Here is a 230686-nt window from a genome sequence, read left to right on the forward strand (position 1 = left end):
CTCCCTTCTCTCGGACACCGAAGGCGAATCCCCCTTTCTGCAAGCGCTTTGGGCGCACTGAAAACATGGCATGCATATTGCGTAAACCTCGTCGTCTACCCTAAGAGGAACCGCAATGAAGCTGATCACCGCCATCATCAAACCCTTCAAGCTGGATGAAGTCCGTGAAGCCCTGTCCGATATCGGCATACAGGGGATGACCGTTACCGAAGTCAAAGGCTTTGGACGTCAGAAAGGCCATACCGAGCTGTACCGCGGGGCCGAATATACCGTCGACTTCCTGCCCAAGCTGCGCCTGGAAATGGCCGTATCCGAACATATGGTCGAACAGGCCATCGAGAACCTGTGCACGGCCGCCCATACGGGAAAGATAGGCGATGGAAAAATCTTCGTCACCGCCATCGAGCAGGCCATACGCATACGCACGGGCGAATCGGGGGAAAACGCCCTGTAAGCCGCGGGATCCCCGCATTTTTTGGATAACACGTCTACGCGCCGCGCGAGCCATCGGGCACGGCGGCGCCCTACCGACCTACTGGAGTTGAAAAATGGATAAAGCCGATCTGGCGTGGGTAAGCGTCTCGACCCTGCTTGTATTGCTCATGGTGGTGCCCGGCCTGGCACTGTTCTACGGCGGCCTGGTCCGCGCCAAGAATGTCCTTTCCGTGCTGATGCAGGTGCTTTCCACCTTCGCACTGGCGCTGGTCGTATGGTTTGCCTACGGCTATACGCTGAGCTTCACGGAAGGCAATGCGATCGTGGGCGGTTTTTCACGCGTGCTGTTCAGCGGCATGTTCGATTTGGGCAGCCAGCAATTCGCGCTGGCGGGCAGTATTCCGGAACTGAGCTTCGCCGCTTTCCAGGCGACATTCGCCGGCATCACCTGCGCGCTGGTCGTGGGCGGCTTCGCCGAACGCGTGCGCTATTCCGCCGTGCTGCTCTTCACCCTCATCTGGCTGACCTTCGCCTACATCCCCATTGCGCATATGGTATGGGGACCGGGCGGCTGGCTGCTGGAGCGCGGCGCGCTTGATTTCGCCGGCGGAACCGTGGTCCATATCAACTCCGGCGTGGCCGCTCTGGTGGGCGCCTACTTCATCGGCAAGCGCGTGGGCTACGGGCGCGAATCGATGCAGCCGCACAACCTGCCCATGGCCATGATAGGCGCCTCGCTGCTGTGGGTGGGCTGGTTCGGCTTCAATGCGGGTTCGGCCCTGAGCGCCAACGAAACCGCGGCCCTGGCCTTCTTCAACACCGTGATCGCCACGGCGGGCGCCATCCTGGCCTGGGTGCTGGCCGAATGGAAGTACAAAGGCAAGCCCTCGCTGCTGGGCGCGATATCGGGCGCGGTGGCCGGCCTGGTGGGCGTGACGCCGGCGGCCGGCCTGGTGGGCCCGGGCGGCGCGCTGGTCATCGGCATCGTCACAGGAGTCGTCTGCCTCTGGGGCGTCAATGGCTTGAAACGGATGCTGGGCGCGGACGATACACTGGACGTGTTCGGCATCCACGGGGTGGGCGGCATCGTCGGCGCGCTGTTGACGGGCATCTTCAATGCGCGCCCGCTGGGCGGCCCCGGCCTGGAAAGCCTGGGAGCCATCCCGCATCAAGTATGGCTGCAGCTGGAAGGCGTGCTGATCACCATCGCATGGTCCGCCGTGGTGGCCTTCATTGCCTACTTCATTGCGGACAAGGCATGCGGCCTGCGCGTTTCCGCCGAGGTGGAGCGCGAGGGACTGGACATCCACTCGCACGGCGAAACCGCCTATCAGCGCTAGAAGAACGGTGGGAACCTGGCGGTTTCCACCCTCATGATGCTAAACGGACAAGGCGGCCAGATCGATGCGTTCCGCTCGATTCAATGCGGATGCCACCTTGACTCTCAATGCATTCGAATGGGCCTGGCGGACTTCGTTCTTGACATCGAGCAGTTGCTGCGGATGCATGGAGAATTCAGTCAGGCCCAAGCCCAGCAGCATGCGGGTAACCCGCGAGTCGCCGGCGATTTCGCCGCATACCGCCACCGGCTTGCCGGCGCGTTCGCCGGCGTTGATGGTATGCGCGATAAGCCGCAATACGGCCGGGTGCATGGGGTCGTACAGATCGGCCACTTCGGCGTCGCCGCGATCGATGGCCAGCGTGTACTGGATGAGGTCGTTCGTGCCGATGGACAGGAAGTCCAGGTTCTCGACAAAGGGCTCGATGGCGATCGCGATGGCGGGAATCTCGACCATGGCGCCCAGGGAAATATTGCGGGCGTAGGGCTCGCCGCGCGCATCCAGTTCGGCACAGGCCGCCTCGATGGCGCTGCGCGTCGCGTGGACTTCGTGGATATGCGAGATCATGGGAATCAGGATGCGCACATGCCCATGCAGCGAGGCGCGCAGCAGCGCCCGGAGCTGCGTGGCGAATATCTCGGGGTTGGCCAGGCAATACCGTATGGCGCGCAGCCCCAGGGCTGGATTGGTCGCCACGGTGACGTCGCCGTCCAGGGTCTTGTCGGCGCCCAGGTCCAGGGTGCGTATGGTCACGGGACGGCCCGCCATGGTCTTCACGACCGAAGCGTAGGCCTGGTACTGCTCTTCTTCGGAGGGCAGATCGTGGCGGCCCATGAACAGGAACTCGCTGCGGAACAAGCCTATGCCATCGGCGCCCGCCTCCATGGCGGCCACGGCCTCCTCGGGCAATTCGATATTGGCTTCGAGCTTGATGGCGATGCCGTCCAGCGTAACCGCCGGAGCATGGCGCAGCAAAGCCAGTTCGGCGCGTTCGCGGGCATATTCGGCCTGCCGCTCGCGGTATTCCCGCAGCACGCTTTCCGGCGGATTGACCAGCACATATCCTGAAAACCCATCGGCCACCAGCATATCGCCATCGCGCACCAGCGCCCGGAAGTGGCCCAGGCCCACCACGGCCGGCACGTTCATGCTGCGCGCCACGATGGCGGTGTGCGAAGTCGGCCCGCCCAGGTCGGTCAGGAAGGCCGCGAAACGCCCGCCGCGCAGGCGCAGCATGTCGGCCGGTGAAATATCGCGGGCCACGACGATAAGCGGATCGCCGGAGTCGCCGGCGGAAAGATCGGGCAGCAGCGACGTGGAGCCGGACAGGACACGCAGCACCCTTTCGATGACCTGCCGGATGTCGGCGCCCCGCTCGCGCAGGTACTCGTCTTCCATCATGCCGAACTGCTCGGCCAGAAACTGGCCCTGGCTGGTAAGCGCCCATTCGGCGTTGTAATGCCGTTCGACGATAAGCGCGCAGGTCTGCTGCAGCAGCAAGGGATCGTCCAGCAGCATGCTGTGCACGGTCAGCAAGGGCCCCAGTTCGCGCGGGGCATCTTCGGGCAGCGTGCTGGCGATGAACTGGAGGTCGTCGCGGGCCGTCGCCAGCGCTTTCTTCAGGCGCTCGCATTCGGGCTCGACGTCCCGCGCCGCGATGCGGTAGTGCGCGACCTCGAGCGCGGCGGCGCTCATGACCGCCGCCTTGCCGATGGCGTAGCCCTTGACCACCCCCTGTCCCTGCATGCACAGCATGGCGCAAAGGCCGGGCACTTCAAGGGGATGATTCAGAGTCATGGGCGGCGCGGTCCAGGGGAAAAGGCGGCTATTCCTGTTCGCCGAACTTGTTCTCGAACAAGGCCTGGATATCGAGCAGGGCCTGTTCGGCATCGGCGCCCTGCGCATCGACCTTGACGGTAACGCCCATGCCGGCGGCCAGCATCATGACGCCCATGATGCTCTTGGCATTGACGCGCTGGGCGCCGCGGGCGATGAAGATTTCGCTGCTGTAACGGCCCGCCAGCTGGGTAAGCTTGGCGGCGGCGCGGGCATGCAGACCCAGTTTGTTGTTGATGACGATGTCGACGGATGGCATAGGACTCTTTATTTTTGATATGCAAAAACCAGGGGTGCGGATCAACAGGCCTTATCGGCATTGACAATGCCGCGCAACGCCCCCAGCCGGACGCTTTCGCTGAGCTTGTCGGGATTTTCCTGTTGCTCGGTCAGCGCCTTCAGGACCATGCACAAATTTGTACCGGTAATGAGATGGGCGGTCAAGCCTCGATCGGTGGCCAGATTGAGCGCGCGCTTGGCGATATTGAACGGCGTCGCGCCGAATATATCGCACAGCACCAGCGTGGCCTCGTCCGGCGTCCCCAGCAACTGCCTGGCCAGGAGGGTGACCTGCGCCTCCGGGTCGGCGTCGGGAGCGACGTCGAATACGGTCAGGTCCGCGTCATGGCCCAGCACGTGCCCGGCGCAGGCCGCAAAGGCCGCGCCCAGCGGCTCATGCATGACCAATACGATACGCGCCATTCAAGCACCCACCGCCTGTTCAAGCGCCAGCGCAAAATGAGCGGCCACATCGAAATCGGTTTGTTCGGTGATCTCGACGAAACAGGTCGGACTGGTGACGTTGATTTCAGTGACGTAATCGCCGATGACGTCCAGTCCCACCAGCAACAGGCCGCGATCATGCAGGCGCGGGCCGACGGCCTGTGCGATTTCAAGATCGCGCGGAGTCAGCGGCTGGGCCACTCCCCTGCCGCCCGCCGCCAGGTTGCCGCGGGTCTCTCCGGCCAGCGGGATGCGCGCCAGGCAATAAGGCACGGGCTGCCCGGCGATAAGCAGGATGCGCTTGTCGCCATTGACGATCTCGGGAATATAGCGTTGCGCCATGATGGTGCGCGCCCCGTTGTCGGTGAGGGTTTCCAGTATGGCGCCGAGATTCGGCTCTGCTTCGCGCAGGCGGAATATTCCGGTGCCGCCCATGCCGTCCAGGGGCTTTACGATGACGTCGCGGTACTGGGCATGGAAGGCGCGCAGCCGGGCCATGTCGCGCGTGACCAGTGTGGGCGATGTGAATTCCGCAAATTCCGTGATGGCCAGCTTCTCGGGGTGGTTGCGTATGGCCGCCCCGGAATTGAATACGCGGGCGCCCTGGGCCTGCGCGTACTCGAGCATGTGCGTGGCGTACACGTACTCCATGTCGAAGGGAGGATCCTTGCGCATGAGAACCGCATCGAATTCGGACAGGACCGCATCGCGCCGCGGCGCCCTGTCGCTCCACCATGCATGGCCGTGCAAGTCGGCGCCCTCGACCAGGCCGATGCCCGTGGCCGCCGCCTTGACCACCCCTTCGTCGATGAACAGGCCGCCCTGATAGGCCACGCTAAGCGTGTGGCCGCGGGCCGCAAGAGCCCTCATCATGGCCACGGATGAGTCTTTATACGCCTTGAGGGCGGGCAAGGGATCGATGATGAACAATACGTGCATAAGGCACCTGCGTGTACCCCATCCGACGGGGTCGGCCCGTCGGATGGGGTGTGTGGAGCCGGGTCAGCCGGCGGATTCGCCCGCTTTGCCCGGAGCCGCCTTCTTGCGCGGGGCGAGAACCATGACCATCTGTCGGCCTTCCAGCTTCGGCATGGCCTCGACCTGGCAGAGTTCGACGAGGTCGTCGCGCACGCGTTCGAGTACACGCATGCCCAGTTCCTGGTGCGCCATTTCGCGGCCGCGGAAACGCAGGGTCACTTTGGCTTTGTCGCCTTCCTCGATGAAGCGGCGCAGGTTGCGCAGCTTGACCTGGTAGTCGCCTTCATCGGTTCCCGGCCGGAATTTGACTTCCTTGACCTGGATGATTTTTTGCTTGGCGCGAGCTTCTTGCTGGCGCTTCTGTTCTTGGTACTTGAATTTGCCGTAATCCATCAGGCGGCAAACCGGCGGCGCCGCATTGGGTGCGATTTCGACCAGATCGACTTCGTGCTGTTCTGACAAGTGGAGAGCTTCGGAGGTTTTGACCACTCCTAGTTGCTCGCCATCTACTCCAATAAGTCGCACCTCGGGGACGCGGATTTCACCATTGATGCGATGTGGTTTTTCGGTTGCGATGTCTAAGACTCCTAGAATTGATAAAAAATCAGGCCTGTGCGGCTTCCCCGCCATTATGACGGGAATCGATTTCGTTTTGCAGGCTTGCGGCAAAGTCGGCCAGCGGCATGACACCCAGGTCGACGCCACCGCGCCCGCGCACCGCCACCTGGCCGGTTTCGCGTTCTTTCTCACCCACCACCAGAATGTACGGTATTTTTTGCATGCTGTGTTCACGGATTTTACGGGTGATTTTTTCACCACGCAAATCGGAACTGGCTCTAAACCCTTGTTTTTTCAGGCTTAGGGCGATTTCGTCCGCATAAGAGGCCGATGCTTCGGAAATGCAGCACACCACCGCATGCTCGGGCGAGAGCCAGGCCGGCATGGCGCCGGCGTGATTCTCGATCAGCATGCCGATGAAACGCTCGAGCGAACCCAGGATGGCCCGGTGCAGCATGACGGGCGTCTTGCGCTGGTCGGCGGCGTCCACGTACTCGGCGCCCAGGCGCTGCGGCATGGAAAAGTCGACCTGTATCGTTCCGCACTGCCAGTGCCGCCCGATGGCGTCCTTCAGCGTGTATTCGACCTTGGGGCCGTAGAAGGCGCCCTCGCCGGGCGATACCTCGTACTCGCAGCCGGTGCGGTCCAGGCTTTCCATCAAGGCCTGTTCCGCCCTGTCCCAGACCTCGTCCGAGCCTATGCGTTTTTCGGGACGGGTCGCCACCTTGTATAGGATGTCGGTGAAGCCGAAGTCGGCATACACCTTCTGCAGCAAGGCCGTGAACGCGGCGCACTCGTCCTGCAACTGGTCTTCGGTACAGAAAATGTGGCCATCGTCCTGCGTAAAGCCGCGCACGCGCATCATGCCGTGCAGCGAGCCTGAAGGCTCGTTGCGGTGACACTGCCCGAATTCGCCATAGCGTATGGGCAGCTCGCGGTAGGAATGCAGGCCGGCATTGAAGATCTGCACATGACCCGGGCAGTTCATCGGCTTCAGGCCGTATGTGCGGTTCTCGGACTCGGTGGTGAACATGTTCTCGGCGTAGTTGTCCCAGTGGCCGGTCTTCTTCCACAGCGACAGATCCAGGATCTGCGGCGCCTTGACTTCCTGATAGCCGTTGTCCTGATAGACTTTCCGCATGTACTGCTCGACCTGCTGCCACAAGGTCCAGCCCTTGGGGTGCCAGAAGATCAGGCCCGGCGCCTCGTCCTGGAAGTGGAACAGGTCCAGTTCGCGGCCCAGCTTGCGGTGATCGCGCCGCTCGGCCTCTTCCAGCATGGTCAGGTAGGCGGACTGCTCTTCCTTGGTGGCCCAGGCCGTGCCGTAAATGCGCTGCAGCATCTCGTTCTTGCTGTCGCCGCGCCAATAGGCGCCGGCCACCTTCATCAGCTTGAACACCTTCAGCTTGCCCGTGGACGGCACATGAGGCCCCCGGCACAAGTCGATGAAGTCGCCTTCGCGATACAGGCTGATCGGTTCATTGGACGGAATCGAGGCGATGATCTCGGCCTTGTAGTGCTCGCCTATGCCTTTGAAATACGCCACGGCGTCGTCGCGCAGCCACTCTTCGCGGGTCACGGTCTCGTCCTTCTTCGCCAGTTCGGCCATTTTCTTCTCGATGGCTTCCAGGTCCTCGGGCGTGAAGGGCCTTTTGTAGGAGAAGTCGTAATAGAAGCCGTTTTCGATGACCGGGCCTATCGTGACCTGCGCGTCGGGAAACAGCGACTTGACGGCGTAGGCCAGCAAGTGGGCCGTGGAGTGCCGGATGAGGTCCAGGCCATCGGCGTCCTTGGCGGTGATGATGGCCAGCTGGCTGTCGCGGTCCATGACGAAACTGGTGTCGACCAGCCTGGGATCCGCGCCGTCGGTCGTCACGCGCCCGGCCAGCGCCGCCCGCCCCAGGCCGGTGCCTATGGAGTGCGCAACATCGCTGACGGAAACGGGACCGGGGAATTCGCGCTGCGAACCATCGGGCAAGGTGATCTGAACCATGTGGACATCCTGAAAATGCAAAAACGCGGCCAGTGCCGCGTTTTGGGTATGTTGATTTTGCTGGTCAGCTGAAAAACAGTACGCGGCGACGTCTAGAAATGCCAGGTCGTAGTTCGCGTGGTGTTCATGCTTGGGTCGGCTATCGTCAAATAAATAAATCGTTGCTTTAGTGTAACACCTGCGCGCCGTCCGGCAGCCCCATGCACCCCGAAACGGCGGCATCATGAGCCGATCTACGGCGGTATGTTGTAAAAAAACCCGCAAAGCAATGCGCTGTGCGGGTTTTGAATCTTTCATGGCAACGAGATGGCCGCCATGAAAGGAAGGTATCTGGTAGGCAGTACTGGATTCGAACCAGCGACCTCTACGATGTCAACGTAGCGCTCTAACCAACTGAGCTAACCGCCTAGAAAGAACGAGATTCTAGCGTACTTGTTTTGTGTTTGTCAAAAGGCGCCCCAAACGCCAGGAAAACGGCCACCGCGGCCCATAGCCGGCCTTACCGCCTGCCGGATATGCCGCGCGCCCCGGGCACGCCGCTTGCTGGCTGCCGACGATTGTAACTGAACAGGTGTCGGGCCCATGCCCATAACGTCCTCCCTTGCCAAATCTTCCCCTGCCGCAACGCCATCGGGCCTGAACGAAGCGCGCGGCTGCATGCAGGTGCTGTATTCGGCGGTGCGCAGCGAAACCTTGAAACGGGCGTCGCCCTTGTCGGCCGAAGACCAATGCCTGCAATCCATGCCCGACGCCAGCCCCACGAAATGGCATCTGGCGCACACCAGCTGGTTTTTCGAAGCAATGCTGCTTCGCCCTTACCTGCCCGGCTATCGGCCGTTCGACGAGCGCTATTTCTATCTGTTCAATTCTTATTACGACGCGCTGGGCGCCCGGCTGGCCAGGGCCGAGCGCGGACTGATCAGCCGGCCGTCCCTGGATGAAGTCCATGCCTACCGCCGCCGCATCGACAACGATATGGCGCAATTGATGGAGCAGTCCGATGCCTCGCTTTGGCAGCGCATATGTCCGCTCATCATGCTGGGATTGAATCACGAGCAGCAGCACCAGGAACTGCTGCTGACCGACATCGTCCATGCGCTGTGGCGCAATCCGCTGCGGCCCGCCTACCTGGCGCCGGCTGATCAAAGCCCTTTGCCTAAGGGGCATGCCCGGGAACCGCGATGGATGGATTTTCCCGGAGGCCTTGCGCCCATCGGGCATGAGGCCGGCGGAGAAGATCTGTTCGCGTTCGACAACGAAACGCCGCGGCATACCGTGCTGCTGCAACCCTATCGCCTATGCGACCGCCTGCTGACCTGCGGCGAGTATGCCGAATTCATCGATGACGGAGGCTATGCCCAGCCCCGGTTCTGGCTGTCCGACGGCTGGGCCATGGTTCAGCAGCAAGGCTGGCGGGCCCCCATCTACTGGTCGAGGCCCGACGGCGCCCGGGAGCCGGAGGACTGGCGGGTCTACGGCTTGAACGGCTCGCTTCCTCTTGCGGCGTCCGAGCCGGTGACCAACCTGAGCTTCTACGAAGCGGCCGCCTATGCGGAATGGGCCGGCGCGCGGCTGCCCACCGAGTTCGAATGGGAGGCGGCGGCCGCCGATCCCCGCATTGACCAGGCCTGCGGCCACGCCTGGCAATGGACGCGCTCGTCCTACGACCCCTATCCCGGATTTCGCCCGACGCCTGGCGCGACGGGCGAATACAACGGGAAATTCATGGTGGGGCAAATGGTCTTGCGCGGCAGCAGCCTGGCCACGCCTTCAGGCCATGCGCGAACCACCTATCGGAACTTTTTCCCCCCCGCCGCGCGCTGGCAGTTTGCGGGCGTACGCCTGGCCAAGGACGGCAAATCATGACATCGGTCCAGCTTATGCGCACACCCGCGTCCGCGATGGACATCTGCCCGGCCGAAACGGCCGGCGAGTTCTTCGAAGACATGAGGCGGGCTTTGGCCGCGGCGCCTCATCGCCTGCCGCCCAAATACTTCTATGATGAAAAAGGATCGGCGCTCTTCGACCGCATTTGCGAACTGCCCGAGTATTATCCGACGCGAACCGAGCTGGACCTGCTGGCGCGCCATGCCGGCGACATCGCGCAACGCATGGGGACACGGGCCGAGATCGTGGAATTCGGCGCTGGTTCGCTGCGGAAAATCCGCCTGCTGCTGGATGCGCTGGACCGCCCCGCCCGCTACCTGCCCATAGACATATCCGGGGAACACCTTGCCGCCTGCGCGCGGAGGCTCAAGGCCGATTACCCGGACCTGGCGCTGCGCCCCATCGTGGGCGACTACACCGCGGACATCATTTCCTGGCCTGTTGAAGAAGGGTTCCCGCCGGGCCGCCGCTACGGCTTCTTCCCGGGATCCACACTGGGCAATCTGGATCCGCCCCAGGCTCTGGATTTCCTGAGGCATGCGCGCCGGCTGCTGCGCGGCGGCGCCCTGCTGCTGGGCGTGGACCTGATCAAGCAGCCAGCCATCCTGCATGCCGCCTACAACGACAGCGCCGGCATTACAGCCGCCTTCAACCTGAACGTGCTGGCCCGCGCCAACCGCGAACTGGGCACGGATTTCGATATCGGGCAGTTCGCCCATGCCGCCTTCTACAACGCCCCGCTAAGGCGCGTGGAAATGCATCTGATAAGCCGGCGGAGGCAAACAATAAGCCTGGGAACGGAATGCTTCAGCCTTGACGAAGGCGACACGCTGCATACCGAATGCTCGTACAAATATACGGTGCAAGGATTGCAGTCCATGGCGCGGCAAGCGGGCTTGCAGCCGACCGCCGCCTGGGTCGATACGGAAAAGCTGTTCAGCCTGCACTGGCTGGAAGCGCCGGCCTGACGGTCCGGCCCGGCGCACGGCGTTCCCGCCGCCGGTTCAGGTGACGGCCTGCGGAACGCGGTTCACATCGTAGGCCTGCTGATCGAGTATGCGGGCCAGGGCGTCGACGGCATCCCACACGTCCACGAAGCGAAGATACAGGGGCGTGAAGCCGAAGCGCATGATCTGCGGTTCCCGATAGTCGCCGATGACACCCTTCTCGATAAGCGCCTGGACGATCGCGTAGCCGTGCGGATGGCGGAAGCTGACGTGGCTGCCACGCTGCGCATGCGCGCGGGGCGTGGCCAGTTCGAGCGGATGCGCCGCGCAGCGGTGCTCGACCAGATCGATGAACAGGTCCGTCATGGCCAGGGACTTCCTGCGCAGCGCCGCCATGTCGGTCCGGGCAAATATGTCGAGCCCGCACTCCACCAGCGACAGCGAGACGGTGGGCTGCGTGCCGCACAGGGCGCTGCGTATGGTGGGGCAGGCCTGAAAATCAGCCTGCATGGCAAAGGGTGCCGCATGCCCCCACCAGCCCGACAAGGGATGCGAGAAGCTGGGCATGAGCCGGGGTGCGACCCAGATGAAGGCCGGCGCGCCGGGCCCGCCATTCAGGTATTTATAGGTGCAGCCGACGGCGAAATCGGCGTCGGCGCCAGCCAGGTCGACCGGCACCGCACCCGCCGAATGCGCCAGATCCCAGATCGCAAGAGCGCCCTGCTGGTGGGCATGCCGGGTCAGCGCGTCCATATCCAGAAGGCGACCGCTGCGGTAATTGACGTGGGTCAGTAGGACGGCGGCGACATCCTGATCGATGGCGGATGGCAGTTCGTCGGGCGTATCGACCAGCCTTAATTGATAGCCGCGGTCCAGCCAGCGGGCCAGCCCCTGCGCAATGTAAAGATCGGTGGGAAAGTTGTCGCGCTCGGAGACGATGAACCTGCGTCCCGCCGTCGAACCCCGCCCGGCCTGGATATGCAGGGCGGCCGCCAGGGCCTTGAACAGGTTGATCGAGGTCGAGTCGCTGACGACCACTTCGCCCCGCCCCGCGCCGATAAGCGGCGCCAGCTTGTCGCCCAGCTTGACGGGCAGCTCGAACCAGCCGGCCGTGTTCCAGCTGCGGACAAGGTCTTCGCCCCATTCAAGCTCGACCACCTGGCGCGCCCTTTCCAACGCGGCTCTGGGCCGCGCGCCCAGGGAGTTCCCATCCAGGTAGATAATGCCTTCCGGCAGGAAGAATTCGTTTCTGAACTGGGCCAGGCCATCGCTTTCGTCCATGGCCAGGCAGTCTTCGCGGCGAGTCATTGGACTCTCCTTCAGCAGTCATTGCACCGAAGTATTATAGGCTTAAAGGTTTTCCGATGCCGCCCGCAACGCCTGCATGAATGCGCCGATTTTTTCGGCCGACTTGATGCCCGCGGTGGTCTCGACCCTGCTGCTGACATCGACCGCATACGGACGGACCTGCTGAATCAGTTGCCCGATGGAGTCGGGCTTGAGTCCGCCGGCCAGCACCATGGGCCGGCTGTCGGATGCCGCCCGCACGTCGCGCAGCAAGCCGACATCGAAGGACAGCCCGCTGCCGCCATAGCCCGCGCTATAGCTGTCGAACAGCCAGGCGCTTGCCGATGCATAGCGGCGGCAAGCCTGCAGTACGGCGGCGGGCGTGTCCAGGCCCGGTCCGCCCACGCGGAAGGCCCGCATATAGGGCCGGCCGAAGCTGGCGCAATACTCCGGGGCCTCGTCGCCGTGAAATTGCAGCAGGTCGGGCTGCACCTGCTCGATGACGGCGCGCACGTCCGGCTCGGATGCGTTCACGAACAGCGCCGTCACGCTGACGAAGGCGGGTACGGCCAGGCGCAGCAGACGGGCCTGCTCGATGCCGACAAAGCGCTTGCTGCCCTCGTAGAACACGAAGCCGATGGCATCGGCCCCGGCCCGCGCCGCGGCATCGATGTCTTCGGCGCGCGTCAGGCCGCATATCTTGACGCGGGTGCGCAGGGGTGGAGTCATTCTGGATACGCCATGCTATTTGAACGCGGCGCCGGCATCGCCGAAACCGCCGCCTTCGCCGCCGTAGGAATCAGAACCATAGGCGTTGGTGGTGCCGAACTGCACGGTGGATGGATCGACCCCGGTATCTTCGTGCTTGTAGTGCGTGACCATGCCCGGAAACACCATGACGGCGGCGACCATGAGGATCTGTATGCAGATGAACGGCACCGAACCCCAATAGATCTGGCCGGTGGTGACCTTGGGAATCAACTTGCCGGTCACACGGTCATGATAATCCTCTTTGGGGGCCACCGACCGCAAATAGAACAGGGCGAAGCCGAAAGGCGGATGCATGAAGGACGTTTGCATGTTTACGGCAAGCAGCACGCCGAACCAGATAAGATCTATGCCCATTTTCTCGGCTACGGGCCCAAGCAGCGGAATGATGATGAAGGCCAGTTCGAAGAAATCGAGAAAGAAGGCCAGGAAAAAGGTCAGAACGCTGACGACGATGAGGAAGCCCCACTCGCCGCCCGGCAGGCCGATAAGCAGGTGCTCGACCCAGAGGTCGCCGTTCACGCCCCGGAAGCTCAGGCTGAATACCGTGGAGCCGACCAGGATGAAGACCACGAAGCATGACAGCTTGGTGGTGGTGTCCATGGCCTGCTTGAGCAGCGCGAAGGAAAAGCGTCCGCGCGACACGGCCATGACCAGCGCGCCGACGGCGCCCATGGCCCCGCCCTCGGTGGGGGTGGCCACGCCGATGAAAATGGTGCCCAGTACCAGGAAGATGAGAAACAGGGGCGGAATCATGACGAAGGTGACGCGCTCGGCGATCTCGGACAGCAGGCCCAGGCGCAATACCTTGTTGACCAGGGCGATGACCAGGGCGGTGATGCCCCAGGCCATCAGACTGATCACCACCCGCTCGTCCACCGGCACCTGCGTATGCTCGCTGAAGTAATGCTGGGTGGCGAAATACGATACCGTGGAGGCGATGATGGTCAGTACCAGCAGCGAACGCAAGCCCCGGCTGCCGTCCGGCTTGACGTAAATGCGCGCCTCTTCGGGCAGGGCCGGCGCGCTGGAGGGCCGGATGAAGGAAACCGCCAGGACATAGACGATATAGGAGCCGGCCAGCAGCATCCCCGGCACCATCGCGCCCCGGTACATGTCGCCGATGGAGCGGCCCAGCTGGTCGGCCAGGATGATGAGCACCAGCGACGGGGGAATGATCTGCGACAAGGTGCCCGACGCGGCGATGACCCCCGAGGCCAGCCTGCGGTCATAGCCGTAGCGCAGCATGATGGGCAGCGAGATGAGGCCCATGGAGATCACTGATGCCGAAACCACGCCGGTGGTGGCCGCCAGCATGGCGCCCACCAGCACCACGGCAATCGCCAGGCCGCCGCGTATGGGGCCGAACAGCTGCCCCACGGTTTCAAGGAGGTCTTCGGCCATGCCGGAGCGTTCGAGTATGAGGCCCATCAGCGTGAAGAAAGGCACGGCCAGCAGCGTATCGTTGGCCACGATGCCGAAGACACGCTGCGGCAGGGCCTGGAACAGGGCGGGCTGCATCAGGCCCAGGTCGATGGCGACCAGCCCGTACAGGATGCCGTTGGCGGCCAGTGAAAACGCAACGGGAAAGCCCAGCAGCAAAAACACGATCAGGTTGATGAACATGATCGGGGCCAGGTTATCGACAAAAAACTCCATGATTAACGGCCCTTGCTTGCTGTGTTGTCGTCATTGGCGGTTTGCGGGGCATCCAGTTGGGCCTGTCGCAGGATTTCTTCGGCCAGCTCTTCTTCGGCCGTCTTGGCATGCTGGCGCGCCAGGGGATCGGGGCAGGCGCCGCGCAAAAAGCCCACGCACTTTATCAGGTGGGACAGGCCCGCCAGGATAAGCAGGAAGAAGCCCACCGGTATGAGCAGCTTGGCCGGCCAGCGGATCAGGCCGCCGGTGTTCGAGGACAGCTCGTGCAGCACGAAGGACTCATAGAAGAAAGGCAGCGACAGCCAGAAGATGAGCATGCAGGCCGGAAACAGGAAGAACAGGATCCCGAAGATTTCTATCTTTATCTGGGTGCGCTTGGAAAACTTCTGTGCCAGAACGTCGACCCGGACGTGCTCGTTGCGTAAAAAGGTGTAGCCGGCTGCCAGCAGGAAAATGGCGCCGAACAGATACCATTGCAGCTCCAGCCAGGCATTGGAGCTTACGCTGAACACCTTGCGCACCACGGCGTTGGTCGCGCTGACCAGGACCACCAGCAGGGTCAGCCAGATGACGGCCTGCCCGACCTTGACGTTGATGGCGTCGATTGTTTTGGATAAGGAAAGAAGGAATTTCATGGGTCCCACTAAGCGAGGGGTAACGACGATGCCCGGCAAATCACGCGCCAGAGCCGGTGTCTGATGCAACAACCGGCGTGCAATGCGAGATGTGTCTGACGGAAACGGATGAATTCTATACGATAGCCGCGGGCTTTACTCTCGGTATAAGCCCCCGGTCAATGCGGCGGCATCAGGCCCAGGTGTGAAAACAAAGCCTGCGCGGGGTCGGCGATGGGCAACTGAAAGCCCTCGGGGTATTGCACCTGCGCCAGGTACAGGCCGTCGGGCGCGAAAGTCGGTGCCGCCCTTTTTCGATCGCGCTGGGCAAGCAATTCGTCGATCCACTCGGCTTCCTGCCGGCCCTGCCCCACGTACAGCAGGGCGCCCATCAGATTGCGCACCATATGGTGCAGGAACGCATTGGCTTTGAAGGTGAACAGGAAATACTCGCCGTGCTGGACGATGTCCAGCACGCTCAGGTTCCGGACCGGGCTGGCCGCCTGGCACTGCGACGACCTGAAGCTGCTGAAATCATGCTCGCCCACCAGCCTGACCGCCGCCTGCCGCATGCGCGCAAGATCGAGCGCATGATAGACCCAGCCCACCCTTGCATGCATCAAAGGCGTACGCTGCCGGGCATTGCGGACCAGATAGACATAACTGCGGGACAAGGCCGAAAAGCGCGCATGGAACTCGTCCGGCACGATACGCGCCCACTGGACGGCGATGCTGTCGGGCAGCAAGGCGTTGAGCCCTCTTACCCAGGACTCGCCGCGTCTTTCCACGGCGGTGTCCAGGTGCACGACCTGGCCCAGCGCATGCACGCCGGTGTCCGTGCGGCCCGCGCAGATGGTGCCCACGGGCTGCGCCAGGAAACGGGCCAACGCCGATTCGAGCGTGTCCTGGACCGTGCCCCCGCCGCGCTGGGTCTGCCAGCCCAGCCACCGGGAACCGTCGTAGGCTATGCCCAACGCCACACGCGGCATAAGGCGGGCCTAGCTTCTGCCTGAACGGGAGCCGGATGAGGGCTCCTGCTCCAGATCGAGATTGATCTGATCGAGCTTTTCCTTGACCATGCTTTCGGTGATGACGCCCTGATTGTCATCGTGACGTCCGGTGTTGGCCCGGCGCAGGAGCCAGGCGATGATCAGCACAATGAATGCCAATACGCCGGTAATGACACCCAGCATATGCTCTTGAAACCACGACACGGTCTGTTCCGCCTTTGTAGAGTCTGCTTGCGCCGCTCCGTTTGCATTATCGGGGCTTGCGGAAGCGCTGCCGCCCGCGCCGGCCGAAGCGCCGGGCCGGGCGGCCGATGTGTTTCCGGCCTGACTGGCCGATGAACCGCCATTGACGGCGGCGCCGCCCGCCGCAGCGCCATTTGCTGTAGAGCTATTTGCTGTAGAGCTATTTGCTGTAGAGCTATTTGCTGTAGAGCTATTTGCTGTAGAGCCGCTTGCGGCGGCTCCGCTGGCTGCGGCGCCAGCGCTTGCGGGCGCACCGTTGGCCGTTGCGCTGCCGGCCTGGACGCCGTCCGCCGCTGTCCCGTTGGCGGATGCGCCGCCAACGGGGCTTGCGTCCGAAGAACCTGGAGCGGTGCCATTGCCGGCGCTATTGCCGCCCGCCGCCCCTGACGCAGCGTCGCTCTTGCCGGCCGCGGCATCGCCGCCGGCCGTGGATCCGCCTTGTCCGCCGGCACCCTGGCCCGCCCCGCCGGCCGCCAGGGCTGCCGCATCGGAACCTGGCTGAGCGGTCGAGCCGCCCGATGCGCCGTCTGCATTTGATCCATCCGCCGCGGCGCCGTTCCCGGCAGCGCCCTCTGCGGCAGCCGTCGCGCCATTGCCCGAGCCCGATGCCGAACCGGCATGGCCGCCGGATGAGGCTGCGGCCGCGCCCTTATCCGCAGCCTCGCCGCCAGCCGCGGCGGCGGCGGATGCGCCGGAGGATAGACTGCCTTCCGCGGCTGAATCCGGCGAACCGCCCGTCACCGCGCTGGCCGCATCAGCCAGCGTCTGGCTCAGGCCTTTTGCGCCGCCCACAACAAGATCCGTCGCGGCGCCGCCCTGGGCCTGCAGCGCCTGGCTGAGGTGCTTGACGTTCTCTTCGAGCTGCGACACGCGCTGCTCGGAATCCTGTATGCCCTTGCGGGCTGCGACGCGGTCGTCGGCACGCGTGTCGGCATCGCCCGCGGAACCCCCGGCCGCTCCGTTGCCGCTTGCCCGGCCGCCAGGAGCCGGCTGGCTGCCGGAAAGACGCAATTGATCCTGCGACTCCCGCGCGGGCTCGCGCTGCTCGGGCTGGCCGGCCGCCGACACCGTGCCCGAGGCGGCCGCGCCGGCCTCCTGGCCCACGGCGGGTGCGCCGCCGGCCAGACGCTGGCGATACAAGGCAAAGGCCTGCGCCTGTTGCATGAAGATGCGGCGGGCTTCCTTGTCGGAAATGGCCGTCAGAGCCGCCATATCGGGCATGGCGAGCGTGGCGCCGGCCTTGACCAGATTGACGTTGTTCTGGATGAAGGCCTGCGGATTGGCTCGCTGGAGCGCAATCATCATCTGATACACGCTGACGCCGGACACCGCATTGCGCAGCGCAATGGCGAACATCGTGTCGCCCTGCTTGACGTGTATGGATTTTTGCGGAACCTGCTGGTTGCCGCCCTGCGTCCCGGCGGACTGGCCGGAACCGCGCAAAGCCGAGCTGCGCTGCGCCGCCAGGGACTCGGGCCCGGCCTGGGTCAGCAGGCTGACCTGGTAGCGCTGCTGGCCCGAAGCGGTGCGCACGTCCAGCAGCAAATCGGCCACCGGACGGTCGAAGGCCTGGCTGGAACGCAGCTGCAAGATCCTGGTGCCCGGGGTATAGCCGTCGACCAGCCGCAATTGCAAGGTGGCCAGATCGACCGGCGGAACCAGACCCGCCTGTTTCCAGTCGTCCGCCGGCGCCGGCCTTACCGCCAGCGAGCGCAGATCGTCGGCGGTGAGCTGAGTGATGGGCACGTCGATGCGCAGGGGCTGGCCCAGCGCCGATACGACGCGCGAATGTCCGAAGCTGGCCGCATACGACGTGGAGCATGCCAGCAATGCCGCCGCCAGTGCCCCGACCAAAGGTTTAGTGTTAACGACTAACGCAGAAGACGACGACACACAGCGGGACATTTGCATTTTTAGAGTTCACCCAAAGTTATTCGCAACATGCGGCGCAGCGGTTCGGCCGCCCCCCATAGTAGCTGATCTCCTACCGTAAAAGCACTTAGATATTCCGGACCCATGGACATCTTGCGCAGACGGCCGACGGGAATATCCAGCGTGCCGGTCACGGCCACCGGAGTCAGTTGCTTCATGGTGGCGTCGCGTTCGTTGGGAATGACCTTGGCCCACTTGGAGCCTTCGCGCAGGATGTCGGTGACCTCGTCCAGCGGAACATCGCGCTTGAGCTTGATGGTAAGCGCCTGGCTGTGGCAACGCATCGCGCCGATGCGCACGCACAGGCCATCGATAGGCGTTGCCGCCGTGCCGAAGGCATCGCCGCGACCCAGTATCTTGTTGGTTTCGGCCTCGGCTTTCCATTCCTCGCGCGACACGCCGTTACCCAGATCCTTGTCGATCCAGGGAATCAGGTTGCCGCCCAGCGGAACGCCGAACTGCTGCTGCGGCAGGCCGGGATCCTGCTGCGCCTGCAGGACGCCGCGATCGATTTCCAGGATGGCGGAGGCGGGATCGTCCAGCAGGTGCTTGACCGAACTGTTGAGCAGGCCGAACTGGGTGAGCAGTTCGCGCATGTGCTGCGCCCCGCCGCCCGATGCCGCCTGGTAGGTCATGCTGGTCATCCATTGGATCAGGTCCTGATTGAACAGGCCGGCCAGGCCCATGAGCATGCAGCTTACCGTGCAATTGCCGCCGACGTAGTTCTTGACGCCGCGCTTGAGCGCGGCATCGATCACGGGACGGTTGACCGGATCGAGCACGATGATGGCGTCATCGGCCATGCGCAGCGTGCTGGCCGCGTCGATCCAGACGCCGTCCCAGCCCGCGGCGCGCAGCTTGGGATACACGGCCGTGGTGTAGTCGCCGCCCTGGGCGGTAAGAATGATGGGCAGTTTTTTCAGCGCTTCGATGTCGTAGGCGTCTTGCAAGGCGCCCGCGCCATCGGCCCAGGCGGGTGCCGCCCCGCCCGCGTTGCTGGTGGAAAAGAACACCGGCTGAAACAAGGAAAAATCATTCTCGTCGCGCATGCGCTGCATGAGGACTGAACCCACCATGCCGCGCCAACCGACTAAACCTACTGCTTGGCTCATGTTAAGTCGCTTAAATAGAAATAAAAGTCAAAAATCGAGTAACGAACTATTATTTTAATGCTTTCAGCACGGCATCACCCATTTCGCTGGTGGAAACCTTGCTCGTGCCGGCCTCGTGGATGTCCGCGGTCCGCAGGCCCTGCTCCAGCACGGCGTGGACGGCGGCCTCGATCCGGGCGGCCTGGGCGGCCTCGTTCAGCGAATAGCGCAGCAGCATGGCGGCCGACAGGATGGTTGCCAGCGGATTGGCCATGTTCTTGCCGGCGATGTCGGGCGCCGAGCCATGGCTGGGCTCGTACAGGCCCTGGTTGGACGCATTGAGCGACGCCGAAGGCAGCATGCCTATCGACCCCGTCAGCATGGCGGCCTCGTCCGACAGGATGTCGCCGAACAGGTTGCCGGTGACGATGACGTCGAACTCCTTGGGCGCGCGCACCAGTTGCATGGCGGCATTGTCCACATACATGTGCGAAAGCTGGACATCGCTATATTCGCTGGACACATCGATCATGATGTCGCGCCAGAATTGCGAAGTCTCCAGCACATTGGCCTTGTCCACGCTGCACAGCCGCTTGCCGCGCTTCTGCGCCGCCTGGAAGGCCACATGCGCAATGCGGCGTATTTCGGACTCGGCGTAATGCATGGTGTCGTAACCCTGGCGCTGGCCCTTGAACGGCCCTTCCGCCACCTCGCGCACGCCGCGCGGCTGGCCGAAATAGATGTCGCCGGTCAGTTCGCGCACGATCAGGATGTCCAGGCCGGCAACGACTTCAGGCTTCAGGGAAGAAGCGTTGGCCAGTTGTGGATACAAAATGGCGGGACGCAAATTGGCGAACAGGCCCAGCGCCTTGCGCAGGCCCAGGATGGCCTGTTCCGGACGCAGCTCGCGCGGCAGCTTGTCGTATTGCCAGTCGCCCACGGCGCCGAACAGGATGGCCGCCGAGTTCCTGGCCAGTTCCAGGGTGGAGGGCGGCAGCGGATGCCCTTGCTCGGCATAGGCGGCACCGCCCACGGGCGCGGTCTGCAGGTCGAGGTCCAGGCCCAGGGCGCCCAGTACGCGCACCGCCTGCTCGGTGATCTCGGGGCCGATTCCGTCCCCGGGCAATACAGCAATCTTGTAAGTCATGATTCTTCCTGAATTAAGTGGGTGTGCGTGTGCCGCACACAGAAAAAGGGCTGCGTCGCCGCGGCCCTTGTCTTATCGATGAAGCCCGGCGGGCACCGGGCGGACTCCTAGGCGATGGGGCGCGCTTCCAGCCAGGGATGGCGCGCCAGCCGCTCGGCCTCGAAGGCGCGGATGACATCGGCCTTTTGCAGCGTAAGCCCGATTTCATCCAGGCCGTTGAGCAGGCAGTGCTTGCGGAAGGGCTCGATATCGAAAGCCAGTTCGCGGCCGTCCTGCGCAATCACCACCTGGCGCTCCAGGTCGATGCGCAGCTTGTAGCCGGCAAAGGCCCTGACCTCGTCGAACAGCCTGGCTACTTGAAGTTCCGGCAGCACGATGGGCAGCAAACCGTTCTTGAAGCTGTTGTTGAAGAAGATATCGGCATAGGACGGCGCGATGATCGCGCGAAAGCCGTATTGCGTCAAAGCCCAGGGCGCATGCTCGCGGCTGGAGCCGCAACCGAAGTTCTTGCGGGCCAGCAGAATGGAAGCCCCCTGGTAGCGCGGCTGATTGAGGACGAAGTCGGGGTTCAGCGGGCGCTTGGAGTTGTCCATGCCGGGTTCGCCGTGATCCAGGTAGCGCAGTTCGTCGAACAGGTTGGGACCGAAGCCCGTGCGCTGGATGGACTTCAGGAACTGCTTGGGAATGATCAGGTCGGTGTCGACGTTTTCACGGTCCAGCGGCGCGACCAGGCCATGATGGGTGGTGAATGCTTGCATGACGGCTTCCTATCGAAAATTTCGTACATCAACAAAATGGCCCGCGATCGCGGCTGCCGCGGCCATGGCCGGGCTGACCAGGTGCGTGCGCCCGCCCTGCCCCTGGCGGCCTTCGAAATTGCGGTTCGAGGTGGACGCGCAACGTTCGCCCGGTTCCAGGCGGTCGGCGTTCATGGCCAGGCACATCGAGCATCCGGGCTCGCGCCATTCGAAGCCCGCGTCCAGGAAGATCTTGTCCAGGCCTTCCTTCTCGGCCTGCCGCTTGACCAGGCCCGAGCCGGGCACCACCATGGCCTGCTTGACCGACGAGGCCACGCGCCTGCCGCGCGCCACCACCGCCGCGGCGCGCAGGTCTTCGATGCGCGCATTGGTACAGGATCCGATGAAGATGCGATCCACCTTGATATCGGTAAGCGGCGTGTTGGGCTTCAGGCCCATGTATTCCAGGGCGCGCTCCATGCCGTTGCGGCGCACGTCGTCTTTTTCCTTGTCGGGATCGGGTACGCGGCTGTCGACGGGAAGCACCATTTCGGGCGACGTGCCCCACGACACCTGCGGGCTTATTTCGCGGGCATCGATCTCGACCACCCGGTCGAACTTGGCGCCGGGATCGGAATGCAGGGTGCTCCAGTACTGCACGGCCTGATCCCACAGGGCGCCGGACGGCGCATACGGGCGGCCGCGGAAGTAATCGATGGTCTTCTGGTCGACGGCCACCATGCCGGACCGGGCGCCGGCCTCGATGGCCATGTTGCAGACCGTCATGCGTCCTTCCACCGACAGGGCGCGCACCGTGCTGCCGCCGAATTCGATGGCATAGCCCGTGCCGCCGGCCGTGCCTATCTTGCCGATGACATACAGGACCAGGTCCTTGGCCGTGCAGCCCAGGGGCAACTCGCCTTCGACCTTGATCAGCATGCTCTTGTTCTTTTTCATGAGCAGCGTCTGCGTGGCCAGCACGTGCTCGACCTCGGAGGTGCCGATGCCGAAAGCCAGCGCGCCCAAGGCGCCGTGCGTGCTGGTATGGGAGTCGCCGCAGACCACCGTCATGCCCGGCAGGGTGGCGCCCTGCTCGGGGCCGATGATGTGCACGATGCCCTGGCGCAGGTCGTTCATGCGGAATTCGGTGATGCCGTATTTTTCGCAGTTGGCGTCCAGCGTGTCCACCTGAAGCCGCGAAATGGGATCCTGTATGCCCTGGTTGCGGTCCGTCGTGGGCACGTTATGGTCGGCCACGGCCAGGTTGGCTCCTATGCGCCATGGCTTGCGGCCGGCCAGCGCCAGGCCCTCGAATGCCTGCGGACTGGTCACTTCGTGAACCAGATGACGGTCGATGTACAGCAAACAGGTGCCGTCCGACTCTTGATGCACCACGTGTGCATTCCAGAGTTTGTCGTAGAGGGTTTGTGCCATGGGGTGCCCTTTGGAGAGGTAAACGGAAAAGCCTGGATGAATTATGCCATCTTGCAAACCCGGTACAAGACAAGTTCTTATACTGGTATCGGCAGTGACACCCTACCCGGCTTCCGTCTACCGCATAGGATCGAAACGGCTCCCGCCCTTGGAGGGCTTCAGGCGGCGCCGCTGGCCCGCAACAGGCCCTGCTTGCGCAATCCGGCCAGCGCTTCCGCGAAGGCCTGCGCATTGCGCGCGACCTCGGCTGCGGGCATGCCCTGCTTGTACAGGGCGGATCCCAGGCCGAAGCCATTCGCGCCGGCGCGCAGGTAATCCGCCATGGTGTCGGGCCGTATGCCCCCGACCGGCAGCAAGCGGTGCCCCGACGGCAGTACGGCGCGCCAGGCCTTGACCACGGCGGGTGCGATCTGCTCGGCCGGATACAGCTTCAGGGCATCGGCGCCATTGGCCAGCGCGGCGAAGGCTTCGGTGGGCGTAGCCACGCCGGGCACGCACAGCAGGCCCGACTGCTTGGCCTGGCGAACGACCGCCGGATCGCTGTGCGGCATCAGCACCAGCTTGCCGCCCGCCCGGGCGATCGCCATGGCGTCGGCCGGCGACATGACGGTTCCGCCGCCCACCAGCAGGTCGGGAAACCGCTCAGCCAGAAGCGCGATGCTCTCCAGCGGACGCGGCGAATTCAACGGCACTTCGAGAATACGGAAACCGGCATCCACGACGCCTTCGGCAATGGAGACCACCTCTTCGGGGATTACGCCACGAAAGATCGCGATCAGCGGGAACTCGTCCAGATAAGTATGGATATGCATCGTCATTCCAAAAAATAGCGCGTTGAAGCCATCAGGCCACCAGGCCCAGGTGGCGCGCGATGCCGAGCATGCCAAGATAGCTTGCCTGCTCGGGGCAGCCGGAGCCGCTCAGCCCGAAGACCGAAAGCGCCTCTTGGTAACGCTGGAGCAAAGCCGGCTTGCACACCAGATGGATATGCGGCGCCGTGCCGGATCCAAGCAAGGCCAGGGCTTCGCGGATTTCCTCGCCGATCAGCAGGCCGGAAAGATAATCGGGGGCCAGTTCGCTTGCCAAGCCGCCGAGCAGGCCGCGCGAGCGCACGGAAAACAGATTGTGCAACACCGCGCCCTCGGCCGCCACCGCGCAGCCGGCGGAAAACGCGGCGCGCCCCTGCTCCCAGGAAATCGGGTCGCCCTCGGGCATGGTGCGCGACAGGATGGAATGCTGCCGGAGCAAGGCATAGACCTCGCCGGTCATGTAGCTGTGGAAATCGCAGATGCGGCGCTTCTCGACCCGCACCCATTTGCTGTGCGTGCCGGGCAGGACAAAGATGCCGTCATCGATGCCCAATGCGTCCAATGCGCCGAAAACCTGGGTTTCCTCGCCCCGCATCACGTCGGGCGCGCCATCGGCATGCCCGGTGAGCAATCCCGGCACAAAGCCGATGGATCCGTCCGTCCTGTCGGCCCAGGCCAGGCCGCGGCCCAGTTCCTCGAAGCCGGCCGGGCAAGGCAGGTACGGCGCCTCGCGCCAACCCTGGCGGCTGCCCACCATGCCCGCCGCCAGCACGGCCGCCCCAGGATGGGTATGCAGCCATGCGCCCGCCACCTTGTCGAACACAGCCTGGAAATCGCGCCCTGCCACGGCCATGATGCCGTCGGCCGTGTCGGCCTGATCGACGATGCGGCCCCGGCCATCCATAAGCGCGGCCCGCAGCGATGTGGTGCCCCAATCCAGGGCGATTAGATGCGTGTCATCGGACATTTCAACTGGCGACCTTCATATTGCTGCGCTCCACGAACCGCCCCGCCCTTGCGGCGATGGCTTTATCCCGACCGATGAAACTGAGGCGGCCGTTCACCCAGACCTGTTCGATTCCCTGGCTGAACTGAGCCGGTTCGGCATAAGTGGCCAAGTCGCGCACCTTGTCCGGGTCGAACACGACCACGTCCGCAAAGTACCCGGGCTTGAGCAGGCCGCGCCCGCCAAGACCGAAGCGCCTTGCCGACATGCCCGTCATTTTATGGATGGCCTGCGCCAAGGGCAAGGTTCCCTTGATTCGCCAGTATTGGTCGAGCACTCGCGGGAATGCGCCCCACAGCCGGGGGTGCGGATGCCTGTCATGCGGCAGGCCATCGGACCCTATCATGGACAGCGGATGGGCCACCACGCGATCCACGTCGTCCTGGCGCATCTGGAAATAGCAGGCGCCGCCCGGCTGCAGGCGCTGGCAAGCCTGCTTCTGCGAGATGCCCCACAGCGCGGCGATGTCCTTGAGATAGCGGCCAACCATTTCCGGATGCGCTTCGCTGCCGGTTATCAGGATATCGATGACGCCGTCGACCAGATCCTCCCGCAGGACCGTGGAGCCCGCGGTATACGGGTACACATCCATGGCGATGGGCTGCTCCCGGGCCAGCCGCTCGATCAGCGGCAGCGTCTCGGCCGTGCGGCCCCAGTTCTCCGGCCCGGCGCATTTGTGATGGGAAAGCACCAGCGGCGCGCCGGCCGTACGCGCCGTGAGGGCCGCTTCTTCGATGGCCTGGACAATGCCACGCAGTTCGTCCCGCACGTGGGTCGCATAGACGCCGCCGTGCGCGGCCACGACCTTGACCAGGGAAGACAGCTCGTGAATGTCCGCCGCATAGGCTTGCCGATAGAACACGCCCGAGGACATGCCCAGGGCGCCGGCCCGCATGGCGTCGTCCAGCACACGGCTCATGGCCTGCGTCTCGGCGGCGGAGGCCGGGCTGTCCAGGCTGGCCATGGCCTGCATGCGCAAAGCGGTATGGCCGATCAGGGCGGCCACGTTCACGCCGGGCCGGGCCTGGTCTATGGCCCGGCGATACGCCGCGAGCGACTCGAAGCGGAACTGCCTGCGGCCCAGCAATGAAAGAGGCGCCGCCGGCTCGTCCGTGACGATGGGCACCAGGGAAATGCCGCAATTTCCGGTGATGACCGTGGTAATGCCCTGGGACAGCTTGGGCAGCATGTCCGGATGATCCAGGACGGCGGCGTCGTCGTGCGTGTGGACGTCGATGAAGCCCGGCGCAACCACCATGCCGGCGCAATCGTGCACCGTGAAATTGCCCGGTTCCGCCTGCGCCGGCGGCGCCGCTCCAGGCGGCAGCACCGCAAGCAGCTTGTCGCCTTGTATCCAGACATCGCCCGGCTTCCCGTCGGACGCCGATCCATCGTGCAGAACTCCGTTGCGCAGTACATCGATACGGCCGCTGCCGCCATCCGCTTGCGTCAAACTCATGACAACCTTTGAACTCAATAAATATCCGTATGCAGCGCGCTGTCTATGCCGTGCTGCTCAAGCACCTGCTTGATCTGCTTCAGTTTCTTGATGGCTTCGGGCCCAAGCTTCTGCGCAATGCGCACCGTAAGTATTTCGATCACCAGCAAGTGGGCCAGGTAGGCTTCGGTGCTGACCCGCATGACGGCGTCCTGCGGCACCGACACCGCGATGGTCAGATTGGCCTTCAAGGCCAGGGGCGTGCCGGCCTGGGTCAGCGCCACCACCGTGGCGCCCCTGCTTCTGGCCAACTGGGCGGCTTCCAGCACGAAAGGCATGCTGCCCACATGGGAAATGACGAAGGCGATGCCTTTTTCATCCAGTGAACTGGCTGAAATCAATTGCTGATGCGGGTCGGAAAATGCGTTGGCATTGACGCCCAGCCGAAACAAGCGTGTTTGCAGCTCCTGGGACATGAAGGCCGAGGTCGCGCCCACCGAATAGCAATCGACGCGGCTCGCATCGACGATCTTGCGGGCGACATCGTCCAGCACATCGACATCCAGATGGCGGCCCAGTTCCGCCAGGGATGAAATCGCGCTGCGCACGATTTTCCCCACCACGTCGGGCGCCGGGTCGCCGATGGAGACGCTGCGATGAAAATGATGGTTGGAAACCGCCAGGTCCTGCGCCAGCGCCACCATGAAATCGCGGAAGCTGCCGTAGCCGAAGTGCCGGAAAGTCCGTATGACCGATGGCATCGACACCTGCGCCGCCGTGGCGATCTGTTCTATCGTGCTGTTCACGATGCCGGCGGGATCCTTGAGAATGACGTGCAGAACACGCTGCTGCGCCTTCGACACATGCTCCAGCGACTCGTGCAACTGGCGCAGCAGGCCGGGCGATGAGGGTAGCGTTGCCATACGGTCTCCTAGAAGCGCGTGGTCACCGCGGAGACGACATTCCCCGCTTCGTCGATCAGCGGCAGCCAGGTCCATTTGTCGAAGGTGGTGCATGGATGGGAAATACCCAGTATGACCCTGTCTCCGACTTCGGGATGGGGAGAGCCCTCCGATATCTTCAGGTAGGCATGCTGATCGTTCAGGGCCGATATGGCCCAGCCCATCGGCGCGAGCGCCCGGGAGCGGCCGCCCTGCGGGACATAGTGGGTCACCACCGGCAGCGACAGGTCATAGGACACATCGCGCTTGCCGCAACTCAGTATCGCCAGGCCCGGCTCGGGCACCGACTGCACCATGCTCCAGACCTCCAGCGCCGGCAGCAGGCTGGCGCTCAGGCCCTGGCGCCGCTCGACGTTGCGCAACATCCCGGAATAGAAGTCATGATCGTGAGTCACATAGCAGCCGGAGCGCAGGATGCCGGCCACCGGCCTGGACAGGGAGGGCTTCAGGCCCGGCACGACAAGGTCGAATACGGCGGACCCTCCCGCGCTGACAATGATCTCTTCGTCTTCGAACAAGGCCAGCCTGTCGCACTCCAGTGCAATGCGCCCCACGCGTTCCATCAGTGCGCCCACCTGCCGGCTGTCCTGCTCGCTGTCGCAACGGGCCAGACCGCCTTCATAGCACTCTATTCCGCCCAGGGTCAGCGAACCGGACTGCCTGATGCGCCCGGCCAGCTCGACGGCCTGTTCAGCGGTCCGGCAACCCGTGCGCTGCCCGGGAATGCCGACTTCGAGCAGGCAGCCGAATGCCATCGACGATTTCCGGCGCTGCGCCCAGGACTCTATCTGCTCCACCTGAGCCAGCGAATCCACCAGGAACCATATGCGCAAATCCGGGTCGCGGGTCCGCATGTGCTGCAAGGCGTCCAGGTCGGCGTCGCAAACCACCTGGTTGGCGATGATGATGCGCCGCGCGCCCGCCTCCAGGCCGGCGTTCACCTGGAACACCGTCGCAAAGGTGAGCCCCCAGGCGCCCGCGTCCAGCTGGCGCCGGAACAATTGCGGCGACATGGTGGTCTTGCCGTGTGGCGCAATGAAGACGCCCCGCTCTTTCGCGTAGGCCTGCATCCATGCCAGGTTGTGCTCCAGCTCCGCCCGCCGGATGACGGCCATGGGGTAGGACAGATCGTCGTTGAACAGGTTCCAGCCGTATTGCGCCACATCCGCCGCAAGACAAGGCGCCGCGCCGGGCGGGAAGCCCTTGTGGCCGGAATTGAGGTAGTCCTTTTGCTTCATGCTCGCTTTGCCTTGTATCGTCAGAGAGTTCAATAATTGCGCCAACAGGCCTGCCAATGGCCTTCGCCGTGCTGCCTGAGTTCCATGCCGGCCTGGGCGCAACGGGCTTCGGCCAGCGGGCAGCGCGTCCTGAATACACAACCGGATGGCGGGTTGGCGGGGCTGGGCAGATCGCCTTCCAGCAGGCGCGCCGGCCTGGGCGCCTGGGGGTCCGGAATGGGCGACGCCGCCAGCAGCGCCTGCGTGTAGGGATGTTGCGGCTGCTCGTACAACGCATGGGTCGGGGCAATCTCCACCACGCGGCCCAGGTACAGCACCACCACACGGTCGCACAGGTATTCCACCACATCCAGGTCGTGCGAAATGAAAAGCATGGTCAAGCCCAGCCGATCCTTGATCTCGCCCAGAAGATTGATGACCTGCGCCTGTATCGATACGTCCAGCGCCGAGAGGGGCTCATCCGCGATGATGAACTCCGGCTCCACCGCGAGCGCCCGCGCAATGCCGATGCGCTGGCGCTGTCCGCCGGAGAATTCATGCGGGAAACGCTCCGCCTGCTCCTCGCTCAAGCCGACCTGGCGCAAGAGCTCGTAGATGCGCGGCAGGCGCGCAGCTCCACGGGCCAGGCCATGCGCATCCATGGCCTCGGCCAGAATCTGGCGCACGCGCATGCGGGGATTCAGGCTGGCATAGGGGTCCTGGAACACGACCTGTATCTGCGCGCGCAAAGGACGGTACTGGCGTTGACTCAGCGCGGCCAGGTCCACCGGCGCCGGCCCGCCGTGGTAGAGCATCCGCCCGGCGCTCGGATCCGTCAACCGGCTCAGCATGCGCCCTATGGTCGTCTTGCCCGATCCCGACTCGCCCACCAGTCCAAGGGTCTCGCCCTTGAGGATCGAAAACTCCACTCCGCTGACCGCCTGTATCGGCGCCGCGGATGAACCGAACGTCTTGCTCAAGCCATGCAGTTCGATCAGTGCTTGCCCCTTGCTCATGCGCGGACTCCCATGGGTTTGAAACAGCGCACGCCGCCGCCCTCCTCCAGCGCGTCCAGAGGCGGCGCGGCCGCGCGGCAATACTCATCGGCCAAGGCGCATCGCGGACTGAAGGCGCAGCCCGCCGGCATATCGTAAGGGCTGGGTGCCTGCCCGCCTATCGCGGCGAGCCGGCCGATCCGGCCGTCGCTCCGGCCGGACTTCCTGGCCATGGCCGGCAGGCAATTCAACAGCGCCTGTGTATAGGGATGGGCAGGCCGCGCAAACACACGCTCCACGCTGCCCGACTCGACGATCCTGCCGGCATACATCACGGCCACCTTATCCGCGTACTGGGCCACCACCCCCAGGTTGTGGGTAATGAACAATACGCTCATTCCGGTGTCCTCCTGCAACCGCCCGATGAGCGCCAGGATCTGCGCCTGTATGGTCACATCCAATGCCGTGGTCGGCTCATCGGCAATCAGCAGCGTGGGGGAACAGGCCATGGCCAGGGCAATCATCACGCGCTGGCGCATGCCGCCCGACAGCTCATGCGGATATTCGCCCAGCCTGCGCGCGGCCGCCGGAATCTCGACCATGTCCAGCATGCGCTGCGCGTGCGCCCTGGCTTGCGCGCGGCCATAACCCAGATGCAGCCGGGTCGACTCGGCAATCTGCTCGCCCACCGTCAGCAGCGGGTTGAGGCTGGTCATGGGCTCCTGGAAAATCATGGCCATCTCGTTGCCGCGCAAGCGGCGGAACTCGCGTTCCGGCAGGTCGAGCAGGCTGACCCGCTCTCCGTTGCGCCGCGTAAAATGCGCCGCGCCGCCGACCTGGGGATGCGAAGTCTTGGCATGCAGGCCCATCAGGCTCAGGCTGGTAACGGATTTTCCCGACCCGGATTCGCCGACCAGCGCCAGCGTGGCGCCCGCAGCGATGGAAAACGACACGTCGTGGACGCTTTGCACGCGTCCCCGATCGCTCAGGAAGGAAGTCGACAGGGAGTCGACCTGTATGCGGGTGCCGGGATGCGTATCCGTCGTCATGCCGCCGCCTTCAGTTTGGGATCCAGGGAATCGCGTATGCCGTCGCCCACGAGTTGCAACGAAAGCGCCGTGATGACGATGGCCAGGCCGGGAAAGACGATAGTCCAGAATGCCTGGTCGGAATAGTTGAGGCTGCCGACGATCATGGTGCCCCAGGTGGGTATGGACGGTGGAACGCCGACGCCCAGAAAGGACAGGCCGGCTTCGGCCAGGATGGCGTAGGCGAAGATGAAGGTCAATTGCACCAGGACGGGGGAAATCAGCCCGGGCAGGATATGCATGTACAGAATTTTCCAGGTCGGCGTGCCGATGGCGCGCGCGGCGTCCACATACAGCAGGTCGCGCAGGACGAGCGTCGAGGCGCGCGCCACCCGCGCAACGCGCGGCGTATACACGATGACCAGCGCCAGCACCACATTCCACAGCGAGGGCCCCAGTATGGCCACCAGCGCGATGCCCAGCAAAATGTCGGGGAACGCCATCATGGCATCGACCACGCGCATGATGGGCGCATCGGCCAGGCGGAAGTAGCCCGCCACCATGCCCAGCATCGTTCCCAGGACCACGGCGCCCAATGCCGTGACCAGGCCTATGGTCAGGGAATAGCGCCCGCCATAGGCCATGCGCAAAAAGACATCCCGGCCCAGATGGTCGGTGCCGGCCCAGTGCGACAGCGACGGAGCCTTCAGGCGCTGCATGATGGAGACCGCGCTGGGATCGGTGCCCGACACCCAGGAGATCCCGACCGATACCGCGACGACGGCAAGCAGGACTATGCTGGCCGCCAGCACGATGCGGCGCGAGAAATAGCGGCGGGCCAGGTATCTGAACCGGCTTGGGGGCGGCTTGATGCCGGAGTCCGAAGAAACAGAAGACATCGTCAGCCTACTTTCGCAATCTAATCCGCGGATCGATTACCGTGTATAGAAAATCGATGAAGAAATTGATCAGCACATAGATGAATGCCACCACCAGCAAGGTCCCCTGGATCACAGGGTAATCGCGGCGCAGCACCGCACGCACCACCAGTCCGCCCACTCCCGGCAGATTGAATACCGTTTCGGTGACCACGGTGCCGCCTATCATCAGCGCCATGGTCAATCCGATGACCGTGACGATGGGAATCAGCGCGTTCTTCATCACATGCTTGACCATGATGACGGTCTCGGACAGCCCCTTGGCCCTGGCCGTGCGCACGTAATCCTCGCCCAGCGTGTCCAGCATGGAGGCGCGCGTGAAGCGGATGATGAGCGCCGAGTTCAGCACGCCCAGCACCACCGAAGGCAAGGCCAGGTGCATCATGCGCTGCGCCAGGTCCGCCTCGGGCGGGCCATAGCCCGAGGCGGGAAACCACCCCAGCTGAACGGCAAAGATGCGGATAAGGATGAGGCCCATCCAGAAACTGGGCACGCTGGCCGCCAGCATGGCCACGGCGCTGACCACCTGGTCCGTGCGCGAGCCCCGCCATACGGCGGCGAGCGCGCCGCAAGGCACGCCTATGCAGCTTGCGATCGCAACGGAAAACAGGGCCAGCAATACCGTGGGCTCCGCCCTTTCCAGCAAGACCTGGGTCACCGGCTGCTGAAGAAAGATGGACGTGCCCAGGTTGCCGGTCAGCACCTGCCCAAGCCATAGAAGGAACTGGGTGGGCAAAGGCCTGTCCAGGCCATACTGCGCGCGCACCTGGGCGATATCGGCGGCCGTTGCCTGATCGCCCAGCAGCACCGCTATGGGATCTCCGGAGGCCATGTGCACCAGCAAAAAAACCAGCACGGCCACGATGAGCAGCACGACGCAGGCACCCAGCGAACGGACCAGCAGTATCTTGATGGCGGACAGCATTCCGGCGACGCCCCTCAGGCCAGCTTGGTGTTCCAGAAAAACGGCCAGGCGCTGGGCACGAAGCCCTGCAAGCGGCTGGAGCGCGCCGACAGGCTGTTGAACTTGCCCAATTCCACAAAAGGCACTTGCTCGTACACCACGGCCTGCACCTCGCCCCATAGCGGCCCGCGCTTGGCCAGGTCCACCTCTTCGTTGAAGGCCTTGATCGTGGCAGCCTTCTCGGGAGATTCCCACCAGCCCGGCGCGCCGGATCCCAATTGCGGCGGCGACAGGATGGGCTCGGGAAACAGGCCGGAGTGCGTTATGTAGATGTCCCATACCTTGGCATCGTTGCGGCGCTGCAGTAGCGTGGCCCAATCCACGACCTGCAGGTCGGCCGTGAAGCCGGCGCGCTTGAACTGCTCGACCAGGACCATGGCGATGTTGTAGTGGAATTCATATTGGCGGCTGGCCAGTATGCGTATCGGCTTGTTGCCGTAGCCCGCCTTGCTGGCCAGTTCCGCCGCCTTCTTCGGATCGTTGTTGTTGTAATGGCCGGCGCCCGCTTCGGAATAATAAGGCGTGCCCTTGGGAAAGAAGTTGGGCTCGACAATGAAGAAGCGGGGATCGCCGAAGGCGGCCGCCATCAGCTCCTCCGCCCCGATGGCGGTCTGCACCGCCTGGCGCATGGCCTGGTCCTGCAAGACGCCTTCCTTGGTGTTGAACACCATATAGACAAAGCCGAAATTCTTGGCAATGATGGGCACGATACCCTCCCCGCCACGCTCCAGGCGCCCCACGGACTCCACCGGCAACAGGTCGGCATAGGCGAACTGCCCCGCCATCGCTCCGGCCACACGCGTATTGGAATCGGGCACGGGCACAAAACGCAGTTCCTTTATGGCCGCCGTGCGCCGTCCGCCGAAACCGCTGGGCTCCTCGCTGCGCGCGGCATACGAGTCGAAGCGCTCCAGTATGGTGTATTGATCCGGACGCCGCTCTTTCAGCTTGTAAGGCCCGGTGCCTATGAAGCGGGTCATCTGGTCGGCAATGGTGCTTTTCGGCATGATCGCGGCCATGCCGGAGGGAAATGCCAGTTGAGCCAGCAAGGGCGCATAGCGGTTGTTCAGATGTATGGCTATTTTGGCGGGCGACACCTTCACGATCTGCGCAATTTCCTTGGCGACCGCCTTGCCCCGCGGCGATATCCTGGCCCAACGATCCAGCGAGGCGATGACGTCGTCGGCGGTCAGCATGGAACCGTCATGAAAGGGAAGCTGTTCGCGCAATTCGATTTCGACCACCTTGCCGTCGCCCGAAATCGCGGGCATCGACGAGGCCAGCATGGGAACCACGTTCCAGTTCGCATCGAAGGTATACAAGGGCTCGTAGACATGCTGCATGATGGTGCCCACCAGGTCCGCCGTGGTCAGCATCGGATCCAGGGTCTGCGGGTCGCCTATCATGGCCAGGCTGGCGGACTGACCGCCGCCCGCGGCGAAGGCCTGGTTCGCCCCCAGGACCGCCGCGGAGGCGCCCAGCGCCCCCGCAATCAATACCTTTCGGCGCAAAGGATCGTGGCCTTCGAAAAGCACCGTATTACCGTCAAGACAGGATAATTGCATAGTGGCACCATTAAGTAATAAAATTACAAATAAGATGCTATATAGCCGCAACATTACCGTCAACAGGCTTTATATCAGGGTTTTCCTGTAAATTTTTTACATAAAATGAGGAATGCATGCCGACCATAGAATTATTGGGTCAAGCGCCCGCCAGTTCGGACCGATTGGCCCGTCCCTTGTCGCCCGCCGTACGCGCCGGCGATTTTGTATTCGTGTCGGGCCAGGTCCCCACGAACGAGCAAGGCGAGGTCGTCGCGGGCGGCATCGAAACGCAGACACGCCAGGTCTTTCAGCACTTGACGCGCGCGCTTGCCCTGGCCGGCTGCACGCTGGACGATGTGTGCAAAGCCAATGTGTGGCTGGCCGATGCCCGCGATTTCGGCAGCTTCAACCGTGTATACATGGAGTGCTTCGGTACCCACCGTCCCGCGCGTTCCACGACCGAGGCGCGCCTGATGATAGACGCCAAGGTCGAGATCGACGTCACCGCCTATAAACCGCTGTAGAAGGACGGCGCCGGCCATCGCCGATATGCCGGCGATGGGGCGCACTTTCTTACTTGCCGCTTGCCTGCTGGTACAGAGGCATGACCTTGTTTGCCGCCTCGGTCAGGTCGGCCGAACGGCTGGATGCCGAGGGATGGGTGGACAGGAATTCCGGCGGCGCGCTGCCCTGGCTGAGCGCGCCCATCTTTTGCCACAAGGTGACCGCCGCGCGCGGGTCGTAACCCGCCCTTGCGGCAAGCTCGACGCCGATGCGGTCGGCCTCGGCCTCGTGCGTGCGGCTGTTGGGCAAGGTGAACATGACTTCGCTCAAAGCGCTGCCCAGATCGGCCGTGGCGCCGGCGCCGGTCACCGCCGACAGCACGGACAGCCCCATGTTCGTGACCATCTGCTGGGACACCTGTTCGCGCGCATGCTCGCGCAGGGCATGCGCCATTTCATGGCCGATGACCGCCGCCAGCTCGGCGTCGGTGGGCTTGACCTGATTGATCAGGCCGGTGTAGACGGCGATTTTCCCGCCCGGCATGCACCAGGCGTTGACGTCGTCGGAGTTGAGGACGTGCACTTCCCATTTCCAGTTGGCCGCGTCCGGACGGAATACGCCGACCTGCCTGATCAGTTTCTGGGATATGGCTTTGACGCGCGCGGTTTGCGCGGCGTTGGTGTCCACGGCTCCTTGGGAGCGCGCCTGGGAAATCAGGCTGCTGTATTGCTGGGCGGCTTCCTGTTCCAGCGCCGCCTCGGAAACCATGCTGGACATGTATTGTTTACGCTCGACGCCTACCGTGCCCGTATCGGTGGTTTGAACCGCTGCGCAGGCGCCCAGCAGGGTCAGGGCCGACGCCGCTCCGGCTGCGGCGATGCCGCGTAGGGTTGAAGTTTTTTTCTTCATGGCAGTAAAGCTCCTTTCAGGCGACTAGATTCATTTCCCGCATTGCGCGCGATGCCGCAAGGCATGATCCATCAGCACAATGGCCAGCAGAGCCTCGGCGATGGGCGTCGCGCGTATGCCTACGCAAGGATCGTGCCGTCCCAATGTCTGCACCGAAACGGGTTCGCCGGCGCGATTGATGGAACGGCGCTCGACGCGGATGCTGGACGTGGGCTTGATGGCGATGGACACGGTGATGGCCTGGCCCGACGAGATGCCGCCCAGCACGCCGCCCGCGTGGTTGGACAGGAAGCCCTCGGGCGTGATTTCGTCGCCGTGCTCGGACCCGCGCTGCGCAATGCAGTCGAAGCCCGCGCCTATGGATACTCCCTTTACCGCGTTCAAGCCCATCATGACGTGCGCGATGTCGGCATCCAGGCGATCGTAAAGGGGTTCGCCCCAGCCCGCCGGCGGGTTTTCCGCCACGACCTCGATGCGGGCGCCGATGGAATCGCCGTCGCGCCGCAGTTGATCCATATAGGCTTCGAGTTCGGGAACGATGCCGGCATTGGGCGCATAGAAGGGATTGTTCGGAACCTCGTCCCAGGACTGGAAGGGTATGGGTATCGGCCCCAGCTGGCTCATGTAGCCGCGCACCTTGATGCCATGATTCTGCGCCAGCCATTTCTTGGCGATGGCGCCCGCCGCCACACTGGGCGCGGTCAGGCGCGCCGAAGAGCGCCCGCCGCCGCGCGGGTCGCGTTCGCCGAACTTGCGCCAGTAGGTGAAGTCGGCGTGGCCGGGACGGAAGGTATCGGCGATGTTGCTGTAGTCCTTGCTGCGCGCATCGGTGTTGCGGATAAGCAGCGCAATCGGCGTGCCGGTGGTCACTCCCTGATAGACGCCGGACAGGATTTCCACCTGGTCGGCCTCCTGGCGCTGGGTTACGTGGCGCGACGTCCCGGGCCGGCGTCTGTCCAGGTCGAACTGGATGTCGGCTTCGGAGAGCTCCAGGCCGGGCGGACAGCCATCCACCACGGCGCCTATGGCCGGGCCATGCGATTCGCCGAAGTTGGTCACGCAGAATAATTTGCCTAGAGTGTTGCCGGACATAGTTTTTATTTAAGGTTGAATTGAAAGAATACGCGATAAACCGGATGGCGGCATGCATCGCTGCCGCGTCCGCAGCCATGATTCTATTAAAGATTGTGAACCGATGATCCGCCGGCCCCGCGTCGGGGCGCAGCCGGTCTCATGACGAGCAACTGACCTCCAGCCGCCCCGCCCACTCCGGCGGAACCGCGGCATAGGCCTCATGACCGGGCTGTTCGGTATAAGGGTCGCGCAAGAGCTTGAGCAAGGTGTCGATCTCGCCGACATCGCCTTGCGCGGCGGCCCGTATCGCGCCTTCGGCCAGGTGATTGCGCAATACATACAGGGGATTGCTGCGATTCATCTGCTCGATGCGTTCCGGGTCCGGCCGTTGTTCTTGCGCCAGGCGTTGCACATAGCGGTCCAGCCATGCGCCGGCCGCGTCCCGGTCGTGAAAACGCTGGAAAAACTGAGCGCTGTCCAGCGGCGCCTGGGCCAGGGACCGGAAGCTGAGCGTGAAGTCGGCCTTTTGCGTATGCAGCAGGCGCCACCAGTCGTCCAGCAAATCATCGTCGCCATCGGTCCAGGCCAGAAGGCCCAGCTTTCTACAAAGGTTGTTGCGATAGGCCTGCAAGAAGGCGGGCTCGAACTCCTGCAACTGCTCTTTCAGCGCATCGGCCTCGACGCCCAGGCCCAGCAAGGCGCTGGCCAGGCGGTAGAGATTCCAGTTGGCCACCGAGGGCTGCGCGTTCCAGGCGTAGCGCCCCTGGCTGTCGCTATGGTTGCACACATGGTCCACCTGGAAGGCGTCCATGAAGCCGTAGGGGCCGTAATCCAGCGTCAGTCCAAGTATGGACATATTGTCGGTATTCATGACGCCGTGGCAAAAGCCCGCGGTCTGCCAATCGGCAAGCAGGCGGGCCGTGCGGACGGTGACGGCGCGCAGGAAACGCAGCGCCACCCGGGCCTGCGTGGCGGGAGCGCCGTCGACGGCGTCGCGGCATTCGGGGTAGTGGCGGTCGACCACATAGTCGAGCAAGGCGCCCAGGTTTTCCGGCGAAGAAGACCAATGCTCGAACGAGCCGAAACGCACGAAGCTGGGCGAAACCCGCGTCACGATGGCGGCGGTCTCGACGGTTTCACGATAGACCGGATCGTTGGACACGACCAGCGCCAGCGCCCGGGTCGTTGCAATGCCCAGGCCGGCCATGGCTTCGCTGGCCAGATACTCGCGGACGGAGGAACGCAGTACCGCGCGCCCGTCGCCCATGCGCGAGTAAGGGGTTCGCCCCGATCCCTTCAACTGCAACTCCCAGCGCCCTGAAGGACTGACGACCTCGCCCAGCAGATGCGCCCTGCCATCGCCCAGCTGGCCCGCCCAGATCCCGAACTGGTGGCCGCTATACACGGCGGCCAGGGTCTGGCCGCCCGGCAGCGGCTGGTTGCCGGCTACCACATCGAGGAAATCGGGCTTGGCCAATGCCGCCGGCGAAAGATCGAGCAGCGCCGCGACTTCGGGGTTGGCATGCAGCAAGCGGGGTTCGGTCAGCGGCTGCGGCGACAAGCGTGTATAGAAAGACGGAGGAAGGTTGGCAAAGGAGTTCTCGACCCTGACGTTCTGGATGGATTCTTTCATGAGGCCGCCCCCGCCTTGTCCCGCGCCGCAGTCTGCTTGGCGGCCCGTTTAGCCGGCCCCAGGTAGCACACCGCGCACAGATAGAACGCCAGCGAAAAAACGATTTCCAGCCCGCCCATCACCGCCGACATGGGCGACGGATCGGACCATGCGCGGACCACGCCCTCCATGAAATAAAGCAGGATCAGCATGGCCGCCCATTGCAGGGTATACAGACGCCCCTTGAGCACGCCGCGCAAAGGCAGCAGCAAGGGCAAGGCCTTCAGGGCCAGCAAGGAGCCGCCGGGGCGCAAAGGAGCCAGTTTCAGTTCCCAGAGCAGGCACAAGGCAATGAGCGCGATCAGCGACACGGAGGCACCATGGCGCAGTACGGGATTAAGTTGCGTAGTCATGCTGGTATTATGACCCGAAAGAGGCACTCGCTGCCTAATGGGCGCCCATGAACGGAAAGGTTTTTTATCGTAATCATGCCTACGACAAACGATAGTCCCGACACGGCAAACGCGGTTTCCGGCCCGTCCGCCGGCCCCGGCCCGGCACCGGTCGAGGAGCCCAGGCTGGAAGCGGGCGAAACCCCGCAAACGGGCTTGTCCAACGCCGGCAAGATCGTCCGCTACGCGCTGCAGCGCGCCGGCGAAAAGAAACTCACCCAGGTCGCTTCCAGCCTGACCTTCACCACGGTCCTGGCCATCGTGCCGCTGCTGGCCGTGGTGCTGTCCCTATTCACCGCCTTTCCTCTGTTTGCCGAGTTCCGGGTCGCGCTGGAACACTTCCTGACCAGCAGCCTGATGCCGCCGGCGGTGTCCGACAACGTCATGCTCTACCTGAATCAGTTCGCCGCCAAAGCCTCGGGGCTGACGGCCGTGGGCAGCTTGTTTCTGATCGTGACCTCGGTCATGCTGATCATGACCATAGACGAAGCCTTCAACGACATCTGGCAGGTGGAACGGCAGCGGCCATTCAGGCAACGCATTCTGGTGTATTGGGCGATCATTTCCCTGGGCCCCATCCTGACCGGCGCCAGCCTGTGGGCCACCTCCATCCTGGCGCGCGAGTCCATAGGCAATATCGCCGAACTGCCCACCGCCGTCGGATTCGCCCTGTCCTTCGTGCCGCTGCTGGCCACCGGGCTGGGCTTCACGGCCCTGTTCGTGGGCGTCCCGAACCGGCGCGTGCTGTGGAAGGACGCGCTGATAGGCGGCCTGGGCACCGCCATCGTGCTTGAGATCATGCGCGTGGGCTTCGCCTATTACCTGACACGCTTCCCCTCCTACACCGTCATCTACGGCGCCTTCGCCACCCTGCCCATCTTCCTGCTCTGGATCTACCTGTCCTGGCTGGCCATACTGCTGGGCGCCACGGTGGCGGCGACACTGCCCGCCTTGCGCCAGCGGCGCTGGGCCCTGCAGCATTACCGGGGCGCCCCCTTCGTGGATGCCTTGCGTGTGCTGCGCGTATTGTGGGACGCCCAAAGCACGCTGCCGGCCGGGCGCAGCATGCGCTTTCTGTGCGCCCACCTGCAGCTGCACCAGGATGAGCTTTCCAGCGTGCTCGGGGCGCTCAAGCGGCTGGGTTATGCGGTCAACACCGAGAACGGCGACGCCGACCAGTGGGTGCTGGCCTGCGACCAGCGCGAGGCGACCATAGGCCCGCTCATCGACGAACTGCTGCTGGACCGCGAACAGCCCGGACTTGCCATGGAGCCCTTACTTCTTGACGCGATTTCCGTCTCTTTGACACAAGCTCCGCGACGGCTGGCGGACCTGTTCGACGACCCCGGCTCGCGAGGCGGCGAAATACTACCGGAAAGCGCCCATATGGTGCAAAATACCCCTATCGCGGAGCATAGAAACACCCAGGAGAAGAATCATGCTGAAAGTCAGTGAAATCCTACGCGTGAAGGGGCACACGCTGTACACTGCCACACCCGACATGCCTATTTTGCAGGCGCTGCAAACCATGAGCGAACAGGACATCGGTTCGTTGGTCATCATGGACCATGGCGAACTTGCCGGCATGCTGACCTTCCGCGAAATCATCCGCCACCTGCACGACAATCAGGGCATGACCGGCTCCAACACCGTGCGCAGCATCATGGACGACGCCCCCGTCAGCGTGTCGCCCAACACCGGCTTCGAAGAAGTGCAGCGCCTGATGCTTGAAAAGCACGCGCGCTACATGCCCGTCATGGACGGCCCCACGCTCATGGGCGTCATTTCCTTCTACGACATGGCGCAGGCCATCGTGGCCGCCCAGCAGTTCGAGAACAACATGCTCAAGGCCTATATCCGCGACTGGCCCACCGACTCCGAAGAAGCCGCCAGTTCTTAACGCCGCTAGGCCGCGTCGCCGCTGCGCAAGGCCAGGTCGGACCAGGCCTGCTCGATCAATCGCGCGTCGTTCCGGTTGAGCAAGGCCGGATCCGACAGGCTGCGGCGCCAGTGCCGCGCGCCCGCCCGGCCGCTCATCCAGCCCAGCATCGAACGCGCAATCATGCGCAAGGGCACGCCTTTTTCGATTTCGCGCTCGGCGTAGCGTGCCATGGCATGGACCACCTGGGCGGGTTCGGGCAAGAGCAGCTCTGGGTGCAGCCTGCGGCTGATGTCCGCCAGCACGCCGGGATTGTGCCAGGCCGCCCTGCCCAGCATCACCCCGTCGAACTCCCGCATGAGGTCCATGGCCTGATCCGTCCCGGTAATGCCGCCGTTGAGCACGAAGACACAATCCGGGAAATCGGCTTTCAGCCGTGCTGCGGCAGCGTAGCGCAATGGCGGCTTTTCGCGATTGTCCTTGGGCGACAGGCCCTTGAGCACCGCGTTGCGCGCATGCACGACGAATACGCGGCAACCCGTGTCATGGATCTTGCCGACGAAATCGCGAACGAAATCGTAGGATTCGTCGTAGTCCAGGCCCAGCCTGTGCTTGACGGTCACCGGTATGTCGACCGCGTCTTGCATGGCCTTGATGCAATCGGCCACCAGGTCCGGCTCAGCCATCAGGCAGGCGCCGAAGGCGCCGCGCTGCACACGCTCGGACGGGCAGCCGCAATTCAGGTTGATCTCGTTATAGCCCCATTGCCGGCCCAGGCGCGCCGAGTCGGCCAGCGCCTGCGGTTCGCTGCCGCCCAATTGCAGGGCCACCGGCTCTTCGGCCGAATCGAAATCCAGATGGCGCGCCACGTTTCCGTGCATCAGCGCGCCCGTCGTGATCATTTCGGTGTAAAGCCGGGCGCGGGGCGCCAGCAGGCGATGAAAATAGCGGCAATGCCGGTCGGTGACGTCTATCATTGGCGCCACGCAAAGGCGCCAATCGGATGCGGACGCCAAGTCTTGATTCAGGGTCACGTTAAGCAATTCAAATAAATGTAGCGGTGCGCGGAAAGGAGCCTATTTTAAACGTGGCCGGGAAAGACCTCGTCATCGCGCAGGCTCCACAAGCGCAGGCCCATGTGGACTTCCAGCATTCTTCCGGGTTCACGCCATCGTCCCAGCAAGGCATCGACGGCTTCCAGCCGCTGGCGGAAGGTATTGATGTGCACATCCAGCGTCGCCGCGGCCGCCCGGGCGTTATGGCCTTGATCGAGGTAGGCCAGCAGCGTCCTGGCCAGCTCGACCTTCCTGGGCCCGCCATCCCGATACAGCCCGCCCAGGGCCGAACGCAGGAAAGCATCGATGCCCTGCTCGGTCGCCTCGTCGAACAGGGACGAATAAAGAAGCAGATCACGTTCGTGAAAAACGGCCGTGCTTCGCCCCAGGACGTTCAGGAAACGCAGGCATCGGCCCGCATTCTGAAACGCCTGCGCAAGCTCCGAGGGCATGGCGACACTTTCGGAAACCACAACGGTGAACTCGCCCTTATAGCCGCTGAAGCACGACGCAAGCCCGGCCTGCAAAGCGCCGAGGGCGTGATCATTGACCAGGGCGACCACGTGGTCGCCCGCCTCGCCGAACAGGGTTCCGGATGCGTCCAGCCGCGCCCGCAATTGCCTGACCACATAGGCGCTGCGCTCGGGCCGGGTCTGGATCAGCGCCAGTCGCGTGGCTTGCGACAGGTCCAGCCCATACGCCGCCGCCTGCCGCGCCAGCTTCTCCAGGCTGCCCTGCGGACGATGGATCAAGCCATGCAGGACGACGGGGACATCGGAAAGAATGGAATAGCTGCGTTGCTCCTTGAGCAGCAGCACCACGCCGGTCACCATGGCGCCGCGCTCGAAAATACGCACCGCCATGTCGTTCAGCGCCGACTCCGTGTGGATGACCAGCCCGCCCAGCAAGCCTTTGCCGCCGACCACCGCGCAAACCCGGCATACATGCGAGGGCAGCGCAAAAGCCGTGACCGATCGCCCCAGCCGGCGGCTTTCGTCGAGGGCGGCATGGATCTTGTCGTCGGCCCAGTATTTATCGTGAGGGCCGGCGGCGGGCGCCGCGAAACCCAGCGCGTCCCGGGCCGACGCGCAGATCTGGCTGCCGCCCTCGTCGCGGACGACGACGTGCCCGCCCAGGCGATGGCTCACCATCAGGCAGATCTCCGGCAAGTCTCCGCCGCGCGCCACCAGGGACGTCAGCTGTTCATGCGCCTCGGCCGCGGCGCGGGTGTCGGCGGTCTGGCGGCTGAGCAAGGCATTGGTCGTGCTGGCCTGGCGCAGCGCCTTCTGGGCCTGCTCGAACAGACGCGCATTGCCGATGGCCACCGAGGCATGCGCCGCCAGCGTGGACAGAATGGACATCTCCCAGGCCACGTACGACCGGACATAGCGATCGCCCACGAACAGTACACCCACCACTTTCTCGCCCTCCAGCAAGGGCACGCCCAGGATGGACTTGATGTTTTCATCGAGCATGGCCGAATCGATGAAGCCGGTATGGACGAACCGTTCATCGGCGCCGTAGTCGGACGAGGAATACGGCGCGCGATTGCGCGCCACGAAACCGCAGACGCCGACCTCCAGCCCTATCCGGATCCGCCTGAACTGCTCCGAGAAGGCGCCGTCCGTCGCCCGCACATAGAAGTCGCACTTTTCGTCATCGTAGATCGACAGATAGCCCACGTCGCAGCCCACCAGCTTGCGGGCGCGCTGCACGATGGCCTGCAACACCTTGTCCAGGTCCGTGATGGCGGTAAGGTCCTGTGCCGTCTCGATCACCGCCAGCAGCCCGCGTTCGCGCAGTTGGTGCTGATCCATCCTTTCCTTGATGGTGACGCCCATCTCGATGCTCTGGATCAATCGGGTTTTCTCGGGACCGTCGGGCAGGAGCCGCGCCTTGTCCAGCAAGCCGGCCAATTCCTGCCGGCTGGCATCCCGGTGCAGCAGGCGGACGATGTCGGCCTCGACCGGCGTAGCGGGCAAGGCCTGCGCGGCAGGCCGGGCCATGCCGTCGCGTTCAACGCTGGAATAAGCCATTCCGCCGTATCCTGGAAAGAGCAGGCTCAGCCATGCTCACATAAAAAATGTATTTTTATGTGCACTTATACCATGTGCTTGCGCGCCCAGGCTACCTATACTGATCCGCATTCAAACCTATTCCAAACCTTACAGAGACAACACAGAATGAGCCTGGATTCACGCCTACCGGACTTTCGCTCGCTATCGCCGGCCGAACGCCTGCAGCACATCGCTGAAAAAACCCAGCTGAACACGGACGAAATCCGCTTGCTCAGCGAAGCCGGCGGCCTGCCGCTGGCCACCGCCGACGGCATGATCGAAAACGTCATCGGCAAGTTCGAACTGCCCTATGCCATTGCCGGCTATTTCCTGGTCAATGGCAAGGACGTGCTGGTTCCCATGGCGGTGGAAGAACCCTCGGTCGTCGCCGCGGCGTCATACATGGCCAAGCTGGTGCGCGCATCGGGCGGCTTCCAGACATCCAGCACCGGCCCCCTCATGCGCGCCCAGGTGCAGGTGACCCACGTGTCCGACCCCTATGGCGCCCGCCACGCCATATTGCAGAATCGCCAGAAGATCATCGACATCGCGAACAGCCGGGACCAGGTGCTGACCGGGCTGGGCGGCGGCTGCCGCGACATCGAGGTGCATGTCTTTCCCGACACCGCGCGCGGCCCCATGGTGGTCGCGCACCTGATCGTCGACGTGCGCGATGCCATGGGCGCCAACACCGTCAACACCATGGCCGAAGCCGTGGCCGGGCCCATCGAACAGATCACGGGCGGACGCGTGCGCCTGCGCATTTTGTCCAACCTGGCCGATTTGCGCCTGGCGCGCGCCCGCGTGCAGATTTCCCCCCAGACACTGCAAACGCAGGACTACAGCGGCGAGGACGTGGTCAACGGCATCGTCGACGCCTATACCTTCGCCGCCGTCGACCCGTATCGCGCCGCCACCCACAACAAAGGCATCATGAACGGCATCGACCCCATCATCGTCGCCACCGGCAACGACTGGCGGGCGGTCGAAGCCGGCGCGCACGCCTACGCTTGCCGCGGCGGCCGCTACACCTCACTGAGCACGTGGGAGATCGCCGGCAATGGCGACCTGGTCGGCACGCTGGAGCTGCCCATGCCGGTGGGCCTGGTGGGCGGCGCCACCAAGACGCACCCGCTGGCCCAGCTCTCCCTGAAGATCATGGGCGTATCCACCGCGCAGGAACTGGCGGAGGCGGCGACCGCCGTGGGACTGGCGCAAAACATGGCCGCGTTGCGGGCCCTGTCCACCGAAGGCATACAGCGCGGCCATATGGCCTTGCACGCCCGCAACATCGCGCTGGCGGCCGGCGCCAAGGGCGAAGAGGTGGCCTGGGTCGCCCAGGCCATGGCGGCGGCCAAGGACGTGCGCACCGACCTGGCCGTGCAGTTGCTGCGGCAGCGGCGGGCGGGGGCCTCGTAGCCCGACGCGCGCGGCGGCAGGCATTCACCAGGCAAGAAAGCAAGCAATTCACCGAAACAGGCATTCCAACCGGCAAGCAGACCGGCAACCATCCTACTGGAACAACGGAGACAAACCATGAAAAAAGCATTGATCCACCTGAGCGCCCTGGCGCTGGCATTGGCCGGAGCCGTCGGCGGCGCCCAGGCGCAAGGCAGCCCCGACGTCGTGCGCATCGGATTCATCACCGACATGTCGGGCCCCTACGCCGACACGGACGGCTCGGGCGGCCTGGAGGCCATCCGGATGGCCGTGCGGGACGCCGGCGGAAAGGTGCTGGGCAAGAAAATCGAGGTGCTGTCGGCCGACCACCAGAACAAGCCCGAGATCGCCGCCTCGCGATCGCGGGAATGGATAGACCAGCAAGGCATCACCCTGCTGATCGGCGGCGTCAATTCGGCCGCCGGCCTGGCCATGAACACCATCATCAACGAAAAGAAAATCCCCTACATCAATATCGGCGCCGCAACCGCCCGCCTGACCAACGAGGACTGCACCCCTTACACCATCCACTACGAATACGACACCGTGGCTCTGGCCAAGGGCACGGGCTCGGCCGTGATCAAGCAAGGCGGAAAATCGTGGTTCTTCCTGGTTGCGGACTACGCCTTCGGCCACTCGCTTGAAGCCGACACCGCCGCGGTGGTGAAGAAAAACGGCGGCACCGTCGTCGGGTCGGTGCGCCACCCGCCGTTCTCGCCGGACATGTCTTCGTACATACTGCAGGCCGCCGCGTCAGGAGCCCAGGTACTGGGTCTGGCCAATGCCGGCTCGGACACCATCAACTCGATCAAGGCCGCCAACGACTTCGGCCTGGTCGACAAGATGAAGCTGGTCGGCCTGCTGATGACCATCAACGACATCCACGGCCTGGGCCTGCCCGTGGCCCAGAAGCTGCTGATGACGGACAGCTGGTACTGGGACATGAACGATGAAACCCGGAAGTTCTCGCAGCGCTTCTACGAGACCATGAAGAAGATGCCCAGCACGCACCAGGTCGCCGCCTACTCGGCCACGGCCACCTATCTCAAGGCGGTGGAAACGGTGAAGACCACCGACTCGGACAAGGTGATGGCCCAGCTGAAGAAGATGAAGATCGACGACGTCTACACCAAAGGCCATATACGGGCCGACGGGCGCTACATCCACGACATGTATCTGCTGCAGGTCAAGACGCCGGCCGAGTCCAAGAAGCCTTGGGACTACATGAAGATCGTCGCCACCATCCCCGGCGAGGAAGCCTTCACCTCGGTCGAGGATTCCAAATGCAGCCTGCTTAAAAAATGAAGCCATCGCCTTGAATGGCGCGCCCCGCCGCACGGGGCGCCAACCTGGACTAAAATCAGTGGCCCGGCTTTACGGGCCTTTTTTATTTTTCCACGGTTTACACAAGCAGAGTCCGCAGCCTATGGCCGTTTTTACCCCCGTCAGCGACAGCGACGCAAGCCAGCTTCTGGCCCGCTACATGCTGGGCGACCTGGTTTCCCTGCGCGGCATCACCGCCGGCATCGAAAACACCAATTACTTCCTGGCCACCACGCAGGGCGAATACGTACTGACGCTGTTCGAGGTGCTGGCCCACGAGCAACTGCCCTTCTACATAGAACTGATGCACCACCTTGCCACGCGCGGCATACCGGTGCCCCAGCCGCAAACCCTGCGCGACGGCACCCGGCTGACCACGCTGCACGGCAAGCCCTGCGCCATCGTCAGCCGGCTTTCGGGCGGCTACGAGCCCGACCCCAGCGCCGCCCATTGCGCGCTGGCGGGCGAAACGCTGGCGCGGGCGCACCTGGCGGGCGCCGATTTCGGCATACGCCAGCCCAATCTGCGCGGCCTGCCCTGGTGGCAGGAAACCATACCCAAGGTACTGCCCTTTCTAAGCCGTTCGCAAAGCACGCTGATACAGCAGGTGCTGGACGAACAGACCCGCTATGCCGCCACCCCCGCCTACAAGGCGCTGCCCTTCGGCCCCGCGCACTGCGACCTGTTCCGCGACAACGTGCTGTTCGACGGCACCTTCGACATGCCGCGCATGGGCGGCTTCATCGACTTCTACTTCGCCGGCTGGGACACATGGCTGTTCGACGTGGCGGTCAGCGTCAACGACTGGTGCATAGAGCGCAACACCGGCGTCTTCGACGAGGCCAAGCTGCATGCCTGGCTGGATGCCTACGCCCGCGTACGCCCCTTCACGGCCGAGGAACACGAGGCCTGGCCCACCCTGCTGCAGGCCGCCGCCCTTCGCTTCTGGGTATCGCGGCTGTTCGACTTCCACCTGCCCCGGCCCGCTCAAACCCTGAAGCCGCACGACCCGCGCCATTTCGAACGCATACTGCGCGAACGCCGCAAGACGCCGGCACGCCCCCTTTCCATCTAGGATCCCCCACGCATGCAAGCCGCCATCCTTCCCATCACATCCGGCTGGACCTGGATACAAGATGGATTCAAGCTCTTCAAGCGCCAGCCCATGGCCATGTTTTTCTGGAGCCTGATGACGGGATTCCTGATCACCGTCAGCTACCTGATCCCGCTGTTCGGGCAGATGGCCCTGATCGCCGGCACGCCGATACTGACCTTCATCACCCTGTGCGCCTGCCGCCACGTGGCCGCCGGGCGGCCCATGCTGCTGACCATGTGGCTGGAGCCCCTGCGCGACCGCGAAACCCGCCGGCGTTTGTTCGGCCTGGGCCTGGCCTACCTGGCCTTCTGCATGATGGGCGGCTTCCTGGCCACCCTGCCCTTCATGGACAGCCTGATGACCGCCATCAACCCCGACGGCGTCCTGGACGAACGCGCCCTGCTGGCCGCCATGCGGGGCCCCCTGATCACTTTCGGTCTGCTGTACGTGGTGATCTCCGCCCTGTTCTGGCATGCTCCCGCGCTGATAGGCTGGCACAAGATACGCATGCGGCAGGCCCTGTTCTTTTCCATGGTGGCCTGCTGGCGCAACAAGCTGCCCTTCCTGGCCTACGGCGCCAGCTGGGCGGCCATCTTCTTTGCCGTGCAGATGGCCGGGGATTTCATCAGCGCAATGGGCATTGCGCCGGGCACGGTGCAGATCCTGCTGACGCCCGTCAACATCATCGTGGCGGCGGTGCTGTATTGCAGCTTCTATCCGGCCTATGTCAGTGTGTTCGGCGCGAATCATCCGTCGGATCAGTAAGGGTCACGCACCCTCGGGCGCCGGGGCCGCAGCAGCGGCGCCGTGCCATGGAACATGGGAGCCGGACTACACGCGTCCGCCACACAGCGCATCTCGGATGAGCCGCTCGATATCCGGATGCGCTGCGCAATAACCCGCCGGCAGCTCCACCACGCAAGCGGCCTTCAGGCAAATCGCCATACGCCAGGGAGGCAGGCGATCGATCCGTTTAAGGACCCGAAGCCTCCGATCCAGAAACACAACGTCGATGGCATATCCCAGCCCGGCAGTATGTATGGCCTTGCAAGGCCTTATGCATAGTCCGCTATGCCAAGGCAGACGGGAATGTGCATGCAGGCCCAGCAAGCGCTGGCGAAATGTCCGGGCGACAAGCAGGCGCAAGCCCTTCGGATCGATGCCGGCGCACGCAGGCCCATGTTGGCGCTCGCGGCAAAGATCGCTGCTCAATAGTCCACCGACAGCAGCTTGACGACGATGGGAAAGCCGATGATGAGAAAGGTGCATGGAAAAATGCAGAACACCATGGGGAACAGCATTTTTACCGGCGCCTCCAGCGCCTGCTTTTCAGCACGCAGGAAGCGCTCGGTACGGCGCTGCACGGACTGGGAGCGCAGCAAAGGCCCCAGGCTCATGCCCAGTTGATCGGCCTGGACAAGCGCCGTGACCAGGCTGCGCACCGCCGCCAGGCCGGTGCGTTCGGCAAGTTCTTCCAGGGCCTGCATGCGCGGCAGGCCGGCGCGCATGTCCGCAAGCGCATGCTGCAATTCAGCCCGCAATGGCCCTTCGGGGCCGTGCTGGGCCGCCTGCTGCAAAGCGCCCTGCAGATTCAGCCCCGCCTCGACGCATAAGGTCGCCATATCCAAAAGAAAAGGGAGCTCGCGCAGCATCTGTCCCTGCCGCCGCCGGCCCAGGTCGGATAGCCAGCGGCGCGGCAGGAGCATGGAAACCAACCCGATGACGACGCCCAATAGCATGCCGCGGCTGGGATCCAGCCCTGCCTGCAGCGAGACCAGCCCAGTCGCAAGCGCGGACAAGGCAAAGGCAAGCATCTGCATGGCAACGATGTGCTCGGGTTTGCAGTAAGGAAAAAGCCCGGCGGTCCGTATGCGCGGACGCAGGGACAGCCTCATGCGCCACGAAACAAAGGGTTCGCACACAGCGGCGCCAGCCTGTATCCATGGCCACGCCAGCCGCAGGAGCACGCCACCCTCAGGCATGTCCGTTGGAGAACGCCCGGCGACCGCAGGGCGCGTGAATACCCAGACGGTCAAGCACAGGGATAGCCCGGCGGCAAAGCAGCTGATCCAGAAAAGCATGTTGTTCCTCCTTTGCCTATACCTGAATGCTGACGATGCGCAGTATGAAGAAGATGCCTACCGCTTCCAGCAAGACAATGATGCCCAGCACCGACCAGCCCAATGGCGTCTCCCATAACGCCGCCATCGCGGCCGGATCCAGGTAATGCAGCGCCAGGGCCAGCACGGCGGGCAGGCAGGCCATTATCCAGGCCTGCAAGCGGCCCTGGGAAGTCAGCGCATGTATCCGCCCCAACAAATGCAATCGGGCGCGCAAGGTGTCGGCGATGCCTTCGAGCGTTTCTGCCAGATTGCCGCCGCTTTGTGCGGCGATCTTCAGGGACGATGCCAGCAAGCCCATGCCTTCGGTGGGCATGCGCCGATATAGTCCGCCCAAGGCGTGTTCGAACGGCACTCCCATGCGCTGCTGCCGCAACATCAGGCCGAATTCCTGGGACAGCGGTATGGGTGATTGCGCCACGATATGCCGCAGGGCCGCCTGCATTCCCGAGCCCGCCCGCAGCGCTCCGGACAGCGCCATCAACATGTCGGGAAGCTGCCGGTCGAAGTTGCGCAAGCGTCGCAGCCGGACGCGCCGGATGCCATACTGGGGCGCCGCCAGGGCCGCCGCTCCCGCAGCGGCGGAAAGCCATGCATTGCCAAATGCAATGTAGCCGGCCAGGCTGACGACCGCGCCGGCGGCAAGATTGGCCAGCCACAATTGAGAGGGATCCAGGAAAAGAAAGAATTCCCCCATGCGCTCAGAGGCTTGCTGCTTGAAAGCCTGACGATAGCGCGCATAGGCGCCGCCCAGCGATTGCATCAAGTACCAGCTGAGCACCGCCATCGCTCCCGCAACGCCAAGTATGAAGACCTCGATCATCTATAAGCTCCTTCTTGTCCCGCGCGTGCCGCGTCGGAAACCACAGCCGGTGCCGCGTAATCAAAAACAGGAAATATCGTCGATAGGCGGCAGCTCGGTGCGCTGATCGAACAAGGAAGCGGGCAAGCCCGGCTGGCCGACCTGCTCGGCCAGACATTCCGGGATCACGCCGCAGCCGACAAAGGCCGGCGGCGGCCCCTGCGTGTAGCGGAACAATTCCTGGATCTGGATCCTTCCGCTTTCCATGCCGGTTACCTCGACGATGGCGGTAATGCGGCGGCTTCCGTCTCCCAGGCGCGCCTGCTGGACGATGAAATCAATGCTGGCCGCGATGTGCTCGCGAACCGCCGTCAGGGGCAGATCCATCCCGGCCATGAGTATCATGGTTTCCAGCCGCGACAGGGCGTCCCTGGGACTGTTGGCATGCAAGGTGGTCAGCGAGCCCTCGTGTCCGGTATTCATGGCGGCCAGCATGTCGAAAGCCTCGCCGCCGCGACATTCGCCGATGACGATGCGGTCGGGCCGCATGCGCAAGGCGTTGCGCACCAGGTCGCGGATGTCGATCCGGCCCCGTCCTTCAAGATTGGGGGGCCTGGCCTCCAGCGCGACCAGGTGCTGATGATCCAGACGCAGCTCGGCCGCATCCTCGATGGTGACGATGCGCTCGCCATCGGGAATGAAATTGGACAGTATGTTCAGCAGTGTCGTCTTGCCCGAACCCGTTCCGCCCGACACGATGATGTTTCTCCTGCCCAGCACCGAGGCGCGAAGAAAATCGCGCATGGAGTTGTCCAGCGCGCCCACACGAAGAAGATCCTCCATGCCGGGGCGGGCCTGCGGGAACTTGCGTATCGTCAGGCTGGCGCCGCGCAGGGCCACCGGGGCGATGATGGCATTGACGCGCGAGCCGTCACGCAAGCGCGCATCCACCATGGGCGAGCTTTCGTCGATGCGCCGGCCCAAAGGCGAAACGATGCGCTCTATCACGCCCAGCACGGCTTGTTCGCTGCTGAACGCGCCAGGATACCGGCTCAGCCTGCCTTGGATTTCAACGAATATCTCATCGTGCCGGTTCACCATGATCTCGCTGATGGAGGGATCGGCCAACAAGGGCTCCAGCGGGCCCAGCCCCACGGCTTCGTTCACGACGTCAACCAGCATCCTGCATCGATCGACCGACTCCGGCAACTCGATGTCATGCGCAATGAGCTCACCCAGCGCGGCCATTGCTTCGCCGCGCAGGGCCTCGTCGCTCATGGCGGCGATATCGCGGCGGCGCAAGTCCAGCGCTTCAAGCAAGGCGCTATGCAGGCGCCTTCGATGATGAAGCAAAGCATCGGAAGGCAAGGAAAGACACGCCGCCGCATCGCCGCGCTGCGCAGCGGCGCTGGCAAATGCGCCGGAAGAATGGCCGGCCACGGATTCATCGCCCTTCAGGGCATCGGGCGCCATGGCGGTGGCGGACGGTTCGGATACGGCCGACCCGGTCATCGCTGTAGGGGGCAAGCTTCGTATGCGTATCAGGCAAGGCCCGATGACGATCTCGTCGCCAGCCTGCAATGGTCCGTAGCGGCTTATCCGCCGGCCATTCACCAGCGTGCCGCTGAGCGCGCCGAAATCCTCGATGAATATGCCGCCCTCGCAATCTTCAAGCCGCGCATGGCGTCTTGCCACCCGCCATGCCTTCAGGCACAGGTCTGCACCGGGCGACCGCCCTATTTCGAGCGGCAAGGCGGCGTTGCGCGTCTGGACGACTCCATCCTCGTAGTGCAGCTCCATGTCTAGCATTGCTTACTCCGTATAGGCATGCCGGTTCCTTCCTGTTCGTGTGATCTCTTCGTGGGCAATGGGTAGGGACGCAACGGGCTCCTTGCTCCATTGGGAACCTTCGCCGGCCCAGGGATCCCAGGCATGCGCAGGCAAAGCTGCAAGCGCATCCGGCAAGGCGCCACGCGGCAGGACTGGAACATTGATCCGGGGTGCCTCGGGAAAGCTGGCGTCAACGATGTCACGGCTGTTGCGGACTCGCTGCTCAAGATCGGGATGATCCGCCGCGACCAGGATCGGCGTGACAAAGATTGCCAGCTCGGTTTCGTTGCGCTGAAAGCGCGTGGACTTGAACAAGGGTCCGAGAATGGGAATGTCGCCCAGGCCTGGCACCTTGTCCACGTTGCGCGACTCCTCGCGCGAAAGAAACCCCGCCAGCACCAGCGTCTGGCCCGAACGCACATTGAACTCCGTGGCGGCGCGGCGGGTTTTGAGCGATGGACCATTGGGCACCGACAAAGACGTATCCACCGAGCTGACCTCGACTTCGATGCGTGACCGCACAGCGCCGTTCCGCTCGATTTTCGGGGTGATGCGCAGCGACACGCCATACGGCTTGAATGCCGTATTGGCATTGCCGTTGGCGTCGACGGTGGAATAAGGCACCTCGCCGCCAGCCAGGAACTCGGCGGTGGCGCCGCTGCGCGCCAACAGCTGCGGCTGTGCAAGAACGACGGCCGTCCCGGTTTGCGCCATCGCATTGATCTGGGCCGAAAGCAAGGCACTCACGCCGAAGTAGCCAGCCGCGGCCGTAGCGGGAAAGGCCAGCGGCATCGTCGCTTCACCCGGACGTTCCGCCCACCTTTTACTGCCTCCGTCCCAGACGAGTCCGGCATTTACACCCCCCGACGTCGCCGTATTCCAGCGCAAGCCCAGTTCCTGCAACTGGACCCGGGGCACTTCCACCACCTGGACATCGAGCAGCACCATGCGGTCCCAACCGACCTGACCGGTGAAATCCAGCAGCGAGGGATAGCGCCTGGAAAGTTCAGCGATGCGCTCCCGATCGCCATCGGATAAATCGTCGCCCTCCACCACCAGCTTCTCGCCGACCACCGATATCCGGGCATGTGGAATACGTTCCAGCACGCTGTGCAGTTCCTGCTGAATCCGCCGGGCTCCTTCCGGCGCGACGTCGACCTGGTAGCGATGCCGGCGCCCGGTTTCCGACCATATCTGCAAGGTGCTGGATCCTTCATTGCGCGCAAACACGATCACCTCTTTCTCGTCAGTGGTCACCGCATTGATGACATGCCCATCCCCGACTGCAACGCGCGCCACATCGGGTATGGCCAGCACTTTGACTTCGCCTGTCTGCAGGCTGAGCTGGTTGTCTCGTCCGGCTGCGAAGCAGACCGACATCGTTCCGAGCAGCAGGCAGCAAAGCAGATGGCGGGGAGAAAACGTCATGGTCATGCCCTACTCCGAGACGATGCCGGCAAGAATGTGGCTGGGGTCGGCCAGATCCGTATGAACCGGCACATCCGGCACGGAGCGCTGGGCTGCCGCATGCATCCATGCACTGACCAGCTCCGGTGCATAAGGCAGGTCGAATACGCCGGCGGCCTGAGGGACGGATTGCGTTGGAATCAGCCTGGGGACATTGCGCAAGGCCTGGCTGCCGTACAGCACCGGCACTTTTTTCGATGTCGCCGGGGATGGCCTGTTCACACCCAGCAGGCTGGCCAGATCGCCGCGAACCGCCTTCTGCGTGGACTCGCCGTCATGCGGCGGCCGCAGAACAGCCGTGATGATCCCGCTTTGCCGGGCTGCCACCAGCTTGACCGCATCTTCGGGCGCGGCATCAAGGGTGACGGTGGCGTAAGGCGTGGGCCGGGTCGTGCCAGGTTCCTGGACATACTGCGTACTGGCCCCTGTTGCCAGCACCAGAACACCTTGCAGCAGGGGCGCGGTGATTCTTCGCCGTTGATACTCGAACGAAACATAGAGATCGATGAGATCGCCGGGCTGCAAAAGCCCCGACACGGAATTGATGGCATCGACCGGCATGGTGATGGCCCGCCTTCCTGAGGCAAGATGGCTTGAGAACGTGCCTGGCTGGTGAGCCGCCGCATGGACCGGCAAGACCGGATCGCCTGATCTCAATGGCGTGCGCAACACAGTGCCTGTAAGCTCCGTGTATCGCTCGGGCGGCAGGCTGTCGCTGGAAACCAGTGCAGCCGGATAGGACCGTATCATCAGGTGCTCGGATTCCAGGCGGGTTCCGGCCGGTAGATCGTGGGCGGCGACGATGCGCTGCGCCATCGGAACTTTGGCGCGGGCCTCGATGAGTTGGGCTCGATCCTGGAGGTACTGCCTTGCGGCCCATGCGGCGCATACGCCCGCCGCCAAGGCAAGCAACAACATGGCCGAAGATCGGTTGAATGCAGGCAGCCGCATGTAGCCTCCTTGAGGACTATTCGACATGGTGAACGTACAAGTCGGTACCCGGCGGCACCGCTTGCGAAAACAGCATCAAGCGGGACGATCGGCGCCGCCAGACGCTATGGCCGGCGAAGCCGACGATGGGCTCGGCTTCCCAGCCCTCCGCACGCAGTTGCCGGCGGACATAGGCCGTGACGACGCTCATGGGCAAGTCGATGCTGTACACATGCTGCGCTGCCGTCCGCGAGGACGCGATATCGCGGTAAGTGAACCGGCGTCGCGATTGCGCAGGCAGCCATGAAAACCCCGGGTCATGGAGCATGGCGCCGGCAGCCGGAAACGCCGGGCCGATACGCATTGCCGACACGTATCCCTTTGCGCCTGCTCCCAGCGTATCCACCTGCGCCAGCCAATGCCAATCGGCCTGCAATCCCGACAGGATGATGGCGCCCGGCGTCATCAAGACGCGCTGGAACAAATCGGTATGGGCAGCCAGCGACTGTGCGGCAGGCAGGGCCGAATCGCCGGATGTGAATGGCTTCATATACGCCGGCACGCCCGACAGGAGCATGGGCTGGATCGACCCCCAGCGCAGGCCTTGTACAGACAATGAATTCAGGCGCTCCGGCGCGGAATGCAGCGCCCAGGCGACGGCCGCCGTGCATAAGAATGATGCGGTGAGAGCCAACCTGAGGAATCGCGCGAATGCCGACAGGAATCGGAAGCCCCCCGTCTTGCCGCGATTCATGCATGAAGATCCGTCAATCATGCTGCCTCCATCGGGTAGCGACAAGATGATGATCCGGTATGCGGCCCGCCCATGGGGCTAGCCAGTCGAACTTCGGCTCGGGGCGCGCCCAGGCCGCATCGACCTGCCTCATGATGGCCGAGATTCTGCTTCCGATGGAATAAGACGCAGCGGCGCTCCCGCTCCACCCCAACTCGGATTGCCCCAGGACCTGCTGGACATGCGCATCTCCGGATGCATGTCCGGCCCCTGTCAGAATCGCCGTATGCCGGTATATGGCCGGATAGCCTTCGGTGAATCGCGGCCCCGCCGAATTCGGCGCATCGATATTCTGTATCGGCGATGCGCCGTTCAGTTGTACTTCGGCATGCACTATGCCCGGATCCTGTATTTCCCAGTCGCGACGCAAAGCGGTGGCCGTTCCGCCCTGGCCGCCCGGCTGCGCGTGTGAACTCAAGGCGTGCCTGCGGAGGGACAGCGTCACGCCGTCGGCTTTCCCGCCAAGCAGGCGTTGCCCCCGGCGATCCGTCCATTGATGTGCTCGCCCCGAAAAGAAATGCCGGCTTATATCTTGAGGCGTGATGCCCCTTTCGGCCCGCGCTTGCTGGAACGCGGCGTGGCGGCTGGCATGTTGCGCCGACAAAGCCATGTCCTGAATGCGCCCAAGCCATGATATGGCCACGTAAACGGATAGCAATACCCCCAGCACGACAATGCCCTCAGCCATTGCTTGGCCGCTTTGCCCAAGGCGGGAACGCCGACAGCTGCCCTCGTTCACAAGGCGCCAGAAACAGCATGTCATGGCAACACCTTTTCAAGATCGGGTAAAGCGGAATGGGCCGCCAGCCTGGCCTGCCAATACGGCTGGAACAGATTGCCGGCTTCGTCCAGTCCGTCGGGTCGCGCTTCGGGCCGTTGATAGAAAGTCTCGGCGGCGCTTCGTGTCGTCAGCACAAGACCCTCGGGCCCGGCATGCCGAAGGCTCACGCTGAACCGCAAGGCCCGGTCTCCGGCAGCGGCTGTATCGAAGTAAGCGGGAAGGCCGCCGCCCTGCCAAGGCTGCCGGGCAGCGGAAGCCTTTGAATTGGCCATGGGATTCGCGCTTCCCGACGCGATGTCCCAATCGGTGCTTTCCTGGACCCAGCGCCAGAAGTCCTGGCCGGAAAAATCATCGGGAGGATGTTCGACATGGGGCTGATCCATGGTTTGCGATGCCGCACTGGGTATCCAGCCCCAGCCCATGGCATATTCGCGGTGGTAACAGCCTATCCAGCGATTGGCCCGCAAGGCATGGAAGGATTCGGTATCAATGGACTGCCAACGCCCCTGCGCATCCATCCGGGTATCGCCGCGGCGGCGCAACTGATGCCTGGAAGCAGGACAGCGCGCGTCCACCGCCCATGAGTTTTTCGCAGTGTGATTGCGGGCCGCCAGGAAACCATACATGCGTGTGACTTCTTCCACCAAGCCGCGCAAAGCCCCCTGGCCCGAATGGGCCTGGACATAGCCGGGAAGGCCGTCGTCATCGATGACCAGGTCAAAGGATGAAGCCGATCCGGCGCCGGGATAGTTATGGCTGAGCACCGCCTGCATTCCGGCCCATCTGGCTTGCGCGAGGCCACGCGCGATGTCGCCCTGCACGCTTGCCAATACATTGCGGACAGCATGATCATGTGCTGCATAGGCCTGTGCCAGTTCGCCTTGCGATCCGGCGGAATGGCCCAGGCCATAGGCCCTGCTTGCCGCCGCATAGGCTGCCCCATGGTCGGGACCGAACAACATGGCAATGAGATGGACCGGCGGATTACCGCTGCCCAGCTGGCGCGCCTGCGTGGCGCCCAGCGCGGCCCATGAGCCCAGCGTGACCAGATGCGCCAGGGCTAGCTGGTGGCCCACATGGGCCCGATTGATGTAGGCCATCATGTTCAGGGCGCGCGCCTGGATCAGGGCGCCGCTATAGGCTGCCGCATCCAATGCATGGGTCTGCCTGGACTTTGCCGCGACCACCTGGCCGGTCGAAAAGTAGCGGACGAATGCGATCAGGGCAATTCCCGCCAGCAGCATGCCCAGCACCAGGGCCTGCCCTTGTTGAGCGGCGGCCAGCGCGCTTCGTCGGGCGGCGGCGGTCATTGGCCGGCTCCTGAATTGCCGGTAAACGATTTAAGGGTTTTGGCCGCGGTCTGGGCGGCGGCGGCCTCGGCCGCCGACTGGGCCATGCGCGACTGTTCAGAACCGTCTTCGCCGGCCAGTTCCTTGGCCATGGCGGCGGTTTGCGAACGCACGACCTGCCCGAAAACCTGGTACACCGCGATGGCCGCGACCGCCACCAGCGCCACCACGATGATGTATTCGGTCATACCCTGTCCGCTTTGCGCATGGCGTTCTTTGTGCACGATGCTCTCCCGGCAAACAATCAGGATTGCAGTGTGCCCGCATCCAAGCCATGCTCCAATTCGGAACTTCCGAGCTAGGCAAATGAATCAGTTGGTTAAATACGTCGCCATCGGAATCTAAACCGAAAGGTTGACTGCTACCATCGCTTCTAGCCCTACGCGTTAGAAGGCGGCCCTCTTTTGCTGTCACGTTCCATGGTGTTGACTTCCGTCATGGGCTGTACCGAACCGGAGCACGCCGGCTTCCTCCTTGGTAGAGAATAAAGTATGATTAAGTATGATTTTCCACTCCCAAGGTACCCGACTATGACTGCGATTGAACGTCTGACAGTGACTATGCCCAAAGAGATGGTGGCCACACTTAAAAGCGCGGTGGAAACGGGTGAGTACGCATCAACCAGCGAGGTCATCCGCGAAGCGCTACGTGATTGGTCATTTAAGCGCCAGCTCATGCTGGATGAGTTGACCGCACTCAAGCGTGATATCGACAAGGGCCTCGCCGATGTAGCTGCTGGCCGCAGCAAGAAATTCGATGCTCAACGGATCGCCGAGCGAGGGAGAAAACTATTAGCCGAACGCTCTACCTAACCGAAAATGCAGAAGCAGATCTGGCGGAGATATGGTCATATATAGCTGAAGACGCTTCAGTGAAAGCCGCCGAGCAATTTATCTTAGCACTGCAGGAAACGTGCCATAAGACATTGAGCTTCCCAGAGGGACAACCTGCCCGGCCTTTGATATCACCGAATTTACGAGTGACCTTTCACGGCACCTACGCCATTTACTATACGCACACCAACGACGCGGTCTACATCATACGTATATTGCACGGTGCCAGAGACATTGCGCGAATTTTGGCCAAAGGCGGGTTTGGCTGATCAAGCTATTGTCGGGGTGTGCGGCCCTGAAACGACTACGCCGGTGTGTATCCCGTCGCACCTGCTCGCATCCACTAACCAAACACATCTCCATCTGCTCCCACGATAACGCTCGAAGGCAGCGCATCTCCATGCTCCATCAACCAGGCATCGAAACCATGGCCTATATGCGTCAGCACGGTTTTCGCTACGTTCAAAGACGCCGCAATCTCCAAGGCCCGGGTCAAATCGTTATGGTTGCGCGGCGCTTGCGGCATGGGCGGGTAAGAACAATCCAGCACCAGCAGGTCCAGGGGCTGCTGCTTCAGGTAATCCAGGGTATCCGGCGGCAGGCCCACCGTATCGGTCAGGTAGGCGTAGCGCTGCATGCCGTCGTCGAACAGATAGCCATAGGTCAGCTTGGAATGCATCAAGGGCAGCGGCGTTACCGCCATTCCATCCAGGGACACAGGCTCGAATGCGGTCAGTTTGCGGGAAAAATCCAGGATGCCGGGGTGCTTGTACAGGTCGGCCAGGCCTTCGGGGTCGGGCGGCCCCAGCACGGGGATGCGCAAGCCGGTGCCCCAGCGCAAATGCAGCAGCCCTTGTGCGTGGTCGGCGTGATAATGGGTTTGCAGGATGCCGCTCAGGCGGCCGGGCGGGAAGCGCTCCGCCAGATCCGTCAGGCCGGCATCGATCAGCCAGTGCCCCGTCCCGCATTCGATCAGGGCGGAACACGGTCCACGACGGTGGCGCGGAGCCGTTCGGGCGCGCTGGCAGGCGGGGCAGCCGCAGTTGTAGACGGGCACCTGTGCGGCGTTGCCGGTGCCCAGCAGGCTAAGTCGCATGGCGATGGCCTTGCCCTCCTCGTGAAGAATCGGCGCGCCGGCTGAAGCCGGACCCGTTCAGGTAGCCATACAAGGCCCGGATGGCATCGTCGGCCCTGCCGGAGTTGTCGATGTGGATCACCGGCTGCGTTCCGGGTGCGTCGGCAAGCATGGAGAACTGGGCATTGCGGGCCAGCCGGGCCTGGATCTGGTCGCCGTTTTCACGGCCGCGCGCGTGCAGGCGCTGGCCCAGTTGCTGCTGGTCCACGCGCAGCAGCACCGGCACCAGGTCCTGGTAGCGCTTGCGCGCCTCGGGCAGGTATTGGCGTGAGCCGTTGACCAGTACATCGCAGCCCGCCACCAGCTTGTCGTTGATGTCGCGCAGCACGCCATAGGCCAGGCCGTTGGCGCGCCAGGCCATGGCCAGCAGGCCGCAGGACTCCAGGCTTGCGAACTCGCTGGCCGACACCGATATCGAGCCGCTCTCGGTGTCGGTATGGGGCCGGGTCACGACGCGCGGCGCCAGGTAGCAGCCATGGCCCATCAGGCTGAACACCCCTTCCAGCACTGTATCCTTGCCCGAGCCCGACGGCCCCATCAGGTAGATAAGCCGTCCCGCCATCAGAATACCCGCCGGCCGCCGCGCCACACATGATCCACCACGAATTGCTTGCCATGCGCGCTTACGCGCAGCAGGTCGGCGCGCAAGCCGCTGCGGATCTCTCCCCTATCGTCCAGGCCCGCGGCCCGGGCCGGCGCCAGGCTGATGGCGGCCACCGCCTTGGGCAAGTCGTAGCCCTGGGCCTGGTCGGCCAGTATGCGCGCCGCCTGCAAAAGGCTGGATGGATAGTAGTCGCTGGACAGGATGTCCAGCACGCCATGGCCGGCCAGTTCGGAGGCGGCGACGTTGCCGGAATGCGAGCCCCCGCGCACGATATTGGGCGCGCCCATCAAGACCTTCAGGCCCAGTCTATGGCTCAGCGCCGCCGCCTCCACCGTGGTCGGGAATTCCGCAATGCTCATGCCGTAGTCGGCGGATTCCTGCGCGTGCTCCGGCGTGGCGTCGTCGTGGCTGGCCACCGACAGCTGGCGCTCGCGGCACTCGTGCACGATGGAGCGCCGGTAGCTGTCGCTGTAGCGGCGCGAGTTCTCGACCTGCTGTTCGATGAAGGCGTCCATTTCGGCGTCATTCAAATGGTATTTGCCCTGATAATACTCTCGGTACTTCTCGAACTTCACGAACTGCCGCTGGCCGGGTGAATGGTCCATGACGGAGACCAGTTGCACCAGGGGGCTTTCCACCAGCTCGTTGAAGATGTCCAGCGTTTTCTCGTGGCTGAGCTCGCAGCGCAGATGCAGTCGATGCTCGGCCCGGGTGTGGCCCTGCTGCTCGGCCTGGGTGATGGCCTGCAGCATGATGGGCAGCTGGCGCAGGCGGTTGCCCTTGGGGTTGACCTCGCCGATGGCCAGCGCGTCGAACACGGTGGTAATGCCGGCGGATACGATCTGCGCGTCGTGGGCCAGCACGGCCGATTCCGAGGGCCAGTCCACGCCCGGACGGGGGTTCATGTACTTTTCCAGGTTGTCGGTATGCAGCTCGATCAGGCCCGGCATCAGGTAATCGCCTTCCAGGTCCTGTGCTTGCGGCAGTTGGCTGCCGCCCGTGCCGACGTCGTGGATCAGGCCGTCGCGCACGGCGACCGTGCCCAGGAAGACTTCGGTGCCCGTCACTACGCGGGCATTGGTGAATATCTGCTCAGCTTGCATGTGCCGGCTCCTTCGTTGTCATGTCCAGGTAGCGATCCGCCATCGAATCGCGGGTCTTGCCATCGTGCGAGATGGCGATAAGCGCCGAGCCGGCGGCCTTGGCTTGGGCAATCAGCTCCAGCACCACGGCGCTGTTGGCGTCGTCCAGCGACGCGGTGGGCTCGTCCAGCAGCAGCACGGGCCAGGGCACGATGAAGCTGCGCGCGATATTGACCCGCTGCTGCTCGCCGCCCGAAAACGTGCCGGGCGCCAGGGCCCAAAGGCGTTCGGGTATGCCCAGGCGATCAAGCAGCTCCATGGCGCGCGCCCGGGCCTGGACGGGCGCCTGGCCGCGCGCCAGCGCCGGCTCCATGACCACATTCAGACAGTTGACCCGAGGGATCACGCGCAGGAACTGGCTGACATAGCCCAGCGTGACGCGGCGCAGGGCCAGCGTCTGGCGCGGTTCGGCGCCCACCATCTCCATCATTCGGCCTTCGTGCCGTATCCGTATGCTGCCGGCCGCCGGCAGATAATTGCCGTACAGGGTGCGCAGCAGGGTCGACTTGCCCGCGCCCGAGCGGCCGTGCAGGACCAGGCACTCGCCCGGCATCAGCGTGAAGTCCAGGCCGCGCAACACGTTCAGGACCACGCCGTGCTGCTGGTGCAGCACGAATTCCTTGGCCAGTCCTTTTACTTCCATCACTGCTTCCATTGCATTCACCTCAAGGCTGTAGAACCGACGACACCAGCAGCTGGCTGTAGGCATGCTGCGGATCGTCCAATATCTGATCGGTCAGGCCCGCTTCCACGACGCGCGAGCGGCGCATGACCATCAGACGGTCGGCCAGCAGGCGCGCCACGGCCAGGTCGTGCGTGACGATGACCACCGCCAGTTGCAGTTCGCGCACCAGGCCGCGCAGCAGGTCCAGCAAGTGCGCCTGCACGGACACGTCCAGGCCGCCGGTGGGCTCGTCCATGAAGATCAGGCGCGGCCGAGACACCAGGTTGCGGGCGATCTGCAGGCGCTGCTGCATGCCGCCGGAAAAGGTGCGCGGCAGATCGTCGATGCGCTGCGCGTCGATTTCCACATGCGCCAGCCACTCCAGGCCGGCCTGGCGCAACTGGCCGTAATGGCGCACGCCCTGCGCCATCAGCCGTTCGCCGATGTTGGCGCCGGCCGACACGCTCATGCGCAAGCCGTCGCGCGGATTCTGCTCGACGAAGCCCCATTCCGTGCGCAGCAGGGTTCGCCGGTAGGCCTCGCTGGCCCGATACAAATCCACCTGGCCGCCCTCCTTGTCGCGATAGGCGATGGCGCCGCGATCGGGCGCGCTGCGCCCCGACAGCACGCTCAGCAGGGTTGATTTGCCGGAGCCCGATTCGCCGACGATGCCCAGCACCTCGCCGGGATACAGGTCGAAGCTGACGCCCTGGCAGCCCTTCTCGGGGCCGTACAGCAGGGTCAGGTCGCGTACCGATAACAAGGGATTCATGGCGCGGCCTCCAGCGCGGCGCGGCGCTGGCCGCAGTAGTCGGTATCCGAGCACACGAAACGGCGCGTGCCCGCATCGTCGACGATGAGCTCATCCAGATAGGAATCGGAGCTGTCGCAAAAGGCGCAGCGATGCTCCCAGACAGGCAGTTCGAAGGGATGGTCCTCGAAGTCCAGGCTGGTCACCGGGGTATGGGGCGGAACGGCGTACAGGCGCTTTTCGCGGCCGGCACCGAACAGCATCAGGGCCGGGCTCATGTCCAGCTTGGGGTTGTCGAACTTGGGGATGGGCGAGGGGTCCATCACGTAGCGCTCGTCCACCATGACCGGATAGGCGTAGGTGGTGGCGATATGGCCGTAGGTGGCGATGTCTTCGTACAGCTTTACATGCATGACGCCGTAGTCGTTCAGCGCATGCATGCTGCGCGTTTCCGAATCCGACGGCTCGATGAAGCGCAGCGGTTCGGGTATGGGCACCTGGAAGACCATGATCTGCCCCTGGCGCAAGGGTGTCTCGGGCACACGGTGGCGGGTCTGGATGAGGGTGGCCTGGTCCGTGCGCTCGGTGGTCCGCACACCGGCGGTGCGTACAAAGAACCGCCGTATCGATACCGCGTTGGTGGTGTCGTCGGCGCCCTGGTCGATGACCTTCAGCACGTCGTCGCCGCCCAGTATGGCGGCGGTCACCTGCATGCCGCCCGTGCCCCAGCCATAAGGCAGGGGCATTTCGCGGCCGCCGAACGGTACCTGATAACCCGGAATAGCCACCGCCTTGAGCAAACCGCGCCGCAAGCCGCGCTTGGTTTGCTCATCCAGGTAGGCGAAGTTGTAGCCCCGCTCGATTCCCGCATCCTGATTCAAGCCGCTCATGCTGTTTTTTCCTTGTCCAGTTCCACGTCGTCCGCCGAGTTGCGCCTCAGCTTGCGGATGAGATCCAGTTCCGACTGGAAGTCCACGTAATGCGGCAGCTTCAGGTGGGAGACGAAGCCCGCCGCCTCGACGTTGTCGCAATGCATCAGCACGAATTCCTCTTGCTGGGCGGGCGATTCGATGTCTTCCTGATACTCGGCCGCGCGCAGGGCGCGATCGACCAGTGCCATGCCCATGGCCTTGCGCTCGGCGTGGCCGAAGGCCAGGCCATAGCCCCGTGTGAATTGCGCCGGCTGGCTTTTGCTGCCCATGAACTGATTGATCATTTCGCATTCGCTGATCTCGATGTCGCCCAGAGAAATGGGAAACTCCAGCTCTTCAGGCTCTATCCAGACTTCCACCGAGCCTATGCGTATCTCGCCGGCGAAGGGATGATTGCGGCCATAGCCGCGCTGGGTGGAATACGCCAGGGCCAGCAGAAAGCCCTCATCGCCGCGCGCCAGCGCCTGCAGGCGCTGCGCCCTGCTGGCGGGAAAATCCAGCGGCTCGCGGGTGATGTCGGGCACGGCGCCGCCCCGGTCCACGTCCAGGGCCACCAGGCCTTCGTCCGCCAGCATGTCCACCACCCGGGGGCAGGCCCGGGCCGGTTCCGCAGCGCCGATTTCCATGTCCGGGACGGCGCCGTCGGCGAGCAAGGCAAAGTCCAGCAGGCGGTGGGTGTAGTCAAAGGTGGGGCCCAGCAACTGGCCGCCCGGCAAGTCCTTGAAGGTGGCCGATATGCGGCGCTCGATGTCCATGGCCCCGGTCTGCAAAGGCCGGCTGGCCATGAAGCGCGGCAGCGTCGTCCGGTAGGCGCGCAGCAGGAATATCGCCTCCAGCAGATCGCCGGCCGCCTGCTTGATGGCCAGCGCCGCCAGTTCCTCGTCGAACAGCGAGCCCTCGCCCATCACGCGTGTAACGGCCAGCGGCAGCTGTTCGCGTATCTGGTCCACGGTCAGGGCCGGAATCGAAGCATCGCCGCGCCGTTTGCGCGCCAGCAATGCGTGCGCATTGTCGATGGCTTTCTCGCCACCCTTTACGGCTACATACATCAGTTGACTCCTTGAACGGCCGGCTGCACGCGCGTGCTTCGGGGCAGCCCCGCAAGCTGCGATCCGGCGGTGAAAAAGACATCCAGCCCCTTCGGAAACGCGTGCTGCTTGCGGCGCAGCCAGAAATCGGCCGGCACCGGCAGTTGCATCGCACGGCTGTCCAGTATTCCCGGCCCCCGCCATGACGTGGCCACGCCCTCCTCCAGGCTGTCCAGCTGGACCAGCAGCGTGCAGGACCGATCCGGGTCCCTGTCGGTGCCGGTGTTGAAGCCGGAAAGGTCGTCCAGCTCGTCCACGGTCAGGAGGGCGAATGCGGCATCCTCGCGCGCCCGGGCGATGGGGCAGGCGCAATGGAAGGCCAGGTTTGCGCGCAGCGCCGGCGTATCCAGCGGCGGTGCAAGCCATACCGGGGTATCGGCGTCGAGCAGCGTCAGGCATAGCGCGTAGGTGGCGGATGCCAGGCTATCGAGCTGCGGCATCGGGTTCACGGCATGCACGGTGCCGGGTTCCGACATGGCAGCCAGCGCCAGCCGGAACACCTTCTGCATGGCCGTGACCGGATCCGGCATGGCCGGCAACAATAGGCTGTCCCGCATCAGTCTTCTCCTCGAACCAGCGTCGTGAAATCCACCTTGGTGGCGGCGCTTTGCGCCGCCCGGGCCGCGCGGTTCGCGGCCTGTTCCTGTTCCAGCGTGTCCACCAGCGCCATCCAGCGCGGCCCCTGCGAACCCTGCAAGAGCGCGTCGGCCAGGGCCGCCAGTTCCGCATGCGGCTTGTTGCGGCCCGCCACATAGCTGTGGCCCGTGCTGCCGTCCGCCAATTGCACGACGCAGCGGGTCACCGTCATTTCGCCCAGATTGAACGGCGCGCCGCTTCCGCCCGCGCGGCCGCGCACCATGACCATGCCCGTCTCGGCGGGCCGTATGTAGCGGTGTTCGGGCTGGCGCAGCGCCTGGCTGTGGGCCTGCAATTGGCTGCCGGCGCGCGCAAGCACGCGCATCCAGCGCTGGCGCGGGGTCGGGGCGGCATCCACTCCCTCTTCAATCCTCATGTTGTTCTCCGGAGATGACGTGGTACTTGAAACGGTCGGCGCGGGTGATCGAGCAGGCCAGCTCGAAGGGCGCGCCGGCCGCATCGCTTGAAAGCGTGCGTATGCTCAGCACGGGCGTGTGCCGCGGCATGAGAAGCTGGGCCGCATCGCGCTGCGTCGGCGCGCGCGCCCCGATCAGGGTGGATACGCGCTTGAGCCTTACGTTGCAGCCTTCCAGGTGCTGCCGCATCGAGCCTCCGCCATAGTGCTGGAGCACCTCTCGATGCCTGGCGGCGAAGCAATGCGTAATCAGGCTGATGGGCTGCTCGTCCAGCAGACGCAATGTCTGGAACTCGAGCACAGGCTCTTGCGGGCCGAGCGCCAGGTCGCGGGCTTCATCCGGGTGCGCCGGCCGCCGGCGCCGGCCAAGCAATATCGCCTGTGAGCGCAAGCCCATGCCTGACAGCGTCTTGCTGTAGGCGCTGGACGCATCGACCGGGTAGACGATGGGCCTGGGCAGCACGCAGGTGCCGCGCCCCTTCCGGCGCAAGACGCTGCCCTCGGCGATCAGCACATCCACCGCGCGGCGCAAGGTATGGCGGTTCACGCCGAAGCGCTGCGCCAACTGCGTTTCGGAGGGCAGATAATCGCCGCTCTTGTAGCCGCCAAGCTCGCTGCGCAGCACATCGGCCAGTTCCACGTACCGGGGCACTTCCTGTCTAGACAAGTCCATGTTCAATAAAGGGCATCCCTGCCCCGTGCCTTAAATGAAATGCTTGCGCAAGCGTTGCGACACAATGTCGATGGCGCTGACGGCGGCGATGATGATGATGAGGATGGCGCAGGTCTGGGCCAGCTGGAATCCGCGTATGGCTTCCCACAAGGTGACGCCTATGCCGCCCGCGCCGACCATGCCGACCACGGTGGCCGAGCGCACATTCGACTCGAAGCGGTACAGCGAATACGAGATCCACAAGGGCAGCACCTGCGGTATGACGCCGTAGATGACTTCCTGCAGCGAGCTGGCGCCGGTTGCGCGCACGCCCTCAACGGGCCCGGGGTCGATGGCTTCGACGGCCTCGGCAAACAGCTTGGCCAGCACGCCCGTGGTTCCGATGAACAGCGCCATGACGCCCGCGAACGGCCCCAGGCCCACGGCCACGACGAACAGCATGGCGAACACCATTTCATTGATGGAGCGGAAGGCATCCATGACGCGCCGCACGGGCTGGCATATCCACCACGGCGCGATGTTCTCGGAGCACAGGATGCCCAGGGGAATCGAGCAAACGATGGCCAGTGCCGTGCCCCATACCGCAATCTGCACGGTGATGAGCATTTCGCTCAAATACAGTTTCCAGTAGCGGAAGTCGGGCGGGAAGAAGTCGGCCAGGAATACGCGCATGTTGTCGGCGTCGCGCCACAGCATGGCCGGATTCATTTCGGCGCCATTCCAGGACCAGGCCAGGATAAGGGCCAGCAGGCTCCAGCCCAGCCATTGCCGCCATGAGCGGCCCTGATCCGGGGTATGGCCGGAACCCGGCGCGGACGCAAGTGTGGTCATCTCGATATTCCCGATGCTCGAAGGGACGGCCTGCGGCAATGGCGCGCGGACCGCCGCCCTTCCTGTTGCTGATTACCTGGCGCTGGCCACTTTCTTTTCGAGCGCATCCATGCGCGCCGTCAGCTTCTGCAGGCTGGCGTCGATTTCGGCCAGCTTGGCCTGCTTCTCGGCCGCGTTCATCGTGCTGTCCACGCTGACCTGGCTGCGCTGCTTGAACAGTTCCAGCTGGCGTATGGGCAGCAGCTGATCGTCGTTCGAAACGCGGAACTTGCCCCACTGCAGGCCCGCCAGCACGGCCAGCTCTTTTTCGTTGGCGCCGTAGTGGGTGAAGAAGTCATTGATCTTCTTCTTGGTGGCCTCGGGCAGGTTCTTGCGCCATACGATGGGGTCGGCCGGAATCAGCGGCGACTTCCAGATGACCTTCAGTTCGGCCGCCTTGGCGGGGTTGGTTTCCTGCAAGCGCTCCATGCCTTCGGTGTTGAAAGTGGCCACGTCGACCTGCTTGTTGGCCACGCTCAAGGCATTGACTTCATGGCTGGCATTCAAGGAGCGCTTGAAGATCTTGTTGGCTTCGACGTTGTTCTTGGCGAACACGTAGTAGCCGGGAACCAGATAGCCCGAGGTCGAGTTGGGGTCGCCATTGCCGAAGGTCAGGTCCTTGGCGTTCTTCAGCATGTCCTCCACCGAATTGATGGGGCTGTCCTTGTGCGCCACCAGCAGGCTCCAATAGCCGGGATTGCCGTTGGCCGCCACCGTCTGCGCGAAGATCTCGCCGCCGGCGCGGTCGACCGCCTCCATGGCGGACTTGTTGCCGTACCAGGCCACATCCACTTTATTGAAGCGCATGCCCTGGATGATGCCGGCGTAGTCGGGCGCAAAGAAGGAATTGATCTTCATGCCCGTTTGCCTGCTCATCTCGGCCAGGAAAGGATCCCACTGGGCCTTCAGGTTCTGCGAGGACTCGGTGGAGATAATGCCGAAATTCAGTTCCTTGGGCTCGGCGGCATTCGCCGCGCCGCACAGGGCCATACCGGCCAGGGCCGTCGCCGCAATGGCTTTATGCATGTCTTTGAACATATCAATACTCCAGGTAGTGCTTCGTTGACTTGTCTAGACAAGCCGGGTAAAAAAATGCCCGAGCCACAAGCGTGGATCAGGCGGCAACAAGAGAAACTTCACGCAGCGGGCTGCGTCGGCGGGACGACTCGGGAATCAGCAATGAAGCGTCCAGATCACCACCGTACAGCTCGTTCAGGAAGGGGCCGCTCAGCGCATCCACCGAACCGTCGAAATGGATGCTGCCGGACTTCAGCGCCACGACGCGCTCGCAATAGCGAACGGCGTAGTCCACCTGATGCAGGGTGACCACCACGGTCTTGCCGTCGCGCTGATTGATGTCGGCCAGGATGTCCATGACCTTGCGCGCGGACTCCGGATCCAGCGAGGCGATGGGCTCGTCGGCCAGAATCACTTCAGCCTGCTGGCTCAATGCGCGGGCAATCGCCACGCGCTGCTGCTGGCCGCCCGACAGGGTGGACGCGCGGCGGTGCGCGTACTCGGCTAGGCCCACGCGCTCCAGGGCGGCCATGGCGCGGTCTTTTTCTTCCGGACTGAACAGGCCCAGCGACCCCCGCCAGCGCGGTATGCGGCCCAGGTGGCCCAGCAGCACATTGCCCAGCACGCTAAGGCGACCCACCAGGTTGAACTGCTGGAAGATGTAGCCGATGTCGGCCCGCAGGCGGCGAACCTGGCTGTTCAGGCGCCCCGCCGCCTGCACGGGCTGTCCAAGAACGTGTATGGAGCTTGCATCCTTGCGGTCGCCGCATGCCAGTCCCGCCAGGTGGCGCAGCAAGGTCGACTTGCCCGAGCCCGATGCGCCGATCAAGGCGACCATCTCGCCCGGCCGCACGGCCAGGCCCAGATCGAACAGAACCTGTTTGCCGCCGAAGCTCTTGTCCAGGCCTTCGACACGGATTACCGAGTTCATATGTTTCCCCAAAATGCCAGGCGGCGCGCCGCCTTTCGATGCCCTGCATCTTAGAAAGCGCGTATGACCGGGGGATTAATCTGGAGTGACAGTTTTGTGAAGAGACATGAACGAAGAACAAAAAAAAGCCCCGTTCATATGAACGGGGCTTCTCGATTGCTGCGCGTTTACAGCATTTACTTCGTGGATTTGGTAATGGCGTGGCCGACGTTGCTGATGTCTTCCCCCGCGCCGGCTACCGTGTTGGCGCAGCCTGCCATCAGCATGCAGCCCAACAAAGCCAGTGAAGCCAGAATTTTAGTGCCCATGGCGAATTCCTTTTTATGGTATTACGGTGGCGATATTCTACGATGGGTTCGCCACTTTTACATACAATTCACCCAGGCCTGCGACGGCGCCGACCATGGTGTCGCCGGCCACGACGGGACCCACGCCTTCGGGCGTGCCGGTGAAGATGATGTCGCCGGCCTTGAGCTCGAACAAGCCCGACAGATAGGAAATGGACTCAGCGATATTCCAGATCATCTGCGACAGGTCGCTGGACTGCTTGACCGTGCCGTTCACGCTGAGCGAAATGGCGCCGGCATCCAGCGTGCCGACCTTCTCACGCGGATGCAGGGGTCCGATGGGCGCCGACTGGTCGAAGCCCTTGCCCACTTCCCATGGACGGCCCAGTTTCTTGGCCTCGCCCTGCAAGTCGCGACGCGTCATGTCCAGGCCGATGGCATAGCCCCAAACGCAGGCGGCGGCCTGCTCGACGGTCAGGTCGCGCCCGCCCTTGTCCAGCGCCACGACCAGTTCGATTTCGTAGTGCAGGTTGGACGTCTTGGGCGGATACGGCATGGAACCCGTCTGCCCGTCGGCCACATTGAGCAGCGCGTCGGCGGGCTTGCAGAAAAAGAAAGGATCCTCGCGGCCCGTGAAGCCCATTTCCTTGGCATGCTCGGCATAGTTGCGGCCCACGCAGTAAACGCGGCGCACGGGAAAAACAGCGTCGGAACCCGCTACCTGCAAAGCGGCGACCGGCAAAGCCGGGATGATGGTCGTTGCCATTATTTGTTTCCTTTGGCGTAGCGCTCGACGCCGTCAGTGATTTCCTTGCGGGCGGCTTCCACGCCTTCCCAACCCTTTACTTTTACCCACTTGCCCTTTTCCAGATCCTTATAGTGCTCGAAGAAGTGCTGGATGCGGGCCAGCTCTTCGGTGGGCAGGTCGTCCGGGCTCTTGATGTTGCGGTAAGGAGGATACAGCTTGTCCACCGGCACGGCCAGCAGTTTGGCATCGCCGCCCGCCTCGTCGTCCATGTGCAGGACGCCGATGGCGCGCGAACGGATCACCGCGCCCACCTGCACCGGGAAGGGAGCCAGCACCAGCACGTCCACAGGATCGCCGTCATCGGAAATGGTTTGAGGGATATAGCCGTAGTTGCAGGGATAGTGCATGGCCGTCAGCATGAAGCGGTCGACGAAGACCGAGCCGGAGTCCTTGTCGACTTCGTACTTGACCGGGTCCGCATTCATGGGAATTTCGATGATGACGTTGAATTCTTCCGGCAAGTTGGTGCCGGCGGGTACGCGCTCTAAACTCATGCTAGGTTCTGACCTTAAGGATATGAATGTAAAAAGAACTCAGTTTTGACCGGACCCTCGCGCTGGGCGGTCGGATGTCTGGGAGACGTCAACGCCGGGAATCGGGGCGCTGTCGAAATACTCGTCAAGCCCGGCTTCGCCGGCGGTGGCGGAGGAAGGGGTGTCAGGCGGCGGGGGCTCGGGCGCGAGAACCGCGGCTGCCACGGAATCGCTGAACTCGTCGCCGGCGAAATCGGCCGCGCTGGCGGCGACAGGCGCCGGCATATCGCGCAGGACACGCGCCTGGGGAAGGCGCCCGACATCGATAAGGGTGGGATCGCCGCGCATGTCGGCGGCCGGCAGGGCCCGGCTGACCGGCAGCGTGGGCAGGACCCCCGCCACGCCCGAAGCCAGGCGCCAGTGCCGGGCCGCATCGTCGGCACGGCCCAGGCGGTCGTACAGATTGCCCAGCAGGGCATGGATGCGCATGTCGCTGCGCAGCTTCATGCTGCGCAGCAGATAGTGCTCGCCCTGCCCCCACAGCTCGCCGGTCAGGCACAGGTTGCCCAGCGCCGCCAGCAAGGCGGAGTCGTCCGGATTGGCCTTGAGCCAGAGTTCCGCCTTGCTCAGGCGGCGGGCGACATGCTCGGGCGGGCATTGCGAATAGGCATTGAGCAGGCGCGGCTCCAGGCGCACCTGAAGGGCGGCTTCCAGAATGCGCGAGGCTTCGTCGATATTGCCCTGCGATTGCTGGACGGCGGCCCCGGCCAGGGCGATATCGGGCAGCGTGCGCTCGTCGGATTTCAAATCGCCCCAGATGGCCTTAAAACCGTCGGGCCCGCCAGCCTGCAAACGCGCGGCCGCCGAAGTCTCGATAAGCTGCAAGGCTTCGGTTTTTTCAAGGACGCCCCGGCGCGCCAGCAGGCGCGTCAGCTCATAGACGCGATCGTCGTTGCGCAGTTGGCGATGCGCGCGCAGCAGCAGCCGCGTGGCATGGAAGTAGCGCGAGTTGGCGTCCTGCAAGGGTTGCAGCAACACCAGGGCGTCTTGCGGACGATTCTGGTCCAGGTACATTTCGGCGGCCACGGTGGCGGCCGCTTCGCGCAGGCGCGGGTCGCTGCCCGCGCTGTCACGGGCCAGCGCCAGCGCCTGGTCGCGCCGCTCGAACTCGCCCAGGTGATGCGAAGCGCGCGCCGAGGCGAGGCCGGCCAGCACCTTGCGGCTTCCCGATCGTGTCTTGCCCAGGAGCTTGGACAGGTCTTTCTCGGCCTCGGTATAGCGCCCTTCCAGCACATTGATCCAGCCGCTTTCCAGCAGCTCGTGCTCGCGCTTCTGGGAACGCAGGCTGCGCCAGGAACGGAAACGCTCGGGGCCGCCGCCTATCCAGGCCAGCACGCGCAGCACGATGTACAAAATAACGAAGCAGGCAAGTATCAGCAAAACCGCCAGCGTCAGCGAAAGCTCGATCCGCCAGGGCTGGGCGATGATGAGCACATTGCCGCTGTGGTCGCGCAGAACCAGCGCCAGCGCGACGGCGGCGACGAATACCAGCAGTGTCCAGAACCAGGCTCTCATGGCTTACCCCTGCGGCTGGCTTGCACTGGCGCCGGTGGCCGCATCCGTCGCGGGTTCCGCCTGGGGAGCGGCCGGGTCGGCTTGGGAGTTTCCGGCATCGGGTTCGGCCTGCGGCGCGGCGGGCTGGCCGGGCGCGGCGATGGCGCCTTCTTCGGCCTGCCTGGCGCTGGCTTCACGCAGCGCGGCAATGGCCTGCAGGCTGTTGTCCACCGTGGGCAGCTTGACGTCTATGGGGGTGTCTGCCAGTTGCCTGGCGATCTTCAGGGCCTGTCGCACCTGCTGCGACCGGGGATCGTAGCGGGTTTCCAGCGCCTTGACCAGCACGGCGGTCTCGGCGTTCCAGACCCTGGGCTGGTGCATCAGCAGCGCCAGTTGGGCCGTCATGCCGCGCAGGCGCAGTGTTTCGCGAAAGCGCGTAGCCTGGTCGGGCGACATCAGCAGCGCGGTCGCGTCGTCGACGCGGCGTACGGTAATGAACTGGCCCAGATCCCGGCTGATGGCGCTCCATGCGGAGCGCGACCATTGCTCGGCGGTGGCCATGCCCTGCTTCCACCAGGGCGCGTCGGGATCGGCATGGCCGCCGTCGCCGGTGCCGGCTCCGGAAGCGCTTTCTTGCGGAGCCGGCACCGGCTCGGGCGCGGCGTCGTCGGGAACCAGCAAAGGCGCTTCGCCCAGAAGATTGCCCAGCTCTTCAAGCTGGCCGGACAGCATGGCGGTATCGATGGTGGAGGCGGCCCGCAGGCGGTCCAGGTCGCCGTTGATCGTTTGCTGCAAGGACGCCAGCGCCGGGCGGTTGGCGCGCGCCAGCTGCGCCTGGGCCGTTTCCAGGGAGATCACCGCATTGGCCACGTTGCCGCTAAGCTGCAATTGCTGCTGGGCAATCGTGACCAGGTGGTCGACGTCGTTGATCAGGACCAGATCGGAGCCGCTGTCGGTCAGTGTCTGGAAAGCCTGTTCCAGGCTGTCGGCCTGATCGCGGGATTCGCGCAGCGCGCTTTCCAGGGACGCTATTTTCCGGGATTGCTCCTGCGCCAGCGACAAGGCCTGTTGCGCCTGCTCGACCGCCTGATCGACGGCGCTGGCGCTGCTTTGCGCCTGGCTGGCAAGGTTCTGGCGGGTTTCATCGAACAGCCGTTTCTGGTTCCAGGCGAACGCCCCGAGGGCTGCCACGATCACCAGCAGCACGATGAAAGCGGGCAAGAGCATGGAACGTTGCCGCCGGGCGGCGGGGGCTGTTTTCTTGGGCGCCGTAGCCGACGTTGCGGGCCCCGGGGATGAGGAGGCGGCAGGCGCGCCGGTCTGCGCCGCCTGCGTGATCTCGGATTTTTTATCAGTCATGGCGAGATTGTAATCCTAGGAACCTTCTTAAAGCGATGCCGTGCGGACAAGCGCCTGAAAAATGGCATCGTCGTCGGGCTGGCATAGTTTTACCATCGGGGACTCCACCTTACCAGAAGCCGCAAGGGCGGATTGTAAGCGGCTTGCAACACGTTCGTGTATGGCCACGAAGCGCGAACGCTTCCACGCCTCTTGCAAGCCCAGCCGCAGGATGTTCGCCTGAACGGCGTCCACGCCCTCGCCGCTGGTCAACAGGAATACGCAGGGACCCGGTGCATGCAGCGCAGCCGCCAGCGCCCCGCCCTGCCGCCTATCCCAGATCGCGGCCCGGCGGTTGTACAGCGGCAGCCGGTCGACCTGGATGCCCGCCTGCTGGAAGCGCTCGCCCAGCCATTCCCGGCCGGCCTGCCCGCGCACGATCAGCACGCGCTTCAAATCGGCCAGCATCGGCTGCAAGACCGCCCACAGACCTTCGGAATCCTGCGTGGCGCACTGCGCGCCGGGATGCAATATTTGGCTTGCCGGAATGCCGCTGTAGTCCTGCAGGTAGCGGGCGCTTGGCGCCCCCACCGTGGCCGCCCGCGTGGCGGCGGGCCAGGATGCGGCGGGCCTTAGGGCGGCCAGCCTGTCCATATAGAAGCGCGCGGCATTGCCGCTTACAAAAACGATCAGATCGTAGTGCTCGGGCAGCGGCAATGGCGCCTGTCGATCCAGCGGTTCGATGTGCAGGGCGGGCAGGATCAGCGCATTCAGGCCGGCCTGGGCCAGGCGCGTAGCCAGCGCTTCGTTCTTCCCATGGGGCCGCGTCAGGACGACGCTGGCTTCGGTGGCCGCCGCGAGCACGATGGCCCAGCCCCTCAGGAGGCCGCGTTCGGGGCCAGCAGCCTGGCCAGGATGGCGCTGGCGCCCTTGTCGAGCAAGTCTTGCGCCGCCCGCTCGCCCAATTGCTCGGCCTGAGAGGCCGGACCCGCGGCATGCGCGCGCAGAATGCGCGAACCGTCGGGCTCGGCGACCAGCGCATCGACTTCGATCGTATCGCCGTCCAGCCGGGCGAACGCGGCCAGCGGCACCTGGCAGGAGCCGCCCAGAACCCGCGACACGGCCCTTTCGGCCAGTGTGCAGGCGGTGGCGGCGGCGTCGCCCAGGGGCGCCAGCCAGGTTCGCATGTCGCTGCGGGATTCAAGGATTTCGATGCCCAGCGCGCCCTGCCCGGCGGCGGGCAGGCTCTGCTGCGGCGAAAGATGATCGCGTATGCGCGAGGCCAGGCCCAGGCGCCGCAGGCCCGCGGCGGCAAGAATGATGGCCGCGTAGTCGCCGCGATCGAGCTTGCCCAGCCGGGTGTCCAGATTGCCGCGCAGGGGCTGCACGCGCAGATGCGGGTAGCGCTCGCGCAGCTGCGCTTCGCGGCGCAGGCTGGACGTGCCCACGACGGCGCCCTCGGGCAGCTCGCCGAGGCTGGCGTAATCATTGGAGACGAAGGCGTCGCGCGGGTCGTCGCGTTCGAGGATGACCGACAATGCAAAGGGGCTTTGCATGTCGACCGGAACGTCTTTGAGGGAATGCACGGCCAGGTCGGCCCGCCCATCGAGCAGGGCCGTTTCCAGCTCTTTGACGAACAGGCCCTTGCCGCCAACCTTGGACAAGGAGCGATCGAGTATCTGATCGCCCCGCGTCGTCATGGTCAGCAGGCTGACCTGGCACTGGGGGTACAGGGATTGCAGGCGATCCCGCACGTGCTCGGCCTGCCATAAGGCCAGCCGGCTCGCGCGGGTCGCAATCACCAGTTTTACAGGCGTATCGGACATGCCGGCCTATGCAAAGTAATTGAGCAGCACCGCCGCGGCGATGCCGATCAGGGCCAGGATGCCCAGGCCTTGCAGCAGGGACAGGCCGGACTCGTCCGGCTTCTTGCGGCCCGATGACTTAAACAGACTCATTCGTTTGTCCTTTGGAGGAACTGCGGCTGGCGATCCACTTGCCTACCACCACCACCAGGATGGCGCCGATGACTTCCGCCGCGATCTTCAGTGTAGTGGTCGTGGGGCCGAATTGCTCGACCACGAATACATCGGTGACCAGCATGCCGCCGGCAATCCAGCCCAACAGCCCGGCGCCCAGGGTCACCACGATGGGGAAGCGGTCGATGAGCTTCAGTACGATGGTGCTGCCCCAGATGATGATGGGCACGCTGACCACCAGGCCGAAGATCACATAATACAGCTGATGATCCAGATGCGTGTTCTGCGCTGCGCCGGCAATGGCGATGACGTTGTCCAGGCTCATGACGAAGTCGGCGATAAGAATCGTCTTGACCGCGCTCATGACCGAACTGCCGCCCTTGATGTTGCCGTGCTCGTCTTCATCGGGCACCAGCAGCTTGATGCCTATCCATACCAGCAGCAAGGCGCCGACGACCTTCAGGAAGGGAATGCCCAGCAGCGTCAGCGCGAAGGCGATCAGCAGGACGCGCAAGATGATGGCGCCGGCGGTGCCCCACAAAATGCCCTGCAGGCGCTGCTTCTTCTCCAGGTTGCGGCAGGCCAGCGCGATGACCACGGCATTGTCGCCGCCCAGCAGGATGTCGATCAGGATGATCTGGAATACGGCTCCCCAATGGAGCGTCTGAAAAAACTCAATCATTTTTAGTCCGTTTTAAGCTAGTGTTCCGTTTGCTTACTCGGTGCATATGAATCAACCAAACAGCACACCAGAGGCGAAATTAAACAATATGCCCGGCCGCGCCAGCGCGTCGGGATCAAAAAAACGGGCCATTATAATTCAGCTGATTGTAAGGTTTGCCGCAAGGCCCTGCGAGCGCCACCGGTCCTTAAACCCTAAAACCGGCGGCGCAGTATGAAAGGGCCCGCTTGTGGCGAGCCCCGTCAATACCTACAGTACCGACTTGAGCAGCTTGCCCATTTCGGATGGATCGCGGGTGGTGCGGATGCCGCACGCCTCCATGATTTCGAGCTTGGCATCCGCCGTATCGGCGCCGCCGGAGATCAGCGCGCCGGCGTGGCCCATGCGTTTGCCGGCCGGAGCCGTAACACCCGCGATGAAGCCGACGACGGGCTTCTTCATGTTGTCTTTGGCCCATTCCGCCGCGTTGACTTCATCGGGGCCGCCGATTTCGCCGATCATGACCACGGCATCGGTCTCGGGATCGTCGTTGAACAGCTTGAGCACGTCGACGTGTTTCAGGCCATTGATAGGGTCGCCACCGATACCCACCGCAGACGACTGACCCAGGCCAAGCTCGGTGAGCTGAGCCACGGCTTCGTAGGTCAGCGTGCCGGAGCGGCTGACCACGCCGATGCGGCCCTTGCGCGAGATATGGCCCGGCATGATGCCGATCTTGAGCTCGTCGGGCGTGATCAGGCCCGGGCAGTTGGGGCCCAGCAGCAGGGTTTTCTTGTTCTGGTCGCGCATGCGGTTGCGCACTTCCAGCATGTCGCGCACGGGAATGCCTTCGGTGATGCAGATGACCAGATCCAGGTCGGCCTCGACGGCTTCCCAGATTGCGGCCGCCGCGCCCGCGGGCGGGACGTAGATGACCGACACGGTGGCGCCGGTTTGCGCCTTGGCATCCTTGACGGAACCGAAGATGGGCACGCCTTCGAAGTTCTCGCCGGCTTTCTTGGGATGCACGCCCGCCACGAAGGCATTCTTGCCGTTCGCATATTCGCGGCACCAATGGGTGTGGAACTGGCCGGTCTTGCCGGTAATCCCTTGAGTAATGACTTTAGTGTCTTTGTTGATCAGAATCGACATTTACAAATCCTTCGCAATATTCTTATTTCGCGGCGGCAACGACTTTGGTCGCGGCTTCGGCCATGGTGTTGGCGCTGATGATGGGCAGGCCCGACTCGGCCAGCAGCTTCTTGCCGAGCTCTTCGTTGGTGCCCTTCATGCGCACGACCAGCGGCACGCTGAGGTTTACGGCCTTGCATGCGGCGATCACGCCTTCGGCAATGATGTCGCAACGCATGATGCCGCCGAAGATGTTGACGAGAATGGCCTTGACGCCTTCGTTCTTGAGCATGATCTTGAAGGCTTCGGTGACCTTCTCGGCCGTGGCGCCGCCGCCGACGTCCAGGAAGTTGGCCGGCTCGCCGCCGAACAGCTTGATGGTGTCCATGGTGGCCATGGCCAGACCGGCGCCATTGACCAGGCAGCCGATGTTGCCATCCAGCTGGATGTAGGCCAGGTCGAACTTGCTGGCTTCGATTTCGGCGGGATCTTCTTCGTCCAGATCGCGGTATTCGACGATCTCGGGATGACGGAACAGCGCGTTGGAATCGAAGTTGAACTTGGCGTCCAGGGCGATGATATTGCCCTTGCTGTCACGATTCAGGGGGTTGATCTCGACCAGCGACGCATCGGTTTCCATGTAGCAGGTGTAGAGCTTCTGGCATACGTCGATGAATTGGGCCACGGAATCGGCCGGCATGCCCACGCCCTTGGCCAGGGTCTCGCCATCGGCCTGGGTGAATCCCTTCAGCGGGTCGATCATGACAGTGATGATTTTCTCGGGGGAGGAATGGGCGACTTCTTCGATGTCCATGCCGCCTTCGCTGGACGCGATGAAAGCCACTTTCTGCGTGGCGCGGTCGGTCACGGCGGACAGGTAGTATTCCTGCTGGATGTCGGCGCCCTCTTCGATGTACAGGCGGCGCACTTTCTGGCCTTCAGGCCCCGTTTGATGGGTAACCAGCTGCATGCCCAGGATTTCGGAAGACAGTTTGCGGACTTCGTCGATGGAACGGCCCAGCTTGACGCCGCCGCCCTTGCCGCGGCCGCCCGCGTGAATCTGCGCCTTCACAACCCACACCGGCCCGCCCAGCTTCTCCGCCGCAGCCACGGCTTCGTCAACCGAGAAAGCGGGAATTCCGCGTGGCACAGTCACGCCAAACTTCTTCAGCAGTTCCTTGCCTTGATACTCGTGAATTTTCATTTGTTACCTGTCAGAACGTAAAGATAAGAAAAAGAACGCGTGCGCCTGTGCCCTGGGACACTCTTGCCCGCCGATGAGGTTTGCCTACTCGCATTTTGCTTCCGCCTTGGGACCCACGTACCACTTGGGGTAGAACTCGCGCGCCACCGGACCATCGAGCCGCAAGGCGTGGCAGCCCTCGAGCTGGAACGGCCGTTTCTGGTTCTGTCCGGCCTGCTGCTCTTTACGGCGCCGATTGGCCATGGTCTGGACGGCCACGGTGGGCAGCACATAGGAAAGCTCGGTCATGTGGGTGCAGCCGGCCGTCCTGCCGAATCGGTCCTTGACGGTCTGCCGGAAATTGCGCAGCAGGTTCATGCCGACCAGCGCGCGGTAATCGGGCGCGATGGCCATGCAGTCCTGATTATAGGGAGCGGCATCGTAATCGGCCGCGGCGGCCGTGATGGTGAACTGGTCGTCGATGGTGACGCGCAGATGCATGTGATGGACGGGTTCGCCGGCATGATGCGTGTCGCCCGTCCTTTTGGGAAAGTCGTAAGCCTTGACGTCGATGAGTTCGGCTTCGATATCCCACTGGCCGTCCTCCCGGGCAAACGAGTCCACACGTATGGAACGCGTGTGCAGGGGCTCGCGAGCGGTATCGGGAGGAGGCAGGGCCATGTACGGAAGTTGCGAATATTGCGATAAACCCTCTAAGTATAGCGCAGTGTCCGGGCGGCTTTGACCATGGCGACCAGCGCGGCCTCCGTTTCAGGCCAGCCGCGCGTCTTCAGGCCGCAATCGGGATTCACCCACAGGCGTTCGGGCGGCAGGCGGCTTGCCGCCTTCTTCATCAGGTCCACCATCCAGTCCAGCTTGGGTATGTTGGGCGAGTGGATGTCGTAGACCCCCGGACCGATGTCGTTCGGATACTTGAAATCTTCGAAGGCCCCCAGCAGCTCCATGTTGGAGCGCGAGGTTTCGATGGTGATGACATCGGCATCCATCGCGGCGATGGCCTCGATGATGTCGTTGAACTCGGAATAGCACATATGGGTGTGTATTTGCGTCTCGTCCCTGACGCCGCCCGTGGAAAGGCGGAAGCAATCGACGGCCCAGTCCAGATAGGCCTGCCAGTCGGCGCGGCGCAGTGGCAAGCCTTCGCGAAACGCCGGCTCGTCGATCTGGATGACCGCGATCCCGGCCGCCTCCAGGTCGGTGACTTCATCGCGCAGCGCCAGGGCCAGTTGCCGGCACGTGGTTTCGCGCGGCTGGTCGTCGCGCACGAAGGACCACTGCAAAATGGTGACCGGGCCGGTCAGCATGCCCTTGACGGGCTTGTCGGTCAGCGACTGCGCGTAGGCCGACCACGCCACCGTCATGGCGGCGGGCCGGGCGACATCGCCGAAGATGATGGGCGGCTTGACGCAGCGCGAACCGTAGCTCTGCACCCATCCATTCTGGGTGAAGGCGAATCCACCCAGCAATTCGCCGAAGTACTCCACCATGTCGTTGCGCTCGGGTTCGCCATGCACCAGCACATCCAGCCCCACTTTCTCCTGGAAGCGGATGACCTGCTCGATTTCGGCGCGCATGGCCTTCTCGTAGGCCGCATCGCCCAGCGCTCCCGCCTTCCAGTCGCGCCGCAACACCCGTATCTCGGGGGTCTGGGGAAAGGAACCTATGGTCGTGGTGGGATAAGCGGGCAGGCCCAGCCTCTTGTGCTGGCGCTCGATGCGCTGAGCGAAGGGCGCGCGATCGCGCGCCAGCCCGGCCGAAGCCTGCAAACGTTGCTGGACACCGCGGTTGTGGATGCGGGCGGATTCTTTCCTGGCTTGTAGCGCATCCCGTTGCGCCTGCAGGGCTTGCTGGGCCGCCGGATCGGCCGAACCGTCCAGCGACGCCGCCAGCAGGCGCAATTCATCCAGCTTCTGGGTGGCAAAGGAAAGCCAGCCCTTCAGTTCCGCATCCAGTTCGCGCTCGGCATCCAGGTCGACCGGCACATGCAACAGCGAGCAGGAAGGCGCCAGCCAGAGCTTGTCGCCACGCTGGCGCGCAAGGGCCTGCACGCTGGCGCTTGCGGCATCCAGGTCGCTGCGCCATATATTGCGGCCGCTGATCAGGCCCGCGGACAGGACCTGATCCGGCGCCAGCGCCGCCGCGACACGGTCCAGCTGGCCGGGTGCGCGGACCAGGTCCACATGGACTCCCTGCACCGGCAAGTCCTTCAGCACCTGGACGTTCTCGCCCAGATCCTCGAAATAGGTCGCCAGCAGCAGCGATACGCCGCTGTCGGAGAGTTCGCGGTAGACGTCCTTGAATGCCTGTTGCCAGGATGGTGGGAGATCCAGGCCCAGTATGGGTTCGTCCACCTGGACCCACTCCACGCCCAGCGCGCGGATGCGGTTCAGCACTTCCTTGTAGACGGGGAGCAACGCATCCAGCAGGGAAAGCTTGGCCGGGTCGCCGGCGCCTTGCGCGAAGGCATCGCCCTTGCCCAGCCATAGCCAGGTCAAAGGGCCCGGTATGACCGGCTTGACGCGATACCCCAGGGCTTGCGCCTCGCGGATCTGGTCGAACAGGTAGCTGCGCGCAATGCGATAGGACGGCTCCGGAACGAGTTCGGGCACGATGTAGTGGTAGTTGGTATCGAACCACTTGGTCATTTCGCAGGCGGCCGCCGGCGTGCCGCTGGGCGCTCGTCCCCGGGCCATGCGGAACAGGGTATCCAGCGACACGTCATCACCGGCAGCCTGGGCAAAACGGGCCGGCACGGCGCCCAGCAGGCAGGTCCATTCCAGAATGTGGTCGTACCAGGCGAAATCGCCCACCGGCACGAAAGACAGGCCCGACTTCGCTTGCAGGGCCCAATGGCGGGCACGCAGTTCACGGCCGGTGGACTGCAGCTCGTCCGCCGTCTGATTCCCGGCCCAGTATGCTTCCAATGCGCGTTTCAGTTCGCGCTTCACGCCTATGCGCGGGAAGCCCAGATTATGAGTGATCGTCATGATAAATTTCCATTGAATGAATATTTTTTTTCAGGCCATGCCATTGTGCCTATACAATGGCATGAGACAAAATCAAATACACCATCCTTAAAATGAATTTATCTCAACATAACTCAACGATCTTCCCCAGCACCGACGCTGCCGGCCGGGAGTCCGCCGATGCTTGAAATACGCCATCTGGAAACCTTGAGTGCCATACGCGACGCGGGCAGCCTGCAAGAGGCGGCCGAGCGCCTGCATGTCACCCAGTCCGCGCTGTCGCACCAGTTGCGCGACCTGGAAGTGCGCCTGAAGACGCCTTTGCTCAATCGCCGTACTCGGCCGGCCCGGCTGACCACGGCCGGCCTGCGCATCCTGGCGCTGGCCGACCAGATACTGCCCCAGGTCAAGGCCACCGAGCGCGAATTGCAGCGGCTGGCCGCGGGCCGGACCGGCCGGCTGCACGTGGCGATAGACTGCCATTCCTGTTTTCAGTGGCTGCTGCCGGCGCTGGACGCCTTCCGGCATGATTGGCCCGATGTCGAACTGGACCTGTCCGCCGCCTTCTCCTTCGCTCCCCTGCCCGCGCTGGTGCGCGGCGACCTGGACGTGGTCGTGACGTCGGACCCGCAAGCCATCGAGGCCATCGAATACCTGCCGCTGTTCCGCTACGAATTGATGCTGGCCGTGGCGGCCGCCAATCCCTTGTCGCAGTACAAATACATAGAACCGTATCAACTGGCCGACCAGGTTCTCATCACCTATCCCGTCGAACGCCAGCGCCTGGATGTCTTCACCGCCTTTCTGGACCCGGCCGACATCGAGCCGGCGGCGCTGCGCAAGGCCGAACTGACGCCCATGATCGCGCAACTGGTCGCCAGCCAGCGCGGCGTGGCGGCGCTGCCCAATTGGGCGCTGACTGAATATCTGGACCAGGGCTGGTTGCGCTTGTGTCACCTGGGCACACAAGGCGTGTGGCGAACCTTGTATGCGGCGGTGCGTGGTGAAGACGTGCAGGCCGACTACCTGCAAGCGTTCATAAAGCAGGCGCGGGACACTTGCTTCAAGACCCTTACGGGCATCAAGGCGGTGCGCTAGCGTATTTTCGGTTCAGGTTTACCGCTATATGGCTTGTAAGCGTGTGGGCTTAGCCTGTACAACCGCTTATACAACCGGCGCGGCAGGCGCGCGAGGCCGGGACGGCGCAAGACCCATTCCAGCAGCACAGGCGCCACATAAAAAGGCCAAGCACAAAAACCGCCCCAGCGGCGCCTCTAACGTAAAGCACTGCAGCGGGGCGGGTGGCGGGAGCCGGACGCGGCGACTTTCGGGGCCGAGCAAGCCGTCGGCGAACGCAGCCCGAAGGGGCGCAGGAGCCAGGCGCAGCGGCGTTCGGCGCGCAGGGCGCCGAACCGGCCACGAGGAGCAAGGCCGGCTCCCGCCACCCGGCACGCGTCAGAGAATACCTTGCTCGGAACTCGCCCCGCAGTCCATAGTGGCACCGTCGCACACAAGAAGCTCGCGTCAGAGAGCACCTCACACGGATCTTGAATCGCCACTGAAGCCACTGAATATCGCCCCGGCAGAACCAACACGTACGTAGCACCTGAACCGAAAAGGCGCTAGCGGGAGGCATGCGGAATGCTGCCCAGTATGCGGCGCACGCATTCGGAGGAAAAACCGCGCGAGGCCAGGAAACGGAATTGCCTGGCATAGTCTTTTGCATCGACGGGCAGGCTGGCGAATTTCTTTTCCCAGACGGCTTGCGCGCGTTCCTGTTCGCTGCCCTGCAATTGCCGGCCCAGGTCGGCAATGGCCGCGTCGCCCAGCCCATGTTGCTTGAGCTCTTGCAGGATAAGGCCGGCGCCCTGCCGGGGCGCGCGCCTGTGAACCAGGCTCTGGGCAAAACGCTGGTCGGAAAGCCAGTTTTCGCGCTCCAGATCGTCGAGCAAGCGCTCAAGCTGTTCGGGGCTTTCGGCATGCGGCGCAAGCTTGCGCTGCAATTCGCGGCGGGAATGCTCGCGCCTGGACAGATAGCCGATGGCGCGGGCCTTCAGTGTGGGCCCCGCCTTCTGCTGTTTACGTTCGGGCGGAGAGCCGGCGTCGGACAGCGTTTCGAAACCGTCGTCGTTCGTGTGCATGGCGCCCCGCCCCGCTCTTTAGGCCTCGGGTTCGGCGCTGGGAACCGCCGCCTTGCTGACGGTGGCGGCGGCTTGCGGAATGACGCCCAATTGCTCGCGAACCCGGTTTTCGATCTCGAAGGCCATTTCAGGATGTTCTTTCAGGTATTCGCGGACATTGTCCTTGCCCTGACCGATACGGGTGCCGCTGTAGCTGAACCAGGCGCCGGCCTTGTCCACGATGCCCGCCTGCACGCCCAGGTCGATGATTTCGCCCTCGCGCGAGATGCCGGCGCCGTACATGATGTCGAACTCGGCCTGCTTGAACGGAGGCGCCACCTTGTTCTTGACCACCTTGACGCGGGTTTCGTTGCCCACGACCTCGTCGCCCTTCTTGATGGCGCCGATGCGGCGGATGTCGAGCCGCACCGAGGAATAGAACTTGAGCGCGTTCCCGCCCGTGGTGGTTTCGGGGTTGCCGAACATGACGCCGATCTTCATGCGGATCTGGTTGATGAAGATGACCATGCAGTTGGCGCGCTTGATGGTGGCGGTCAGCTTGCGCAGGGCCTGGCTCATGAGGCGGGCTTGCAGGCCCGGCAGCGAGTCGCCCATGTCGCCTTCGATTTCGGCCTTGGGCGTCAGGGCCGCGACCGAGTCGATGACGATGAGGTCGACCGAACCCGAGCGCACCAGCGCATCGGTGATTTCCAGGGCCTGTTCGCCGGTATCGGGCTGGGAAATGAGCAGGTCGGACAGATTGACGCCCAGCTTGGAGGCGTACTGGACGTCGAGCGCGTGCTCGGCGTCGACGAAGGCGCAGGTGCCGCCGATTTTTTGCATTTCGGCGATGACCTGCAGGGTGAGCGTGGTCTTGCCGGACGATTCGGGGCCGTAGATTTCGATGACGCGGCCGCGCGGCAGGCCGCCCACCCCCAGTGCGATGTCCAGCCCGAGCGAGCCGGTGGAGACGACCTGGATATCGTGCTCGACAGTGTCGTCGCCGTAGCGCATGACCGAGCCTTTGCCAAATTGCTTTTCAATCTGGGATAAGGCGGCGGCCAGTGCCTTGCTGCGTTCGCCGGCGGCTTTGCTGTTCTTGTCGTCCATGTGGTGGATCCTTGGCTGAAAAACGATGAATTGATGAAAGCGCGCTGACGCGGCCATGGAATGGAATAGATTATTGCATCAAATTATACTGTATAAATACACAGATAATCAAAAAGCACATCGTAATCCCTGACTATCCGCTGCCCAGTGAACGTGCAAGAATAGGCCTTACCGCAACCCGACCCAGCCCCAGCCCGCACGACATGCGTATTCTTATCGCCGAGGACGACAGTATTCTTGCCGATGGACTTTCACGTTCATTGCGATACGACGGCTATGCGGTCGATGTCGTCAACGACGGCTCCAGCGCCGATTCCGCCCTGCAGCTGCAAAGCTTCGACCTGCTGATCCTGGATCTGGACCTTCCCCAGATGCACGGGCTGTCGGTGCTGCGCCTGCTGCGCCAGCGCCAGATGCCGATACCCGTCCTTATTTTAACGGCGGCCGACACCGTCGAACAGCGCGTCAAGGGACTGGACCTGGGCGCCGACGACTACATGGCCAAGCCGTTTGCGCTGACCGAACTCGAGGCCCGCGTGCGCGCCCTGACGCGCCGCAGCGCCGGCGTCAGCACCACGCAGCTGCGCTACAAAAGGCTCAGTTTCGACCTGAACGGACGCACGGCGCGCATCGACGACCAGCCGCTGGAGCTCTCGGCGCGCGAAACCAGCCTCCTGGAGATCTTTCTTTCCCGTTGCGGCCGCATGATCAGCAAGAACCAGTTCGTCGACCTGCTTTGCGAGTGGGGCGAAGAAGTCACGCCCAACGCCATCGAGGTCTACATCCACCGCCTGCGCAAAAAGATCGAACCCAGCGGCGTCAAGATCGTCACCGTCCGAGGCCTGGGCTATTGCCTGGAACCCGAAAATCGCAATGATTCCGTGGCCGCGTGAATCCGCGCGCCTGCCCGCATGCTGATCGATCCGCAGGTCCTGAAGGATACCGATAGCTCGCCTTCTGAAAGCAAGGCCTTTCTGGGGCTGTTCCGGCGCAAGAAGCGCCACCGGGCGCTGCTGAACAAGATCATGATCTGGATGTTCGGTCCGCTGTTCCTGCTCTGGACCATAGGGCTGGTCATCACCTACTTCATTGCGCAGAACATTGCCAACGCACCCTACGACCGCACCCTGGCGGATCATCTGCGCCTGCTCAAGCACGAGGTGGAACAGCAGAAGATACTGGAAGGCATCCAGCTGTCCGCCTCGGCCATCACCATCCTGCAGGGCGACCCCACCCAGCTGATCCGCTGGGAGATCCGCGATGCCAACGGCAACTCCATGGGCGGTAACGGCAGCATTCCCCTGCCTGAAACCTGGACCTACGAAGAAGACAAGATACGATTCCGCAACGAAAGCTACGATGGCCACAGTGTCCGGGTTGCCTACATCTGGGGCGGGCGGGACGCCGGCGGCCTGCCCTTCCTGACCATTGTGGCCCAGTCCAACGAGATGCGCGCCACCCTGCAGCAGGAAATCCTGACCGGCATGCTCACGCCTCAGCTCATCGTCCTGCCCCTGGCCGCCTTGCTGGCCGGCCTGGGCCTGACCCAGGGCCTGGAGCCCCTGAGCCTGCTCCAGGAACGCATACGGGCGCGTCGCGCCAACGATATGTCGCCCATCAGCGCGGAGCTGGCGCCCGCCGAGATCGTGCCGTTGGTGGCCGCCATGAACAGCCTGCTGGCACGGCTGGCGGCCACCAACGAAACGCAAAGGCGATTCGTGGCCAATGCCGCCCACCAGTTGAAGACGCCCCTGGCCGGCATGCGCACCCAGGCCGAGCTGGCCATGCGCGAGCAGTCTCCCGAAAAACTGGATGAGAGCCTGCGCCAGCTGGTGCTGGGCTCCCAGCGGGCGACCCGGCTGGTCAACCAGTTGCTTTCCCTGGCGCGGGCGGAAAGCGCCGAGAATCCCGTCCTGCGCCTGGCCGACGACGTCGACCTGAATGCGCTGGCCGAGCGGCAAACCCTGGGCTGGGTCGACACGGCCCTGAAAAAAGACATCGACCTGGGCTTCGAGCGGGCGCCGGCATCCATGCACGTGTCGGGCGACAATCTGATGCTGGCCGAGATGCTGAACAACCTGATCGAGAACGCCATGCTCTATACCCCCGAGTCCGGCTGGATCACCATCCGGGTGGGCGGCGACGCGCTCTCGGCATACATCGAGGTGGAGGACTCGGGCCCCGGAATCGCCCCCGAAGACCGCGAGCGCGTCTTCGACCGGTTTTTCCGGGTGCTGGGAGGCAGCACCGACGGCAGCGGCCTGGGATTGTCCATCGTCAAGGAAATCGCCGAGCAGCACAACGCCGGGGTCGCCTTCATGCCCACGGGAAATCGCGGCGGCAAAGCCGGAGGGACATGCCTGCGCATCACCTTCAATCGGATCAAGACGACCACCATCCTGCCCGCTTGAGAATATGAAGGAGACATCTGCATGCACGATCGGGCCATGACGGACCGCTATGATCCCGCTTTTGCGTTACATGAAGTAACCAAAGAGCGGCGGCGTTCAACTTGTTGTCAGCCTGGCGTCAGGAGCTTCGCATAACGTACGCTTGCCCGATAAAAGATCCGCAAGGACGATATCTCACTGGGAGACAAACATGAACATCACCACCATGGGAAGGCCGCCCGAGGCGGTGCCGGTGGGCGCGCCGGCCGCGACGAACAGGCCGATGACCCCTGAAGAGCGGCGGGTCATTTTCGCGTCATCGCTGGGCACCGTCTTCGAGTGGTACGACTTCTATCTATACGGCTCGCTGGCGGCCATCATCGCCGCCCACTTCTTCTCGGGCGTGAATCCCACGGCGGGCTTCATTTTCGCCCTGCTGGCCTTCGCGGCCGGGTTTGCCGTCCGGCCCTTCGGCGCACTGGTCTTCGGCCGCCTGGGCGACCTGGTGGGCCGCAAATACACCTTCCTGATCACCATACTGATCATGGGCCTGTCCACTTTCCTGGTCGGCGTGCTGCCCTCGTATTCCTCCATAGGCATGGCGGCGCCGGTGATACTGATCGTCCTGCGCCTGCTGCAGGGCCTGGCGCTCGGCGGGGAATACGGCGGCGCGGCGACCTATGTGGCCGAGCATGCCCCGCAAAATCGACGCGGCTTCTATACCAGCTGGATACAGACCACCGCCACCATGGGCCTGTTCCTGTCGCTGCTCGTCATCCTGGGCATACGCACCTCGCTCAGCGAGGAAGCCTTCATGGAATGGGGCTGGCGCATCCCCTTCCTGATCTCGGTGGTCCTGCTGGGCATCTCGGTGTGGATACGGATGCGACTGAACGAGTCGCCGGCCTTCCGGAAGATGAAGGCCGAAGGCAATGGCTCCAAGGCGCCCATCAAGGATTCTTTCGGCAAGTGGAGCAATCTGAAGATCGTGCTGCTGGCCCTGTTCGGCCTGACCGCCGGGCAGGCCGTGGTCTGGTATACCGGCCAGTTCTACGCCCTGTTCTTCCTGACCAAGACGCTGGCCATCGAAGCCAATACCGCCAACATCATGATCGCGATGGCGCTGCTGCTGGGCACGCCCTTCTTCGTCGTCTTCGGCGCGCTGTCCGACCGGATCGGCCGCAAGCCCATCATCATGGCGGGCTGCCTGATCGCCGCCCTGGCCTATTTCCCGGTGTTCAAGGGCATTACTCATTTCGCCAATCCGGCCCTCGAGAAAGCGCAGGCCACCGCGCCGGTCACCGTCATCGCCGATCCGGCCACCTGCTCGTTCCAGTTCAATCCCGTGGGCGTGTCGTCCTTCACCAGTTCCTGCGACATCCTGAAAGCCTTCATGGCCAGCAATTCGGTGAACTACGACAACCAGGCCGCGCCCGCCGGCAGCGTCGCCAAGGCCCGCATCGGCCAGGACGAGTTCGTATCGTTTGAAGGCCAGCACCTGAACAAGGCCGATTTCGCGGCAAGGTCGGCGGAATTGAAGAAATCGCTGACCGATGCCATACGCAGCCATGGCTATCCCGCCAAGGCCGACCCCTCGCAGATCAACTACATCATGGTGGTGCTGCTGCTGACCTTCCTGGTCGTGCTCGTCACCATGGTCTACGGTCCCATCGCAGCCATGCTGGTCGAGATGTTCCCCACGCGCATACGCTATACCTCCATGAGCCTGCCCTACCACATCGGCAACGGCTGGTTCGGTGGCTTTCTGCCGCCGGTCGTATTCGCGGTGGTGGCGGCGACCGGCAATATCTACGACGGCTTGTGGTACCCCATCATCATCGCCGCCATCACGCTGGTCATCGGCACGCTGTTCGTCAAGGAAACCAGGGGCAATGACATCAATGCCTGAAGCGCGGCCAGGTTCAGGCTAACGTCAGGCAGGATCATTAGAATTCAATACATAGAAGGGGCTGCCTGATGTTGTCGAACGTCTGATCCCCCGGTTTTACAGCGAAGCCGCCCTTTTTATCACCTGTGTTGCGTCCCCCGCGAGCCTTTTTAGCGCAACACTGTGTGCTCCCCTGATGGCCCGATGCCTCTGGCATTCCGGGCCATTTTTTTGTCCGGCGCCGGCAAGTCCCTGGCAAACATAAGGAAAAAGGGCGCCGCGCAAATGGGCTTACAATCAGCGCTCATCATTTTTTCGGCTGCCTCCCCGCTCGCCGGGCGCGTTGGGCAAGCCCGCAACCAAAGAAGACATCAAGCATATGTGGTTCAAGAATCTCAGGATATTCCGTCTGGCACCGACGTGGTCGTGCACCGTGGACACACTGGAAGCGGCACTGGAAAAACAGGCCTTCCAGCCGAGCGGAAGCCGCGACATGCAAAGCCTGGGATGGGTCGCCCCGCGCGAGGACAGCGGCCTGGTCTATGCCCTGGACGGCCAATACCTGCTTAGCTTGCGGGCCGACAAGAAGCTGCTGCCCACCACCGTGATCAACCAGTTCGCCAAGGCCCGCGCCCAGGACATCGAAGAACAGCAGGGCTTCAAGCCGGGCCGCAAGCAGATGAAGGAAATCAAGGAGCAGGTGACCGACGAATTGCTGCCCAAGGCCTTCAGCGTGTATCGCGATACCCGCGTCTGGATCGACACCCGCAATCACTGGCTGGTGATCGATGCCGCCGCCGCGGCCAAGAGCGACGAAGTGCTTGGCATGCTGGCCAAGGCCATGGATTCCTTTCCGATTTCGCCGCTCTATGTGGAGGAATCCCCCGCCGCCGCCATGACCAACTGGCTGATCAGCGACGAGCCGCCCGCCAATTTCTCGATAGACCAGGACACAGAGCTGCGCTCGACCAGCGAAAGCGGCGCCGCCGTCCGCTATGTGCGGCAAAGCATAGAAATCGACGAGGTGCGCAAGCACGTGCAGGCCGGCAAGCAATGCACCCGCCTGGCCCTGACCTGGGCCAACCGCGTCTCCTTCGTGCTGACCGATGGACTGGATGTGAAGCGGGTGAATCCGCTGGATGTGCTCAAGGAAGGCCAGGACTCGGCCGCTCACAACGAAGCCGAGCAGTTCGACTCGGACTTCACCCTGATGACCGGCGAGCTTTCGCGCCTGATCGCGGGCCTGGTGGAAGCGCTGGGCGGCGAACGCAAGCAGTGATGGCGGCCGGGCCTGCGCCCGGCTATGGCCACGGACCGGCGGAGGCCGCCTCGGATCCGTGAACGTGGATGGATTGGGGGACGCTGTACGGCCCCTTAGTCCATGCCGTGGAAAACGCTGTCGTCGGGCCCGATGTGCGACGGCGGACTCCAGGTGACGTCGCGCAGCGAATGCTGCACCAGGTTTTCCACGCCGAGCAGCACGGCGAAGATGGCCATGCGCACCGGGATGCCGTTATCGGTCTGGCGGAAGATGGCCAGGCGCGGATCATGGTTCAGGTCCACGCTAAGGTCGTTCGCGCCTTCGCGGCTGTCGCGGGGCAAAGGATGCATGACGATCACGTCGGGGCCGCAGCACTTGTCGATGATGGCTTTGTTCACCTGGAAGTCGGGGCTGTAGCCTTCCAGCTCCTCGGCGGCGAAACGTTCTTTCTGCACGCGCGTGGCATAGATCACGTCCGCGCCGGGCAGGCCCTCTTCCAGGGAATTGGTCTGTTCGATGACGTGGCCCCGCGTACCGACCTGTTCCAGCAGGTACTCGGGCATCTCCAGCCCGCGCGGCGAAATCAGGGTGAACTTCAGGCCGCGATACAGGGCCAGCAGCTTGATCAGCGAGTGCACGGTGCGGCCGTACTTCAGGTCGCCGGCCAGGACGATGTGCGCGCCGTCCAGTAATTTGCCCAGGCGCGAGAATTCGGTCAGTATGGTGTAGAGATCCAGCAGAGCCTGGCTGGGATGTTCGCCCGGGCCGTCGCCGCCATTGACCACGGGGATGTTGGTCGCCGCCGCGAACTCGGCCACCGAGCCTTTTTCGGGATGGCGGATGACCATGGCATCGACATAGCCGCTCATGACCCGGCTTGTATCGTAGATGGATTCACCCTTGGCCATGGATGAAAATGTGAAGCCGGTGGTGTCGCAGACCGATCCTCCCAGCCTGCAGAAGGCCGCCCCGAAACTCACGCGGGTACGCGTGCTGGCTTCGAAAAAAAGATTGCCCAATACGGCGCCCTCCAGCACACGCGAGACTTTCTGGCGCCGCGCTATGGGCTGCATCTGATCGGCGATGCGGAAGAGTTCTTCGACCGACTCGCGGGAAAACTGGTCGACCGACAGCAGCTGGTGCTTGCCCTCGGCGGCGATCCGGTCGCGCAAAGAGCCCGATTGTGCGCTTTGCGCATACTTCTGCAGCAAGGTTTCGTTCTCGACGATTTCCGTCACGAAGCGGTTCACGACTTCGGGCATGGCCCGGAACTCCTGCGAGCCCTCGGGCAGCAGCCACGTGTCCAGCGCCCGGCGCTTGACGCCGATACGCCCCGCGAAGACATCGCGCGTCAGATTCAGGCGACGCATGGCATCGCGAAGAAACACTTGTTGGGAAACCGTCATGAGGGGCACCTTGAATAAATATACGCAACGCGTATATTTTATTTTCCGCCACGACAATTTACGAGCATTTTCTTATTGGTGGCGACAAAATACAACGCCGCCTTCGCTCAATACCGCTCAGTATGTCAGCACGGCCAGGCTCTGGGTGAACCAGCAAGCCGCGATAAAAGCCAGCAGGCTCAGGCTATAGGCGACCAAGGTACAGAACAGGGGCAGCCAATGGCTGCGGCGCGGCCTGCCGGTAAGCAGCTGATGCAGCAGGCTGCTTTGCACCGGATACGACCACAACAGCCCCAGGGCCGCCAGGGCCAGGCCCGCCAGAAAAGCGGCCATGGGAAAACGCAGCCATTGCGGGTCCAGGTCGATCTGCACGATGCCCAGCGACCAGCAGAGAAGCAGCAGCACGCCCAGGCCATTCGTCCATGCCAGAAACTTGAAGCCCAGCGCAAATCCGCCGGCCAAGGTTCGCAGGGCATGAAGCCGGCCGGTTTGATCGATGTCCATAAGATCCTGTCAGGCAAAAAAACGGCACCCGCATGGTGCCGTCATGAATTTCAAGCAAATGCGCATGGCGTGGATTGCAAGGCTACTGAGCCGGCGTCCCCGTCGTGGCCGGCGCGGTGGGCAGGGCGGGCGCTGCGCCGTCGGCCGGCACACCGGCAATCGCGCGAGCCGCCGCCGTGGCGTTTTCTTCAGTCCCCACCGCAAAGATAAGATGCGGGGAATTGACCGGCGTCGTATAGCCCGGCGCGGCCAGCATGGTCCGCCCGACGACCAGCGCCAGCCGCCTGTTGGGGTTCTTGGTGGTGGTGTCGGCGACTTTCCGCTTCCCCTCTTCGTTCAGTTCGAGCGCAAGCAGGCCTTCGCCCTCTTTGCTGGCGCCGGCCTGGACCCCGGTCAGGTCGGCCCGCGTAATCACCGGCGCGGGGTTCACGTACAAGGTGGACGATTGAATGTTGACCGGCGTCCAGCCCGCTTGCAGCGTGGTGTCGGCCAGGTACACCGCCACCGGCGCGCCTTGCTGCTGGGCCTGCATCGTCGTTTCGGGTGCGGGCGTGGCAGGCGCCTGGGATTGGGACTGGGCCGGCTGATCCGCCGCCGCTACGGGTTTCTGGCCCGGCGTCGTCTGGCAAGCGGCCAGCAACAACAAACTGGCCGGCACGAGCACACGGCCAAGCATACGAGTCGCTTTCATGAAGACTTCCCCCAAAACGAATTTATCAACGTCGGAAAAGTTTAACAGCTGGGCCGCTGAAATGACGTCAATATCTATCAATTTGTTTGAACACGTGCCCAGAGCGGCAGCCCTTCACTGCGGCGCGGCCCCGCGCACTTCGACATGGACGGCATCCAGCACGCGGCCGTCCGGATCCAGCAGTTCTATGCGATGGCGGCCCGGCCACGGCGCCCAGGCCAGTTCGCCGCCGCGCCCCAGCACGCGGCCGTCGATCCGCCAGGACACGTCCCGCGCCATGGCGGCGGCCACGTTCCTCGCACGCAAGGCGCTGCGCTGCCGGTCGGGCGGTATGTCCGGGTCGATCGCGAAAATCGCGCCGTCCGCCGGCGCGGCGATACGCGCCGCGCCCTGGCCGCGCGGCACGAAGTCCTGCGCCAGGCTGACGCGCCGCAGGACGGTATCGCCCACGAACGCCTCCAGTCGCTCCGGCTCGAGCTCGTGATCGAATGCCACGCGGGCCTGCGTCACCTGCGCCGGCCTGGCGGGCTGGCCGCTGGGCCTGCCGCGATGCAGGTAGGACATGACATCGTGCCACACCGGCCCCGCTCCCGATACGCCCGACACATCGCGCATGCTGGCGCCTCCGCTGTTTCCAACCCAGACCCCGACGGTGTAGTCCTGCGACCATCCCATGCACCAGTTGTCGCGCATGTCCTTGCTGGTGCCGGTTTTCACGGCCGTCCAGAACGGCGTGGACAAAGGACTGTCAAAGCCGAAAGTGCGCGCCCGCGCCTGGCGGTCGGACAGCACATCGCCGATGATCCAGGCCGCCGCCTCGGATATGACGCGGGTCGCCGGCGCATCGGGCGCATCCAGCAGGTAGCGGGGCGGCGAATACAGGCCGCCGTCGGCCAGCGCGCGATAGGCATTGGTCAGGGACAACAGCGTTACATCCGCGCTGCCCAGGGCAAGGCTGTAGCCATAGAAATCGCCCGTCTGGTCCAGCGGCAAGCCCAGCCGGGTCAGGCGCCGGGCAAAGGCGTCGGGCGAAATCATCAGCAAGACCCGCAAGGCCGGAATGTTCAGCGATGAAGCCAGGGCCGTACGGGCACTGACCCAGCCGGAAAATCGTTTGTCGTAGTTCTGCGGAATATACAATCCGTTTCCCGTGGGAATATCCAGCGGACTGTCGTTCAGCAGCGATGCCATGGTCAGGCGCTGCTGCTCGATCGCCTGGGCGTACAGAAAGGGCTTGAGCGTGGAGCCCGCCTGACGCAGGGCCCGCGCATGGTCGACCCGTGCCGCGTCCGACAGGCCGTCCGACGAGCCCACGTAGGCCAGCACCTGCCCCGAGCGATTGTCCTGAACCACCACCGCGGCGTCGCGAACGTTGTCCATGCCCAGGATGCGCAGATGCCGGCTTATGCTTTGCGCGACGAAACGCTGCAAGCCGGCGTCCAGCGTCGTCCGCACTGCCCGCGGCGGCGGCACGCCGTGTTCACGCGATTGCGCCAGCGCCAGCCTGGCGTAATGCTCGGCCATGCCGGGGGGACCGGCCCAGAAGCCCGAACTGCGCGCCAGAACGCGGCGCGCATAGGCGGACAGGCCCGCGCACTCATCGGGCGCCCCCATCTCGGCCAGCAAGGCGCAAGCACGCCGCGCAACGACCGTGGCGGAGGCGTTCGGGCCGCGCAGCAAGGCTGCGGCCAGCGCCGATTCGCGTGCGTCCAGCCCGCTGGGATGCTTTTGGAACAAGACGCGGGCCAGCGCGTCCACCCCGACAAGCTCGCCGCGGAAGGCCGCCAGGTTCAAGTAGGCTTCCAGTATCCGGGGCTTGCTCCATTGCTCTTCCAGGTGCCGCGCCTCGAAGGCTTGATCGATTTTCTGCATGATGCCCCGCCCCTGCGGGCCCCGCTCGAAGCCTTCATCGATCAAGCCCAGCAACTGCATGCTGAGCGTCGATGCGCCGCGCCGCCGCTCATGCGCCAGCGTATCCCAGGCCGCCGCGGCGATCGCCCGCCAATCGACGCCGCCATGCGAATAGAACCGCCTGTCCTCCGACAGGATGACCGCCCGCTGAAGCGCGACCGACACATCATCCAGCGCGATCCAGTCGCCGCGCCGGGCCTGGAAGTCGACGCGGACGCGCTCCATCAGGCGGCCCGAGCGATCCAGCACTTGCACATTGGACGCCTGCGCATCGGCCTTGACCTCATCGTAGGAAGGCAGCGCTGTGGCTGCCCCTGGCAGCGCCAGCATCAGCAGCGCCAACGATGAAGCAAGAAGCCGCCGCTTCGCCTTGCAAAGGCCCGGCCAGGCTGCTCTGTTGCGCAGCCTTGCTCCTGGATGACGAACGGTTTGCGTGCGCATGAGGTTTTCCATTCCGGATCGGCAGGCGCTAGTCCGGCTGCGCTTCGCCCCGCACAGCAAACCTGCCCGGCTGAGGCAATTCGCCGTACACGTCGGGCTGGTACATGGCCTCGATGCGGGTGGGCGGCAGGCTGAAGCTTCCCTCCGTATTCAGCCTGACCACATAGCTCAGGGTCGTCGTTCCGGCCGGCAGGTAATCGTAGTAGGCGCGGTAGGCCTCGAAGCTGCGTTCGACGAATGCGGGCGCATAGCCCTCGTTCCCTTCCGGCCTTGCGGTCTGCGCCGCAATGCTGGAGTCCCGCCCCAGTCCGCTGCCCAGTATCGTGGCCCCCGCTGGAACAGGATCGCTGAGCACGGCCCAGGTCGTGGACGTCCTGGCCCGGATGGTCAGCGTCACGCGATACACGTCGCCGCGCGACCACGCGCCCGGAATGGCCTGGGAAACCGGCTCGATGCCGCGCCGGATCTCATAACCCGACGAAACAGCCTGGGATACGGGCACGGCGGCCAATGAACGCACGCTCACCCACGGACGCCCCCTGCCCTGCTGTTCCAGGACCAGGGTATCGGTCTTGGCGGACGACCAGGCCTGCAGGAAATCAAGCGCCTTCACTCCGTCCTGCGAATCGGCGCGGCTCCAGTCCAGCACATGGTCGCCGCTGCCCGAAGCCAGCCGAAGCCGCCCTGACACGGGAACGCTTTCTTCGCGCTGCGCGAATTTTTCCGCGGCCAGGCTGCCCATCAGGTTGGCGGTGGTCGTGCGCCAGGCGCCCCTGCGCTGCATGTCCAGCAGGCCCTGCATCATCCGGGGCAGGTCGCTGCGCCATTCCGGCTGCCCGGCGGTCAGCAGAATCAGCTTGGCCAGATTCGATTCGCGGCCGCTCATCAGCCACCAGCTGTCGTTCAGCGCATCGTCCGTGAACGTCAGGCCGGTGCCGCTCTCCATCATGCGTGCCAGCAACACCTGGCGCGCCTGGGCCAGTTTCGCCGGTTTGCCGGCGATACCCGGCACGCGCTGCAGCAGGGCCAGCCAATCGATCACCGCCGAGGTCGGCCAGCGATCCGGAGCAATGGCAATGCTGCCCAGCATGCGGGCCTGAACCAGTCCGTAGCGCGACAAGGCCTCCAGCGCCAGCAGCTTGCGCACATCCAGGTCACGCTGGGGCGCCCAGCGGTTGCGGACCAGCTTGCCCTGAACAAAGGCCAGCAGTCCGCGCACCATGGATGCGCGCGCCGCTTCGGGAATTGCATAAGGCAGGCCCAGGGCCTGGGCTTCATGGCTGACGGCCAGCAGGTAGGCCGTCAGCACTTCGCTGCCTTGCACCGCTCCGGGGAAATAGCCGGCCAATCCATCGTCGTCCAGATAGGTAGGCAGGCGCCGCATCAGGTCCTGCCATTGCTCAGGACTTCGCAACCCTATTGCCCTGGAGCCCAATTGCTCCAGGCAGGTGTAGGGATAGGCGGAAAACCATTCGCGCACACCCGGCAACCCGCCCGCCAGCGAGGATTGCGCATGCACTTGCAAGCCGCCGCGCGGCACGCCATTGGCATCCGTCAACGCGCCTGTCGGCGCCTGCACGGGCAGGCGGACGGGATCCGCTTCGGAATCCAGCGCGAACAGGGTCGCCTGCCGTGTCGAAACCGGCACGACCGGCAGCAGCGCCTGCCTGAACACCAGCGCATCGCGAGCCGCCAGGCCGCCGGATCCAGCCGCGCTGGCCGGGCCGCTCCCAGCTGCCTCGCCCTGAGCCATTGCGCCGCCCATGTCGCGGGCTTCGATACGCCATTCCAGTTGCGCCGATCCACCCAAGAGATTGCCCTCGGGCGCCTGGACATCCCAAGTCAGCGCGCGCGCTGCGCCGGGAGCCAGCTCCACCTCTTGCGGCGTCAAGGTTTCCGATGCCACGCCCTTCCCGGTATAGCCGGCCGTCACTCGGACCCGCATGGCGGCCCCCGTGGAGTTGCGCGCCGTCACCATGGCCTTGTAGCGATCCCCCTCGCGAACCAGCGAAGGCAGGCCCGGGATCAACTGCAGGTCCTGCGTACTTGCAATGCTGGCGAAACCCGTGCCGAAACGGTCCGCGCCGTAGTCGGCAATGGCCACCAGCTTGTAGCGGGTAATGGCGTCGTTAAGCGGGACAGACAGCGTGGCCTTGCCCTGCTCATCGAGCTCCACTGCCGGCGCCCACAGCAGCAGCGTATCCAGAAGTTCGCGCGTCGGGCTCTTGCCGCCTCCCCCGCCCGCCGGCAGGGCCTTGCGCCCGTAATGCCGCCGGCCGACGACTTCCATCTGAGCCGTGGCGGTCTCGACGCCGTAGCTGCGCAACTGCCGCAAGGCCGACAGCAGGTCCCAGCTGTCGTTGGGCGCCAGTTCGAGCAAGGCCTGGTCGACGGCCGCGAAAGCCACCGTGCCATGAGCCGCGGGCTTGCCGTCCGCCGTCTTCACTTCCACCGTCACGCTGGCCCGGTCCCGCAACGGGTAGACGGGCTTGTCGGCGCTGACCTTGACCTCCAGCCGGTCGCTTTCGTCGGACACCCGTATCTCGGCCAGCCCGTAACGAAAGGAGGGCTTTGACAAATCGATGAAAGGCGTCGGCGCGGCGTAATGCTTCGAGGCGTCCATAAAGGCGCCATACCAGGACCTGGGCTGCTGCCAGCCCCAGGTAAAGAAGGAATACCACGGCACCTCGCGCAAACGCCCGCGCAAGGCCAGCACCGATACGTATACGTTGGGTCCCCAGTCGGCCTCTATCGGAATGCGGATCGTGGGGTCGCTGCCGTTTAGACGCACGACCTGCGTCTTCAGCACTCCTTCGCGCTCCACGGCCACCAGGGCCATCGCATGGCGGAAGGGCATGCGCACCTGAAATTGGGCGGTTTCCCCCGGCTTCCAGCTCTTGCGCTCGGGGATGATGTCCATCCTGTCGTCGTCCTGACCTCCGAACCACAGTTCGCCGGCGCCCGTCACCCATACGGTGGACTCGGCGGTGGAGCTGCGGCCTTGCGCGTCGCTGGCCGTCGCACGCAACTGGATGGCGCCGGCATCCTTCAATTCGATCGAACATTCCAGCACGCCATCCGCGCCGGTGCTTCCCTGGCACACCGTGCCCAGGTCGCGCAACTGCACATGATTGTCGTAGCTGTAGAAGCCGCCGACCAGGCGCTTGCGCGTGGAATAGGTGCTGCGCGCAAGCGCCGTGATCGTCATGGGGACCCCGGCTTGCGGCTCGCCCGCGGTCGACAGGGCCAGGCCCCGCACGGGTGTGGCCGTGCCGGCCGCCACCCAGCTGCCTGCGCGTATGCCCGCCTGGACACCGGCGGGCCACACCGGCACCGATTGCGCCAGCGTCTGGACCTGTCCGTTCGGATCCTGGAAACTTGCCTCGAACACAAGCTCCCCCGGACGCTTGAATGCGGGCAATCCGTCTATCTTCAGCCGCCCTCCGCCTTGCCCGTCCAGCATCAGAGGCTTCTTGTCCAGAAAAAGCGTCTGTTGCGCATGTTCCCCGTTATCCGCCTCTTCACCGGACGCTTCGTCGCCGCGCGGATCGGGCGGATCGAAGGAATAGTCCTCGTAGTCCGCGAAACGCACCCAGCGCTCGCGCAGCACGCCCGAGACGCGCACGGGCAGATGCCCTGCGGGACCGCCCGAGACATAGGCGATTTGCACATCGGCATCCAGGCTGGCCGGCGCAAGCAGCGGACCGCCGCCCGCCTCGCTCCCGATCTTCAGCGTGCCGCTCAGCAAAGGCAGCTTGAATTCCTCGACCCGGAACTGGCCGCTGCCATACCAATTGCCCTGGTCGTCGGCCAATGTGACGGAATACATGCCCAGCCTGGCCGTCTTCGGTATGTCGAAACGGCTGGCCGCCGCAAGACCGCCGGAGGGCGTCTTCTTCCAGGCAAGCGCCTGCTCATAGCGTTGGTCCGATCCCTGATGCTCGATGAGCAGCTTGCCGGGCAACTCGGAAATATCCTCCGGCAGCGCCAGGCCGTCGCGGGTCTGTATGCGCGCGAAATGCTTCATCGACACTGTTTCGCCGGCGCGCAGCAGCGTGCGATCCAATACCGTATGCGTGGCCATCGTCGGCGTGGGACGGGTGTCCACCGGCACGTTGAAACGCCAGGACTCAATGCCCCGGTTCCAGTCCGAAAACACGAATGAAAAATCGGCCCTGCCGCGCGCCTGGGCATGGTCGGCGCCTATGCGCGCCGACGCATAGATCCCGCCAAGCCCGGTGTCCTCGCAATAATCTGGCGCATCCAGCCGGCCGCGCTGGTGCCAGATGCCTTCGGCATCGGTCTTGCCGCGCGCCAGCACGGCGCCGGAGCAATCCAGCACGGCGATGTCCGCCCCGGCCACCACCCTGCCCTCATCCAGCGTCGTCACCCACACCAGGACATCGTCGCGGCCCGTCTTGATATGCACGCCCAGATTGGTCAGCAAGGCCGCGGTGCGCACATACATCGGGTCGGCCGATGCCAGCAGCGACTGGCCCAGTCGCGCCGATTCGACCTCCAGCACATGAAAGCCCGGCTCGACCAGTGGCACTCCGATGACCTCGAAGGGCCGGGGACTTTCGCCGTCCATGCCCGGCAGGGCCAGCTTGCGGGCGGCCTGCATGCCTTGCAGCGCGGAATAGCCCCGGGTGTCCAGGCGGGGCTGCTCCTGCCGCTCGTTCTGCCGGGGCGCACGGTCGGCCATGATGTCCTTCAACTGGTTCGCCGTCCAGCTTCCGTCCTCGAGCCGGCGCAGCCGCGCATACCAATGCAGCACCTCTTTGTCATCCCGCGTGGCATAGTCGCTGATCTTGCCGGCCGACACCGCCAGATCCCGCGTGCGGAGCACCGCCTCGACATTACGCAGGGTCAGGGGCACGGTCGCGGGCGACTCGGCTTCGCTGCCATCCGGCGGCAGGTGGGCGAAACGCTCGACGATGCCGAACGGCGCCGCCGCGAACTTGGCCAGGGGCGGGAATGCCGCCGTCTGTATGGCCAATGGGAACTGATCGGCGTTGACCAGTTCACGCCCCGCATCGTCCTTCAGGCCTTGAGGAAGACTGAGCGACAAGGAGGACAGTTCGGCAAACGGGCCGTCGAACCGCACATGCGACAGGCCTCCTTGATAGCCGGTGTCGTCGATATCCAGGCCGCGCTCGCCGGAAGGCGTCGTCAATCGTATCTGCGCCGCATCGGCGCGCGCTATCGGCGCCGAAAACTCCAGCGTCAAGGGCGATACCGGCGTGCAGGGCATGCTGGCATTTTCCCGCAGGCAGCTGAAGCTGGCCTTGAACGGCGCGCGCACCGTGTAATCGAAAACCTCGGCCTTTGCGCTGGCCACCGCCGGCCGGCCCTGTGCCGCGGGCGTCGACACGCCCGGCCCCACGCCAAGCTGCACACGCGCCTCGGCGGGAAGGCGGCGCTTGCATTGCAGCAGTTGCGTCGCGGGCGTGTCCCACTCGTCGCTCATGGAGTAGTAGACGGACTTTAGAATGTCCCGGCGCGCCTCGCCCGAAACCAGCCTTACCGGCACGGCCTCGCCCAAACCCTCGACCAGGCATCGCGCACTGGCGGCCAGACTGTCCGCGTCCACGTCGCCGTTGAACCGCAAGACAAAGACCTGGTCTTCGGCGATGGTCTTGTCGTAGGGATAGGAAGCCGTTATCGCCGGCCCGCCGGTCCGGAAGGAAAATGCCGCCTTGCCCGACACCGTCTCGTTCGCCAGGCTGCGAAAGTCCGGCCGCATCGTGGCGCTGCACTGCACGCCCGGCCCCGGCGCCTCGTTGAACACATAGGTCCAGCGCTTGGCATCCAGCCAGCGGCCCCGCCCTTTTACGGCGGGATCATCGCAGGCGACATCCATCGGAGCCGGCGCCTGGCCGTCGCCAAAGGCGATGACGGCCGCATCGAAAGCAAGCTGGATGCTTTCAACCTTGGACACCGTGCCCTGCGGCGTGAATTTGGCGACCTTGACCGCCCAGGCGGGTGACCAACACACGATCGATGCTAATACAACTGCCGTTATCCTTAACACGCTGGCCTCTCCAACCCGGTTTTTCCGGCACGATAGCACTCTTCGGAAAGGGCGTCAGCAGCCTGGGCCAGGCGCAAAACCCCAGCGCGAGGCTGCTAGGCAAGCTTGATCGGTTTATGCAATAATTGCGGGCTATCCGAGGCGCATGCGCAAGCGCGCCACGGATACGCCCCTCTAGCTCATGCCTGGTTAGAGCAGCGGACTCATAATCCGTTGGTGCCGTGTTCGACTCACGGGGGGGGCACCAAAAATCTAAGGGGAGTCAATCATTTACGTGATTGGCTCCCCTTTTTCTTTGGGCTCTTCCGGCTGGCTCTTCCCCATTAACGGCTCTTCGGCTCTTCCCCATTAACGGGGAGCCCTCGGTGATGCCGTTGGATTTGGTGAAGCGCCACATCGAGCTGCCCCTTGTTCCGGATATAGACCCTTTAATCGACTGACGGGCAAGCCCCTTCTCCGAGATTTTCCTATTTCCGAGCTTGCTCCGGCGGGCTTACTTTTGCCTGCCTTTTGGAGAGCCGGGCACGTCCCTTGCTAAAGCCTTTGTGCCGGCCGCTGGGCCGCTACACTGGAGATACGCATGGACAAAGATCAAGTGAAAGGGGCCGCCAAGGAGATAAAGGGCGGTGTCAAGGAGGCGGTCGGAAAAGCCACCGACAACCCAAAGACCGAAGTTGAGGGCAAGGCCGAGAAGAATGTCGGCACAGCCCAACGCAAAATCGGCGAAGCCAAAGACGACATAAGGGACGCAAACAAGCGCTAAACACTCTGCTCCGTAGATTTGAAACGCCCGCTCGCGGGCTTTTTTTTGCCCTACGGCACCGACTGCAGTCCCGCATGCCCCACGAATTCTTCATAGTATGAATCTTCGGCGGCATCGTACTTGCTAGGACGCCCATGCAACAGATACCAGCGCAAGGAGATGCAATGAAAACGCAAATTCAGTTTCAGCAGACGGACGGCGACGATGGAGTCGCCCTTATCGAAGGCCCCATAGCGAGCCTTGATCACGCCAAGAATGAACTGGCCAACAAGCTTGACTTGCCTCGGGCGGATGATGCGCCTGCCACGCAAGCGGATATCGATGCCCGGCTTCGCAAGGGCGGGATCGACCCAGGCTCGATAGTCTTCAACCAGATAGCGGAATAGAAGGCCACGGGCACGCAGCTTGCCTCACTGCCGGCATCCCGCTTGAAAGCGGTCCCGTCCCGGTACACGGGCGATACTTGGAGATAGGCCATGACACAGAATCCAAAGACCGGCGCCCCTCCGCCACAGGATGCGGAGCAAGGCAACGAGATAGATCCTCGCCTGAAGGAACCCGCCAGTCCTGGCCAGTACCGGTCGGGAATAGACGGTCCGGGTGAGTCCACCAGCAAGAATCCGGGTCACGCCAACCCCGCGCACAATACGCCGGGACACGAGCGCCAGGATGAGCCGGGTCAACACGATCCGGGGCAACCCAGCCAGGGCCAGACCCAAAGCTATCCCGGCATCAAGGGAGGCAAAGCCCGCGCACTTGCGGAGGACGAAGACATGGACAGAAAGCAGGCGGACGAGACAACAAAAAGGGATCCACGCTCGGAATTGGGATTGAAGTCGCCGGTCAAGGAAGCCAAAGATACGGAAGAACGCATGAACCGGCAAGAAGCGCAAGGCGGCAAAGCCACGCAATTCGACGGTAGCCCGGCTCCTCAAGGTTCCGCATCCACGTCCTTCAAGCCCAAGGATGACACACCGGCCAAGCTGAAAAAGTCCGAAGGGCCCCGGAACGATCAATAGCAGTTCAAGGCGGGCGGCTATCCCGCAGCAAGCACCCGGCGGGACTACGGTCTCAGTCCTTCGATGGCTGGGAAGCGTCGTCCTGATCGTCGTTGCTCTCGTCGATGTCGACGTCGTCGGCGGTGGAGATATCGATAGGTTCCTCCTCTTTGGGAGGACGATCCGTGCCGGGAGCCGCCGAAGGGTCGGCATCGGCTACGCTGGGCACACCGGAGGTGTCGACCGGGTTCCTGATCAAATCAGCTTCCGCGCCGCTTTTCTTGTCAGACGTATCCTTGCGCTCGTTCATGGCCCTATTCCCTTGCTTCCGCGTTAACGCCCCATGGGCAGAGTCTCTGTATTCAGCAAGCCTCATGCCGCATACTGCATCGCCCAACGCTGGAAACTAGGGAAACCACTCATACTTCTGTTCGTATAATCGTATACGATTATACGAATCCGGCCAAATATCAATAAGGCGGACACCGCTCGTCGGCCAGGCAACGACAAAATCAAATTCCTCAACGAGCAACACACTCATCATGCCGCGGTACCGCGTCTATCCCATTTTTCAGGGATCGCGTCACCGGGTATTTCTTTTCATCCGCATTCGAATTCATCGATACACAGGAGACAGCATGAACAGCAGTAAATGGTTGATGGCAGGCGCCTTGTGCCTGGCTTCGTTTACCGGCGCGGCATATGCCCAGGCGAAAGATACGGCGAAGACCTTGCCCAAGGTCGTGGTTCTTTCCACAGGGGGCACGATAGCCGGCGAATCGCGCAGCAGCACCGATACCACCAACTACACGGCCGGCCAGCGCAGCGGCGACCAATTGGTGAAAGCCGTTCCGGAGATCGCCAAGGTGGCCGATGTCGAGGTCGAGCAGGTCGTCAACATCAGCAGTCCCAACATGCAGTATTCGCACCTGCTGGCCCTTTCCAAAGCCGCCAACAAGTATCTGGCCGATCCCTCCGTATCCGGCGTGGTGATCACCCACGGCACCTCGACGGCCGAGGAAACCGCTCTGTTCATGGACCTGACCGTCAAGAGCAGCAAGCCGGTCATCGTGGTGGGCGCCATGCGTCCGGCCACGGCCATCAGCGCCGACGGGCCGTTCAACCTGCTGCAAGCCATTGCGCTGGCGGTCCATCCGTCCGCACGCGATCGCGGCGCCCTGCTCGTGTCCAACGACCGCATCAGTTCCGCCATGTATGTATCCAAGACCAACACCCAGTCCCTGGATACGTTCCAGGCCGCCGAACAGGGCCATCTGGGATTGATGGTCGGAACCAAGCCATACTTCTATTTCACCCCCGCTTCCGTGCCCGGCAAGCCCTACTTCGACGTCAGCAAAACCGAGAACCTGCCCAAGGTCGAGATCCTGTACGGCTACATCGAGAACGATGCCGGCATGCTGGATCATCTGGTCGGCACCGGCACCAAGGGTGTCGTGGTGGCCGGGCCCGGAAACAGCTCGCTGTCCAAGGCCATGGTGGAAAAGATCACCAAGCTGCAGGCCGACGGCTACCCGGTGGTGCGCGCGACCCGCGTGGGCGCAGGCATCGTCACGCCCAAGAAGGAAGGAATCGCGGCGGGCTTCTACAACCCGCAAAAAGCCCGACTGCTGCTGGCCCTGGCCATCAATGAAGGCGCAGACCTGAAGAAGACCCAGAATTACTTCCTGCCCGACTGACGGCGGGAACCCGCCGCAACCCCGGAATCCGGGTCCGCAGATTCCGGGGGCTTGCGAGGCCGGCTCCCCGGCCTCGATCAGTTATCATCCAGCTGTCGCCATACAGGCCCGACGGCGGCTCCGGTCGGTGGGCTCGTCCGGCTGCGCGTCGATGCTGCGGCCAGACGGGACGGCAATCCGGCAAAAAGAAGTGTCCTGGCCACTCCACGATGAAAACCATTGAAACGATCCGCTCCTGGGCCCGGCGCATCAAGCGCGATGCGGTGACGCTGTGGTTTGTCTGCCTGCTGGGCACTATGGCGCTACGCATGGCTGCCCTACTTATCCACATAAACTGTGCATAAGCCAAGGGATAACCCTCGGGCAATCTCCGAGCGCCCAATGAATACGCGGCACCCAGGTTCCCTGGTCAAGAACTGCCAGTGACGACTTGCTCCACCTTCGACCGCGCTCTCCGATTCCCGTCTTCTCTACTGCTCCTTGGGCAAGGCATAGGCGATGACATCGTCGCCCGCCTTGGTGCCCAGGGAGCCATGGCCGCCCGCCACGACCAGCAGGAACTGGCGACCATCCTCGGCGGTATAGGTCATGGGCGTGGCCTGCCCGCCCGCCGGAAGCCGGCTCTCCCACAACTGCTCGCCATTGCTGACATCGTAGGCCCGCACATAGTAGTCAAGCGTTCCGGAAAGGAAGGCCACGCCCCCCGCCGTCATGAGGGGCCCGCCCAGATTGGGGACGCCCATCCTGAACGGCAAGGGCAAGGGCGAACTGTCGATGACCGTTCCGTTCTTGTGCTTCCACGCTATCTTGCCGGTGGTCAGATCCGCTCCGGCCACATACCCCCAAGGTGGGGCCTGGCAAGGCAGGCCCAGCGCAGAGGTAAAGGCGCTAAGCTGAACCGCGTACGGTGCGCCGAAGTTTTCATTCAGGGCCGGCAGGCTGTCCTGCGGACGGTTTCCGCCCTGAACATACAGGGTCTTGTCATCCGCGCGGGGCACCAGCTGCGAGACGAAGGCCAGGTACGTGGGGGTCGTGAAGGCCGCCTGGCGCTGCGGGTCGACAGCAATGCCGCCCCAATTGAATACACCGAAATTTCCCGGATACACCAATGTGCCCTGCGTCGACGGCGGCGTATAGCGGCCTTCGTAGCGCAGTGACTTGAGTTCGATGCGGCAGGCCAGCTGATCGAACATGGTCGCCCCCCACATGTCGGCGCCCGTCAAGGGCGGCGGATCGTACGACAAGGCTGAAACGGGCTGCGTGGGCGCCAGGCGTTCCCCCTCTGTCGCGCCCTGCGGCACCGGCGCTTCGGTGACGGGCAGCACGGGTTCGCCCGTAAGGCGGTCCAGCACGTAAAGCTCTCCTTGCTTGGTGGGCTGCACCAGCGCATGCACTGTTTTTCCGCCGACGGTCAGATCGATCAGGCTGGGTTGCGCGGGGACATCGTAATCCCACAAATCGTGATGCACCGTCTGGAACACCCAGCGCACCTGGCCGGTGGCCAGGTCCAATGCCACCACCGACGATGAGTAGCGCTCGACGGCCGGGCTGCGGTCCGCGCCCCATTGGTCGGGAGGCTGATTGCCCAGCGGCACGTAGACCATGCCCAGCTCTTCGTCCACGCTGGAGATCGACCAGCTGTTGGGGGAGTTCGCCGTATAGGTTTCACCCGGCCCTATCGGAGCGGTATGGTCCGGATTGCCCGAATCCCAATTCCACACCAACTGGCCGGTATTGATGTCGAAAGCACGTATCACGCCCGACGTTTCCTTTGTGGAAACGTTGTCCAGCACCGTTCCGCCCACGATGAGCAGCGACTTCGTCACGACCACGGGCGAGGTCGAATAGTATCCGCCCGGATTGACGTTGGGCATGTTGCGCCACAAGTCGATCTGGCCCGTTCCGCCTCCGAAATCCTTGCAAACCGACCCGCTCTCGGGATCGAGCGCAATGACGCGTCCATCGGCCGTGGGCATGAATAGTTTGGCCGGGCAATGATCGATGGCCGGGCCGGCTTGCGCTGCGACCGGAAGGCCGATGTCCGGCGTTGCGGCGGCCGCGGAGGTCGCCGCCTGAGAGTCAGGAGGTGCCGCCTGAGGGCCGGACGGCGCCGCCGCGCCGGCTTGCGCGGGATGATAGGAAAGGCCGCGGCAGGTCAAGTGCTGCAGGGCCAGCTTGCCGCGGATTTGCGGATCGTAGCGCCAGATTTCCTTGCCGCTCGTCGCATCCAGCGCTATCACCGATTGATGCGGCGTGCAGAAGAAAAGCCGGTTGCCTATCTTTAGCGGCGTGACTTCGAACGTGGTCTCCACCGGATCGCCCGGCCTGCCCCGCACATCGCCGGTTTCGTAATACCAGGCGACCTCGAGATTGGCCACGTTCTGCGGCGTGATCTGCGTCAAGGGCGAATAGCGCTGGCCATGGCCGCTGCGGCCATAGGCATGCCATTCACCCGCCGGAACTCCGCTGGCATCGGCGGCAAGCTGCGCACGCACATCGGGCAGCCTGCCCTCTATCTTATGCGGATCGACGAACCACGAGGCAATGGCGACCAGCAGGAACAAGCCCAGCGACATCGCCAGCGGCAAGCTGGCGCGCCGAGCCTCTGCCGCGTAATACGTCTGGACGTCCGCTCGCGCCCGCCCGCGGCGGACCAGCGAGCGCGTCACCCACGGCGTCAGCAAAAACAAGCCCAACAGGAAAAGCACATCGCCGCGCGCGGCGAGCGGCCACCAATCCAGGCCGGCTTCCCACAAGGCCCACGCCACGGTGGCGACAACAAGCAAGGCATAGAGCCAAAGCGCCTCTAGCATTCCCCGGGCCAGCATGAAGGCGATCGCGATGAGGACCGCTCCGGTCAACAAGTAGTACCAGGAACCGCCCAGGGCCGCGAGCCATATGCCGCCTGCCAATAAGACGATTCCAAAGAGCCCGCTCAGGCAGATGGCTGCAATCAGGGCGGCGCTTCGTTGCGTGCTGGGCATGGTCATTCCTCTTTAAGCTGAGTGAAAGCAGAGTGGATGTGACCGAGCAGCAAATTCAATGCCTGCGAAGAGGCGCACCCGCGAAATCAGGCGGCGGCCGCCGGCAGATGGCCGCGTCCGTGCGGCTCGTCAAGATGCAGCACCGGCCCTGCCGGCACGATGCCATTGGGATTGATGGTGCCATGGCTGCGATAGTAATGCTGCTTGATGTGCTGCAGATTCAGCGTGGCGGCGACGCCGGGCCATTGATAAAGCTCTCGCGCATAGGCCCAGAGATGAGGGTAATCGACGAGCCGCCTCAGGTTGCACTTGAAGTGGCCGTGATACACGGCATCGAAACGGATCAAGGTCGTGAACAGGCGCCAGTCCGCTTCGCTGATGCGCGGCCCCAGCAGGTAACGCTGGCGGCCAAGCAGGGACTCCAGCCCGTCCAGGGCCTCGAACAGCCTGTGTACTTCGCGCTCATAGACTTCCTGCTCCGTGGCGAAGCCGGCCTTGTAGACCCCATTGTTTATGGTTTCATAAACATGCGCATTGATGGCGTCGATGCGCTCGAGCATGCCGGCGGGTGCATAGTCGCCGGGCCGGGCGCCCAGCCCGTCGAAGGCCGAATTGAACATCCGGATGATCTCGGACGACTCGTTGCTGACTATCGTTTGCCTGTGCGAGTCCCACAATACGGGCACGGTGACCCGGCCCGTGTAGCCGGGCATGGCGCGCAAATAGATTTCATACAGGTAGCGGGCATGGCCATAGGGGTCGGGAACGACGCCCGGCGCCGACTGGAATGTCCAGCCATTTTCCGCCATATGGGGATGGACGACCGACAGCCCTATCATGTCCTCCAGCCCCTTCAGGGCGCGAAAGATCAGGGTGCGATGCGCCCATGGACAGGCCAGCGATACGTATAGATGATAGCGTCCCGCCTGCGCCGGAAAACCGCCCTGGCCGCTGGGCCCGGGAGCGCCGTCGGGCGTGATCCAGCTGCGGAACTGCGCATTGCCGCGGACGAAACTGCCGCCCGTGCTCGATGTGTCGTACCACTGGTCGGCCCACTTGCCGTCGATCAACAGCCCCATGACATCCCTCCCGATTGATTCGGCGCCCTGTCCCGCCATGCATCTGCATCATAGCAAGGCCCTGGCCGCCCCAGCAGGCGCGGCGCCGCCGCAATCGCCGCTGGATCAGCCGAACAGCTTGTTGGCCACCTGGGCGATATGCTCGCCCTGGAAGCGCGCGCCCGCCAGCTCGTTTTCCGAAGGCCGGCGTGAACCGTCGCCGCCCGTGATGGTGGTGGCGCCGTAGGGGCTTCCGCCGCTAATCTCGTCGAGGGTCATCTGGCCCTGGAAGCTGTAGGGCAAGCCGACGGTGATCAGGCCGAAGTGCATGAGGTTGGTCAGGATGGAGAACAAGGTGACTTCCTGGCCGCCATGCTGGGTAGCGGTCGAGGTAAAGGCGCCGCCCACTTTGCCGTTCAGCGCGCCACGCGCCCACAGCCCGCCCGCCTGGTCCAGGAAATTGGCCATCTGCGACGACATGCGGCCAAAGCGCGTGCCCGTTCCAACGATGATGGCATCGTACTGTTCAAGGTCCTCGACCTTGGCGATGGGCGCTTCCTGGTCCAGCTTGTAGTGGGACGCCTTGGCCACCGATTCGGGAACCAGTTCGGGAACGCGCTTGATGTCTACCGTTGCGCCCGTGCTGCGTGCACCTTCGGCGACGGCCTTGGCCATGGCTTCCACATGCCCATAGGCCGAATAATAAAGAACCAGTACTTTTGCCATTTGGATAATTCCAGTCGAGATTGAAGAATATTGAACCGCCGCCGACGCCGTCGAAGTCATGCAGGCTTGGCGTCCACCCATTCTATGGAACCGGGCGGTAGAGAATAAGAGGGCATTATGGATATGGCCTTTCCAATAATGGAATAATCGACCGGACACAGGCCTTGTCCCGGTCTCGGGACGTGGTCCGATCCACAGGGCCTGGCGGCGCATCATGCATGCGAATCTGCCAACAGTGCTAGCATAGCCACCTTCACGCATTCACTGACAACTCAAAATAACAAAGGTTGGGCATCTGTGGGCAAGTGGTTCAGGATTTCGCATATTTCCGCCGGCTTCATCGCCGTGCTGGTGGGCTATACAAGCTCGGTCGCGATTATCTTCCAGGCGGCCAATGCCGCGGGCGCAAGCGCCGCCGAGCTGAATTCATGGATGTGGGCGCTGGGAATCGGCATGGGCGCAAGCTGCATAGGCCTGTCCCTGCGCTACCGCAACCCCGTCCTGACCGCCTGGTCCACCCCGGGCGCGGCCCTGCTGGTGACCAGCCTGTCGGGCCTGACCATGAGCCAGGCCATCGGCGTCTTCCTGTTTTCATCGCTGCTGATCACCCTCAGCGGCATCACGGGCTGGTTCCAGAAGATCATGCAGTGCGTGCCCCGGCACATCGCCGCCGCCATGTTGGCCGGCATACTGATACGTTTCGGCATGGATCTGTTCACCGCCATGCAAAGCCAGTGGCTGATGGTGGGCCTGATGTTCATCGTCTTCCTGCTGGGCCGCATCTGGGTGCCCCGCTACACCGTTCCGCTGGCGCTGGCGGTGGGCATGCTGTGCGCCGGTTCCTTGGGGCTGCTGCATCTGGAGACCCTGGCCTGGACGCCCGCCTCGCCCTTGCTGATGCCGCCCGAGTTCTCCGTATCGGCCTTGATCGGCGTGGGCATTCCGCTGTTCATTGTGACCATGACCTCGCAGAACGTGCCCGGGCTGGCGGTGTTGCGGGCCAACGGCTACCAGACGCCCGCCTCGCCCCTGATAAGCTGGACGGGGGTCGCGGGCCTGATCCTGGGACCCTTCGGCGGCTTCTCCTTCAATCTGGCGGCCATCACCGCCGCCATCTGCATGAGCAAGGACGCCGATTCCGATCCGTCACGACGCTATCTGGCTTCGGTCTGGGCGGGGGTGTTCTATCTGTTCACGGGCGTCTTCGGCGCGACGGTGGTGGGCCTGTTCGCCGCCTTCCCGGTCGAGCTGGTCGCGGCGATCGCCGCACTGGCCCTGCTGGGGACCATAGGCAACAGCCTGGCCGGGGCGCTGGCCGACGACCATGGCCGCGAAGCCGCGCTGGTTACCTTCATATGCACGGCCTCCGGCATGACCTTCATGGGCATAGGCAGCGCCTTCTGGGGCCTGGTGTTCGGCATCTGCGTCCACGCCGCCGCGAGCCGCATCAGGCCTTCATGACGGGGCGAAGCCGACGACGATCCCCTCGGCTTCAAGCGCCTTGCGTATGGCTTTGGCAAACACGACGGCGCCAGGCTGGTCGCCGTGGATGCACAAGGTATCGGCCGCGACCGCGACATCGCCGCCCTGCACCGCAGCCACCTTCCCTTCCTTGATCATGCGCAGCACCTGGCGTATGGACACATCGGGATCTTCGATCATGGCGTTGGGCTGCGTGCGCGGCGTCAGCGAACCGTCGCTCTGGTAGCTGCGGTCGGCAAACACTTCTTGCGCCACCTTCAGACCCGCCTCCCCGGCCGCGTCGACCTGCGCGCTGCCGGCCAGGGCATAAAGCACCAGCGACGCATCCACGTCGCGCACCGCCCCGGCGATGGCGGCCGCCAGTTCCCGGTTCTTTGAAGCCATGTTGTACAGCGCGCCATGGGCCTTTACGTGGCGAAGCCGGCCCCCCTGGCTGGCGGCCACGCCGGCCAGGGCGCCCACCTGCACCACCACGATGTCATAGGCGTGCTGGGGGCTGATGTCCATGTTGCGGCGGCCAAAGCCCGCCAGATCGGGCAATCCGGGATGTGCGCCCAGCGCCACGCCATGCCGGATTGCGGCGGCGACGGTCTTGCGCATGGTGGCCGGATCGCCGGCATGGAAGCCGCAGGCGATGTTGGCCGAGGTCACGTAAGGCAGGATCTCCTCATCCTGCCCCATTTTCCAGGCACCAAAACCCTCGCCCATGTCGCAGTTCAAATCGATGGACCAAGTCATGAATCGCCTCCGTGCAGATATGTTTCTAGAAACGCGCCACCCACTGGGCATAGGACTCGATATAGCGCCCCAGCAGCGATTGCCCCGTCTCGGTGAGCTCGCCCGCCGGATCGAACAGCTTGTCGGCCTGGCTGAGGTAGGTTTCCGGATTGGGCATGCAGTAGATGTTCAGGCAGGTCAGCGACTGGCGCAGATGCTGGCTGGCCCCGTAGGCGCCCAGCATCGATGGCGACGCGCTGATGATGGCGCCGGGCTTGCCGTTCCAGACGCTCTTTCCATAAGGCCGCGAGCCGATATCCACCGCATTCTTGAGGGCGGCCGGCATGGAGCGGTTGTGCTCGGGCGTGGCGAACAGCACGCCGTCGACGGCCGCTATCCTGTTCCGGAACTCGGTGTACGGCGCGGGCGACTCCGCATCGTAGTCCTGGTTGTACAAAGGAAGCTGCCCTATCTCGACGATTTCCATCGACAGGGAGTCCGGCGCCCGCTGGATCAAGCCTTGCGCAACCTTCCGGTTGATGGAGTCCTTGCGCAGGCTACCGACGATGACAGCAATGTTTTTCACTTGGCTCACGACTATCCTCTAGAAAATGCCCCCGCAGCGCGGGCAAAAACACCTAACGCCATTGGAAAAAAAAAAGCGGCATGCCGAAGCAGCCGCTTTGTTCATGGCTAACCGTGCCCTTGAATGATACTACTGTCCTTCAAGGAAGCTCTTGAGCTTGTCGGCGCGGCTGGGATGGCGCAGCTTGCGCAGCGCCTTGGCTTCGATCTGGCGGATGCGCTCGCGCGTGACGTCGAACTGCTTGCCGACCTCTTCCAGCGTCTGGTCGGTGCTCATCTCGATGCCGAAACGCATGCGCAGGACCTTGGCTTCGCGCGGCGTGAGCGAGTCCAGAACTTCTTTGACGACATCGCGCATGGAGCCGTGCAAGGCCCATTCGGACGGCGACAGGGTGCCCGTATCCTCGATGAAATCGCCCAGGTGGGAATCGTCGTCGTCGCCGATGGGGGTTTCCATGGAAATGGGTTCCTTGGCGATCTTGAGGATCTTGCGCACCTTGTCTTCGGGCATGTCCATTTTCTGGGCCAGGGTCGCGGGATCGGGCTCGGCGCCGGTCTCCTGCAGGATCTGGCGATTGATGCGATTCATTTTATTGATCGTTTCAATCATGTGCACCGGAATACGGATGGTGCGGGCCTGGTCGGCGATGGAGCGCGTGATGGCCTGCCGTATCCACCATGTTGCGTAGGTGGAGAACTTGTAGCCGCGACGGTACTCGAACTTGTCCACCGCCTTCATCAGGCCGATATTGCCTTCCTGGATGAGATCCAGGAATTGCAGGCCGCGATTGGTGTACTTCTTGGCGATGGAAATGACCAGGCGCAGGTTGGCCTCGGTCATTTCGCGCTTGGCCTTGCGGGCCTTGGCCTCGCCGGTCGCCATGCGCTTGTTGACGTCTTTCAGGTCTTTGAGCGGGAGCACCACGCTGGATTGCAGGTCGATCAGCTTCTGCTGGATCTCCTGGACGGCGGGGATATGGCGTTCGAGCGTTTCGGAATACGGATGGCCGGCGGCCACTTCGTCCAGCACCCAGTTCAGGTTGGTCTCGTTGCCGGGGAAGGCCTTGATGAAATAGGCGCGCGGCATGCCGGCGCGGTCCACGCAGGCATGCAGAACGGCGCGTTCCAGCTTGCGCACTTCGGCCACCTGCTCGCGCAGGGTGTCGGCCAGCTTCTCGACCATCTTGGCCGTGAAGCGCACGCCCATGAGCTCGTTCAGTATGGCTTCCTGCGCCTGGATGTATTCCTGCGCCTGGTAGCCGTCGCGCTCGAAGGCCTTGCGCATCTTGTCGAACCATTCACTGATGATCTCGAACTTCTTGAGCGACTTGGTGCGCAGGTATTCCAGCTGCTTGCTGCTCATGCCGCCGGCCGGGCCGTCCTCGTTTTCGTCGTTGTCGACCGACACGCCCGCACCGGCGTATTCCTCGCCTTCCTGGTCGATCAGGCCGTCGACGACTTCGTCGATCTGGGCCGCGCCATCGCGCACGCGCTGCACATACTGCAGGATTTCGTTGACCGTGGTCGGGCAGGCGGCAATGGCCATGACCATGTGCTTGAGGCCGTCTTCGATGCGCTTGGCAATTTCGATTTCGCCTTCGCGGGTCAGCAGTTCGACCGTGCCCATCTCACGCATGTACATGCGGACGGGATCGGTGGTGCGGCCGAAATCGGAGTCGACCGTGGTCAGCGCCGCCTCGGCTTCGTCCTCGACGTCGTCGTCGCTGGAGGCCACCGGGGCGTTGTCGCTCATGAGCAGGGTTTCGGCGTCGGGCGCCTGGTCGTAGACCGAAATGCCCATGTCGCTGAACGTGCTGATGATGCCGTCGATGGCTTCGGCGTCGACCAGGTCATCGGGCAGGTGGTCGTTGATCTCGCCATACGTCAGGTAGCCGCGATCCTTGCCCAGCTTGATCAGCACCTTCAGGCGGTTGCGGCGCGCTTCCTGCTCTTCGGGCGTCATCTGGTTGCGCGCGGGAACGTCTTTGTCGCCCTTGCCGCGCTTGCCGCCGCGCTTGGGCAGTGGCTTGAGCTCGGGGATGACCTCGTTGTCGCCCGTATCGTCGTCGTTGAAGTCGGCGGCATCGTTATTGGCGTTCTTGGCTGGACGGCCGGGACGGCGTCCCGTGGGTGCCTTGGCGGCCTTCTTCGCCACAGCGCCTTCCGGCGCCTTGGCGGCGGTTTTCGCCGCCGTCTTTTTCGCGGCGGCGGAAGCCGTCGTGGCGGCTTCCTTCTTGGGGGCCGCCTTCTTGGCGACCGTCTTGGACGCAGCCGCCTTCTTGGCCGGCGCCTTCTTGGCCGCGGCCTTGCTTGCGGATGCATTCTCGGTGGCGCTTCCCCCGACCTTTACCGCCGTCTTGTCGGCGCTTTTGCCGGTCGCCGCAATGGTGGTCGCTTTCGCTGTCTCTTCAGACGCCGGGGGGGTTTTACCAGTAACTTGGGTCATAGTCGCTTCCGTAGGCGCAAAAACACCCGATGGGCAAAGCCAGCGAGTGCTGCAGGGCAGAACTTACTCATCGCGAAGGTTCAACATACCGCGTCGGTCGCATCCGCATGAACCCATGCAGCCCAGATAGAGTATCCTTGACGTAGCCATCGTGGCGGTGTCGTTGCAAGGCAAAAGGGGCTAGCCGGCTCGTTCAAATGTTACGACGCTTTTCATGCTTGGGGCAAGTAAGCCGTCACTTCGCGAAAACTCTCTATTTTATCGTACTTTAACGCGAAGATGCACTATGCAGCAGCGCTATGCGTCGCGTCAATTCTTGATACCTTTTACGTGAAACCTCGTCCTTCATGCCTCCGTCCACCAACGCCGACTGTTCGGCCTTGATGGCATCGAGCTCTATGCGTCGCAAGGCGTCGTTCCATTCCGCTTGCGGATCGGGCAGGTCTTCCTGAGCGAGCAATTCGGGCGTCAGGGAATCCAGCACGGCCTGAAGGTCGGATCCCGGGTCAGCGGCCTGCAACAAGGCTCCCGCATGACGCGCACCGCTTAGATTCGCCAGAGTGATCAAATCACGTACAAGTACAAGGTGGGGGCCATGCTCCAGAATTTCAAGCTGCTGGTCGCCCAGGCTGGCGACCAGCTCGGGATGCGCCAGCAACAGGCGCAGGAGGCGCTTGGCCATGGGCGTCACCGTGCGCGCCGCATGCTTGCGCCGGCCCGCGGCGGGCCGGGTTCCACCCTTCCATGCCTCGCCGCCGCGGCCGGTGTCCGCCCCGCCCGGAGCGGGCCAGTCCGGCACCGCATATTCAAAGCCTTCGGCATCGCCGGGGTGGAAATAAGGCTCGCCGGAATCGAAGCCGGACATGTCCAAGAAGCCCGGCGGCTCTTCTCCACCGGGATAAGCGCCGTGATCGCGGCGATCCGCTCCGGCGGGCTCCGATGAGCCGGGCGCTGCCTGCGCCGGCAGATCGCGCATCATCTGGGCGAGCTCTTCCGGCGTAAGCTGGACCAGCTTGGCAAACTCCCGCTCGATCTGGACCCGCAAGGTGCTCTCGGGCAGCAAAGCCAGCAAAGGCTTGGCTTCGTGCACGCAGGCGGCCCTCCCTTCGGCTTCATGCATCGCATGGCGCGAGGCCAGCTCGTCCAGCATGAAGCGCGACAGGGGCACGGCTTCGGACACCGTGGCCTTGAATGCCTCGGCGCCGTATTCCTTTATGTAGGAATCAGGATCATGCTCGGCGGGAAGAAACAGGAAGCGCATCGAGACGTCGTCGCGCACCAGCGGCAAGCAGGTATTCAAGGCGCGCCACGCGGCCTTCCTGCCGGCTTTGTCGCCGTCGAAGCTGAACACCACCTTGCTGCTGGCGCGCAAGAGCTTCTGGATATGAAAAGGCGTGGTCGACGTGCCCAGGGTCGCCACGGCATTGGCCAGGCCGTGCTGCGCCAGCCCCACCACATCCATATAGCCTTCGACCACCAGCACGTAGCCTTCGCTGCGTATGCCGGCTCGCCCTTCCCAAAGCCCATAAAGCTCGTGGCCTTTGGAAAACAGGCTGGTCTCGGGTGAATTCAGGTACTTGGGCTCGCCCTTGCCGATGATGCGCCCGCCAAAACCGATGATGTTTCCGCGCGTATTGCGTATCGGGAACATGATCCGTTCACGGAAACGGTCGTAGCGCCGGCCGTCCTCCGACTCGATGACCAGGCCGGATTCGACCAGTACGGCATCTTCATAGTGCGGAAAAACGGCGGCCAGTCCGCGCCGGTCGTTCCCCGACCAGCCCAGGCCGAAGCGCGCCGCGATTTCGCCGGAAAGCCCTCGCTGCTTCAGATAGCGTATGGCCGCCTGGGACTGCTTGAGTTCGCGCAGATAATGCGCCTGCGCCATGTCCAGCACCTGCTGGTGGCGCGAGACTTCTTCCTTGCGGCGCTTGTCGGCGGCGCGCTGCCTGGGGCTGCGCGGCTCCTCGGGCACGGTCATGCCGGCGCTGGCGGCCAGTGAGCGAACGGCTTCGGGAAAGCTGGCCCCGGTATGCTCGATCAGAAATGAAATGGCGCTGCCATGCGCTCCGCAGCCGAAACAGTGGTAGAACTGTTTGGTGGGGCTTACCGTGAACGAGGGGCTTTTTTCGTTGTGGAAGGGGCACAGGCCAAGCAGATTGGCCCCGCCCTTGCGCAACTGTACATATCGCCCGACGACATCGACAACATCAACTCGGGCGAGAAGTTCCTGAACAAATGATTCAGGTATCAATCAATACAGACGCGGAGGCAGTTGTTGGCTGCGGATGCGTTTGTAGTGGCGCTTGACGGCGGCGGCATGCTTGCGTTTACGTTCTGCCGTGGGCTTCTCGTAAAATTCGCGCGAGCGCAGCTCGGTCAAGAGGCCGATTTTTTCGATGGTGCGCTTGAAGCGGCGCAGTGCGGCTTCGAAGGGCTCGTTTTCTTTCAGACGAACGATAGGCATGTAATCTTAAGCCTTGAAGGTTAAAAATTAGTTAGTGGACAAACGACAACCTGTGATTCTAGCATGAAATAAGCATTTACGGCGTCTTTTGCGCTGGCAGGCGGCGGCATGCCGCCGGACGAGGCCTCAACTGCGCACGCCCTTGCGCACCCAGGCTTCCAGCTGATGGGGACGTATGCTGTCATAGTCCTCGAAGGGCTGGTGTATCCAGGGGTTGGTCGGCAGCTTCTCGACAAAATAATCGGGCGAGGCCTGCGAATGCCCCTTCCACCACAGCACGGCGGTCCTTAATTCGGTAATCGCGGGAAACTGCGATTGCAGGTGGTCGCGCACCCGATTGAAGGTCATGCCGGTATCCACCATGTCGTCAACCAGCAACACCTTGCCGTCCAGGGTGCCGCGCGTAATGGTGATGAACTGGGCGATATCCAGTTGACCCTGCTGCGTGCCGGCCGCCTCGCGATAGCTGCTGGTGGCCAGGATGCCCAGCGGCATGTCGTAGATGCGGGACAGTATGTCGCCCACCCGCACCCCGCCGCGCGCCAGGCATACGATCTTGTCGAACTGCCATCCGGATTCATGGACATTCAAGGCCAGCCGCTCGATAAGGCCGTGGTATTGATCCCAACTGACCCAAAGGTCGCGATCGGTGCTCGGAGGCAGACTCATAAGACAGTAGATTCCCTAATTCCGCGTTTTATTTGCAAGGAGCGTAATGATAAACCCCTAAGCCGGCCGAGAAAAGCATTTGCCGGGCAAAGCACCCGATTCGGGCCTTGCGCAAGGCGGCGGCGCTGCAAAAAAAACCCGCAGCCCGGCAAGGCTGCGGCCCTAGGACGGCGAATCCGCGATGGCGGCCTAGCCGCTGAAGGGATGCCTTAGCACGATGGTTTCCATGCGGTCCGGACCGGTGGAGACCATGTCGATGGCCACATCGCACACTTCGGATATGCGCTCCAGGTAGCGGCGCGCATTGACCGGCAGCTTGTCGTATTCGGTGATGCCCACGGTCGATTCCGTCCAGCCGGCCATTTCCTCCAGCACGGGCTCGGCTTCGGCGGCGGCATGCGCGCCGTAGGGAAGGACATCGAGGAATTCGCCCTTGTAGCGGTAGCCCACCCCGATCTTGATCTGCTCGACGCCGTCCAGGACATCGAGCTTGGTGATGCACAGGCCGGAAATGCCGTTGATCATGACCGAACGCTTCATGGCGGCGCCGTCGAACCAGCCGCAGCGGCGGGGCCGGCCGGTCACCGAGCCGAACTCCTTGCCGACGGTGGCCAGGCGGGCGCCGGTGTCGTCCAGCAATTCGGTGGGGAACGGGCCCGACCCGACACGCGTGGTGTAGGCCTTGGCAATGCCCAATACGTAATCCAGGGTCTGGGGACCGACGCCCGCGCCGGCCGATGCCGCGCCGGCGATGCAGTTGCTGCTGGTCACGAAGGGATAGGTGCCGTGGTCGATATCGAGCAGCGCGCCCTGCGCGCCCTCGAACAGCAGCTTGTGGCCCGCCTTCTTGGCGATATGCAGGTTGCTGGAGACATCGGCCACCATGGGCTTGATGGCGGGCGCAAGGGCCATGGCCTGATCGCGCACCTCGTCGGCCGAGACGGCCTTGCCGCCCAGGTAGTTGATGAGCACGAAGTTGTGGAAATCCAGGGTCTCGGCCAGCTTCTCGTCGAAGATCTCGGGGTCGTACAGGTCTTGCACGCGCAGGGCGCGGCGGCCGATCTTGTCTTCGTAGGCCGGGCCTATGCCGCGTCCCGTGGTGCCGATCTTGCCCTCGCCCTTGCGCGCTTCGCGGGCCTGATCGATGGCGATGTGATAAGGCAGGATCAGCGGGCAGGCGGGGGATATCTGCAGGCGCGAGCGCACGTCCAGGCCGGCCTCTTCGAGCTCGCCGATTTCCTTGAGCAGGGCTTCGGGCGAAAGCACCACGCCGTTGCCGATGTAGCAGGTGACGTGGGGATGCATGATGCCCGAGGGGATCAGGCGCAGTATGGTCTTCTTGCCATTGATCCACAGTGTATGTCCGGCGTTATGGCCGCCCTGGAAACGAACCACGCCCTGGGCCGATTCGGCCAGCCAGTCGACGATCTTTCCCTTGCCTTCGTCACCCCATTGGGTACCGATCACAACAATATTCTTGCTCATGTCACGTATCAAAAAAATTCGGCCCGAAAGACGCAAAGGCCAAAGTAGGTTTAACTCATACGATATAACAGCCCGGCCAGCCAGGCTAGGGAATCGCCCTTACCTTCCATGCCCCGCCATCCAGAATCAGTTCTCGATCAACGGTGAATTCATCCAGCTGCTGCGATTGCCCCGGCAGCATCTGCACCACGATTTCGCCGGCCTTGCGCAATTGACGCAAGGCCTCGACCAGCGCGGTGTCGGTGCCCCAGGGGGCGCGTATGGCGTTGGCCCGCGGCGCCGGCGGCAGGCCGGAGGACAGCTTGCGCAAGTCCAGGCTGAAACCGGTGGCCGGCCGCGAACGGCCGAAGGCACGGCCCACGCCATCGTAGCGGCCGCCCCGGACCAGCGCATCGTGCCAGCCCTGGGCATAAATCGAGAACACCACCCCGGAATGGTAGCCGTAGCCGCTGCCCATGTCGGCCAGGTCGACGCTGAACTCATGCTCGGGCAAGGCCCGGACCAGCGCTTCCAGTTCGTCGAGCGCCGCAAGCAGGCCCGGCAAGGCGGGCAGTTGCGTGCGGGCCCTGGCGATGACTTCGGTGCCGCCGTACAGCGATGCCAGCTTCAGCAAGGTCTGTATGCTTTCCGGCCGGACATCGGGCAGGCGCGCCCCCAGCTCGGTCAGGCCGGGCATGTCTTTGGTGCTGAGCAGATCGAAGATGGCGCCGGCCTGGTCGGCAAGCGCCGGATCGGATTCGATGATGGCGCGCAGCACGCCGGGATGATTCAGGTCGAGCCGCGCCTGGACCAGCCCGGCCCGCTTGACGCTTTCCAGGGCCAGTTCGATGATTTCGATGTCGGCCTCGAAGCCGGCATGCCCGAATATTTCGGCGCCGATCTGCAGCAGTTCGCGATCGGACAGCAGGCCGGCCGGCCTGGCATGCAGGACCGTGCCGCAATAGCACAGGCGGGTGACGCCCTCGCGATTGAGCAAGTGCGCATCGATGCGCGACACTTGCGGCGTCATGTCGGCGCGCACGCCCAGGGTGCGTCCGGAAATCTGGTCGATCAGCTTGCAGGTGCGCAGGTTCAGGTCGCCGCCCGTGCCCGACAGCAGGGAATCCAGGTACTCGACCAGGGGCGGGGCCACGAGCTCGAAACCATATGCGCGATACAGATCCAGTAAATCGCGCCGCAATTCCTCAATGCGACGGGCTTCGGCCGGCAGGATATCCGCCAGACTTTCCGGCAACAACCAGTTGGACATTATGCAGCCCTGAAAAGAACCTTGATAAAAAAACCAAACAAAAAGCGACCTGGGGCGTAAGCCCGCCAAGTCGCTTGCGGTAAAGGTAAACAAAACTTACGCGCTAGTATAAACGATAGCGCTGAATAAGTGAAACCGGGGCGGCCCTTTGAAGGGCCGCTTCCCAATTTGGAAGCCAGGCACCGACGAAATGGTAGGAACAGGTTTTCGTTCCGTTTACGCCCGATCAGGAGGAACTCGCGCGTTCTTCTTCTGTTGACGCTGGCGAAAGGAACCGAGTTTTCGTTCTCGTTCTGTTAACGCCGTCGAGGTGGCGGGGGCCGGGCTTTGCTCCTCGTGACCGGTTCGGCGCCTACGCGCCGAACACCGCTTCGCCCGGCTCGTCCGCCCGTTCGGGCTTCCTTTGCCTGCGGCTCGCTCGGCCCCGAAAGTCGCCGCAGCCCGGCCCCCACCACCTCGCCAGCTACATAAGTGAAATGCGCCGCATCGTTGGGGCGGTTTGCTTGCTTGGCATTTTTTTGAGGTGGTGCTGGTTGCTTGAAGAGTTCTTGCGCCGTTCCAGGCCGCGCCCTACAGGCGGCGCGGCCTGGAACATTCAGTCTAGGCACGCCCAGATCTTCACCATTCTTTGATGTCACGCTGCGGCGGGCGGGCCGGGGGCGGGCGACCATTGAGCAAGCCGCAGGCCTGGCTTGGAAGCGGGGGCGTAAGAGGACGCGCTGTCTGAATGAATCAAGCAGCCGGGGGCTGCTTGATTCATGAGTTCGCGTCCGTCCCCCGATGAAGAGCCGGGACAAGGGAAGCCCGAAGGGCCGCAGCGATCGGGAGCACGGCCCCGGCCCGCCCGCCACAGCGCTTAAGAACTCAACAAAGAACCCACCCAGCAATCAAACGCGCCTAAAGAACACGAGAAAGCAAAAAGAAACCGGCCCGGATAACCGGGCCGTTCAACAAAAGCGCAATCGCCTAGAAACTCGCCCCGGCATCAGCCGGCCACGACAGTTCCTAGGCGACGACTAGCCCATCATCAAGGCGTAGCCGGCTTGCTGCCGGCAGCCGAATTCCAGTACTTGAAGAACTCGGACTTGGGGCTCAGGACTAGGGCGTCGTCGCGGCTGGAAAATGCCGACGCATACCCTTCCAGGCTCTTGTACAGGCTGTAGAACTCCGGATTCTTGCCATAGGCCTCGGCATAGATGGCCGCCGCGTTGCCGTCGCCCTCGCCCCGGATCTGCTGGGCTTCGGCATAGGCCTTGGCCAGCAATTCCTGGCGCTCGCGATCGGCCTGGGCCCGTATGCGTTCGCTGTCGGCCGCGCCGGTGGCACGCAGGCGGTTCGCTTCCTGCTTGCGCTCGGCTTCCATGCGGCGGTAGACCGACTCGGAGATTTCAGGGGCGAAATCGATGCGGCGCAGGCGTACATCGACCACCTGGACGCCCAGCGGCTTGGCGCGCGCCTCGACGTTGGTCAGCACTTCGCGCATGATGGTGTCGCGCTCGTTCGAGACCACTTCCTTCACGGTGCGCACGTTGACCGATGCGTTCAAGGCGTCGCGGATCTGCGCCTGGAGCCGCTCGACGGCGGCGCGATCATTGGCTCCGAAGGTCACATAGAAAAGACGCGGATCGGAAATGCGCCACTTGACGAAGGAGTCGATAAGCAGGTTCTTCTTCTCGGCGGTCTGGATGCGTTCCGGATCGCTGGTTTCGATGGTCTGCAGGCGCTTGTCCAGCCGCACCACATTCTCGAAGGGCGGCGGAAACTTGAAATACAGGCCCGGCTCGGTGATGGTGTCGCGCACCTCGCCCAGGGCGAACACCAGCGCGGCGTCGCGCTCTCGCACGACGAACACGCAGGAGGAAAGAATCGCCAGGATAATGACCAGGCCGACTAAAGCAGGAAAAAAACGTTGCATCATGGCCTCCTAGCGAGAATACGGATTCACCGACAGCGACTTCGTCGCGGTCCCGCCTGCATCCGGACTGCGGGTGCGGGCGGGCGCGGCCGGCTTGTTTGGCAGCGTCGCGCCGGCGGCTGCCGAGGACGTGCTTTCTACCGAACCGCTGAAGGTGGCGCGATCGCCGGCGGCCTGGCGCATGATCTTGTCCAGGGGCAGGTACAACATGTTGTTGCTGGCTTGCGAATCGACCATGATCTTGCTGGTGTTCTCCAGGATTTCCTGCATGGTCGACAAATACATGCGCTCGCGGGTGATGTCCGGCGCCTTCGCATATTCGGCTTCCACGCTGGTGAAGCGCGCGGTGTCGCCCAGGGCGTCGCCGATCACCTTGGCCCGGTAGCCTTCGGCTTCCTGGATCATGCGGGCCACCTGGCCCTGCGCCTCGGGCAAGACCTTGTTGGAATAGGCATTGCCCTCGTTGATCTGGCGCTCGCGATCCTGGCCGGCCTTGACGGCGTCGTCGAAGGCCGCCTGGACCTGCTCGGGCGGTTGTACGTTCTGGATGGCGACCGTACTGATCTGGATGCCGGTTTCGTAGCGGTCCAGTATGCTTTGCGCCAGCTTCTGCACTTCGGTGGCGACTTCGGTACGGCCGGAGTACAGCACGAAATCCATGGGTTTCTTGCCGACGATTTCACGCATGGCGGTTTCGGACGCCTGGCGCACCGACTCGTCCGGCTGGCTGGTCTTGAACAGGTAATCCGGCGCGCCGGTGGAGACCAGGCGATACTGCACCACGAACTGCAGGTCGACGATGTTTTCGTCGGTCGTCAGCATGAGCGATTCAGGCAGGACCTTGTTGCGCGCCGTGCCGCGAAAACCGACTTCGAAAGTACGCAATTGCGAAATATTGACCGTTTGATGGCTTTCGATGGGATACGGAAGCCGCCATTGCAGGCCGGGCGGCAATGTCTTGGTGTATTTGCCGAATTTGGTTACCACGGCGACCTGCCCTTCCTGGACGATGACAAAGCCGCTGGCCAGCCACAGCCCGATCAGGATGACGACGATCACCCCGACCATTTTGGGCGAGCCCTTGGGAAGCTGCGCCCCGCCGCCATTTCCCGACCCGTTGTCGCCGCCGCCGAAAGGACCGCCGCGCTTGGGCTTGCGCCCGAACAGGGAGCCCAGGCGATTGTTGAAATCGCGCCATACCTCGTCCAGGTCGGGAGGGCCGTCGCCCTTGCCCGGCCGCCGGGGCGGTTCGGAGCCGTTATTGTTGCCACGCCCCCAACCGGGGTCATTCAAATTAAACATTTTCGATATTAAACGCATTATGTCCCGCGATTTGACCAGATTCGACGATTGCCCCACGCAAGCCGTCTAAACCCAGGCGCCCCAAGGCGCTGACAAAAACTCGTGCAATCGTACCATGTTCGTTACGTTCCACCCTTGGCTCGTACCCCGCCGCGTCGATCTTGTTGTACACCAGTATCCGCGGAATTTCATCGGCGCCGATATCGGTCAGAACCTTGTTGACTTCAGCGATCTGCTCGTCGCGCTGGGGGCTGGAGGCATCCACCACATGAAGAAGCAAATCGGCCTGCACCGTTTCTTCCAGCGTGGCCCGGAAAGCCGCGATCAAGGTGGGCGGCAGGTCGCGGATGAAACCCACCGTATCGGATACGACCACCTGCCCCGCCCCTTCTATCCACACCCGCCGCGTGGTCGTATCGAGCGTGGCGAACAACTGATCGGCCGCGTAGGCTCCCGCCCGGGTCAGGGCATTGAACAGGGTCGACTTGCCCGCGTTGGTATAGCCCACCAGCGATACCGACAGGGTGCTGCCGCGCGAGCGCGAGCGGCGCTGGGTGGCGCGCTGACGCTGCACGCGGGCCAGCCGTTCGCGCAGCAGGCGCACCTTGTCGCCTATCATGCGCCTGTCCATCTCGAGCTGGGCCTCGCCGGGCCCGCGCATGCCGATGCCGCCCCGCTGGCGCTCCAGGTGGGACCACATGCGCGTCAGGCGGGTGGAAAGATGCTGCAGCTGGGCCAGCTCGACCTGCAGCTTGCCTTCATGGCTTTTTGCGCGGAGCGCGAAGATGTCCAGGATCAGCGCGACCCGGTCCACCACCCGGCGGTTGAAGCCGCGTTCCAGATTGCGCTGCTGGGCCGGGGTCAAGGGCTGGTCGAACAGCACGATTTCGGCTCCGGCGGCGTCGGCCGCCAGTATGGCTTCTTCCAGCTTGCCCGAACCGATGAAATGCGCCGCATCGGGGCGCGCGCGGCGCGCGACGATGGTTGCCACGACATCGGCGCCCGCACCCTTGGCCAGCATGGCGAATTCTTCGGCATGCGCCTGGTAATCGGGCTCGCCCAGATCCACGCTGATGATCAAGACCTTCATGCCGGGCGCCCAAATGAAATACCCGCCGGCGCGAAGCGCTCGGCGGGCGTCCCGGCCATTATGATGGACTGGGTATTATTCAGAAGGCTCATCCACTTGGAATGCCACGGGGCGGGCGGGAACGACGGTGGAAATAGCGTGTTTGTACACCATTTGCGTAACGGTATTGCGTAACAGAACGACATATTGGTCGAAGGATTCAACCTGCCCTTGCAGTTTGATGCCGTTGACCAGGTAAATCGATACGGGCACGTGATCCTTGCGCAGAGCGTTGAGAAATGGATCTTGTAGTGTTTGCCCTTTATTGCTCATTGGCTAGGCTCCAATTGTGTTGTTATTTAAAATAATAATGCGGCGAAACGCATACTTTACAGGGTTTTCCCTGAACTCGCATGGCGTAGCGGCGATGATACGGAGTATGGCTTTAATTTTAATGTGTTTTCGTTAAGATTTCGGCCAAGGTATTACATAGACGCGCGCAATCGTCCGGAGTTCCCACGCTGATGCGCAGAAATTGATCGATGCGCGGCAGGCTGAAATGGCGAACCAGTATGCCTTCCTGGCGCAGGGCTTGGCTCAGCGCTCCCGCATCGTGCCCCGGATGGCGGGCAAAGACGAAGTTGGCGCGGCTGGGTAAAACTTGGAATCCAAGCGTAGCCAATTGTTGCGACAATTGGTCGCGCGCATCGATGACGGCCTGGCGTGTCCGGTCGAAATAGGCGGTGTCCTGCAGGGCGGCCACGGCGCCGGCCTGCGCAAGGCTGTCCAGAGGGTAGGAATTGAAGCTGTCCTTGATGCGGTTCAGCCCGTCGATGATTTCCGCGCCGGCCATGGCGAAGCCCACGCGCAGCCCCGCCAGGGACCGCGACTTGGACAAGGTGTGCACGACCACGATGTTGTCGTGCCGGCCCAGCAGGGCCACCGCCGAATCGGCGCCGAAATCGACATAGGCTTCGTCCACCACCACCGGGACGTCGGGATTGGCGCCGGCGATGGCGCTGATATCGTCCAGGGACAGCGCCATGCCGGTGGGCGCATTGGGGTTGGCGAAGATGATGCCGGCGGGCCTTACGGCATGCCTGGCGGTGTAGTCCGCCACCCGGATCGAATAATCGTCGGCCAGGGGCACGATGCCCGCCTCTATCTGGAACAGCTTGCAGTAGGTGCGATAGAAGCTGTAGGAAATGTCGGGCATGAGCAGGGGTCGGCCCGCCCGCCTGAACAGGGCATTGAAGATATGCGCCAGGACCTCGTCGGAGCCGTTGCCGGCGAAGACCTGACTGGCATCCAGCCCGTGCAACCGGGCGATCGTCTGGCGCAAGGCCGTGCATTCATTGTCGGGATACAGCCTTAAACGGTCCGTGGCGGCGCCATGGATCGCTTCCAGCACCTTGGGCGACGGGCCATAGGGATGCTCGTTGGTGTTCAGCTTGAGCAGATTGGCGACTTTGGGCTGTTCGCCCGCAACGTAAGGAACCAGGCCCGCCAGGTGATCACTCCAGAAACGGCTCACTGCGCCCCCTGCAAATAAGGATTATGGGAAGACTTGAATTCGATGCGCAGCGGCGTGCCGTCCAGCTTGAAGGCGCTGCGGAAACGGGTTTCCAGATAGCGACGGTACGAGTCCGGAATCGCGTCCAGCGCATTGCCGTGGATGACGATGAGCGGCGGGTTCTGGCCGCCCTGATGCGCATAGCGCATCTTGGGGCGGAAAATACCCTTGCGGGGCGGCGGCTGCTGTTCGACCGCCGCCTGCAGTTCGCGGGTCAGCCGGGGCGTGGAAAGCTTGGAAAAGGCGGCCGCGTGCGCCGCATTCACCGATTTGATCAGGGCGTTCACGCCCTGCCCGTTCAAGGCCGAGACGGTATGCATCTTGGCAAAAGACAGGAAACGCAGCTTGCGCTCGAAGTCGCGCAGGATGCGTTCGCGCCGCTCGCCATCCAGGCCGTCCCATTTGTTGATGGCCACCACCAGCGCGCGGCCGGTTTCCAGCACGAAGCCCGCAATATGCGCGTCCTGGTCGGAGATCTCGGTTTGGGCGTCGAGCATCAGCAGGACCACGTTGCAGGCCTCGATGGCCTGCAAGGTCTTGATGACGGAGAATTTTTCGACCGCCTCGAAGACCTTGCCGCGGCGCCGCAGGCCGGCGGTATCGATCAGCGTATAGGGAACGCCCCCGCGCTCGAAATCGATCTCGATGGCATCGCGCGTGGTGCCGGGCATGTCGAAGGCGATGACGCGCTCTTCGCCCAGCAAGGTATTGATCAGCGTGGACTTGCCCACATTGGGCCGTCCCACGATGGCCAGCTTGATGCGATGGGCGACGGCTTCCTCGGCGGCGCCCCCGCCGGCCTCTTCGGCCTCTTCGCCTTGCCCGGCAAAAGCCGCGTCGTCCTCGGGCTCGCTGTCCGTCGAACCCGCAGCCTCATCCAGATAAGACAGCGCCTTCTCGATGAGGTCGACCACGCCATCGCCGTGCGAGGCGGATATGGGATAAGGTTCGCCCAGGCCCAGTTCGTGGAACTCGGCCGTCGCCGAACCGTAGCGCATGCCTTCGGCCTTGTTGACGGCGAGCAGCACGCGCTGGCCGGTCTTGCGCAGCAGGCGCGCGATTTCGTGGTCGTGCGCGTTGACGCCGGCCCGCGCATCGACCAGGAAAATCACGACGTCGGATTCGGCGATGGCCTGCTGCGTCTGGCGTGCCATCTCCAGCAGGATGCCGTCCTTGGCGACCGGCTCGAACCCGCCCGTGTCCACGGCCAGGAAGGGACGGTCGCCCACCCTGCCCTCGCCATAGTGGCGATCCCGGGTCAGGCCCGAGAAATCAGCCACCAAAGCGGCGCGCGAGCGGGTGATCCGGTTGAATAACGTGGACTTGCCCACGTTGGCGCGCCCCACGAGCGCGACCACCGGCTTGAAGACAATACTGTTCAATTCACACCAACCAAAACCAGATTCCCGCCGCTGGTCTGCGCCAGCACGCCATAGCGCGTGGCCACCAGGGGCGAAACGAGAGGACCGCCGCCGACCTGCACCCGGCCCAGCAGGTGGCCGTCGGTCCGCGACAGAAAATGCACATAGCCTTCGAAATCGCCTACGGCCAGGGCCTGCGGCACCACGGCGGGCGCGGTCAGCCGGCGATTGCCCAGGGCCTCTTGCTTCCAGACCTCATGCCCGTCGTTCAAACCGAATGCATGCACTGTGTCGCGCTGGTCGGCCGCATAGGCCTGCTGCATATCGGTGGTCATGCCGGTCTTGCTGGAGAAGCGCTGTTCCCAAAGGGGAACGCCGCCTTGCGATACGTCGAAACACACCATGCGGCCCTGATAGGTCACGCCGCACAGCAGCGGACCCTGGATCTGGGGCGACCCGACCACGTCGCTGATGCGCTCCAGGTCGGTGGCGCCCTGCGATACGGAAACCGTGCCTTCCCACTGGACGTTGCCGCTGCGGGCATCGATGGCCATCAGCTTGCCGTTCGGCAGGCCGGAGATCAGCAGGCCGTCGACGATGAGCATTTGCATATTAGTCTTGAGCGCCAGCGCCGGGCCGGGCCGCTGGATGTTCCAGCGCGCCTCGCCCGTGGCCGCGTCGAAGGCCTGGATGCGATAGTCGCTGCTGCGCACCACGACCACGCCGGCCCCCACCGCGGGCGGGATGTTGATCGCGCTGGTCGCCTTGGCGCGCCAGGCTTCGGCGCCTTGCTCGTTGAAGGCGATGACGGTGCCATCGGGCGCGGCCACCGCCGTGATCTGGCCGTCGCTGCCGGCACCGGCCGACAGCGCGGTATCGGCGCTGCCCTGCCACTGCACGCGGCCCGAGGCCAGGTCCAGCTTGCTGACCCGCCCGTTGGGCGCGGCCGCATAGACCGAGTCGCCGACCACGGCGGGCGCGAAGCCGTAGCCGCCCCCGCTGCCTATGGATACCGACCAGGTGGTGCCGGCCGAGACTCCCGCCGCGTACTCGGTCAGGGGCATCGGGTCGTAACGCGGATTCTTGTTTGAGAACATCGAGCATCCGGCCAGAACGGCCACGCCCAGCGCAAGCGCGACGTTGCGCAAAATACGACGAGAGACGGCAATTTGCATGAATCAGGCTCCAGCTAAGGCATCGATCTTCAGTTGAACAATTTGCGCCACCGGGTCGGCGCCCAATTCTTTCAATGCGACTTCCCAGGCGCCGCGGGCTTCCGCGGTCTTGCCCTGCGCCAGCAGTATGTCGCCCTTGCGGTCGGCATACAAGCCCGCGAATGCCGCCGGGGCATCATTCAGTTGAGCCAGGGCCTGGTCGTACTGTTTTTGTTCCAGCAGCACGCTGGCCAGCCTGAGTCTGGCCAGCGGAACCAGCGCGGCATCGGAACTGTTCTTGATCAGCCACTCAAGCTGTTCGCGGGCGCCATCCAGGTCCTTGCGCGCTTCCAGCGCCTGCGCGGCCACCAGGACGCCGCGCGAGGTATAGCCCGATTTGGAGAAATCACTGCGCAAGGTATGGCTGGCGGCCTTGATGCGGGCAACCGCGTCGTCGCCTTGCTGTCCCGCGGCGCCTTCCAGCGCCTCGAAGTAGCCCATGGCCTGGCTGGCCTGATGCCCCTGGTACCATTGCCAGCCGCGCCAGCCCACAATGGCCGCCACCACGACGAAAACCAAGACAGCGCACAGGGTGCCGTATCGATCCCACCAAGCACGCAGCGCGTCCAGCTTTTCCTGTTCTTCTAAATCGTATGCCATGCCTTAAACCTTTAATTTCAACTCTGTAACCAAACGATCCAGGGGGATCGATTCCTGCTGGGGCTGATCTTCGGCGGCCTGACCGCGGAGCCATTTGACGCTGGCCGTCCGCGAGGCGAGCTCGTCATCCCCAAGAATAACCGCCACCAGCGCCCCGCTGGCGTCCGCCCGCTTGAACTGCGACTTGAACCCCGCCGAACCCGCATGGACAATGACACGCAAACCGGCATCGCGCAAGGGTTCGGCCACTGTCGCAGCCAACCGCTGGGCTTGCGGGCCCTGATGAATCATATACACCTGGCATTCGGGCGCTGCGGGCTGCCCGGCGCCCTGCGACCACAGGTCCAGCAGGCGCTCGACGCCGATGGCGAACCCCACCGCCGGCGCCGGCTTGCCGCCCAGCAGCTCGATGAGGCCGTCGTAGCGGCCGCCGCCGCAGACGGTACCCTGCGCACCCAGGCGGTCGGTGACCCATTCAAAAACCGTCAGATTGTAGTAGTCCAGGCCGCGCACCAGACGCGGATTCAGGCGATACCCGATTCCGGCGTCCTGGAGACGCTCGCACACGCCCTGGAAATGAGCCAACGACGCTTCTCCCAGGAAATCGAACAGGCGCGGCGCCTTGTCCGCCATGTCCTGCATGGCCGGGTTCTTGGTATCGAGGACGCGCAAGGGGTTGCTGTACATGCGCCGTTGTGCTTCCTCGTCCAGCACATCCCTGTGCTGCTCCAGGTACTGGATGAGCGCCTGGCGATGCGCCGCGCGCTCGTCCGCCTGGCCCAGCGAATTGAGTTCCAGCCGTATGTCGGACAGGCCCAGCCTCTTCCACAGCCGCGCCAGCATGACGATGAGCTCGGCGTCGACGTCCGGGCCGGCGAAGCCCAGCGCCTCGACATCGATCTGATGGAACTGGCGGTATCGCCCGCGCTGCGGCTTCTCGTGGCGGAACACCGGACCCATCGCGTATACGCGCTGCGGACGGTCGTAAAGAATATTGTGCTCTATGGTTGCGCGCACCATGCCCGCGGTGAACTCCGGGCGCATGGTCAGTTGCTCGTCGTTCAGGGCATCGGTGAAAGAATACATTTCCTTCTCGACGATGTCGGTGACCTCGCCTATGCCGCGGGTGAACAGCCGTGTGTGCTCCAGCACCGGAGTGCGCATATTGCGGTAGCCGTATGCGGCCAGCCACTCGCGGACGATGGCCTCCAGCTTCTCCCATTGGGCGCTGCTGTCGGGTAATACATCTTTCATGCCGGTCAGGGCACGGACTTTCTGAAACGACTGCGTCATGGATGATCTTGTTTTTCTGGCGCGGCCCCGCCGCGCAGGTTGTTGTCTTGCACCGCGCCGGCGCCATAGCGGCGGTCCACGTAGTTCTCGACTATGGTTTTGAATTCTTGCGCGATGCTGTCGCCCTTCAGGGTGACGGTGCGCTCGCCATCGATGTAGACCGGCGCCGAGGGGACCTCGCCCGTGCCGGGCAGGCTGATGCCGATATCCGCGTGGCGGCTTTCGCCCGGGCCATTGACCACGCAGCCCATGACCGCGACGTTCATGGTTTCGACGCCAGGATAGCGGGTCTTCCAGACGGGCATCTGTTCGCGCAGATAGCCTTGTATGCTGTCCGCAAGCTCCTGGAACACCGTGCTGCTGGTGCGTCCGCAGCCCGGGCAGGCCACCACCATGGGGGTGAAGGCGCGCAAGCCCATGGTCTGCAAAATCTCCTGGGCCACCACGACCTCGCGCCGGCGGTCCCCGCCCGGTTCCGGGGTCAGGGAAATGCGTATGGTGTCGCCTATGCCCTGCTGCAACAGCACGGACAAGGCGGCGGTCGACGCCACGATGCCTTTGCTGCCCATGCCGGCTTCGGTCAGGCCCAGGTGCAGGGGATAATCGCAACGCGAGGACAGGTCCCGGTAGACGGTGATCAGGTCCTGTACGTGGCTGACCTTGCAGGACAGCACGATGGCGTTGGGCGACAGGCCCAGTTCCTCGGCGCGCTGCGCATTGCTGATGGCCGAGACGACCAGGGCGTCGCGCATGACCGCCTGCGCGGCCCAGGGCTGCGCCCGCCGGCTGTTCTCGTCCATCATGCGCGCCATGAGTTCATGGTCCAGGCTGCCCCAGTTAACGCCGATGCGCACCGGCTTGTCGTAGCGGCAGGCCACTTCTATCATCTGTGCGAAATTGTCGTCGCGCTTCTTGCCCCCGCCCATGTTGCCGGGGTTGATCCGGTATTTGGACAGCGCTTGCGCGCATTCGGGAAACTGCCCCAGCAACTTGTGGCCGTTGTAATGGAAGTCGCCGACCAGCGGGACATCGATGTTCATGCGATCCAGCTGTTCGCGAATGGCGGGCACTTCCCGGGCGGCCTCGGGAGTATTGACGGTTATCCGCACGAGTTCGGAACCCGCCAGGGCCAGTTCCTTGACTTGCAGGGCGGTCGCAATCGCGTCGGCCGTATCGGTATTGGTCATCGACTGCACGACGACGGGGGCGTTCCCGCCCACCTGCACCGCGCGGCCGCCCCAGCGCACGACGGCCGGTCGCGTGGGCCGCCGCGTGGCGGCGCCGACGGACAAGGGGCCGTCGGCCGGGCCCCGGTCTGGATTCTGGGTCATTTTTTCAGGGATTTGAGCCAATCGAACACCAGCCAGGAATCGGGCACCCAGCCGCGCTCGATGGCATAGAAGCCGGCGACGAACAGGAGTATCAGGATGATGATCAGCCAGCCCCAGGGCCGGTGGACCGGTTCGCCCTGTATGGGGAGATCGGCCGGACCCAGGGAATGGGCAGTGTTGTTGACCGCGATGGGACGGGCGGAAGTGGGCCCGACCTGGTTATCCAGCATGACCAGCAAGGCATCGACGTCGGCTTCCACATAGCGGCCGTAATTCTTTACGAAGCCGCGCAGCGACATGCCGGTGGGCAACCGGTCCCATTGTTCGGTTTCCAGGGCTTCGAGCTGCCGGCCGGAAAACTTGAGCCTGGCGGAGACTTCGGCCGGCGTAAGGCGCTTGGCCTCGCGCAGGCTGCGCAGCGTTGCGCCGACTCCGTCGGGCTGCGCCTGGGCTTCGGCTTCGAACCGGGTCTCTTTCAATAATGGTTGATTCATCCACGCTCCTGTTTGATGGCGATGACCGCGCGGTCGGGCAAGCGCTCGTTGATGCGCGTGCGGTCTTTTACATCGCCCGCCAATTGCCCGCAAGCGGCCGCGATGTCGTCGCCGCGTGTCTTGCGTACTGTGGTGACCACGCCCGCGTCCATGAGACGCTGGGCGAACAGGCGAACGCGCGATGCCGGCGAACGCTTCAGGCCTGATTGCGGAAACGGATTAAAGGGAATGAGATTGAACTTGCAGCGCACCTGATCCGCAATAGTAATCAATTCGCGGGCATGCTGGTCGGTGTCGTTGACGCCGTCCAGCATGATGTATTCGAAAGTGATGAAATCGCGCGGCGCATGCTCGAGGTAGCGGTTGCAGGCCGCCAGCAGCTCGGCCAGCGGGTGCTTGCGGTTCAGCGGCACGAGCTTGTCGCGCAGGGCGTCGTTCGGCGCATGCAGGGACACGGCCAGCGCGACCGGGCAGTCCCGGCCCAGGCGGTCCATCATGGGCACGACGCCCGAGGTGGAAACGGTGACCCGGCGGCGCGACAGGCCGTAGGCATTGTCGTCCAGCATGAGGCGCAGAGCGCCCAGTACCTGGTCGTAGTTGAGCAGGGGTTCGCCCATGCCCATCATGACCACATTGCTGATGACGCGCGTGGGCTCGGGCATGGCGGCCGCGTCGTCGCCGATGCGTGCGCTTTTCAGGTCGGCCTGCAAGGCCCGCTTGGCATACCAGAGCTGGCCGATGATCTCGGCCGTGGTCAGGTTGCGGTTGAAGCCCTGATAGCCGGTGGAGCAGAACGGGCATGCGACGGTGCAGCCGGCCTGGCTGGAAATGCACAAGGTGCCGCGATCGTCTTCGGGGATGAAGACCGCTTCGACCGCGTTGTTCCTGCCCACGTCGAACAGCCATTTGCGGGTACCGTCGGCGGAACGCTGTTCGATTGACACGTCGGGCGCATGAATCGAGCAGTGCTCTGCCAGCTGCTGGCGAAATTCACGCGCCAGGTCGGTCATTTGGTCGAACGAATCCGCGCCGCGCTGGTGCAACCAGCGCTGCAATTGCTTGGCCCGGAAGGGCTTGCCCCCCCACTGCCCGACCAGGTCGGTCAGCGCGGCGGTATCCAGGCCCAGGAGATTGACGGATTCGTTGGCGTTCATGTCGTTGGCGCGATGAATATCGCAGGCTTGCAGGAAATTAGCGGCTGTGGATGTTGCTTTCGGGGAAGAAGAAAGCGATTTCCACGGCGGCGGTTTCGGCGGCGTCGGAGCCGTGCACGGCATTGGCGTCGATGCTGTCGGCGAAATCGGCGCGGATGGTGCCGGCTTCAGCCTTCTTGGGGTCGGTGGCGCCCATCAGGTCGCGGTTGGTTTGAATGGCGTTCTCACCTTCCAGGACCTGCACGAACACAGGACCCGAAACCATGAAATCGACCAGATCCTTGAAGAAGGGGCGCTCTTTGTGGACAGCGTAGAAACGCTCGGCGTCGGCGCGCGAGAGCTGCTTCAACGAGGCGGCGATGACCTTCAGGTTCGCTTTCTCGAAGCGGGCGACGATCTGGCCGATCACGTTCTTGGCGACGGCATCGGGCTTGATAATGGAAAGAGTGCGTTCAATAGCCATGTAGAATCCAAAGAATATATGGCGGCTTCAAACTTCTCGAAACCCCGGCCAGCCTGTCGGCATGGCGGGCGCCACGAAAAGAAAAAACCTGCGATTGCGAAAACGGCCTTTGCTGCTTTTCCTGCTTTTGCCTTCAGGCAAGATTGCGCAAGAACAAAAACCGTCAATAAAAAACCATCGATGAAAACAATAACTTTGGCAAAGTTTATGTTAACCGGGCATTTTAACATGCCAATGACAGGCAGCTCCATCATAAAATAGCGGTATTCGTGCCCCGTCCGGACGCCGCCTGCCGGCGCGCCGCCACATCGCGGGCGCCACGCAAGCCTTGCACGTTTCATATATAGTCAGACTTTCGCCGCTACGCGGCTGTACGCATTTACTTTTTACACCATGACCACGAATCCCGCAGCGAACGACCCCGAACAACTCTCCAAGAGCTTTGAACCGCAAGAAATCGAATCGCGGTGGTACGCGAAATGGGAGAAAAGCGGCCACTTCAAGGGCGGCCGTCATGTGGAACCCGCCCATGCGGGGGAAAGCCGGCCTTTCGCCATCCAGTTTCCGCCGCCCAATGTAACCGGCACCCTGCACATGGGGCATGCCTTCAACCAGACCGTGATGGACGGCCTGGTCCGCTACCACCGCATGCGCGGCGACGACACCGTGTTCATTCCCGGCACCGACCATGCCGGCATCGCCACGCAGATCGTGGTCGAACGCCAGCTGGACGCGCAAAACGTGTCGCGCCACGACCTGGGCCGTGACAAGTTCGTGGAAAAGGTCTGGGAATGGAAGCAGAAGTCCGGCAATGCCATTACCGAGCAGTTCCGCCGGCTGGGTTCGTCCTGCGACTGGGAACGCGAATATTTCACCATGGACGACAACCTGTCGCGTGGCGTGGTCGAAACCTTCGTCCGCCTGCACGAGCAAGGGCTCATCTATCGCGGCAAGCGCCTGGTCAACTGGGATCCGGTGCTGGGCACCGCCGTCTCCGACCTGGAAGTGGTCAGCGAGGAAGAAGACGGCTTCATGTGGGAGATCCGCTACCCGCTGGCCACGCCGGTCGGCAGCCTGGATCACCTGGTGGTGGCCACCACCCGGCCCGAAACCATGCTGGGCGACGTGGCCGTGATGGTCCATCCGGAAGACGAACGCTACGCTCACCTGATCGGCGCCATGGTGACCCTGCCGCTGGTCGGCCGCCAGATCCCGGTCATTGCCGACGACTATGTCGATCGCGAATTCGGCACCGGCGTGGTCAAGGTCACGCCCGCCCACGATTTCAACGACTATGCCGTCGGCCAGCGCCACGGTCTGGACATGATCAGCGTGCTGACGCTGGACGCCAAAATCGCCGACGAGGCGCCGGCCGCCTACCGCGGCCTGGACCGCTACGAGGCGCGCAAGCAGATCGTCGCCGACCTGGAAGCGCAAGGCGCGCTGCATAGCGTCAAGCCGCACAAACTGATGGTGCCGCGCGGCGATCGCACGAACACCGTCATCGAGCCCATGCTGACCGACCAATGGTTCGTCGCCATGAGCAAGCCCGCGCCCGCCGGTACGCTGCACCCCGGGAAAAGCATCACCGACGTCGCGCTCGAGGTGGTGGCCGACGGCCGCATCAAGTTCTATCCGGAAAACTGGACCACCACGTACAACCAGTGGCTGGAAAAAATCCAGGACTGGTGCATTTCGCGGCAACTGTGGTGGGGCCACCAGATTCCCGCCTGGTATTCCGAGGACGGCCGGATCTTCGTTGCGCGCAACGAGGCCGAGGCGCGCAAGCAGGCCGATGCGGCGGGCGTAACGGGTCCGCTGACCCGCGATCACGACGTGCTGGATACCTGGTTCTCGTCGGCCCTGGTGCCCTTCACCGACCTGGGCTGGCCTGAAGAAACGCCCGACCTGGCGCGCTACCTGCCCTCCAGCGTGCTGGTCACCGGCTTCGACATCATCTTCTTCTGGGTCGCGCGCATGGTCATGATGAGCATGCACATGACGGGCAAAGTACCCTTCGAGACCGTCTATGTTCACGGCCTGGTCTGCGACATGGACGGCAAGAAAATGAGCAAGTCCAAGGGCAACACCATAGACCCCGTGGACCTCATCGACGGCATCGCACTGGACGACCTGCTGGAAAAACGCAGCAGCGGCCTGATGAATCCCAAGCAGGCCGCCAGCATCCGCAAGAAGACCGCCAAGGACTACCCCAACGGTTTCCCGGCCTACGGCACCGATGCGCTGCGCTTCACCATGGCGGCCTATGCCACGCTCGGGCGCAACATCAACTTCGACCTGAAGCGCTGCGAGGGTTATCGCAACTTCTGCAACAAGCTCTGGAACGCCAGCCGTTTCGTGCTGATGAATACCGAAGGACATGCGCTGGACCTGCAGGCCGGCGACTCGGAACTGTCGTTTGCGGACCGCTGGATCGTCAGCCAGCTGCAGCGCCTGGAAAGCGAGGTCGAGCGCGGCTTTGCCGACTACCGCTTCGACAATATCGCCAACGCCATCTACCACTTCGTATGGGATGAATACTGCGACTGGTATGTGGAGCTGGCCAAGGTGCAGATCCAGAGCGGCACGCCGGCCCAGCAGCTGGGCACGCGCCGGACACTCATCCGCGTGCTGGAAACCGTGTTGCGCCTGGCCCATCCCATCATTCCCTACATCACCGAAGAGCTCTGGCAAAAGGTGGCCGTGGTGGCGGGCAAGCGGGCGGCGGGCCAGGAAACCAGCCTGTGTGTCCAGCCCTACCCCATCGCCAATGAGCAAGCCATCGATGAGCAGGCCGAGGCGCAGGTCGCGGAACTGAAGGCCCAGGTCGAAGCCGTGCGGGCGCTGCGCGGCGAGATGAACCTGTCGCCCGCCCAAAGAGTACCCCTGGTCGCCCAGGGCGACTCGCAAGTGCTGGCCTCGAACGCCATGTATCTGACCGCCCTGGCCAAGCTGGAAGGCGTCGAGATCGTCGAAAAGCTGCCCGATGTGGGCGCGCCGGTCCAGATCGTCGGCCAGACCCAGCTCATGCTGCACGTCGAGATCGACGTCGAAGCCGAGCGCCTGCGTTTGGGCAAGGAAGTGCAGCGTCTCGAGACGGAAATCGGCAAGGCCCGGGGCAAGCTGTCCAATGCAAGCTTTGTGGAGCGCGCGCCGGCGGCGGTCGTCGAACAGGAGAAAGCCAGGATGGCGCAGTTCGGCGAAACGCTGGCCAAGGTTCGCGAACAACTCGCTAAGCTGGCTTGAGTTCTCTCAGGAATTTTTCGTCGGCCCTGGACAGCAGGCCCGCCTGGCGGGCCGACTCGATCAGGTCGGGCCGGCGGGCGGCGGTCAGTGCAAGCGACTGGCGCCGCCGCCAGAGCGCAATGTTCTCGTGATGGCCGGACATCAGTTCCGGCGGAACGGACACTCCTTCATACTGCTCGGGCCGCGTGTAATGCGGGCTGTCGAGCAGGCCGGTCAGCGCGGTATTGAAGGAATCCTGCAAGGCCGATTCGGCATCGTTCAGCGCCCCGGGCACTAGGCGCACGGCACTGTCCATGATGGCCAGCGCGGCGATCTCCCCGCCCGAAAGCACGAAATCGCCCATGGAGACCTCATGGGTGACGCAGCGGTCGATGAAGCGCTGGTCCACGCCCTCGTAGCGCCCGCAGATCAGTATGGCGCCCTCGCCTTGCGCAAGTTCTTGAGCACGGGCCTGATCGAAGCGCTTGCCCGTCGGGCTCATGAGGATCACCGGAATATCACGGTCCGCGTCTTGCCCGGCCTGGGCCGCCGCGGTTCGCGCCGCCGCCTTCGCCGCGTTCACGGCCCGCTCCAGCGGCTCGGCCATCATCACCATGCCGGGTCCGCCTCCGTAGGGGCGATCGTCCACCGTGCGATGCACGTCATGCGTGAAGTCCCGTGGATTCCACAAGGCCAGCGACCAAAGGCCTTGTTTATGAGCGCGCCCGGTGACGCCCATGTCGCGCACGACGGAAAACATGTCGGGAAACAGCGAAATCACATCGAAGCGCATGGCGTGTGCCGCCCTTATGGTCTGCGCCGGAACGCGGAATGCGGCAATGCGCCGCAGCCGAGGTCCGCCCCGGCTAGAATTCAACCGGCCAATTGCTGTCCAGTCTTTTATTGTGGAGATCGACGGTGTGCACGTGGGCGCCGACAAAAGGAACCAGCACTTCAAGCTGCTTGCCCTTGTCGTTGAGCATGGGAGCCTCGTTGCCGTCGCCATCCAGAGCGACCCGCCCCACACGCAAAACGGCATGGGCACCATTGTCGACGACATCGAGCACCGTGCCGATAAGCGCGGATCCGTCATCGCCTTCGCCGAACAAGCGGCAGCCGATCAGGTCGACCCAATAATATTCGTCGTCGGCGGCAAGGGGGAAATCGGCACGGGGAACCCAGACCGTATGCCCTTTCATGGCTTCGGCACGATCCCGGTCCGGAACGCAGTCCAGCTCGGCCACCACGGTTGCGCCTTGCGGCCGGCTATTGTTGACGCCAGCCTGAAATGCCGGCCTGGCGGCCGCCGTGCTGCCGGGCGCCGCGGGCGCTTTCAGCCACCAGGTTTTTGCCGCAAGCAATACCTGGCTGTCCGAGGAATGAGGCTGAACCTTGATCCAGCCGCGCACGCCGTAAGCCGATACGATGCGCCCAAGCTCTACCAGATCCGCAGGAGCTTCGGCTTGCAAAGTAACTGGCGTATTCACCTGAAAATATCGGGAGCTATCAGGCAGCCGCTTTTGCAGAGAATTCTTTGACCAGGCGGGTTACCGCGGGCGACAGTTGCGCGCCGTTTTCGGTCCAGTACTGAACACGATCCATGGCAAGACGCAGGTTTTCCTGGCCTTCGTTGGCAACGGGATTGTAAAAGCCCACGCGCTCAATAAAACGGCCGTCGCGGCGATTGCGCGAGTCGGCGGCTACAACGTTGTAAAACGGACGCTTCTTCGAGCCACCACGGGCTAGACGAATCACAACCATTGTTAATCCTTTGAAAATGTTGTGAAAAACAAAAGATTCTAGCACTTTTCGGCTAGCCTTCGCAAACCGAATCGCTAAAAATCGCTTAAATCATCATGTAAAAGCAACAGCAGCCGCAACGGCGGCATTAGCTTGGGGAAGACGGGCTGATACAGCCCGAACTCCGGCGCATTTGCTTTTCAGCGGCGGCGCAAAAAATGCAGCGTCGACGCCCCCTCCTCCAGCTGCGCCTGCAGTGTATTGCCGGTCTGCTTGGCGAAGGCCTGGAAATCGCGCAACGCATGAGCGTCGGTGGTGACGACTTTCAGCACCTGCCCGCTTTCGAGCTGCGCCAGCGCCTTCTTGGCGCGCAAAATGGGCAAGGGGCATTTCAGCCCCGAAGCGTCCACTTCCATGTCGGCATGGGGCACGGCATTGCTGGTATCGGTCATGGTCTATTCCACGCGGCGGCGGCGCCCAAAAGGCATCAACCCGCCGCAAACCCTGTCATCGTAGCGCGTTCGACCGGCTCAGGCCAGGCGTTCGCGCACCCAGGCCTCGACGCTGGCCGTAGCGCCCGCCAGGGCGGAAACATCGCTGCCGCCGCCCATGGCCATGTCGGGCCGGCCGCCGCCCTTGCCGCCGACCTGGGCGGCAACCATGCCGACCAGATCGCCCGCCTTGACCTTGCCGGCCAGATCGGCGGTCACGCCGGCGACCAGGCTGATCTTGTCGTCGGCCACCGTCGCCAGCAGCACGACGGCGGACTTCAGCTTGTCTTTCAATTGGTCCACCATGCCGCGCAAGGCCTTGGGATCGGTTCCGCTGACATTGGCCACCAGCAACTTGGCGTCCCCCGCAAGCGCAACCGCCTTGCCGGCCAGGTCGTTGCCCGCCGAGGCGGCCAGTTTGCTCTTGAGCTGATCCAGGTCGCGCTCGAGATTCTTCATCTGCCCTTGCATCAATGCGATGCGTTCGGCCAGCTCGGCCGGCTGGGTCTTGAGCAGGCCGGCCGCGCGGACCAGCGTGGCATTGGTCTGCTGGGCCCAGGCCACCGCGTTCTCGCCGGTGATGGCCTCGACGCGGCGCACGCCCGCGGCGACACCGCCCTCGGACGTGATCTTGAACAGGCCGATGTCACCGGTGCGCGCAACGTGGGTTCCGCCGCACAGCTCGCGCGAGAAGCCGATATCCAGCACACGCACCGTATCGCCGTATTTCTCGCCGAACAAGGCCATGGCGCCGCCCTGGACGGCCTCGTCGTAGGCCATGACCTGGGCCTGGGTGGCATGGTTCGCCAACACTTCGGCATTGACGATGCGCTCGACCTCGGCGATCTGCTTGTCGGTCATGGGCGCGTCGTGCGCGAAATCGAAACGCGTCTTGTCGGCATCCACCAGCGAGCCGCGCTGTTGCACATGGCCGCCCAGCACCTGGCGCAAGGCCTTGTGCATGAGGTGGGTGGCCGAGTGGTTGCGTATGGTGCGCGCGCGCCGCGACGCATCCACTTGCGCGTCCACCGTGTCGCCGACGGCAAGAACGCCTTCAAGCAGCTCGCCGTGATGGCCGAACACGCCGCTCTGGATTTTCTGGGTATCCGCGACCTGGAAGCGGGCGCCGCCCGCGCTCAGCAGGCCGGCATCGCCCACCTGGCCGCCGGACTCCGCATAGAAAGGCGTGGCGTCGAGCACGACGATGGCCTGCTGGCCGGCCGCGATGGACGGCACCGATGAGCCGTCGACGTACAGGGCCGTGATGCTGCCCTGGCTTTCCAGATGCTCGTAGCCCTCGAAACGCGTTTCCACACCGTTGTAGGACAGGCCTTCGGCGGCCTTGAACTTGCCGGCGGCGCGCGCCTGTTCGCGCTGATGGCCCATGGCTACCTCGAAGCCTTCCAGATCGACCTGGACATTGCGCTCGCGGCAGATGTCCGCGGTCAGGTCCACCGGAAAACCGTAGGTGTCGTACAGGGTGAACAGCGTCTGGCCGTCGAGCACGCCGTTTTCCGGCACGGCGGCCAGGGCCGAGTCCAGAATCTTCATGCCGTGTTCCAGCGTTTCCCTGAAACGTTCTTCTTCCTGGCGCAGCACCTGTTCAACCCTGGATTGCTGTGCCACCAGTTCGGGATAGGCGGACCCCATCTCGGCCACCAGATCGGCCACCAGGCGATAGAAGAAAACGCCCGACTGCCCCAGCTTGTGGCCATGGCGCAAAGCGCGGCGCACGATCCGGCGCAGCACATAGCCACGGCCTTCGTTGCTGGGGATGACCCCGTCGACGATCAGGAAGCTGCAGGCGCGGATGTGATCCGCAATGACCTTGAGCGAATTGTTGGCCAGGTCCTGCACGCCTGTTTCGCGGGCGGCGGCTTTGATCAGCGCCTGGAACAGGTCGATTTCATAATTGGAATGCACGTGCTGCAGCACGGCGGCAATGCGTTCCAGACCCATGCCGGTGTCCACACAGGGTTTGGGCAGCAAAGGCATGTTGCCCTCGGCGTCGCGCTCGAACTGCATGAACACCAGGTTCCAGATCTCGATATAGCGGTCGCCGTCCTCTTCGGGGGATCCCGGAGGGCCGCCCCAGATTTCGGGGCCATGATCATAGAAAATTTCCGAGCAGGGGCCGCAGGGGCCGGTGTCGGCCATCTGCCAGAAGTTATCGGATGCGTAGCGCGCGCCCTTGTTGTCGCCGATGCGCACGATACGCTCGGCGGGCACGCCGATTTCCTTGGCCCAGATGTCGTAGGCTTCGTCGTCTTCGTGATAGACCGTCACCCACAGCTTTTCGGCCGGCAGCTTGTAGACCGTGGTCAGCAGCTCCCAGGCATTCCGTATGGCATCGCGCTTGAAGTAATCGCCGAAGCTGAAGTTGCCCAGCATCTCGAAAAACGTGTGGTGGCGGGCCGTATAGCCGACGTTTTCCAGATCGTTGTGCTTGCCGCCCGCGCGCACGCAGCGCTGCGAAGACGTGGCGCGCGTGTAGGGCCGGGTTTCCTTGCCGGTGAATACGTCCTTGAACTGCACCATGCCGGAATTGGTGAACAGCAAGGTGGGGTCGTTGCCCGGAACCAGGGAGGACGAGGGCACGACCTGATGGCCTTTCGATTCGAAGAAAGACAGGAATTTTTGACGTATCTCGGAGGTTTTCATTGCAGAAAAACACTAATTTATTGGGTAACCGATGATTATAGAGGGAGTTTCAGCGAAATCGCCAAGCGGCAAGGCCGTCTCCGCCCGCCCCCCTGTCCGGCTGTTGCATGCCGGCACAACCCTGTTCCGTGCCGGCGCCTCAGTCGAGGCACAGATAGCCCACCGTGCGGCCCTCGGGAAAGTCTTGCGGCCCGCTGTCCGATATCTGCACCATGGCGGCGCCGGGCGGACAGGAGCAGGCGCCTGTGACGGGATTGGCGGTGGACGTTCCCTTGCTGTTGTAGCACCCCCGCAATTGATTGGTGGAAAAGCCGCCGGCGCCGCCCCGGCTGGCCGAACGCCAGCTTCCATCGCGGCAGATCAGCAGGCCGTCCTGTTCCGACTCGCGCGCGACGGCGCCATCCTTTGAACAGGACGCAAATGCTTCTTCCCGGGCTGCAAGGCGCAAGTAGCCGTCAACGAGCAGGTCCGAACGGGCAAGGACATCGCCCCGGATGCTGGCCGGCCCCTGGAAGTCCGGATCGCGCGCATCGCCGACGCGCAGGAAATCCGCCTTGTCCAATTGCTCGGTGGTGACGGCCATCGCGACGGTGCCCGCCGGCAGGGCCGGTCCGGGCCAGGACGGGTTGGGAAAGGCGAAGGCCGCGCCGCGCAGCATCAGTGGCTGGGCGGGCATGACCCACCCGCCCATGCCCCGGGCGGCCATCAGGAAGCGGGCCACGCTCTGCGCATCGATCCGTTCCGTGTTCCTGTAAAGGAGCGGACCGTTGCTGTGCACCAGCGCGTGGACGCGGCAGTCCCGGCCCGGACACGCGCCGTCGCGCACGATGCGCAGCGTGGCGCCGCCGATCGCGGCCCGCTCGGGAAAGCCGGGCGACAACAGCGTGTCCGCCTTCAACTCGGCCAGGCTGGGCACGGTCCAATCGGCATAACCGTGGCCGGCCAGCGCTTGCGGATCCTCGGCGCCGGCCAGCAGCTCCACATAGCGCTCCAGATAGTCCTGCGCCGCTTTCCGGAGCGAGAGCATCCAGACCGCGCCATCCTGCGCCCTGGCGTCGTTCATGGCGTTGACCAGGGTATTGGCACCCCAGACCGCCAGCAGGGTCATCAGCAGCGCTGCCGCGATGAATTCGAGCAGGGCGAAGCCTTGTTGCGCGCGCGCCGTCATGCCCGGTCAACTGGCGGTGAAGACAAAGGTATTGACATTGCCCTTGGCGCAGCTGGCTTCCGCCGTCAGAGCGCTGTAATGGATGCTGTCGTCCTTTACCGTTGCCGCCGTCTGGCCTTCGGCCGCGACCGTGATGGTGTCGGACACCCTTTGCATGACGGACGCAATCGACGGGCATGCGGCGTCGTGAACCTTGGACAAGGTAATGGAGAACGCCGAGCCCGCCTCTTCTTCGGCCACGCTGACCTGCCCGTCGGTTCCCAGGCCGTGAAGCACCTTCAGCGACGACTCCGCACCCGATACCGAGAACACGCTGGAGTCGCGCACCAGGTTGGCGAAATTCGACGTATGGATGCCCGCGTAAGGCGTTCCCGATCCATTGGGCGCATTGACCTTGGTCTGCAAGATGAAGCGCGCCAGCTCTTCGCCGACCTTGGGCACCTTGTTCTCGACCACATAGCCTCCTATGGCGGGAACTCCGATAATGGCCAGCAACAGCACGATGGCCGTAACGATGGACACCTCGATGAGCGAAAACCCCTTTTGCGCCTGATTGACATCTGTCGACATGACGGCTCCTTTTGAAAATACGCCCGCCCTTATTGGCTTGCGTGAAAAAGCATGAGCGAGCGGCGCAGTTCATCGATGACCGCGTAGTGCCACGCCGCCATCCCGAGCAGGCAGAACAGGCTGGCCAGCAGCAGGATCCAGCGCAGGGCCAGCGCCTGCCGCGCCACCGTTTCCAGCACATGGGATCGCAGGCGTTCGGCCGCGAGCGCAAGTCCCGCATGCAGGCCGCGCGCCATCACCATGTCGCTCAAGAACCAGAATTGCTCCGGGTCGAGCAAGCCCGTGTTGAAGGTTTCGGCGCCCGCCATGCCCGCATCGATGCGGGCCAGCATGCTGTCGACCTGCGCCTCCTGCCAGGCCGAAGCGCCGCCCTTGAGCAGGAAAAGCGCCGTCTTCAGTTGGACGGCGCCCGCATCGCCGCGCCCCAGTAATAGGGTCACCAGGCTCAACAGGCGCAGCGCCTGGATATAGCGATAGATGCGCCACACGGCATGGCGATCCAGCTTTCGCCGCAGCGGCCCCGACGCATTGGACAAGGACCACAGGATCAGTCCTCCGCTGCCCGCCGCCAGCACGGCCATGAAGAGCCAATGCGACTGGATGAGTTCCGCGCAGTGCAGCAGCTCCTGGGTCAGGCGGCCGTGGTAGGCGGCGGGAACCGATGAGAACGTTTGCAGCAAGCGCGGCACCGTAAAACCCGGGATCGCCAGCAGCATGGCGAAAACGGCCAGCACGGCCAGGCCGCCCGCCCACAGGGTGTCGCCGAGAATGCTGCGGGTCTGCCGCAGCAGGCGCAATACCGAGGACAGCTCCGCCAGGGTTCTGACCAGCGCCGTGTTGCCCAGCGTCTGTGCGGCCCGTATCAGGCCCAGTTCGGCTGGCGGGAAGCTGCCGGACCACGTGGCATGCAGGTCGCCGCCCGCCGCCTGGTAGGCAATCAGCCAGCGCTGCGACAGGCGCCCCCGCACGGAATCGCCGCCATAGCGGCGCGCGTCGGACTCGAAGATTTCCTTCAGCGTCCTGGCGCCCTGCATGCCTTCCAGCAGCACGGAAAGGTAATCGTAGTAATCGGCCCGCGCCGACCGGAAGCGCCAGCCGTCGAAGACCGACAGCAAGGACCGCAACGGCCACCCGCCATGCGCCCGTAGACTGGGGAACATCATGGCACCACCCGCAGCCTGGGATGGCGGCCGTCCGATCCTGGCTGGGCACGGCGCCGCAAGCGCTGGGTTTCGAACGCCTGGAAGCGCGCCTCGATATCGCGCGGATCGATGGCGCCGCTTGCGGCCTTGTGCATGGCGCATTCCTGGGCCGAGCGGATGACCTCCTGGTCGATGCCCGGTTCGATGATCTCGGCGGCCACCGTGCGTCCGGCATAGCCGTTCAGTTCCGGCAAGCCCGTCGTCCTGCATGTAGGGCAGCCTTGCGGATTGCGTACGCGCCATGTGCCGGCGCCATCCGGATAAAGCTGCTCCAGGGATCGCAGCCATCGCTCCCAATTTCCATTCCGGCGATACCCATCCTCCGGGCACGGCGGCCCGTCGAGCAGGCTCGCGACGGGCAGCGCGCATTGCGGGCACAGGCACGGCAACAGCACCTGGAACACCAGCAGCTTGAACATCCCCGGCGTGGCCAGAAAGTCGCGTGACACGCCGATGAAATCGGACGCCAGCCTCTGGGGTATCAGCGCGGCCGATGGCGCATGGACCGTGGTATAGACGTTCACGCCGGATCCGGCCAGGTCCATGAAGGCCCTGCCGGTCTCCGCATCGCGGATCTCCCCCAGCAGGACGTCGCTCATGGCGGAGCGCTTGAGCGCCCGGAGCTTGGCGGAGTAGTTGTCGTGCGCGGCCGTATCCAGATTGCGCACGACCGTGTTCTGGATGGCGGCCGGAATCACGTATTCGACCGGGTCTTCTATGGTGACGACCTTGCGATGCGGTGGCAGGCGGGCCATCAGCGCGGCGATGCTGGTGGATTTGCCCGAACCGACCGCGCCGGCGAATACGACGGCGCCGCTCTCGGCCAGCATGGCGCGGTCGATTTGCTCGATCTGGTCGGGCAGGTAGCCCAGGGCGTCCAGCGTGGGCGGGCGCGATGCGGGGTCGCGCAGCAGCATGCGCAGGCAGACGCTGGGGCCCGCGTCGGCCGCCAGCGACGACCAGCGCAGCATGACGGTCTTTCCATCGACCTGCCGGGTCATGCCGCCCTGCTGCTCGATCGAAGGATCGAACACCGCGCCATTGCCGCCGCGTATGTCCATCCAGGCAACCGACAGCATGTCGATCAATGTGCTGGTAGGCATGCGGCGAAAGCGTTCGGGCGCCAGATAGCGTCCCAGGACCGTATATTTCACTTCGGACTCGGTTTCGCGCAGGCGCACATTCAGGTGGATGTCGCTGGCTCCGTGGCGCACGCCCCACTCCAGCAGGTCCTGGAAGGCGTCGGCCAGCGCGATCTTCGACGGCCCCAGCCGGATATCGGGCGCGTTGGACAGCGATCGGGCAGTGACCTGGCCGCGGGCGATCGCCAGCAGCAAAGGCGCCGCCAGCACATAGCGGGACGGGCTGGCCAGCCGGTAGCCCTGCTGCACGACGCGGCGGGCCAGTTCGTCGGCCTGATCGCCGCCCACATGCTCGGCCAGTGCAAACAGCGCCACCGTCCGGTCCTCGAGCAGGACCGGCGCCAGCCGCCCGGCGAGGCCGTCGACATCGAACTGCGAGCTTAATGAACGCAGGAAACGCGGCGCCATCGCGGCCAACTGGTCGGCATGCGAGATGAGGACGGCGGCCGTCGCGTCGAAACGCGAGGCCGGCTCCCGCGCCTCGAGCCGGGCCGACGACCGCCGCCATGACGAAAACGGCCTCATGGCCTTGCCGTCCACAAGCCGGGATGCAGGCACAAGGTATGGGCCTCCTGGCGGCGCTCCAGGTGCACGCAGGATCCGGAAATACCGCGCAGCAGGTATTCGGCGGGCCCGGCCTTGGCGCCCACCGCGAGCGCCCTGCCGTGCAGATAGATGTGGGGCCGTGAGCCTATCATCACTTCGGCAAGCAGCTTGCGGCCCACGCCGTAGATCGCCACCAGCCTGAGTGCCCCGCCGGAGGCCGATTCCGCGCCGCCCCGCGCGGTCTCGGCGCCAGGGCTCTCCCGGCCCATGCGGCTCTTCAGCTGCTTCAGGGCCAGGTCCGCGTCCAGGCGCATCAACTCGCGCACCGACATTTCCAGGGAGGCGCTGTCGCCGATGGCGGCAAGGCCCTGCGCCGCGCCGGGCGCCAGGCACAGCACGCCCGCCAGAATGAGGGTATCAAGGCACAGCGGGGTTTTCGCTTTCATACAGCACTCCTTGCAAAGTCAGGGTCAGGCCGCTGTCCCGCGCGCCTGGCGCGTTTACCTCGCGCAAGGTCAGCATGGCCTTGTTCCATGCGATGAATGACAGATGGGGCAGCAGCAGGCCGGCCGAACGCAATGGACCGACGATCTGCAGGGACCGGGACGCATAGGCGGGCAGATGCGCCGGCCGCGCAATCGGCCTGCCCTGTCCGTCCAGCGGCGCAGGTATCGGCAGGGGAAGCGTCTTGCCGACCCGCAACTGGGCAAAGCCCGCCCGCAATCCCTGCAAGGCGCTGAAGAATCTTCGTTCATTCTCCCTGCTGTCCGCCGGGCGTCGATGGGCGAGCGGTATGCCGCCTGCAGCGATCCTCCAGCTCGCGTCGGCGTGGTCCAGCGAGGCGAATTCCACCTTCCAATCGACCCGGATGTTCTCCAACAGGCTTTGATTGCTTGCGCCTGTTTCCCGTCTTTCGTAGCGGGCCTGGCAATGCCATTGAGCGCCGTGCGGGGCGCACTCGGCCTGAAGCAGCCGCCATCCGCCCATATTGACCGGCAGTTCATAGAAAGCCTCCAGCAGCGTGCGCGTGCCCTGCAGGCCATGGACGAGGCGCCCCTGGGCCGACCTGCTTATGGCGTCCCGCCAGGCCTGCGCCGGATCCTCTTGCGCCGGCCCGGCCGCGACGGCGCGATCCGGTCTCAGTGCCCGCCACGCGGCCGGCACCAGCAGCACCAGGACGAGAGCCAGCGCGAAACACTGCACCGGCCAAGGAAAAAAAGGCCGCCAGCCCGCGATCCGGCGCAGTTGGGTGGCTGCGGAACTGGCTGCCTCGATCGCGGCCATGTCCGGGACGCCGGGTGCGCCCGGCGCACCCAGGATGCGCAACTGCGGATAGGCCAGGCGCAGTTCGGCCAGCACCTCCTCGGCCGCAAGGCGGGACGGATAGAAGCGGTCCGTGCGCGCCACCACCGCGCCCTCGTGCACGGCTACCAGCCAGTGTCCCGCGGCACCGACTTCCATCAACAAGGCCATGGTGCCCGAGGCGAACAGCACAGCGACATTCTGTGCCGCCGAGTGCAGGACATTCTTGTGCTGCCGTCCGGCCTTCAGGGTCAGCACGCCGACCGACCCGGCCGCGTCGCCGGCCAATACGCAATGCGTGGACCGATGGCGTCTGGCGATGCGCATGCCCAGGCGGTCGGCCCTGGCTCCGATCAGCGGAAACCAGTCCAGGCCGAATACCAGCGTCGCGGATGGAAGGGAAAGGATCAAGGGTTCGCTCATGGCCTCGCCTAAAACCCTTCTTCAAGCTGGGCCGTGACCACCATGACGGTGGTCAGTTGCTGGGCGGCGGCGCGGTCGCTGCCGCCCAGCGCCAGCGGCATGCCCGGATTCAGGCGCCGGCCTTCGGTCTCTTCCTGCGTGCGATCGAAGCCGGAAATAATCAGGGGCTGGCCCGGCTGCAGTACGACCTGCTGCACCGTCCCATTGCCGTCGATGGTGACTTGCTGCAGTTGCAGGGGATTGTCCCGGCTTCCGAACATGACGGATTTCAGAGGCTGGGCAACGGTGTTGTCATAGGCCACCGACAGCAGTATCTGGCCGTCGTCCTGCGCATCCGGAACCAGCGTCAGCAGCGACCCCACCGTCTCTTCCCTCTGGCTGACGGAAACCGAAGGCAGCGCAAGCCCCGCGCTCTGGCCCAGCGCCGTGGTCTGGACCTTGTCGATATAGGAAAAGGTGGTCCGCACCGCATGCGTGACGGGCCTGCGGTTCAAGGTCAGGACGGGCAGGCTGCTGCGTCGCACCACCTTGCCGACCCGGCTCAAGGCCTTGATCACCGCCTCGGAGCTCTTGAACGGCCCTTCGTTCAAGCCTATGCCCAGCGCACCCGCCTCGGCTACGCCGGACCCGGGCATGCTGATGGCCGCCGCCACTTTAGCGCTGGTAAACACCAGGTTCCAGTCCAGCCCCGCTTCGGCGCTGTCCTGCACAGCCACCGTAAGCTCTTCGAAGACCAGGCGGACCCGCCGCGTCAATGCGCGGTTTTCCTGCTCCAGATACAAGGCGATTCGGTTCAGCACCTCTGGAGTGTCCGTCACCACAATGGACGAACTGGCGCCCGGTTCGGCCACCACGACGCCGGCACGCGAAAGAAAAGGCTCGATGCGCGCGCGCAGCACCGTGAATACATCATGGACGGGACTGTCCAGGCTGGTCCGCGACGTACTGACGAAGCCGTCCGCCTCGCTGCGGCCGCCCAGGCCCAGCGAGGCCTGCGCATTGGCATTGAGCGTCAGCGCACGCACATTGAAAACGCGGGTTTCAGTCCGGTAGAACTCGATGCGCTCATTCCGATATGCCCAGGCCACGCCCAGCCGCGCGGCAATGCGGTCCAGTATGCGGGCCAGCGGCGCCGGGCCGCCCGACAGCGCCACGGTTGCCGGCGCGACAAACGCCGAACCGGCCTCCGCCGCGCCCAGCCGGGGAAGGAAGTGATCAAGTGGAAGCAAAGCATCGGGCCGGACGTGCACCGGAATATTCGTTGCCGCCGTGATACGCTGAGCCAGGGCCTGGAGGTCCATTTCGCCTTCCGCGAACATCAGCGTCGTATCGACATTGGCGCGCAATGCCAGGGGCAGCGTCAGCTCGCGGGCCAGAGGCTGCGAGCGGCCCGCCAGCCAGGGGCGCCCGACATCCTGAGCCGCGCGGCGCGCCTCGGCGCTTTCCACCGAACGCGAAAACCCCTCGTGCCCCGCCAGAACGGCCGATTGCCTGCCGTCTATCGATGCCGCCAGCTGGCGCATACGCTCGCCCAGCGCGCATCCGGACAGCGCGCCGCACAAGGCGGCAGCCAGCATGAAGCGTAGGGCCCCGGTCATGATGGCCTCGTTGCGCCGACAGTACGGTCGCAAGGCTGCGCATACGGCACAACGCGCAATACCCGATTGGAATAAAAGCACGGCTGCGCCGGCCGGTCCGACAATTCCGTCGAGGCCACGAGCTCACGCACGGCCAGCTTGAAATCGGGCTCGAAACTGGCCGCACCCACAATCGGAATGTCCGCGTCGATGGCCCAATGCTCCGGCTCGAACGTCCAGCCCGACTGCCGCGCCCATCGGGCCAGCGCGGACCTTAGCGTAAGGTCTTGCGGTCCGACCTGATAGCGGCCGGTGGGAGCAGCGCCCGACAGATCGAAACTGGCGGCTGTAAGCGCCGAGACCGACGACGAAGACAAGGGCGCGGCAGAAGGCGATTTCGATGCCGATGAATCCGGCATACCTGATGGCATCGCCCGGGTTGGCGACTTGCCACTCGCTGACGATCCCGCCATCGACCTCGCCATCCACTCCGCCTGCACCTCTGGCGATGCCGGCCCCGGCCTACCTGGCGACAGGCCCGGAACCTGGTCCGGCACCTGCTCAACAGATGCCCCTGTTCGTGCTTCGGCGCCGGTTGCGGTCGTGGTTGCGGTTGCCATTGACCTCGCGGGCGCGACCGCAGCGGGAACCATAGTTGGTTCCGCCATGACCGGAATCGAATCCAGGATATCAGCCTGATCGATTTGATTGACTGGATTGACTGAAGCCGCCGAGGCCGTCGGCGCAAGCGCGGCAACAGGCTGCGCATCGGCATCCGGCGCCTGCGGCGACAACACGCCTTCCCCCGCTGCCCGCCGTACCGTGCTTTTAAGATGGCCGCCGCGCAAAACCAGCGTCGGCCATACGCCGTCCAACACCACATACGGCCCTTCGCGCACATACGCCAGCGGCCTGCCGCCCCGGGCGCCGTCCGCAAAGATCGCCGGCACCGGCTGCTGCGGCGAAAATTGCAGCCAGGTCTTGCGGCCATCGTCGAACACCTGTACCGGCGCCACGGCCCGGTGGCCCGACAGTTCCCAATCGAAGTTGTACTGGACCGCCGCAGCCTTGTCAGCCCGCATCGTGCGCACGAATGAGGGCCAATCGTGCACGCCGGCACACGCCGTCAATACGCCAAGCAACAGAAACGCAGCAAGCAATCTGGCCATCGTCCGCACCCAAAGCAAGTAATCACGCCAACCCTCGGCATTGGCGCCATCTTGCTTGCGGTCGGCTTCTGACCGCCAGACCGAGATGTACGGATAGAATTTTTTATCGCTGCAATAAGCCCACTAGCAATTCAATAAAAACAATCACTTACAACGATCGCACACCGAAAGGAAGCCAGCGTCCCCACAGGCTGCAATTGCCCACCATCGAGAATAAAGAAGCAGCACCCAAGCGACAGGCCATGCCAATTGCATTCGCGTCCCGCCAAGCCATAGAATCCTGGCCAGCCAGAACCTTCGATGCGGAGCTGTTTGCGCCACAAGAGAAGCTGCTCGCTGCACCAGAAGCCGCTTGCGCCAGAGCACAGACTCTCAAACAGCAACAGCCACAAACCGGCCCACCAAAACCCGGCATGCAGCCGTGGCGGCGTGGGTGGGCGGGCCCGGCGTTTAGGCGTGCGCCGCATGCTTCCGTAGGGAAGGCGGGGGCTTTCGGCGGGCGCTGTCTGACCGGAGCGGCACGCAGTGACGCGCAGGGAGTTCGCCCGCCGCCCGCCTGGACGAGGAAGATGCGGAAACAAGCACGCCGTGCCGGGACTGCCCATCCGCGCCGTCATGGCGTGTTTGCAGAAAAACTATGCGCAAACGCAAGTCACCAGATAGCAAGAAGCGTGTGAGTCCTGACCTTGTCGATCACGTCCCTCAAACAGCCCTACGATTGCCGGGAGCCTAACTCCCCATGTGAAGAGCCCTTAACGTCGAAAAAAAATGTCATAAAGGCCAAAAAAAACGCCGCCTCAACCGAGGCGGCGCCTTCCCGATAAAGAACAGAAACGTCCCTTACTTTTTGGCCATCATCTTTGCAGCCTCGGCCGCCGCCGTCTTCAGGGCCGTCGGCGCGGGCTGATTGCCGCTCAGGGCCGTTTCCAGCGTCTGGCGGAACATCGCCCGTATGCGCGGGTAATTGTCGATCCGGAATCCACGGCTGTTGGCCCCCGGGCTGGTCGCATTCGCGGCCACCAGCTGCTTCCAATCGCCCAGGTTCTTGTAGTAGCCATTGTCCGTCAGCGCAAAGGCCTGATCCGTCAAGGGCAGGAAGCCTGTGGCCTGATACCACTCGGCCGCCCGCTTCGGCTGTGCAAGCCAGGCCAGGAACTTGGCGCTGGCCGCATCGCTATCCTTGGAATGTCCGGCCGTCACCCACAGCGCCGACCCGCCCACGAAGGGGTTGCCCGGCTTCTTCGTAACCTCCGGATAATAAGGCAGGCCGCTGATCGCGAAATCCAGCTTCTTCGAGTTCTTGAAATAGCCCAGGTTTTCCGAGGTCGAGAACAGCACCGCGCATTCCCCGGCCGCAAAGCGCTTGGTCGCCACCGAGTTGTACTCGGGCTTGACCATCAGTTCCGAGCGCACCCAGCTTATCATCAGCGACAGATGACGTATGTACATCGAATCGAAACTGAAGGCCGGCTTGCTCTTGGCCTTCAAGCCATTGTCGCCGCCGGCATAAAGCTGGTTGTTCACCGCCGCCAGGTTTTCCAGATTGATCGACACCGGCTGATCCGAGGTCAGGGGGCAAGTGCGCGAACCGTTATTGGCCAGAGTGACCAGTTGATCCTGCAAGCCGCTCCAGGCGCGCTGCGGCACCGTCGGCTGCAGCTTGGCCTTCTTGAAGGCGTCGACGTTGTAGAACATTACCGGGACGTCCACCATATAGGGGAAAGCCACCAGCCTGCCTTTGTTGTCGCGCGCAAAGGTGTTTTGCTCGGACAAGAACCACTTTGCGTCCTTGATCGGGTAACGCGCCAGCAAGGTGTTCAAGGGCTGGATGTAGGAACGGCCCGCCACCTCGTCGGGCGCCCGGTCGTCGTCCAACTGCACCAGTTGTGGCCTTTCGTCGCGTTTCTTGGCCGCTTCCAGCGCCGCCTCGACCTCGTCTTCGTTGGCGAACGCCTTGAGCTTGACGGTAACGTCTTTTTGATCGCGGTTGAAATCCTTGACCAGCCCCTCGAAGATCTCTTTGTTGTACGGACTGAGCGAATGCCAGACCCGGACTTCGGTGGCGGCCGATGCCGCCACCGAAGACATCAGCATCGCGCCCGCACTTGCCCACACAAGCTTGCGCCCCGAAAACAGGGCGCCATAAAGCCAGTTTAATTTCATATTAGGTTTGACCCAGAAAAGGAAACTCAGGTTCGGGCCGCCGGCCCGAGATAAGGTCAGCCAGCGCGCGACCCGACCCGACCCCCATGGTCCAACCCAAGGTACCGTGCCCGGTATTCAGATACAGGTTCTGGATTTTGGTTCTGCCGATCAGAGGGACATTCGAAGGCGTCGTGGGGCGCAGGCCCGACCAGTAGCACACATTATCAAAATCGAGCGCGCTTGGGAACAATTCCCGGGCAAGCCGCGTCATATTATCGCAACGGATTGTATTAAGCGCGCGCGAATAGCCCGACAGCTCCGCCGTGCCGGCCATGCGCAGCTGATTGCCAAAACGGCTGTAAACCACCTTGTGGGCGCTATCGGTAAGACTGACCGTGGGGGCCGCGGCCGGGTCCACGATATCGAAGGTGGCCGAATAGCCCTTGGCCGGATACACATTGCACGGCACGCCCAGGGGCGATACGAACCAGGGCGTATAAGCGCCCAGCGCCGCCACATAGGCATCGGCCCTCAGCGTTTCATACAGGCCGTCGGGGCGTATCACCTCGGCGCCTTCCACCCGCCCGCCCGACGACACCAGCCGGCTCAACTGGGTGGAAAACCGGAACTCCACCCCGGCGCGCTCCGCCTGCTCGGCCAGCGCCTTGGTAAACAGATAGACGTCGCCGCTTTCGTCCTCGGCCGTGTAGTCGCCGCCCACGATGCTTTGGCGCACCGGAGCCAGCGCGGGCTCGAGCTGGATGATTTCCTCGGGGGTGACGATGCGGCGGTCCACGCCGAAATCGCGCATCACGCCGGCCATGCGCTGGGAGTCCTCGAACTCGGCCTGGTCGCGATAGAAATTGAGTATGCCGCGCTCCAGATGCTTGTAGTCGATGCCCAGCTCCGCGCGCATCGCCTGCAAGGTGCCGCGGCTGTATTCAGACATGCGCACCATGGCGCGTATGTTGGGCGCCAGCCGGCCCGGCAGGCATTCGCGCAGGAATTGCAGGCCCCACCACCACTGCCGGGGATCGAAACGCGGCCGGAAGACAATGGGCGAATCGTCCTTGAACAGCCAGCGCGCCAGCTTCAGCGGCGCTTGCGGATTGGCCCAGGGCTCGGAATACGACACGGAAATCTGGCCGCCATTGGCGCGGCTGGTTTCCTGGGCGGGACCGCTTTCGCGGTCGATGACCATCACATCATGGCCGGCCTGCCTCAGCCACCATGCCGTCGATGTTCCGATTACGCCGCTGCCCAGCACTGCTATCTTCATTGTCCTGTCCTTTAACGCTGATTGGACGACATGCCGCGAAGAATCCGTATCCGCCGCGCACCGGCGCCCTTGCCCGCCGAGATAAGGCTAGTCGGCGGCGTGAGCCTGTGTCGTGAACGCGTCGGCAAAGAACTCGTCCTCGGGCAGGCCATTCAGTTGAATGAAATCCCGGCGCGCGCTCTCGACCATGACGGGCGCGCCGCAGGCGTATACCTGATGCCCCGACAAATCGGGGATGTCTTGCAGGACGGCCTGATGGACGAAGCCCTTGCGGCCCGTCCAGCCGTCCTCGGGCAGCGCCTCGGACACCACCGGCACATAGCTGAAGCCCGGCAGGTCCTTCGTCCATTGCAAGGCCAGCTCGTGCATGTACAGGTCGGCCGGCCGGCGGCCGCCCCAATACAGGGTAGCGGGACGCCGGTCGCCATTGGCCATCATACGCTCGACAATGGCCTTGATCGGTGCGAAGCCCGTTCCGCTGGACACGAACACCAGCGGCTTTTGATTGTCTTCGCGCAGGAAGAACGAGCCGAACGGGCCTTCCACGCGCAGGATCTCGCGCAGTTTCATTTGCGTCTCGCCGGCGCCGAACACATGGTCGGTGAACACCCCGCCCGGCGTATGGCGTATGTGCAACTCGACCAGGTTGTTTTCGCTGGGCGGCGTGGCCATCGAATAGCTGCGCCGGCGGCCATCCTTCAGGATGAACTCGATGTACTGCCCGGGGTAGTAGCGGAAGGGATCCGCCGCGGGCAGCTGCAGCTTGACGATCATGACGTCGCCGGCCGCCTGCTCCAAGCCCATGACGCGCGCCGGCATCTTGCGGATCTGGATGTCGCTGGCCATGCGGATTTCATGCGCTTCTATCGTCAGGTCGGAACTGGGCCGGGCCTGGCAGAAGAGGGTATAGCCCTGCTCCAGGTCTTCGGGCGAGAGGATTTGCGCGGGGCTCGCGCCGGCGTCGTACGACCCGGCAACGACCCTGCCCTTGCAGGTGGAACACGCGCCGTTGCGGCAACTGTACGGCAGGACGATGCCCGCCGCCAGGGCGCCGTCCAGTACGGACTGCCCCTCTTCGACGGTGAACTCGTGCTGGCTGGGTTGAACTGTGACCTTGAAACTCATGACGCCCGATAAAGAAAAATAAACGAAAATACCGCCATTTTAAGCCGGATGGCCTGTTCCCCTCTACGGGACTAGGCGGCCGAAAGTGTAGGTTGCTTCACCTTGACCGACAAGACTTTTCCCTTGCGCGCCCGTTTTCCCGCATATTCGGCCAGCGCATCCCCATCCAGGACCTGGGACGTTTCCTTGTTGCGATAGACGCCGCTGGCCACGACGCCCGCGGGGCCGGCCGCCACCCACTGCTCCAGTGTGTCGCCCGGGTCCAGCGCCATCAATATGGTGCCGCGCCCGCCGCCCGACAGCGTCTTGAGCTCGGCCAGGTCGATGACCAGGAATTTCCCCTTGCGGGCCAGCATGGCCAGCTGGATGTCCGTGTCGCGCAGCGGGATGGGCTTCTTCAGCACGTCGCCCTTGTCCAGGGTGATGAATTGCTTGCCGGCGCGCTGCCGCGTCGTCATGTCTTTCAGCGTCGTGATGAAGCCATAGCCCGACTGGGTGCCAAGCACATAGCGCCGCCCCGGGTTGCCCGCAACCATGTGGACGATGCGCGCGCCCTGCTCGGTCTCGACCATGGACGTGATGGGCTGGCCGTCGCCCCGCGCCGAAGGCAGGCTGGACACCGCCACGGTATACACCCGCCCGGTGCTGGAAAAGGCCACCAGCTCATCGGTGCTCAGGCATTCGATGGCGTCGTACAGCGCGTCACCGGCCTTGAAGTTGAACTGGGCCGCATCATGGCCGTGGCCCTGGCGTGCGCGCAGCCAGCCCTTTTGCGAGATGATGACGGTAACGGGTTCCTGGACGACGCGTGTTTCCAGCACGGCGCGCTCGGCCGCCTCGATCAGCGTGCGCCGGTCGTCGCCATATTGCTTGGCATCGGCCTCGATCTCCTTGATCATCAGGCGCTTGAACGCATTGGGGTTCTCCAGCAGTTCGCGCAGAACGGCCTGCTCGTCGCGCTGGGCCGCGAGCTCTTTCTCGATCTTGATGCCTTCCAGGCGGGCCAATTGCCGCAAGCGCATCTCCAGGATGTCCTCGGCCTGCCTTTCCGACAGATCGAAGCGCTCCATCAAGGCGGCGCGCGGCTCGTCCGACTCGCGTATGGTCTGGATGACCTCGTCCACATTCAGGTAGACCACCATGCGCCCTTCCAGCACATGGATGCGGTCGGTGACCTTGTCCAGGCGGAACTGGGTGCGCCGCGTCATGGTATGGGCGCGGAATCCTATCCACTCGGTCAGCACTTGCCGGAGGGCACGCTGGCCCGGACGGCCATCCGTACCGATGCAGACCAGGTTGAAGGAAACGCTGCCCTCCATGCTGGTCTGGGCCAGCAGGGTATTGACGAACTCGTCGCGGTCGATACGGCTGGTCTTGGGTTCGAAAACCAGGCGGACCGCCGCGTCCTTGCCGGATTCGTCGCGCACCGCATCCAGCAGGCCCAGGATCAATGCCTTGGTCTGCTGCTGCTCCGTGGTCAGGCTCTTCTTGCCCGCCTTGACCTTGGGATTGCTGCGGTCCTCGATTTCCTCGAGTATCTTCTGCGACGACGTGCCCGGCGGCAATTCCGTCACCACCAGCTGCCACTGCCCGCGCGCCATTTCCTCGAATTGCCAGCGGGCCCGCGCCTTGATGGAGCCCCGGCCGGTCGCGTAGACATGGGCGATGTCGGCGGGCGACGAGATGATCTGGCCGCCGCCGGCGAAGTCCGGCCCCGGGATCAGCGCATGAAGATCCTCGTCCGGCAGCTTGGGATTGCGGATCAGCGCGACGCAGGCCTGGGCCACCTCGCGCAGATTGTGCGAGGGGATTTCGGTCGCCATGCCCACCGCGATGCCCGAGGCGCCGTTCAGCAGCATGACCGGCAGGCGCGCGGGCAGAAGCACCGGCTCTTTCTGGCTGCCGTCATAGTTGGGCGCGAAATCGACCGTGCCCTCGTCCAGTTCGTCGAGCAGGACGCGCGCGAAAGGCGTCAGGCGCGCTTCGGTGTAGCGCATGGCCGCGGCATTGTCGCCGTCGCGCGAACCGAAGTTCCCCTGGCCGTCGATAAGCGGGTAGCGCAGGCTGAAGTCCTGCGCCATGCGCACCATGGCGTCATAGGCGGCCTGGTCGCCATGCGGGTGATACTTGCCCAGCACATCGCCGACCACGCGGGCCGACTTGACCGGCTTGGCGCCGGGGCCCAGGCCCATGGCCTGCATGGCGTAGAGAATGCGCCGCTGAACGGGTTTCTGCCCGTCCGCCACGTCGGGCAGGGCCCGGCCCCGCACCACCGACACCGCATAATCCAGATATGCCTGCTCGGCATAATGGGCCAGAGTGATGCCGTCTCCGCCGCTTTCCTGATCGAACAGGCCTGCTTGATTGCTATCCATTTTCTAATCTCGATGTAATGAGGGACCGAATAGGCCGTGGCGGGCCGCGCAACCCTGTGTCGCGCACGCCCCGCGCCGCCGGCCCGGACCATCCATGATTTAAACGTCGACCTCGGCAAGATTGCCTTTTTCTTCGAGCCAGCTGCGGCGCTGGGCCGATTCGCCCTTGCCCATCAGCATGTCGAACATCTGCGTGGTCGCGGCGATGCCCAGTTCGCCGTAGCTGACCGGCATCAGGCGCCGCGTATCGGGATTCATGGTCGTATCCCATAATTGCTCGGCGCTCATCTCGCCCAGGCCCTTGAAGCGGCTGATGCTCCACGAGCCTTCGCGCACGCCGTCGTTGCGCATCTTGTCCTGCACCGCATCCAGTTCGCCCTGATCCAGGCAGTACACCTTGCGCGCGGGGCGCTTGCCCGCCGCCGGCACATCCACCCGGAACAGCGGCGGCCGCGCCACGAACACATGGCCCGCCTCGACCAGCTTGGGAAAGTGCCGGAAGAACAGGGTCAGCAGCAAGACCTGTATGTGCGAACCGTCGACGTCGGCATCCGACAGGATGCAAATACGGCCATAGCGCAGGCCCGACAGGTCGGCTGCATCGCCGGGACCGTGCGGATCGACGCCGATGGCGACTGCGATATCGTGGATTTCGGTATTGGCGAACAGCCGGTCGCGATCGACCTCCCAGGAGTTGAGCACCTTGCCGCGCAGGGGCAGTATGGCCTGGAACTCCTTGTCGCGGCCCATCTTCGCGGAGCCGCCCGCCGAATCCCCTTCGACCAGGAACACTTCAGTACGCGAGGTATCGTTCGATTCGCAATCGGTCAGCTTGCCGGGCAGGACGGCCACGCCGGAACTCTTGCGCTTTTCCACCTTCTGCGACGAGCGCGCCCGGGCCTGGGCCTGGCGGATGGCGCTTTCCGCCAGCTTCTTGCCATGATCCACGTTCGCGTTCAGCCACAGATCCAGTGCATTCTTGACGTAGCCGCTGACCAGGCGCACGGCGTCCCGGCTGTTCAGGCGCTCCTTGATCTGCCCCTGGAACTGCGGATCCAGCACCTTGGCGGACAGGACGAAGCTGGCCCGCGCGAACACGTCCTCGGGCAGCAGCTTCACGCCCTTGGGCACCAGCGAATGCAGCTCCGCAAACGACTTCACGGCGTTGAACAGGCCGTCGCGCAGGCCTGCCTCGTGGGTTCCGCCGGCCGTCGTGGAAATCAGGTTCACATACGATTCGCGCACGACGGCGCCATCGGCCGTCCAGGCCACCACCCATTGGGCGCCCTCGCCCAGCGCGAAGGATTCGTCGTCATGCGCCGCGTACTGCTTGCCCTCGAACACGGGGATGATCTTCTCGGCATCGCCCAGCGCCTCGTCCAGGTAGCCGCGCAGGCCTTCCTGATACTGCCACTCGCGCGTTTCGCCGGTTTTCTCGACGTGCAGCGTCACCTTGATGCCGTTGAGCAATACCGCCTTGCTGCGCAGCGCATGGACCAGCTCGGCCATCGGTATGGCGGCCGTATCGAAGTATTTGGGATCCGGCCAGACCCGCACCCGCGTGCCGGTCTTTCTGCGGCCGGCGGGCTCCAGGGCTTGCAGGGGCGTATGGACTTCGCCGTCGGCGAAAACCAGTTCGTGCGTCTGGCCGTCGCGCCAGACCCGCACTTCCAGCCTTTTGGACAGCGCATTGGTCACGGATACGCCCACGCCGTGCAGGCCGCCCGAGAAGGCGTAGGCGCCGCCGTCCTTCTTGTCGAATTTCCCGCCCGCATGCAGGCGGGTAAAGACCAACTCGACGACCGGGGCGTTTTCCTCGGCGTGCAGGCCTACCGGAATGCCGCGCCCGTCGTCCTCGATGGACGTGCTGCCGTCGGCATGCAGGGTGACCTGGATATGCTTGCCGTAGCCGGCCAGGGCCTCGTCGGCGGCGTTGTCGATGACTTCCTGGAGTATGTGCAGGGGATTGTCGGTGCGGGTATACATGCCCGGCCGTTGCCGCACCGGCTCCAATCCCTTCAGAACGCGGATGGATGCTTCGTCGTAACGTGGTATAGCCAATTTATTCTCGAATTTTGCAAATGGATTGGGGGGTATTTTACGGATAATGTGTTTTTCATGGCCCGGGCACGGGCTGCGGACCGGCCGAACCGGGCTGTGCGCAGCGGCTCCGACAGTGGTATGCTTGTTGAAATCCCGCAACAAACCACACTGAACACTCAATAGAATACATTGTGTTGTTGCCTTGCATTCCCGTATAGTTTTCCGATCCTGATCATCCTCTTTTTCTTTCTATCATGAGCGAATCCATCAAACACGTCAGCGACGCCTCGTTCGAGGCCGACGTCATCAACTCCGACGTTCCCGTCCTGGTCGACTACTGGGCGGCCTGGTGCGGTCCCTGCAAAATGATCGCCCCCTTGCTGGACGAAGCCGCCAATCAGTACAAAGGCCGTGTTATCATTGCCAAGGTCAATGTCGACGATAATCCCGAGACCGCGGCAAAATTCGGCGTTCGCGGTATCCCCACGCTAATGTTGTTCAAAGACGGCAAAGCCGCTGCAACCAAAGTGGGCGCATTGTCCAAATCCCAACTCAGCGCGTTTCTGGACGAATCCCTGTAAACCTGATTTTTGCGCGCGAGCCTTTTCTGGGCTCGCCACCACTTTGCAAATACCCCCCTCTCTCCTCACATGCACCTCACCGAATTAAAAACGCAGCACGTCTCGAAGCTGCTGGAAATGGCCGCCGAGCTGGAAATCGACAACGCCAGCCGCCTGCGCAAACAAGAACTCATGTTTGCCATCATGAAGAAGCGGGCCAAGCAGGGTGAACAGATTTTCGGCGACGGCGTGCTCGAAGTCCTGCCGGACGGCTTCGGTTTCCTGCGCTCGCCCGATACCTCGTACCTGGCCAGCACCGACGACATCTATATATCCCCTTCCCAGATCCGGCGCTTCAACCTGCATACGGGCGATTCCATCGAAGGTGAGGTCCGCACGCCCAAGGACGGGGAACGCTACTTCGCCCTGGTCAAGGTGGACAAGGTCAACGGCATGCAACCCGAGGCCATCAAGCATCGCATCATGTTTGAGAACCTCACGCCCCTGCACCCGGACGAAGTGATGACGCTGGAACGCGACATCAAAAGCGAAGAAAACACCACCGGCCGCATCCTGGACATCTTCGCCCCCATGGGCAAGGGCCAGCGCGCGCTCATCGTCGCCAGCCCCAAGTCGGGCAAGACGGTGATGATGCAGCACATGGCGCATGCCATCAGCACGAACTACCCCGACGCCGTCATGATCGTCCTGCTGGTCGACGAGCGCCCCGAGGAAGTCACCGAAATGCAGCGCACCGTGCGCGGCGAAGTGGTCGCATCGACCTTCGACGAACCCGCCACGCGCCACGTGCAAGTGGCCGAAATGGTCATCGAAAAGGCCAAGCGCCTGGTCGAGCTCAAAAAAGACGTCGTCATCCTGCTGGACTCCATCACCCGACTGGCGCGCGCCTACAACACCGTCGTGCCCGCGTCGGGCAAGGTGCTGACCGGCGGCGTGGACGCCAATGCGCTGCAACGGCCCAAGCGCTTCTTCGGCGCGGCCCGCAATGTCGAGGAAGGCGGTTCGCTGACCATCATCGGCACGGCGTTGGTCGAAACCGGCAGCCGCATGGATGAAGTCATCTATGAAGAATTCAAGGGCACAGGCAACTCCGAGGTTCACCTGGAGCGCCGCCTGGCCGAAAAACGAGTGTATCCGGCCATCAACCTGAACAAATCGGGCACGCGCCGCGAAGAATTACTCATCAAGCCAGAGCTTCTACAAAAGGTCTGGGTGCTGCGCAAGTTCATACACGATATGGACGAAATCGAAGCAATGGAGTTTATTTTGGACAAGATTCGCGCAACCAAGACAAACTCCGAATTTTTCGACATGATGAAAAAATAAGCGGCAAGCCACACCTGTAAGCCTCTCTAGCGAGAGGCTTACTTGCGCTATGCACCCCAATATCTCTTCGGGGTGGACGTGTCGATCCCGAACCGAAACTATTTTCAATCCTCGCTGGGTCTTGCCCACTCAGCCGCATAACAGAGCACTTTTGATGAAACTACCCACACTAGATCAATTCCTTGACCAAATCCGTGCCCGCGACCCGAACCAGCCCGAGTTCATGCAAGCCGTCAAAGAAGTGATGAATAGTTTATGGCCTTTCATTGAACGCAACCCGCGCTATGCCGAACATGGATTGCTTGAGCGCCTGGTGGAGCCCGAACGCGCCATCCAGTTTCGTATTTCCTGGGTCGACGATCAGGGGAAGGTCCAGATCAATCGCGGTTTCCGCATCCAGCACAGCTCGGCCATCGGCCCCTTCAAGGGCGGCATGCGCTTCCACCCCTCGGTCAACCTGTCCATCCTGAAATTCCTGGCCTTCGAGCAGACCTTCAAGAATGCCCTGACCACCCTGCCCATGGGCGGCGGCAAGGGCGGTTCCGACTTTGATCCCAAGGGAAAATCCGACGGTGAAGTCATGCGCTTCTGCCAGGCCCTCATTCTCGAGCTCCACCGCCACCTGGGTCCGGATACCGATGTCCCCGCGGGCGATATCGGCGTGGGCGCGCGCGAAGTCGGTTTCATGGCCGGCATGATGAAAAAGCTGTCCAACTCGTCGGCCAGCGTCTTCACCGGAAAAGGCCTGAGCTTCGGCGGCAGCCTGATCCGGCCGGAAGCCACCGGCTACGGCACGGTGTACTTTGCCGAGGAGATGCTCAAGCATGCCCACCAGTCCATCGAGGGCCTGACGGTCTCGGTCTCGGGCTCGGGCAATGTGGCGCAGTACGCCATCCAGAAATGCATGCAGCTGGGCGCCAAGGTCGTGACCGTTTCCGATTCGCACGGCACGGTGGTGGACAAGGCGGGCTTCACCCCCGAGAAGCTGGCCGAACTGATCCGCCTGAAGAACGAAGAACGCGGCCGCGTCGAAACCTACGCCAAGAAGTTCAACCTGGTGTACGAGGCCGGCAAGCGCCCCTGGCATATCCCGGTCGACGTCGCGCTGCCCTGCGCCACGCAGAACGAGCTGGAGCTTGACGATGCCAAGGCCCTGATCGCCAACGGCGTGCGCTGTGTCGCCGAAGGCGCCAACATGCCCACCAGCCTGGATGCGGTGGACGCCTTCATCGATGCCAAGATCCTGTATGCCCCGGGCAAGGCCAGCAATGCCGGCGGCGTGGCGGTATCGGGCCTGGAAATGAGCCAGAACGCCCAGCGCCTGCAATGGACGCGCGAACAGGTCGACAGCAAGCTGCACGCCATCATGCGCGACATCCACGAGAACTGCGTGCGCCACGGCACGGAAGGCCAGTCGGTCAACTACGTGAACGGCGCCAACATCGCCGGCTTCGTGAAGGTGGCCGACGCCATGCTGCAGCAAGGCATCTACTAGGCATCAACGGGCGGCGGGCAAACGACGCGCATCGCGCCGCGCCCCACATGCCGCCGCCCCCGCTTTTACGGCGTGATCTCTTCGCCTCCGCCCGCCCCGCCATCCGCGCGGGACGGCGCGGCGACTTCCTCGACCTTGGGGTCGGCCCAGTCCCCTCTTATCCGGTATTCGACCGTCATCGCCTTGGCCAGCGGCGCCTGCAGAAACCATTGCGTCAGGAATGCGCCTATGCCCACGATGGGATTGATGGCGATGCCCGCCGCGATCGCCGCGCCGCTGACGTCCAGGTTGGGTATGACCACCGCCTGCAAGTCCAGCGTGTCGTTCAGCAGGTTCACGTCGCCCCCCAGGACTATGGTACCCACCGGCCCGATGACGCGATAATCGCTGGTGCTCATCAGGCCATTCTTCAGAATCACGGTGCCGCGCAAATCGTCGTAAGGGAAGCCGTCCTTGGTCAGGCCGGCGGGATTGAAGTCCAGGCGCGCAAGGCGCTTGACCGATTGCAGCGACAATAACTCCAGCAGGCGGGCCGAGTATGAATTGAGGTTGTTGAAACGGCCCTTCTTCAGGGCGAACTCTATGCTGCCGTTCAAATCGGCCTTGCTGAAATCCCACGGCATGTTGCGCCATTCGAAGTTGCCGCGCATGGTTCCCGCGCCGCCCTTCATCAGATCCTTGAAGCCGATCTGGTCGAGATAGGCGCCAAGGTCGTCGGCCTGCACCTGGGCATCGAGTTTCAGGCCGCGCCGCGGGCCGCTCAGGCGCCACATGCCGTTGCCCTCCAGCACCGCCGAAGGACTGCTCAGCTTCAGTTCGTTCAGCCGCCACAGGCGGCCACGCTCCTGGTTCACGCCGACCACCGACAATTCGCCGACGTCTCTGCCGTAAAGACGCAAGTTCTTCACATGCAGGTTGATCCCCGGAATATCCAGATCGTCGTCGACATGGAAATCCTCCGCGTCGTCCCCGGCCTTCTCCTGGCGCGAGGTATCGCGCCCCAGCGAAAGGCGGTCGAAGCTGGCATCGACCCGGCCCGCCACCTTGCCCTTGGCCTCGCGCCAGAACAGGGTTCCCGCCGTCTGCGACGAGCTGATGTCCACGCGCCACTGGGCGCTTTGGGGCCGGCGCGCCGTGAACGTCAGTTCGTCCAGCGTCAGCCCCTGGACATCGGCTTGCCTGGCTTGCAGGCGGACTTCAGCGAGATCAGGCAGCAAGGGCCGCTCACGCCGCGTGTCCTGCTTGGAGCTGGACGTCGAGAACTCGGTGGCGACGGTCTGCCAGGCGTCGATGTCGACAAAGGGATAGAGGACATCCAGCCTCATCCCCGTCATGGGAAGATCGGGATTTTTGTTTATTCCGGCCGCGCCGGCGTAGAAGTAGCTTCCGCCCTTTTGATTCTCGCGATGCAGCAGGCGCGCGTTCACTTCATGGCCCAGCACGATGTTCAGCGCCATGCTTTTGCGGTCGCTGTGGCGTTTCCAGCTGACTTGAAGCGGCAGTGCCTGCTCCGCGGCCTTGTCCAGGGGCGGCGGCAGATCCAGCGCCAGGCCTTTCAGGTCCGACTCGGCCACCAGCGAGAAATCCCTGTTCTTGTCGCGCTGCAAGGTCGCCCTATAGGCCAGCACGCCTTTCAGGCGCTTCATGCCCTCGACACCCACATAGCCCGCCAGGTCCTTGTCGGCGGCGCGGCCTTGCAGCTTCAGCCCCTTCAGGTCGCCGCCCACTCCTCCGCTGGCAACGAGAGGCCCGCCCAGGAACTGCGCCTTGAGCTCCGAGGCGCTGATGGTGCTGTCGGTGAAGTCCATGCTGCCGGTCAGTTGCCGGAAGGGCGGCATTTCGGGCATCAGCCGGAGGGTACTGCCCGAAAAGCGGATGGCGCCGCTCACCGTGGTGTCGCGGCTATGCAGCAAGGGGATGGACAGCGACAAAGGCACTTCCCAGACGCCGTCCGCGCTGGCCTCGTCGAAAATTCCGTCCAGCAGTTCGCCCAGGGGCGAATGCGCCATGAGCGCCAGGTAGGCCTCGCCCTTGGCCGCCGTTTCGCCCTGTATGCCCAGGACGGAGTTCTCTTCGATGTTCGGGATGCGCGCCTGGACGTTCTTCAACTGGATGGGCAGGCCGGTCGTCGGCCACATGGTCGCCTGATCGGCCACCAGGCGCAGATCGGCGCGGTTCAGCGCCACGGAACCCTGCATATCGGTCAGGCGCGGCCAGCCCAGTTCCTTGCCCTCGGGCGGCAGGTAGTCGATGATGCCGCCGGTGTATTTTCCTTCCACCGAGAAATCCCCCTTGGAAGGGTCTTCATTGAAGGGAAAATATTCCAGGTCGCCGCGCAGGACCAGGCTGGCGTCTTCGATCTGCCCGTCCACCAGGCCTTTGGCCATCCACTCCCGCGCATCCAGGTTCACGGTATTGGGCAGGTACTCGTCGATGGCGGTAATGAGCGCCCGCTTGAAGTGGCCGCCGACCTCGACCAGCCCGGACGGCCCGTCGCCGCCCTGGCGCCAGTTCCCATGCAGGCTCGCCTCCATGTCCTTGTTTGCAATATCCGCCTGGTCCGCCTGCACGCTGAGCAAGCCGCCGGCCAGGCTCTGCACGGCACCCTTGGCGCCGATATGCTCGAAATCCAGCGGATATTCGAAAACGCCGGGCGCCAGTACATTCAGTTGACGCGCCTGCAGGCGAAATTCAAGTGGCGGCGCGCCGGTTTCTGCGCGCTCGAGCAGACCCTCATGGCCATCCCACGGCCCGGCCAGGTACAGGCGCAGAAAACCGGCCTGCACCTGCGCCTGCCCTTCGAAATCCCAGTGGCCGTGGCTTACGCTGACGTCCGAAGTGAAATGCTGTATTTCGCCCGCGCCGAACCGCAGCCAGGCCTGGGCCGACACCCGGCCCGATTTCAGGCTTTGCGGCAAATCCATCCAGGGCGACCAGCCCAGCGGCCGCATGTCCTCGATACGCGCATAAAGCTGGCCCGCTCCGCCGGCGAAGGCGAACGTCCCGGGCGAATCGGCGGCAGCCTGCCGGAATGTGCCGCGCATGTCCAGCGACTCGCCCAGCTCGGACGGCGGAACGGCCATCAGCGAGTAGCGGTGGTCGCGTCCCTGGTTGAACACATTCAGGGTGACGCCCTTGAGCACCAGGGGAGGCGCCTGGCGGGTTTCGTCGGTCCACCGGATGGTGGCATCGCTGAGCACGATCTGCCGCTGCATGACCAGCCAGTCCACGAAGCCGGCCGACTCGCCCTCGGCGGACGCGTCCATCGACTCCAGGTCGAACGATCGGCCCAGAAGATGCAAGCGCCCTTCACGGTCCCGGCGGATATCCAGGTCGATGCCGCCGGCATCCAGGCTGACGAACAGCGGGGTCAAGGAAAACAGGCTGCGCCAGCTGAGTACGGCCCGCAATTGCGGCAGCTTCAGCAGCATCCGCCGCTTGTGGCCGGTGAAGACCACATCGCTGATTTCGATGCGGGGGTTCAGTCCGGTCCACTCGGCCTCGATGCGGCCCAGGCTGACGTCGGTATCGAGCACGGAGGACAATTGGCGGCTTATCTGCGGCCGCCAGTCGTCGATATTGGGCAGCACCCAATAGCGCACGCCCAGGAAGCCGGCGGCAAGCAGGAAATAGATCAGGAGCGCGATCTTGCCCAGAATCCGGAGGAAGGCGGTAGAAAGTGGAAACACAGAGTGATCAGGGCCTGTTACGGTAATATTTGCGGTATCTTCTTGGGTCTCATACCCGTTGCACGGTCGTCGTCTTCCTGTTATTTCAGCCACATCCTTCTTGCAGGCCTTATGTCCGAAGCCATTATATTAGAGCCGGCCTTGCGCTGGTCCGGCGCCTTGCGGCGCAAGCTCGGCGCCAACCTTCCGTTCCAGCAATGGCTGACCGAGGCGGCCGGCCAGGCCCTGACGCCGCAAACCCTACACGCCTGGTTCGATGAGCTCAAAGGCGGTCCCTCCAGCGATGCGCTGTCCACCGAGGATGTGCGGCGGGTGTTGCGCCAATTGCGCGAACGCGTATTCTTTACCGCGATGGCGCGCGACATCAACGGCAGCGCGCCCTTGCAGGAGGTCGTGGCGGCCATGTCGGCGCTGGCCGACCTGGCCGTGGCGCAAGCCTACAAAAGCGTGGCATCGAGCCTGGCCGAAGTACATGGCGAACCCATCGATCCGGCCACCGGCCTGCCCCAGGAGCTGCTGATCGTGGGCATGGGCAAGCTGGGCGGCAAGGAGTTGAACGTGTCGTCCGACATCGACCTCATCATGCTCTACGGCGAGGAAGGCGAGACCACCGGACGGCGCAAGATCAGCCATCATGAGTTCTATGGCCGCGTGACCCAGCGGATGATGCCCATCCTGTCGGAAATCGATCAATATGGCCAGGTGTTCCGCACAGACCTGCGCCTGCGCCCGGACGGCGACTCCGGCCCCCTGGCCTGGAGCCTGGACGCGCTGGAGAATTACCTGGTGGCGCAGGGCCGGGAGTGGGAGCGCTATGCCTGGCTCAAAGGCCGGGTCATCCCCTGCCAGGCTTTTGCCGGCAGCCGGCCCGCCGCCCAGCTGGAGCAGCTGGAAGCGCTGCGCACGCCCTTTGTCTACCGCAAATATTTCGACTTCGACGCCTTGGCGGCCCTGCGCGGCCTGCGCGAACGGATACGGCTGGACTGGCAGCGGCGCGCCCTGGCCCGCAATGGCGTGGACACCGTGCACAACATCAAGCTGGGCGAAGGCGGTATACGGGAAATCGAATTCGTCGTCCAGTTGAACCAGTTGATACGCGGCGGCCGCATGCCGTCGCTGCAGCAGCGCGGACTGCTGAATGCCCTGCGCCGGCAAAAGGAAGCGGGCGTCATCGCGGCCGATGTGGCGGACAGGCTGGCCTCGGCCTACGATTTTCTTCGCCGCGTCGAGCATCTGCTGCAGTACCGCGAAGATGAACAAACCCATTTGCTGCCGCGCGACCCGGAAGGCTGCGCCGGCCTGGCCCGGGCCATGGGCATGGACCCGCCGGCGTTCGAGGCGGCGCTGTCGGACCACCGCGCCTTCGTGGCGCAAACCTTCCGCGACGCCTTCCGCATTGCCGGCATGGCCGATGGCGACGAGACGGGCGGCGCCTCGGCAAGCCGCGCCGAAGCGCCTTGCGCCGACCTGGCCGCGCATATCCAGCAGAATATCGGCGAACGACCCGACACCATATGCGAGCGAGTCGATTCGCTGCTGGACGGACACCGCGTCCGCAGCCTGCCGTCCACCAGCCGCAAGCGCGTCGAAGCGCTTTTGCCGGCCATCGTCAGCGCCGCCGCAAAAACCGAAGATCCTCACGCCACGGTGCTGCGCCTTCTGAACCTGGTGGAGCATATCGCCCAGCGCAGCGCCTATCTTGCTTTGCTGGCGGAGTATCCCGAAACCCTGGCCCGGCTGGCGCGCATCGTGGGCGCCAGCCCCTGGGCCTCGCAATACCTCAGCCGCTACCCCATTTTGCTGGACAGCCTGATCGAGTGGCGGTCCCTGCTTGAGCCGCCCGCCTTCGAGCAGATTGCCCGGCAGATGAACAGCGAGCTCGATGCCTGCGTCCTGCCGGACGGCCGGCCCGACGTCGAGCAGCAGATGAATTTGATGCGCGACATCCAGCACCAGATCACCTTCCAGCTGCTGGCCCAGGATCTGGAGGGCGTCCTGACGGTGGAGCAGTTGGCCGACCGCCTGTCGGCCCTTGCCGACATGATGTTGGCGGAAACCATCACGCGGGTCTGGCCCTTGGTGCAGCCGCGCGGAAAGCAGGCCCAGCCTCTTGCACCGCCCCATTTCGCCATCATCGCCTACGGCAAACTGGGCGGCAAGGAGATCGGCTACGCCTCGGACCTGGATCTGGTCTTCCTGTACGACGACCCCAACGACGAAGCCAGCGAGATCTACGCCAAGCTGGGACGCCGCATGGCGTCCTGGCTGTCCACCATGACCTCTTCCGGCCGCCTGTACGAGATCGACCTGCGCTTGCGTCCCGACGGCGACGCCGGCCTGCTGGCCGTATCGGTGGACGCGTTCTCGCAATACCAGACGCAGCATGCCTGGGCCTGGGAGCACCAGGCGATCACCCGCGCCCGCTTCGTCGTGGGCGACGAAACCATAGGGCGCCGCTTCGAGGATATCCGCCGGCAGGTGATGCTGCTGCCGCGAGACCCCGAAACCCTCAAGGATGAAGTGCGGGCGATGCGCGAGAAGATCAGCGCCGGCCATCCCAATCCCACGCATGACTTCGACCTGAAGCACGATCGCGGCGGCATGGTCGACGTGGAGTTCATTACGCAATACCTGGTGCTGTGCCACTCGCGCGGGAATCCCGAGCTGCTGGACAACCTGGGCAATATCGCCCTGCTGCGGCTGGCCTCGGAAGCGGGCCTGATTCCCGCCGATCTGGCGGGACAGGCGGCGGACGCCTACCGGGAGTTCCGCAAGCGGCAGCATGCCTTGCGCCTGCAGGGCGCCGAGAAGGCGCGTGTGGCCAGCGATCAGTTCGAGAAGGAACGCGTGGCGGTCAGGCAACTTTGGAATATGGTGATAGGCGACTAAAATAGTCCTTCATCGATTCATTTTATACGCCGCCGCGGCGGCGCATTATTGCCATGACCGACGTCCAACGCCCCAAACTCGTCCTGCCCGACAATCGCAAGAAGGTGCTGATGCATTCCTGCTGCGCGCCCTGTTCGGGAGAGGTGATGGAAGCCATGACGGCTTCAGGCATCGACTATTCCATTTATTTCTACAACCCGAACATTCATCCCGATCGCGAGTACGAGATCCGCAAGAACGAGAATATCCGCTTCGCCGAGCAACACGGCATCGAGTTCATCGATGCGGATTATGATCGCGACAATTGGTTCGAGCGGGTCAAGGGGCTGGAAAACGAGCCCGAACGCGGGCAGCGCTGCACGGTTTGCTTCGACATGCGCTTCGAGCGCACGGCGCTGTATGCGCACGAGCATGGTTTCGATACGATTACGAGCTCGCTGGGGATTTCGCGCTGGAAGGACATGAATCAGATCAATGGCTGCGGCGAGCGGGCGGCGGCCAGGTATCCTGAACTGATCTACTGGACGTATAACTGGCGGAAAGGCGGCGGTTCGGCCCGTATGATAGAAATCAGCAAGCGCGAGGAGTTCTATCAGCAGGAATACTGCGGGTGTGTGTATTCGCTGCGCGATACGAATAGGCATCGCCGGGAGCAGGGACGCGAGCGGATCAAAATAGGGATCAAGTTCTACGGGAAGGATGAGCTGGAGTTGAATCCGCCTCCTGGGGTGGAGTCTTGATTTCTGTCATTTGTTTAGCGTGATTCGGTGAGGATCCGTATAGCTTAACGGGTCCTTTTTTTTCTTCTCGTTTTTGTCATTTAACACGCGGACACCTGTGTACCCGGCGGGTCCCGGCACGGCGTGCTTGTTCCCGCGTCTTCCTCGTCCAGGCGGGCGTCGGGCGAACTCCCTGCGCGCCACTACGTGCCGCTCCGGTCAGACAGCGCCCGACGAAGGCCCCCGCCTTCCCTACGGAAGCACGCGGCGCACGCCTAAACGCCGGAACCCGCCGGGTACACAGGCGTCTGCTGTATCGGGTGCAGTGAAAAGCCGGCTCAATGAATTAGGATTTCGGTCTTATTGAACGGCGCGTCTAACGTCGGCAGTAGAACATAGGCCTCTCGGAAGCGGGGCTTGCTGCCTACGCCTTCGCGCCATCGTAGTGCTGGAGTTCCAACGCATCCAGGTCGATGGCGGGCACGCAGCGCAGGTTGATGGCGCGGACTTCCGATCCGTCGGGATTGGCCCCGTAGGCGAAAGGCTCGGTGCCGCAGATCTGGCAAAAGCGATGAGCTATCTTGTGGGTGTTGAACTTGTAGGAGCGCAGGGCTTCCTCGCCCTGCGTCAAGGTGAACTGCTCCGCCGGAAAGAATGACAACAAGAATCCCTTCCGCCGACAGTGTGAGCAATTGCAGCTGATCGCCGCGGCCGGCGGTTCGGCGTTCACCTTGAATTGGACGGCTCCGCAGTGACAGCTTCCTTCAAACGACATTGGCATTCCTTATCTATCGGTGGGCAAACGGCCCTCTTGGAGCGGGGCCATTCATGACGGCCTGGATGGCAGGCCTTCAAAGGTCGAATAGTACGCCGGGCCAGGGGTTCCTGAACAGCCCCTGCAAAGTGGCATGTCCTGAGCCATCCTGTGGGCATGCCCCGCATAGAAAGACGGAAGGTCCGCTGAAATGGCTAGCGCTGCCTGCCACGGGGCGGCTTTCTGGCCGCCGGCCCGGAAGTTCCTTCTTTACCCGTCACGAATCCACTATCGCTCAACTGCTCCAGCCATGACAAGGCATCGACGTAGGACAGGAAGTGGTGCAGGTATTCAGGCGATCGCTCGCCCATCAGGGCCAGCGATCGATGGACCAGGTTGGTCGAATTGAGGGGACCCGCATTGTCCGGCACCTTGGCCTTCGACTGTCGCAGCAGCCGCTTGGCGCCCACTCTGGACCAGATGTTCCGGAAATAATCGATGGACGAGAGTTCGGATCCCAAGCTGCCTTGACTGGCGGAGCCGCCCGTGTCGAGCTTCACGCCGTCCCGCGGCTTTCGGCTTGCGATGTAGGCGGCAAGCTCGGCCAGGGGGCCGCCGTCCGCCGCGCCGGCTTGCGGCTGTCCGGTGGCGGCCTGGGTCTCGCCGCCATCCGTGTGGCCTTCCTTGCCGTCCTGATAGGTTCGCAGCAGTTCGGACAGCCTTGCGTCCAGCAACTGGCGCGGCTCGCCGCTGTGGCTGTCGGCCCGCCGGGCGAGGCCCTGGATGAAATGGTAACGGACGGGATCCAGTCGGTCGGCGCCCTGCTCGCGCCAGGCGGCAAGAAGCGCCCGGGCTTGGTCGACGGCCTCGCTGCTCACGAGCCACCCGCCGTGGCGGACGGCTTGGCGATGGGCGCGATTTCCACCCGCCGGTTCCTGGCGCGCCCTTCTTCGTCGGCATTGGGCGCCACGGGCTGCTGGGCGCCGAACGCGGCCGCGAAAACCGATGACGGCGGGATCCCCTCATCGATCAGGGCGCGCGTGACGGTCAGCGCACGCTGGGCCGAGAGCTCCCAGTTGTCGGCGAACCTGCGGTTGCCCTCGTGGACCGGCTGGTCGTCGGTGAAGCCGCTGACCATCAGCACCTGGCCATGGGCTTGCAGGTAGTCGGACAGCGGCCCGACCAGGGACCGCAACACGTCGCGGCCTTCGGCCTGCAATTGGGCGGAGTTCAGCGCAAACAGCACGCTGCCGCTGATCCCGATGCGCCCATCCACCAAGGTGACCCGGCCTTCGGCCAGCGGCCTGGCCAGCGCCTGCTCCAGGGTCTTGCGGCGCTGCGTCTCTTCCTGGCGATGATGGATTTCCTCTTCCAGCCTGGCGGAAAGTTCCAGTTGCACGCCGATCACGCCCACCAGAACCAGCACGAAGGCGCCCAGCAGCACCGACATCAGGTCGCCGAAGACGGCCCATACGGGCGCCGTCGGCTCGACGCCGGTGTCCAGTTCGCCGCTCATGCCGGTACCGGGCCGGCGCTTGCCTGCCGGCCCGCCATCTGCTGCAGCTCTTCGATGATCTGCTTCTGCGACATGATGCTCAGATCGATGACCTCTTTCGCCTGCGCCACGTAATAGGCAAGCTGTTCGTCGCTGCGCGCCATCGATTTGTCGAGCACCGCTTCGATGCGTTGCAGATGCTCCATCAGGGCCGCGTTCGATTGGCCGAACGACTGCACGGCGGCCCCGAACGCGTCGCCCAGGCTGGCCACTTCGACGGCGCTTCCGGCGACCTGCGCGGCGACCTGGCCGATCCTGTCGGTTTCGGCCTGTACCTTGTCGGTGAACTGGGCGCCGACGCGATCCAGCACGTCGGCCGAGCGGGCCAGCAGGGCATCGACGGCCCCGCGTTGTTCGGACGAGGCATGATTCACGGCGTCGAGCAGCGTTCCCAGCGTTTCCATGAGCCGGTTGCGCTCTTCCAGCATGGCATTGTCGCGCGCCATGCTGTCGGAAAAGGCCTGGCGCACTTCGGCAACCAGACTGGCCGCCGCCTTGGGCGCCTCCGCGGTGGTTTGCATCAGTTCCGCGATCTGTGCGATGGTGCTGCCCGCCTGCTCCCGCGCCTGCGTCGATATATGGCCGGCGGTTTGCTCCAGGATTTCGCAAATTTGTTGCTGGCGGATGGCGGCCTGGGCGCCCGCCTCTTCCCACTGCCGGCTGAGCGCTCCGGCCGTGCCCTCGAGCGCGGCGCTCCAGGCTGCCAGCCGCTGTTCGTCCTGGGCCGCCAATTGCGCCCGCAGTTCGCCATGCGACTGGCCCACGGTCTGCACCAGCGAGGTGGAATGCCGCTCAAGCGCCGACACGGCAGCCGTCAAGGCGCGCTGGTTCCCGTCCGACAGCTTCTCGCTGGCATGCTCGTGCCGGGCCAGCGCGGCGCTCCATGCTTCGGACATCGTATCCGCCGCCGCGTCCATGCGGGCCGAGACCTTGTCCAGCAGGATGGCGGAGCGCTGCTCGAATCCCTGCGAGTAGCCATCCAGCGATACGCGCAGATCCGCGACCAGCGAGTCGCTGGCGTGCCGATGCTCGGCCAATGCGCCCTTCCAGATGTCGGCCACCGTTGCCGACGAGGACTCCACTCGGCTGGACAAGCCATCCAGCTGCTGCTGTACGGCCTGCGTGATCACCTCATGCAGCGTCGCGGTGTCCCGGGCCAAGCCGGCCATCGTGGCCTCGACAGCGGGCTGGACCGCCGCGGCGGCCAGGCGAGCACCTTCGGCGACGCCTTCCTTCAAGGACTGCTCCACGGAAGCCGCCAGTCGCATGTAGGCGGCGTCGGCCTTGGCATGGAAGTCGTCCTGCCTGGATGCCATCCTCTCATTCAAGGCGGCGTCATGCCGCTCCATCGCCGTCATCATGGCCTGCAGCCTATCGACGAGCTCCGCCATGCCCAGCGTCTGCTGCCGCAGGAGCTTGGAGTCCTCCTCGCGCTGATAAGCGGGCGAATACAGGCGCAGCGCGGTCCCGATCTTTGCGTCGAGCATCTGCGCCGCCCGGATGCGCTCGCGGCGGCACAGGGCGGAGAGCAGCCCCAGCATCGCGGACGCGGCCACGCCGGCGACCGAGGTGCCGAAGGCGAACCCCAGGCCCTTGACGGGCGCGGCCAGCGACGCGCGGATCGCCTGCAGGTCGGTGGCGCCCTCCAGAGCAAGGCCCGTGCCCCTCAAGGTGGCGACCATGCCCAGAAAGGTGCCCAGCATGCCCAGCAGCACCAGCAATCCCACCAGATAAGGCGCCAGCACCGGCCCCGGCAGGCCGACACGCTCGCCTTCGACGCGCTGGCGTACTGCAACGCGCAAGCCGGGATGCATACTGGAGAGCCAGTCATCCAAGCTGTCCGGAGGCCCGGACAAGCCTGCCAGCGCCTCCGTCAGCGTGGACGTCGCCTGCTTGTAGCGAAACAGCTCCAGTGCGCCCGACAGGTAGACAATGATGATGAGGGCCGTCACGGCCAATGCCAGCAAGTTCGACGCCACATAGCCGGCGCCGATCCAGCATGCCACGGCAAGGCCTACGGCGAAGACAAAAAAATGAAGGAATCGATTCATAGGGTTTGTGGGTTAACAGGCACGGAGGGCGGCCAGCAGGCCTTCCACCGCTTGTAAACGAATGTGCAGCTCGGCAAGCAGCACGCTGCGCATATCCTTGTCAAAAACATCCAGCCATGCGCCGCTATCGGCCGCCGGCGAACGCGCTGATGGCGCATCCTGGCTGGGCGCCGCCAGCGCGGTTTGGCGCAGGCGCTCGAAGCGCGCTTCGAGCAAAGCCGGCACGCCGGCCAGCAGGCGGTATTCGCGCTCATTCAAGGCCTGCTCCATGGCGGCATCCACGCCCGCCAGGCCGGCCATTTCCGGCGCCTTGGCAGCCAGCTTCCCGCGCAAGCGGCAGCGCAGGTTGGTGATGCCGGCCTCCATCGCCTGCTGCAAGGAAACGTAGCGCCGGCGATAGGTCGCGAACTCGGCCGCCTCCGCAGCCTTGAGGCCGCCTTGCACAACGGCGGCCCTGGGCGCCCGCTGCCTGAGCACCGGCGGCGCGTTGACACTAGCAATGGCGCGCTGCAACTCAGCCTTGACGCGGTCATAGTCGCTTTGCCCTGCGCAGGCAGCGGGATCCTCCCCGCCCGCCTCGACGGAAGGCGCGGAGCCATTCAGGGCCGCGGCCAGGGCAATGGCGTCGGCCCAATCCAGCCACTGGCCCAGGCGATCCGGAAGCGATGGCCCTGGCTCGAGGATATCGGCCTCGTTCAAGCGGGCAAGCAGGCGAATGAGCGCCGGCCCGCTGGAACTTGTGCGCCGTGGGAGTTCTTGCACCATACCGCCCAGGACAAAAACCTAGGAGTTTACACTGGCGTGCCAGCCCAGATAGACCGGGCCGGGAATCGGATCCGGGTCATCCGCCGCCGGACCTCGTTTGTTCCATCCAACACACGCCAACACAAAACTTTGTTGTAATTTATTTTTACATATAGTTAAAATAAAGTTACACACAGGAAGGTCTAGCGAGGTTTATTGGCAGCATGAAGAAACGGAACACGCTCACTCTGGCCATGGTGTTTGCACTGGCAGCCCAAAACGCCGCAGCCTACGAAAGCCAGCTGGTTCGCCGCCCCGACGGAGAGGCGATCTTCGAATTGCGCTTCTTCAATGTGGGCGACGGTCCATTCATGATCAACGGATCGAATCCTCCTTTTGAATCCACCTGGAACCTGAACGCGGACCAGAAGGATAAGATCATGACCGCCATGCAGTACTGGGCGGAAGTCATCAACCCCGCTCCGGGGCAATTGCCGGCCATCGTCAATATCGGCACGATCGACGGCAACAACGCCTATGGATCCGGCGGCTCCAATGAAGAAGAGCCCGTCTCGCTGACCAATATCCAGGCCGCCCTGCTGAACCAGGAAGTCGACGAGTTGGTCTACGGCTCGCATGCGCAATTCGTGATGGGCAAGCTGAACTGGGACGAGACCGCCTATTTGCCTTCGCAAGTTCCTATGACCGGCAAGTTCGAGTTGATGCCCACCGCGTTGCATGAGCTCGCGCACGGCCTGGGCGTATCCAGCTCCGCTTACGACCGGGACGGCGAAAACACGGACACCCCTTACTTCCAGCCGTCACTGACCACCTGGGACACTCTGTTGCGCGATGACAACGGCAATCCGGCCAGGCCGGGGCAAGCCATACTTTGCGGCCCTTGTGCAAACGACACAAGCGATCCCACCGCTTTCGACGCCCGGCTGGATCGCGCCTACCTGACGGGCAGGCATATCGATGAAGTGCTGGCCGGCAGCATGCCGGGAGTACCGGTCAGCAACCTGGCCCACGGCGGCGTCGATCCCGCCTACATGAGCCATATCGAACTCAAGAACAGCGCGATGAGCCACCAGGACTACCGCAACTACACCAGCTTCATGGAAGCCGAGCTGGCCATCATGCAGGACCTGGGCTACGACATCGACCGGCGCAACTTCTTCGGTTATTCCATCTACAACGACAACCAGACCGTCGTCAACGATCACGGCTACTTCCAGCGCAACGCCCAGGGAACCGCTTACCTGCCCGGCACCTACAACACCGCCATGCTGGGACTGGGCCTGCACGTTTATGGCAGCCACAACACCGTCTATCAACGTGCCGACCTGCTCACCAGGGGGGCGGGCGGAGCCGGCATCCGCGTGGACGGCCGGGACAACACCATCGTCATCCAACCCGGAACCCGCATCCACGCCGACGGCCTGAATGGGCGCGGCCTGGCCTTCGCCTACGGGCGCGACCACAATCTCATCCAGCGCGGCGACGTCCAGGCCCTGGGCGAACTGGGCATCGCCGCCAGTTTCGACTTCGGCAACAATGCGATAGGCAGCGATGTGGAATACCGCGGGTCTTACATACAAGACGTCAATGGCGCACCTATGGCCACCCCGCTGGATGAGCTGAACGGAGCCCTGGTCGACCGCTACGACCTGACCGGACACCTGGCCGGAACCGCGGCGGCCATCTATATTTCGTCCAATGCCCTGGTCAACCAGATCAACGTCATGCGCGGCGCGCAGATCCAGGGCGACATCATCTCGCTCTACAAGCAGGAAGATGAAAATGGCGATCCGCGCCTGACCCGGCTCAGCTTTGGCCAATTGCCGGACACGCTGGGCCGCGCCACCGGCCAGTCCGATGCGGCGTTCTCGCTGCGCTACCAGGGCAATATCCAGGGCCAGAATATCGCCCTCTCCGCACAGGGAGGCCACACTTCGCTGAACGGCGATCACGATCTGCACAGCGTGCGCGTCGATTCCGGCGCCACCCTGGCCGGCAACAGCCGCTATACCCTCCAGGCGGGCCAGCTCTTTGTCAATGACGGCACGGTGTCGCCAGGAAACTCGCTGGGACGCATCGACATCGTCGGCGATTATCAGCAAGGATCCACGGGCACGCTGCAAATGGAGGTCGATGCGCAAGGCGGACATGACATCCTGGCCGTCAGCGGCCATGCCGACCTGGACGGCCGATTGGCCCTGTCGCCGTTGCAGGACTGGTATCCCTCGGATTGGAGCGCAAGCTTCGATCAGCTCGTCCAGGCCAACACGACCGCCGGCGCCTTCAGCACCGTACTTGCCGTATCGTCTTCGCCCACCCTGTCCTTCCAGGCGATCGGGACGGGCGGCGGTTCGTACCAGCTTAGCGCGGCCCGTCCGGCCCAGGCCTACAGCCGCTATGCCCGGGACGCCAACAGCCATGGGGTCGGACTGACCCTGGACCGGATTTCCGGTATCGCGCGGGCCGGCATCCAGCCCTTGTACAAGGCGCTGGACTTCTCCGCCCCCGACGGCAGCGGCATCGCCGCCGCACTGGAACCCTTGTCCGGGGCGGCCTACAGCGCCCTGTTGGCCGGCGGCCTGCAGCGCGAGCGGCAGATCGCCCAGATAGCGGGCGACCAGCAGCCGGCCGGCATTCAGCCCGACAGCCAATGGCGCGCCTACGCCGCAGCCTTCGGGGCCGGCGCATGGCAAAAGCGGCAAGGCGACCAGCTTGCCTATGACGCATCCACTTACGGCGCCGTCTTCGGCACTCGATCCCGGCGCAATGACTGGACCTTGGGCATCTATGGCGCACTGAGTCAGCAGACGGTAAAGCTGCGCGATGAACAGCGCGGCACGGGCCGCTCCAGCGCCCTGCATCTGGGCTTGCAGGCCCGCCACGCGCCGGATCCCCTGGCCGGACCTTACCTGTTCGGACAAGGCCAGATCGGCATCAAAGAAGGAAAAATGGATCGCAACGTAAGCATCGGCCAGTATCAAGGCAGGCACCACGCCGATTGGACCGGCTACAGCGGCGCGCTCAGCCTGGGCGGAGGCTACAACTGGGCGCTCTCGCCCGCCTGGAGCGCCGGGCCCGTCGCCTCCTTGGACTACACCTACCTGCACCGTCCCGGGCTGACCGAATCCGGCAGCGAGGCAAGCCGCCTGACGCTGGAGTCGGCCGGTTTCTCCTCACTGCGCGCCAGCCTGGGCGCGGGAGCCAGCCTGAATCTGCCGCTACGGAACGATGCCATGCTCACGGCGCAGATGCAGGTCGCCTGGGAGCGAGAACTGCTGAACCGGAGCATCAGCCAGCACGCTCACTTCGCCGCTTATCCGGACCAGCCCTTCAGTACCCGCAATACCATCGTGAGTGCCGATGCCCTGGCCATCAGGGGCGCCTTGCACTATGCCGCCACCCCGACGCTAAGCCTGAGCGCCAGCCTGTCCAGCCAATTCCTGCGCGCCGGCTACCGCTCGCTTACCGGCAACCTTGCCCTGAACTGGAAGTTCTGATCGACATATGGTCGCGGCGCAAAGCACAGCTGGCTCACAGGGCATGAGGCATGCTATATTTTTTGCAAGCGGCCTCCGCCCGATCGGACAGCGCCCTATACCCAAATCCGCATAGCAAGAAATCCGCATGACATCGTTTGCCCACTGCAAATCGCCCGCCTTGACCGCGCACCACGCGGCGGACGGTGCGCGTGCCGCAAACCCGCCCCCCTCTTCCGTCGCACCTCCGGCGAACATCGCCGCGGCAAGCCTGCATCCGCCGCGCGCCATCGCCCAGGGCTGATTCACAGCCCGCCACCCGGCCCCGTCCTCCATGCTTGACTTCGGCTGACGCCGTTGCGTCAGCCGGGCGGACGGGCCTGCTTCCCATTCGACGGTTGAGTTCAACATGACCACAAAATCCCCCGCATGGTCCGCCTATGCCGCCATGTCCATTTTCGTGCTGCTCTGGGGCAGCGCGGCCATCTTCACCCGCTGGGGCCTGGACCACGGCTCCGTCTTTGCACTGCTTATCCTGCGCTTCGCGCTGGCATTGGGTGCGCTCCTGCTGATCGGGCTGCCCGGCAGGCGCTGGCTGCCGGCCCCGGGAACACGCCGCCAAGTCGCCGCGACGGGACTGCTGCTGATAGGCAGCTACTCCGTCTGCTATTTCCAGGCCATGGCGCATGGCATCACCCCCGGCCTGCTGGCCACCCTGCTGGGCGTCCAGCCCATTCTTACCCTCTTGCTGACCGAGAGGCGTTATTCCCCCTGGCGGCTCGCCGGCCTGCTGCTGGCCCTGTCCGGCCTGACGCTGGTGGTTTACCAGAGCCTGGCCCGCGCGCATTTCTCGGGACTGGGCATGGCTTTTGCGCTGGCGGCCCTGCTATCCATGACCCTGGGCGCCATGCTGCAAAAGCGCAGCCGGCAGGCGCCCGCGCAGGTGCTGCCATTGCAATACGCCGCGACCCTTGGCCTGTGCCTGCTCCTGGCCCCCTTCCAGCCCTTCCATGTCGAGTGGACCGCGGGCTTCCTGATCTCCCTGCTCTGGCTGGGCCTGCTGATTTCCGTGGCGGCCCAATTGCTGCTGTACCGGATGATACGCAGCGGCAACCTGGTCAACGTCACCAGCCTGTTCTACCTGGTGCCGGTGGTCACCGCCATCCTGGACTACCTGATCCTGGGCAACGCAATGCCGCCATTGGCCCTGGCGGGCCTGGCGGCGATACTGGCCGGCCTGGCCCTGGCATTCCGGCAAACGGCGGCGAATGCCAACTGACAATCCCTCCGCCATCAATCTATAGCGCCTTGGCTATCGACCGCTTCCAACTAGGGCATCAAGCCGGCTATTGCGCTCGCCCACTCATCACCGACGCAGCCGGTGGCCGGGGGTGGGGCCCGGCCGGCGGTCAGGCAGGCGCCGCGGGCTTCCGAAGGGAAGCCGGGGGCTTTCGGCGGGCGCTGTCTGACCGGAGCGGCACGCAGTGCCGCGCAGGGAGTTCGCCCGCCACCCGGCTGGACGAGGAAGGCGCGGGTAGTCCGGCCAAGGGCCGGACCGCCAGCCGTGCCGGCAGGGCCCCACCCCCGGCCGCCGGCGCCGCAAGAATAAATAAACCGGTAGCGTTAAATAGCCCGCCATCAGGCAAGAAACCAATAACGCCCGCCAACAAAAAAAGCATGGCCGAACCTCGGTCCGGCCATGCTTTCCTACCGCAACGACACAAATTACTGCAGCGTCCGTGAGAACACGAACTTGTCGCCCTGCCAATCCACAGGCACCACGTCCTTCGGACCGAACTTGCCCTCCAGGATCAGGCGCGCGATCGGATTCTCGATATGCTGCTGGATCGCCCGCTTCAAGGGACGCGCCCCGAAGACTGGATCGAAGCCCGCGCGCGCCAGCTGCGCCAGAGCCGCATCCGACACTTCCAGGCGCATCTCCTTCTGCGCCAGCCGCTGCCCCAGCCGCTGAAGCTGGATCCGCGCAATCGACTCGATGTGCTTGGCTTCCAAGCCATGGAATACCACCACCTCGTCGATCCGGTTCAGGAACTCGGGCCGGAACGACTGCTTCAGCTCGTCCCAGATCACCTCCTTCACCACCTCGTACGGCTGCCCCGCCATGCTCTGGATATGCTGCGACCCCAGGTTCGACGTCATGATGATCACCGTATTCCGGAAATCCACCGTGCGCCCCTGGCCGTCGGTCAGCCGGCCATCGTCCAGCACCTGCAACAGCACATTGAACACGTCCGGGTGCGCCTTCTCGACCTCGTCGAGCAGCACCACGCTGTAGGGCTTGCGCCGCACCGCCTCGGTCAGGTAGCCGCCCTCCTCATAGCCGACATAGCCCGGGGGCGCCCCGATCAAGCGGGCCACCGAATGCTTCTCCATGAATTCGCTCATGTCGATGCGTATCATGTGGTCGTCCGAATCGAACAGGAAGCTGGCCAGCGCCTTGGTCAATTCCGTCTTGCCCACCCCGGTCGGTCCCAGGAACAGGAAAGAGCCATAGGGCCGGGACGGATCCGACAGCCCGGCGCGGGAACGGCGTATCGCGTCGGCCACCAGGCTGACGGCCTCGTTCTGGCCCACCACCCGCTCGTGCAGGAAATCCTCCATCTTCAGCAGCTTGTCGCGCTCGCCCTGCATCATCTTGGCCACGGGTATGCCGGTCGCCCGCGATACGACTTCCGCGATTTCCTCGGCTCCCACCTGCGTGCGCAAAAGGCGGGGATGCTCCGACGCGCCGGCTTCCTGCTGGCCCGCCTCGGCGGCCTGCAAACGGCCTTCCAGCTCGGGCAGCTTGCCGTACTGCAGCTCGGCCAGCTTGTCGAACTGGCCCTTGCGCTGCAGCTCGGCCATCTCGGCGCGCGTGCGTTCGATCTCCTCTTTGATCGCCTGCGAGCCCTGCACCGCGGCCTTCTCGGCCTTCCAGATTTCCTCGAAGTCGTTGTACTCGCGCTGCAGCTTCAGGAGCTCGTCTTCGATGGCCTTCAGCCGGCGCTGCGAACCTTCATCCGTATCCTTGTTGACCGCTTCGCGCTCGATCTTCAATTGGATGATGCGGCGATCCAGCTTGTCCATGACCTCGGGCTTGGAATCGATTTCCATGCGGATGCGGGCCGCCGCCTCGTCGATCAGGTCGATGGCCTTGTCGGGCAGGAAGCGGTCGGTGATGTAGCGGTTGGAGAGCTCGGCCGCCGCCACGATGGCCGGATCGGTAATGGCTACGCCATGGTGCAGTTCATAGCGCTCCTGAAGGCCGCGCAGGATGGCAATGGTGGATTCGACATCGGGCTCGTTGATGAAGACCTTCTGGAAGCGGCGTTCCAGCGCGGCATCCTTCTCGATGTACTTGCGGTATTCGTCCAGCGTGGTCGCGCCTATGCAATGCAGTTCGCCGCGCGACAGGGCGGGCTTGAGCATGTTGCCGGCGTCCATCGCGCCCTCGGCCTTGCCCGCGCCGACCATGGTGTGCAATTCATCGATGAAGACGATGGTCTGCCCGTCGTCCTGGGAAAGCTCCTTCAGGACCGCCTTCAGCCGCTCTTCGAATTCGCCCCGATACTTGGCGCCGGCCAGCAAGGCCGCCATGTCCAGGGACAATACCCGCTTGCCCTTCAGGGTCTCGGGCACCTCGTTGTTGACGATGCGCTGCGCCAGCCCTTCGACGATGGCCGTCTTGCCCACGCCCGGCTCGCCGATGAGCACAGGGTTGTTCTTGGTGCGTCGCTGCAATATCTGTATGGAACGGCGGATTTCGTCGTCGCGGCCGATCACCGGGTCCAGCTTGCCCTGGCGGGCGCGCTCGGTCAGGTCGGTGGTGTACTTGGACAAGGCCTCGCGGTTGGATTCGCCTTCGGAGTCGGATACCGACGCGCCGCCGCGCACCGCCTCGATGGCGGCTTCCAGCGCCTTGCGCTGCAGGCCCGACTCGCGCAGGAGCCGGCCGGTTTCGCCCTTGTCGTCGGACATGGCCAGCAGGAAGAGTTCGCTGGCAATATAGGTATCGCCCCGGTTCGAGGCCTCTTTGTCGGTGCGCGCCAGCGCCGCCTGCAAATCGCGGCTGGCCTGGATATTGCCCTCGGCGCCCTGCACCTGGGGGAAGCTTTCGATCTGCGTGTTCAAGGCCGGCCCCAGGCGGTTGGCCGCCACGCCGGCGCGCGCCAGCAGGCTGGCCGCACCGCTGTCCGTATCGGCCAGCAGGGCCGCCAGGACGTGGGCCGGCTCGATATACTGATTATCGTGCTTCACGGCCAGGCTTTGCGCGTCGGCAAGGGCCTGCTGGAACTTCGTCGTCAATTTATCGTATCGCATAATATGGTTTTCACTGAAATGGGAGAGCATGTGCTCGAATAGTGAATATGTGCGGCCGGAACAGGCATTTTCAAGGGCGTTTGCGGCCGCCGCGGACCGAAGGCGTTCCCCATGCTGATACTATTGCACTTGGCCCGGCCCCGCACTGACTGGCCGCCTACCTGACACGCCAGCATGGACAAATTCAAACAACTCGAAAGCTTCGTGGCCGTTGCGACACTGGGCAGCCTGTCGGCCGCCGCCCGGGCCGAAGGCATCGCCCCGGCAATGATGGGCCGGCGCATCAGCTCGCTTGAAGCGCGCCTGGGCATCAAGCTTCTGGCGCGCTCCACCCGCCGCCTGTCCCTGACCTCGGAAGGCGCCGAACTGTTCGAAGAGGCGCAGCGCATCCTGCGCGAACTGAATGACGCTGAATCGCGCATTTCACAGGGCAGCATACGGCCCAGCGGGCATTTGCGCGTCAGCGCGCCGGCGGGCTTCGGGCGGCGCCACGTGGCGCCGCTGATACCCGAGTTCGTCGCCGCCTACCCCGAGGTCACCGTCACCCTCGACCTCAGCGACCGCCTGGTCGATCTCATCGAAGAACGCTACGACTGCGCCATCCGCCTGGGCGAACTGGACGATTCCCAGATCGTCGGATTGCGCCTGGCCGACAACAAACGCGTCATCGTCGCCGCTCCGTCCTACCTGCAGGAATACGGCCGCCCCAATACGCCCGACGATCTGGCGCAGCACAACTGCCTGTCTTTCGGCAACCAGGGCAATCAGGCCCGGGGGTGGCTGCTCAGGCAGGACGGGGAACTGCGCGCCGTGCGCGTCAAGGGCAATATGGCCTGCAGCGACGGATCGGTGCTGCATCAGTGGACGCTGGCCGGCATCGGGCTGGCCTGGCGTTCTTTGTGGGAAGTCCAGGAGGACCTGGCCGAGGGGCGCCTGATCAGCGTGCTGGACGACTACGCGGCCCCGGCCAACGGCATTTTCGCCATGCTGCCCGAACGCAAGCACCTGCCCCTGCGTGTACGCCTGTTCATCGACATGGTCAAGGCGCGCTATGCATCGCCCGCCTACTGGAATCCCACTGGCGAAAAAACCACACTCAGGTGACAAGCAAGGGATTAAAAGCCCGCTACCGTATACTTGATGCATGTCATGGCAAGGGATGCGCCAGTCTCCCTGACTGAAAGCTTACAATGAAGCATACGGCCCTTAGCTGGCCGCCGAACCTTACTTCCTCGCCCACGAGGACGATTGAATGCAGAAAAAAATTCCTGTTACTCCCAATTCGACGCGCTGTTCCACTTGCATGCTCAGCGAAATATGCCTGCCGCTGGGCATGCCGCGCAATGATGTCGCCAAGCTGGATGAATTGGTCAAGGAACGCATCCGCATCCCCAAGGGGAGTGCCCTGTTCCGCCTGGGCGACAAGACCGAAGCGGTGTACGGCATCCGGTCGGGCTCCCTGAAGACCCAGCTGGAGGATTCCTCCGGCCAGGTGCAGATCACCGGCTTCCTGCTGCCCGGCGAGATCCTGGGCATGGACGGCCTGCTGGACAACACCCATGTATCCCACGCCATCGCGCTGGAAGATACCGAAGTCTGTGTCATACGCATAGACGAAATGGACCAGCTGTCGCAGCATCTTCCAGTGCTGCAGCAACAGTTCCGGCGGCTCATGAGCAAGGAAATCAGCCGTTCGCACCATCTGATCATGGCCCTGGGCGCCCTGCGGTCCGAGCAAAGGCTGGCCGCCTTCCTGGTGAACCTGTCGCAAAGGCTGGTTGTGCTGGGCTATTCGGCCAGTGAATTCATCCTGCGCATGAGCCGCGAGGAAATCGGCAACTACCTGGGCCTGACCCTGGAGACCGTCAGCCGTCTGTTTTCCCGCTTTGCGCGGGAGGGGCTGATCCGGGTCCAGCAACGCGAGGTCCACATCCTGGACATGCGCAATCTGCAGGCGCTGGCCGGCACCGACTGCGGCTGAGGGCCGCCCCGCCGCTACGCGGCGGTTATTGCTCTATGGGATCGCCGAACTCGTCGACCAGCTGGCCGCGAGGCGCCAGGTGCAGGCTCAGGGCGCTGGACAAGGCGGCCATCAGCCAGAAAAGAAAGAATCCCCCCGCATACACTTGCTGGCGAGTAGCTTCCATATAGCCGAAAAAGGCGATATCCAGGGGATCGACCATGGCGAATACCGCTGCACTGGTGGCCGCGCCCACCAGGAACGAAGGCCATAAAATCCACATCAATGAACGCCACCGCATAAAGGTCTCCCGTCGTATTCTTTTGCTTGCCTAAGGTTTTGAAGGCGGCGGAGTCTGGGTTTGCTTGCTGACGACCAGGCCGCGCTTGACGCCCCCGTCGGTAATGGCCTGATCCCCAAAATTCTGCACCGCCAGCACAATGGTAATGATACAGCCAACGACGGCCGCCGCCGGGCCGGCCATGAGTATCCATGGCCAGGGCTCCCGCCACCAGGGCTTGCTGCTGTTTTCGGGCCCATTCGCGCCAGTGGGTTGGGTGTCGGACATGGTGCTGCCTCCTGGAATCATTTTGGCACAAAAAAGCTGGAACGCTCGACGACGGTCGTTTCGCCTTCCTCGCCATAGCTGCCCACCACGGTGAGCTCGATATCGTGCAGGCCCGCGTCGACCTTGCCGGCCGGCGCCCGTACCACGATGGGCACCAGCCGGTTCGACGCCGGATCGACGTGGACTGTGGTCGCGCCATGGTCGGCCGTCATGATGGACAGCTCGGGCAGACCGCTGGCGCCCAGGGTCAGCTCGACCGGCGACTCGGACGTGTTGATGAACTGCAGGCGATAAACGTTCTCTATCATGCCGCCCGCCACTTCGCGGCCCAGTACGCCCCGGTCGCGGATGACGTCCATGCGCAGGTTCGTGCGCGTGGCCAGCGACACCACGAAGCCAATGACGATCAACCCCAATATGAAGGAGTAAGCCAGCACCCGCGGCCGCAGCATGCGCTTGCGGACCTGGCTTTGCGTCATGCCGTCGGCGATGGCGCGCCCGGAGGTATATCGGATCAGGCCTTTGGGATAATCCATTTTTTCCATGACCTGATCACAGGCGTCGACACAGGCGCCGCAGCCTATGCACATGTATTGCAGGCCGTCGCGGATGTCGATGCCGGTGGGGCAAACCTGCACGCACAGGCTGCAATCGACGCAGTCGCCCATGCCGGCTTCCTTGTGGTCGATGCGGCGCGAGCGTCCGCCCCTGGGCTCACCGCGCACATGGTCGTAGGTCACCACGAAGGTGTCGTCGTCGACCATCACGCTCTGGAAGCGCGCATAGGGGCACATGTATTTGCAGACGGCTTCACGCATGAAGCCCGCGTTGCCCCAGGTCGCGAAGGCGTAGAACACCATCCAGAACCACTGCCACGGCCCCAGGGACAGGGTCAGCAGGCCCATGCCCAGTTCGCGTATGGGCGCGAAATAGCCGATGAAGGTGGAGCCCGTCCACCAGGCGATCAGCAGCCAGACGATGTGCTTGGATGCCTTCAGGCGTATCTTGCGCCATGTCCAGGGTTGCTCGTCCAGGCGGATGCGCGCCAGCCGGTCGCCCTCGATGCGCCGCTCGACCCACATGAAGATTTCGGTATAGACCGTTTGCGGACAGGCATAGCCGCAGAACAGGCGCCCCGCCATCGCGGTGAACAGGAACAGGGCGAAGGCCGAAACCACCAGCAGGACGGCCAGGTAGATGACGTCCTGCGGCCACAGCACCATGCCGAAGATGTAGAACTTGCGCGCGGCCAGATCGAACAATACGGCCTGGCGGCCGTTCCATTGCAGCCAGGGCAGTCCGTAGAAGATCAATTGCGTCACGAACACCATGACGATGCGCCAGCGCGCGAAGATGCCCGACACCGAGCGCGGGTAGATCTTGCTGCGCACGTCGGACAGCGCCTTCTCGACCTGCGGAGAAGCGCCACCCCCGACCCTGGATACGCGGGGCGGCTGCCAGGCGGGCGCCGCCGCGGATGTTTGCGTGGTCGGATTGACGGGTGGTTCGCTGCTCATGTGTGGCCTTTTATTTCGCTGCTGTGCTGGTTCCCTGATTGGACAAGCCCCATACCCATGCGGTAAGCATGCGGATCTGGTCCTCGGTCAGAATGCCTTCCTGCGCCGGCATGCGGTTCTCGCGTCCGTTCAGGATGGTGTCCACGATGGACGCCTCGGAGCTGCCATAGAGCCAGACATTGTCGGTCAGGTTCGGCGCACCCAGGGCGGTGTTGCCCTTGCCTTCGACGCCGTGGCAGGCGACACAGAAGGTCTCGAAGCCGCGCTTGCCCGGCACGACGCGCAGCGGATCGCTGGCCAGGCCCGACAGGGAACGCACGTATTGGGCGATGTCGGCGGCCTCGGCCGGCTTGATGGACGACTTCCAGGCGGGCATCATGCCGTGCCGGCCCTTGGTGATGGTTTGCAGGATCTGTTCGGGCGCGCCGCCGTACAGCCAGTCGCCATCGGCCAGGTTGGGGAAGTTGCCGCTGCCCCGGGCATCCGAACCATGGCATTGCGCACAGTTGTTCAGGAACAGCCGCTGCCCGATTTCGCGGGCCTGCTCGTCGTGGGCCACCTCGGTGATCGGCATTTCCTTGTAGCGGGCGTATACCGGCCGGATCTGCTCGTTCATGGCCTCTTGCTGCGCCTTGACCTGCCTGGCCGCGGTATAGCCCAGAGTGCCCTCGTAGCTGCCCAGGCCGGGATACAGGAACAGCATGCCCAGGGCAATGACGCACAGCCCTATGTAGAACACCGTCCACCATCGCGGCACCGGCGTGTTCAGCTCGGTCAGGTCGCCGTCCCAGACGTGTCCGGTGTCCTCGACCTGAGGCACGGTCTTCTTCAGCCAGGCGCGCTGGGTGAACAGCAGCCAAAGGCAAAAGACGATCCCGCCGATGGCGATGATGGCGATGAAGTAGCTCCAGAAGCTACTGACGAAGTCACTCATGCGAGCCCCCTGCATTTTTATCCGTCGAGCGTTCATCGGGCATGGCGAAAGGCAGCAGCGATGCTTCCCGGTTCGCGTCGGCCCGGCCGCGTGAGTAAGCCCACCATACGATGCCCAGGAAGGTCAGCATGGCGATGATTGTTGCAATTCCATTGACGATAGCCATTACAGCGCTCCTTCGGAAACCGCCTTGGCGGCCGCCTCGCGGCCGGCCACGCCCAGGCCCTGCAGATACGCCACCAGGGCGTCCTCTTCGGTCTTGCCCTTCAACTGCTCGGGCGCCTTCTGGATCTGCTCGTCGGTATAGGGCACGCCCAGCTTGCGCAGCGCGCGCATGCGGTCCTGGACGTTCTCCTGATCGACCCGATTGTGCTGCAGCCAGGGATAGGCGGGCATGTTGGACTCTTTCACCACGTCACGCGGATTGCGCAGGTGCACGCGGTGCCAGTCGTCGGAATAGCGCTGGCCGACCCGCGCCAGGTCGGGGCCGGTGCGCTTGGAACCCCACAGGAAGGGGTAGTCGTAGGTGGATTCGCCGGCCAGCGAATAAGGGCCGTAGCGCAGCACCTCGGAGCTGAGCATGCGGATCTGCTGCGAATGGCAGCCCACGCATCCCTCGCGTATGTAGACGTCACGGCCGATGAGGTTGAGCGGCTCGTAGGGCTGCACGCCCGGGGCCGGCGCCGTGGTCGAATGCTGGAAGAACAAGGGGACGATCTGCACCAGACCCGCGAAGGAGATCACCACGATGCTCAGGATGATCAGCAGGCCGACGTTGGTTTCGATCAGCTTGTGGGAAAAACCGGCGGTTTTCTTGGACATGCGGGTTCTCCTCAAGCCATGCCCGTCGTCGCCGCCGTGGCGGACGCGGGGCCGAGCAGCGCGGGATCGACCGGATCCGGACTGCGTTTATAGACGACGGGATTCACTTTGGGCTGCCCCTTGACGGTGATCCAGGTATTCCAGGCCATCACGCCCATGCCCGACAGGAAGCACAGGCCACCGAGCAAGCGGATGACATAGAAGGGATAGGTGGCCTTGACCGCCTCGACGAAGCTGTAGGTCAAGGTGCCGTCGGCGCCGGTGGCGCGCCACATCAGGCCCTGCATGACGCCGGCGATCCACATCGAGCTGATGTACAGGACCACGCCCAGCGTCGCCATCCAGAAGTGCAGCTCGACCAGCTTCATGCTGGCCATGGCGCTGCGCCCGTAAAGGCGGGGAATCATGTAGTAGAAGGATCCGAAGGTGATCATGGCGACCCAGCCCAGCGCGCCCGAATGCACGTGGCCCACCGTCCAGTCGGTGTAATGCGACAAGGCATTGACGGTGCGGATGGACATCATCGAGCCCTCGAAGGTGGACATGCCGTAGAAGGACAGGGCCACGACCAGGAATTTCAGGATGGGGTCGGTGCGCAGCTTGTGCCAGGCGCCCGACAGAGTCATGATGCCGTTGATCATGCCGCCCCAGGAAGGCGCCAGCAGGATGAGCGACAGGGCCATCCCCAGCGACTGCGTCCAGTCGGGCAAGGAGGTATACAGCAGGTGATGGGGGCCCGCCCACATATAGGTGAAGGCCAGCGCCCAGAAGTGCACGATGGACAGGCGGTACGAGTAAATGGGGCGTTCGGCCTGCTTGGGCACGAAGTAGTACATCATGCCCAGGAAGCTGGTGGTCAGGAAGAAGCCCACGGCGTTATGGCCGTACCACCACTGCACCATGGCGTCCTGCACGCCGCCATAGATGGAATACGACTTCCACCATGAAACCGGCATTTCAAGATTATTGAAAATATGCAGGACGGCGATGGTCAGGATGTAGGACCCGAAGAACCAGTTCGCCACGTAGATGTGCCGGACCCGGCGCTTGGCGATGGTGCCGAAGAACACCACGGCGTAGGTGATCCAGACCAGGGCGATCAGGATGTCCAGCGGCCATTCGAGTTCGGCGTATTCCTTGGTGCTGGTGAAGCCCATGGGCAGGGTGATGACCGCCCCCACCAATACGGCCTGCCATCCCCAGAAGGTGAAGGCGGCCAGCTTGTCGCTGAACAGCCGCACCTGACAGGTGCGCTGCACCACGTAGTAGGACGTGGCGAACAAGGCACTGCCGCCGAAGGCGAAGATCACCCCGTTCGTATGCAATGGGCGCAGACGGCCGTAGCTGAGCCACGGCGTGTTGAAATTGAGTTCCGGCCAGATGAGTTGCGCCGCGATCAGTACCCCGACCGCCATGCCGACCACCCCCCAGACTATGGTGGCAATCGTGAATTGCCTGACGACACCATAGTTGAAGGTTTCAGCCTGATTTCCGATAGCATCGGAAGTGCCCATGAGCTTCCCCTAAACAAATAAACAATATGAGACGCCAGCATGATGGCGCAACGAGCCCAAGCCCTCTTTGATCTGCATCAAGATGGACCCAGTCGTCTTGCCGCTGACGTTTCCGCACCACACTTTGGATAACATTCCTACCGACACACCGATTCCAGCTAGGTGTTCTTTTCGCCCGCCCGCTGACCTTCGGGACTGTCGTCGTCCAGGAGGATGGCTTGCGCCGCCTCGTTGGCATCGTCGAACTGGCCGGCAAAAATGGCCCACCAGAAAGCGGCCCCGATGGCGATCACCGCCAGAAGCGAGATCGGCAGCAGCAGAAACAGAGAGGCTTCCACGGTTCAGCCTTCCATGGCCGCGCCCTGCCAGGCGACGGTCGGCGCCTGGCGGGTCTGCCGCCGGAACAGGCGCCAGGAGTTTGCCGCCACCGCCAGCGAGGACAGCAGCATGCTGATGGCCGCCAGCCAGGGGGCCACCCACCCCGCCGCGGCCAGGGGCACCATCAAAAGATGCCAGGCCACGGAGCCGTACAGGTTCTGCCGCGCAACCCGTCCCGCCGCCTGGATCAGGCGCAGCACCTCGTCCTCGCTGCGGGCGGGTACGGCGGAAAGGCCGGCATGCGCCGCGGCCACGGCCGTGGGTACGGACATCGCCATGGCGCAAGGGCAGCTCATGACCAGCAGGGCCACCATGACGCCAATGGCGTGCTGGGGCGCATACACATACCAGGCCGCGCCGACAATGAAGGCCAGGGCCACCTGCACGGCCACGAACCAGAAAGCCAATTGATTGGCGCGGCCGGACACCGCGGCGCTGAACTGTTCAATCAGGCGATGGGCTTCGCCCCCGTCCACCGATTGGCGCGCGCAAAGCTCCAGATAGCGGGCCGTCAGCAGAAAAGCCACGAACATCGTGACGGAATCGAAATAGATCTCGCCGTGGCCCGTCCAGGTGGCGTGGGCGCTGGGAATGAAGGCGGCGACGATGCCCAGGGCGACCGGAACATCCATGCCGACGCGTCCGCGCAGCAGTTGGCGGCTTGCGCCGCCCCACACCGGCCAGGCGCAATACAGCATGACGGGAACCGTCAGCACCAGGCTGATCCAGTTCATCATGAATATGGCCTGGTCGAGCAATTGCAGATTGTCCGGCGCCATGCTTTCAGAGCGCAGATAGCCCGGAAAGGCGAACATCATCACCTGCATCATGGCCAGCCATCCCAGGCCCAGGCGGGCAAGCATATGGCGGCGCTTTTGCCGATCATCGCCGGAAAGGCCGTTGGGGGTGGAGAAAATGGAAAAGGCGCGCATGGAGGGAGACTATACCAAAACCAGAATCTACAATATTGATATTAATCAAGTTTTGCTCCCGCCCTCCATGCATTGCGGCGCTCGAAGGCGCCGCAAAAGGCCAGGAACCCACGGCCGGCCGAGCCCCCTACCCGGACCCGCCATGGGCAAGGCGGCGGTCAGGCCACCTTCAGGCCCTCTCCGGAAGCAGACTCGAACTGCGCTTCCTCAGTCGATCCCGCAAGCGCGGTGGTCGAGGACTGGCCGCCCTCGATGGCTTGCGTCACGGCATCGAAGTAGCCCGTGCCCACCTCGCGCTGATGCTTCACGGCGGTGAATCCGATATCGGCCGCGGCGAACTCCTTTTGCTGCAGCTCCACGAAAGCGCTCATCTGGCGGCGGGCGTAGCCATGGGCCAGCTCGAACATGCCGTAGTTCAGGGCATGAAAACCCGCCAGGGTGATGAACTGGAACTTGTAGCCCATGGCGCCCAGTTCGCGCTGGAACTTCGCGACCGTGGCATCGTCCAGGTTCTTCTTCCAGTTGAAGGACGGCGAGCAGTTATAGGCCAGCATCTTGCCCGGGAAGCGGCTATGGATCGCCTCGGCGAATTGACGGGCGTACTCCAGGTTGGGCGTGGAGGTTTCGCACCACAGCAGATCGGCGTAAGGCGCGTAGGCCAGGCCGCGCGAAATGCCCTGCTCAATGCCGGCGCGCGTGCGGAAGAAGCCTTCGGCGGTACGCTCGCCGGTGATGAAGGGACGGTCGTTATCGTCGATATCGCTGGTAAGCAGGTCGGCCGCGTCGGCATCCGTGCGGGCCAGCAGCAGCGTGGGCACATTGAGCACGTCGGCGGCCAGGCGGGCCGACACCAGCTTGGCGACGGCGTCGCGGGTAGGCACAAGCACCTTGCCGCCCATATGGCCGCATTTCTTGACCGACGCGAGCTGGTCTTCGAAATGCACCCCGGCCGCGCCCGCCTCTATCATGGCCTTCATCAGTTCAAAGGCGTTCAGCACGCCGCCGAAGCCCGCCTCGGCGTCGGCCACGATGGGCGCGTAGTAATCCAGGTAATCCGGGTCGCCGGGATTCTTTCCTTCCATCCACTGGATCTGATCGCAGCGTGTCAGCGCATTATTGATGCGGCGCACGACCTGCGGAACCGAATTGGCGGGATACAGGGATTGGTCGGGATACATCTCGCCCGCGCCATTGGCGTCGCCCGCCACCTGCCAGCCAGACAGGTAGATGGCCTTCAGCCCCGCCTTGACCTGCTGCATGGCCTGGTTGCCGGTCAGGGCGCCCAGGGAATTGACGAAAGGCTCGGTATGCAGCAGGTCCCACAGTTTCCGGGCGCCGCGGCGGGCCAGGGTATGTTCGACCGGCACCGAACCCCGCAGACGGACAACGTCTTCGGCGCCGTAGCCGCGTTTGATGCCTTGCCAGCGCGGATCCTCGGCCCAGGTTTTCTGCAGGTCGCGTATTTCATTTTCCCGTGTAGTCATGGTGCTTTCCTTTTGATGGTAGAAAAAGATGAAATCGATGGGAAAAGTCTACGCGCTTGTTGCGGGGCAAACCTCACTTATGTCTTATATAAGACAAAAAATATTATTCAACAAAAACAAATACTTGTATTTTTTATTTCTTTATGTGGAATGATATTTTTCGCTATGAAACCATGGATAGTGCATCGCAGCATTTGCTTTTCATAATCCGGTAACAGTCTTTCACCATATGGGAACAGCAGCATCCAGAGGTACAATAGACGGTACGCCTCAACCCCGGCGCCGCTTTTTCGGCCGCCCCTCATCGTTTCGCAATGCCAGATCCCTCTTTGATCCAGGCCCCCCTGGGCCAGGACGTCAGCTATCCCGACCGCTACGACCCGAAGCTTTTGTTTCCGATCGATCGCGCCGCCAACCGCCAGTCGCTGCGGATTCCCGGCCCCTGGTTCGGCGCGGATATCTGGAATGCCTACGAAGTCTCGTGGCTGAACAAGAAAGGCAAGCCCGCCGTCGCCCTGGCCCGCTTCGTCGTGCCGCATGACAGTCCCATGCTGATCGAATCGAAGTCATTCAAGCTTTATCTGAACTCGTTCAGCGAAGAGCGTTTCGATCATGCTCAGGCCGTACGCGAGATCATGGTCGGCGATCTGAGCCGGGCCGCGGGCGCGCCGGTGCAGGTCGAACTGGCTGAATTGAGCCAGACCGCTGCTGTGCCCTGCCATCCTCTGGAAGGCGTCAACATCGACGGCGCCGACATTGAAATCACTGCCTACGAGCCGGCGCCGGGATTGCTGCGCTGCTTGCCAGGCGGGGAAGTCACCAGCGAAACGCTGGTGTCGGATCTACTGAAATCCAATTGTCCGGTAACCGGCCAGCCCGACTGGGGCAGCGTACAGGTCCGCTATACCGGCCCGCGCATCGATCACGAGTCCCTGCTGGCCTATATCGTTTCCCTGCGCCGGCACACCGAATTCCACGAGCACTGCGTGGAAAAGATGTATTGCGACATCTGGCATGCCTGCCAGCCGCAATCCCTGCTGGTATATGCCCGCTATACGCGACGCGGCGGGCTGGACATCAACCCCTGGCGCAGCAGCGGCCCGGCGCAAGTCAGCCTGGACCGCAACCCAAGGCAGTAGACCGGCGGAAGATACGAGCGCGTGTGCGCATCAAGCGCGCGCGGTGGCGGCGGCGTGAGCAATGCTGCGGCCGGCCGCCTTGGCAACCATCACGGCCAGCACCGCCGCCACCACGAAGCCCGTGGCGGCTCCGAACCACGGCCCCTGGCTGAAACCGGCGTCCAGCATCAGGCCGAAGCCCACCGGCGCCAGCGACGAGCCTACGTCCATGCCGGAATACACCAGGCCATAGACAGTCCCCGTGGCGCCCTTGGGCGTGACCCGCCGTATGAGCATGTCGCGCGAGGGGGCAGAAACGCCCGAGCAGAAACCCGCCATGGCCACCAACACCATGGCGAAGGACGAGGGGACCGAGCCCATGGCCAGCACGACCAGCAGGCCTCCGGCCAGCAGCAGCGAAATGGCCACGGTGCGTTCCGTATTGGGCGTGGCGCCCACCAGGAAGCCGCCCGCCAGCATGCCCGCGGCCGCGGCGATCATATAGGCGGACAAGGTGGTGCCTGCCATGACCTTGTCGATGCCGTAGACATCGCCCAGCATGGGTATGGTGTAGTTCTGTACGGCCGACAGAGCCATGGACGTAAAGGCGAAGAACAGGAAAGCGCCCCACAGCGCCGGCTGCACCAGCAAGGTGGCCAGGGTCCGGCCCACGGTTTGCTGCGCCAGATCGGGCGCGGCGTCGCCCGCCGAGGGGTCGGCAGCCACGGCCTGCTCGAGTTCGACCGCCGCGTTGCGGCCGGCCAGCAGATCGCGCCCCAGCCAGGTCAGCAGCAGGACGAAAGCGACCAGGGCCGCCGCCGCGAAGGCGGCCACCCGCCAATTCGACACATAGATGATGCCGGCCATGAAAACCGGGGTCAGGGCCCAGCCCAGGTTCCCGGTCAGGCCGTGCGTGCTGAAGGCGTGGCCCAGCCGACGCTGGCTGACGCGATGATTGATGATGGAGTAGTCCACGGGATGGAAGACCGAGTTTCCAAGCCCGCCGATGACGGCCGCCAGGACCAGCATGGCGTATCCGTTGGAGGCCGCGATGAGGATGCCCGAGACGACGAAGCTGGCCAGGCCGAAGCGCAGCACCGGCGCCGGGCCGATGCGGTCGACCACGAACCCGGACGAAGCCTGCCCCAGGCAGGACACCAGGAAGAACACCGAGGCCAGCATGCCCAGCTTGACGAAATCGTAGCCATACTCGTGCGCCAGCGACAAATACAGCGTGGGAAAGACCAGCTGGAAGAAGTGGGACGAGGCGTGCGCCGAGGCGATCAGGCCGATGATGGTCCAATCGCGGCGCTTAAGGGCCGGCGTATCCGGAATTTGAGCGAGGCTTGCGGCGGTCATTGCGTGTTCTGTTGAAAAAAGCTCAGCGCCGGTCGGAGCGGTCGCGGATTTCAGGCCATGCGCGGCGCAGGTAATAGCACATGGACCATACCGTCAGGATGGCGGCGATGACGATCAGTATCTGACCGATGAGTTCCAGGGATATGCCATGGAAGGGCCTCCAGTACAGCAGGCAGGGAATCGCGACCATCTGGGCGGCGGTCTTGAATTTGCCCAGCCAATGCACCGCCACGCTGCCGCTGGCGCCGATTTTGGCCATCCATTCGCGCAGGGCCGAAATGGTGATCTCACGCCCGATGATGATCAGGGCGATGAAGGAGTCGACCCGGTTCAGATCCAGCAATATCAGCAGGGCCGCGCAGACCATGAGCTTGTCGGCGACCGGATCCAGGAAGGCGCCGAAGGACGAGGTCTGGTTCCAGCGGCGGGCCAGCCAGCCATCGAACCAATCGGTCAGGGCGGCCACGATGAAGGCCAGCGCGGCCACGGTGTCGCGCAGCGGCACCGAGATCCAGTCGGCCGGGATGTAGAACAGCGCCACGATCAGGGGGATCATGGCGATGCGCAGCCAGGTCAGGGCGATGGGTAGATTCATGGGCATAAGATGAATACTACCTTATCGGAGGGCCTGATAGATGCGTTCGGCCAATTCGTCGGAAATCCCTTCCACGGACCGCAGGTCGTCGACGCTGGCGTCGACCACGCCGGAGAACCCGCCAAAGCGCGCCAGCAGCTTCTGACGCCGCCGCGCGCCTATGCCCTCGATCTCTTCCAGGCGCGATACATTGCGCGCCTTGGCCCGTTGCGCGCGCATGCCCGTAATGGCGAAACGGTGCGCCTCGTCGCGAATCTGCGCCACCAGCATCAAAGCCGCGGACTCGATGCCCAGGGCCACCGGGGCGCGGCCATCGACGAATACCAGCGTTTCCAGGCCCACCTTGCGGCCTTCCCCCTTGGCCACCCCGACGATGGTCTGCGTGTCCAGGCCCAGTTCCACGAAAACCTGCCGGGCGATCTCCACCTGCCCCTTTCCGCCGTCGATCAGCACCACATTGGGCATCTGGGCCTGCCCGTCCGCCACCCGGCTGAAACGGCGCGTCAGCACCTGGCGCATGGCGGCGTAATCGTCGCCCGGCGTAATGCCGGCGATGTTGTACCGGCGATACAGGGACGGCTGCATGGCATGGTGCTGATACACCACGCAAGACGCTTGCGTAGCCTCGCCGGCGGTATGGCTGATGTCGAAGCACTCGATATGCAGGGCGTCCAGGGCCGCCTCGTCGGTGTCCAGTTCCAGCACGGTGGCCAGGGCCAGGCTGCGCGCCGCACGGGCGCTGGACTCGGTCAGCAGGCGAGCCAGCGCGAGCTCCGCGTTCTTCACCGCCTGCTCCAGCCAGGCCTTGCGCATGCCCTGGGGCTTGACCAGTATCCGGGCCTTGACGCCCGTCTGCTCGGCCAGCAGCCCCATCAGGTCGGGGTCGGGCAGCGCGTGCGAACAGACCAGCACCGGCGGCATGCCGCTATCCATGTAGTGCTGCGCCACGAAAGCCGCCAGCACCTCGCCCGGGCTGTCGTCATGGGTATGGGTCGGAAAGAAGGGCTTGTCGCCCAGGTGCCGGCCGCCGCGCACCATGGCCAGGTTGACGCAGATGCGCCCGCCCGCCGAGGCGATGGCGATCACGTCCACATCGTCGTTGCCGACTTTTTCCATGGACTGCTGCTGCAGCACCTTGGCCAGCGCGCCCATCTGGTCGCGCAGCAACGCGGCGCGCTCGAACTCCAGCGCTTCGGACGCTTCGTGCATGCGCTTCTCGATGTCGCGCAACACCTTGCTGGCGCGGCCGTCCAGGAACTGCACGGCGCGCTCGACGTCGGCGCGATAGGCCTCGTCGGAGATCAGATCTACACAGGGCGCCGAACAACGCCCTATCTGATGCAGCAGGCAGGGTCTGGAGCGGTTGGCGTAGACGCTGTCCTCGCAGGTGCGCAGGCGGAACACGCGTTGCAGTATCTGTATGGTTTCGCGCACGGCCCAGGCATTGGGATAGGGCCCGAAATACCGGCCGTTGCCGCTGGTGCTGCCGCGATAATAGGCGATGCGCGGTATGTCGTGGCCGCTGAACATCAGGTAGGGATACGACTTGTCATCCCTGAAAAGAATGTTGTAACGCGGCTTCAAGCGCTTGATAAGGTTGTTTTCAAGCAGCAGCGCCTCGGCCTCGGAGCGCGTGACGGTGACCTCCAGCCGCACGACCCGCGCCACCATATGGGTGATGCGCGGGCTGCTAAGCGTCTTCTGGAAATACGAATTCACGCGCTTCTTCAGGTCGCGCGCCTTTCCTACGTACAATACCTCGCCCTGTGCATCGATATGGCGATACACGCCGGGCAGATGCGGCAGGTCAGCCAGAAACGATTTGAGATTGAAGTCGTCGGGCATATTGATAACGTTCATCGGCCTGCAAGGCGTCCCAGTCCAGGGCCGGGATGCACGGGGTCAGGCGGCGTATGCGCTGGATCGAAGCGGGGCTGTGCTCCACCTGTAGGCGGGCCAGGAGGTCGTCGGCCAGGTCGGGGCGGTTGCACACAAGCACCATGTCGCAGCCCGCCCCCAGGGCGGCCTGGGCGCGGGCCAGGATGTCGCCGGCCACCGTCGCGCCTTCCATGGTCAGGTCGTCGGAAAAGACCACGCCATCGTAAGCCAGGTCCTGGCGCAACACCTTCTGTATCCAATGCGCGGAAAAGCCGGCGGGATGAGGGTCGACCTTGGGATAGATGACGTGGGCCGGCATGACCGAGGGCAGGACCATGTCGCCCAGCCAGCCGTAGGGCGCCGCGTCTTTCTGCATGATCTGCTCGAAGTCGCGCTCGTCGACGGGAATCTCGTGGTGCGAATCGGCTTCGACCGCGCCATGGCCGGGAAAGTGCTTGCCGCAGGCGGCCATGCCCGCCAGCGCCAGGCCCTGTATCAGGGCGCGCGCCAGCATGGCCACGACGCGGGGATCGCGGTGGAAGGAGCGGTTGCCGATGACTTTGCTGACCCCGTAGTCCAGATCCAGCACAGGGGTGAAGCTCAGGTCCACGCCGCAGGCGCGCAGCTCGGCGCCCAGCACATAGCCCGTTTCCGACGCCAGGCGCATGGCGGCCAGCGAATCCTGCGACCAGAGCTCGCCGAACACGCTCATGGCGGGAATGGACGTGAAGCCGTCGGTCCGGAAACGCTGCACCCGCCCTCCTTCGTGGTCCACCGCGATGAGCAAGGGCTCGTCGCGCTCGTCGTGTATGGCCTGGCACAAGGCGGCCAGCTGTTCGCGATGATCGAAGTTGCGGGCGAAGAGTATCACCCCGCCCACCAGCGGATCGCGCAGGCGGGCACGCTCGTGCGCCGTCAGCACGGTTCCTTCGACATCCACCATGACCGGGCCGGGAGGCAGAGTCGCGCGCGTATTCTTGGCTACCATAATGCGTCTTCCATTTAATCCTTGATTTCGGGCTTGCGGGCTTCGACCACGACAAAGGCCGCGACCATATCGCTCTCATCCGTAATTGAAACATGCGCCGCGCCGAAGCGGCAGCCGTACCAGCTTGCCAGGGGCTCGGACAGGCGCACGCAGGGCTTGCCGCTGGCTTCGTTAAGGGTTTGCATCCGCGACCAGGTCATGGGGCTGTGCATGCCCAGGCCTATGGCCTTGGAAAAGGCCTCTTTGGCGGCAAAGCGCGAGGCCAGGAAGCGCAGGCCTCGCTGCGGATCGCGCTGATAGCGAATATTGAATTTTTCTATTTCCTGCGGACCGAGTATCCGGCGCGCGAAACGCTCGCCGTGACGGGCGAATACGCGCTCGATGCGCTCCAGGCGCAACAAGTCGACTCCGATTCCGGCCACGGCGGCCCCGACAGCATGCGTATTCATCCATACGTCCGTTAACGTTTGCGAACCTTGAATGATACCTTCTTGGGAAGTTGGGCGCGGCAAGGCGCCGGCGCAACGCCGGCCCCGAAACAGCGGCCTATCTGGGCCGCTTGTCGATGACCCGCCTGGCCTTGCCCGTCAGCGTGCGTTCGACCAGCCCGGCCGTCTGCACCGTGACGCGCGCCGACACGCCGATATAGGTCTTGACCGCATGCTTGAGCTTGCCCGCCAGCTGGTCGCGCTCGGAAACGCTGAGGTGGTCGAACTCGGGACGCACTTCCGTCAGGATTTCCAGCTCGTCCAGGTTGCCGCTGCGCGTCAGCACCAGTTGATACTGCGCCGCCAGCTCGGGCATCTTCAGCACGACTTCCTCGACCTGGGTCGGGAACAGATTGACGCCGCGCACGATCAGCATGTCGTCGCTGCGGCCCGTGATCTTGTCGATGCGGCGCATGCTGCGCGACGTGGGCGGCAGCAGCCGCGTCAGGTCGCGTGTACGGTAGCGTATCACCGGCATGGCTTCCTTGGTCAGCGAGGTGAAGACCAACTCGCCCTCTTCGCCGTCGGGGACGACCTCGCCGGTATCCGGATTGATGATCTCGGGATAGAAATGGTCTTCCCACACCACCGGGCCGTCCTTGGATTCGACGCACTCCATGGCCACGCCCGGGCCCATGACTTCCGACAGGCCGTAGATGTCCAGCGCATCGATGCCCGCGCGCTGCTCGATGTCCTTGCGCATCTGGCCCGTCCAGGGCTCCGCGCCGAAGATGCCGATGCGCAGGGAACTGTCGCGCGGGTCCATGCCCTGGCGCTCCATTTCCTCCAGGATATTGCAGAAGTAGGAAGGCGTGACCAGGATGATGTCCGGCTTGAAGTCCTGGATCAATTGCACCTGTTTCTCGGTCTGGCCGCCGGACATCGGCACCACCGAGCAGCCCAGCTTTTCCGCCCCGTAATGCGCGCCCAGCCCGCCCGTGAACAGGCCGTAGCCGTAGGCCACGTGGGCGATGTCGCCGGGACGGCCGCCGGCCGCCCAGATCGAGCGGGCCACGAGATCGGCCCAGTTATCGATGTCTTTCGCGGTATAGCCGACCACGGTGGGCTTGCCGGTGGTGCCGCTGGATGCGTGGATGCGGGACACCTTCTCGCGCGGAACCGCGAACATATTGAACGGGTAGTTGTCGCGCAGGTCCTGCTTGGTCGTGAATGGAAAACGCGAGATATCCGACAGCTGCTTCAAATCGTCGGGATGCACCCCCGCCTTGTCGAACGCGGCCCGGTAAGGGGGCACGTTGTCGTAGGCATGCCTGAGCGACCATTTCAGGCGTTCGAGCTGCAGGCTTTGCAATTCATCCCGGCTGGCATGCTCGATGGCATCGCGCCCGGCATTCGACGATTTCGACTCAGACATTCTTTACTCCTACCCTATACCTGCGTTTCATATGAATGCGGGAGCCCGCGTCTGAAAAGCCGGGCATCCCGCTGGATTCCTTCAATGGCTATCCGCCAACCACCTGGCCTTTGATGCGATACGAGCGCCCGCGGAAAATCGCGATGCGCTTGCCGTCCTGGTTGGTGACCTGCACGTCGTAGACGCCCGTGCGCCCGGCCAGCGAATATTCCGTGGCCTGCGCGGTCAGCACATCGCCCTCGAAGCCGGGAGCCAGATAATCGATGGTGCAGCCCGACGCCACCGTTGCCGCATTGCGCGAGTTGCACGCAAACGCAAAAGTGCTGTCCGCCAGGGCGAAAATGAAGCCGCCATGGCAGGTCTTGTGGCCGTTGAGCATGTCGGCCCGCACCGTCATGGCCATGCTCGCCGTGCCCGGCCCCACCGAAACGACGCGCGCTCCCAGTGCCTGGGAGGCGGCATCGCCGTCGTACATGGTTCTGGCCGTCAGTTCGGCCAGGGCCTGCGGATCTTCGGGCAGGGCCGCGTCTTGCGTGGAAGTAGGCGCCAGGGAACTCATCATTTCCCCTTGAATGCCGGCTGGCGCTTGCCCAGGAAGGCGGCCACGCCTTCGGCGTAATCGTGGCTGGCGCCCAGTTCGCGCATCAGGTCGCGTTCCAGGTCCAGCTGCTCGTCCAGGCTGTTGGCCAGACTCCGGTTCAGCGCCCGCTTGGTATAGGCCAGGCCCTTGGTGGGCGCATCGGCGAAATGCCGGGCCAACTCGTCCAGGCGCGCCTCGAAGGCATCGTCGGGCACGCATTGCCAGATCAGGCCCCACTGCTCGGCCTTTTCGGCGCTGAGCTTGTCGCCCAGCATGGACAGCCCCATGGCGCGGGCCTGGCCCACCAGGCGCGGCAGGACATAGGTGCCGCCCGTGTCGGGCAGGAGCCCGAGGCGGCAGAAAGGTTGGATGAAGCTGGCCGACTGCTTGGCGATGACGATGTCGCCGGCCAGGGCCAGATTGGCGCCGGCGCCGGCCGCCACGCCGTTGACGCCGACCACGACAGGCATGGGCAAAGCGCGCAGGCGGCGCACCAGCGGCGCATAGTATTTTTCGATGGTGGAACCTAGGTCTATCGGCGCCGAGCCTGCGCTCATTTCCCGTTCGGACAGATCCTGGCCCGCGCAGAAGCCGCGTCCATTTCCCGTCAGCACCAGCACGCGCGCCTGGCCGCTCTCGACCTTTGTCAGGGCGTCTGCCAATTCACCGTGCATCGCCGCGGTGAAGCTGTTCAGCTTGTCGGGGCGATTGAAGGTGATGCGTGCGATGCCGCCGTCCAGGTCAAAGACAATGTTCTCGTAGCTCATGAAGTCTCCAGTCTTGTTTTTATGCGTGCCAGCGCGTTTGCACCACGCGGAAGCGATTGGCCACATAGGCCGTGTCCGACAGGGCCGCATTGGCGGCCGGATTGGCGCCGGTGCCATGGAAATCGCTGAACGCCGCCGTCTGGTTCACGAAGACGCCGCCGGTCAGATTCAGCGACAGCGACACTCCCGCGCGCTCGGCCGCCTTCTCCACTTCCCGCGCCACGGCATCGTCGATGGTGTAGGCGGCCAGGGTCAGGGCGCCATGCTCGACGACCGTATCCCGCGCCAGCTTGATGCTGTCATCGGTGGAGTCGGTCGCCACCACGAACACGATGGGACCGAACCATTCGCGCATGATGACCGCATCGGCGGCGTCCGCCTTCAGCAGCAAGGGTGTCGCGATGCGGGCACCCTGGAACTGGGGATGTTCGATGGCCTGGCTGTCGCACAGCACGGACAGCCCCAGCGCACGCGCCTCACCAATGCGCTGCACAACGCCCGTATTCTGTATCGCCCCGGTGATCTCCACCGCGCGCGCCGGATCCGACACCAGTTTCTCCACGGCCTGCGCAAGGCCCGCCGCCACATCGTCGAAACTCATATGGCCATCGGCGGTCTTGATGCCTTCACGCGGCACATAGATGTTCTGCGGCGCCGTGCACATCTGCCCGGAATACAGCGCAAACGAAAACGCCAGGTTGCGCGCCACGCTCTTGAAATCGTCGACCGAATCGATGATGACCTGATTCACGCCGGCCTTTTCCGTGTACACCTGTGCCTGCCGCGCGTTCTGCTCCAGCCAGTTGCCGTTGGCGCTGCTGCCGGTGAAGTCGATCAGCTTGACCGCCGGATCCAGGGCCAGTTGCTGGGCCGTATCGTCCCCCGCGAGGTGGGCCGCCAGCAGCACCACGTTGGGATCGAAGCCGGCTTCGGCCAGGACCTCGCGCGCGATCTTCACGGTGATGGCCAGCGGCAGGATGACGCTGGGGTGCGGCTTGACGATCAGGGTGTTGCCCGTTGCCAGGCTGGCGAACATGCCCGGATAGCCGTTCCAGGTCGGAAAGGTGGAGCAGCCTATGAGCAGGCTGATGCCGCGCGGCACGACCGTGAAGCGCTTCTGCATTTTGATGGGATCGTGCTTGCCTTGCGGCTTCTCCCAGGAGACCAGCCCCGGGATGCGGGCCATTTCCTGCCAAGCATAGGCCACGGCCTCCAGGCCGCGATCCTGCGCGTGCGGTCCGCCCGCCTGAAAGGCCATCATGAAACCCTGTCCGGTGGTGTGCTGCACCGCGTAGGCCATTTCGAAGCTGCGCTGGTTGACGCGCTTCAGGATTTCCAGCGACACGCCCACCCAGGCTTGCGGCCCGGCCGCGCGCCATGACTCCAGCGCCCGCTGCGACTGCTCGATCAACGCAGGAACGGACAGCCGGGGATATCGAATGCCGAGCTCGAAGCCGTAAGGCGACACCTCGCCGTCCACGCTGCCCTGCGCCCCGTCCAGGGCCAGCGGAAAATCCTTGCCCTTGTAGCCCTCGAAGGCGGCGCGGCCCTCGTCGTTGGCCGTCTCGCCGTAGACCCGGGGGCTGGGTGATTCGGAAAAAGGGCTCCAGTAGCCGCGCGTGGCGGCCGCCGCAACGGCCTGCTCCAGGACATCCTGATGAGCCTTGAAAAAATCGGTCGACACGGTGTTCACTCCTGTTGGCCGGCCGCCGCATGGCTGCGATGGCCGATATGATTGCATGGGCGGTATGCGCCGCCGGCGCCCCGCCCTCGTATGAAAATCAGGTTTCCTGGTCGAAATCGATCACCAGCTTATCCGTAACCGGAAAACTCTGGCAACTGAGCACGAAGCCGCGCGCGACTTCGTAGTCCTCGAGCGCAAAGTTCGCATCCATGTCGACCTCGCCTTCGATCACTTTGCAGCGGCAGGTCGAACAGACCCCGCCCTTGCAGGAATACGGCAGCTCCACGCCCTGGGCCAGCGCGGAATCGAGCACGCTGTCCTTGTTCTTCTCTATGGTCAGTGTCCGGGTCAGTCCGTCCTGAACGACGGTCAGCTCGCACTGCTCGCGACCGGGCGCCTTGCGGGCCTCGTGTCCGGTGCGCAGGACCCGCGGCCCCTTGGGCGATCCGAACAGCTCGAACTTGATCTGCGACTTGTCCAGGCCCTTGTCCCGCAATGCCTGCGTCACGGATTCCGTCATGTCTTGCGGGCCGCACACGAAGGCATAGTCGATTTGCGAAGGCGGCATCCACAGGTTCAGCAGCTGCTCGACCTTGGGGCCGTCCAGGCGGCCGTTGAACAGGTCGATGTCCTGGTGCTCGCGGCTCATGACATAGACCAGCGAAAAGCGCTCCATGTAGCGGTTCTTCAGGTCTTCGATCTCTTCGCGGAACAGCACCGCCGACGAGGCCCGGTTGCCGAAAAACAGGGTGAAGCTGCTGCCCGGCTCGGTGTCGAGCGCGGTCTTGACCAGCGACAGGATGGGGGTGATGCCGCTGCCCACCGCGAACGCGGCATAGCGGCGGGCATGTTCGGGCGAGAACTCCACCGTGAAATGCCCGTCCGGCGGCATCACGTCCAGCGCCTGGCCGGCCGCCAGATGCTCGTTGGCCCAGCCCGAGAAGGCGCCGTCGTTCAAACGCTTGATCGCCACCCTCAGCAGCCTGTCGCCCGGCGCCGCGCAGATCGAATAGGAACGGCGCAGCTCCTCGCCGTCCAACTGGGTGCGCAAGGTCAGGTACTGGCCGGGCCGGAATGCGAAGGTATCACTCAACTCGGGGGGAACGTCGAAGGTCACGACCACCGCGTCCCGCGTATTCTTGGCCACCGAGGCCACTTTCAATGAATAGAACTGACTCATGGGAAACTAATGGGCCTTGAAGTAATCGAAGGGTTCGCCGCAATCCATGCAGCGATACAGGGCTTTGCAGGCCGTCGAGCCGAAATGGCTGACCAGGCGCGTATGCGCCGACCCGCACAGGGGGCAAGGCACGACCACATCGCTCGCGCGCCGGGTGATGCCCGAGATGTCGATGGCTTTTTCCCCCGGCGGCGCAATGCCGTAGCCTTGCAGCGCCTGGCGCCCCTTCTCGCTCATCCAGTCGGTCGTCCAGGCCGGCGACAGGCGCGTTTCGATGCGCAGCTGCTCGATGCCCTGCGCCAGCAATGCGTCGCGTATTCCCGACGAGATCTCCTGCATGGCCGGGCAGCCCGAATACGTGGGCGTGATCGTCACCACGCAGGTGGTGCCGTCCCAGGACACGTCGCGGATCAGGCCCAGGTCGACCACCGACAGCACGGGAATCTCCGGGTCGGGTACGGCGGCCAGCCACTGCATGACCTGCCGGGCCGGAACCGGGGCGACGGCGGTATTCACCAGGAAGCTCCGGGATAGGCGCGCTGCAGATGCTGCATCTCGGCCAGGATGTAGCCCAGGGCTTCGGTGTGGCGGCCGTGTATGCCGCCACGATAGGCCAGGTGATTGGCGCCATCGGGATCGGGCATGGCCAGCGTGGCCTCGTCCAGCGTGGCTTTTACATGGCCCAGCCAGTCGGCCCACAAGCTGCTGTGTGGCGCTATGACTTTGCGCTGCGCCAGGTCCAGGCTGATTTCGTCATCGACGAAGAGTTCACCCACGAAGCGCCAGGCATCGTCGACCGCCGCCTGCATCCGCGCATGGCTTTCGGCCGTGCCGTCGCCCAGTCGCACGATGATGTCCGAGGATCGCCTGACATGGTAGCTGACTTCCTTGATGGATTTCTCGGCGATGGCCGCCACGCGCTCATCCGATGAACTACAGAGTTCCTTGAGCAGGAAGTAGTGCCACACGTCGAAGAAAAACTGGCGCGCGATGGTGTCGCCGTAATGGCCGTTGTCGCGCTCGACCAGCAGGTAATTGCGGTATTCCGGCGCGTCGCGCAGGTAGGCAAGCTGGTCTTCGTCGCGCTCCCGACCCTCGACCTCGCCCGCCAAGGTCAGCCACAGGCGGGCCTGGCCCAGCAGATCGAGCGCCACGTTGGTCATGGCCAGGTCTTCTTCCAGCGCGGGGCCGTGGCCGGTCCATTCGGAAACGCGGTGCGAAAGAATCAGGGTGGTGTCGCCCAGGCGCAGCAAATATTGAAACAAGGCGTGGTCCATGGGGCCTCCTACATGTGCTTGACTTCTTCGGGCATGGGGAAGAAGGTGGGATGGCGGTAGACCTTGTTGTTGGCCGGCTCGAACAACGGTTCCTTGTCGCCGGGGCTGCTGGCCACCACGTCGGCCGCCTTGACCACCCAGATGCTCAGGCCTTCATTGCGGCGCGTATAGACGTCGCGTGCGTTGTTGATCGCCATTTCGGCGTCCGATGCATGCAGGCTGCCCACGTGCTTGTGGGCCAGGCCATGCTGGCTGCGAATGAACACCTCCCAGAGAGGCCATCCGTTCTGGCTCATTTCCGTACCCCCGATAGCCGGCTTTCGCCGGCATTCAATCAAAGAAGGATGCGGCGCGGACGCCGTATCCCGATAAATCAAGAACAGCGTTCAGGCGACTTTCCTGGCGGCCTGCTTGCCGGCGTAGGCATTGAAGGCCTCGCGCACCCATGCGCCGTCCTCGTGCGCCTTGACGCGCGCCTGCAGGCGCTCGCGGTTGCAAGGGCCATGACCCTTGATGACGGCATAGAACTCGGACCAGTCGATTTCGCCGAAATCGTAGTGGCCCCGCTCCTCGTTCCACTTCAGGTCGGGATCGGGCACTTTCAGGCCCAGGTACTCGGCCTGCGGCACGGTCTGGTCCACCATCTTCTGGCGCAGCTCGTCGTTGGAAAACAGCTTGATGCGCCACTGCATGGACTGGGCGCTATTGGGCGAATCGGCATCGGACGGGCCGAACATCATCAGCGCCGGCCACCACCAGCGGTTGAAGGCTTCCTGGCACATGTCTTTTTGCGCCCGGGTGCCGTGCAGGCACATCTGTATGAGCAGGTCGTAGCCCTGGCGCTGGTGGAAGGATTCTTCCTTGCACACACGCACCATGGCGCGCGCGTAGGGCCCGTAGGAACAGCGGCACAGCGGGATCTGATTGATGATGGCCGAGCCGTCGACCAGCCAGCCTATCATGCCGATGTCGGCCCAGGTCAGCGTGGGGTAATTGAAGATGCTGGAATACTTGGCCTTGCCCGAATGCAGATCGTCGACCAGGTCGTCGCGCGAGACCCCCAGGGTTTCCGCCGCGCTGTACAGGTACAGGCCATGGCCCGCCTCGTCCTGCACCTTGGCCAGCAGGATGGCCTTGCGCTTGAGCGTGGGCGCACGGGTGATCCAGTTGCCCTCGGGCAGCATGCCCACGATTTCCGAATGCGCATGCTGAGAAATCTGGCGCACCAGGGTCTTGCGATAGGCCTCCGGCATCCATTCCTTGGGTTCGATCCGGACACCTTCGTCGATGCGTTCCTGAAAGACCCGTTCGGCCCCGGTCAGATCTTCCACCGATCGGACGCTTTTGACCCCGGTTTCAACGAGCTGGGCGTACATGGCGATCTCCTGTCTGTTTCATGCTCATGCGGCGATGTTTCATTATTTAATACAAAAATATTGATGTCAATCAAATTTTAGTATCAAATAGGGTTATCCCTCTTTCGTATAAGATGGCCTGTCCGCCAACACGATCGACGCCATGCCCGATACGCACAACACGCTGCAACGACTGGTTCACACCTTGCTTGAACACGATCCGCCCCGCGCCAAATCCTTGTGCGTCACCCTGCTGGGCGACGCCATCGAACCCCACGGCGGCAGCATCTGGCTGAGCGATCTGATCGAACTGGTCACCCCCTTGGGGATCAACGAACGCCTATTGCGCACCAGCGTATTCAGGCTGGTCGCCCAGGACTGGCTGCAGTCGGAGCGCCACGGGCGGCGCAGCCTGTACCGGCTCAGCGAACAGGGCCTGGAGCTGACCCGGCAGGCGTCGGAACGCATCTACGACGGCTCCCCGGCGGACTGGGCGGGCGACTGGACGTTGGTGATACTGCCGCGCTTCGGCAATGGCAGCCTGGCCAAGCGCGGCGAAGTCAGGCGCGAATTGATCTGGGCCGGCTTCGGCGCCATCGCGCCGGGCATTTTCGCCTTGCCGCGCAATCAGACCGCCGCCGTGCAAAAAGTGCTGAACAAGCTGAAACTGGCCGACCACGCCCTGGTGCTGAGCGCCCATGAAATGAACGAGGGGCACGGCCTGGTGATCAGCGCATTGATATCCCAATGCTGGGATATGGAGGGCGTCGCCGGGCAGTACCGGGACTTTTCCGCAACCTTCGGCCCCATCCAGGAAGCGGTCAACCGGCACATGCGGCCGTCCCAGGCCTTTGCGATACGCGCCCTGACCCTGCATGCATGGCGGCGCATCGTCCTGCACGACCCGCAACTGCCTCGGCAACTGCTGCCGGCGGACTGGCCGGGACACGCGGCGCGCCGCCTTTGCGGCAAGCTGTACTGGGCCGTGTTCGACCTGGCGGAAGAGCATCTGGAGCAGTTGCTGGGCCAGGACCCGATGCGCTATCAGGCCCTGAAGCCTTATGCACTGGAACGGTTCGGGGGGCGGGAAAACCAGGCCCAATCGCAAGCCGCATGAAGGCGGCGGCGATCCGCTTGCGGCTTGCCTGGCTGGCGCCGCATGCTGCGGCTACAGCTTGATGAAGTGCTCGCGGTAATGCTTCAGTTCTTCAATGGATTCGTAGATGTCGGCCAGCGCCTCATGCCGGCTTTTCTTCACAAAGCTCCTGTAGACTTCGGGCTTCCAGCGCAGGGACAGCTCTTTGAGCGTGCTGACGTCCAGATTGCGGTAATGGAAATAGGACTCCAGCCTGGGCATGTACTTCACCATGAAGCGGCGGTCCTGCCCGATGGTGTTGCCGCACATGGGCGACTTGCCCGCCGGAACATGCTGGGCCAGAAAGGCCAGCAACTGGTCCTCGGCCTGCTCTTCCGTAAGCGTCGACGCCCTGACCTTGTCGATCAGGCCGCTTTTGCCGTGCGTGGACTGGTTCCACTTGTCCATGGCGTCGAGCAGCGCATCGCTTTGGTGTATAACCAATACCGGGCCCTCGGCCACAAAAGTAAGGTCGGCCTCGGTAACGACCACCGCCACTTCGATGATGCGTTCTTTTTCCGGATCCAGCCCGGTCATTTCCATGTCGAGCCATACTAAACGCTGGTCATTCGCCGCCATATAATCCTTCCTTAAAACATAGATTTTCGCACACGGTCCGCCTCTTATGTTTACCTTGCTGTTCGTCGCCTTCCTGCTGACCGATATCCTGGCCCGGCTGTGGCTCGCATCGCGCCAGTTGCGCCACGTCCAAAAGCACCGGGACAGCGTCCCCGCCGAGTTCTCCGATCGCATCGGGCTGCACAGCCATCGGCGCGCGGCCGACTACACCATGGCCAAGATGCAATTCTCCATGGTGGAGCACGTTGTCGAGGCCGCCGTGCTCGTCGGCCTGACCTTGCTGGGCGGCCTGCAGTTCCTCGACATGCAGCTGGGCTTGCTCATCGAAAACGAAATGCTGCGCCAGCTGGCGCTGATCGGCGTCGTACTGGCCCTGATGGGGGTGGTCGGGCTCCCCTTTTCCGCCTGGCGCAAGTTCAGGCTGGAGGCCCGCTTCGGCTTCAACCGGGTCACGCCGCGCCTGTTCGCGATCGACACCCTCAAAACGCTTATCGTAACCCTGATACTGGGCACGCCGCTGGCGGCCAGCGTGTTGTGGATCATGGGCAATGCCGGCCCCAACTGGATCTGGTGGGCCTGGGGCACCTGGGTGCTGTTCAATTTCCTGATCCTGTGGCTGTTTCCCACCGTCATCGCCCCGCTGTTCAATAAATTCACGCCGCTGGACAACCCGGAAATGGCGGAGCGCATACATCAGTTGGCCAGGCGCTGCGGCTTTTCATTAAGCGGCCTGTTCGTCATGGACGGCTCCAGGCGCTCCGCGCACGGCAATGCCTATTTCACGGGCTTTGGCAAGGCGCGCCGCATCGTGTTCTTCGACACGCTGCTGAGCCGGCTGAACACGGATGAAATCGAAGCCGTCCTGGCGCACGAGCTGGGCCATTTCAAGCACAAGCATATCGTCAAGCGGATGTTCGTCAGCTTTGCCGTGGCGCTGGGCTTCTTCCTGCTGCTGGGCTGGCTGTCCACCCAGGTATGGTTCTATACAGGCCTGGGCGTGGTGCCGCAGCTTGGCCGGCCCAACGACGCGCTGGCGCTCATCCTGATCTTCCTGGCCGTTCCCGTGTTCACCTTCTGGCTGACGCCGCTGGCAAGCTGGCTGTCGCGCCGCGACGAATTCCAGGCCGACCGCTATGCGGCCCAGCAGTGCCCTCCGGACTGGCTGGTGTCGGCGCTGGTCAAGCTGTACGACGACAACGCCGCGACACTGACCCCCGATCCGGTGCACTCGGCGTTCTACGACAGCCATCCGCCCGCCGTGATACGCATACAAAACCTGAAGCATGGCTGATACCCCTGCCCTGCAGGGGCGCATCATCGCCGCTCATGGCCGCCACTACACGGTGGAGCTGCCCGACGGCCATATCCGCAAATGCTTCCCCCGTGGCAAGAAGGCCGGCGCCGCCGTGGGCGATTACGTCATCGTCAGTCCGCAAGGCCGCGACGAAGGGTCCATAGACCGCATCCTGGAGCGCCGCAACCTGCTCTACCGCTCGGACGACATGCGCACCAAGCAATTCGCCGCCAATGTGGATCAACTGCTTATCGTGGTGGCGCCCGAGCCCTCTTTTTCCGACGACCTGCTGGGCCGCGCCCTGGTGGCCGCGCAAAGCGCCGACATCGCGCCCATCGTCATCCTGAACAAGATCGACCTGCCGGCCGGCCTGCCCCAGGCCCGCGAGCGCCTGGCGAAGCTGGCCAGGACAGGCGTGCAAGTCATCGAGCTGAGCGCCCTGGCGCCGCAGGCCATGCGCGACACGCTGCTGCCCCTGCTGGAGGGCCGCTGCAGCCTGCTGCTGGGTCAAAGCGGCATGGGGAAATCGACCCTGCTCAATGCGCTGGTGCCGGAGGCCCGCGCCCACACGCAAGAGCACTCGCTGGCCCTGGGCACGGGCAAGCACACCACCACCAGCACACGCCTGTATCATCTGCCCGGCGGCTCGGGCGACGTCATCGACTCCCCGGGCTTCCAGGCCTTCGGCCTTTACCATCTGACAGCCAGCGACATCGAGCACGGCTTCCCGGAATTCCGGGAAGGCATACAACACTGCCGATTCTATAACTGCACGCATCGCCACGAGCCGGGCTGCGGCGTGCTGGCTGCTTTGGAACGCGGTGAAATCGCCATTGAGCGCCATGAGTTGTACAAGCGGATACTGGCCGAGAACGAGGCGCAGGGGCGATACTAGACATAATATTAATAGAAAATCTGGCATGGTAACCAATAAGAAAGACTACTTATACCGAATTGTGAAGTTCCATCACGCCGTCGATATTCTTAGAGGCGAACTGCACTTCTCACATCCTTCTTTATGGGAGGATCCATACGAAGTGCGCGTCAAGCACGAGTACGAAAACGCTATTTTTGCGCAATGTTGGTGCAAGAAATCGCTTTCGGATGCCATGTGGCGAATTTATTCGCCGGACCAATTAGGAGTACGTATTAGAACTACGCGAGAGAAACTAACTGAGGTGATGCTCAATTTCATTCAGCATCAAAAGGACAGCGGAGAAAAATACAAATACAGACTTCAAGTCGTTAAGTACAAATCAACCCTCGGCCTACATAGGTTCACTAAAAAAATCGTTGGTCATAATGATGAGCTATTTAGCCCATCTAAAGCCGCAGACATACTTTGTGTAAAACGTAATGCTTTTGAACACGAAGCAGAAGTTCGGGCGTTCCTCTATCGCGCTACCAAGCTAGAGGAGAAATCGGAACCGTTTCTAAAAGTACCGGTTGATGGACACTATTTAATTGATAGTATTTTGATCGACCCCCGGGCCCCAAACGATCTATATTTAGCACTCAAGAAGTATCTCGAAGAATCAATGAGATATAACGGTGTGATTGCGCAATCAGAATTGTATAGAACCCCGCCAATACAAATCGTCGAATCTTTAGAGCTATAAATTAGATTGTAGATCCACTGAGCTAAGTGTGAACCTTCTCTGGATGTTGTGCAGCACGAATTTCAAACCCCATTAATACCTTACGCTGTACTCATGTCTACACCGTCTCGCTATTCTCCATTACCTGCTGCTTGATGAACGCCTGCATGGATCGGATCATTCGAATCAGGAAAAAAGAAAACACGATTAAAAGATATGTCAAGCTGGTATTAAGTAGATAGCTAGGGATATGATTGATGAGCCGAATTCAAAGCATTGAGCCATATAGCATGACTAAAGCTGACCCACCAGATGTCGAAATTACGAATCCAGACCATATTAAAATTTTGGAAGCTGCGTTGGCTGACGCTTATAAAACGGAACTACAGGCGACAGAAACGTGGGGGTTAGAGGTAGTGAAAACCTTGTTCCTTTTGAATTCCGTGGGACTGACGGGCGTGTTTGCTCTTGTGGCGACAGACCATGTCATGAGGCCAGATCTGCCGTTTTTGCAATTTTCTTTAGGTATTGTTCTCGCCGTAATCAGCATGACTCTCGGTAGATATGTCCATTTGACGGCTCAGGAAGGTTGGTGGAAATCACTAGAGCAGTTTCGCATCGAGGCAAAATTAAGCTTGTTGAAGCTTTCCAATCTCAAAATCGTGAATATATTACAAATATTCTGTGTCTTATGCGCTTACGCCTCAGGGCTTCTGTGCATATGGGCCGGGGTAAGGCTATATCTGCTTTTTTAGATTTATCAAACACATGTCCCCGTGCAATCCATTCAGTCGGTAGGTTTTTTCTAAACGTTGCGGGAGCACCAAAAAATATTCCTAGCAGGTGCCAGATGCCAGATGCGAGTGCGGCCGTATGAGAGCTTCAACCCAGTTTTATTTTAAGGACGATCTAATATGGATGATAAAAAAACAGCTGCGCTAGAAAAAATATTAGGTATCCCATTCTTCGGAGATCTTCCTGATAACGGCCTCAAGGTGCGCAGGAACTTACTCGCATGTAGTTCAATATCAACATTACTCGTTCTTAGTAATGCCAAGTTTGATCCGAATCCAACGGTTTTCGGTTTCAAATTCAATGACGTACCAGGCGAATTGGTGCCAATATCATTATTCGTCTTCTGCCTCTATTTTTTCCTGCACTTTCTATCATATGCTGTGGAGGCCTTCCTTGAGTGGCGCATACGCCTCACTGGTCAGATCGCGCCTCGCTATGCTAATAATGACATCCTTACAATCGGCGACCCTAATTCCGATAACTCGTTAGATAGTCGACAGTCAACCCTTTACTCATGGTGGCTACAGCATATCCCGAGATTTCAAGCAATTAGCGACAGGTTCGCTGAAATGGACAATCTTCGTGCTACGAACACAGTCATTACTGAATCACCCACTGAAATCGAATTACGCCTTCTGAAAGCTTCTGTGGAGAGCCTAGACCTGCACGTACCCCGGATCACCAAGTCATTGGAGCGATTTGACAACTGGTTTCAACTGAGTTTCCGTGTTCAGAGTCTACGATGGATCATCCTTGATTTGACATTGCCGCTTGCTCTAGGGCTAATGGCCTTGTTCCTCTTGCTTACCCGAATCGTCCCTGCTTGCTGAGTTGTATATACGCCTGCAGTCCATTTACCTGGACGGCCCATTTTGCAGCATCGTTTGATCCCGATGTTCTGGAGGGCCTACGCGCTACGCGAAGGGCTACGTGACCATCGCCGTCTGTAAACAAGAAAGCTGGATAGCCATTCCAGTTTAGGATGGATACTAGTCTCTTAGACACGGAAGCCTGAAAGACCACATGAGTAAAGGCTTTCTGAAATGATTATGTATTCGGTCAATACCTAATGCCTATGGCAACAACTCCGCCTGTGCAGCCGCCAGATAATGATAGAAGTTACGTATCAAAGCCGCCGTCGCGCCCCAGATGAAATAGGACTGCCAGGTGATCGAAAAGTAGAACCGGTGGCCGCCGTCGGGCAACTGAGCCCGATGCAGGCGATGCTGCTGGACATCCATCAATACCGACAGGGGCACTTCGAAAACCTCGGCCACTTCCGTGACGTCGGGTGTGATGGTGAAGCCGGGACGGATCAGGCCGATGACCGGCTTCATGGTGAAGCGCGTGGACGTAAGAAAACTGGGCTGAGAGCCGATGAGCTGGATGAACTCCGGCGCCACGCCGATTTCCTCTTCGGTTTCGCGCAGCGCGGCGGCGGCGGCGCTCAAGTCGCGCGGCTCGATGCGGCCGCCCGGAAAGCTGATCTGCCCCGCGTGATCGTATAAATGCGAGGCGCGCCGCGTAAACAATACGTGCAGGCCCGAAGGACGCTGGACCAGTGGGAAAAACACGGCCGCCTGGACGACACCTTTTTGAGTCAGGGCGTCGTCGGTATAGAAGGATTGGGAGAAAACGGGTTCGACCTGCCAGCTGATGTCGCTGGAAAAGGCCTTGCAAATGAAATCCAGCGACATGCTGGCATCGGCCAGGGACGGCAAAGCCTCGCTCGGCACGACAGGCTGCGTCTGCGGATCAAAACTGGGAACGACGATACGCCTGGTTTGCGAAGGTAATAGGCTTTCGGACATAAAATTCATAAAACAAAGGCACCCGCCGGGTGCCTTTGTGGGTTTGCATCGGTGAACGGCGCTTATTCAGCGGCGCCCTTCCTGGCCGATTTGCGAACCAGTTTTTCCTTGATGCGAGCGGCTTTACCCGAACGGCTGCGCAGATAATAAAGTTTAGCACGGCGTACATCGCCACGGCGCTTGACTTCGATGCTGGCAATTTGCGGGGAATACAGCTGGAACGTACGCTCGACCGCTTCGCCGGAAGAAATCTTGCGAACGATGAAGGACGAGTTCAGGCCGCGATTACGCTTGCCTATGACGACGCCTTCATAGGCCTGCACGCGCTTGCGCGTGCCTTCGACGACGTTTACATTGACGATGACGGTATCGCCAGGGCCAAATACGGGTTTGGCTTCGCCGCCGGTAAGGCGTGCGATTTCTTCTTGTTCAATAGTTTCGATCAGGTTCACAACGAACACTCCAGGTTTCATCTTGATGCGGGCGTTTTAAAACGTTTTTAACCGGCAACACGCAATGTGTTCGATCATGAACGCCAGTACCCATGCAATACGCACATGCCCACGCGCTTACGTGCGTGTGCGTACTACTTGCCTATATGCATACAGGAACTACGCGCCTACCCGTCAGAGGATGAGTTAGCAAAGCCTGCCATTATACGGGGAAACCGTCGCTTTTAAAAGCCCCCCGCTACCCCCAGCCACATAAGACCAGGAATGGTGGCCCCCCAGGCCGCGACCATGCAGATATCGGCAACCATGGCGCCCCGGCTTAAGCCGCCGGACTTGTCCTGACCGCGGCGGGCGGGAAACGGCCATTTGGAAGGAAGTTTTTTTGCGTGCTGAGCTTGCATTGTTTTTCTCGCATAAAAGGCGGCGGCTGCTGTTTATGATTACCTGCTGCAGCCGTCCGCCGAAATAGCCGCAACATGAATACTGTTTAAAAACACAGTCAATCCATAAAACGTACTGTATAAAACAACAGCTAAATTTGCAAGCATTTATTTTCCCCAATCCGTAAAAATACGGCTTCCCAGCCGGGAGTTGGAAGCAAGGAGCAACAAAAAAGCTCTCGCGTCAAGTCCTTCGCGCTAACGACGGAAGGCATGAAACGGTAAGTCGGACAATAGGCTAGCTCTTTCGGAGGCGGCTATGGGAGGCCGCGGAGCCGTGAGCTAGGTGCCACACAGGAGCATCGGGCTGCGCGCCCGAAGAATGCTCCATGTAGGCGGCGAATAGCATCGGCTCGGTTTCGGGCGTGCTGTCTTGCTGCTAGTGGATCAAGACTGTTAATGCTGGGTGATGAACGCAATGCGCATCAGCCAGCCAGTCGATTTTCGGATTAACGCCTGGCGTTGGAAAGCGCCGCGCTGGGCTTACACCCTGGTGGGCGATGCGCGCGGCCTCGTGCAAACAACCGGGTCAGGCTTCCAACAAGTGCTGCAGGTAATGCGCGACGTCGACCGTATCAATGCCGTGCTTGGCATTGAAGGTGTTGGCCTTGTCCCACCACATGCCGTCACCCAACGCGAAGGCGGCCCGGTAGCGGGTCATGACATCATCGGGTGCCTGCGCAAGGTCAGCGCGTAACTTGTCCAGCGACCACAGTGTCTTCTCGAATGTCTGTCCCGTGACGCGCTCGACGACCTCGGCCAACTCACCATAGGAAATCGTATCGCCGGCCACATACACCACCTCGTTGGCGATGCGCGGCCCGGCTAGCAAGATCTCCGTGGTGAGCCTGCCAATGTCCTCTGGCGTCGTGACCGTGACCCTGGTGTCCCAAGTGCCCAGGCCATGGACAGTCCTGGCCGCCAGGTTCACCACGTCGAACGCCGGCTCGAACAGGAAGCTGGTGAACATACCGGTGGAGACGATCACCCACTCGGTCTGCTGCTGCGCGCGCAGCAGTTGGCGTACCTCATATTGCTCGTCGAACACCGGTTGGCCGCTGCCCCGTCCGACCACATCGTAGTCGACACCGAACTGCCACGGGAAATAGCGCTCGACCTTGGCAGCTAGCGCGGCGCGGGTGATCTTCAACTGCGTGCCGGGGCCGGCCACGAAGCCGGTGCAATTGACCACCGTGCGATAGCGCTCAAACAAGGCTTGCAGGGCGGCGGCATCGTCCGCCAAATCGAAGCCGATGACCTCCACGCCCCACGCCCGCAGGATACCGAGACTTTCGATGTCGCCGGGCTGAGAGCTGGAGACAGTCTGCGGCGAGACGACAACCGTGACCGATTGGCGGAGCTCGGCCGCGCGCGGAGCGAGCGCACGCAGCACCGCCATGCCCAGTTGGCCGGCACCAAGGACCAGCAGGTCACGGCGATTGGATTTGCTTTCTGACATAGTCATAATTTCCTATACTCGAATAAGTTGATGATTTCGCACCGACCAGCCAGGAGGGCCAATTAGCGGCTTTGTGACGAGAATCACGCAAAATTTGGCTGATATGCTTGTCACATGCGTTGAAGTTTAGGTCCCAGACAGTAGATGAAAAAGCGGACAAATCAACTTTAATAATTTGAATAAATGCAATAATTTGCCACTCTAGTCCTGATGCGATGAGATACCCCAACCCTAGCACCTTAGCTCGCCCACCCTCCCAAAGAGATGTTCACCATGGATAGACTGCAAGCCATGGAAACTTTCGTGCGCGTGATCGAGGCCGGCAGTTTCAAGCAGGCCGCCGATACGCTGAACGTGCTTCCGTCAACCGTCACCCGCAACATCAAGGAGCTGGAATCGCATCTGGGCACGCGGCTACTCAATCGCACGACGCGCGCTGTCAGCGCCACCGATGCGGGTCTGCGCTTCTACGACAGTTGCAAGGCGATCCTGCGTGAACTGCAGGAGGCCGAAGCCCAGGCCTCCCAACAAGCCGGAGCGCTGCACGGCACGATCAAGATCGGTACTACCTCGTCGCTGGCGAGGCATTGCCTCATTGCTGCCTTGCCGGCGTTCACGCGCCGCCACCCCCGAGTCGAACTGGAGCTGCATCTGTCCGACACCACGGCGGACGTCGTACGACAGGGGCTGGACTGTGTCATCCGCACCGGTGCCCTGCGCAGCTCACAGTTGGTGGCCCGGCGAATCGGTCGCTTCCACTGGATCATCTGCGGCGCCCCAGATTACCTTGCGCAGCACGGGACGCCCGACAGCCTGCAGGTCTTGCAACAGCACGTAGCGGTGGGCTACCTCGGCGGCCACGCTGGACGCCTGGCACATTGGAATTTCCGGGACGGCGCGCAGACCACTGTCATCGCCATGCAGGAGAGCGTTCGCGTCAACGACACCGACGCTTACGTGGAAGCCGGCATCGCCGGCCTGGGTCTAATCCGCGTGGCCAGTTACATGGTGCGTGAGCACTTGGCCGCGGGCCGGCTGGTCCGCGTGCTGGGGGCAGCACAGACCGTACCGGAGCCGATTTCCGTTCTTTACCCACACAGCCGGCACCTTTCCCCGGCCGTGCGGGCTTTCGTCGACTGGAGCAGCGAAGTGGTTGCGCGGGCGTCAAGCCAGTGGTGATGCGACCAGCGCCCCACCAATAAAATCCTCTCCGGTCACTTTCTTGCCTGCCACGCAAGCGCACCAGCGGTATATCCACCGTTTGCGCCGGCGTCGGCGTCAGGCCGAAATTCGCGAACTTGTCGAGCGCATCCGACCTTACGCCGTTGGCAAAAGGGTCGTCCGATTTTCCAAAACACACTGTCACCACGTACCGTCGCGGCGAGTTGCTGTCCCAACCGCAGTTCGATCACCGGCCTCCACGGCACGAAACTGAATCCTACGCCGTCATCGAGCATCGCATAGCGTCCACTCACGAGCATGACCGAGCGCCGGTAGATGCCGGCCACGCGCTGGCGGAGGGGATCGAATCAGCACATCAAGGCTTCATAGCGCCTTGGCGTGGCGCCAAAGACCCTGCGGAACATGGCGATGAACGCGCTCGCATTGTCATATCCCAAATCCAACGCAATCGCCGTCACCTGCCTGCCAGATGCCAGCAGTTCCAGCGCCTTGAGCAAACGCACGCGCTGACGCCATTCGGTGAAAGTGAACCCGGTCTCGGCAACGAAACGGCGGGTCAGTGTCCGGGATGCGATGCCAGCCCAGTCAGCCCATTCCTCCAACCGCCGCCCATCATCGGGCCGGTCAGACAATGCTTGGGTGATCTTCAGCAGCCGCGCATCCTGCGGCATAGGCAGGCCGAGAGCAACCTGCGGCGACGAACGGATCTCGTCGAGAATGACACCCGCCAGTCGTATCTGCGGCGCATCAAGCGCGTTGCCCGTCCACGAGGCGGCCCGCGCCACGGCCTCGCGCATCAGGCCTGAGACAGCCAGGACGCATGGCTCGTTGGGCAGTTCGGCGCAGGCGGGTGCCGCGACATACAAGCTCCACCCCGCGAAAGGCCCATGTGAGCGCAGTCCATGCGGCACGTTTGGCGGTATCCAGACAGCATGCGTGGCGGGCACTACCCAACGGCTACTGCCCGCATCGACCGATAGCAGGCCCGTTGTCGCGCCGAGCAACTGCCCGCGCGCATGGCGATGTCGGCGCGTGGCCCGTACCGTACTGGACTGTCGCGCCACGGCCAGCAGGAGCGGGCCGTCAGCAGCGGCGGCTTGCGCCAGCGAAATCATCGGGCCGGGCATGTTTGGCGTGAAATCGTCATTGAATGTCATTTATGCCGTACAAACGCCATTCTAGCTTGCCTACAGTATTTCTTTCTACTCGCGGTCAGGAAGACACGACATGCAAACAACCGATATCCGCTCTGCCTTGGATGATCTCCTCAACCAGCAGCAACACCCCTTGGAAGATGTGCTCGCTCGCCATTTCAGCCCCGATTACCGGCAGCGCACCAACGGGCAATGGGACGACCGCGAAGCCTTCGCGCAGCATGCGTGCAAGCTGCGCGAAGTGGTGGCCTCGGCCCGCATTGACGTGCTGGACGAACTGCGCGATGGCAACCGTTATGCAGACCGCCACCGTGTGCATGTCACCAAGCGCGATGGCTCCAAGGTCGTGCAAGAGGTGTATCTGTTCGCGGAAATGGATACCGAGGGGCGTTTCGCTCGTATCGAGGAAACCACGCTGATGCTCGAAGGCGCGGAGTCCGACCGCGAGATGGGCAGCATGAAATGACCGTGGGCTGCATGTGAGATCACCGGGCAACGTTGGCTTTGCCTCATCGCTGGCAGCCACAGGCCACAACGTTGGAGTGTCGCCGTGTCAACATCGTACGCACCCATGCTCCCAGGGCGTCATGTCGCTGCTCGATACGTAGCATGATGACACGGGCGCATTGCACCAGCAGGCGTCTCAGGTTCTTGTCACCCCGTTTACTGATGCCCAGCAGGATCGGTTTTCCGCCAGTGCTGTATTGCCGTGGTACCAGCCCAACCGAGGCGGCGAATTGACGCGCATTGGCATACTGTTTGGCATCGCCCAGTTCCGTAGCAAGCACACTGGCTGTAATCGGCCCTACACCCGGGATCTCCAGTAGCCGGGAGCTCATGTCATCTTCTGAGAGCTGTTGCGTCAGCTCCCGTTCGAGTTCGACCATCTGCTCGCTCAGATATTTAAAATGCGCGCCCAGTCGCTCCAATACTCCAATTAACCGAGGGGGCAGCGTAGCCTCGTGTTCGGCCAGTACAGCGGGCAGCCGATTGATGATTGCCGGGCCCTTGGGCAGACTGACACCGAACTCCAGCAGAAAGCCGTGGTTGATTGTGGCAGTACGGTCGCGCACCAGTGCTTCGCGTACGCGGTGCAGTGCCGATATCGTCTGCTGGGCCTCAGTGCGTGGACTCACAAACCGCATGCTCGGGCGCGAGGCCGCCTCGCAAATTGCCTGCGCATCGGCAAAATCATTCTTGTTGCCTTGCACGAAAGGCTTCACGAATTGGGGAGAAATGAGCTTGGCCTGATGGCCTAATGCAGTGACTCGCCGCGCCACCCAGTGCGCACCCGCGCAGGCTTCCATCACAACTGTGCAAGAGGGGAAGTTACCCAGCAGCGTGAACATCTGGCTGCGAGTGAGCTTCTTGCGAAAGACCATGTGCCCAGCCTTGTCCTGCCCGTGCAGGTGGAAGCTGTGTTTGCCAAGGTCAATGCCGATTAATGTGACGTCGCTCATGATGGCCTCCCAGAAAGGACAAATCCCTACGTAGCGTAATCCGCTTCGTAGGGATCGGGCTGACCATCTCATTAAAACCCGCCGAAGCGGGCTTCCCAAAGCATGGGAGAGGCCTGTTTCGGCGGGTTCTGGATCCAGACGCCCCGGGCTTTTTTCAGCCCGGGCGCAAAGACGGCGGATCTTCTTACTTGTTGGGCTGGGGCGTGATGCGCAGGTAGGGGCGCACGGCGGTATAGCCCTTGGGGAATTTTTCCTTCAGGACGGCTTCATCCTTGATGGACGGCACGATGATGACGTCATCGCCGTCTTCCCAGTTGACCGGCGTCGCCACGCTGTGGCTGTCGGTAAGCTGCAGGGAATCGAGCACGCGCAGGATTTCGTTGAAATTGCGCCCCGTGCTGGCCGGGTAGGTCAGCGTCAGGCGTACTTTGCGGGACGGATCGATGAGGAAGACCGAACGCACCGTGGCCGTCGTGCTGGCATTGGGGTGGATCATGTCGTACAGCGTGGAAACCTTGCGATCCTGGTCGGCCAGGATGGGAAATTCCACCTTGGTCTTCTGGGTGTCGTTGATGTCTTCTATCCATTTGCGGTGCGACTCGGCATCGTCCACGGAAACGGCAATGACCTTGGCATTGCGTTTGGCGAATTCGCCGGACACGATGGCGGTGTAGCCCAATTCGGTGGTGCAGACAGGCGTGAAGTCGGCGGGGTGGGAAAAAAGGACCCCCCAGCTGTCGCCCAGATAATCATAGAAACGGATTTTCCCGATAGAGGAATCCTGCTCGAAATCAGGGGCGGTATCGCCCAGACGCAAAGTAGTCATGGCAGCTCTCTTAGTAAAACAACACACAGAAAAGGTATGCCTTATATTGTGGCAGCATAAGCCGGCTTAAGGAAATAAGATATTCGTATAACCTTATGCGCCGATTGCCGGGGAAGCATACCGGTTTGCCAGCCCTCCTTCCAGGATGGCGGCGGACAGGGATTCGGCCCGCGGCAGGACGTGGGCCGCGTAAAACACGGCGGTCGCGAATTTCTGGCGATGGAACTGCGTTGCCGTTCCCGCAGCCTCGTGTTCCAAGCAGGCCAGCGCCGCGCGGGCCATTTGCCAGCCCGCATGCACCACACCCGCCAGCATCAGATACGGAACACTGCCCATGAAAACCGCCCGCAAGTCGCTGCGTGCATTGGCCAGCAGGAAGCCGCCGGCCTGCTCGTAGGCGTCGATCGCCCGTCCAAGGCGGCGGGCCATCAGCGCCAGGCCTTCGGCATCGGCACCGTCGTTGGCGGCCGCCTGCTCAAGCTGTTGGGCCGTTGCGCGCATCTCCTGCGCCAGCGCCTTGGCGACGGCACCGCCATCGCGCAGCAGCTTGCGGCCGATGAAATCATTGGCCTGTATGGCCGTGGTGCCTTCGTAAATGGGCAGTATCCGGGCATCGCGGTAATGCTGCGCCGCGCCGGTTTCTTCGATGAAGCCCATGCCCCCATGCACCTGGACGCCCAGCGAGGCGACCTCTACCGACGTCTCGGTGGAAAATCCCTTGACCACGGGCACATAGTATTCGTACAAAGCCTTGTTTCTGGCACGCTCGGCCGGATCGGCATGCCGGCGCGATTTGTCGCAGGCCGCCGCCGCCACATAGGCCAGGGACCGCGCGCCCTCGGTCAAGGCCTTCATGGTCAGCAGCATGCGCTGCACGTCGGGGTGGTCGACAATGGCCACCGGCCCTTCCGACCCTTCCAGGGCCTGGCCTTGCAGGCGCTCGCGCGCATAGGCCGCGGCTTGCTGCAACGCCCGCTCGGACAAGGCCACCCCTTGTATGCCCACCGCATAACGGGCCGCATTCATCATGATGAACATGTATTCCAGCCCGCGGTTTTCCTCGCCGACCAGATAGCCCACGGCGCCTTCGCCGACATCGCCCTTGCCCGACCCGTACAGGAGCACGGCGGTCGGGCTGCCGTGTATGCCCAGCTTGTGTTCCAGCGACGCGCACCAGACATCGTTGCGCGCGCCCAGCGAACCGTCGTCATCGACCAGGTATTTGGGAACGATGAACAGCGAGATCCCCTTCACGCCCTTGGGCGCGTCCGGCGTGCGCGCCAGCACCAGGTGCACGATGTTTTCGGCCATATCGTGCTCGCCGTAGGTGATGAAGATCTTCTGGCCGGAAAGCCGGTAGCTGCCGTCGTCCTGCCTGGCCGCCCGGGTGGCAAGCAGGGCCAGGTCCGAGCCCGCTTGCGGCTCGGTCAGGTTCATGGTGCCCGTCCAGCGACCTTCGAGCATGGGCGGAATGAACAGGGATTGCTGCTTCGGCGTGCCCACGGTCGTCAAGGCCTCGATCACGCCATCGGTCAGCAAGGGGCAGAGGGAGAACGCCAGGCTGGCCGCATTGATGTTTTCGCTGGCCGGCGCGCCCACCAGCTTGGGCAACCCCTGGCCGCCCCATTCCTGCTCATGCTGCAGGCCTTGCCAGCCCCCTTGTGCAAACTCGTTGAAGGCCTGCTTGAAGCCCGGAGAGGTCGCCACCTTGCCGTCCGACCATTTCGCGCCCGAGGTATCGCCCTGGCGATTGAGCGGCGCAATGGCCTGCTCCACGAAGCGGGCGTTTTCCTCGAGCACCGCATCGACCAGGTCTTCCGTAATCTCTTCAAACCCCGGCAAGGCGAGAACGCCGTCCAGATCGGCCAGTTCCTTGATGATGAAACGTATATCCTGGGTGGGGGCGCGATAAGTCATACTTCCTCCGTAAGCCAATGCTGGCGTGAATACCTACAGCTGGACGGCGGCGCGATTCGTGCGGCACGGGGCTGGCGCGGCAGTCCGGGGCAAAAAAAAGCCTGCAAACGTGGACGGGTTCGCAGGCTTTCATGGCAAGGTAAAAACCTACAATGCCTGGACCAGTTCGGGGACCGCCTGGAACAGATCGGCCACCAGGCCGTAATCGGCCACGCCGAAGATGGGCGCTTCGGCATCTTTATTGATGGCGACGATGACCTTGGAATCCTTCATGCCCGCCAGGTGCTGGATGGCGCCCGAAATACCGACGGCCACATACAGCTGGGGTGCAACGATTTTTCCGGTCTGGCCAACCTGCCAGTCGTTGGGCGCGTAGCCCGCGTCGACCGCGGCGCGCGATGCGCCAAGCGCCGCGCCCAGCTTGTCGGCCAGGGCATCCAGGATCTTGAAGTTCTCGGCGCTGCCCAGGCCGCGTCCACCCGACACCACCACCGAGGCGCCGGCCAGTTCGGGCCGGTCGCTTTTCGCGACCTCGCGGCCCACAAAGGAAGACAGGCCCGAATCGTCCGCCGCGCCAATCGATTCGACCGCCGCGCTGCCGCCCTGGGCCGCCGCGCCGTCGAACGCCGTGGTGCGCACAGTGATGACTTTGACGGCATCGGCCGACTGCACCGTGGCGATTGCATTGCCGGCGTAAATGGGCCGTGTGAAGGTATCGGCCGATTCAACCGAAAGAATATCGGAGATCTGGGCCACATCGAGCTTGGCCGCAACGCGGGGAGCCACGTTCTTGCCTGCCGCCGTCGCCGGGAAAAGGATGTGGCTGTAGCCGCCGGCCACCGCCAGCACCTGCGCCGCGACGTTTTCAGCCAGGCCTTCGGCCAGGGCCGGGCCATCGGCCAGCAGCACCTTGGCCACGCCGGCCACCTGTGCGGCCTGCTCGGCCACGCCCTGGGCGCCGTTGCCCGCGACCAGCACATGGATGTCGCCGCCCAGCTTGGATGCCGCGGCGACCGTATTGAGCGTCGCCGCCTTCAATTGCGCGTTATCGTGTTCAGCAATTACCAGTATCGTCATTTAAACCACCTTTGCTTCATTCTTCAGTTTGTCGACCAGCGTGGCCACGTCGGGCACGGTGATGCCCGCGGAACGCGCCGGCGGCTCGGTAACCTTCAGGGTCTTCAGGCGCGGGGCGACGTCCACGCCCAGCTCTTCCGGCGTGACGACATCCAGTGTCTTTTTCTTGGCCTTCATGATGTTGGGCAGCGTCACATAACGCGGCTCGTTCAGGCGCAAATCGGTCGTGACGATGGCCGGCAGCTTGAGCGACAGCGTTTCCAGGCCGCCGTCGACTTCGCGCGTGACGGTGACGTTGCCGCCTTCCACCTCGACCTTGCTGGCGAAGGTGGCTTGCGGCCAGTCCAGCAAGGCGGCCAGCATCTGGCCCGTCTGGTTGGCGTCGTCATCGATGGCCTGCTTGCCCAGGATGACCAGCTGGGGCTGTTCCTTGTCGACCAGGGCCTTGAGCAGCTTGGCCACGGCCAGGGGCTGCAGCTCGGCGTCGGTCTGCACCAGGGCGGCGCGGTCGGCGCCGATGGCCATGGCGGTACGCAGGGTTTCCTGGCATTGCGCAACGCCGCAGGAGACTGCGACGATTTCGGTGGCCACGCCCTTTTCCTTCAGGCGGGTGGCTTCTTCGACGGCGATTTCATCGAAGGGATTCATGGACATTTTCACATTGGCGATATCCACGCCGCTTTGATCGGACTTCACGCGTACTTTGACGTTGTAATCAACGACACGCTTGACAGGTACCAGCACCTTCATCGAGCTCTCTCCAGAGGATCTAAAAACAGATATGCAAACGGCTTATTCTACAACGATGCCAAGGCCCGGACGTGCGCCACCGCGCTGCGTCCCAGGGCCGACAGGCTGTAGCCGCCTTCCAGCAGGCTGACCACCCTGCCCTGCGCCGTCTCGTTGGCCAGCTCGACGACGCGGGCGGTGATCCAGGCATAGTCGGATTCCACCAGTCCCAACTGGCCCATATCGTCTTCGCGATGGCCGTCGAAACCGGCCGATATGAAAACGAGCTCGGGGCGAAACGCCCGCAAGCGCGGCATCCAGGCGTCATCCACCACCATGCGCAGGGCGTCTCCCTTGGTATAGGCATCGACCGGAATGTTCACCATGTTGTCTGCGGGTGGCTCGTGACGCATTCCCGGGAACAGCGGGTGCTGATAGAAGCTGCACATCAGGACCCGCGGATCGCCGGCGAACATTTCCTCGGTGCCGTTGCCGTGATGGACATCGAAATCGACGATCGCCACGCGATCCAGCGAATACTTTTCCAGCGCATAGGCCGCAGCCACCGCAATGTTGTTGAAGAAGCAAAACCCCATGGCCTGGCCCGGCCGGGCATGATGTCCCGGCGGCCGGACCGAGCAAAAGGCTGTGCGGTGCTCGCCCCGCATGACCGCATGGACGGCGGCGATGCCGGCTCCCGCCGCCGCCCAGGCGGCGTCGAGGGTATGCGGATTCATGACCGTGTCGGGATCGATGGGGAAATAGCCGCTGGCGGGCGCATGCTGGCGCAGGTATGCCAAATGCTCTGGCGTATGCACACGCAGGATATCGGCTTCGGTGGCCGGCCCGGCCGACAGTTCCTGGACATAGTCCAGGACTCCGCTGGCCAGCAGCTGGTCGTTGATGGCATCGAGCCTGTCCGGGCTTTCCGGATGCCAGCTTCCCATTTCATGCAAGCGGCATGCGGGATGAGTAATATATAGAGTCGCCATAAGGATGATTATGTTCAAAGCAGTCCGCATATTGCAAGTCGGATCCATCGCCCTGTTCCTGGCCGGCTGCGCCGCCAACAAAACCACCGCGCTGGCGCAGGCGCCGCTGGCTTCCCCAGCCGCTGCAACATCCAGTTCGCCCATGACGGCAGAAGCAGCCATGCCTGTCCCGGAAGCGGCGCCGTCCATCGAAGCGGGTTCCTCCGTCGTCGGCCTGACAAGCTACCGGCAAGCCGATGGCCGGCTGATCCCGGCGATCCAGGCCTATGCCCTTGAAGTCGCGCGCGTGCGCCACATACCGCTGGCCCATGTGGAGGCCTTGCTAAAGGATGCCCAGTACAACGCCACGGCGGCCCGGCTGATGGCGCCGGCCAAGACGCGCATACGCCGCAGCTGGGTGACCTACCGAAACCGCTTCGTCGAACCCGTGCGCATCAACGCCGGCCGGACATTCTGGGAGCAGAACAAATCCACCCTGGACCGGGCGGCACGCGACTACGGGGTGCCGCCGTCCATCATCGTGGCCATCATAGGCGTGGAAACCATTTACGGCCGGCACACCGGCAACTTCCGCGTGCTCGATGCCCTGGCCACCCTGGGCTTCAGCTATCCCGACGACAGCCGGCCCGAACGCAGCCAGCTGTTCCGCGACCAGTTGGCCGACCTGATCCAGCTGGATTACGAAAAGAAGCTCAACGCCAAAGAAGCCATGGGCTCATTCGCCGGCGCCATGGGCCTGCCGCAATTCATGCCGGGCAGCCTGATGCGCTATGCGGCCGACGGCAACAGCGACGGCCGCATCGATCTCCTTTACACCGTCGACGACGCCATTGTGTCCGTGGCGCGTTTCCTGCGGCTGCACGGCTGGGTCCCGGGCTTGCCTGTGTTCGCACCCGCCACCTTGCCCCCGAATCCACAACCGATGGTCGTGGGAGGCTTGTACCCCACCTACGATTGGACTCAGCTACAGGCCCAGGGCGTGGCGGCGCGGCCGCTGCCCGGCGCGCAGGCGGCAAGCGCCCCCAAGCCGGCCAACGCCGCAGCCGACTGGCGCCAGTACAAAATGGGCATCGTCGACTTGCTGGACGAGCCGCGCAAGCTTGCCGAATACCGCATCGGCACGCCCAACTTCTTTGCCATCACGCATTACAACCGAAGCTATTTCTACGCCACCTCGGTCAACGACCTGGCAAAGGCCCTGGCGGACGGCATGGGATACGGCGGGCCGGACTGAGGCCCGCGGCAGCCCTCCCGTCAAGCCGATGGCGCCGTGATGGGAGGGCGACCGGAGGAGATGGCCCTATCCAGCAGGTCCAGCCTGTCCTGCCCCCAGAAAGGCTCGTCTCGATAAAAATAAAAGGGCGCGCCGAAGACCTGGCGCGCAATGGCCTCCTGGGTCAGCGCCGCTTCCTGCCGGCCCAGTTCCGCATCCGGAGCTTGTGCCGACAGCCTGTCGCCGTCGAGGCCGTTGGCCGAGGCCAAGCGGCGCAAGGTGGCCGGATCGGCGATGTCCAGCTCGTCGGCCCAGACCGCCCGCAAGCATGCATGGACAAAGGTTTCCACGTCCTGGCCGTCACGCAGAGCTGCCAGCAGCATGCGATGCGCCAGAGAGGGATCGGCCGGATAATATCGGGGGTGCAGCACCAGGTCTATCCCGCGGATATCGCGCCAACGCTGCATCTCCACCAAGCGATAGGCCTGCCTTGGCAGGGCGCGTTCCTTCACGGGCTTGCCCCCGCCGGCGGCGAATACGGCCAGCAGGTCGACCGGCTTATATACGATCTCGGCATCATGCCTTTGCGCCAGATCGCGGAAGACATGGCTGCCCACGTAGGACCAAAGAGAAATGAAGCTGAAGTAATACTCTATCTTGGGTTTGCTATCGCTCATACGGCTGCTCCGGTTTGAATTCAGTGCCTGGCCACCATTTTCCAGGAAATCAGATCCCCAGATAGGCCGCGCGTATCGCTGGATCGTTACGCAGCTGGTCCGCCGCACCCTGCGCCACGGTACGGCCCTGATCCATCACATAGCCCCTGTCCGCCAGGTCGAGCGCCGTCGCCACGTCCTGCTCCACGATCAACAGGCTGGTGCCTTCGCCGTTGACGATACGCAGGGCGTCGACCAGTTCGCCCACCACCTTGGGGGCAAGGCCTAGGGACAATTCATCGATCATCAACAGCTTGGGCGACGCCATCAAGCCGCGCGCCACAGCGCACATCTGCTGCTCACCACCCGACAAGGTGGTGGCATCCTGACGGCGGCGCTCCGCCAGGCGCGGGAAAAGCGCGTAGACGCGTTCGATGTCCCTGGCTATCGCCGCATGGCCATCGCGGCGGCGATATGCCCCCAGCAGCAGATTGTCGTAGACCGACAATCCCGAGAACAGGCGGCGCCCTTCGGGGACATGGGCAATGCCGCGCTCCACCAACTGGACCGGACTGCAATCGGTCAAGGGCTGGCCTTCGAACATGACGCGTCCGGACGAGGCGGGAACCAGCCCGGACAGGCAGCGCAGGGTCGTCGTCTTTCCGGCCCCGTTTGATCCGACCAGACAAACGATTTCCCCCGCCTTCACTTCCAGGCCCACATCCCAGAGCACCTGGACGTCGCCATAGCCGGCCGCCAGCCTTTCCACCTGCAGCACGTATCCGCTCATGCCGGCACCTGCGCAAACTGCTCGGCCGCATAGCTGCGGCCGAGATAGGCCTCGATCACCTGGGGATCGGCCACGACCTGGCCTGGAGCGCCATCGGCAATCAATTGGCCATGATGCAGCACCACGATGCGAGTGCTTGCCTTCATGACCACTTTCATCAAGTGTTCTATCAGCACGATGGTGATTCCTCTTTCGGCTATCGCGCGTATCAATTCAAGCGCGTGATCCACTTCCGCCTGGTTCAAGCCCGCGTTGACTTCATCCAGGAACAGCAGCTTGGGACCCAAGGCAAGGCTTTTGGCAAGCTCCAGCCGCTTGCGCCCCGCCAAGGTCAACGACGAGGCGGGCTTGTCGGCCTGCGGCAGCAAGCCGCAAAACTCCAGATGCTCCAGCGCCGCATGCCTTGCCTCCGGGATGGAGCCCTCGGCTCCGGCGAAAAGCGCCGCGGCGGCCACATTCTCGGCAACGGTAAGCCGGGGAAAAGGCTGGACGATCTGAAAGGTGCGGGCCAGTCCCTGGCAGGCAATGCGGTCGGGGCGCAAGCCGTCTATGCGCTTGCCGTCGAATACGATGCGGCCGGCGCTGGGCCTGTGTACGCCAGATACGACGTTCACCAGCGTGGTCTTGCCGGC

Annotated in this window: 208 protein-coding genes, 2 tRNA genes and 2 pseudogenes (1 of these 212 running past the window's edge); 46 read left to right on the forward strand and 166 right to left on the reverse strand. The window is 63.4% G+C overall.

Annotated features, from left to right (window positions below; all coding sequences use genetic code 11):
- Window positions 1-115 precede the first annotated feature (115 nt).
- Together OEG81_RS09935 and OEG81_RS09940 are read left to right on the forward strand one after the other, a co-directional pair.
- Window positions 116-454 carry a P-II family nitrogen regulator gene (locus OEG81_RS09935; protein ID WP_264129075.1) on the forward strand — a complete coding sequence of 113 codons (339 nt, stop codon included), beginning with the start codon at window positions 116-118 and terminating at the stop codon, window positions 452-454.
- Window positions 455-548: 94 nt separating this feature from the next.
- Entirely contained in the window at window positions 549-1775 is a 1227-nt protein-coding gene (locus tag OEG81_RS09940) for an ammonium transporter (RefSeq protein ID WP_264129076.1), read from the forward strand.
- 39 nt (window positions 1776-1814) lie between these two features.
- On the opposite strand, the gene ptsP is transcribed toward OEG81_RS09940, so the two are convergent.
- The 7 genes from ptsP to OEG81_RS09975 form a co-directional block, all read right to left on the reverse strand.
- A complete protein-coding gene (gene ptsP / locus OEG81_RS09945; RefSeq protein WP_264132556.1) occupies window positions 1815-3506 on the reverse strand; it encodes a phosphoenolpyruvate--protein phosphotransferase in 1692 nt (563 codons plus the stop codon).
- 94 nt (window positions 3507-3600) lie between these two features.
- A complete protein-coding gene (locus OEG81_RS09950; RefSeq protein ID WP_264129077.1) occupies window positions 3601-3870 on the reverse strand; it encodes an HPr family phosphocarrier protein in 270 nt (89 codons plus the stop codon).
- 41 nt (window positions 3871-3911) lie between these two features.
- A complete protein-coding gene (locus tag OEG81_RS09955) occupies window positions 3912-4313 on the reverse strand; it encodes a PTS sugar transporter subunit IIA (RefSeq protein ID WP_264129078.1) in 402 nt (133 codons plus the stop codon).
- The gene (gene gshB, locus OEG81_RS09960) at window positions 4314-5273 is read right to left on the reverse strand and encodes a glutathione synthase (RefSeq protein ID WP_264129079.1); all 960 of its coding nucleotides are present in this window, start codon (window positions 5271-5273) and stop codon (window positions 4314-4316) included.
- Between the two features lie 63 nt (window positions 5274-5336).
- Window positions 5337-5942, reverse strand: coding sequence for a translation initiation factor IF-3 (gene infC / locus OEG81_RS09965; protein ID WP_264129080.1), 606 nt, complete (start codon window positions 5940-5942; stop codon window positions 5337-5339).
- Window positions 5917-7863: a threonine--tRNA ligase gene (thrS, locus tag OEG81_RS09970; RefSeq protein ID WP_264129081.1), complete on the reverse strand. Its 1947-nt coding sequence runs from the start codon at window positions 7861-7863 to the stop codon at window positions 5917-5919. The genes infC and thrS overlap by 26 nt, the downstream gene beginning before the upstream one ends.
- Before the next feature lie 331 nt (window positions 7864-8194).
- A tRNA-Val gene (locus OEG81_RS09975) sits at window positions 8195-8271 on the reverse strand.
- Between the two features lie 174 nt (window positions 8272-8445).
- On the opposite strand from OEG81_RS09975, the gene egtB reads away from it, so the two are divergent.
- Together egtB and egtD are read left to right on the forward strand one after the other, a co-directional pair.
- Complete coding sequence (egtB, locus tag OEG81_RS09980; protein ID WP_412034054.1) at window positions 8446-9729, forward strand: ergothioneine biosynthesis protein EgtB; 1284 nt, start codon at window positions 8446-8448, stop codon at window positions 9727-9729.
- A complete protein-coding gene (egtD, locus tag OEG81_RS09985) occupies window positions 9726-10718 on the forward strand; it encodes an L-histidine N(alpha)-methyltransferase (RefSeq protein ID WP_412034055.1) in 993 nt (330 codons plus the stop codon). The genes egtB and egtD overlap by 4 nt, the downstream gene beginning before the upstream one ends.
- A 36-nt stretch (window positions 10719-10754) precedes the next feature.
- On the opposite strand, the gene kynU is transcribed toward egtD, so the two are convergent.
- From kynU to OEG81_RS10085, 20 genes are all read right to left on the reverse strand, one after another.
- Window positions 10755-12005 carry a kynureninase gene (gene kynU / locus OEG81_RS09990; protein WP_264129082.1) on the reverse strand — a complete coding sequence of 417 codons (1251 nt, stop codon included), beginning with the start codon at window positions 12003-12005 and terminating at the stop codon, window positions 10755-10757.
- Between the two features lie 42 nt (window positions 12006-12047).
- A complete protein-coding gene (locus tag OEG81_RS09995; protein ID WP_264129083.1) occupies window positions 12048-12713 on the reverse strand; it encodes a phosphoribosylanthranilate isomerase in 666 nt (221 codons plus the stop codon).
- Window positions 12714-12728: 15 nt separating this feature from the next.
- A complete protein-coding gene (locus OEG81_RS10000) occupies window positions 12729-14411 on the reverse strand; it encodes a TRAP transporter large permease (RefSeq protein WP_264129084.1) in 1683 nt (560 codons plus the stop codon).
- A gap of 2 nt (window positions 14412-14413) precedes the next feature.
- A complete protein-coding gene (locus tag OEG81_RS10005) occupies window positions 14414-15046 on the reverse strand; it encodes a TRAP transporter small permease subunit (RefSeq protein WP_264129085.1) in 633 nt (210 codons plus the stop codon).
- A gap of 158 nt (window positions 15047-15204) precedes the next feature.
- Window positions 15205-16014, reverse strand: a complete 810-nt coding sequence (gene truA / locus OEG81_RS10010; RefSeq protein WP_264129086.1) for a tRNA pseudouridine(38-40) synthase TruA — start codon at window positions 16012-16014, stop codon at window positions 15205-15207.
- 9 nt (window positions 16015-16023) lie between these two features.
- Complete coding sequence (locus tag OEG81_RS10015; RefSeq protein ID WP_264129087.1) at window positions 16024-18108, reverse strand: FimV family protein; 2085 nt, start codon at window positions 18106-18108, stop codon at window positions 16024-16026.
- Between the two features lie 83 nt (window positions 18109-18191).
- The gene (gene asd / locus OEG81_RS10020; RefSeq protein ID WP_264129088.1) at window positions 18192-19322 is read right to left on the reverse strand and encodes an aspartate-semialdehyde dehydrogenase; all 1131 of its coding nucleotides are present in this window, start codon (window positions 19320-19322) and stop codon (window positions 18192-18194) included.
- Between the two features lie 49 nt (window positions 19323-19371).
- Window positions 19372-20448 carry a 3-isopropylmalate dehydrogenase gene (gene leuB / locus OEG81_RS10025; RefSeq protein WP_264129089.1) on the reverse strand — a complete coding sequence of 359 codons (1077 nt, stop codon included), beginning with the start codon at window positions 20446-20448 and terminating at the stop codon, window positions 19372-19374.
- Between the two features lie 107 nt (window positions 20449-20555).
- A complete protein-coding gene (gene leuD, locus OEG81_RS10030) occupies window positions 20556-21206 on the reverse strand; it encodes a 3-isopropylmalate dehydratase small subunit (RefSeq protein ID WP_264129090.1) in 651 nt (216 codons plus the stop codon).
- 9 nt (window positions 21207-21215) lie between these two features.
- Window positions 21216-22619 carry a 3-isopropylmalate dehydratase large subunit gene (gene leuC / locus OEG81_RS10035; protein WP_264129091.1) on the reverse strand — a complete coding sequence of 468 codons (1404 nt, stop codon included), beginning with the start codon at window positions 22617-22619 and terminating at the stop codon, window positions 21216-21218.
- Between the two features lie 158 nt (window positions 22620-22777).
- Complete coding sequence (locus tag OEG81_RS10040) at window positions 22778-23431, reverse strand: 2-dehydro-3-deoxy-6-phosphogalactonate aldolase (RefSeq protein WP_412034056.1); 654 nt, start codon at window positions 23429-23431, stop codon at window positions 22778-22780.
- 31 nt (window positions 23432-23462) lie between these two features.
- Window positions 23463-24395, reverse strand: coding sequence for a 2-dehydro-3-deoxygalactonokinase (locus tag OEG81_RS10045; RefSeq protein ID WP_264129093.1), 933 nt, complete (start codon window positions 24393-24395; stop codon window positions 23463-23465).
- Window position 24396: 1 nt separating this feature from the next.
- Window positions 24397-25893, reverse strand: coding sequence for an N-acyl-D-amino-acid deacylase family protein (locus OEG81_RS10050; protein WP_264129094.1), 1497 nt, complete (start codon window positions 25891-25893; stop codon window positions 24397-24399).
- A gap of 14 nt (window positions 25894-25907) precedes the next feature.
- Window positions 25908-26795, reverse strand: a complete 888-nt coding sequence (locus tag OEG81_RS10055; RefSeq protein ID WP_264129095.1) for a MurR/RpiR family transcriptional regulator — start codon at window positions 26793-26795, stop codon at window positions 25908-25910.
- 8 nt (window positions 26796-26803) lie between these two features.
- Entirely contained in the window at window positions 26804-28072 is a 1269-nt protein-coding gene (locus tag OEG81_RS10060; RefSeq protein WP_264129096.1) for an amino acid deaminase, read from the reverse strand.
- Between the two features lie 29 nt (window positions 28073-28101).
- Window positions 28102-29067: an ABC transporter ATP-binding protein gene (locus OEG81_RS10065; protein ID WP_264129097.1), complete on the reverse strand. Its 966-nt coding sequence runs from the start codon at window positions 29065-29067 to the stop codon at window positions 28102-28104.
- Window positions 29064-30095, reverse strand: a complete 1032-nt coding sequence (locus OEG81_RS10070) for an ABC transporter ATP-binding protein (RefSeq protein ID WP_264129098.1) — start codon at window positions 30093-30095, stop codon at window positions 29064-29066. The genes OEG81_RS10065 and OEG81_RS10070 overlap by 4 nt, the downstream gene beginning before the upstream one ends.
- Window positions 30092-30973 carry an ABC transporter permease gene (locus OEG81_RS10075; RefSeq protein ID WP_264129099.1) on the reverse strand — a complete coding sequence of 294 codons (882 nt, stop codon included), beginning with the start codon at window positions 30971-30973 and terminating at the stop codon, window positions 30092-30094. Before OEG81_RS10075 ends, OEG81_RS10070 begins: the two co-directional genes overlap by 4 nt.
- A 7-nt stretch (window positions 30974-30980) precedes the next feature.
- On the reverse strand, window positions 30981-31937 hold the full coding sequence (locus tag OEG81_RS10080; RefSeq protein WP_264129100.1) for an ABC transporter permease: 957 nt from the start codon (window positions 31935-31937) through the stop codon (window positions 30981-30983).
- Between the two features lie 14 nt (window positions 31938-31951).
- Window positions 31952-33541 carry an ABC transporter substrate-binding protein gene (locus OEG81_RS10085; RefSeq protein WP_264129101.1) on the reverse strand — a complete coding sequence of 530 codons (1590 nt, stop codon included), beginning with the start codon at window positions 33539-33541 and terminating at the stop codon, window positions 31952-31954.
- A gap of 116 nt (window positions 33542-33657) precedes the next feature.
- Here OEG81_RS10085 and OEG81_RS10090 point away from each other — a divergent pair, with 116 nt between their 5' ends.
- Window positions 33658-34047 carry a RidA family protein gene (locus OEG81_RS10090; RefSeq protein ID WP_264129102.1) on the forward strand — a complete coding sequence of 130 codons (390 nt, stop codon included), beginning with the start codon at window positions 33658-33660 and terminating at the stop codon, window positions 34045-34047.
- Between the two features lie 49 nt (window positions 34048-34096).
- On the opposite strand, the gene OEG81_RS10095 is transcribed toward OEG81_RS10090, so the two are convergent.
- The 4 genes from OEG81_RS10095 to OEG81_RS10110 form a co-directional block, all read right to left on the reverse strand.
- Window positions 34097-34936: a M48 family metallopeptidase gene (locus OEG81_RS10095; RefSeq protein WP_264129103.1), complete on the reverse strand. Its 840-nt coding sequence runs from the start codon at window positions 34934-34936 to the stop codon at window positions 34097-34099.
- 30 nt (window positions 34937-34966) lie between these two features.
- Window positions 34967-36028: a chorismate synthase gene (aroC, locus tag OEG81_RS10100; RefSeq protein WP_264129104.1), complete on the reverse strand. Its 1062-nt coding sequence runs from the start codon at window positions 36026-36028 to the stop codon at window positions 34967-34969.
- Window positions 36029-36167: 139 nt separating this feature from the next.
- Window positions 36168-37643 carry a protein adenylyltransferase SelO gene (locus OEG81_RS10105; RefSeq protein ID WP_264129105.1) on the reverse strand — a complete coding sequence of 492 codons (1476 nt, stop codon included), beginning with the start codon at window positions 37641-37643 and terminating at the stop codon, window positions 36168-36170.
- Window positions 37640-38035: a DUF2069 domain-containing protein gene (locus OEG81_RS10110; protein ID WP_264129106.1), complete on the reverse strand. Its 396-nt coding sequence runs from the start codon at window positions 38033-38035 to the stop codon at window positions 37640-37642. Before OEG81_RS10110 ends, OEG81_RS10105 begins: the two co-directional genes overlap by 4 nt.
- Before the next feature lie 75 nt (window positions 38036-38110).
- Between OEG81_RS10110 and OEG81_RS10115 the strand changes: the two genes are divergently transcribed.
- Together OEG81_RS10115 and OEG81_RS10120 are read left to right on the forward strand one after the other, a co-directional pair.
- Window positions 38111-39529, forward strand: coding sequence for a YihY family inner membrane protein (locus tag OEG81_RS10115; RefSeq protein WP_264129107.1), 1419 nt, complete (start codon window positions 38111-38113; stop codon window positions 39527-39529).
- Window positions 39513-39974: a CBS domain-containing protein gene (locus OEG81_RS10120; RefSeq protein ID WP_264129108.1), complete on the forward strand. Its 462-nt coding sequence runs from the start codon at window positions 39513-39515 to the stop codon at window positions 39972-39974. Before OEG81_RS10115 ends, OEG81_RS10120 begins: the two co-directional genes overlap by 17 nt.
- A 5-nt stretch (window positions 39975-39979) precedes the next feature.
- On the opposite strand, the gene dusA is transcribed toward OEG81_RS10120, so the two are convergent.
- Together dusA and OEG81_RS10130 are read right to left on the reverse strand one after the other, a co-directional pair.
- Window positions 39980-40930 carry a tRNA dihydrouridine(20/20a) synthase DusA gene (gene dusA, locus OEG81_RS10125; RefSeq protein ID WP_412034139.1) on the reverse strand — a complete coding sequence of 317 codons (951 nt, stop codon included), beginning with the start codon at window positions 40928-40930 and terminating at the stop codon, window positions 39980-39982.
- A gap of 104 nt (window positions 40931-41034) precedes the next feature.
- Window positions 41035-43044: a helix-turn-helix domain-containing protein gene (locus OEG81_RS10130; protein ID WP_264129109.1), complete on the reverse strand. Its 2010-nt coding sequence runs from the start codon at window positions 43042-43044 to the stop codon at window positions 41035-41037.
- A gap of 147 nt (window positions 43045-43191) precedes the next feature.
- Here OEG81_RS10130 and OEG81_RS10135 point away from each other — a divergent pair, with 147 nt between their 5' ends.
- The 4 genes from OEG81_RS10135 to OEG81_RS10150 all read left to right on the forward strand — a co-directional run bounded on the left by OEG81_RS10135 (window position 43192) and on the right by OEG81_RS10150 (window position 47689).
- Window positions 43192-44484: a hydroxymethylglutaryl-CoA reductase, degradative gene (locus tag OEG81_RS10135; RefSeq protein WP_264129110.1), complete on the forward strand. Its 1293-nt coding sequence runs from the start codon at window positions 43192-43194 to the stop codon at window positions 44482-44484.
- Window positions 44485-44601: 117 nt separating this feature from the next.
- Complete coding sequence (locus OEG81_RS10140) at window positions 44602-45810, forward strand: ABC transporter substrate-binding protein (RefSeq protein WP_264129111.1); 1209 nt, start codon at window positions 44602-44604, stop codon at window positions 45808-45810.
- Window positions 45811-45931: 121 nt separating this feature from the next.
- Window positions 45932-46903: a homoserine kinase gene (locus OEG81_RS10145; RefSeq protein WP_264129112.1), complete on the forward strand. Its 972-nt coding sequence runs from the start codon at window positions 45932-45934 to the stop codon at window positions 46901-46903.
- Between the two features lie 12 nt (window positions 46904-46915).
- Entirely contained in the window at window positions 46916-47689 is a 774-nt protein-coding gene (locus tag OEG81_RS10150; RefSeq protein WP_264129113.1) for a BPSS1780 family membrane protein, read from the forward strand.
- Window positions 47690-47755: 66 nt separating this feature from the next.
- Here OEG81_RS10150 and OEG81_RS18160 read toward each other — a convergent pair whose 3' ends face one another.
- From OEG81_RS18160 to OEG81_RS10195, 10 genes are all read right to left on the reverse strand, one after another.
- Window positions 47756-48193 (reverse strand): DUF192 domain-containing protein, encoded by a 438-nt coding sequence (locus tag OEG81_RS18160; protein WP_412034057.1) that lies wholly within the window; start codon window positions 48191-48193, stop codon window positions 47756-47758.
- Complete coding sequence (locus tag OEG81_RS10155; protein ID WP_264129114.1) at window positions 48133-49005, reverse strand: type II secretion system F family protein; 873 nt, start codon at window positions 49003-49005, stop codon at window positions 48133-48135. Before OEG81_RS10155 ends, OEG81_RS18160 begins: the two co-directional genes overlap by 61 nt.
- Before the next feature lie 16 nt (window positions 49006-49021).
- Complete coding sequence (locus tag OEG81_RS10160) at window positions 49022-49867, reverse strand: type II secretion system F family protein (RefSeq protein ID WP_264129115.1); 846 nt, start codon at window positions 49865-49867, stop codon at window positions 49022-49024.
- Between the two features lie 60 nt (window positions 49868-49927).
- A complete protein-coding gene (locus OEG81_RS10165; RefSeq protein WP_264129116.1) occupies window positions 49928-51655 on the reverse strand; it encodes an ATPase, T2SS/T4P/T4SS family in 1728 nt (575 codons plus the stop codon).
- A 3-nt stretch (window positions 51656-51658) separates the two neighbouring features.
- The gene (locus OEG81_RS10170) at window positions 51659-53110 is read right to left on the reverse strand and encodes a type II and III secretion system protein family protein (RefSeq protein ID WP_317135345.1); all 1452 of its coding nucleotides are present in this window, start codon (window positions 53108-53110) and stop codon (window positions 51659-51661) included.
- 3 nt (window positions 53111-53113) lie between these two features.
- The gene (gene cpaB, locus OEG81_RS10175) at window positions 53114-54094 is read right to left on the reverse strand and encodes a Flp pilus assembly protein CpaB (RefSeq protein ID WP_264129117.1); all 981 of its coding nucleotides are present in this window, start codon (window positions 54092-54094) and stop codon (window positions 53114-53116) included.
- Between the two features lie 16 nt (window positions 54095-54110).
- Window positions 54111-54848 carry a hypothetical protein gene (locus tag OEG81_RS10180; RefSeq protein WP_264129118.1) on the reverse strand — a complete coding sequence of 246 codons (738 nt, stop codon included), beginning with the start codon at window positions 54846-54848 and terminating at the stop codon, window positions 54111-54113.
- Window positions 54841-55554 carry a pilus assembly protein gene (locus tag OEG81_RS10185; protein WP_264129119.1) on the reverse strand — a complete coding sequence of 238 codons (714 nt, stop codon included), beginning with the start codon at window positions 55552-55554 and terminating at the stop codon, window positions 54841-54843. The genes OEG81_RS10180 and OEG81_RS10185 overlap by 8 nt, the downstream gene beginning before the upstream one ends.
- A gap of 71 nt (window positions 55555-55625) precedes the next feature.
- Window positions 55626-56957: a hypothetical protein gene (locus OEG81_RS10190; RefSeq protein WP_264129120.1), complete on the reverse strand. Its 1332-nt coding sequence runs from the start codon at window positions 56955-56957 to the stop codon at window positions 55626-55628.
- Window positions 56954-57184, reverse strand: a complete 231-nt coding sequence (locus OEG81_RS10195; RefSeq protein WP_264132562.1) for a hypothetical protein — start codon at window positions 57182-57184, stop codon at window positions 56954-56956. Before OEG81_RS10195 ends, OEG81_RS10190 begins: the two co-directional genes overlap by 4 nt.
- Window positions 57185-57526: 342 nt before the next feature.
- Here OEG81_RS10195 and OEG81_RS10200 point away from each other — a divergent pair, with 342 nt between their 5' ends.
- On the forward strand, window positions 57527-57808 hold the full coding sequence (locus OEG81_RS10200) for a type II toxin-antitoxin system ParD family antitoxin (RefSeq protein WP_264129121.1): 282 nt from the start codon (window positions 57527-57529) through the stop codon (window positions 57806-57808).
- 41 nt (window positions 57809-57849) lie between these two features.
- Complete coding sequence (locus tag OEG81_RS18165) at window positions 57850-58098, forward strand: type II toxin-antitoxin system RelE/ParE family toxin (RefSeq protein ID WP_412034140.1); 249 nt, start codon at window positions 57850-57852, stop codon at window positions 58096-58098.
- A 74-nt stretch (window positions 58099-58172) separates the two neighbouring features.
- Here OEG81_RS18165 and phnP read toward each other — a convergent pair whose 3' ends face one another.
- The 26 genes from phnP to metE all read right to left on the reverse strand — a co-directional run bounded on the left by phnP (window position 58173) and on the right by metE (window position 81109).
- On the reverse strand, window positions 58173-58925 hold the full coding sequence (phnP, locus tag OEG81_RS10205; protein WP_264129122.1) for a phosphonate metabolism protein PhnP: 753 nt from the start codon (window positions 58923-58925) through the stop codon (window positions 58173-58175).
- On the reverse strand, window positions 58915-59526 hold the full coding sequence (phnN, locus tag OEG81_RS10210; RefSeq protein WP_264129123.1) for a phosphonate metabolism protein/1,5-bisphosphokinase (PRPP-forming) PhnN: 612 nt from the start codon (window positions 59524-59526) through the stop codon (window positions 58915-58917). Before phnN ends, phnP begins: the two co-directional genes overlap by 11 nt.
- Complete coding sequence (locus OEG81_RS10215; protein WP_264129124.1) at window positions 59526-60671, reverse strand: alpha-D-ribose 1-methylphosphonate 5-triphosphate diphosphatase; 1146 nt, start codon at window positions 60669-60671, stop codon at window positions 59526-59528. The genes phnN and OEG81_RS10215 overlap by 1 nt, the downstream gene beginning before the upstream one ends.
- Window positions 60661-61365, reverse strand: a complete 705-nt coding sequence (gene phnL / locus OEG81_RS10220; RefSeq protein ID WP_264129125.1) for a phosphonate C-P lyase system protein PhnL — start codon at window positions 61363-61365, stop codon at window positions 60661-60663. Before phnL ends, OEG81_RS10215 begins: the two co-directional genes overlap by 11 nt.
- A gap of 10 nt (window positions 61366-61375) precedes the next feature.
- Window positions 61376-62146 (reverse strand): phosphonate C-P lyase system protein PhnK, encoded by a 771-nt coding sequence (gene phnK, locus OEG81_RS10225; protein WP_264129126.1) that lies wholly within the window; start codon window positions 62144-62146, stop codon window positions 61376-61378.
- Entirely contained in the window at window positions 62143-63015 is an 873-nt protein-coding gene (locus OEG81_RS10230) for an alpha-D-ribose 1-methylphosphonate 5-phosphate C-P-lyase PhnJ (protein WP_264129127.1), read from the reverse strand. The genes phnK and OEG81_RS10230 overlap by 4 nt, the downstream gene beginning before the upstream one ends.
- On the reverse strand, window positions 63012-64106 hold the full coding sequence (locus OEG81_RS10235) for a carbon-phosphorus lyase complex subunit PhnI (protein ID WP_264129128.1): 1095 nt from the start codon (window positions 64104-64106) through the stop codon (window positions 63012-63014). Before OEG81_RS10235 ends, OEG81_RS10230 begins: the two co-directional genes overlap by 4 nt.
- Window positions 64106-64702 carry a phosphonate C-P lyase system protein PhnH gene (phnH, locus tag OEG81_RS10240; RefSeq protein WP_264129129.1) on the reverse strand — a complete coding sequence of 199 codons (597 nt, stop codon included), beginning with the start codon at window positions 64700-64702 and terminating at the stop codon, window positions 64106-64108. The genes OEG81_RS10235 and phnH overlap by 1 nt, the downstream gene beginning before the upstream one ends.
- Window positions 64702-65157 (reverse strand): phosphonate C-P lyase system protein PhnG, encoded by a 456-nt coding sequence (gene phnG, locus OEG81_RS10245; RefSeq protein ID WP_264129130.1) that lies wholly within the window; start codon window positions 65155-65157, stop codon window positions 64702-64704. Before phnG ends, phnH begins: the two co-directional genes overlap by 1 nt.
- Window positions 65147-65869, reverse strand: coding sequence for a phosphonate metabolism transcriptional regulator PhnF (gene phnF / locus OEG81_RS10250; RefSeq protein WP_264129131.1), 723 nt, complete (start codon window positions 65867-65869; stop codon window positions 65147-65149). Before phnF ends, phnG begins: the two co-directional genes overlap by 11 nt.
- 30 nt (window positions 65870-65899) lie before the next feature.
- Window positions 65900-66700, reverse strand: a complete 801-nt coding sequence (gene phnE, locus OEG81_RS10255) for a phosphonate ABC transporter, permease protein PhnE (RefSeq protein WP_264129132.1) — start codon at window positions 66698-66700, stop codon at window positions 65900-65902.
- Between the two features lie 72 nt (window positions 66701-66772).
- Complete coding sequence (gene phnD / locus OEG81_RS10260; RefSeq protein ID WP_264129133.1) at window positions 66773-67777, reverse strand: phosphonate ABC transporter substrate-binding protein; 1005 nt, start codon at window positions 67775-67777, stop codon at window positions 66773-66775.
- A gap of 76 nt (window positions 67778-67853) precedes the next feature.
- Window positions 67854-68687, reverse strand: coding sequence for a phosphonate ABC transporter ATP-binding protein (gene phnC, locus OEG81_RS10265; RefSeq protein ID WP_264129135.1), 834 nt, complete (start codon window positions 68685-68687; stop codon window positions 67854-67856).
- 176 nt (window positions 68688-68863) lie between these two features.
- Window positions 68864-68995, reverse strand: a complete 132-nt coding sequence (locus tag OEG81_RS10270) for an entericidin A/B family lipoprotein (RefSeq protein ID WP_264129136.1) — start codon at window positions 68993-68995, stop codon at window positions 68864-68866.
- Between the two features lie 37 nt (window positions 68996-69032).
- A complete protein-coding gene (locus OEG81_RS10275) occupies window positions 69033-69740 on the reverse strand; it encodes a fumarylacetoacetate hydrolase family protein (RefSeq protein WP_264129137.1) in 708 nt (235 codons plus the stop codon).
- Window positions 69740-70276, reverse strand: coding sequence for an inorganic diphosphatase (ppa, locus tag OEG81_RS10280; protein WP_264129138.1), 537 nt, complete (start codon window positions 70274-70276; stop codon window positions 69740-69742). The genes OEG81_RS10275 and ppa overlap by 1 nt, the downstream gene beginning before the upstream one ends.
- A 39-nt stretch (window positions 70277-70315) precedes the next feature.
- Entirely contained in the window at window positions 70316-71830 is a 1515-nt protein-coding gene (locus OEG81_RS10285; RefSeq protein ID WP_264129139.1) for a heme biosynthesis HemY N-terminal domain-containing protein, read from the reverse strand.
- 3 nt (window positions 71831-71833) lie between these two features.
- Window positions 71834-73168 carry a uroporphyrinogen-III C-methyltransferase gene (locus tag OEG81_RS10290; RefSeq protein WP_264129140.1) on the reverse strand — a complete coding sequence of 445 codons (1335 nt, stop codon included), beginning with the start codon at window positions 73166-73168 and terminating at the stop codon, window positions 71834-71836.
- 27 nt (window positions 73169-73195) lie between these two features.
- Window positions 73196-74011, reverse strand: coding sequence for a uroporphyrinogen-III synthase (locus OEG81_RS10295; protein ID WP_264129141.1), 816 nt, complete (start codon window positions 74009-74011; stop codon window positions 73196-73198).
- A gap of 14 nt (window positions 74012-74025) precedes the next feature.
- The gene (hemC, locus tag OEG81_RS10300) at window positions 74026-74973 is read right to left on the reverse strand and encodes a hydroxymethylbilane synthase (protein WP_264129142.1); all 948 of its coding nucleotides are present in this window, start codon (window positions 74971-74973) and stop codon (window positions 74026-74028) included.
- Between the two features lie 6 nt (window positions 74974-74979).
- Window positions 74980-75105, reverse strand: a complete 126-nt coding sequence (locus OEG81_RS10305) for a hypothetical protein (RefSeq protein WP_264129143.1) — start codon at window positions 75103-75105, stop codon at window positions 74980-74982.
- Window positions 75092-75808: a TerC family protein gene (locus OEG81_RS10310; protein ID WP_264129144.1), complete on the reverse strand. Its 717-nt coding sequence runs from the start codon at window positions 75806-75808 to the stop codon at window positions 75092-75094. Before OEG81_RS10310 ends, OEG81_RS10305 begins: the two co-directional genes overlap by 14 nt.
- Before the next feature lie 249 nt (window positions 75809-76057).
- Window positions 76058-76939 carry a succinate--CoA ligase subunit alpha gene (gene sucD / locus OEG81_RS10315; protein WP_264129145.1) on the reverse strand — a complete coding sequence of 294 codons (882 nt, stop codon included), beginning with the start codon at window positions 76937-76939 and terminating at the stop codon, window positions 76058-76060.
- Between the two features lie 22 nt (window positions 76940-76961).
- Window positions 76962-78122: an ADP-forming succinate--CoA ligase subunit beta gene (gene sucC / locus OEG81_RS10320; protein ID WP_264129146.1), complete on the reverse strand. Its 1161-nt coding sequence runs from the start codon at window positions 78120-78122 to the stop codon at window positions 76962-76964.
- An 84-nt stretch (window positions 78123-78206) separates the two neighbouring features.
- Complete coding sequence (locus OEG81_RS10325; RefSeq protein WP_264129147.1) at window positions 78207-78782, reverse strand: DUF2889 domain-containing protein; 576 nt, start codon at window positions 78780-78782, stop codon at window positions 78207-78209.
- Between the two features lie 32 nt (window positions 78783-78814).
- Window positions 78815-81109 (reverse strand): 5-methyltetrahydropteroyltriglutamate--homocysteine S-methyltransferase, encoded by a 2295-nt coding sequence (metE, locus tag OEG81_RS10330; RefSeq protein WP_264129148.1) that lies wholly within the window; start codon window positions 81107-81109, stop codon window positions 78815-78817.
- A 159-nt stretch (window positions 81110-81268) separates the two neighbouring features.
- Between metE and OEG81_RS10335 the strand changes: the two genes are divergently transcribed.
- Window positions 81269-82186, forward strand: coding sequence for a LysR family transcriptional regulator (locus tag OEG81_RS10335; protein ID WP_264129149.1), 918 nt, complete (start codon window positions 81269-81271; stop codon window positions 82184-82186).
- Between the two features lie 524 nt (window positions 82187-82710).
- Here OEG81_RS10335 and recX read toward each other — a convergent pair.
- Together recX and recA are read right to left on the reverse strand one after the other, a co-directional pair.
- On the reverse strand, window positions 82711-83229 hold the full coding sequence (gene recX / locus OEG81_RS10340) for a recombination regulator RecX (RefSeq protein ID WP_264129150.1): 519 nt from the start codon (window positions 83227-83229) through the stop codon (window positions 82711-82713).
- A gap of 18 nt (window positions 83230-83247) precedes the next feature.
- Window positions 83248-84318: a recombinase RecA gene (recA, locus tag OEG81_RS10345; protein WP_264129151.1), complete on the reverse strand. Its 1071-nt coding sequence runs from the start codon at window positions 84316-84318 to the stop codon at window positions 83248-83250.
- 203 nt (window positions 84319-84521) lie between these two features.
- Here recA and OEG81_RS10350 point away from each other — a divergent pair, with 203 nt between their 5' ends.
- From OEG81_RS10350 to OEG81_RS10365, 4 genes are all read left to right on the forward strand, one after another.
- Window positions 84522-85211 carry a response regulator transcription factor gene (locus OEG81_RS10350; RefSeq protein WP_264129152.1) on the forward strand — a complete coding sequence of 230 codons (690 nt, stop codon included), beginning with the start codon at window positions 84522-84524 and terminating at the stop codon, window positions 85209-85211.
- Window positions 85212-85229: 18 nt separating this feature from the next.
- Window positions 85230-86729 (forward strand): sensor histidine kinase, encoded by a 1500-nt coding sequence (locus OEG81_RS10355; protein WP_264129153.1) that lies wholly within the window; start codon window positions 85230-85232, stop codon window positions 86727-86729.
- A gap of 262 nt (window positions 86730-86991) precedes the next feature.
- Complete coding sequence (locus tag OEG81_RS10360; protein WP_264132564.1) at window positions 86992-88617, forward strand: MFS transporter; 1626 nt, start codon at window positions 86992-86994, stop codon at window positions 88615-88617.
- 358 nt (window positions 88618-88975) lie between these two features.
- Window positions 88976-89875: a recombination-associated protein RdgC gene (locus tag OEG81_RS10365; protein WP_264132565.1), complete on the forward strand. Its 900-nt coding sequence runs from the start codon at window positions 88976-88978 to the stop codon at window positions 89873-89875.
- Window positions 89876-89970: 95 nt separating this feature from the next.
- On the opposite strand, the gene OEG81_RS10370 is transcribed toward OEG81_RS10365, so the two are convergent.
- The 5 genes from OEG81_RS10370 to OEG81_RS10390 form a co-directional block, all read right to left on the reverse strand.
- The gene (locus OEG81_RS10370) at window positions 89971-91263 is read right to left on the reverse strand and encodes an aspartate carbamoyltransferase (protein ID WP_264129154.1); all 1293 of its coding nucleotides are present in this window, start codon (window positions 91261-91263) and stop codon (window positions 89971-89973) included.
- 117 nt (window positions 91264-91380) lie between these two features.
- A complete protein-coding gene (locus OEG81_RS10375) occupies window positions 91381-91767 on the reverse strand; it encodes a hypothetical protein (RefSeq protein ID WP_264129155.1) in 387 nt (128 codons plus the stop codon).
- Window positions 91768-91849: 82 nt separating this feature from the next.
- Entirely contained in the window at window positions 91850-92458 is a 609-nt protein-coding gene (locus OEG81_RS10380; protein WP_264129156.1) for a SecDF P1 head subdomain-containing protein, read from the reverse strand.
- 114 nt (window positions 92459-92572) lie between these two features.
- Entirely contained in the window at window positions 92573-94699 is a 2127-nt protein-coding gene (gene pbpC / locus OEG81_RS10385; RefSeq protein WP_264132566.1) for a penicillin-binding protein 1C, read from the reverse strand.
- A gap of 139 nt (window positions 94700-94838) precedes the next feature.
- Entirely contained in the window at window positions 94839-100808 is a 5970-nt protein-coding gene (locus OEG81_RS10390) for an alpha-2-macroglobulin family protein (protein WP_264129157.1), read from the reverse strand.
- A gap of 204 nt (window positions 100809-101012) precedes the next feature.
- On the opposite strand from OEG81_RS10390, the gene OEG81_RS10395 reads away from it, so the two are divergent.
- The 4 genes from OEG81_RS10395 to OEG81_RS10410 all read left to right on the forward strand — a co-directional run bounded on the left by OEG81_RS10395 (window position 101013) and on the right by OEG81_RS10410 (window position 102626).
- A tRNA-Ile gene (locus OEG81_RS10395) sits at window positions 101013-101091 on the forward strand.
- Between the two features lie 333 nt (window positions 101092-101424).
- On the forward strand, window positions 101425-101607 hold the full coding sequence (locus OEG81_RS10400; protein WP_264129158.1) for a CsbD family protein: 183 nt from the start codon (window positions 101425-101427) through the stop codon (window positions 101605-101607).
- Between the two features lie 164 nt (window positions 101608-101771).
- Complete coding sequence (locus OEG81_RS10405) at window positions 101772-101993, forward strand: hypothetical protein (protein ID WP_264129159.1); 222 nt, start codon at window positions 101772-101774, stop codon at window positions 101991-101993.
- A gap of 90 nt (window positions 101994-102083) precedes the next feature.
- The gene (locus OEG81_RS10410; protein WP_264129160.1) at window positions 102084-102626 is read left to right on the forward strand and encodes a hypothetical protein; all 543 of its coding nucleotides are present in this window, start codon (window positions 102084-102086) and stop codon (window positions 102624-102626) included.
- Window positions 102627-102678: 52 nt separating this feature from the next.
- Here the strand turns inward: OEG81_RS10410 and OEG81_RS10415 are convergent, their stop codons facing one another.
- Window positions 102679-102915: a hypothetical protein gene (locus OEG81_RS10415; RefSeq protein ID WP_264129161.1), complete on the reverse strand. Its 237-nt coding sequence runs from the start codon at window positions 102913-102915 to the stop codon at window positions 102679-102681.
- A 328-nt stretch (window positions 102916-103243) separates the two neighbouring features.
- Between OEG81_RS10415 and OEG81_RS10420 the strand changes: the two genes are divergently transcribed.
- Both OEG81_RS10420 and OEG81_RS10425 read left to right on the forward strand, forming a co-directional pair.
- Window positions 103244-104302 (forward strand): asparaginase, encoded by a 1059-nt coding sequence (locus OEG81_RS10420; RefSeq protein ID WP_264129162.1) that lies wholly within the window; start codon window positions 103244-103246, stop codon window positions 104300-104302.
- Window positions 104303-104511: 209 nt separating this feature from the next.
- On the forward strand, window positions 104512-104646 hold the full coding sequence (locus OEG81_RS10425) for a hypothetical protein (RefSeq protein ID WP_264129163.1): 135 nt from the start codon (window positions 104512-104514) through the stop codon (window positions 104644-104646).
- Between the two features lie 126 nt (window positions 104647-104772).
- Here the strand turns inward: OEG81_RS10425 and OEG81_RS10430 are convergent, their stop codons facing one another.
- The 3 genes from OEG81_RS10430 to wrbA form a co-directional block, all read right to left on the reverse strand.
- Complete coding sequence (locus OEG81_RS10430) at window positions 104773-107286, reverse strand: glucose/quinate/shikimate family membrane-bound PQQ-dependent dehydrogenase (protein WP_264129164.1); 2514 nt, start codon at window positions 107284-107286, stop codon at window positions 104773-104775.
- A gap of 86 nt (window positions 107287-107372) precedes the next feature.
- Window positions 107373-108365 (reverse strand): glutathione S-transferase family protein, encoded by a 993-nt coding sequence (locus OEG81_RS10435; protein WP_264129165.1) that lies wholly within the window; start codon window positions 108363-108365, stop codon window positions 107373-107375.
- A 105-nt stretch (window positions 108366-108470) separates the two neighbouring features.
- Window positions 108471-109070: an NAD(P)H:quinone oxidoreductase gene (gene wrbA, locus OEG81_RS10440; protein WP_264129166.1), complete on the reverse strand. Its 600-nt coding sequence runs from the start codon at window positions 109068-109070 to the stop codon at window positions 108471-108473.
- A 297-nt stretch (window positions 109071-109367) separates the two neighbouring features.
- On the opposite strand from wrbA, the gene OEG81_RS10445 reads away from it, so the two are divergent.
- Window positions 109368-110531 (forward strand): benzoate/H(+) symporter BenE family transporter, encoded by a 1164-nt coding sequence (locus OEG81_RS10445; protein WP_264129167.1) that lies wholly within the window; start codon window positions 109368-109370, stop codon window positions 110529-110531.
- On the opposite strand, the gene OEG81_RS10450 is transcribed toward OEG81_RS10445, so the two are convergent.
- The 22 genes from OEG81_RS10450 to OEG81_RS10555 form a co-directional block, all read right to left on the reverse strand.
- On the reverse strand, window positions 110526-111290 hold the full coding sequence (locus tag OEG81_RS10450) for a LamB/YcsF family protein (protein ID WP_264129168.1): 765 nt from the start codon (window positions 111288-111290) through the stop codon (window positions 110526-110528). The genes OEG81_RS10445 and OEG81_RS10450 overlap by 6 nt on opposite strands.
- A gap of 25 nt (window positions 111291-111315) precedes the next feature.
- On the reverse strand, window positions 111316-111864 hold the full coding sequence (locus tag OEG81_RS10455) for an NADPH-dependent FMN reductase (protein WP_264129170.1): 549 nt from the start codon (window positions 111862-111864) through the stop codon (window positions 111316-111318).
- Between the two features lie 120 nt (window positions 111865-111984).
- A complete protein-coding gene (gene rpoD / locus OEG81_RS10460; protein WP_264129171.1) occupies window positions 111985-114300 on the reverse strand; it encodes an RNA polymerase sigma factor RpoD in 2316 nt (771 codons plus the stop codon).
- Between the two features lie 268 nt (window positions 114301-114568).
- Window positions 114569-116554, reverse strand: a complete 1986-nt coding sequence (dnaG, locus tag OEG81_RS10465; RefSeq protein WP_264129172.1) for a DNA primase — start codon at window positions 116552-116554, stop codon at window positions 114569-114571.
- Window positions 116555-116767: a 30S ribosomal protein S21 gene (gene rpsU / locus OEG81_RS10470; RefSeq protein ID WP_013742464.1), complete on the reverse strand. Its 213-nt coding sequence runs from the start codon at window positions 116765-116767 to the stop codon at window positions 116555-116557.
- A 126-nt stretch (window positions 116768-116893) separates the two neighbouring features.
- Complete coding sequence (locus tag OEG81_RS10475; RefSeq protein WP_264129174.1) at window positions 116894-117436, reverse strand: phosphoribosyltransferase; 543 nt, start codon at window positions 117434-117436, stop codon at window positions 116894-116896.
- A 189-nt stretch (window positions 117437-117625) separates the two neighbouring features.
- Window positions 117626-118921 carry an adenylosuccinate synthase gene (locus tag OEG81_RS10480; RefSeq protein WP_264129175.1) on the reverse strand — a complete coding sequence of 432 codons (1296 nt, stop codon included), beginning with the start codon at window positions 118919-118921 and terminating at the stop codon, window positions 117626-117628.
- An 85-nt stretch (window positions 118922-119006) separates the two neighbouring features.
- Window positions 119007-120170, reverse strand: a complete 1164-nt coding sequence (locus tag OEG81_RS10485) for an ATP phosphoribosyltransferase regulatory subunit (RefSeq protein WP_264129176.1) — start codon at window positions 120168-120170, stop codon at window positions 119007-119009.
- 1027 nt (window positions 120171-121197) lie between these two features.
- Entirely contained in the window at window positions 121198-122085 is an 888-nt protein-coding gene (gene hflC, locus OEG81_RS10490; protein WP_264132567.1) for a protease modulator HflC, read from the reverse strand.
- 9 nt (window positions 122086-122094) lie between these two features.
- Window positions 122095-123405 (reverse strand): FtsH protease activity modulator HflK, encoded by a 1311-nt coding sequence (hflK, locus tag OEG81_RS10495; protein ID WP_264129177.1) that lies wholly within the window; start codon window positions 123403-123405, stop codon window positions 122095-122097.
- Complete coding sequence (gene hflX / locus OEG81_RS10500; protein ID WP_264129178.1) at window positions 123380-124477, reverse strand: GTPase HflX; 1098 nt, start codon at window positions 124475-124477, stop codon at window positions 123380-123382. Before hflX ends, hflK begins: the two co-directional genes overlap by 26 nt.
- A gap of 75 nt (window positions 124478-124552) precedes the next feature.
- On the reverse strand, window positions 124553-124789 hold the full coding sequence (hfq, locus tag OEG81_RS10505) for an RNA chaperone Hfq (RefSeq protein ID WP_264129179.1): 237 nt from the start codon (window positions 124787-124789) through the stop codon (window positions 124553-124555).
- A 118-nt stretch (window positions 124790-124907) separates the two neighbouring features.
- Window positions 124908-125990 carry a histidinol-phosphate transaminase gene (hisC, locus tag OEG81_RS10510; RefSeq protein ID WP_264129180.1) on the reverse strand — a complete coding sequence of 361 codons (1083 nt, stop codon included), beginning with the start codon at window positions 125988-125990 and terminating at the stop codon, window positions 124908-124910.
- On the reverse strand, window positions 125987-127402 hold the full coding sequence (gene der / locus OEG81_RS10515; protein WP_264132568.1) for a ribosome biogenesis GTPase Der: 1416 nt from the start codon (window positions 127400-127402) through the stop codon (window positions 125987-125989). Before der ends, hisC begins: the two co-directional genes overlap by 4 nt.
- Window positions 127403-127407: 5 nt before the next feature.
- Entirely contained in the window at window positions 127408-128565 is a 1158-nt protein-coding gene (bamB, locus tag OEG81_RS10520; protein WP_264129181.1) for an outer membrane protein assembly factor BamB, read from the reverse strand.
- A gap of 3 nt (window positions 128566-128568) precedes the next feature.
- Window positions 128569-129204: a YfgM family protein gene (locus tag OEG81_RS10525; protein WP_264129182.1), complete on the reverse strand. Its 636-nt coding sequence runs from the start codon at window positions 129202-129204 to the stop codon at window positions 128569-128571.
- A 3-nt stretch (window positions 129205-129207) separates the two neighbouring features.
- Window positions 129208-130497: a histidine--tRNA ligase gene (hisS, locus tag OEG81_RS10530; RefSeq protein ID WP_264129183.1), complete on the reverse strand. Its 1290-nt coding sequence runs from the start codon at window positions 130495-130497 to the stop codon at window positions 129208-129210.
- Window positions 130494-131828 carry a flavodoxin-dependent (E)-4-hydroxy-3-methylbut-2-enyl-diphosphate synthase gene (ispG, locus tag OEG81_RS10535; RefSeq protein ID WP_264129184.1) on the reverse strand — a complete coding sequence of 445 codons (1335 nt, stop codon included), beginning with the start codon at window positions 131826-131828 and terminating at the stop codon, window positions 130494-130496. Before ispG ends, hisS begins: the two co-directional genes overlap by 4 nt.
- The gene (locus OEG81_RS10540; RefSeq protein WP_264129185.1) at window positions 131825-132322 is read right to left on the reverse strand and encodes a helix-turn-helix domain-containing protein; all 498 of its coding nucleotides are present in this window, start codon (window positions 132320-132322) and stop codon (window positions 131825-131827) included. The genes ispG and OEG81_RS10540 overlap by 4 nt, the downstream gene beginning before the upstream one ends.
- The gene (rlmN, locus tag OEG81_RS10545; RefSeq protein WP_264129186.1) at window positions 132319-133476 is read right to left on the reverse strand and encodes a 23S rRNA (adenine(2503)-C(2))-methyltransferase RlmN; all 1158 of its coding nucleotides are present in this window, start codon (window positions 133474-133476) and stop codon (window positions 132319-132321) included. Before rlmN ends, OEG81_RS10540 begins: the two co-directional genes overlap by 4 nt.
- Before the next feature lie 37 nt (window positions 133477-133513).
- Window positions 133514-133939, reverse strand: a complete 426-nt coding sequence (gene ndk / locus OEG81_RS10550) for a nucleoside-diphosphate kinase (RefSeq protein ID WP_264129187.1) — start codon at window positions 133937-133939, stop codon at window positions 133514-133516.
- Window positions 133882-134280: a hypothetical protein gene (locus OEG81_RS10555; RefSeq protein ID WP_264129189.1), complete on the reverse strand. Its 399-nt coding sequence runs from the start codon at window positions 134278-134280 to the stop codon at window positions 133882-133884. Before OEG81_RS10555 ends, ndk begins: the two co-directional genes overlap by 58 nt.
- A 52-nt stretch (window positions 134281-134332) precedes the next feature.
- On the opposite strand from OEG81_RS10555, the gene OEG81_RS10560 reads away from it, so the two are divergent.
- Window positions 134333-137185, forward strand: coding sequence for a valine--tRNA ligase (locus tag OEG81_RS10560; protein WP_264129190.1), 2853 nt, complete (start codon window positions 134333-134335; stop codon window positions 137183-137185).
- On the opposite strand, the gene trmD is transcribed toward OEG81_RS10560, so the two are convergent.
- The 18 genes from trmD to OEG81_RS10650 all read right to left on the reverse strand — a co-directional run bounded on the left by trmD (window position 137172) and on the right by OEG81_RS10650 (window position 160140).
- Window positions 137172-137957, reverse strand: a complete 786-nt coding sequence (gene trmD, locus OEG81_RS10565; protein WP_264129191.1) for a tRNA (guanosine(37)-N1)-methyltransferase TrmD — start codon at window positions 137955-137957, stop codon at window positions 137172-137174. The two genes, OEG81_RS10560 and trmD, sit on opposite strands and share 14 nt — an antisense overlap.
- Window positions 137958-138030: 73 nt before the next feature.
- Window positions 138031-138651 carry a ribosome maturation factor RimM gene (gene rimM, locus OEG81_RS10570; RefSeq protein WP_264129192.1) on the reverse strand — a complete coding sequence of 207 codons (621 nt, stop codon included), beginning with the start codon at window positions 138649-138651 and terminating at the stop codon, window positions 138031-138033.
- 19 nt (window positions 138652-138670) lie between these two features.
- The gene (gene rpsP / locus OEG81_RS10575; RefSeq protein WP_264129193.1) at window positions 138671-138925 is read right to left on the reverse strand and encodes a 30S ribosomal protein S16; all 255 of its coding nucleotides are present in this window, start codon (window positions 138923-138925) and stop codon (window positions 138671-138673) included.
- Window positions 138926-139104: 179 nt separating this feature from the next.
- Complete coding sequence (locus OEG81_RS10580) at window positions 139105-139356, reverse strand: sulfurtransferase TusA family protein (RefSeq protein WP_264129194.1); 252 nt, start codon at window positions 139354-139356, stop codon at window positions 139105-139107.
- A 78-nt stretch (window positions 139357-139434) separates the two neighbouring features.
- Window positions 139435-142056: an alanine--tRNA ligase gene (gene alaS / locus OEG81_RS10585; RefSeq protein WP_264129196.1), complete on the reverse strand. Its 2622-nt coding sequence runs from the start codon at window positions 142054-142056 to the stop codon at window positions 139435-139437.
- Between the two features lie 139 nt (window positions 142057-142195).
- Complete coding sequence (locus OEG81_RS10590; RefSeq protein ID WP_264129197.1) at window positions 142196-143224, reverse strand: prepilin; 1029 nt, start codon at window positions 143222-143224, stop codon at window positions 142196-142198.
- Between the two features lie 6 nt (window positions 143225-143230).
- Entirely contained in the window at window positions 143231-143794 is a 564-nt protein-coding gene (locus OEG81_RS10595) for a type 4 pilus major pilin (RefSeq protein WP_264129199.1), read from the reverse strand.
- A gap of 29 nt (window positions 143795-143823) precedes the next feature.
- Entirely contained in the window at window positions 143824-144957 is a 1134-nt protein-coding gene (locus OEG81_RS10600; protein ID WP_264129200.1) for a general secretion pathway protein, read from the reverse strand.
- Window positions 144954-146696: an ATPase, T2SS/T4P/T4SS family gene (locus tag OEG81_RS10605; RefSeq protein WP_264129201.1), complete on the reverse strand. Its 1743-nt coding sequence runs from the start codon at window positions 146694-146696 to the stop codon at window positions 144954-144956. Before OEG81_RS10605 ends, OEG81_RS10600 begins: the two co-directional genes overlap by 4 nt.
- On the reverse strand, window positions 146660-147130 hold the full coding sequence (locus tag OEG81_RS10610; protein WP_264129202.1) for a hypothetical protein: 471 nt from the start codon (window positions 147128-147130) through the stop codon (window positions 146660-146662). Before OEG81_RS10610 ends, OEG81_RS10605 begins: the two co-directional genes overlap by 37 nt.
- Window positions 147102-148409 carry a hypothetical protein gene (locus OEG81_RS10615; protein WP_264129204.1) on the reverse strand — a complete coding sequence of 436 codons (1308 nt, stop codon included), beginning with the start codon at window positions 148407-148409 and terminating at the stop codon, window positions 147102-147104. The genes OEG81_RS10610 and OEG81_RS10615 overlap by 29 nt, the downstream gene beginning before the upstream one ends.
- An 8-nt stretch (window positions 148410-148417) precedes the next feature.
- Window positions 148418-150007 (reverse strand): hypothetical protein, encoded by a 1590-nt coding sequence (locus OEG81_RS10620; RefSeq protein ID WP_264129205.1) that lies wholly within the window; start codon window positions 150005-150007, stop codon window positions 148418-148420.
- Window positions 150004-151155 carry a TcpQ domain-containing protein gene (locus OEG81_RS10625; protein WP_264129206.1) on the reverse strand — a complete coding sequence of 384 codons (1152 nt, stop codon included), beginning with the start codon at window positions 151153-151155 and terminating at the stop codon, window positions 150004-150006. Before OEG81_RS10625 ends, OEG81_RS10620 begins: the two co-directional genes overlap by 4 nt.
- Window positions 151156-151995: 840 nt before the next feature.
- Window positions 151996-153318, reverse strand: coding sequence for an extracellular solute-binding protein (locus OEG81_RS10630; protein ID WP_264129207.1), 1323 nt, complete (start codon window positions 153316-153318; stop codon window positions 151996-151998).
- Between the two features lies 1 nt (window position 153319).
- The gene (locus tag OEG81_RS10635; protein ID WP_264129208.1) at window positions 153320-154579 is read right to left on the reverse strand and encodes a D-amino acid dehydrogenase; all 1260 of its coding nucleotides are present in this window, start codon (window positions 154577-154579) and stop codon (window positions 153320-153322) included.
- A gap of 87 nt (window positions 154580-154666) precedes the next feature.
- Window positions 154667-155704, reverse strand: a complete 1038-nt coding sequence (locus tag OEG81_RS10640; protein WP_264129209.1) for a CDP-6-deoxy-delta-3,4-glucoseen reductase — start codon at window positions 155702-155704, stop codon at window positions 154667-154669.
- Window positions 155705-155775: 71 nt separating this feature from the next.
- Entirely contained in the window at window positions 155776-158079 is a 2304-nt protein-coding gene (parC, locus tag OEG81_RS10645; protein ID WP_264129210.1) for a DNA topoisomerase IV subunit A, read from the reverse strand.
- A 99-nt stretch (window positions 158080-158178) separates the two neighbouring features.
- Entirely contained in the window at window positions 158179-160140 is a 1962-nt protein-coding gene (locus OEG81_RS10650) for a DNA topoisomerase IV subunit B (RefSeq protein ID WP_264129212.1), read from the reverse strand.
- Window positions 160141-160376: 236 nt separating this feature from the next.
- Between OEG81_RS10650 and trxA the strand changes: the two genes are divergently transcribed.
- The 3 genes from trxA to gdhA all read left to right on the forward strand — a co-directional run bounded on the left by trxA (window position 160377) and on the right by gdhA (window position 163524).
- A complete protein-coding gene (gene trxA / locus OEG81_RS10655; RefSeq protein WP_264129213.1) occupies window positions 160377-160703 on the forward strand; it encodes a thioredoxin TrxA in 327 nt (108 codons plus the stop codon).
- A 69-nt stretch (window positions 160704-160772) separates the two neighbouring features.
- Window positions 160773-162029 carry a transcription termination factor Rho gene (rho, locus tag OEG81_RS10660; RefSeq protein ID WP_264129214.1) on the forward strand — a complete coding sequence of 419 codons (1257 nt, stop codon included), beginning with the start codon at window positions 160773-160775 and terminating at the stop codon, window positions 162027-162029.
- 154 nt (window positions 162030-162183) lie between these two features.
- A complete protein-coding gene (gene gdhA / locus OEG81_RS10665) occupies window positions 162184-163524 on the forward strand; it encodes an NADP-specific glutamate dehydrogenase (RefSeq protein WP_264129215.1) in 1341 nt (446 codons plus the stop codon).
- A gap of 65 nt (window positions 163525-163589) precedes the next feature.
- Here the strand turns inward: gdhA and OEG81_RS10670 are convergent, their stop codons facing one another.
- Window positions 163590-167213 (reverse strand): YhdP family protein, encoded by a 3624-nt coding sequence (locus OEG81_RS10670; protein ID WP_264129216.1) that lies wholly within the window; start codon window positions 167211-167213, stop codon window positions 163590-163592.
- Window positions 167214-167324: 111 nt separating this feature from the next.
- On the opposite strand from OEG81_RS10670, the gene glnE reads away from it, so the two are divergent.
- The gene (gene glnE / locus OEG81_RS10675) at window positions 167325-170102 is read left to right on the forward strand and encodes a bifunctional [glutamate--ammonia ligase]-adenylyl-L-tyrosine phosphorylase/[glutamate--ammonia-ligase] adenylyltransferase (protein WP_264129217.1); all 2778 of its coding nucleotides are present in this window, start codon (window positions 167325-167327) and stop codon (window positions 170100-170102) included.
- A gap of 53 nt (window positions 170103-170155) precedes the next feature.
- On the forward strand, window positions 170156-170842 hold the full coding sequence (locus OEG81_RS10680; RefSeq protein ID WP_264129218.1) for an epoxyqueuosine reductase QueH: 687 nt from the start codon (window positions 170156-170158) through the stop codon (window positions 170840-170842).
- 403 nt (window positions 170843-171245) lie between these two features.
- On the opposite strand, the gene OEG81_RS10685 is transcribed toward OEG81_RS10680, so the two are convergent.
- The 5 genes from OEG81_RS10685 to OEG81_RS10705 all read right to left on the reverse strand — a co-directional run bounded on the left by OEG81_RS10685 (window position 171246) and on the right by OEG81_RS10705 (window position 175946).
- Window positions 171246-171602, reverse strand: a complete 357-nt coding sequence (locus OEG81_RS10685; protein WP_412034058.1) for a GFA family protein — start codon at window positions 171600-171602, stop codon at window positions 171246-171248.
- 188 nt (window positions 171603-171790) lie between these two features.
- Window positions 171791-172453 carry a DUF2894 domain-containing protein gene (locus OEG81_RS10690; RefSeq protein WP_264129220.1) on the reverse strand — a complete coding sequence of 221 codons (663 nt, stop codon included), beginning with the start codon at window positions 172451-172453 and terminating at the stop codon, window positions 171791-171793.
- Window positions 172450-173091, reverse strand: a complete 642-nt coding sequence (locus OEG81_RS10695) for an OmpA family protein (protein ID WP_264129221.1) — start codon at window positions 173089-173091, stop codon at window positions 172450-172452. The genes OEG81_RS10690 and OEG81_RS10695 overlap by 4 nt, the downstream gene beginning before the upstream one ends.
- The gene (locus OEG81_RS10700) at window positions 173088-175181 is read right to left on the reverse strand and encodes a DUF802 domain-containing protein (protein WP_264129222.1); all 2094 of its coding nucleotides are present in this window, start codon (window positions 175179-175181) and stop codon (window positions 173088-173090) included. The genes OEG81_RS10695 and OEG81_RS10700 overlap by 4 nt, the downstream gene beginning before the upstream one ends.
- A gap of 12 nt (window positions 175182-175193) precedes the next feature.
- Window positions 175194-175946, reverse strand: coding sequence for a DUF3348 domain-containing protein (locus OEG81_RS10705; RefSeq protein WP_264129223.1), 753 nt, complete (start codon window positions 175944-175946; stop codon window positions 175194-175196).
- 203 nt (window positions 175947-176149) lie between these two features.
- Here OEG81_RS10705 and OEG81_RS10710 point away from each other — a divergent pair, with 203 nt between their 5' ends.
- The 3 genes from OEG81_RS10710 to OEG81_RS10720 all read left to right on the forward strand — a co-directional run bounded on the left by OEG81_RS10710 (window position 176150) and on the right by OEG81_RS10720 (window position 180701).
- Window positions 176150-179443, forward strand: a complete 3294-nt coding sequence (locus OEG81_RS10710; protein ID WP_264129224.1) for an autotransporter domain-containing protein — start codon at window positions 176150-176152, stop codon at window positions 179441-179443.
- A gap of 127 nt (window positions 179444-179570) precedes the next feature.
- Window positions 179571-179726, forward strand: coding sequence for a hypothetical protein (locus OEG81_RS10715; protein WP_264129225.1), 156 nt, complete (start codon window positions 179571-179573; stop codon window positions 179724-179726).
- A gap of 105 nt (window positions 179727-179831) precedes the next feature.
- A complete protein-coding gene (locus OEG81_RS10720; RefSeq protein ID WP_264129226.1) occupies window positions 179832-180701 on the forward strand; it encodes a DMT family transporter in 870 nt (289 codons plus the stop codon).
- Between the two features lie 446 nt (window positions 180702-181147).
- Here OEG81_RS10720 and clpB read toward each other — a convergent pair whose 3' ends face one another.
- The gene (clpB, locus tag OEG81_RS10725; protein WP_264129227.1) at window positions 181148-183742 is read right to left on the reverse strand and encodes an ATP-dependent chaperone ClpB; all 2595 of its coding nucleotides are present in this window, start codon (window positions 183740-183742) and stop codon (window positions 181148-181150) included.
- A gap of 174 nt (window positions 183743-183916) precedes the next feature.
- Between clpB and OEG81_RS10730 the strand changes: the two genes are divergently transcribed.
- Both OEG81_RS10730 and fnr read left to right on the forward strand, forming a co-directional pair.
- Window positions 183917-184846: a LysR family transcriptional regulator gene (locus tag OEG81_RS10730; RefSeq protein ID WP_264129228.1), complete on the forward strand. Its 930-nt coding sequence runs from the start codon at window positions 183917-183919 to the stop codon at window positions 184844-184846.
- 148 nt (window positions 184847-184994) lie between these two features.
- A complete protein-coding gene (gene fnr, locus OEG81_RS10735; protein WP_264129229.1) occupies window positions 184995-185723 on the forward strand; it encodes a fumarate/nitrate reduction transcriptional regulator Fnr in 729 nt (242 codons plus the stop codon).
- 25 nt (window positions 185724-185748) lie between these two features.
- Here fnr and OEG81_RS10740 read toward each other — a convergent pair whose 3' ends face one another.
- The 10 genes from OEG81_RS10740 to aceA all read right to left on the reverse strand — a co-directional run bounded on the left by OEG81_RS10740 (window position 185749) and on the right by aceA (window position 193851).
- Entirely contained in the window at window positions 185749-186003 is a 255-nt protein-coding gene (locus OEG81_RS10740; protein WP_264129230.1) for a hypothetical protein, read from the reverse strand.
- Window positions 186004-186033: 30 nt separating this feature from the next.
- Window positions 186034-186270: a FixH family protein gene (locus tag OEG81_RS10745; protein WP_264129232.1), complete on the reverse strand. Its 237-nt coding sequence runs from the start codon at window positions 186268-186270 to the stop codon at window positions 186034-186036.
- A 17-nt stretch (window positions 186271-186287) separates the two neighbouring features.
- Window positions 186288-187787 carry a cytochrome c oxidase accessory protein CcoG gene (gene ccoG / locus OEG81_RS10750; protein WP_264129234.1) on the reverse strand — a complete coding sequence of 500 codons (1500 nt, stop codon included), beginning with the start codon at window positions 187785-187787 and terminating at the stop codon, window positions 186288-186290.
- A gap of 10 nt (window positions 187788-187797) precedes the next feature.
- Window positions 187798-188721, reverse strand: coding sequence for a cytochrome-c oxidase, cbb3-type subunit III (gene ccoP, locus OEG81_RS10755; protein WP_264129235.1), 924 nt, complete (start codon window positions 188719-188721; stop codon window positions 187798-187800).
- Window positions 188714-188887, reverse strand: coding sequence for a cbb3-type cytochrome oxidase subunit 3 (locus OEG81_RS10760; RefSeq protein ID WP_264129236.1), 174 nt, complete (start codon window positions 188885-188887; stop codon window positions 188714-188716). Before OEG81_RS10760 ends, ccoP begins: the two co-directional genes overlap by 8 nt.
- Complete coding sequence (gene ccoO / locus OEG81_RS10765; protein WP_264129237.1) at window positions 188887-189543, reverse strand: cytochrome-c oxidase, cbb3-type subunit II; 657 nt, start codon at window positions 189541-189543, stop codon at window positions 188887-188889. Before ccoO ends, OEG81_RS10760 begins: the two co-directional genes overlap by 1 nt.
- Before the next feature lie 11 nt (window positions 189544-189554).
- Window positions 189555-191057, reverse strand: coding sequence for a cytochrome-c oxidase, cbb3-type subunit I (gene ccoN, locus OEG81_RS10770; RefSeq protein WP_264129238.1), 1503 nt, complete (start codon window positions 191055-191057; stop codon window positions 189555-189557).
- Between the two features lie 158 nt (window positions 191058-191215).
- The gene (ccoS, locus tag OEG81_RS10775) at window positions 191216-191395 is read right to left on the reverse strand and encodes a cbb3-type cytochrome oxidase assembly protein CcoS (protein WP_264129239.1); all 180 of its coding nucleotides are present in this window, start codon (window positions 191393-191395) and stop codon (window positions 191216-191218) included.
- A 3-nt stretch (window positions 191396-191398) separates the two neighbouring features.
- Window positions 191399-192367 (reverse strand): hypothetical protein, encoded by a 969-nt coding sequence (locus OEG81_RS10780; protein WP_264129240.1) that lies wholly within the window; start codon window positions 192365-192367, stop codon window positions 191399-191401.
- Between the two features lie 158 nt (window positions 192368-192525).
- Entirely contained in the window at window positions 192526-193851 is a 1326-nt protein-coding gene (aceA, locus tag OEG81_RS10785) for an isocitrate lyase (protein WP_264129242.1), read from the reverse strand.
- Between the two features lie 314 nt (window positions 193852-194165).
- Between aceA and queF the strand changes: the two genes are divergently transcribed.
- Window positions 194166-194990 carry an NADPH-dependent 7-cyano-7-deazaguanine reductase QueF gene (queF, locus tag OEG81_RS10790; protein WP_264129243.1) on the forward strand — a complete coding sequence of 275 codons (825 nt, stop codon included), beginning with the start codon at window positions 194166-194168 and terminating at the stop codon, window positions 194988-194990.
- Window positions 194991-195020: 30 nt separating this feature from the next.
- Here queF and OEG81_RS10795 read toward each other — a convergent pair whose 3' ends face one another.
- The 14 genes from OEG81_RS10795 to paaA form a co-directional block, all read right to left on the reverse strand.
- Window positions 195021-196328, reverse strand: a complete 1308-nt coding sequence (locus OEG81_RS10795; protein WP_264129244.1) for an MFS transporter — start codon at window positions 196326-196328, stop codon at window positions 195021-195023.
- 22 nt (window positions 196329-196350) lie between these two features.
- Window positions 196351-196929, reverse strand: a complete 579-nt coding sequence (gene pgsA, locus OEG81_RS10800) for a CDP-diacylglycerol--glycerol-3-phosphate 3-phosphatidyltransferase (RefSeq protein ID WP_264129245.1) — start codon at window positions 196927-196929, stop codon at window positions 196351-196353.
- Window positions 196930-196944: 15 nt separating this feature from the next.
- A complete protein-coding gene (gene uvrC, locus OEG81_RS10805; protein WP_264132569.1) occupies window positions 196945-198768 on the reverse strand; it encodes an excinuclease ABC subunit UvrC in 1824 nt (607 codons plus the stop codon).
- Window positions 198731-199789, reverse strand: coding sequence for a beta-N-acetylhexosaminidase (gene nagZ, locus OEG81_RS10810; protein ID WP_412034059.1), 1059 nt, complete (start codon window positions 199787-199789; stop codon window positions 198731-198733). Before nagZ ends, uvrC begins: the two co-directional genes overlap by 38 nt.
- Before the next feature lie 14 nt (window positions 199790-199803).
- Complete coding sequence (acpS, locus tag OEG81_RS10815; protein ID WP_264129247.1) at window positions 199804-200238, reverse strand: holo-ACP synthase; 435 nt, start codon at window positions 200236-200238, stop codon at window positions 199804-199806.
- Window positions 200239-200335: 97 nt separating this feature from the next.
- On the reverse strand, window positions 200336-201652 hold the full coding sequence (gene paaK / locus OEG81_RS10820; protein ID WP_264129248.1) for a phenylacetate--CoA ligase PaaK: 1317 nt from the start codon (window positions 201650-201652) through the stop codon (window positions 200336-200338).
- Between the two features lie 88 nt (window positions 201653-201740).
- Window positions 201741-202214: a hydroxyphenylacetyl-CoA thioesterase PaaI gene (gene paaI, locus OEG81_RS10825; protein ID WP_412034060.1), complete on the reverse strand. Its 474-nt coding sequence runs from the start codon at window positions 202212-202214 to the stop codon at window positions 201741-201743.
- The gene (paaG, locus tag OEG81_RS10830; protein ID WP_264129249.1) at window positions 202211-202999 is read right to left on the reverse strand and encodes a 2-(1,2-epoxy-1,2-dihydrophenyl)acetyl-CoA isomerase PaaG; all 789 of its coding nucleotides are present in this window, start codon (window positions 202997-202999) and stop codon (window positions 202211-202213) included. Before paaG ends, paaI begins: the two co-directional genes overlap by 4 nt.
- A gap of 19 nt (window positions 203000-203018) precedes the next feature.
- Window positions 203019-204683, reverse strand: coding sequence for a phenylacetic acid degradation protein PaaN (paaN, locus tag OEG81_RS10835; RefSeq protein WP_264129250.1), 1665 nt, complete (start codon window positions 204681-204683; stop codon window positions 203019-203021).
- Window positions 204684-204780: 97 nt separating this feature from the next.
- Entirely contained in the window at window positions 204781-205863 is a 1083-nt protein-coding gene (gene paaE / locus OEG81_RS10840) for a 1,2-phenylacetyl-CoA epoxidase subunit PaaE (protein WP_264129251.1), read from the reverse strand.
- Window positions 205864-205869: 6 nt separating this feature from the next.
- Window positions 205870-206340, reverse strand: coding sequence for a 1,2-phenylacetyl-CoA epoxidase subunit PaaD (paaD, locus tag OEG81_RS10845; protein WP_264132572.1), 471 nt, complete (start codon window positions 206338-206340; stop codon window positions 205870-205872).
- 35 nt (window positions 206341-206375) lie between these two features.
- A complete protein-coding gene (paaC, locus tag OEG81_RS10850) occupies window positions 206376-207140 on the reverse strand; it encodes a 1,2-phenylacetyl-CoA epoxidase subunit PaaC (RefSeq protein ID WP_264129252.1) in 765 nt (254 codons plus the stop codon).
- An 8-nt stretch (window positions 207141-207148) separates the two neighbouring features.
- Entirely contained in the window at window positions 207149-207436 is a 288-nt protein-coding gene (gene paaB / locus OEG81_RS10855; protein WP_264129253.1) for a 1,2-phenylacetyl-CoA epoxidase subunit PaaB, read from the reverse strand.
- Window positions 207437-207526: 90 nt separating this feature from the next.
- Window positions 207527-208516 (reverse strand): 1,2-phenylacetyl-CoA epoxidase subunit PaaA, encoded by a 990-nt coding sequence (gene paaA / locus OEG81_RS10860; protein ID WP_264129254.1) that lies wholly within the window; start codon window positions 208514-208516, stop codon window positions 207527-207529.
- A 142-nt stretch (window positions 208517-208658) separates the two neighbouring features.
- Between paaA and paaX the strand changes: the two genes are divergently transcribed.
- On the forward strand, window positions 208659-209612 hold the full coding sequence (paaX, locus tag OEG81_RS10865) for a phenylacetic acid degradation operon negative regulatory protein PaaX (RefSeq protein WP_264129255.1): 954 nt from the start codon (window positions 208659-208661) through the stop codon (window positions 209610-209612).
- 51 nt (window positions 209613-209663) lie between these two features.
- Here paaX and orn read toward each other — a convergent pair whose 3' ends face one another.
- A complete protein-coding gene (gene orn, locus OEG81_RS10870; protein WP_264129256.1) occupies window positions 209664-210209 on the reverse strand; it encodes an oligoribonuclease in 546 nt (181 codons plus the stop codon).
- A gap of 46 nt (window positions 210210-210255) precedes the next feature.
- Between orn and OEG81_RS10875 the strand changes: the two genes are divergently transcribed.
- From OEG81_RS10875 to OEG81_RS10895, 5 genes are all read left to right on the forward strand, one after another.
- Window positions 210256-211500: a M48 family metallopeptidase gene (locus OEG81_RS10875; RefSeq protein ID WP_264129257.1), complete on the forward strand. Its 1245-nt coding sequence runs from the start codon at window positions 210256-210258 to the stop codon at window positions 211498-211500.
- Entirely contained in the window at window positions 211493-212398 is a 906-nt protein-coding gene (gene rsgA / locus OEG81_RS10880) for a ribosome small subunit-dependent GTPase A (protein WP_264129258.1), read from the forward strand. Before OEG81_RS10875 ends, rsgA begins: the two co-directional genes overlap by 8 nt.
- Window positions 212399-212423: 25 nt before the next feature.
- Window positions 212424-213122, forward strand: a complete 699-nt coding sequence (locus OEG81_RS10885) for a DUF2971 domain-containing protein (protein ID WP_264129259.1) — start codon at window positions 212424-212426, stop codon at window positions 213120-213122.
- Between the two features lie 236 nt (window positions 213123-213358).
- Window positions 213359-213856 carry a hypothetical protein gene (locus OEG81_RS10890; RefSeq protein WP_264129260.1) on the forward strand — a complete coding sequence of 166 codons (498 nt, stop codon included), beginning with the start codon at window positions 213359-213361 and terminating at the stop codon, window positions 213854-213856.
- Window positions 213857-214015: 159 nt separating this feature from the next.
- A complete protein-coding gene (locus OEG81_RS10895; RefSeq protein WP_264129261.1) occupies window positions 214016-214726 on the forward strand; it encodes a hypothetical protein in 711 nt (236 codons plus the stop codon).
- A 243-nt stretch (window positions 214727-214969) separates the two neighbouring features.
- On the opposite strand, the gene OEG81_RS10900 is transcribed toward OEG81_RS10895, so the two are convergent.
- The 3 genes from OEG81_RS10900 to OEG81_RS10910 form a co-directional block, all read right to left on the reverse strand.
- A complete protein-coding gene (locus OEG81_RS10900; protein ID WP_264129262.1) occupies window positions 214970-215707 on the reverse strand; it encodes a CoA pyrophosphatase in 738 nt (245 codons plus the stop codon).
- A gap of 62 nt (window positions 215708-215769) precedes the next feature.
- Window positions 215770-216159 (reverse strand): 50S ribosomal protein L19, encoded by a 390-nt coding sequence (gene rplS / locus OEG81_RS10905; protein ID WP_264129263.1) that lies wholly within the window; start codon window positions 216157-216159, stop codon window positions 215770-215772.
- Window positions 216160-217128: 969 nt separating this feature from the next.
- Entirely contained in the window at window positions 217129-218058 is a 930-nt protein-coding gene (locus OEG81_RS10910) for an aromatic alcohol reductase (RefSeq protein ID WP_264129264.1), read from the reverse strand.
- A 273-nt stretch (window positions 218059-218331) separates the two neighbouring features.
- Here OEG81_RS10910 and OEG81_RS10915 point away from each other — a divergent pair, with 273 nt between their 5' ends.
- Entirely contained in the window at window positions 218332-219237 is a 906-nt protein-coding gene (locus tag OEG81_RS10915) for a LysR substrate-binding domain-containing protein (RefSeq protein WP_264129265.1), read from the forward strand.
- 158 nt (window positions 219238-219395) lie between these two features.
- Here the strand turns inward: OEG81_RS10915 and OEG81_RS10920 are convergent.
- Both OEG81_RS10920 and OEG81_RS10925 read right to left on the reverse strand, forming a co-directional pair.
- A pseudogene (locus OEG81_RS10920) lies at window positions 219396-219572 on the reverse strand (DUF3363 domain-containing protein); the annotation flags it as partial.
- A gap of 15 nt (window positions 219573-219587) precedes the next feature.
- Window positions 219588-220397 (reverse strand): AraC family transcriptional regulator, encoded by an 810-nt coding sequence (locus tag OEG81_RS10925; protein WP_264129266.1) that lies wholly within the window; start codon window positions 220395-220397, stop codon window positions 219588-219590.
- A gap of 70 nt (window positions 220398-220467) precedes the next feature.
- On the opposite strand from OEG81_RS10925, the gene OEG81_RS10930 reads away from it, so the two are divergent.
- Window positions 220468-220860, forward strand: a complete 393-nt coding sequence (locus tag OEG81_RS10930) for a nuclear transport factor 2 family protein (protein WP_264129267.1) — start codon at window positions 220468-220470, stop codon at window positions 220858-220860.
- A gap of 58 nt (window positions 220861-220918) precedes the next feature.
- Here OEG81_RS10930 and OEG81_RS10935 read toward each other — a convergent pair.
- The 6 genes and pseudogenes from OEG81_RS10935 to OEG81_RS10960 form a co-directional block, all read right to left on the reverse strand.
- Window positions 220919-221854, reverse strand: a pseudogene (locus tag OEG81_RS10935) (IS110 family transposase); the annotation flags it as partial.
- A gap of 184 nt (window positions 221855-222038) precedes the next feature.
- Window positions 222039-222680 (reverse strand): peroxiredoxin, encoded by a 642-nt coding sequence (locus OEG81_RS10940; RefSeq protein ID WP_264129268.1) that lies wholly within the window; start codon window positions 222678-222680, stop codon window positions 222039-222041.
- 93 nt (window positions 222681-222773) lie between these two features.
- Window positions 222774-224597 carry an acyl-CoA dehydrogenase gene (locus OEG81_RS10945; RefSeq protein WP_264129269.1) on the reverse strand — a complete coding sequence of 608 codons (1824 nt, stop codon included), beginning with the start codon at window positions 224595-224597 and terminating at the stop codon, window positions 222774-222776.
- Window positions 224598-224744: 147 nt separating this feature from the next.
- Entirely contained in the window at window positions 224745-225674 is a 930-nt protein-coding gene (locus tag OEG81_RS10950) for an electron transfer flavoprotein subunit alpha/FixB family protein (RefSeq protein WP_264129270.1), read from the reverse strand.
- Window positions 225675-226424: an electron transfer flavoprotein subunit beta/FixA family protein gene (locus OEG81_RS10955; RefSeq protein ID WP_264129271.1), complete on the reverse strand. Its 750-nt coding sequence runs from the start codon at window positions 226422-226424 to the stop codon at window positions 225675-225677.
- Between the two features lie 47 nt (window positions 226425-226471).
- Window positions 226472-227395 carry a histone deacetylase family protein gene (locus tag OEG81_RS10960; protein WP_264129272.1) on the reverse strand — a complete coding sequence of 308 codons (924 nt, stop codon included), beginning with the start codon at window positions 227393-227395 and terminating at the stop codon, window positions 226472-226474.
- Between the two features lie 10 nt (window positions 227396-227405).
- On the opposite strand from OEG81_RS10960, the gene mltB reads away from it, so the two are divergent.
- Entirely contained in the window at window positions 227406-228629 is a 1224-nt protein-coding gene (mltB, locus tag OEG81_RS10965) for a lytic murein transglycosylase B (protein WP_264129273.1), read from the forward strand.
- Between the two features lie 20 nt (window positions 228630-228649).
- On the opposite strand, the gene OEG81_RS10970 is transcribed toward mltB, so the two are convergent.
- The 3 genes in view from OEG81_RS10970 to OEG81_RS10980 are tightly spaced (at most 49 nt apart) and all read right to left on the reverse strand, a layout consistent with a single transcriptional unit that may run on beyond the window.
- On the reverse strand, window positions 228650-229285 hold the full coding sequence (locus OEG81_RS10970; protein ID WP_264129274.1) for a 2-hydroxychromene-2-carboxylate isomerase: 636 nt from the start codon (window positions 229283-229285) through the stop codon (window positions 228650-228652).
- Between the two features lie 49 nt (window positions 229286-229334).
- Window positions 229335-230054 (reverse strand): ABC transporter ATP-binding protein, encoded by a 720-nt coding sequence (locus OEG81_RS10975; protein WP_264129275.1) that lies wholly within the window; start codon window positions 230052-230054, stop codon window positions 229335-229337.
- On the reverse strand, window positions 230051-230686 hold the 3' portion of the coding sequence (locus tag OEG81_RS10980) for an ABC transporter ATP-binding protein (protein WP_317135346.1). 120 nt of this gene lie beyond the right edge of the window; the window shows 636 of its 756 coding nt (coding positions 121-756); its start codon lies off the right edge, out of view; it ends in the stop codon at window positions 230051-230053. The genes OEG81_RS10975 and OEG81_RS10980 overlap by 4 nt, the downstream gene beginning before the upstream one ends.

It is taken from the genome of Pollutimonas sp. M17 (assembly GCF_025836975.1).
Classification (GTDB): domain Bacteria; phylum Pseudomonadota; class Gammaproteobacteria; order Burkholderiales; family Burkholderiaceae_B.

Bases quoted from the DNA above. Each gene is read 5' to 3' on its own strand.
- fnr (WP_264129229.1), top strand. From the start codon at position 184,995: ATGCAGAAAAAAATTCCTGTTACTCCCAATTCGACGCGCTGTTCCACT.
- OEG81_RS10190 (WP_264129120.1), bottom strand. From the start codon at position 56,957: ATGACCGCCGCCGCCCGACGAAGCGCGCTGGCCGCCGCTCAACAAGGG.
- OEG81_RS10720 (WP_264129226.1), top strand. From the start codon at position 179,832: ATGACCACAAAATCCCCCGCATGGTCCGCCTATGCCGCCATGTCCATT.
- egtB (WP_412034054.1), top strand. From the start codon at position 8,446: ATGCCCATAACGTCCTCCCTTGCCAAATCTTCCCCTGCCGCAACGCCA.
- OEG81_RS10730 (WP_264129228.1), top strand. From the start codon at position 183,917: ATGGACAAATTCAAACAACTCGAAAGCTTCGTGGCCGTTGCGACACTG.
- OEG81_RS10130 (WP_264129109.1), bottom strand. From the start codon at position 43,044: ATGGCTTATTCCAGCGTTGAACGCGACGGCATGGCCCGGCCTGCCGCG.
- OEG81_RS10940 (WP_264129268.1), bottom strand. From the start codon at position 222,680: ATGACTACTTTGCGTCTGGGCGATACCGCCCCTGATTTCGAGCAGGAT.
- ndk (WP_264129187.1), bottom strand. From the start codon at position 133,939: ATGGCTATTGAACGCACTCTTTCCATTATCAAGCCCGATGCCGTCGCC.
- OEG81_RS10005 (WP_264129085.1), bottom strand. From the start codon at position 15,046: ATGAAATTCCTTCTTTCCTTATCCAAAACAATCGACGCCATCAACGTC.
- phnE (WP_264129132.1), bottom strand. From the start codon at position 66,700: ATGACCACACTTGCGTCCGCGCCGGGTTCCGGCCATACCCCGGATCAG.
- OEG81_RS10060 (WP_264129096.1), bottom strand. From the start codon at position 28,072: ATGAAGCAAAAGGACTACCTCAATTCCGGCCACAAGGGCTTCCCGCCC.
- OEG81_RS10350 (WP_264129152.1), top strand. From the start codon at position 84,522: ATGCGTATTCTTATCGCCGAGGACGACAGTATTCTTGCCGATGGACTT.
- OEG81_RS10435 (WP_264129165.1), bottom strand. From the start codon at position 108,365: ATGGGGCTGTTGATCGACGGCAAGTGGGCCGACCAGTGGTACGACACA.
- OEG81_RS10700 (WP_264129222.1), bottom strand. From the start codon at position 175,181: ATGAATCGATTCCTTCATTTTTTTGTCTTCGCCGTAGGCCTTGCCGTG.
- OEG81_RS10705 (WP_264129223.1), bottom strand. From the start codon at position 175,946: ATGGTGCAAGAACTCCCACGGCGCACAAGTTCCAGCGGGCCGGCGCTC.
- acpS (WP_264129247.1), bottom strand. From the start codon at position 200,238: ATGAATACGCATGCTGTCGGGGCCGCCGTGGCCGGAATCGGAGTCGAC.
- OEG81_RS10615 (WP_264129204.1), bottom strand. From the start codon at position 148,409: ATGAGCGAACCCTTGATCCTTTCCCTTCCATCCGCGACGCTGGTATTC.
- OEG81_RS10270 (WP_264129136.1), bottom strand. From the start codon at position 68,995: ATGGGCACTAAAATTCTGGCTTCACTGGCTTTGTTGGGCTGCATGCTG.
- OEG81_RS10195 (WP_264132562.1), bottom strand. From the start codon at position 57,184: ATGACCGAATACATCATCGTGGTGGCGCTGGTGGCGGTCGCGGCCATC.
- leuB (WP_264129089.1), bottom strand. From the start codon at position 20,448: ATGACTTACAAGATTGCTGTATTGCCCGGGGACGGAATCGGCCCCGAG.
- dusA (WP_412034139.1), bottom strand. From the start codon at position 40,930: ATGATAGACGTCACCGACCGGCATTGCCGCTATTTTCATCGCCTGCTG.
- OEG81_RS10150 (WP_264129113.1), top strand. From the start codon at position 46,916: ATGCAAGCCGCCATCCTTCCCATCACATCCGGCTGGACCTGGATACAA.
- OEG81_RS10050 (WP_264129094.1), bottom strand. From the start codon at position 25,893: ATGAGTTTGACGCAAGCGGATGGCGGCAGCGGCCGTATCGATGTACTG.
- OEG81_RS09995 (WP_264129083.1), bottom strand. From the start codon at position 12,713: ATGACTCCACCCCTGCGCACCCGCGTCAAGATATGCGGCCTGACGCGC.
- OEG81_RS10715 (WP_264129225.1), top strand. From the start codon at position 179,571: ATGACATCGTTTGCCCACTGCAAATCGCCCGCCTTGACCGCGCACCAC.
- OEG81_RS10370 (WP_264129154.1), bottom strand. From the start codon at position 91,263: ATGACGGTTTCCCAACAAGTGTTTCTTCGCGATGCCATGCGTCGCCTG.
- OEG81_RS10620 (WP_264129205.1), bottom strand. From the start codon at position 150,007: ATGACCGGGGCCCTACGCTTCATGCTGGCTGCCGCCTTGTGCGGCGCG.
- OEG81_RS10525 (WP_264129182.1), bottom strand. From the start codon at position 129,204: ATGGCATACGATTTAGAAGAACAGGAAAAGCTGGACGCGCTGCGTGCT.
- rpsU (WP_013742464.1), bottom strand. From the start codon at position 116,767: ATGCCTATCGTTCGTCTGAAAGAAAACGAGCCCTTCGAAGCCGCACTG.
- OEG81_RS10080 (WP_264129100.1), bottom strand. From the start codon at position 31,937: ATGCTGTCCGCCATCAAGATACTGCTGGTCCGTTCGCTGGGTGCCTGC.
- OEG81_RS10625 (WP_264129206.1), bottom strand. From the start codon at position 151,155: ATGGCCAGATTGCTTGCTGCGTTTCTGTTGCTTGGCGTATTGACGGCG.
- OEG81_RS10420 (WP_264129162.1), top strand. From the start codon at position 103,244: ATGAACAGCAGTAAATGGTTGATGGCAGGCGCCTTGTGCCTGGCTTCG.
- OEG81_RS10975 (WP_264129275.1), bottom strand. From the start codon at position 230,054: ATGAGCGGATACGTGCTGCAGGTGGAAAGGCTGGCGGCCGGCTATGGC.
- OEG81_RS10945 (WP_264129269.1), bottom strand. From the start codon at position 224,597: ATGACTTATCGCGCCCCCACCCAGGATATACGTTTCATCATCAAGGAA.
- OEG81_RS10680 (WP_264129218.1), top strand. From the start codon at position 170,156: ATGACCGACGTCCAACGCCCCAAACTCGTCCTGCCCGACAATCGCAAG.
- recA (WP_264129151.1), bottom strand. From the start codon at position 84,318: ATGGACGACAAGAACAGCAAAGCCGCCGGCGAACGCAGCAAGGCACTG.
- OEG81_RS10165 (WP_264129116.1), bottom strand. From the start codon at position 51,655: ATGCTAGACATGGAGCTGCACTACGAGGATGGAGTCGTCCAGACGCGC.
- OEG81_RS10055 (WP_264129095.1), bottom strand. From the start codon at position 26,795: ATGGCAACGCTACCCTCATCGCCCGGCCTGCTGCGCCAGTTGCACGAG.
- OEG81_RS10540 (WP_264129185.1), bottom strand. From the start codon at position 132,322: ATGAATCAACCATTATTGAAAGAGACCCGGTTCGAAGCCGAAGCCCAG.
- OEG81_RS10310 (WP_264129144.1), bottom strand. From the start codon at position 75,808: ATGATTGAGTTTTTTCAGACGCTCCATTGGGGAGCCGTATTCCAGATC.
- OEG81_RS10285 (WP_264129139.1), bottom strand. From the start codon at position 71,830: ATGAGAGCCTGGTTCTGGACACTGCTGGTATTCGTCGCCGCCGTCGCG.
- phnC (WP_264129135.1), bottom strand. From the start codon at position 68,687: ATGAACTCGGTAATCCGTGTCGAAGGCCTGGACAAGAGCTTCGGCGGC.
- phnK (WP_264129126.1), bottom strand. From the start codon at position 62,146: ATGAATCCCTTGTTATCGGTACGCGACCTGACCCTGCTGTACGGCCCC.
- OEG81_RS10365 (WP_264132565.1), top strand. From the start codon at position 88,976: ATGTGGTTCAAGAATCTCAGGATATTCCGTCTGGCACCGACGTGGTCG.
- OEG81_RS10955 (WP_264129271.1), bottom strand. From the start codon at position 226,424: ATGAAGGTGCTGGTACCTGTCAAGCGTGTCGTTGATTACAACGTCAAA.
- phnL (WP_264129125.1), bottom strand. From the start codon at position 61,365: ATGGAAGCAGTGATGGAAGTAAAAGGACTGGCCAAGGAATTCGTGCTG.
- phnD (WP_264129133.1), bottom strand. From the start codon at position 67,777: ATGTTCAAAGACATGCATAAAGCCATTGCGGCGACGGCCCTGGCCGGT.
- OEG81_RS10405 (WP_264129159.1), top strand. From the start codon at position 101,772: ATGAAAACGCAAATTCAGTTTCAGCAGACGGACGGCGACGATGGAGTC.
- OEG81_RS10485 (WP_264129176.1), bottom strand. From the start codon at position 120,170: ATGTCCAACTGGTTGTTGCCGGAAAGTCTGGCGGATATCCTGCCGGCC.
- sucD (WP_264129145.1), bottom strand. From the start codon at position 76,939: ATGTCGATTCTGATCAACAAAGACACTAAAGTCATTACTCAAGGGATT.
- OEG81_RS10160 (WP_264129115.1), bottom strand. From the start codon at position 49,867: ATGATCGAGGTCTTCATACTTGGCGTTGCGGGAGCGATGGCGGTGCTC.
- hflK (WP_264129177.1), bottom strand. From the start codon at position 123,405: ATGCGTTTAATATCGAAAATGTTTAATTTGAATGACCCCGGTTGGGGG.
- OEG81_RS10580 (WP_264129194.1), bottom strand. From the start codon at position 139,356: ATGACCGATACCAGCAATGCCGTGCCCCATGCCGACATGGAAGTGGAC.
- OEG81_RS18160 (WP_412034057.1), bottom strand. From the start codon at position 48,193: ATGCACCTTTCTCATCATCGGCTTTCCCATCGTCGTCAAGCTGCTGTC.
- leuC (WP_264129091.1), bottom strand. From the start codon at position 22,619: ATGGCACAAACCCTCTACGACAAACTCTGGAATGCACACGTGGTGCAT.
- OEG81_RS10090 (WP_264129102.1), top strand. From the start codon at position 33,658: ATGCCGACCATAGAATTATTGGGTCAAGCGCCCGCCAGTTCGGACCGA.
- trxA (WP_264129213.1), top strand. From the start codon at position 160,377: ATGAGCGAATCCATCAAACACGTCAGCGACGCCTCGTTCGAGGCCGAC.
- paaG (WP_264129249.1), bottom strand. From the start codon at position 202,999: ATGAGCTACGAGAACATTGTCTTTGACCTGGACGGCGGCATCGCACGC.
- OEG81_RS10685 (WP_412034058.1), bottom strand. From the start codon at position 171,602: ATGCCAATGTCGTTTGAAGGAAGCTGTCACTGCGGAGCCGTCCAATTC.
- OEG81_RS10070 (WP_264129098.1), bottom strand. From the start codon at position 30,095: ATGACGACGGATACGCATCCCGGCACCCGCATACAGGTCGACTCCCTG.
- ispG (WP_264129184.1), bottom strand. From the start codon at position 131,828: ATGACCCAGAATCCAGACCGGGGCCCGGCCGACGGCCCCTTGTCCGTC.
- OEG81_RS10600 (WP_264129200.1), bottom strand. From the start codon at position 144,957: ATGATGTTCCCCAGTCTACGGGCGCATGGCGGGTGGCCGTTGCGGTCC.
- glnE (WP_264129217.1), top strand. From the start codon at position 167,325: ATGTCCGAAGCCATTATATTAGAGCCGGCCTTGCGCTGGTCCGGCGCC.
- OEG81_RS10875 (WP_264129257.1), top strand. From the start codon at position 210,256: ATGTTTACCTTGCTGTTCGTCGCCTTCCTGCTGACCGATATCCTGGCC.
- pbpC (WP_264132566.1), bottom strand. From the start codon at position 94,699: ATGCTGGCGCTGCCAGGGGCAGCCACAGCGCTGCCTTCCTACGATGAG.
- infC (WP_264129080.1), bottom strand. From the start codon at position 5,942: ATGGCGGGGAAGCCGCACAGGCCTGATTTTTTATCAATTCTAGGAGTC.
- OEG81_RS10430 (WP_264129164.1), bottom strand. From the start codon at position 107,286: ATGCCCAGCACGCAACGAAGCGCCGCCCTGATTGCAGCCATCTGCCTG.
- OEG81_RS10085 (WP_264129101.1), bottom strand. From the start codon at position 33,541: ATGCAATTATCCTGTCTTGACGGTAATACGGTGCTTTTCGAAGGCCAC.
- recX (WP_264129150.1), bottom strand. From the start codon at position 83,229: ATGCACACGAACGACGACGGTTTCGAAACGCTGTCCGACGCCGGCTCT.
- OEG81_RS10890 (WP_264129260.1), top strand. From the start codon at position 213,359: ATGAGCCGAATTCAAAGCATTGAGCCATATAGCATGACTAAAGCTGAC.
- OEG81_RS10290 (WP_264129140.1), bottom strand. From the start codon at position 73,168: ATGACTGATAAAAAATCCGAGATCACGCAGGCGGCGCAGACCGGCGCG.
- thrS (WP_264129081.1), bottom strand. From the start codon at position 7,863: ATGGTTCAGATCACCTTGCCCGATGGTTCGCAGCGCGAATTCCCCGGT.
- hflC (WP_264132567.1), bottom strand. From the start codon at position 122,085: ATGCAACGTTTTTTTCCTGCTTTAGTCGGCCTGGTCATTATCCTGGCG.
- OEG81_RS10610 (WP_264129202.1), bottom strand. From the start codon at position 147,130: ATGAAAGCGAAAACCCCGCTGTGCCTTGATACCCTCATTCTGGCGGGC.
- OEG81_RS10335 (WP_264129149.1), top strand. From the start codon at position 81,269: ATGCTTGAAATACGCCATCTGGAAACCTTGAGTGCCATACGCGACGCG.
- OEG81_RS10630 (WP_264129207.1), bottom strand. From the start codon at position 153,318: ATGAAATTAAACTGGCTTTATGGCGCCCTGTTTTCGGGGCGCAAGCTT.
- trmD (WP_264129191.1), bottom strand. From the start codon at position 137,957: ATGCGCTTCGATGTGATTTCGCTGTTTCCCGACATGTTTTCCGTCGTG.
- OEG81_RS10595 (WP_264129199.1), bottom strand. From the start codon at position 143,794: ATGTCGACAGATGTCAATCAGGCGCAAAAGGGGTTTTCGCTCATCGAG.
- parC (WP_264129210.1), bottom strand. From the start codon at position 158,079: ATGGATAGCAATCAAGCAGGCCTGTTCGATCAGGAAAGCGGCGGAGAC.
- hflX (WP_264129178.1), bottom strand. From the start codon at position 124,477: ATGAAGGTCTTGATCATCAGCGTGGATCTGGGCGAGCCCGATTACCAG.
- pgsA (WP_264129245.1), bottom strand. From the start codon at position 196,929: ATGCCCATGAATCTACCCATCGCCCTGACCTGGCTGCGCATCGCCATG.
- OEG81_RS10425 (WP_264129163.1), top strand. From the start codon at position 104,512: ATGAAAACCATTGAAACGATCCGCTCCTGGGCCCGGCGCATCAAGCGC.
- OEG81_RS10135 (WP_264129110.1), top strand. From the start codon at position 43,192: ATGAGCCTGGATTCACGCCTACCGGACTTTCGCTCGCTATCGCCGGCC.
- OEG81_RS10780 (WP_264129240.1), bottom strand. From the start codon at position 192,367: ATGCGCGCCTTTTCCATTTTCTCCACCCCCAACGGCCTTTCCGGCGAT.
- kynU (WP_264129082.1), bottom strand. From the start codon at position 12,005: ATGACTCGCCGCGAAGACTGCCTGGCCATGGACGAAAGCGATGGCCTG.
- OEG81_RS10155 (WP_264129114.1), bottom strand. From the start codon at position 49,005: ATGCTTTTCTGGATCAGCTGCTTTGCCGCCGGGCTATCCCTGTGCTTG.
- ccoO (WP_264129237.1), bottom strand. From the start codon at position 189,543: ATGTCCAAGAAAACCGCCGGTTTTTCCCACAAGCTGATCGAAACCAAC.
- gdhA (WP_264129215.1), top strand. From the start codon at position 162,184: ATGAAACTACCCACACTAGATCAATTCCTTGACCAAATCCGTGCCCGC.
- OEG81_RS10635 (WP_264129208.1), bottom strand. From the start codon at position 154,579: ATGAAGATAGCAGTGCTGGGCAGCGGCGTAATCGGAACATCGACGGCA.
- OEG81_RS10110 (WP_264129106.1), bottom strand. From the start codon at position 38,035: ATGACTACGCAACTTAATCCCGTACTGCGCCATGGTGCCTCCGTGTCG.
- OEG81_RS10760 (WP_264129236.1), bottom strand. From the start codon at position 188,887: ATGGCTATCGTCAATGGAATTGCAACAATCATCGCCATGCTGACCTTC.
- phnG (WP_264129130.1), bottom strand. From the start codon at position 65,157: ATGAGGATTGAAGAGGGAGTGGATGCCGCCCCGACCCCGCGCCAGCGC.
- paaX (WP_264129255.1), top strand. From the start codon at position 208,659: ATGCCCGATACGCACAACACGCTGCAACGACTGGTTCACACCTTGCTT.
- paaD (WP_264132572.1), bottom strand. From the start codon at position 206,340: ATGCAGTGGCTGGCCGCCGTACCCGACCCGGAGATTCCCGTGCTGTCG.
- OEG81_RS10325 (WP_264129147.1), bottom strand. From the start codon at position 78,782: ATGGCCCTGCCTCCTCCCGATACCGCTCGCGAGCCCCTGCACACGCGT.
- mltB (WP_264129273.1), top strand. From the start codon at position 227,406: ATGTTCAAAGCAGTCCGCATATTGCAAGTCGGATCCATCGCCCTGTTC.
- OEG81_RS10710 (WP_264129224.1), top strand. From the start codon at position 176,150: ATGAAGAAACGGAACACGCTCACTCTGGCCATGGTGTTTGCACTGGCA.
- OEG81_RS10215 (WP_264129124.1), bottom strand. From the start codon at position 60,671: ATGCAAGCTGAGCAGATATTCACCAATGCCCGCGTAGTGACGGGCACC.
- OEG81_RS10185 (WP_264129119.1), bottom strand. From the start codon at position 55,554: ATGGCTGAGGGCATTGTCGTGCTGGGGGTATTGCTATCCGTTTACGTG.
- OEG81_RS10200 (WP_264129121.1), top strand. From the start codon at position 57,527: ATGACTGCGATTGAACGTCTGACAGTGACTATGCCCAAAGAGATGGTG.
- asd (WP_264129088.1), bottom strand. From the start codon at position 19,322: ATGAGCCAAGCAGTAGGTTTAGTCGGTTGGCGCGGCATGGTGGGTTCA.
- OEG81_RS10740 (WP_264129230.1), bottom strand. From the start codon at position 186,003: ATGCGGTGGCGTTCATTGATGTGGATTTTATGGCCTTCGTTCCTGGTG.
- sucC (WP_264129146.1), bottom strand. From the start codon at position 78,122: ATGAAAATTCACGAGTATCAAGGCAAGGAACTGCTGAAGAAGTTTGGC.
- ppa (WP_264129138.1), bottom strand. From the start codon at position 70,276: ATGAGTTTAGAGCGCGTACCCGCCGGCACCAACTTGCCGGAAGAATTC.
- nagZ (WP_412034059.1), bottom strand. From the start codon at position 199,789: ATGGTAGCCAAGAATACGCGCGCGACTCTGCCTCCCGGCCCGGTCATG.
- OEG81_RS10355 (WP_264129153.1), top strand. From the start codon at position 85,230: ATGCTGATCGATCCGCAGGTCCTGAAGGATACCGATAGCTCGCCTTCT.
- OEG81_RS10040 (WP_412034056.1), bottom strand. From the start codon at position 23,431: ATGCATATCCATACTTATCTGGACGAGTTCCCGCTGATCGCGATCTTT.
- OEG81_RS10900 (WP_264129262.1), bottom strand. From the start codon at position 215,707: ATGTCCGAAAGCCTATTACCTTCGCAAACCAGGCGTATCGTCGTTCCC.
- phnP (WP_264129122.1), bottom strand. From the start codon at position 58,925: ATGCGACTTAGCCTGCTGGGCACCGGCAACGCCGCACAGGTGCCCGTC.
- OEG81_RS10560 (WP_264129190.1), top strand. From the start codon at position 134,333: ATGACCACGAATCCCGCAGCGAACGACCCCGAACAACTCTCCAAGAGC.
- OEG81_RS10970 (WP_264129274.1), bottom strand. From the start codon at position 229,285: ATGAGCGATAGCAAACCCAAGATAGAGTATTACTTCAGCTTCATTTCT.
- uvrC (WP_264132569.1), bottom strand. From the start codon at position 198,768: ATGCCCGACGACTTCAATCTCAAATCGTTTCTGGCTGACCTGCCGCAT.
- cpaB (WP_264129117.1), bottom strand. From the start codon at position 54,094: ATGCGGCTGCCTGCATTCAACCGATCTTCGGCCATGTTGTTGCTTGCC.
- queF (WP_264129243.1), top strand. From the start codon at position 194,166: ATGCCAGATCCCTCTTTGATCCAGGCCCCCCTGGGCCAGGACGTCAGC.
- hemC (WP_264129142.1), bottom strand. From the start codon at position 74,973: ATGTCCGATACGCCTGTAAAACTGGTGATTGCGACCCGCGCGAGCCGG.
- OEG81_RS10695 (WP_264129221.1), bottom strand. From the start codon at position 173,091: ATGAGCGGCGAACTGGACACCGGCGTCGAGCCGACGGCGCCCGTATGG.
- egtD (WP_412034055.1), top strand. From the start codon at position 9,726: ATGACATCGGTCCAGCTTATGCGCACACCCGCGTCCGCGATGGACATC.
- alaS (WP_264129196.1), bottom strand. From the start codon at position 142,056: ATGAAAACCTCCGAGATACGTCAAAAATTCCTGTCTTTCTTCGAATCG.
- OEG81_RS10915 (WP_264129265.1), top strand. From the start codon at position 218,332: ATGGATAGACTGCAAGCCATGGAAACTTTCGTGCGCGTGATCGAGGCC.
- phnF (WP_264129131.1), bottom strand. From the start codon at position 65,869: ATGGACTTGTCTAGACAGGAAGTGCCCCGGTACGTGGAACTGGCCGAT.
- OEG81_RS10795 (WP_264129244.1), bottom strand. From the start codon at position 196,328: ATGACCGCCGCAAGCCTCGCTCAAATTCCGGATACGCCGGCCCTTAAG.
- OEG81_RS10360 (WP_264132564.1), top strand. From the start codon at position 86,992: ATGACCCCTGAAGAGCGGCGGGTCATTTTCGCGTCATCGCTGGGCACC.
- rlmN (WP_264129186.1), bottom strand. From the start codon at position 133,476: ATGAACGCCAACGAATCCGTCAATCTCCTGGGCCTGGATACCGCCGCG.
- rho (WP_264129214.1), top strand. From the start codon at position 160,773: ATGCACCTCACCGAATTAAAAACGCAGCACGTCTCGAAGCTGCTGGAA.
- rpoD (WP_264129171.1), bottom strand. From the start codon at position 114,300: ATGACCCAAGTTACTGGTAAAACCCCCCCGGCGTCTGAAGAGACAGCG.
- OEG81_RS10480 (WP_264129175.1), bottom strand. From the start codon at position 118,921: ATGAGCAAGAATATTGTTGTGATCGGTACCCAATGGGGTGACGAAGGC.
- paaB (WP_264129253.1), bottom strand. From the start codon at position 207,436: ATGAGCCAGAACGGATGGCCTCTCTGGGAGGTGTTCATTCGCAGCCAG.
- OEG81_RS10590 (WP_264129197.1), bottom strand. From the start codon at position 143,224: ATGACGGCGCGCGCGCAACAAGGCTTCGCCCTGCTCGAATTCATCGCG.
- bamB (WP_264129181.1), bottom strand. From the start codon at position 128,565: ATGCAAATTGCCGTCTCTCGTCGTATTTTGCGCAACGTCGCGCTTGCG.
- OEG81_RS10930 (WP_264129267.1), top strand. From the start codon at position 220,468: ATGCAAACAACCGATATCCGCTCTGCCTTGGATGATCTCCTCAACCAG.
- OEG81_RS09955 (WP_264129078.1), bottom strand. From the start codon at position 4,313: ATGGCGCGTATCGTATTGGTCATGCATGAGCCGCTGGGCGCGGCCTTT.
- OEG81_RS10170 (WP_317135345.1), bottom strand. From the start codon at position 53,110: ATGACCATGACGTTTTCTCCCCGCCATCTGCTTTGCTGCCTGCTGCTC.
- OEG81_RS10640 (WP_264129209.1), bottom strand. From the start codon at position 155,704: ATGAGTTTCAAGGTCACAGTTCAACCCAGCCAGCACGAGTTCACCGTC.
- OEG81_RS10105 (WP_264129105.1), bottom strand. From the start codon at position 37,643: ATGAAAGAATCCATCCAGAACGTCAGGGTCGAGAACTCCTTTGCCAAC.
- OEG81_RS10000 (WP_264129084.1), bottom strand. From the start codon at position 14,411: ATGGAGTTTTTTGTCGATAACCTGGCCCCGATCATGTTCATCAACCTG.
- leuD (WP_264129090.1), bottom strand. From the start codon at position 21,206: ATGCAAGCATTCACCACCCATCATGGCCTGGTCGCGCCGCTGGACCGT.
- aroC (WP_264129104.1), bottom strand. From the start codon at position 36,028: ATGTCCGGCAACACTCTAGGCAAATTATTCTGCGTGACCAACTTCGGC.
- OEG81_RS10145 (WP_264129112.1), top strand. From the start codon at position 45,932: ATGGCCGTTTTTACCCCCGTCAGCGACAGCGACGCAAGCCAGCTTCTG.
- OEG81_RS10475 (WP_264129174.1), bottom strand. From the start codon at position 117,436: ATGAGTCTGCCTCCGAGCACCGATCGCGACCTTTGGGTCAGTTGGGAT.
- paaK (WP_264129248.1), bottom strand. From the start codon at position 201,652: ATGTCTGAGTCGAAATCGTCGAATGCCGGGCGCGATGCCATCGAGCAT.
- OEG81_RS10910 (WP_264129264.1), bottom strand. From the start codon at position 218,058: ATGTCAGAAAGCAAATCCAATCGCCGTGACCTGCTGGTCCTTGGTGCC.
- OEG81_RS10950 (WP_264129270.1), bottom strand. From the start codon at position 225,674: ATGACGATACTGGTAATTGCTGAACACGATAACGCGCAATTGAAGGCG.
- OEG81_RS10745 (WP_264129232.1), bottom strand. From the start codon at position 186,270: ATGTCCGACACCCAACCCACTGGCGCGAATGGGCCCGAAAACAGCAGC.
- OEG81_RS10410 (WP_264129160.1), top strand. From the start codon at position 102,084: ATGACACAGAATCCAAAGACCGGCGCCCCTCCGCCACAGGATGCGGAG.
- OEG81_RS10895 (WP_264129261.1), top strand. From the start codon at position 214,016: ATGGATGATAAAAAAACAGCTGCGCTAGAAAAAATATTAGGTATCCCA.
- OEG81_RS10960 (WP_264129272.1), bottom strand. From the start codon at position 227,395: ATGGCGACTCTATATATTACTCATCCCGCATGCCGCTTGCATGAAATG.
- OEG81_RS10885 (WP_264129259.1), top strand. From the start codon at position 212,424: ATGGTAACCAATAAGAAAGACTACTTATACCGAATTGTGAAGTTCCAT.
- paaI (WP_412034060.1), bottom strand. From the start codon at position 202,214: ATGATGAGTTCCCTGGCGCCTACTTCCACGCAAGACGCGGCCCTGCCC.
- OEG81_RS09950 (WP_264129077.1), bottom strand. From the start codon at position 3,870: ATGCCATCCGTCGACATCGTCATCAACAACAAACTGGGTCTGCATGCC.
- OEG81_RS10925 (WP_264129266.1), bottom strand. From the start codon at position 220,397: ATGACATTCAATGACGATTTCACGCCAAACATGCCCGGCCCGATGATT.
- OEG81_RS10075 (WP_264129099.1), bottom strand. From the start codon at position 30,973: ATGTCTTCTGTTTCTTCGGACTCCGGCATCAAGCCGCCCCCAAGCCGG.
- OEG81_RS10400 (WP_264129158.1), top strand. From the start codon at position 101,425: ATGGACAAAGATCAAGTGAAAGGGGCCGCCAAGGAGATAAAGGGCGGT.
- OEG81_RS10115 (WP_264129107.1), top strand. From the start codon at position 38,111: ATGCCTACGACAAACGATAGTCCCGACACGGCAAACGCGGTTTCCGGC.
- ccoG (WP_264129234.1), bottom strand. From the start codon at position 187,787: ATGAGCAGCGAACCACCCGTCAATCCGACCACGCAAACATCCGCGGCG.
- wrbA (WP_264129166.1), bottom strand. From the start codon at position 109,070: ATGGCAAAAGTACTGGTTCTTTATTATTCGGCCTATGGGCATGTGGAA.
- OEG81_RS10230 (WP_264129127.1), bottom strand. From the start codon at position 63,015: ATGAGCGGCTTGAATCAGGATGCGGGAATCGAGCGGGGCTACAACTTC.
- aceA (WP_264129242.1), bottom strand. From the start codon at position 193,851: ATGACTACACGGGAAAATGAAATACGCGACCTGCAGAAAACCTGGGCC.
- phnN (WP_264129123.1), bottom strand. From the start codon at position 59,526: ATGGCGGGACGGCTTATCTACCTGATGGGGCCGTCGGGCTCGGGCAAG.
- rpsP (WP_264129193.1), bottom strand. From the start codon at position 138,925: ATGGTTGTGATTCGTCTAGCCCGTGGTGGCTCGAAGAAGCGTCCGTTT.
- paaC (WP_264129252.1), bottom strand. From the start codon at position 207,140: ATGGACCACGCCTTGTTTCAATATTTGCTGCGCCTGGGCGACACCACC.
- OEG81_RS10275 (WP_264129137.1), bottom strand. From the start codon at position 69,740: ATGGCAACGACCATCATCCCGGCTTTGCCGGTCGCCGCTTTGCAGGTA.
- OEG81_RS10235 (WP_264129128.1), bottom strand. From the start codon at position 64,106: ATGTATGTAGCCGTAAAGGGTGGCGAGAAAGCCATCGACAATGCGCAC.
- OEG81_RS10555 (WP_264129189.1), bottom strand. From the start codon at position 134,280: ATGAAACGTGCAAGGCTTGCGTGGCGCCCGCGATGTGGCGGCGCGCCG.
- OEG81_RS10180 (WP_264129118.1), bottom strand. From the start codon at position 54,848: ATGATTGACGGATCTTCATGCATGAATCGCGGCAAGACGGGGGGCTTC.
- paaE (WP_264129251.1), bottom strand. From the start codon at position 205,863: ATGAGTCAGTTCTATTCATTGAAAGTGGCCTCGGTGGCCAAGAATACG.
- OEG81_RS10095 (WP_264129103.1), bottom strand. From the start codon at position 34,936: ATGAAGAAAAAAACTTCAACCCTACGCGGCATCGCCGCAGCCGGAGCG.
- hisS (WP_264129183.1), bottom strand. From the start codon at position 130,497: ATGACGCAGTCGTTTCAGAAAGTCCGTGCCCTGACCGGCATGAAAGAT.
- ccoN (WP_264129238.1), bottom strand. From the start codon at position 191,057: ATGGGCACTTCCGATGCTATCGGAAATCAGGCTGAAACCTTCAACTAT.
- OEG81_RS10380 (WP_264129156.1), bottom strand. From the start codon at position 92,458: ATGAAAGCGACTCGTATGCTTGGCCGTGTGCTCGTGCCGGCCAGTTTG.
- OEG81_RS10450 (WP_264129168.1), bottom strand. From the start codon at position 111,290: ATGACTTGGTCCATCGATTTGAACTGCGACATGGGCGAGGGTTTTGGT.
- OEG81_RS10415 (WP_264129161.1), bottom strand. From the start codon at position 102,915: ATGAACGAGCGCAAGGATACGTCTGACAAGAAAAGCGGCGCGGAAGCT.
- OEG81_RS09935 (WP_264129075.1), top strand. From the start codon at position 116: ATGAAGCTGATCACCGCCATCATCAAACCCTTCAAGCTGGATGAAGTC.
- hfq (WP_264129179.1), bottom strand. From the start codon at position 124,789: ATGAGCAATAAAGGGCAAACACTACAAGATCCATTTCTCAACGCTCTG.
- OEG81_RS10375 (WP_264129155.1), bottom strand. From the start codon at position 91,767: ATGGACATCGATCAAACCGGCCGGCTTCATGCCCTGCGAACCTTGGCC.
- OEG81_RS10045 (WP_264129093.1), bottom strand. From the start codon at position 24,395: ATGTCCGATGACACGCATCTAATCGCCCTGGATTGGGGCACCACATCG.
- paaA (WP_264129254.1), bottom strand. From the start codon at position 208,516: ATGTACGCCCAGCTCGTTGAAACCGGGGTCAAAAGCGTCCGATCGGTG.
- OEG81_RS10120 (WP_264129108.1), top strand. From the start codon at position 39,513: ATGCTGAAAGTCAGTGAAATCCTACGCGTGAAGGGGCACACGCTGTAC.
- metE (WP_264129148.1), bottom strand. From the start codon at position 81,109: ATGACGATCACTCATAATCTGGGCTTCCCGCGCATAGGCGTGAAGCGC.
- OEG81_RS10140 (WP_264129111.1), top strand. From the start codon at position 44,602: ATGAAAAAAGCATTGATCCACCTGAGCGCCCTGGCGCTGGCATTGGCC.
- orn (WP_264129256.1), bottom strand. From the start codon at position 210,209: ATGGCGGCGAATGACCAGCGTTTAGTATGGCTCGACATGGAAATGACC.
- truA (WP_264129086.1), bottom strand. From the start codon at position 16,014: ATGCCGCGTGTGGCGTTGGGCATAGCCTACGACGGTTCCCGGTGGCTG.
- phnH (WP_264129129.1), bottom strand. From the start codon at position 64,702: ATGCGGGACAGCCTATTGTTGCCGGCCATGCCGGATCCGGTCACGGCC.
- OEG81_RS09940 (WP_264129076.1), top strand. From the start codon at position 549: ATGGATAAAGCCGATCTGGCGTGGGTAAGCGTCTCGACCCTGCTTGTA.
- OEG81_RS10305 (WP_264129143.1), bottom strand. From the start codon at position 75,105: ATGAGTCTGTTTAAGTCATCGGGCCGCAAGAAGCCGGACGAGTCCGGC.
- ccoP (WP_264129235.1), bottom strand. From the start codon at position 188,721: ATGAGTGACTTCGTCAGTAGCTTCTGGAGCTACTTCATCGCCATCATC.
- clpB (WP_264129227.1), bottom strand. From the start codon at position 183,742: ATGCGATACGATAAATTGACGACGAAGTTCCAGCAGGCCCTTGCCGAC.
- OEG81_RS10065 (WP_264129097.1), bottom strand. From the start codon at position 29,067: ATGAGCAAGGGGCAAGCACTGATCGAACTGCATGGCTTGAGCAAGACG.
- gshB (WP_264129079.1), bottom strand. From the start codon at position 5,273: ATGCACGTATTGTTCATCATCGATCCCTTGCCCGCCCTCAAGGCGTAT.
- rsgA (WP_264129258.1), top strand. From the start codon at position 211,493: ATGGCTGATACCCCTGCCCTGCAGGGGCGCATCATCGCCGCTCATGGC.